The 210,454-nt window shown below is 68.7% G+C and carries 211 protein-coding genes, 3 tRNA genes and 5 pseudogenes (1 of these 219 cut by a window edge); 104 read left to right on the top strand and 115 right to left on the bottom strand.

Annotated elements, in window-relative coordinates:
- Positions 1-249: 249 nt before the first annotated feature.
- Together ACZ68L_RS13860 and ACZ68L_RS13855 are read left to right on the top strand one after the other, a co-directional pair.
- Entirely contained in the window at positions 250-642 is a 393-nt protein-coding gene (locus tag ACZ68L_RS13860; protein ID WP_469576879.1) for a hypothetical protein, read from the top strand.
- Positions 643-792: 150 nt separating this feature from the next.
- On the top strand, positions 793-1,191 hold the full coding sequence (locus tag ACZ68L_RS13855) for a hypothetical protein (protein WP_469576878.1): 399 nt from the start codon (positions 793-795) through the stop codon (positions 1,189-1,191).
- Here the strand turns inward: ACZ68L_RS13855 and ACZ68L_RS13850 are convergent.
- Both ACZ68L_RS13850 and ACZ68L_RS13845 read right to left on the bottom strand, forming a co-directional pair.
- A complete protein-coding gene (locus tag ACZ68L_RS13850; RefSeq protein WP_469576876.1) occupies positions 1,188-2,177 on the bottom strand; it encodes a restriction endonuclease in 990 nt (329 codons plus the stop codon). The genes ACZ68L_RS13855 and ACZ68L_RS13850 overlap by 4 nt on opposite strands.
- Before the next feature lie 301 nt (positions 2,178-2,478).
- Positions 2,479-2,988: a hypothetical protein gene (locus ACZ68L_RS13845; RefSeq protein WP_469576875.1), complete on the bottom strand. Its 510-nt coding sequence runs from the start codon at positions 2,986-2,988 to the stop codon at positions 2,479-2,481.
- Positions 2,989-3,427: 439 nt separating this feature from the next.
- Between ACZ68L_RS13845 and ACZ68L_RS13840 the strand changes: the two genes are divergently transcribed.
- From ACZ68L_RS13840 to ACZ68L_RS13690, 31 genes are all read left to right on the top strand, one after another.
- Positions 3,428-3,667 (top strand): hypothetical protein, encoded by a 240-nt coding sequence (locus ACZ68L_RS13840; RefSeq protein WP_469576873.1) that lies wholly within the window; start codon positions 3,428-3,430, stop codon positions 3,665-3,667.
- A gap of 311 nt (positions 3,668-3,978) precedes the next feature.
- Positions 3,979-4,452 carry a hypothetical protein gene (locus ACZ68L_RS13835; protein ID WP_469576872.1) on the top strand — a complete coding sequence of 158 codons (474 nt, stop codon included), beginning with the start codon at positions 3,979-3,981 and terminating at the stop codon, positions 4,450-4,452.
- Positions 4,452-4,694, top strand: coding sequence for a hypothetical protein (locus ACZ68L_RS13830; RefSeq protein ID WP_469576869.1), 243 nt, complete (start codon positions 4,452-4,454; stop codon positions 4,692-4,694). Before ACZ68L_RS13835 ends, ACZ68L_RS13830 begins: the two co-directional genes overlap by 1 nt.
- The gene (locus tag ACZ68L_RS13825; protein ID WP_469576866.1) at positions 4,675-6,315 is read left to right on the top strand and encodes a hypothetical protein; all 1,641 of its coding nucleotides are present in this window, start codon (positions 4,675-4,677) and stop codon (positions 6,313-6,315) included. Before ACZ68L_RS13830 ends, ACZ68L_RS13825 begins: the two co-directional genes overlap by 20 nt.
- Before the next feature lie 3 nt (positions 6,316-6,318).
- Positions 6,319-7,812, top strand: a complete 1,494-nt coding sequence (locus ACZ68L_RS13820) for a phage portal protein (protein WP_469576865.1) — start codon at positions 6,319-6,321, stop codon at positions 7,810-7,812.
- Positions 7,809-8,843 (top strand): hypothetical protein, encoded by a 1,035-nt coding sequence (locus ACZ68L_RS13815; RefSeq protein WP_469576864.1) that lies wholly within the window; start codon positions 7,809-7,811, stop codon positions 8,841-8,843. The genes ACZ68L_RS13820 and ACZ68L_RS13815 overlap by 4 nt, the downstream gene beginning before the upstream one ends.
- A gap of 68 nt (positions 8,844-8,911) precedes the next feature.
- Positions 8,912-9,682 carry a hypothetical protein gene (locus tag ACZ68L_RS13810; protein WP_469576863.1) on the top strand — a complete coding sequence of 257 codons (771 nt, stop codon included), beginning with the start codon at positions 8,912-8,914 and terminating at the stop codon, positions 9,680-9,682.
- 47 nt (positions 9,683-9,729) lie between these two features.
- Positions 9,730-10,551, top strand: a complete 822-nt coding sequence (locus tag ACZ68L_RS13805) for a phage major capsid protein (RefSeq protein ID WP_469576862.1) — start codon at positions 9,730-9,732, stop codon at positions 10,549-10,551.
- A gap of 22 nt (positions 10,552-10,573) precedes the next feature.
- Positions 10,574-10,846 (top strand): hypothetical protein, encoded by a 273-nt coding sequence (locus ACZ68L_RS13800; RefSeq protein WP_469576861.1) that lies wholly within the window; start codon positions 10,574-10,576, stop codon positions 10,844-10,846.
- Positions 10,847-10,872: 26 nt separating this feature from the next.
- Complete coding sequence (locus ACZ68L_RS13795; protein ID WP_469576859.1) at positions 10,873-11,448, top strand: hypothetical protein; 576 nt, start codon at positions 10,873-10,875, stop codon at positions 11,446-11,448.
- Positions 11,445-11,834, top strand: a complete 390-nt coding sequence (locus tag ACZ68L_RS13790) for a DUF6093 family protein (RefSeq protein ID WP_469576858.1) — start codon at positions 11,445-11,447, stop codon at positions 11,832-11,834. The genes ACZ68L_RS13795 and ACZ68L_RS13790 overlap by 4 nt, the downstream gene beginning before the upstream one ends.
- Positions 11,831-12,208, top strand: a complete 378-nt coding sequence (locus ACZ68L_RS13785) for a hypothetical protein (protein WP_469576856.1) — start codon at positions 11,831-11,833, stop codon at positions 12,206-12,208. The genes ACZ68L_RS13790 and ACZ68L_RS13785 overlap by 4 nt, the downstream gene beginning before the upstream one ends.
- On the top strand, positions 12,205-12,615 hold the full coding sequence (locus ACZ68L_RS13780; RefSeq protein ID WP_469576855.1) for a hypothetical protein: 411 nt from the start codon (positions 12,205-12,207) through the stop codon (positions 12,613-12,615). Before ACZ68L_RS13785 ends, ACZ68L_RS13780 begins: the two co-directional genes overlap by 4 nt.
- Positions 12,616-12,624: 9 nt before the next feature.
- A complete protein-coding gene (locus tag ACZ68L_RS13775) occupies positions 12,625-12,873 on the top strand; it encodes a hypothetical protein (protein WP_469576854.1) in 249 nt (82 codons plus the stop codon).
- 1 nt (position 12,874) lies between these two features.
- Positions 12,875-13,399: a phage tail tube protein gene (locus ACZ68L_RS13770; RefSeq protein ID WP_469576853.1), complete on the top strand. Its 525-nt coding sequence runs from the start codon at positions 12,875-12,877 to the stop codon at positions 13,397-13,399.
- A gap of 2 nt (positions 13,400-13,401) precedes the next feature.
- Positions 13,402-14,025, top strand: coding sequence for a hypothetical protein (locus ACZ68L_RS13765; RefSeq protein WP_469576852.1), 624 nt, complete (start codon positions 13,402-13,404; stop codon positions 14,023-14,025).
- 38 nt (positions 14,026-14,063) lie between these two features.
- Entirely contained in the window at positions 14,064-14,348 is a 285-nt protein-coding gene (locus ACZ68L_RS13760; RefSeq protein ID WP_469576850.1) for a hypothetical protein, read from the top strand.
- Positions 14,349-14,380: 32 nt separating this feature from the next.
- Positions 14,381-19,702, top strand: coding sequence for a phage tail tape measure protein (locus ACZ68L_RS13755; protein WP_469576848.1), 5,322 nt, complete (start codon positions 14,381-14,383; stop codon positions 19,700-19,702).
- An 18-nt stretch (positions 19,703-19,720) separates the two neighbouring features.
- Complete coding sequence (locus ACZ68L_RS13750) at positions 19,721-20,590, top strand: phage tail family protein (RefSeq protein WP_469576847.1); 870 nt, start codon at positions 19,721-19,723, stop codon at positions 20,588-20,590.
- Between the two features lie 4 nt (positions 20,591-20,594).
- The gene (locus tag ACZ68L_RS13745; RefSeq protein ID WP_469576845.1) at positions 20,595-21,629 is read left to right on the top strand and encodes a hypothetical protein; all 1,035 of its coding nucleotides are present in this window, start codon (positions 20,595-20,597) and stop codon (positions 21,627-21,629) included.
- Positions 21,626-22,729, top strand: a complete 1,104-nt coding sequence (locus ACZ68L_RS13740; protein WP_469576844.1) for a hypothetical protein — start codon at positions 21,626-21,628, stop codon at positions 22,727-22,729. Before ACZ68L_RS13745 ends, ACZ68L_RS13740 begins: the two co-directional genes overlap by 4 nt.
- The gene (locus tag ACZ68L_RS13735) at positions 22,729-23,850 is read left to right on the top strand and encodes a hypothetical protein (protein ID WP_469576843.1); all 1,122 of its coding nucleotides are present in this window, start codon (positions 22,729-22,731) and stop codon (positions 23,848-23,850) included. The genes ACZ68L_RS13740 and ACZ68L_RS13735 overlap by 1 nt, the downstream gene beginning before the upstream one ends.
- Before the next feature lie 11 nt (positions 23,851-23,861).
- The gene (locus ACZ68L_RS13730; RefSeq protein WP_469576842.1) at positions 23,862-24,185 is read left to right on the top strand and encodes a hypothetical protein; all 324 of its coding nucleotides are present in this window, start codon (positions 23,862-23,864) and stop codon (positions 24,183-24,185) included.
- A gap of 69 nt (positions 24,186-24,254) precedes the next feature.
- The gene (locus ACZ68L_RS13725; protein WP_469576840.1) at positions 24,255-24,551 is read left to right on the top strand and encodes a hypothetical protein; all 297 of its coding nucleotides are present in this window, start codon (positions 24,255-24,257) and stop codon (positions 24,549-24,551) included.
- Entirely contained in the window at positions 24,551-25,423 is an 873-nt protein-coding gene (locus ACZ68L_RS13720) for a peptidoglycan-binding protein (RefSeq protein ID WP_469576838.1), read from the top strand. Before ACZ68L_RS13725 ends, ACZ68L_RS13720 begins: the two co-directional genes overlap by 1 nt.
- Before the next feature lie 12 nt (positions 25,424-25,435).
- Positions 25,436-25,666, top strand: coding sequence for a holin (locus tag ACZ68L_RS13715; protein WP_469576837.1), 231 nt, complete (start codon positions 25,436-25,438; stop codon positions 25,664-25,666).
- Entirely contained in the window at positions 25,663-26,004 is a 342-nt protein-coding gene (locus tag ACZ68L_RS13710) for a hypothetical protein (RefSeq protein ID WP_469576835.1), read from the top strand. The genes ACZ68L_RS13715 and ACZ68L_RS13710 overlap by 4 nt, the downstream gene beginning before the upstream one ends.
- 219 nt (positions 26,005-26,223) lie before the next feature.
- A complete protein-coding gene (locus ACZ68L_RS13705; RefSeq protein WP_469576833.1) occupies positions 26,224-27,408 on the top strand; it encodes a helix-turn-helix domain-containing protein in 1,185 nt (394 codons plus the stop codon).
- Between the two features lie 313 nt (positions 27,409-27,721).
- Entirely contained in the window at positions 27,722-27,874 is a 153-nt protein-coding gene (locus ACZ68L_RS13700; protein ID WP_469576832.1) for a hypothetical protein, read from the top strand.
- Positions 27,871-28,020 (top strand): hypothetical protein, encoded by a 150-nt coding sequence (locus ACZ68L_RS13695; RefSeq protein WP_469576831.1) that lies wholly within the window; start codon positions 27,871-27,873, stop codon positions 28,018-28,020. The genes ACZ68L_RS13700 and ACZ68L_RS13695 overlap by 4 nt, the downstream gene beginning before the upstream one ends.
- Positions 28,017-28,178, top strand: coding sequence for a hypothetical protein (locus ACZ68L_RS13690; protein WP_469576829.1), 162 nt, complete (start codon positions 28,017-28,019; stop codon positions 28,176-28,178). The genes ACZ68L_RS13695 and ACZ68L_RS13690 overlap by 4 nt, the downstream gene beginning before the upstream one ends.
- A 90-nt stretch (positions 28,179-28,268) precedes the next feature.
- On the opposite strand, the gene ACZ68L_RS13685 is transcribed toward ACZ68L_RS13690, so the two are convergent.
- From ACZ68L_RS13685 to dnaA, 11 genes are all read right to left on the bottom strand, one after another.
- Complete coding sequence (locus tag ACZ68L_RS13685) at positions 28,269-28,505, bottom strand: helix-turn-helix domain-containing protein (RefSeq protein WP_469576828.1); 237 nt, start codon at positions 28,503-28,505, stop codon at positions 28,269-28,271.
- A gap of 388 nt (positions 28,506-28,893) precedes the next feature.
- Positions 28,894-29,820 (bottom strand): LuxR C-terminal-related transcriptional regulator, encoded by a 927-nt coding sequence (locus ACZ68L_RS13680; protein WP_469576826.1) that lies wholly within the window; start codon positions 29,818-29,820, stop codon positions 28,894-28,896.
- Between the two features lie 644 nt (positions 29,821-30,464).
- Positions 30,465-30,538: transfer RNA gene (locus ACZ68L_RS13675), tRNA-Ile, on the bottom strand.
- Positions 30,539-30,608: 70 nt separating this feature from the next.
- Complete coding sequence (locus tag ACZ68L_RS13670; RefSeq protein WP_469576824.1) at positions 30,609-31,217, bottom strand: DUF3566 domain-containing protein; 609 nt, start codon at positions 31,215-31,217, stop codon at positions 30,609-30,611.
- Positions 31,218-31,310: 93 nt separating this feature from the next.
- Positions 31,311-33,950, bottom strand: coding sequence for a DNA gyrase subunit A (gyrA, locus tag ACZ68L_RS13665; protein WP_469576822.1), 2,640 nt, complete (start codon positions 33,948-33,950; stop codon positions 31,311-31,313).
- A gap of 46 nt (positions 33,951-33,996) precedes the next feature.
- Positions 33,997-36,084, bottom strand: a complete 2,088-nt coding sequence (gene gyrB / locus ACZ68L_RS13660; RefSeq protein ID WP_469576820.1) for a DNA topoisomerase (ATP-hydrolyzing) subunit B — start codon at positions 36,082-36,084, stop codon at positions 33,997-33,999.
- Positions 36,085-36,483: 399 nt separating this feature from the next.
- Positions 36,484-37,056 carry a DciA family protein gene (locus ACZ68L_RS13655; RefSeq protein ID WP_469576819.1) on the bottom strand — a complete coding sequence of 191 codons (573 nt, stop codon included), beginning with the start codon at positions 37,054-37,056 and terminating at the stop codon, positions 36,484-36,486.
- Complete coding sequence (gene recF / locus ACZ68L_RS13650) at positions 37,053-38,183, bottom strand: DNA replication/repair protein RecF (RefSeq protein ID WP_469576817.1); 1,131 nt, start codon at positions 38,181-38,183, stop codon at positions 37,053-37,055. The genes ACZ68L_RS13655 and recF overlap by 4 nt, the downstream gene beginning before the upstream one ends.
- A gap of 80 nt (positions 38,184-38,263) precedes the next feature.
- Positions 38,264-39,142 (bottom strand): phosphogluconate dehydrogenase (NAD(+)-dependent, decarboxylating), encoded by an 879-nt coding sequence (gene gnd / locus ACZ68L_RS13645; protein ID WP_469576815.1) that lies wholly within the window; start codon positions 39,140-39,142, stop codon positions 38,264-38,266.
- 131 nt (positions 39,143-39,273) lie between these two features.
- Complete coding sequence (gene dnaN, locus ACZ68L_RS13640) at positions 39,274-40,404, bottom strand: DNA polymerase III subunit beta (protein WP_361449664.1); 1,131 nt, start codon at positions 40,402-40,404, stop codon at positions 39,274-39,276.
- Positions 40,405-41,534: 1,130 nt separating this feature from the next.
- The gene (gene dnaA, locus ACZ68L_RS13635) at positions 41,535-43,328 is read right to left on the bottom strand and encodes a chromosomal replication initiator protein DnaA (RefSeq protein ID WP_469576814.1); all 1,794 of its coding nucleotides are present in this window, start codon (positions 43,326-43,328) and stop codon (positions 41,535-41,537) included.
- A 382-nt stretch (positions 43,329-43,710) separates the two neighbouring features.
- On the opposite strand from dnaA, the gene rpmH reads away from it, so the two are divergent.
- From rpmH to ACZ68L_RS13590, 9 genes are all read left to right on the top strand, one after another.
- Positions 43,711-43,848 carry a 50S ribosomal protein L34 gene (gene rpmH, locus ACZ68L_RS13630; RefSeq protein WP_030930485.1) on the top strand — a complete coding sequence of 46 codons (138 nt, stop codon included), beginning with the start codon at positions 43,711-43,713 and terminating at the stop codon, positions 43,846-43,848.
- Between the two features lie 18 nt (positions 43,849-43,866).
- Complete coding sequence (rnpA, locus tag ACZ68L_RS13625) at positions 43,867-44,238, top strand: ribonuclease P protein component (protein WP_469576813.1); 372 nt, start codon at positions 43,867-43,869, stop codon at positions 44,236-44,238.
- The gene (gene yidD / locus ACZ68L_RS13620) at positions 44,235-44,594 is read left to right on the top strand and encodes a membrane protein insertion efficiency factor YidD (RefSeq protein ID WP_469576811.1); all 360 of its coding nucleotides are present in this window, start codon (positions 44,235-44,237) and stop codon (positions 44,592-44,594) included. Before rnpA ends, yidD begins: the two co-directional genes overlap by 4 nt.
- Before the next feature lie 3 nt (positions 44,595-44,597).
- Positions 44,598-45,845, top strand: coding sequence for a membrane protein insertase YidC (gene yidC / locus ACZ68L_RS13615; RefSeq protein WP_469576810.1), 1,248 nt, complete (start codon positions 44,598-44,600; stop codon positions 45,843-45,845).
- Between the two features lie 14 nt (positions 45,846-45,859).
- A complete protein-coding gene (locus tag ACZ68L_RS13610; protein ID WP_124719874.1) occupies positions 45,860-46,369 on the top strand; it encodes a Jag family protein in 510 nt (169 codons plus the stop codon).
- A gap of 109 nt (positions 46,370-46,478) precedes the next feature.
- Positions 46,479-47,195 (top strand): 16S rRNA (guanine(527)-N(7))-methyltransferase RsmG, encoded by a 717-nt coding sequence (rsmG, locus tag ACZ68L_RS13605; protein ID WP_469576809.1) that lies wholly within the window; start codon positions 46,479-46,481, stop codon positions 47,193-47,195.
- A 292-nt stretch (positions 47,196-47,487) separates the two neighbouring features.
- Entirely contained in the window at positions 47,488-48,564 is a 1,077-nt protein-coding gene (locus ACZ68L_RS13600) for a ParA family protein (RefSeq protein ID WP_469576907.1), read from the top strand.
- Entirely contained in the window at positions 48,561-49,661 is a 1,101-nt protein-coding gene (locus tag ACZ68L_RS13595; protein WP_469576807.1) for a ParB/RepB/Spo0J family partition protein, read from the top strand. Before ACZ68L_RS13600 ends, ACZ68L_RS13595 begins: the two co-directional genes overlap by 4 nt.
- Positions 49,662-49,962: 301 nt before the next feature.
- Positions 49,963-50,580 (top strand): GNAT family N-acetyltransferase, encoded by a 618-nt coding sequence (locus ACZ68L_RS13590; protein ID WP_469576805.1) that lies wholly within the window; start codon positions 49,963-49,965, stop codon positions 50,578-50,580.
- Positions 50,581-50,661: 81 nt separating this feature from the next.
- Here ACZ68L_RS13590 and trxA read toward each other — a convergent pair whose 3' ends face one another.
- From trxA to ACZ68L_RS13565, 5 genes are all read right to left on the bottom strand, one after another.
- The gene (trxA, locus tag ACZ68L_RS13585) at positions 50,662-50,994 is read right to left on the bottom strand and encodes a thioredoxin (RefSeq protein WP_361449616.1); all 333 of its coding nucleotides are present in this window, start codon (positions 50,992-50,994) and stop codon (positions 50,662-50,664) included.
- Between the two features lie 46 nt (positions 50,995-51,040).
- Entirely contained in the window at positions 51,041-52,003 is a 963-nt protein-coding gene (gene trxB / locus ACZ68L_RS13580; RefSeq protein WP_391741290.1) for a thioredoxin-disulfide reductase, read from the bottom strand.
- A 132-nt stretch (positions 52,004-52,135) separates the two neighbouring features.
- Positions 52,136-53,089 (bottom strand): anti-sigma factor family protein, encoded by a 954-nt coding sequence (locus ACZ68L_RS13575; RefSeq protein WP_469576803.1) that lies wholly within the window; start codon positions 53,087-53,089, stop codon positions 52,136-52,138.
- Positions 53,086-53,793: an RNA polymerase sigma factor SigM gene (gene sigM / locus ACZ68L_RS13570; protein ID WP_469576801.1), complete on the bottom strand. Its 708-nt coding sequence runs from the start codon at positions 53,791-53,793 to the stop codon at positions 53,086-53,088. Before sigM ends, ACZ68L_RS13575 begins: the two co-directional genes overlap by 4 nt.
- A gap of 152 nt (positions 53,794-53,945) precedes the next feature.
- Complete coding sequence (locus ACZ68L_RS13565; RefSeq protein ID WP_469576799.1) at positions 53,946-54,077, bottom strand: hypothetical protein; 132 nt, start codon at positions 54,075-54,077, stop codon at positions 53,946-53,948.
- Between the two features lie 11 nt (positions 54,078-54,088).
- On the opposite strand from ACZ68L_RS13565, the gene ACZ68L_RS13560 reads away from it, so the two are divergent.
- From ACZ68L_RS13560 to ACZ68L_RS13550, 3 genes are all read left to right on the top strand, one after another.
- Positions 54,089-55,471: a transposase domain-containing protein gene (locus tag ACZ68L_RS13560; protein ID WP_469576905.1), complete on the top strand. Its 1,383-nt coding sequence runs from the start codon at positions 54,089-54,091 to the stop codon at positions 55,469-55,471.
- 208 nt (positions 55,472-55,679) lie between these two features.
- Positions 55,680-56,162, top strand: coding sequence for a hypothetical protein (locus ACZ68L_RS13555; RefSeq protein ID WP_469576798.1), 483 nt, complete (start codon positions 55,680-55,682; stop codon positions 56,160-56,162).
- A gap of 198 nt (positions 56,163-56,360) precedes the next feature.
- On the top strand, positions 56,361-57,155 hold the full coding sequence (locus ACZ68L_RS13550; protein WP_469576797.1) for a hypothetical protein: 795 nt from the start codon (positions 56,361-56,363) through the stop codon (positions 57,153-57,155).
- Here the strand turns inward: ACZ68L_RS13550 and ACZ68L_RS13545 are convergent.
- Complete coding sequence (locus ACZ68L_RS13545; protein ID WP_469576796.1) at positions 57,136-57,636, bottom strand: transposase; 501 nt, start codon at positions 57,634-57,636, stop codon at positions 57,136-57,138. The two genes, ACZ68L_RS13550 and ACZ68L_RS13545, sit on opposite strands and share 20 nt — an antisense overlap.
- Positions 57,637-57,707: 71 nt before the next feature.
- On the opposite strand from ACZ68L_RS13545, the pseudogene ACZ68L_RS13540 reads away from it, so the two are divergent.
- A pseudogene (locus ACZ68L_RS13540) lies at positions 57,708-58,034 on the top strand (IS5/IS1182 family transposase); the annotation flags it as partial.
- A 164-nt stretch (positions 58,035-58,198) separates the two neighbouring features.
- Here the strand turns inward: ACZ68L_RS13540 and ACZ68L_RS13535 are convergent.
- From ACZ68L_RS13535 to ACZ68L_RS13525, 3 genes are all read right to left on the bottom strand, one after another.
- Positions 58,199-59,917: a protein kinase family protein gene (locus ACZ68L_RS13535; protein ID WP_469576794.1), complete on the bottom strand. Its 1,719-nt coding sequence runs from the start codon at positions 59,915-59,917 to the stop codon at positions 58,199-58,201.
- A 127-nt stretch (positions 59,918-60,044) separates the two neighbouring features.
- Positions 60,045-62,204, bottom strand: a complete 2,160-nt coding sequence (murJ, locus tag ACZ68L_RS13530) for a murein biosynthesis integral membrane protein MurJ (RefSeq protein ID WP_469576793.1) — start codon at positions 62,202-62,204, stop codon at positions 60,045-60,047.
- 49 nt (positions 62,205-62,253) lie between these two features.
- Complete coding sequence (locus tag ACZ68L_RS13525; RefSeq protein ID WP_469576792.1) at positions 62,254-64,551, bottom strand: DUF6049 family protein; 2,298 nt, start codon at positions 64,549-64,551, stop codon at positions 62,254-62,256.
- 183 nt (positions 64,552-64,734) lie between these two features.
- Here ACZ68L_RS13525 and ACZ68L_RS13520 point away from each other — a divergent pair, with 183 nt between their 5' ends.
- Positions 64,735-66,177, top strand: coding sequence for a CCA tRNA nucleotidyltransferase (locus ACZ68L_RS13520; protein WP_469576791.1), 1,443 nt, complete (start codon positions 64,735-64,737; stop codon positions 66,175-66,177).
- Between the two features lie 307 nt (positions 66,178-66,484).
- On the opposite strand, the gene ACZ68L_RS13515 is transcribed toward ACZ68L_RS13520, so the two are convergent.
- The 3 genes from ACZ68L_RS13515 to ACZ68L_RS13505 form a co-directional block, all read right to left on the bottom strand.
- On the bottom strand, positions 66,485-67,753 hold the full coding sequence (locus ACZ68L_RS13515) for an MFS transporter (protein WP_469576789.1): 1,269 nt from the start codon (positions 67,751-67,753) through the stop codon (positions 66,485-66,487).
- Between the two features lie 124 nt (positions 67,754-67,877).
- The gene (locus tag ACZ68L_RS13510) at positions 67,878-68,960 is read right to left on the bottom strand and encodes an inositol-3-phosphate synthase (protein ID WP_469576787.1); all 1,083 of its coding nucleotides are present in this window, start codon (positions 68,958-68,960) and stop codon (positions 67,878-67,880) included.
- Positions 68,961-69,021: 61 nt separating this feature from the next.
- Positions 69,022-69,729, bottom strand: coding sequence for a PadR family transcriptional regulator (locus tag ACZ68L_RS13505; RefSeq protein WP_469576786.1), 708 nt, complete (start codon positions 69,727-69,729; stop codon positions 69,022-69,024).
- Between the two features lie 399 nt (positions 69,730-70,128).
- On the opposite strand from ACZ68L_RS13505, the gene ACZ68L_RS13500 reads away from it, so the two are divergent.
- Positions 70,129-72,834, top strand: a complete 2,706-nt coding sequence (locus ACZ68L_RS13500) for a transglycosylase domain-containing protein (protein ID WP_469576784.1) — start codon at positions 70,129-70,131, stop codon at positions 72,832-72,834.
- A gap of 119 nt (positions 72,835-72,953) precedes the next feature.
- The gene (locus ACZ68L_RS13495; protein ID WP_469576783.1) at positions 72,954-74,447 is read left to right on the top strand and encodes a glycosyltransferase family 87 protein; all 1,494 of its coding nucleotides are present in this window, start codon (positions 72,954-72,956) and stop codon (positions 74,445-74,447) included.
- Between the two features lie 50 nt (positions 74,448-74,497).
- Here ACZ68L_RS13495 and ACZ68L_RS13490 read toward each other — a convergent pair whose 3' ends face one another.
- The 3 genes from ACZ68L_RS13490 to ACZ68L_RS13480 form a co-directional block, all read right to left on the bottom strand.
- Complete coding sequence (locus ACZ68L_RS13490) at positions 74,498-75,529, bottom strand: alanine racemase (RefSeq protein WP_469576781.1); 1,032 nt, start codon at positions 75,527-75,529, stop codon at positions 74,498-74,500.
- A 126-nt stretch (positions 75,530-75,655) separates the two neighbouring features.
- Complete coding sequence (locus ACZ68L_RS13485) at positions 75,656-76,774, bottom strand: lipid II:glycine glycyltransferase FemX (RefSeq protein WP_469576780.1); 1,119 nt, start codon at positions 76,772-76,774, stop codon at positions 75,656-75,658.
- A 236-nt stretch (positions 76,775-77,010) separates the two neighbouring features.
- On the bottom strand, positions 77,011-77,325 hold the full coding sequence (locus ACZ68L_RS13480; RefSeq protein WP_469576779.1) for a hypothetical protein: 315 nt from the start codon (positions 77,323-77,325) through the stop codon (positions 77,011-77,013).
- Positions 77,326-77,603: 278 nt separating this feature from the next.
- On the opposite strand from ACZ68L_RS13480, the gene rpsF reads away from it, so the two are divergent.
- The 4 genes from rpsF to rplI all read left to right on the top strand — a co-directional run bounded on the left by rpsF (position 77,604) and on the right by rplI (position 79,331).
- Positions 77,604-77,894 carry a 30S ribosomal protein S6 gene (gene rpsF, locus ACZ68L_RS13475; RefSeq protein ID WP_015609864.1) on the top strand — a complete coding sequence of 97 codons (291 nt, stop codon included), beginning with the start codon at positions 77,604-77,606 and terminating at the stop codon, positions 77,892-77,894.
- A 74-nt stretch (positions 77,895-77,968) separates the two neighbouring features.
- Positions 77,969-78,586, top strand: a complete 618-nt coding sequence (locus ACZ68L_RS13470; protein ID WP_361449565.1) for a single-stranded DNA-binding protein — start codon at positions 77,969-77,971, stop codon at positions 78,584-78,586.
- Positions 78,587-78,629: 43 nt separating this feature from the next.
- On the top strand, positions 78,630-78,866 hold the full coding sequence (rpsR, locus tag ACZ68L_RS13465; protein WP_003967857.1) for a 30S ribosomal protein S18: 237 nt from the start codon (positions 78,630-78,632) through the stop codon (positions 78,864-78,866).
- An 18-nt stretch (positions 78,867-78,884) separates the two neighbouring features.
- Complete coding sequence (gene rplI, locus ACZ68L_RS13460; protein ID WP_469576777.1) at positions 78,885-79,331, top strand: 50S ribosomal protein L9; 447 nt, start codon at positions 78,885-78,887, stop codon at positions 79,329-79,331.
- A 162-nt stretch (positions 79,332-79,493) separates the two neighbouring features.
- Here the strand turns inward: rplI and ACZ68L_RS13455 are convergent, their stop codons facing one another.
- Positions 79,494-80,831, bottom strand: coding sequence for an MATE family efflux transporter (locus ACZ68L_RS13455; protein ID WP_469576774.1), 1,338 nt, complete (start codon positions 80,829-80,831; stop codon positions 79,494-79,496).
- A 459-nt stretch (positions 80,832-81,290) separates the two neighbouring features.
- Here ACZ68L_RS13455 and dnaB point away from each other — a divergent pair, with 459 nt between their 5' ends.
- Positions 81,291-82,769 carry a replicative DNA helicase gene (gene dnaB, locus ACZ68L_RS13450; RefSeq protein ID WP_361449552.1) on the top strand — a complete coding sequence of 493 codons (1,479 nt, stop codon included), beginning with the start codon at positions 81,291-81,293 and terminating at the stop codon, positions 82,767-82,769.
- Positions 82,770-82,892: 123 nt separating this feature from the next.
- Here dnaB and ACZ68L_RS13445 read toward each other — a convergent pair whose 3' ends face one another.
- Entirely contained in the window at positions 82,893-83,165 is a 273-nt protein-coding gene (locus ACZ68L_RS13445) for a DUF6188 family protein (protein WP_469576773.1), read from the bottom strand.
- A 122-nt stretch (positions 83,166-83,287) separates the two neighbouring features.
- Here ACZ68L_RS13445 and ACZ68L_RS13440 point away from each other — a divergent pair, with 122 nt between their 5' ends.
- Genes ACZ68L_RS13440 through ACZ68L_RS13425 form a run of 4 tightly spaced genes read left to right on the top strand, consistent with a single transcriptional unit; the run spans position 83,288 to position 85,534 of the window.
- Positions 83,288-83,671 carry a hypothetical protein gene (locus ACZ68L_RS13440; protein WP_469576772.1) on the top strand — a complete coding sequence of 128 codons (384 nt, stop codon included), beginning with the start codon at positions 83,288-83,290 and terminating at the stop codon, positions 83,669-83,671.
- A gap of 35 nt (positions 83,672-83,706) precedes the next feature.
- Positions 83,707-84,219: a SigE family RNA polymerase sigma factor gene (locus tag ACZ68L_RS13435; RefSeq protein ID WP_469576771.1), complete on the top strand. Its 513-nt coding sequence runs from the start codon at positions 83,707-83,709 to the stop codon at positions 84,217-84,219.
- Between the two features lie 41 nt (positions 84,220-84,260).
- On the top strand, positions 84,261-85,022 hold the full coding sequence (locus ACZ68L_RS13430) for a hypothetical protein (protein WP_469576769.1): 762 nt from the start codon (positions 84,261-84,263) through the stop codon (positions 85,020-85,022).
- A 35-nt stretch (positions 85,023-85,057) separates the two neighbouring features.
- Complete coding sequence (locus tag ACZ68L_RS13425) at positions 85,058-85,534, top strand: hypothetical protein (RefSeq protein ID WP_469576767.1); 477 nt, start codon at positions 85,058-85,060, stop codon at positions 85,532-85,534.
- 726 nt (positions 85,535-86,260) lie between these two features.
- On the opposite strand, the gene ACZ68L_RS13420 is transcribed toward ACZ68L_RS13425, so the two are convergent.
- From ACZ68L_RS13420 to def, 3 genes and pseudogenes are all read right to left on the bottom strand, one after another.
- Positions 86,261-86,890, bottom strand: a complete 630-nt coding sequence (locus ACZ68L_RS13420) for a class I SAM-dependent methyltransferase (protein WP_469576765.1) — start codon at positions 86,888-86,890, stop codon at positions 86,261-86,263.
- Positions 86,891-87,070: 180 nt separating this feature from the next.
- A pseudogene (locus ACZ68L_RS13415) lies at positions 87,071-88,739 on the bottom strand (transposase domain-containing protein).
- 89 nt (positions 88,740-88,828) lie between these two features.
- Positions 88,829-89,491, bottom strand: a complete 663-nt coding sequence (def, locus tag ACZ68L_RS13410) for a peptide deformylase (RefSeq protein ID WP_469576763.1) — start codon at positions 89,489-89,491, stop codon at positions 88,829-88,831.
- Positions 89,492-89,605: 114 nt separating this feature from the next.
- Between def and ACZ68L_RS13405 the strand changes: the two genes are divergently transcribed.
- Together ACZ68L_RS13405 and ACZ68L_RS13400 are read left to right on the top strand one after the other, a co-directional pair.
- Entirely contained in the window at positions 89,606-90,187 is a 582-nt protein-coding gene (locus ACZ68L_RS13405; protein ID WP_469576761.1) for a winged helix-turn-helix domain-containing protein, read from the top strand.
- Positions 90,188-90,432: 245 nt separating this feature from the next.
- A complete protein-coding gene (locus tag ACZ68L_RS13400; protein ID WP_469576760.1) occupies positions 90,433-91,815 on the top strand; it encodes a serine hydrolase domain-containing protein in 1,383 nt (460 codons plus the stop codon).
- A gap of 38 nt (positions 91,816-91,853) precedes the next feature.
- Here ACZ68L_RS13400 and ACZ68L_RS13395 read toward each other — a convergent pair whose 3' ends face one another.
- From ACZ68L_RS13395 to ACZ68L_RS13385, 3 genes are all read right to left on the bottom strand, one after another.
- Positions 91,854-93,017 (bottom strand): winged helix DNA-binding domain-containing protein, encoded by a 1,164-nt coding sequence (locus ACZ68L_RS13395; protein ID WP_469576758.1) that lies wholly within the window; start codon positions 93,015-93,017, stop codon positions 91,854-91,856.
- A 28-nt stretch (positions 93,018-93,045) separates the two neighbouring features.
- On the bottom strand, positions 93,046-93,498 hold the full coding sequence (locus tag ACZ68L_RS13390) for a GNAT family N-acetyltransferase (protein ID WP_469576756.1): 453 nt from the start codon (positions 93,496-93,498) through the stop codon (positions 93,046-93,048).
- A gap of 81 nt (positions 93,499-93,579) precedes the next feature.
- Entirely contained in the window at positions 93,580-94,047 is a 468-nt protein-coding gene (locus ACZ68L_RS13385; protein WP_469576754.1) for a MarR family winged helix-turn-helix transcriptional regulator, read from the bottom strand.
- 139 nt (positions 94,048-94,186) lie between these two features.
- Between ACZ68L_RS13385 and ACZ68L_RS13380 the strand changes: the two genes are divergently transcribed.
- Positions 94,187-95,398, top strand: coding sequence for an MFS transporter (locus tag ACZ68L_RS13380; protein WP_469576752.1), 1,212 nt, complete (start codon positions 94,187-94,189; stop codon positions 95,396-95,398).
- Positions 95,399-95,463: 65 nt separating this feature from the next.
- On the top strand, positions 95,464-95,883 hold the full coding sequence (locus tag ACZ68L_RS13375; protein ID WP_469576750.1) for a GlcG/HbpS family heme-binding protein: 420 nt from the start codon (positions 95,464-95,466) through the stop codon (positions 95,881-95,883).
- 43 nt (positions 95,884-95,926) lie between these two features.
- Here the strand turns inward: ACZ68L_RS13375 and ACZ68L_RS13370 are convergent, their stop codons facing one another.
- Both ACZ68L_RS13370 and ACZ68L_RS13365 read right to left on the bottom strand, forming a co-directional pair.
- Positions 95,927-96,796 (bottom strand): GNAT family N-acetyltransferase, encoded by an 870-nt coding sequence (locus tag ACZ68L_RS13370; protein WP_469576748.1) that lies wholly within the window; start codon positions 96,794-96,796, stop codon positions 95,927-95,929.
- Positions 96,797-96,801: 5 nt separating this feature from the next.
- The gene (locus ACZ68L_RS13365; protein ID WP_469576746.1) at positions 96,802-97,323 is read right to left on the bottom strand and encodes a DUF2269 domain-containing protein; all 522 of its coding nucleotides are present in this window, start codon (positions 97,321-97,323) and stop codon (positions 96,802-96,804) included.
- Between the two features lie 313 nt (positions 97,324-97,636).
- On the opposite strand from ACZ68L_RS13365, the gene ACZ68L_RS13360 reads away from it, so the two are divergent.
- The gene (locus ACZ68L_RS13360; protein ID WP_469576903.1) at positions 97,637-98,881 is read left to right on the top strand and encodes a globin domain-containing protein; all 1,245 of its coding nucleotides are present in this window, start codon (positions 97,637-97,639) and stop codon (positions 98,879-98,881) included.
- A 75-nt stretch (positions 98,882-98,956) separates the two neighbouring features.
- On the opposite strand, the gene ACZ68L_RS13355 is transcribed toward ACZ68L_RS13360, so the two are convergent.
- From ACZ68L_RS13355 to ACZ68L_RS13340, 4 genes are all read right to left on the bottom strand, one after another.
- Positions 98,957-99,436, bottom strand: a complete 480-nt coding sequence (locus tag ACZ68L_RS13355) for an NUDIX hydrolase (protein WP_351076314.1) — start codon at positions 99,434-99,436, stop codon at positions 98,957-98,959.
- A 63-nt stretch (positions 99,437-99,499) separates the two neighbouring features.
- Positions 99,500-100,396: a LysR family transcriptional regulator gene (locus ACZ68L_RS13350; protein ID WP_469576745.1), complete on the bottom strand. Its 897-nt coding sequence runs from the start codon at positions 100,394-100,396 to the stop codon at positions 99,500-99,502.
- 192 nt (positions 100,397-100,588) lie between these two features.
- Entirely contained in the window at positions 100,589-101,719 is a 1,131-nt protein-coding gene (locus tag ACZ68L_RS13345; protein ID WP_469576743.1) for a cystathionine gamma-lyase, read from the bottom strand.
- 65 nt (positions 101,720-101,784) lie between these two features.
- Entirely contained in the window at positions 101,785-102,162 is a 378-nt protein-coding gene (locus ACZ68L_RS13340; protein WP_469576741.1) for a phage holin family protein, read from the bottom strand.
- 68 nt (positions 102,163-102,230) lie between these two features.
- On the opposite strand from ACZ68L_RS13340, the gene ACZ68L_RS13335 reads away from it, so the two are divergent.
- The 4 genes from ACZ68L_RS13335 to ACZ68L_RS13320 all read left to right on the top strand — a co-directional run bounded on the left by ACZ68L_RS13335 (position 102,231) and on the right by ACZ68L_RS13320 (position 104,464).
- On the top strand, positions 102,231-102,548 hold the full coding sequence (locus tag ACZ68L_RS13335) for a cupin domain-containing protein (protein WP_361449513.1): 318 nt from the start codon (positions 102,231-102,233) through the stop codon (positions 102,546-102,548).
- A 150-nt stretch (positions 102,549-102,698) separates the two neighbouring features.
- A complete protein-coding gene (locus tag ACZ68L_RS13330; protein ID WP_469576739.1) occupies positions 102,699-102,911 on the top strand; it encodes a DUF5326 family protein in 213 nt (70 codons plus the stop codon).
- A 243-nt stretch (positions 102,912-103,154) separates the two neighbouring features.
- Positions 103,155-103,925 carry an IclR family transcriptional regulator gene (locus ACZ68L_RS13325; RefSeq protein ID WP_469576737.1) on the top strand — a complete coding sequence of 257 codons (771 nt, stop codon included), beginning with the start codon at positions 103,155-103,157 and terminating at the stop codon, positions 103,923-103,925.
- A gap of 101 nt (positions 103,926-104,026) precedes the next feature.
- Positions 104,027-104,464 carry an SsgA family sporulation/cell division regulator gene (locus ACZ68L_RS13320; protein WP_093895105.1) on the top strand — a complete coding sequence of 146 codons (438 nt, stop codon included), beginning with the start codon at positions 104,027-104,029 and terminating at the stop codon, positions 104,462-104,464.
- Between the two features lie 80 nt (positions 104,465-104,544).
- On the opposite strand, the gene ACZ68L_RS13315 is transcribed toward ACZ68L_RS13320, so the two are convergent.
- Positions 104,545-105,864 (bottom strand): YibE/F family protein, encoded by a 1,320-nt coding sequence (locus ACZ68L_RS13315; protein ID WP_469576734.1) that lies wholly within the window; start codon positions 105,862-105,864, stop codon positions 104,545-104,547.
- A 195-nt stretch (positions 105,865-106,059) separates the two neighbouring features.
- On the opposite strand from ACZ68L_RS13315, the gene thiC reads away from it, so the two are divergent.
- The gene (gene thiC, locus ACZ68L_RS13310) at positions 106,060-107,853 is read left to right on the top strand and encodes a phosphomethylpyrimidine synthase ThiC (protein WP_469576731.1); all 1,794 of its coding nucleotides are present in this window, start codon (positions 106,060-106,062) and stop codon (positions 107,851-107,853) included.
- 134 nt (positions 107,854-107,987) lie between these two features.
- Here the strand turns inward: thiC and ACZ68L_RS13305 are convergent, their stop codons facing one another.
- Both ACZ68L_RS13305 and ACZ68L_RS13300 read right to left on the bottom strand, forming a co-directional pair.
- Positions 107,988-108,500 carry a hypothetical protein gene (locus ACZ68L_RS13305; protein WP_469576730.1) on the bottom strand — a complete coding sequence of 171 codons (513 nt, stop codon included), beginning with the start codon at positions 108,498-108,500 and terminating at the stop codon, positions 107,988-107,990.
- 313 nt (positions 108,501-108,813) lie between these two features.
- Entirely contained in the window at positions 108,814-110,106 is a 1,293-nt protein-coding gene (locus ACZ68L_RS13300) for a tetratricopeptide repeat protein (protein WP_469576728.1), read from the bottom strand.
- Between the two features lie 271 nt (positions 110,107-110,377).
- On the opposite strand from ACZ68L_RS13300, the gene ACZ68L_RS13295 reads away from it, so the two are divergent.
- Complete coding sequence (locus tag ACZ68L_RS13295; RefSeq protein WP_469576726.1) at positions 110,378-110,944, top strand: ATP-binding protein; 567 nt, start codon at positions 110,378-110,380, stop codon at positions 110,942-110,944.
- A 320-nt stretch (positions 110,945-111,264) separates the two neighbouring features.
- Positions 111,265-111,534 carry a hypothetical protein gene (locus ACZ68L_RS13290; RefSeq protein WP_469576724.1) on the top strand — a complete coding sequence of 90 codons (270 nt, stop codon included), beginning with the start codon at positions 111,265-111,267 and terminating at the stop codon, positions 111,532-111,534.
- 407 nt (positions 111,535-111,941) lie between these two features.
- Here ACZ68L_RS13290 and ACZ68L_RS13285 read toward each other — a convergent pair whose 3' ends face one another.
- The gene (locus tag ACZ68L_RS13285; RefSeq protein WP_469576722.1) at positions 111,942-112,721 is read right to left on the bottom strand and encodes a GntR family transcriptional regulator; all 780 of its coding nucleotides are present in this window, start codon (positions 112,719-112,721) and stop codon (positions 111,942-111,944) included.
- 163 nt (positions 112,722-112,884) lie between these two features.
- Between ACZ68L_RS13285 and ACZ68L_RS13280 the strand changes: the two genes are divergently transcribed.
- The 4 genes from ACZ68L_RS13280 to ACZ68L_RS13265 all read left to right on the top strand — a co-directional run bounded on the left by ACZ68L_RS13280 (position 112,885) and on the right by ACZ68L_RS13265 (position 116,379).
- Entirely contained in the window at positions 112,885-113,232 is a 348-nt protein-coding gene (locus tag ACZ68L_RS13280; RefSeq protein ID WP_469576721.1) for an SCO3933 family regulatory protein, read from the top strand.
- Positions 113,232-114,533 (top strand): FtsK/SpoIIIE domain-containing protein, encoded by a 1,302-nt coding sequence (locus ACZ68L_RS13275; protein WP_469576719.1) that lies wholly within the window; start codon positions 113,232-113,234, stop codon positions 114,531-114,533. Before ACZ68L_RS13280 ends, ACZ68L_RS13275 begins: the two co-directional genes overlap by 1 nt.
- Positions 114,530-114,727, top strand: coding sequence for a hypothetical protein (locus ACZ68L_RS13270; protein ID WP_469576717.1), 198 nt, complete (start codon positions 114,530-114,532; stop codon positions 114,725-114,727). The genes ACZ68L_RS13275 and ACZ68L_RS13270 overlap by 4 nt, the downstream gene beginning before the upstream one ends.
- Positions 114,728-115,020: 293 nt before the next feature.
- On the top strand, positions 115,021-116,379 hold the full coding sequence (locus ACZ68L_RS13265) for a replication initiator (protein WP_469576901.1): 1,359 nt from the start codon (positions 115,021-115,023) through the stop codon (positions 116,377-116,379).
- Positions 116,380-116,517: 138 nt separating this feature from the next.
- On the opposite strand, the gene ACZ68L_RS13260 is transcribed toward ACZ68L_RS13265, so the two are convergent.
- Positions 116,518-118,032, bottom strand: coding sequence for a recombinase family protein (locus ACZ68L_RS13260; RefSeq protein WP_469576716.1), 1,515 nt, complete (start codon positions 118,030-118,032; stop codon positions 116,518-116,520).
- A 127-nt stretch (positions 118,033-118,159) separates the two neighbouring features.
- Between ACZ68L_RS13260 and ACZ68L_RS13255 the strand changes: the two are divergent.
- A pseudogene (locus ACZ68L_RS13255) lies at positions 118,160-118,291 on the top strand (thiamine biosynthesis protein ThiC); the annotation flags it as partial.
- Between the two features lie 207 nt (positions 118,292-118,498).
- On the opposite strand, the gene ACZ68L_RS13250 reads toward ACZ68L_RS13255, so the two are convergent.
- From ACZ68L_RS13250 to ACZ68L_RS13240, 3 genes are all read right to left on the bottom strand, one after another.
- A complete protein-coding gene (locus ACZ68L_RS13250; protein WP_469576715.1) occupies positions 118,499-119,323 on the bottom strand; it encodes a hypothetical protein in 825 nt (274 codons plus the stop codon).
- Between the two features lie 182 nt (positions 119,324-119,505).
- Positions 119,506-120,564 (bottom strand): metallophosphoesterase, encoded by a 1,059-nt coding sequence (locus ACZ68L_RS13245; RefSeq protein WP_469576714.1) that lies wholly within the window; start codon positions 120,562-120,564, stop codon positions 119,506-119,508.
- A 173-nt stretch (positions 120,565-120,737) separates the two neighbouring features.
- Positions 120,738-121,850 (bottom strand): LacI family DNA-binding transcriptional regulator, encoded by a 1,113-nt coding sequence (locus ACZ68L_RS13240; protein WP_469576712.1) that lies wholly within the window; start codon positions 121,848-121,850, stop codon positions 120,738-120,740.
- 370 nt (positions 121,851-122,220) lie between these two features.
- Here ACZ68L_RS13240 and hisC point away from each other — a divergent pair, with 370 nt between their 5' ends.
- The 5 genes from hisC (at position 122,221) to ACZ68L_RS13215 (ending at position 131,470) form a co-directional block, all read left to right on the top strand.
- Positions 122,221-123,300, top strand: coding sequence for a histidinol-phosphate transaminase (gene hisC / locus ACZ68L_RS13235; RefSeq protein WP_469576711.1), 1,080 nt, complete (start codon positions 122,221-122,223; stop codon positions 123,298-123,300).
- Positions 123,301-123,609: 309 nt separating this feature from the next.
- The gene (locus tag ACZ68L_RS13230) at positions 123,610-125,121 is read left to right on the top strand and encodes a cytochrome ubiquinol oxidase subunit I (RefSeq protein ID WP_469576709.1); all 1,512 of its coding nucleotides are present in this window, start codon (positions 123,610-123,612) and stop codon (positions 125,119-125,121) included.
- A gap of 18 nt (positions 125,122-125,139) precedes the next feature.
- The gene (gene cydB, locus ACZ68L_RS13225) at positions 125,140-126,141 is read left to right on the top strand and encodes a cytochrome d ubiquinol oxidase subunit II (protein ID WP_469576708.1); all 1,002 of its coding nucleotides are present in this window, start codon (positions 125,140-125,142) and stop codon (positions 126,139-126,141) included.
- 43 nt (positions 126,142-126,184) lie between these two features.
- Entirely contained in the window at positions 126,185-129,703 is a 3,519-nt protein-coding gene (gene cydD, locus ACZ68L_RS13220) for a thiol reductant ABC exporter subunit CydD (protein WP_469576706.1), read from the top strand.
- Positions 129,704-129,760: 57 nt separating this feature from the next.
- Positions 129,761-131,470, top strand: a complete 1,710-nt coding sequence (locus ACZ68L_RS13215; RefSeq protein WP_469576704.1) for a sensor histidine kinase — start codon at positions 129,761-129,763, stop codon at positions 131,468-131,470.
- Between the two features lie 206 nt (positions 131,471-131,676).
- On the opposite strand, the gene ACZ68L_RS13210 is transcribed toward ACZ68L_RS13215, so the two are convergent.
- Both ACZ68L_RS13210 and ACZ68L_RS13205 read right to left on the bottom strand, forming a co-directional pair.
- A complete protein-coding gene (locus ACZ68L_RS13210) occupies positions 131,677-132,543 on the bottom strand; it encodes a Cof-type HAD-IIB family hydrolase (protein WP_469576703.1) in 867 nt (288 codons plus the stop codon).
- A gap of 237 nt (positions 132,544-132,780) precedes the next feature.
- Positions 132,781-133,680 (bottom strand): LLM class flavin-dependent oxidoreductase, encoded by a 900-nt coding sequence (locus tag ACZ68L_RS13205; protein ID WP_469576701.1) that lies wholly within the window; start codon positions 133,678-133,680, stop codon positions 132,781-132,783.
- Between the two features lie 101 nt (positions 133,681-133,781).
- Here ACZ68L_RS13205 and ACZ68L_RS13200 point away from each other — a divergent pair, with 101 nt between their 5' ends.
- Positions 133,782-134,093 (top strand): hypothetical protein, encoded by a 312-nt coding sequence (locus ACZ68L_RS13200; RefSeq protein ID WP_469576700.1) that lies wholly within the window; start codon positions 133,782-133,784, stop codon positions 134,091-134,093.
- A 78-nt stretch (positions 134,094-134,171) separates the two neighbouring features.
- Here the strand turns inward: ACZ68L_RS13200 and ACZ68L_RS13195 are convergent, their stop codons facing one another.
- Entirely contained in the window at positions 134,172-134,321 is a 150-nt protein-coding gene (locus ACZ68L_RS13195; RefSeq protein WP_469576698.1) for a hypothetical protein, read from the bottom strand.
- Between the two features lie 38 nt (positions 134,322-134,359).
- On the opposite strand from ACZ68L_RS13195, the gene ACZ68L_RS13190 reads away from it, so the two are divergent.
- Positions 134,360-134,752: a DNA-binding protein gene (locus ACZ68L_RS13190; RefSeq protein ID WP_469576697.1), complete on the top strand. Its 393-nt coding sequence runs from the start codon at positions 134,360-134,362 to the stop codon at positions 134,750-134,752.
- Between the two features lie 74 nt (positions 134,753-134,826).
- On the opposite strand, the pseudogene ACZ68L_RS13185 reads toward ACZ68L_RS13190, so the two are convergent.
- The 8 genes and pseudogenes from ACZ68L_RS13185 to ACZ68L_RS13150 form a co-directional block, all read right to left on the bottom strand.
- Positions 134,827-134,982 (bottom strand): annotated as a pseudogene (locus tag ACZ68L_RS13185) (LLM class flavin-dependent oxidoreductase); the annotation flags it as partial.
- Between the two features lie 76 nt (positions 134,983-135,058).
- A complete protein-coding gene (locus tag ACZ68L_RS13180) occupies positions 135,059-136,294 on the bottom strand; it encodes an SWIM zinc finger family protein (protein ID WP_469576695.1) in 1,236 nt (411 codons plus the stop codon).
- A complete protein-coding gene (locus ACZ68L_RS13175; RefSeq protein ID WP_469576694.1) occupies positions 136,291-139,152 on the bottom strand; it encodes a DEAD/DEAH box helicase in 2,862 nt (953 codons plus the stop codon). Before ACZ68L_RS13175 ends, ACZ68L_RS13180 begins: the two co-directional genes overlap by 4 nt.
- Before the next feature lie 379 nt (positions 139,153-139,531).
- Entirely contained in the window at positions 139,532-139,777 is a 246-nt protein-coding gene (locus ACZ68L_RS13170; protein WP_469576693.1) for an LLM class flavin-dependent oxidoreductase, read from the bottom strand.
- Between the two features lie 77 nt (positions 139,778-139,854).
- Complete coding sequence (locus ACZ68L_RS13165; RefSeq protein ID WP_469576692.1) at positions 139,855-140,397, bottom strand: RNA 2'-phosphotransferase; 543 nt, start codon at positions 140,395-140,397, stop codon at positions 139,855-139,857.
- Positions 140,398-140,564: 167 nt separating this feature from the next.
- Positions 140,565-141,542 (bottom strand): MerR family transcriptional regulator, encoded by a 978-nt coding sequence (locus tag ACZ68L_RS13160; protein WP_469576690.1) that lies wholly within the window; start codon positions 141,540-141,542, stop codon positions 140,565-140,567.
- The gene (locus tag ACZ68L_RS13155) at positions 141,539-143,320 is read right to left on the bottom strand and encodes an SDR family oxidoreductase (RefSeq protein ID WP_469576688.1); all 1,782 of its coding nucleotides are present in this window, start codon (positions 143,318-143,320) and stop codon (positions 141,539-141,541) included. Before ACZ68L_RS13155 ends, ACZ68L_RS13160 begins: the two co-directional genes overlap by 4 nt.
- A complete protein-coding gene (locus ACZ68L_RS13150) occupies positions 143,317-144,168 on the bottom strand; it encodes a M24 family metallopeptidase (RefSeq protein WP_469576686.1) in 852 nt (283 codons plus the stop codon). Before ACZ68L_RS13150 ends, ACZ68L_RS13155 begins: the two co-directional genes overlap by 4 nt.
- A gap of 218 nt (positions 144,169-144,386) precedes the next feature.
- Between ACZ68L_RS13150 and ACZ68L_RS13145 the strand changes: the two genes are divergently transcribed.
- The 6 genes from ACZ68L_RS13145 to ACZ68L_RS13120 all read left to right on the top strand — a co-directional run bounded on the left by ACZ68L_RS13145 (position 144,387) and on the right by ACZ68L_RS13120 (position 149,395).
- A complete protein-coding gene (locus ACZ68L_RS13145) occupies positions 144,387-145,454 on the top strand; it encodes an ABC transporter ATP-binding protein (RefSeq protein WP_469576899.1) in 1,068 nt (355 codons plus the stop codon).
- Complete coding sequence (locus ACZ68L_RS13140; RefSeq protein WP_469576683.1) at positions 145,454-146,356, top strand: ABC transporter permease; 903 nt, start codon at positions 145,454-145,456, stop codon at positions 146,354-146,356. Before ACZ68L_RS13145 ends, ACZ68L_RS13140 begins: the two co-directional genes overlap by 1 nt.
- Positions 146,353-147,264, top strand: a complete 912-nt coding sequence (locus ACZ68L_RS13135) for an ABC transporter ATP-binding protein (RefSeq protein ID WP_469576681.1) — start codon at positions 146,353-146,355, stop codon at positions 147,262-147,264. Before ACZ68L_RS13140 ends, ACZ68L_RS13135 begins: the two co-directional genes overlap by 4 nt.
- A 30-nt stretch (positions 147,265-147,294) precedes the next feature.
- Positions 147,295-148,014 (top strand): ABC transporter permease, encoded by a 720-nt coding sequence (locus tag ACZ68L_RS13130; protein ID WP_469576679.1) that lies wholly within the window; start codon positions 147,295-147,297, stop codon positions 148,012-148,014.
- Between the two features lie 323 nt (positions 148,015-148,337).
- Positions 148,338-149,033, top strand: a complete 696-nt coding sequence (locus tag ACZ68L_RS13125; protein WP_469576897.1) for a hypothetical protein — start codon at positions 148,338-148,340, stop codon at positions 149,031-149,033.
- Positions 149,034-149,307: 274 nt separating this feature from the next.
- Positions 149,308-149,395 (top strand) — tRNA-Ser (locus ACZ68L_RS13120).
- A 136-nt stretch (positions 149,396-149,531) separates the two neighbouring features.
- On the opposite strand, the gene ACZ68L_RS13115 is transcribed toward ACZ68L_RS13120, so the two are convergent.
- The 9 genes from ACZ68L_RS13115 to ACZ68L_RS13075 all read right to left on the bottom strand — a co-directional run bounded on the left by ACZ68L_RS13115 (position 149,532) and on the right by ACZ68L_RS13075 (position 159,593).
- On the bottom strand, positions 149,532-150,347 hold the full coding sequence (locus tag ACZ68L_RS13115; RefSeq protein WP_469576677.1) for an HAD family hydrolase: 816 nt from the start codon (positions 150,345-150,347) through the stop codon (positions 149,532-149,534).
- Positions 150,344-151,621 carry a serine--tRNA ligase gene (gene serS / locus ACZ68L_RS13110; protein ID WP_469576675.1) on the bottom strand — a complete coding sequence of 426 codons (1,278 nt, stop codon included), beginning with the start codon at positions 151,619-151,621 and terminating at the stop codon, positions 150,344-150,346. Before serS ends, ACZ68L_RS13115 begins: the two co-directional genes overlap by 4 nt.
- 626 nt (positions 151,622-152,247) lie before the next feature.
- The gene (gene pheA / locus ACZ68L_RS13105; RefSeq protein ID WP_469576673.1) at positions 152,248-153,183 is read right to left on the bottom strand and encodes a prephenate dehydratase; all 936 of its coding nucleotides are present in this window, start codon (positions 153,181-153,183) and stop codon (positions 152,248-152,250) included.
- A gap of 27 nt (positions 153,184-153,210) precedes the next feature.
- Complete coding sequence (gene efeB / locus ACZ68L_RS13100; protein ID WP_469576896.1) at positions 153,211-154,455, bottom strand: iron uptake transporter deferrochelatase/peroxidase subunit; 1,245 nt, start codon at positions 154,453-154,455, stop codon at positions 153,211-153,213.
- Positions 154,456-154,622: 167 nt separating this feature from the next.
- Positions 154,623-156,716 carry a copper resistance CopC/CopD family protein gene (locus ACZ68L_RS13095; protein WP_469576672.1) on the bottom strand — a complete coding sequence of 698 codons (2,094 nt, stop codon included), beginning with the start codon at positions 156,714-156,716 and terminating at the stop codon, positions 154,623-154,625.
- A gap of 14 nt (positions 156,717-156,730) precedes the next feature.
- Positions 156,731-157,180 (bottom strand): copper chaperone PCu(A)C, encoded by a 450-nt coding sequence (locus ACZ68L_RS13090; protein WP_469576670.1) that lies wholly within the window; start codon positions 157,178-157,180, stop codon positions 156,731-156,733.
- On the bottom strand, positions 157,177-157,830 hold the full coding sequence (locus ACZ68L_RS13085; protein ID WP_469576669.1) for an SCO family protein: 654 nt from the start codon (positions 157,828-157,830) through the stop codon (positions 157,177-157,179). The genes ACZ68L_RS13090 and ACZ68L_RS13085 overlap by 4 nt, the downstream gene beginning before the upstream one ends.
- Before the next feature lie 46 nt (positions 157,831-157,876).
- Complete coding sequence (locus tag ACZ68L_RS13080) at positions 157,877-158,623, bottom strand: YcnI family copper-binding membrane protein (protein WP_469576667.1); 747 nt, start codon at positions 158,621-158,623, stop codon at positions 157,877-157,879.
- A gap of 166 nt (positions 158,624-158,789) precedes the next feature.
- The gene (locus tag ACZ68L_RS13075; RefSeq protein ID WP_469576665.1) at positions 158,790-159,593 is read right to left on the bottom strand and encodes a hypothetical protein; all 804 of its coding nucleotides are present in this window, start codon (positions 159,591-159,593) and stop codon (positions 158,790-158,792) included.
- A gap of 296 nt (positions 159,594-159,889) precedes the next feature.
- Between ACZ68L_RS13075 and ACZ68L_RS13070 the strand changes: the two genes are divergently transcribed.
- On the top strand, positions 159,890-160,417 hold the full coding sequence (locus ACZ68L_RS13070) for an ATP-binding protein (protein WP_469576663.1): 528 nt from the start codon (positions 159,890-159,892) through the stop codon (positions 160,415-160,417).
- A gap of 57 nt (positions 160,418-160,474) precedes the next feature.
- Here ACZ68L_RS13070 and ACZ68L_RS13065 read toward each other — a convergent pair whose 3' ends face one another.
- Together ACZ68L_RS13065 and ACZ68L_RS13060 are read right to left on the bottom strand one after the other, a co-directional pair.
- Positions 160,475-161,938 (bottom strand): aminopeptidase P family protein, encoded by a 1,464-nt coding sequence (locus ACZ68L_RS13065; protein WP_469576661.1) that lies wholly within the window; start codon positions 161,936-161,938, stop codon positions 160,475-160,477.
- Positions 161,939-162,073: 135 nt separating this feature from the next.
- Positions 162,074-163,444: a PP2C family protein-serine/threonine phosphatase gene (locus ACZ68L_RS13060; protein ID WP_469576659.1), complete on the bottom strand. Its 1,371-nt coding sequence runs from the start codon at positions 163,442-163,444 to the stop codon at positions 162,074-162,076.
- Positions 163,445-163,781: 337 nt separating this feature from the next.
- Here ACZ68L_RS13060 and ACZ68L_RS13055 point away from each other — a divergent pair, with 337 nt between their 5' ends.
- Positions 163,782-163,970: a hypothetical protein gene (locus tag ACZ68L_RS13055; RefSeq protein WP_469576658.1), complete on the top strand. Its 189-nt coding sequence runs from the start codon at positions 163,782-163,784 to the stop codon at positions 163,968-163,970.
- A gap of 96 nt (positions 163,971-164,066) precedes the next feature.
- The gene (locus ACZ68L_RS13050) at positions 164,067-164,792 is read left to right on the top strand and encodes a bifunctional DNA primase/polymerase (protein ID WP_469576657.1); all 726 of its coding nucleotides are present in this window, start codon (positions 164,067-164,069) and stop codon (positions 164,790-164,792) included.
- Positions 164,793-165,708: 916 nt separating this feature from the next.
- Here the strand turns inward: ACZ68L_RS13050 and ACZ68L_RS13045 are convergent.
- From ACZ68L_RS13045 to ACZ68L_RS13035, 3 genes are all read right to left on the bottom strand, one after another.
- Entirely contained in the window at positions 165,709-166,674 is a 966-nt protein-coding gene (locus ACZ68L_RS13045; RefSeq protein ID WP_469576655.1) for a DUF5926 family protein, read from the bottom strand.
- Between the two features lie 322 nt (positions 166,675-166,996).
- On the bottom strand, positions 166,997-167,656 hold the full coding sequence (locus ACZ68L_RS13040; RefSeq protein WP_469576653.1) for an ATP-binding protein: 660 nt from the start codon (positions 167,654-167,656) through the stop codon (positions 166,997-166,999).
- Between the two features lie 47 nt (positions 167,657-167,703).
- A complete protein-coding gene (locus ACZ68L_RS13035) occupies positions 167,704-168,519 on the bottom strand; it encodes a glycerophosphodiester phosphodiesterase (RefSeq protein WP_469576894.1) in 816 nt (271 codons plus the stop codon).
- 359 nt (positions 168,520-168,878) lie between these two features.
- Here ACZ68L_RS13035 and ACZ68L_RS13030 point away from each other — a divergent pair, with 359 nt between their 5' ends.
- Positions 168,879-170,366, top strand: coding sequence for a S1C family serine protease (locus ACZ68L_RS13030; protein WP_469576651.1), 1,488 nt, complete (start codon positions 168,879-168,881; stop codon positions 170,364-170,366).
- Positions 170,367-170,501: 135 nt separating this feature from the next.
- Positions 170,502-170,586: transfer RNA gene (locus tag ACZ68L_RS13025), tRNA-Ser, on the top strand.
- A gap of 393 nt (positions 170,587-170,979) precedes the next feature.
- On the opposite strand, the gene ACZ68L_RS13020 is transcribed toward ACZ68L_RS13025, so the two are convergent.
- From ACZ68L_RS13020 to ACZ68L_RS13000, 5 genes are all read right to left on the bottom strand, one after another.
- Complete coding sequence (locus ACZ68L_RS13020) at positions 170,980-171,729, bottom strand: dienelactone hydrolase family protein (protein WP_469576649.1); 750 nt, start codon at positions 171,727-171,729, stop codon at positions 170,980-170,982.
- A gap of 276 nt (positions 171,730-172,005) precedes the next feature.
- The gene (locus tag ACZ68L_RS13015) at positions 172,006-172,131 is read right to left on the bottom strand and encodes a hypothetical protein (RefSeq protein WP_469576647.1); all 126 of its coding nucleotides are present in this window, start codon (positions 172,129-172,131) and stop codon (positions 172,006-172,008) included.
- A gap of 151 nt (positions 172,132-172,282) precedes the next feature.
- Positions 172,283-172,504: a hypothetical protein gene (locus ACZ68L_RS13010; RefSeq protein ID WP_469576645.1), complete on the bottom strand. Its 222-nt coding sequence runs from the start codon at positions 172,502-172,504 to the stop codon at positions 172,283-172,285.
- Complete coding sequence (locus ACZ68L_RS13005) at positions 172,492-172,821, bottom strand: hypothetical protein (RefSeq protein WP_469576643.1); 330 nt, start codon at positions 172,819-172,821, stop codon at positions 172,492-172,494. The genes ACZ68L_RS13010 and ACZ68L_RS13005 overlap by 13 nt, the downstream gene beginning before the upstream one ends.
- Positions 172,821-173,021, bottom strand: a complete 201-nt coding sequence (locus tag ACZ68L_RS13000; protein ID WP_362234962.1) for a hypothetical protein — start codon at positions 173,019-173,021, stop codon at positions 172,821-172,823. Before ACZ68L_RS13000 ends, ACZ68L_RS13005 begins: the two co-directional genes overlap by 1 nt.
- Positions 173,022-173,144: 123 nt before the next feature.
- Between ACZ68L_RS13000 and ACZ68L_RS12995 the strand changes: the two genes are divergently transcribed.
- Complete coding sequence (locus tag ACZ68L_RS12995; protein WP_469576640.1) at positions 173,145-174,491, top strand: hypothetical protein; 1,347 nt, start codon at positions 173,145-173,147, stop codon at positions 174,489-174,491.
- On the opposite strand, the gene ACZ68L_RS12990 is transcribed toward ACZ68L_RS12995, so the two are convergent.
- Complete coding sequence (locus tag ACZ68L_RS12990) at positions 174,469-175,002, bottom strand: NUDIX hydrolase (protein WP_401146918.1); 534 nt, start codon at positions 175,000-175,002, stop codon at positions 174,469-174,471. The two genes, ACZ68L_RS12995 and ACZ68L_RS12990, sit on opposite strands and share 23 nt — an antisense overlap.
- Positions 175,003-175,305: 303 nt before the next feature.
- Here ACZ68L_RS12990 and ACZ68L_RS12985 point away from each other — a divergent pair, with 303 nt between their 5' ends.
- Positions 175,306-175,701: a TetR-like C-terminal domain-containing protein gene (locus ACZ68L_RS12985; protein ID WP_469576637.1), complete on the top strand. Its 396-nt coding sequence runs from the start codon at positions 175,306-175,308 to the stop codon at positions 175,699-175,701.
- A gap of 58 nt (positions 175,702-175,759) precedes the next feature.
- Here the strand turns inward: ACZ68L_RS12985 and ACZ68L_RS12980 are convergent, their stop codons facing one another.
- The 4 genes from ACZ68L_RS12980 to ACZ68L_RS12965 all read right to left on the bottom strand — a co-directional run bounded on the left by ACZ68L_RS12980 (position 175,760) and on the right by ACZ68L_RS12965 (position 178,664).
- On the bottom strand, positions 175,760-176,230 hold the full coding sequence (locus ACZ68L_RS12980) for a hypothetical protein (RefSeq protein ID WP_469576635.1): 471 nt from the start codon (positions 176,228-176,230) through the stop codon (positions 175,760-175,762).
- A 508-nt stretch (positions 176,231-176,738) separates the two neighbouring features.
- Positions 176,739-177,086 carry a hypothetical protein gene (locus tag ACZ68L_RS12975; protein ID WP_469576633.1) on the bottom strand — a complete coding sequence of 116 codons (348 nt, stop codon included), beginning with the start codon at positions 177,084-177,086 and terminating at the stop codon, positions 176,739-176,741.
- Positions 177,083-177,670, bottom strand: coding sequence for a DUF6232 family protein (locus ACZ68L_RS12970; RefSeq protein ID WP_469576631.1), 588 nt, complete (start codon positions 177,668-177,670; stop codon positions 177,083-177,085). Before ACZ68L_RS12970 ends, ACZ68L_RS12975 begins: the two co-directional genes overlap by 4 nt.
- A 109-nt stretch (positions 177,671-177,779) precedes the next feature.
- Positions 177,780-178,664, bottom strand: coding sequence for a bifunctional DNA primase/polymerase (locus ACZ68L_RS12965; RefSeq protein WP_469576629.1), 885 nt, complete (start codon positions 178,662-178,664; stop codon positions 177,780-177,782).
- A 335-nt stretch (positions 178,665-178,999) separates the two neighbouring features.
- Between ACZ68L_RS12965 and ACZ68L_RS12960 the strand changes: the two genes are divergently transcribed.
- The 8 genes and pseudogenes from ACZ68L_RS12960 to ACZ68L_RS12925 form a co-directional block, all read left to right on the top strand.
- The gene (locus tag ACZ68L_RS12960) at positions 179,000-179,311 is read left to right on the top strand and encodes a hypothetical protein (protein WP_469576627.1); all 312 of its coding nucleotides are present in this window, start codon (positions 179,000-179,002) and stop codon (positions 179,309-179,311) included.
- Between the two features lie 364 nt (positions 179,312-179,675).
- Positions 179,676-180,863, top strand: coding sequence for an acyl-CoA dehydrogenase family protein (locus tag ACZ68L_RS12955; RefSeq protein WP_469576626.1), 1,188 nt, complete (start codon positions 179,676-179,678; stop codon positions 180,861-180,863).
- Complete coding sequence (locus ACZ68L_RS12950) at positions 180,860-181,819, top strand: bifunctional MaoC family dehydratase N-terminal/OB-fold nucleic acid binding domain-containing protein (protein WP_469576624.1); 960 nt, start codon at positions 180,860-180,862, stop codon at positions 181,817-181,819. Before ACZ68L_RS12955 ends, ACZ68L_RS12950 begins: the two co-directional genes overlap by 4 nt.
- A 1-nt stretch (position 181,820) precedes the next feature.
- On the top strand, positions 181,821-182,855 hold the full coding sequence (locus ACZ68L_RS12945; RefSeq protein WP_469576623.1) for an acyl-CoA dehydrogenase family protein: 1,035 nt from the start codon (positions 181,821-181,823) through the stop codon (positions 182,853-182,855).
- Positions 182,852-183,247, top strand: a complete 396-nt coding sequence (locus tag ACZ68L_RS12940) for a MaoC family dehydratase (protein ID WP_469576622.1) — start codon at positions 182,852-182,854, stop codon at positions 183,245-183,247. Before ACZ68L_RS12945 ends, ACZ68L_RS12940 begins: the two co-directional genes overlap by 4 nt.
- Positions 183,244-184,410, top strand: a complete 1,167-nt coding sequence (locus ACZ68L_RS12935) for a lipid-transfer protein (protein ID WP_469576621.1) — start codon at positions 183,244-183,246, stop codon at positions 184,408-184,410. Before ACZ68L_RS12940 ends, ACZ68L_RS12935 begins: the two co-directional genes overlap by 4 nt.
- A gap of 205 nt (positions 184,411-184,615) precedes the next feature.
- Positions 184,616-185,221 carry a SigE family RNA polymerase sigma factor gene (locus ACZ68L_RS12930; protein ID WP_469576619.1) on the top strand — a complete coding sequence of 202 codons (606 nt, stop codon included), beginning with the start codon at positions 184,616-184,618 and terminating at the stop codon, positions 185,219-185,221.
- A 163-nt stretch (positions 185,222-185,384) separates the two neighbouring features.
- Positions 185,385-185,609 (top strand): annotated as a pseudogene (locus ACZ68L_RS12925) (fatty acid--CoA ligase); the annotation flags it as partial.
- Between the two features lie 118 nt (positions 185,610-185,727).
- Here the strand turns inward: ACZ68L_RS12925 and hemC are convergent.
- From hemC to ACZ68L_RS12900, 5 genes are read right to left on the bottom strand one after another with little or no spacing between them, the layout of a single operon-like run.
- Positions 185,728-186,702 (bottom strand): hydroxymethylbilane synthase, encoded by a 975-nt coding sequence (gene hemC / locus ACZ68L_RS12920; protein ID WP_469576618.1) that lies wholly within the window; start codon positions 186,700-186,702, stop codon positions 185,728-185,730.
- On the bottom strand, positions 186,699-187,169 hold the full coding sequence (locus ACZ68L_RS12915; RefSeq protein ID WP_469576616.1) for an NUDIX domain-containing protein: 471 nt from the start codon (positions 187,167-187,169) through the stop codon (positions 186,699-186,701). Before ACZ68L_RS12915 ends, hemC begins: the two co-directional genes overlap by 4 nt.
- A gap of 22 nt (positions 187,170-187,191) precedes the next feature.
- Positions 187,192-187,530 (bottom strand): hypothetical protein, encoded by a 339-nt coding sequence (locus ACZ68L_RS12910; protein ID WP_469576615.1) that lies wholly within the window; start codon positions 187,528-187,530, stop codon positions 187,192-187,194.
- Positions 187,530-188,009, bottom strand: coding sequence for a hypothetical protein (locus ACZ68L_RS12905; RefSeq protein ID WP_469576613.1), 480 nt, complete (start codon positions 188,007-188,009; stop codon positions 187,530-187,532). Before ACZ68L_RS12905 ends, ACZ68L_RS12910 begins: the two co-directional genes overlap by 1 nt.
- A complete protein-coding gene (locus tag ACZ68L_RS12900) occupies positions 188,006-188,446 on the bottom strand; it encodes an ATP-binding protein (protein ID WP_469576612.1) in 441 nt (146 codons plus the stop codon). The genes ACZ68L_RS12905 and ACZ68L_RS12900 overlap by 4 nt, the downstream gene beginning before the upstream one ends.
- 159 nt (positions 188,447-188,605) lie before the next feature.
- Between ACZ68L_RS12900 and ACZ68L_RS12895 the strand changes: the two genes are divergently transcribed.
- The gene (locus tag ACZ68L_RS12895) at positions 188,606-189,961 is read left to right on the top strand and encodes a transcriptional regulator (RefSeq protein WP_469576611.1); all 1,356 of its coding nucleotides are present in this window, start codon (positions 188,606-188,608) and stop codon (positions 189,959-189,961) included.
- A gap of 71 nt (positions 189,962-190,032) precedes the next feature.
- Here the strand turns inward: ACZ68L_RS12895 and ACZ68L_RS12890 are convergent, their stop codons facing one another.
- The 25 genes from ACZ68L_RS12890 to ACZ68L_RS12770 form a co-directional block, all read right to left on the bottom strand.
- A complete protein-coding gene (locus tag ACZ68L_RS12890; protein WP_469576609.1) occupies positions 190,033-190,356 on the bottom strand; it encodes a hypothetical protein in 324 nt (107 codons plus the stop codon).
- Complete coding sequence (locus tag ACZ68L_RS12885) at positions 190,353-190,586, bottom strand: hypothetical protein (protein ID WP_469576608.1); 234 nt, start codon at positions 190,584-190,586, stop codon at positions 190,353-190,355. Before ACZ68L_RS12885 ends, ACZ68L_RS12890 begins: the two co-directional genes overlap by 4 nt.
- 26 nt (positions 190,587-190,612) lie before the next feature.
- Positions 190,613-191,542 (bottom strand): peptidoglycan recognition protein family protein, encoded by a 930-nt coding sequence (locus ACZ68L_RS12880; RefSeq protein WP_469576606.1) that lies wholly within the window; start codon positions 191,540-191,542, stop codon positions 190,613-190,615.
- A gap of 69 nt (positions 191,543-191,611) precedes the next feature.
- On the bottom strand, positions 191,612-193,489 hold the full coding sequence (locus tag ACZ68L_RS12875; RefSeq protein WP_469576604.1) for a hypothetical protein: 1,878 nt from the start codon (positions 193,487-193,489) through the stop codon (positions 191,612-191,614).
- 12 nt (positions 193,490-193,501) lie between these two features.
- On the bottom strand, positions 193,502-194,356 hold the full coding sequence (locus tag ACZ68L_RS12870; RefSeq protein WP_469576603.1) for a hypothetical protein: 855 nt from the start codon (positions 194,354-194,356) through the stop codon (positions 193,502-193,504).
- A complete protein-coding gene (locus ACZ68L_RS12865; RefSeq protein WP_469576601.1) occupies positions 194,356-195,459 on the bottom strand; it encodes a hypothetical protein in 1,104 nt (367 codons plus the stop codon). The genes ACZ68L_RS12870 and ACZ68L_RS12865 overlap by 1 nt, the downstream gene beginning before the upstream one ends.
- A gap of 9 nt (positions 195,460-195,468) precedes the next feature.
- On the bottom strand, positions 195,469-196,470 hold the full coding sequence (locus ACZ68L_RS12860; protein ID WP_469576600.1) for a hypothetical protein: 1,002 nt from the start codon (positions 196,468-196,470) through the stop codon (positions 195,469-195,471).
- Positions 196,471-196,483: 13 nt separating this feature from the next.
- Entirely contained in the window at positions 196,484-197,803 is a 1,320-nt protein-coding gene (locus ACZ68L_RS12855; protein WP_469576599.1) for a phage distal tail protein, read from the bottom strand.
- Between the two features lie 3 nt (positions 197,804-197,806).
- Positions 197,807-200,212 carry a phage tail tape measure protein gene (locus tag ACZ68L_RS12850; protein ID WP_469576597.1) on the bottom strand — a complete coding sequence of 802 codons (2,406 nt, stop codon included), beginning with the start codon at positions 200,210-200,212 and terminating at the stop codon, positions 197,807-197,809.
- A 258-nt stretch (positions 200,213-200,470) separates the two neighbouring features.
- Positions 200,471-200,953 carry a hypothetical protein gene (locus tag ACZ68L_RS12845; RefSeq protein WP_469576595.1) on the bottom strand — a complete coding sequence of 161 codons (483 nt, stop codon included), beginning with the start codon at positions 200,951-200,953 and terminating at the stop codon, positions 200,471-200,473.
- A complete protein-coding gene (locus ACZ68L_RS12840; protein ID WP_469576593.1) occupies positions 200,950-201,414 on the bottom strand; it encodes a phage tail tube protein in 465 nt (154 codons plus the stop codon). The genes ACZ68L_RS12845 and ACZ68L_RS12840 overlap by 4 nt, the downstream gene beginning before the upstream one ends.
- Positions 201,404-201,841: a minor capsid protein gene (locus ACZ68L_RS12835; protein ID WP_469576592.1), complete on the bottom strand. Its 438-nt coding sequence runs from the start codon at positions 201,839-201,841 to the stop codon at positions 201,404-201,406. The genes ACZ68L_RS12840 and ACZ68L_RS12835 overlap by 11 nt, the downstream gene beginning before the upstream one ends.
- Positions 201,834-202,187, bottom strand: a complete 354-nt coding sequence (locus ACZ68L_RS12830; protein ID WP_469576590.1) for a hypothetical protein — start codon at positions 202,185-202,187, stop codon at positions 201,834-201,836. The genes ACZ68L_RS12835 and ACZ68L_RS12830 overlap by 8 nt, the downstream gene beginning before the upstream one ends.
- Entirely contained in the window at positions 202,184-202,504 is a 321-nt protein-coding gene (locus ACZ68L_RS12825; RefSeq protein ID WP_363302895.1) for a hypothetical protein, read from the bottom strand. Before ACZ68L_RS12825 ends, ACZ68L_RS12830 begins: the two co-directional genes overlap by 4 nt.
- Complete coding sequence (locus ACZ68L_RS12820) at positions 202,501-202,890, bottom strand: hypothetical protein (RefSeq protein ID WP_469576589.1); 390 nt, start codon at positions 202,888-202,890, stop codon at positions 202,501-202,503. Before ACZ68L_RS12820 ends, ACZ68L_RS12825 begins: the two co-directional genes overlap by 4 nt.
- A gap of 3 nt (positions 202,891-202,893) precedes the next feature.
- A complete protein-coding gene (locus tag ACZ68L_RS12815; RefSeq protein ID WP_469576587.1) occupies positions 202,894-203,040 on the bottom strand; it encodes a hypothetical protein in 147 nt (48 codons plus the stop codon).
- Positions 203,037-203,894: a N4-gp56 family major capsid protein gene (locus ACZ68L_RS12810; RefSeq protein ID WP_469576586.1), complete on the bottom strand. Its 858-nt coding sequence runs from the start codon at positions 203,892-203,894 to the stop codon at positions 203,037-203,039. The genes ACZ68L_RS12815 and ACZ68L_RS12810 overlap by 4 nt, the downstream gene beginning before the upstream one ends.
- A 12-nt stretch (positions 203,895-203,906) precedes the next feature.
- Positions 203,907-204,590, bottom strand: a complete 684-nt coding sequence (locus ACZ68L_RS12805) for a hypothetical protein (protein ID WP_469576584.1) — start codon at positions 204,588-204,590, stop codon at positions 203,907-203,909.
- Between the two features lie 91 nt (positions 204,591-204,681).
- Entirely contained in the window at positions 204,682-204,837 is a 156-nt protein-coding gene (locus tag ACZ68L_RS12800; protein ID WP_363302890.1) for an Rmf/CrpP fold protein, read from the bottom strand.
- 13 nt (positions 204,838-204,850) lie between these two features.
- Positions 204,851-206,806, bottom strand: coding sequence for a phage minor capsid protein (locus ACZ68L_RS12795; RefSeq protein WP_469576581.1), 1,956 nt, complete (start codon positions 206,804-206,806; stop codon positions 204,851-204,853).
- Between the two features lie 19 nt (positions 206,807-206,825).
- On the bottom strand, positions 206,826-208,304 hold the full coding sequence (locus tag ACZ68L_RS12790) for a phage portal protein (RefSeq protein WP_469576579.1): 1,479 nt from the start codon (positions 208,302-208,304) through the stop codon (positions 206,826-206,828).
- The gene (locus ACZ68L_RS12785; protein WP_367550097.1) at positions 208,301-208,462 is read right to left on the bottom strand and encodes a hypothetical protein; all 162 of its coding nucleotides are present in this window, start codon (positions 208,460-208,462) and stop codon (positions 208,301-208,303) included. Before ACZ68L_RS12785 ends, ACZ68L_RS12790 begins: the two co-directional genes overlap by 4 nt.
- Positions 208,459-209,703 (bottom strand): PBSX family phage terminase large subunit, encoded by a 1,245-nt coding sequence (locus ACZ68L_RS12780; protein WP_469576892.1) that lies wholly within the window; start codon positions 209,701-209,703, stop codon positions 208,459-208,461. Before ACZ68L_RS12780 ends, ACZ68L_RS12785 begins: the two co-directional genes overlap by 4 nt.
- Positions 209,704-209,712: 9 nt before the next feature.
- Positions 209,713-210,231 carry a helix-turn-helix domain-containing protein gene (locus ACZ68L_RS12775; RefSeq protein ID WP_469576577.1) on the bottom strand — a complete coding sequence of 173 codons (519 nt, stop codon included), beginning with the start codon at positions 210,229-210,231 and terminating at the stop codon, positions 209,713-209,715.
- Between the two features lie 173 nt (positions 210,232-210,404).
- On the bottom strand, positions 210,405-210,454 hold the end of the coding sequence (locus ACZ68L_RS12770; RefSeq protein WP_469576575.1) for a hypothetical protein. Its footprint extends 328 nt past the window's final position; 50 of the gene's 378 nt are visible here — the last part of the coding sequence; its start codon lies off the right edge, out of view; the stop codon is at positions 210,405-210,407.

Raw genomic sequence — 210,454 nt, 5'->3', positions numbered from 1 at the left:
AGCGGATGCCACCTGCCCGCCCACAATCACCGACCCGAAACCGGCTCAAGATCAGTCAGACAATCACTTTCAGACCACGTCGGTGGATCAAGGCTTAGCTGCGCCGCAGCCATGAAGCGCGAATAGGGCGCCTCCGTATTGAACTCACCCAAGAGTGTTGCAATTCGATGCACCAATGGGTCATAATAGAGACACGGGGAAGGGGCCGCGAACCCCAACCCGCCACCCACAACAGGAAGGTTGGACCACATGTCCGACTCCCAGGAAGTCCGTCTCGACCACCTCCTCAACCGGCTGAGCACCTACGCCGAGGGCATCGGCCTGGCGCTCAACGCACTGCCCATCCCGATGCAGCTCCCCCAGACCGGCGAGGTGTCCCTGATGAAGGACTTCCTCCCCGCCGTCATCCGGGCCTACGACATCGTCGACGAGCAGCCCATGCCCGAGGAGCAGAAGGCCATGGCAGTCACCGCCCTGCTTCACTGGATCACCGCCGCCGAACTGACCGTCGGCTTCGCGATCTCCGGAGCCGACCACAGGGCAGACGGCGCGATCCTCAACATGATGCTCGGCGAAGGCATCCTCGCCGACCTCATCGAGTGGCTGATCGACCCCGAGGGCACGGAGCCCCCGCAGGACTGACCAGCCCACCACCGCCCCCGGCACCCAGCCGGGGGCGGCCCCATCCCTCGAACGCAAAGAAGACCGGCAGCGCCAGGCCGAAGCCCAGACACCCCGAAGGGCGCTCGCGAAACACTGCCGGTCCCACCCAGCCAGAAAGGCCGGACCACCATGGTAGACAACCCGCCCCAGGGCGAGACACTCCGCGAGATCGCCACCCGGCACGGCCGCTCATACGACACCGTGCGCAACGTCTGGAGCCGACACCCCGACTGGCCCGCCCCGATCGGGAAGCGCAGCCGCTCGAACATCTTCGACCCGGCCGCCATCGACGCCGCGATCGCCGAGCACTTCGCCCGCGAGACCACCGCCTTCGAGCCCCGCCGGCTCTACACCGCCCGCGAAATCGCCGAGGCCACCGGCCTCAAAACCGTCACCATCCGGGCCGACGTCTCCAAGGGTCGCTGGCCCGCGCCCGACGACACCGAGGGCCCCGCACACCGCTGGACCGGCGCCACCGTGAACACCGCCCTCGCCGGACGGCGCGGATACCGGCGAGACGCGCACTAGGTATTAGAAGGCGCCGGAATCCCAAGGATGGAATAGACAGAGTCACCCCAAGTGGCCCAATCCTGCAATGTCTCCCGATCAACCAGGTGAATGCGTTGCGAGGCGGCAAATTCCCGAGCAGGATTAGAGAAAGAGCCACTAGTGACCATTACAACAACGTCTGCCTTGTGAACTGGGCGGGCAGTCCCATTCAAGCGCTGAAGTGCATCTGAGCCGACCGATCTGCGACCACTCGTGTGCTTGCACTGCATCACAACCTTGCGCCCATCCGGAGTACGGGCGATAACATCCGCACCCAGATCTCCCGCTCCACCGGCCGAGCGCAGAATCGTCAACCCATCTCGCCGCGCCAGCCACGCAGTCAGAATCTCGAAATTCTTATGATCAAAACGAGCTATATGCTCCAGCGTGTAGCTCGTTTCAGTTGCCGCGAATTCGCCACGTCTCTCATTCAGCTTACGGATCTCCTCCAGCGCAGACGATAGCCTGGACTTCATACCTTCCAGTTCGCGCCTCGACTGATAGACACTCTCCCAGATTTCGGCTATTTCATTGAGTGGACTATTCGCAGCCTCTTCTCCCCCATAATGCCCTACCAGGTCGCCACCCATCCTTTCACCGAGCTCCCCAAAGCACACATTTGCCCGATTGGAATCCCTTTTCGCTTTAAGCCAAAACTGCAAGAAGGAATCGCTATACTCCTTCTCCATCTTCCCGCACTCCTTCACAACATAACGCCCATCCACCTCCTCCCCCTCTGCAGGATTCATCAGCTCCCGCACATTTTGGAGCGCTTCCCAAGCTTCCTGAACATGATCTTTGATTGCATTACAAGCATATTGAGCTATACACCCCTCTTGAACCCAAAGGAACGCAGCCAACAAATCATCGGGACCTGCTTTCCCAATAAGACCCCCCATCATTTGGCGCACGTCTTTATCTGGGAAGCGCGGGGGCACTACACGGGCGGCACGGTCGATGATCATTGCGGGAGAGTATCCAAGGGCGCATGGAGCACCCAAATCCAGCACCTGACTCACAGACGCATGCGTCACCATGCCTGACCGACATAATTACTGGCGCTCCATCATATTCATTACCCACAAAGGGAATTCACTGGAGTTCGCTAGGTTCCCGTCAGGCGTACGCCGGTGGGATGCTTGCAGTCGGCGCCCTCTTGCCTCATAGTTGGACCCAAGTCCGGCATGCCTGGACATAAAACGAGGCCCACCATCGGTGGGCCTTCGTCGTATCCCGTGAACGAGAGCGTGGCGGCGGAACACCCCACTACCCGAGCGAAGCAGCGAATCGACCCGCCTCAGCATCAGCCGCCGACACCGTGACCTCCCCCCGGTGCGCTACCTCCACCCGATAGAACTTGCTGCCCTTCGGAACACCAGCCACCTTCACAGGGAAGGTGCACGGGACCGACGACTCCGAGCCTTCCGGCAACTGCCCCTTCCCCAAACGGCCCGTGGCGACGACCGCGCCCGAACTGTCATACACAGTCACCTGTGCACCCGGAACGATGTCGCCGTACCCACTCCCGTCATAACCGGTGCAGTCCCCGCCCCGCTCGAACACCGCCGTTGTCGCTCCCGCCTTGAGGACCAACGCCCCCTCCAAGGCGAAGTCCCCTGCATCCGGTGAACCCTTGGCCTGCCACACCCACAGAGCGGCCGCCCCCACCAACACCCCCGCCACTCCGACGGCCACAGGCATCACCCAAGACCGCTTCCGTTTGACACGCACAGAACCCTCGCTGGACTCACACACATCGCTCACATCGCCAGTCATGCCGGGAAGCATCCCAGACCCGTACCCACGCCGACCGGGGAACAGCTCAACCCGAGCCCCAAGGGCCCGCAATGAGGGGAGGACGGATGTCCCGCGCCGCACGCTGGCAGATCTGCACCGTCCCAGGCTGCCCCGAATACACCCAGGGCGGACGCTGCCCCGACCACCGACGTCAAGCCGAGCATCAACGAGGAACAGCACGGGAACGCGGCTACGGACACCAGCACGAGCAACGGTTCCGTCCCGGAGTCCTCACACGAAACCCGGTCTGCGTGCTGTGCGGCAAAACGCCAAGCGTTCACGCTGATCACTGGCCGCTCGACAGGCGAGAGCTCGCAAGGCGAGGCATGGACCCGAACGACCCGGCGCACGGACGCGGACTCTGCGGACCATGCCACAGCACCGAAACAGCCCGCGAACAGCCAGGAGGCTGGAACCGGTGAGCAGCGAACAGCACCTCGGATCACTGATCGACGCACTCGACATCACCACCAGCCTCGCCGACGGAGAGCTCGCAGCCGGAGCCATCGTCCTCCTCAAGGTCATCGAGACCGACGGCTCCACCCGACTCAGCGCCTCCTACTCCGACGGCCTCGGCTGGATCGAACGCGTCGGCATGCTCCGCATCGCGGAAGCAATGGAGACCGGGGCAGCCCACACACAGGAGCCTGACGACTGACCACCCCCGGTCACGGTACGTGACGAAGGTAGGGGGGTGACCCCTTGATCAACACCTCATCCCGGACCGCCGGGGAGGTCTATCGATTTCTGTACGGGTCTGGAGTGGCCCAGGGCCAGGACATTGACCACACAGAGTGACAGATCGGTGGTGGTGTTGTGGCTGGGATGGGCCCTGCGCCGAAGCCGGCCGATCAGCGTCGGCGGCGCAACGCGACCGTCGCTCTGACTCCTCTGCCGGCGGAGGGGCGTGCGGGTGATCCGCCGCGGTGGCCGCTCCTCGACGACGTGACGGCCGTGACCCGCCGAGACATGGCCGCCCGCGCTGCGGACGACGCGGAGCTTGCGCTCCTGGAGCCAAGCCTGAAGGGGCGGGCGAAGGCGAACGCTCAGCGGAAGGCCGACGCGACCCGGGCCGAGGCCACGATCCTCGCGGCGCAGCTGGAGGCACAGCAGCGGGTCGAAGCGGAGCTGTGGACAGAGCTGTGGGTAACTCCGCAGGCCGTGCAGTGGGAGCGGATGGGGTGGACGCGAGAGGTCGCGCAGTACGTGCGGTGGAAGTGCCGCGCGGAAGGCGGGGATCTGGATGCGGGCAAGGAGGCCCGGCAGCTCGGTGACCGGCTCGGATTGACGCCTCTGGCGATGCTGCGGCTGCGGTGGGAGGTCGTCGGCGGCGAGTCGGAGGCCGCGGCGCAGAAGCCAGCCGCGCGACGGACGTCGTCCAGGTCAGCGCAGGCTCGGCGCCGACTGAAGGTTGTGGACAACGATGAGAAGGGGGGCGGCTGATGTTGTACGTGGTGTGCGCACTGTCCGCCCGGCAGGCCGCTCAGTGGGCGCGCGACAACGACGTGTCCAGCAGCCAGGTCTACTACGCGAGCAGCGTGGCCCGGGTGCTCGGGCTACGGCATTCCGAAGTCGTCTACCTCCCAGGGTTCTGGGAACGGAGAGACGCCAAGGAGATCGACGCGGTGGTCCAGGCGAATCTCAGGAAGACGCCACGGACCGTCCATGCCCTGGCGAGGGGCTGAGTTTCCAGGCGAGTTCCCGAGCCTGGGCTGGCTGCTGGGCGAGTGGATCGAGCAGCATTGCGTCATCCCCGACGGGGACCGGGCTGGCGAGGCGTACCGGCTCACGGATGAGATGTGGGCGTTCCTGGTCCACCACTACCGGCTGAAGCCGTCCGCGCAGCCGGGGCAGCGGGCGCCGGCCTTCGCCTACCGCCGGTCTCAGCTGGTGCGTCCGCAGAAGTGGGGCAAGGGTCCTTTCTCCGGTGCGCTGATCTGTGGCGAGGGCGTCGGCCCTGTGCTTTTCCTGGACTGGGCTGAGGGCGGCGATGTCTACGACTGCCGGGACTACGGGTGCGGGTGCGGGTGGCTGTACGAGTACGAGCCGGGCGACCCGATGGGGCGGCCGTGGCCGACTCCGCTGATCCAGATCGCGGCAAACTCCGAGGATCAGACTGCGAACGTCTACAGCGCGCTGCAGCCGATGATCGAGCTGGGACCGCTCGCGGACCTGATCCCGGACACCGGGGACACGCGAATCAACTTGCCAGGCGGCGGCCGCATCGACCCGGTGACCTCCCGCGCGCGCACACGGCTCGGGCAGCGCGTCACGTTCGTGGTCCAGGACGAGACTGGCCTCTGGACGGTCGCGTCGGGCATGGTCCAGGTCGCTGAGACGCAGCGTCGTGGCCTGGCCGGTATGGGTGGGCGGTCCGTCGAGACGACGAACGCGTGGGACCCGTCCGAAGACAGCGTCGCGCAGCGAACGGCCGAGGCCCGGGTGAAGGACATCTACCGGGACCACAAGCTCGCGGATCCGATGCTCCAGTACAAGCTGAAGGCGGATCGGCGAAAGATTCATCGGGCGGTCTACGGAGACAGTGCCGGCCGCGGTGGCTGGGTCGACCTGGACGCCATCGAGGGCGAGGCCGCAGAGCTGATCGAGAAGGACATTGCGCAGGCGGAGCGGTTCTTCGGTAACCGGATCACCGCCGGTGTCGGCACGTGGCTGGAGCGGCCGATCTGGGATCTGCGGGCCGCGCCCGTGGATGTCGGCAACAAGCCGCGGGTGGTGCTCGGCTTCGACGGGTCCGACGTCGACGACTGGACCGGTTTCAGGGCGGAGACGCTCGGGGGCTACCAGTTCACTCCGACGTATGGACCGGACAACCGGCCAACGATCTGGAATCCGGCCGACTGGGAGGGCCAGGTCCCGCGCCTCGAAGTCGAGGCGGCGATGGACGAGCTGATGACCCAATACGAGGTGCTCCGCGTGTATGCGGACCCGCCGTACTGGGAGACCGAGATCGACACCTGGGCGGACCGGTACGGGGAACAGCGGGTCGTCCGCTGGTACACGACCCGGGTCGTGCAGATGCACGCGGCGTGCGAGCGGCTGCTGACGGACGTCACGAAGAAGGACTCGACTTTCCGGCACGACGGATGCGAGGTGACTGGCGCCCATGTGGCGAACGCCCGTAAAGCCGCCCGCGCCTCTGGGCGCTACGTCCTCCGCAAGGCATCGGTCACCCAGAAGATCGACCTCGCTGTGGTCTCTGTGCTCGCCCACGAGGCAGCCGGTGACGCCATCAAGGCGGGGCTCGCCCAGGTCAAGAAGCGCAACTACGTCTACACCGGGGGGTGAGTCATGGGGCTGACCCTGGAGCAGGCCGGGCAGATGGCAGACCAGTTGCTCTCAGAGCTGCAATCCCGCTCGGGCCTGGTGGCGAAGGGGGTCTCCTACTACAAGGGCGAGCACCCTCTCCGCTTCGCCTCCGACTCCTTCCGGAAGCACTTCGCGAAGCAGTACGCGGGGTTCTCCGACAACTGGACGTTGCCCGTGGCCGACGCCCCCGTGGAGCGGCTCACGGTGACGGGAATCAAGGCTGCCGGGGAGACCCGGAGCGACGCCGATTTGTGGGCGGTGTGGCAGCGCAATGGGTTGGACGCCGACAGCCAGCTCGGGTTCCTCGGGGCCGGGTACGGTGCCCGGTCGTACGTCCTGGTCTGGGGCGACCCGGACGACGAAGAGACTCCCGAGGTGACCTTCGAGGACGCCCGGCAGGCGATCGTCGCGTATGTGCCAGGGTCGCGGCGTAAGCGCATGGCCGGTCTCAAGAGCTGGCAGGACGGGCAGCGGGTGTACGCCACGCTGTACCTGCCGGGTGAGGTGTGGAAGCTGGAGCGGGCGGTGTCCGCCGAGCCGCCGAAGTCCGCGGGGATCCAGTCTGTGGAAGAGCTGGCGAACGAGTTCAAGCTCAGGGATACAGGCGATGCGCCGAACCCGCAGCCGAACCCCATGGGCGTGGTGCCGCTGGTCGAGCTCCCGAACCGGCCGTTGCTCGCTGACGATCCGATCAGCGACGTCGCGGGCGTGATCGCGATGCAGGACGCGATCAACCTCCTGTGGTCCCAGCTGTTCACGGCCTCCGACTTCGCCAGCTTCCCGCAGCGGCTCATCCTCGGCGCCGAGGCACCGCGGACTCCGATCCTCGACAAGAACGGGCAGGTCATCGGTGACCGGCCGGTCGACCTCGACAAGTTCTCGGTGGACCGGATTCTGTGGATCGAGGGCGAGAACGCGAAGGCGGCAAACTGGCCGGCCGCGAATTTGGAGGCGTACACCAAGGTCATTGAGGTCGCGGTCGGGCACATCGCCGCGCAGACGAGGACCCCGAGCCATTACCTGATCGGTCGGATGGCCAACCTGTCCGGTGACGCCCTGGTGGCGGCGGAGACCGGCCTCGTGAAGAAGACCCAGGAGAAGCAGCTCTGGTTCGGTACGGCGCTCCGGGAAGTGTTCCGGCTGATCGCGCTGGCCCGCGGCGAAGACCAGCTCGCGCGGGGACTGGCCGGGGGCCAGATGCTGTGGGCTGATGCGGAGTCCCGCAATCAGGCGCAGGCCGCCGATGCACTCCTCAAGCTCCGGCAGATCGGGTTCCCCTTCGAGTGGCTGGCCCTGCGCTACGGGCTCAGCCCCACGGAGGTCGCCGACCTGGTGCGCATGCGCGCCGAGGAGGCGGAGATGGACCCGGCCGCGCAGATCCTCGGAGTGCGGCCGCGGGATCCCATGCAGCCGCCCGACATGCAGCATGACGGGGGCCCGGCACTCGACCAGGTCCTCGGTGCGGTGTCCGCATGAGCCTGGACCAGGCGCTGGAGCGGACGGCGGTGCGGCAGCGGGAGATCGAGCAGGCCGCGCGGATCGTGCAGGGGGAGATGCTGTACTGGCTTGGACGGCTCGATCCCGACGACTTGCTCGGCAGCTGGTTCGGTGAGGTGCTGCCGGGGCTCTACCGGTCGCTGATGGCTGGCCAGGCTCGGGCGGCCACCGGGGCGAGCGAGTACGTGGCGGAGGCCGCAGCGCTGATGGGGTTGGACGCGTCGACCGCGTATCAGGTTGCACCGGCCGCGTTCGCCCGGTCGGCTGCGGACGGACGACCGCTCACCACGATGCTGACCACACCGATGTTGCGGGCCCGGCTCGCGGTCGAGCAGCGTGGCCAGTCGCCGGTTTGGGCGCTCGGGCAGGCACGCAACAGCATTCTGCTGATGGGCTCGTCCGAGACGGTCGATGCGGGGCGCGGGGCGGCGCAGACCGCGATGGCGGGCACGAGGTCGGTGACGGGGTACATCCGATGCATCAACGCGGGCGCCTGCCGACGGTGCGCGATCCTGGCGGGGCGCTGGTACCGATGGAACGCCGACTTCCTGCGGCACAAGCGGTGCCAGTGCTACGGCGCCCCGGCCGGAGGCGATGGCCGCGATCGAGCGCGCCGGAGCCGGAACTGGCGCACGGACCCGGCCGCCTACTTCAACCACCTGTCCGCCTCCGACCAAGTCCGCGTCTTCGGCCGTGGTGGTGCTGAGGCGATCCGGGCCGGCGCCGACATCGGGCAGGTCGTCAACGCCCGGAGAACCGCCGCGAGTCTGCAACGGGCGACCACGGCGGATGGGCAGCGCATCGTCACCACCTCGGAGGGCAGCACCCGCCGGTCGCACTTCGCCCGCGTCCGGCGCGAGCTGGAAAGGATCGAGGGCCGGCCGATGAGTCGGACCCGGCTGACCCCGGAGTCGATCTTTCGCCTGTCGGCGGACCGGCAGGAGCTTGTACGGCTCCTCGGTCGCCACGGCTATCTCGTCCGCTCCAGCGCGGACATCGCCCGCCTGTAACGCGGGCCCACACAGACCCGGCACGCCGCAACGGCGCACCGCTTTCACCCCCGCAATGGGAGATCACGATGGACATCACCACTCTGCCGCGCCATGCCCGCACGGGGCTGCTCGCGGTCGGCTGGCGCAAGGCCCGCACGGGCGAAACCGGCCCTCAGCCGATCTGGCCGATCCTCGGAGGCGCCCCGGGCGACGACAAGGACGACGACCAGGACGACGGTGCTGACGACAGCGGCGACGCTGACGACGGCGACGACGACCAGGAGCCGGACGGTGCCGATCAGCTCGGTGACGCCGGTAAGAAGGCCCTCGACTCGATGAAGGCCAAGGCCAGGTCGGAGCGGGAGCGGCGCAAGGCCGCCGAGGCTGAGCTGGCGCAGATCAAGGCGGCGGCCACCAAGAAGCCCGTGGACGACGGGGCCGAGGGGAAGCCGGACCTGGAGCAGCTGCGGGCGGACGCCCGTGCCGAAGCGCAGGCCGAGGGCCTGCGCGATCGTGCGCTCGACCGCCTGGAGGCGAAGGCGGCCAGGAAGTTCGCAGACCCGGAGGACGCCCGAGCCCACCTCGGCCGCCGTGTCGAGGACTTCATCGACGGCGACCGCATCGACATCGAGGCGATCAGCGAAGCGCTCGACGAGCTCCTGGACGCGAAGCCGTACCTGGCGGCCGATCCGCTGGCCGGGCGCCGGTTCAAGGACGTCGGTGACGGCGGCGCACGGCCTGGCCAGTCTCCGAAGGGCCAGCTCACCCAGGCTGATCTGGAGAAGCTCACCCCCCAGCAGATCGTCGCGGCGAAGAAGGAAGGCCGCCTCGACACCCTGCTCGGTAAGACGAAGTAGACCGAGGGCCGCCGTGTGCGGCCCTTTCTCATGAAAGGGGCCGCATCGTGGCCATCACGCATTTCATCCCGACCATCTGGTCCGCCCAGATGACCATGCAGTACTGGGAGACCGCCGTCTTCGCACCGCTGGTCAACCGTGAGTACGAGGGGCAGCTGACCAGCGGCAACAAGATCAAGATCAGCGGCGTCGTGCCGCCTGCCATCAAGGACTACAAGGCCGCCGGCCGGACAACCACGGCCGACGACATCACGGACACCGAGGTCGAGGTGCCTGTCGACCAGGAGAAGTCCTTCGACTTCTACGTCGATGACATCGACAAGGCCCAGGCCGCTGGCTCCATGGACAAGTACAGCCAGGCCGCGAGCCTCGGCATGGCGGAGGACGCCGACAAGTACATCGCCGCCCAGCTCCTCGCAGGGGCAACCGCGATCGCGAACACGGACGCCCCGGTGGACGGCGACGACGCTTTCGACATCATCGCCGACCTCGTTCTCGCGATGAACAAGAACAAGGTGCCGGCGGCCGGGCGGATCATCGCCGTGAACGCCATGTTCCACAGGCAGCTGATCGGGGCGTCCAGCAAGCTCACCGACGTGGCGGTGTCCGGCGACCCGCAGGGGCTGCGGATGGCGACCGTTGGCAGCCTGCTGGGCTGCCGGATCATCACCTCCGAGAACATGCCGATCACGGCTCGCGCGCAGGCGGTCGCCTTCAACAAGGACGCCTGCGCCTACGTGTCGCAGATCCAGAAGGTCGAGGCCATGCGCGCTCAGAACCGGTTCGCCGACCGGCTCCGTGGTCTGCACGTGTACGGCGGCAAGGTCATCCGTCCCGAGGCTGCCGCCAAGTACACGGCTGCGGCCTGATCAAGAGAGCGAGAGTTGGCTGATGAGCAAGCTGGAACTGATCACACGGGACGCCAAGGGCCGCCCGGTGCCGGTGGGGCCGAATCACCCGCTGCACATGGTGCTGGCCACCGGCGGCACGGTGGACTCCGGGCCGCCGCCCGAGCCTGGCGTGGCCGTGGAGGACGTGCCGTCCGGCGCGAACAACGCGCAGATGCGGGCTACCGTGAACGCACTCCTGGCGTCGCTGCGCGGCGCCGGATTGATCGCGGACGGCACCGAACCCGAAGACGACCAGGACGACGAAACCGAGTAACTCCGGCCTGGTGAGAGGAGGTTGTGATGCTGCCGCCGCTGGCCACCGAGGCTGATGCTGCCGGGTACGGGTACATCCTGCCGGCGAACCGGGATCCGGCCGGTCTGCTGGCCCGCGCGAGCGCGCGGGTACGGCGGGCGGCCGGACGGGGTGCGCTCACCGCCCAGACGACCACTGTGCGTCTGCCGGTCAGCCGCGGGCAGGTAACCCTGCCTGGGGCGCCGATCCTCTCCGTGTCTGAGGTCCTGGCCGTCGATGTGGACGGCACGACGGGGCCAGTGGAGGGGTGGCAGTGGGACGGGGAGGAGCATCTCCTCGTCCCTCGCTGCCGCACCGAACGGGTCGAAGTGACGTACCGGCACGGATTCGAGCAGATCCCTGACGGACTGGTCGAGCTCGTTTGCCAGATTGCGTACCGGCTCAGCCAGCAACCCGCGCAGGGCGAGGGCATGATCCGCCAGACCAGCGTGGACGACTACTCAGTGACCTACGCGTCCGAACAGATCGCGGCGGCCGGCGACCTGATGCCCGGCGAGCTCCAGGCGCTCAATGCCGTGCTGGGCACACCTGGTGTCTACCTGGTGAAGTCGAGATCACGGTGAGCGGGGTCGCGGAGACAGCAGCGGAGGGCCAGGCGCTCGCCGAGTCGCTGATGACGGACTGGTGCCTCATCGAGGACGTCCCCGTGGTGACCACCACCGAGGACGGCCGCGACGTCACGGTGCCGGTCGTGATCTACGACGGAAAATGCCGGGTCAAGCCCGCGTCCACGGCGGTGGTGACACCGTCGGTGAACGCCACCTCTCAGACCTGGCAGTACAAGGTGTCCATCCCGCTCGGGCCCGAGCCGCTGCGGTCCGGGCTGCGCGTGACGATCACCGAGTCGTCCGATCCGACGCTGGTCGGTATGACGCTCCAGCTACGGAACTTGGACCGTGGCAGCCACATCACGGCTCGCCGCATGTGGTGTACGGAGGTGTCCCGGTGACGGTGATCGTGACCGGCGCGCGGGAAACCGCCGCTGCCCTGATGGCATCCATCGCGCTGATGGAGCGGAACACGACGACTGCGGTGGCGGTGACGGCCGGCAAGGTGAAACGGTCCGCAGCGCAACGGATCAGCGGGCACGCTCACTTGCCCGCGTACCCGTCCAGCATCACGTATGACGTGACGCGCGGTCCGGCCGGCCCCGAGGCGGAGATCGGGCCGGACAAGGGGAGACGGCAGGGGCCGCTCGGCAACATCGTCGAGTACGGCACCCGGAACAACGCGCCGATCCCGCACCTCGGTCCGGCGCTGGAGGAGCACGCGGACGACCTGATCCGGGGTGTCGAGATCGCGGTCTGGCAGGCGCTGAGATGAACGCCACCGATCGCCTGGTCGCCGCTCTGCGCGCGGCTGGGATGGCGGTGGGTGATGGACAGCCCCGTGATGAGCGGGGTGCGCTGACGGGCCGGTACGTGGTGGTGCGGCCCCGTCAGGTGATGCGCGGTGAAGGGTCGATCGGTGCACCGAATGCGGATCGGGCGCCGGAGATCCAGATCACTGCGGTGGGGCCGTCGCGGCGGGCGGCGGACCAGGTCGCCGAGCGGGCTGAGGCGGTGGCGCTCGGCGACCTGGAACCCCCAACCGGCTGGTCGTGGCAGCAGTGCGCGGTCTACGTCACCGGTACGGCCACCACGACCGAACCTCTGACTGACCCAGGCACCCCCGAGGCGCCGACCTGGTTTCGGGTGGACGTCTACCGCTACTACCTGACCCCCACGTAGGAGGACCTCGTGGCTGCTCGCACGCATGAGCCGACCGACCTGGTCGAGATGACCCACCCCGGCCTCCCGAAGACTCCGCCGATCCGTGTCACCCGACGCCAGCTCGCGCTGGTGTGGGAACCCCGCGGATGGCGGGAGGCATCCGGCGAGGCCCAGCCTTCGCCGACCGAGACCCCCGAGGGCGCCCCTGTGCCGTCGGAGACAGCGGCCCCGCGCCGAAAGACCCCCGCGGCCGAGGCCGCATCGAAGGAGAACTGACATGCCTCGTTACGGCACAACTGGCAGGATCGGGATCGTGTTCGCGCCGACGGTCGTGAACCCGGCCAAGCCGACGATCGCGGAGATCGCCGCCGGGACCAACCTTTCCGAGCACGTCACCCGCGACGGGCTCAAGACCCCGTCCTCGGGCAACACGATCGACGCCGCGGACATCGGTAGCCGCTTCAACAAGACCGCCCCGGGCACGTATGGCGGTGACGCGGCGGAGATCACCGCACACCGCGACTCTCAGGGCACCGACGACCTCGCGTGGAACACCCTGGAGCAGGACGCCATCGGGTTCCTGATCGTCGCCCGGTCCGGCTTCAACCAGGACACCACTACCGGCCTGGGCTCCAAGAGCGGCGCCGCGAAGTCCGGCGACCGTGTCGAGGTCTACCCGGTGACGGTGATCTCCCGCGCGATGAACGACACCGGCGACAACGAGACCAGCAAGTTCACGGCGTCGCTGGCGATCACGGGCGAGCCGGAGCAGGACGCTGTCGTAGCGGCGACGGGGGGCTGACAGTGACGACGGACGTCCCCGCGACGTTCGCGAGCGACAGCGGGGCCCCCACGGCGGGGCCCCGCACCCTCGCGGACATCACCGCCCGCATCCAGCGCCCGCGCGAGCGCGTACCGCTGTACCTCGACTCCGAGACCGCCTCGCAGATCGCGGACGCCGAGGCCGCACTGGAGCGCGCCCGGGAGTACGACGAGACAACGAACCTCCCCGACATCGCGCCGGACATCGCCCGGCACCTGCGAGACCTGGAGGATCAGGCCGAGGCGTCGCGCGTGGTCTTCGTGCTCCAGGCTGTGCCGCACCGGCGCTACCAGGAGCTGCGGGCGCTCTGCCCGCCGACCGAGAAGCAGATCGAGGCCGCGGCGAAGGCCGCCGAGGCTGCCGGTCAGCCGCAGGGGGAGCCCGCCTTCGACCCCGACACATTCGCCCCACACCTCGTGCGGGCCCAGCTCATCGACCCCGTGGTCAGCTCGGACGAGGAATTCGCAGCGTTCTGGGAGAAGCTGTCCGACGGGCAGCTCAACCAGCTCTGGAGCACGGCGTTGACCGTTCAGCTGGGGGTGACGGATCCCGGCCCAAAATCCGAGCTCGCATCCGAGGTTCTTCGGAGCTTCGGGCTCAGCTGAGCTACTGCGCCCCGCGCGGCATCCCCTACAGCGTCTTCATGGGGCGGGTGCGGGAACCGGGTGAGCCGGAATGGACGCAGGAAGACACTCTCCTCGCCGTCGAGTGGCAGCGCCTGGCCGACGAGACGTGCGGCGGGTGCGGACACCTCCTGTCCGAGTCCCTCGACGAAGCGAACGAGTACGAACCGAAGCGCATCACCTGCTTCGGCTGCCAGGCCAAGGAGAAGGCCGAAAAGGCGGCAGGAAAGCGCGAAGGCGCTGACCTGTCAGGCCAGAAGCTCACCGTCATCTGGGCTGGGAAGCGGCCGGTGATCGGCGACTGATCAGCGCAACAACTCAATAGTGGGAGGCCGTTGTGGCGGAGCGTACTGTCCGGGTCCGGGTCATCGCGGACACTCTCGGCTTCGCTGCTGGTATGCGCGGCGCGGCCGGGGCGGCGGCTGGCTTCGGCCGCCAGGCTGCAGCCGCTGGTGCCGGAGTGCGTGGCCTGACGGCCGCCACGGGAAGCGCCCGGCGCGGGATGACCGCCGTCGGGTCCGGAGCCCGTGGCGGCGCGGCGGGGCTGAGGGACGGCGCGACGGCGGCTGGTGCAGCTCGGCGCGGCCTGACCTCCGTGGGCAGCACAGCCAGCGGCATCGCGCCGGTCTTCGGGCGCATCGGCGCAGCCGCAAGGTCAGGGATGGGGAGCGTGCGGTCGGCGACGTCGTCGGTCATCGCTCCGGTCCGGTCGCTGGGGACACTCCTCGCGGGCGGCGCGATCATCTACGGCCTCGCGGACATCGTCCACGAGGGCAACGAGTACTCCAGCGCGCTGCTGAAGTTCGGCGAGGTCACCCGCGCGTCCGGCGCCGAGATGAAGGCTGTCGGACGTGAGGCCCAGGCGCTGGGCGCGGACATCCGCCTGCCGGCTGCGACGGCTGCTGGTGCGGCGGACGCGATGGTGGAGCTCGCGAAGGCCGGTCTCAGCGCGACGGACTCGATGCGCGCGGCACGCGGCACGCTCCAGCTGGCCGCCGCCGCCCGTACAGACGTCGCCATGGCCGCCCGCATCGAGGGCGACATCATGGACCAGTTCGCCATGAAGGGCTCCCAGGCCACCGTCGTAGCGGACACCCTCGCAAACACGGTCAACAACTCCAGCGGCGAGTTGATCGACCTCTACTACGCCATGAAATACGTGGGCCCAGTGGCTCACGGCATGGGCGTCACGATCCAGGAGACCGCCACGTCCGTCGGCCTGCTGGGCAAGGCCGGCATCATCGGCGAGACGGCCGGTACGACGCTGCGCGGCATGCTCTCCCGGATGGCCGCGCCTACGAAGCAGGCCAAGCTCGGTCTCAAGCAGTTGGGCATCGAAGCCTTCGACACCAGCGGCAAGTTCAAGGGCATGGAGTACGTGGTCGGGCGCCTGGCCGAGGCCCACCACCACCTGACGCAGAAGCAGTTCACGTCCGCTGCGGCAATGGCGTTCGGAAAGCCTGCCCTTTCGGGCGCCACCGCTCTCGCGCACCAGGGCGCCGAGTCGTTCGGGATCCTCGCAAGCCAGGTCGGCCGTGTCGGTGGCGCGGCCGACGTCGCCGCTGCTGAGTCGAAGGGGCTCGGCGGCGCGATGCGCACGCTCGGCGCGCAGCTCAAGGGGGCTTTCCTCCAGGTGTACTTGGGGATCTCTCCGGCACTGGAGAAGATCACGCGCGGCATGGGCAACTCCGTCGCGTCCTTCATCCCCAAGATCAAGAAGGGTGTGAAAATCGCCGCGACCCTCTGGGATGTCTACGGGCCTGCGGTAGAGAAGAAATTGGCGGCCGCTGGTACGGGCGTGAAGCGGCAAGCTACAAAGCTGATCGAGCCGCTGAAAGGCGCGGTCACGACGGGGCTGGTGGCTGTGCTGCCGGTCCTGGCCGGTGCGGGGTACGCCGTGGTGACGGTCTTCCAGAACGCCGCGCACGCTGTGTCGCCGCTGGTCGACGGAATCGCCGCTGTGGTGTCGTCCGTGTCGTCCGGGGCGGGAGCGCTGGGCATCCTCGGCGTGGCTGTGGGTGGTGCGCTCGCTCTGCTCGGGCAGGTGTCCGTAGTGCTCGGGCCGCTTGCGCAGCTGGCGGGCGGGCTTGGCGGGCTCGGGAAGGCTCTCGGCGCCCTTCCCGGACCGATGCAGCTCGCGGTGCTGAGCATGCTCGCAATGCGCCCGCTGCGTGGCCAGCTGCAGGGCCTCCAGACCGCGGTGGCCGGGTACGGGCGGGCGGGCGTGAACGCGTTCCGTGGCATCGGAGACTCGGCGCTGTACCAGCGGGTCATGGCGGCGAACGCTGGGCAGACGCTGGGCCGGTTCGGCGGATACGTCGCGGCTCTTGAGGCGCGCTCCCCGGCCATCGCGCGGATGGGTGAGGCATTCCGCACGACGGCAGGCAGCATTCAGGCCGCCGGTGGGCGCATGAGCGGTTTCCGCTCCGCTCTTGGCGGGGTCGCAGCTGCGGCAGGATCAGGCCTCACCTCCGGGCTCAAGGGCCTGGTCGGCTTCCTGGGCGGCCCGTGGGGGGTCGCGATCGCCGGGGCGATGATCGGTCTGAGCATGCTCGCCCGGCGCCAACAGGAAGCCGCGGCGGCGGCTGCGGCCCATCAGCAGCGCGTGTCCGATCTTGCGAAAGCCCTGCAGGACTCCAATGGTCGTCTGGACGGAAACGTCCGGGCGACGGTGGTACAGACCCTGGCTGACGCGAAGCTGCGGGACGGTAAGACTCAGCTGCTGGAGGTGACGCGCAAGGCCGGCATCAGCGCCCGCCAGGTGACCGACGCCTACCTCGGCGAGGGCGCGAGCATCGGCGACCTGCGGAAGCAGCTGGACAAGTCCGCCGAGAGCCACAGGCGGGTCATCACCAACGGCCGTACCGCACAGATCGTTTATGACGCCCAGGGCAAGGCGTATCGGGCGGCATCCTCCGCGCTCGGTGACATGAGCAACGAGTATCCGGACGCGATCCGCCGACAGAAGGAACTGTCGGCGGCGATGAAGGGCGGCGGCGGTGCGGCGCTTGACGCCACGAACCCGACCGGGAGGTTGAACGCAGCGATCAAGACGCTCGCGGACTCGACTGCGGACGCGGACACCAAGTCCAGGGCTCTGCACGAAGCCCTCAACCTGCTGAGTGGCGGGGAGCTCGACGCCCAGGCGGCCGTTGTCGGATTCAATGAGAAGCTCGCGGCGCTGAAGGAGACGTGGAGCAACGTCGATAGGTCGAAGGGGTTCGGTAAGAACCTCGATGACATGTCGAAGTCGCTGATCTCGACGGACGGAAAGATCAACGCGACAACGGAGAACGGGCGGCGGCTCTACACCCAGCTCCAGGACCTGAACTCCGGTGCGGCCGAGGCGGCTCGGGCCACCTACGACCTGGCCCGCGCGAACGGGGAGTCGGCGGCGCCAGCGCTCGCGAAGGCGTCCGTACAGATGGAGACAGCCTGGCAGGCCGCGGTGACAGCCGGGCAGAAGTTCGGCCTGACCAGGAACGACGCGATGGACCTGGCAAATGCCATGGGGTTCATTCCATCGAACCTCGCGATCACCCTGGACACCCCCGGCCTGTCGAAGACGCAAAAGGATCTGCTGTACGTACAGGGCCTCGCTGGTCACATCCCGCCGAAGTCGACGGTTCGGGTGTCTGCGCTGACCGACGACGCCACGAAGCAGCTCACCGACCTGGGCTTCAAGATCCGGACGCTTCCCGGCGGCCGACAGGTGGAGATCACCGCCCCGACGAAGAAGGCAGCTGACGCGCTCGACGAGCTGATCCGAAAGAAGCTCCCCGCCAAGAAGATCCAGGTCGATGCCGTCACCGGCAAGGCCCTGGCGGATGTGGAGGCGGTCCAGAAGAAGGTCGCCTCGACCAAGGGCAAGACCGTCACCGTGTCCACGCTGACCGGCGCCGCGGAGAAGGCCCTGACCGACCTGGGTTTCAGCATCAAGCGGACCAAGGGCAAGCAGGTGACGATCACGATTCCGACCGGTGGGCCGAAGGCGGCCACCGACGCGATCAAGGGCTACCTGGCCGGGATCAGGGACAAGACCGTCACGGTCAGCACCTACGAGCGGCACGTCTCGGTGGGTAAGCCGTCGTCCGGCTCGATGTACATGAAGCCGAACGCGGACGGCAACATCTACGCCGAGGCGTATGCCGGGGGAGGTGTGCGGGAGCGGCACGTCGCACAGATCGCACCGGCCGGGGCGATGCGTCTGTGGGCGGAGCCGGAGACTGGCGGGGAGGCTTACCTCCCTCTCAGCCCGGCGAAGCGCGGCCGGTCCACGGCGATCCTGGAGCAGGTGGCGCAGCGGTTCGGGTACCGGCTGGAGAAGTTCGCGGCCGGTGGCATCACGGCCTTCGCTGGCGGCGGGTTCAGCTACTCGCCCACCGAGGCGTCGATCACGCTCGGCGCCGGCACGGGCATGGACCGGTACAACTCGGCCGTCACGAAGCTGAAGGACGCCTGGACCAAGCTCAACGCTGCCCTGGCCGACCAAAAGAAGAAGACCCAAGCGGTGAAGGACGCCGAGAAGAATCTTGCGAAGGTTCGCAAGGGGCATCACACGGCGAAGCAGCTGGCGGCGGCCGAGGAGAAGCTGAAGAAGGCGCGCTCTGCGTCCAAGAAGGCCAACTCGACGGTGAAGTCCAGCCGGGCCGCAGTGAACTCGGCGGACGCGGCACTCGGGCTGAAGAAGGGCGCCAAGGCGCCCAGCGGCTTCAACCTGAAGGCGTACCAGCTGCAACTGGCGAACGCGGCCAAGGCGAACGATGCCTGGGAGAAGAACCTCGCGAAGATCGGCAAGCGAGCAGGATCGGACGTCGAGGAGACGCTCCGGGGCATGGGGGAGGAAGGCCGCTCGCTGGTCAGCGCGTTGGCCAAGGCGAGCACCAAGCAGTTCAACGCCATCGTGAAGAACCTCAAGGCCCTCGCGCCGACGGCGAAGGCAACGCTCGCGGATTACACGAAGCAGCTGACCGCGGCGAACACTCAGGGCGCAGCTTTCCAGGCCAACATCCTGAAGCTGGCCGGGATGGGGTACGGGGACCTGGCGGCGCAACTGGCCGCGCAGGGCGACGACGCCGCGGCGGCCGTCGCGGCGGCTGCGGTGAAGGACAAGGGCGCGGCCTCGAAGGCGAACTCGGCGGCGAAGTCGAACGCTGGGCTCCTCACGAGCGAGGACCTGGCGAACGCGGCAACGCTGCTCGGGGTGCTGCGGTCGAAGCCGGGCGCCGGTATCGCCGACGTCATCGCGGCCGGTCTGGACTGGGCGACGGTGCGGGTCCTGGCGCCGAAGATCGCGGCGCAGATCAAGGGCATCAACGGGTCGGACACCTTCCGCACCCAGATGCGGGGTCAGGGTGTGGCGATGGCCAAGGGCGGCATCGTGCCGGACTCGTCGTACACCGTGCTCTCGGGTGAGCGCGGTACGGGTGGCGAGGCGTGGATCCCGCTCGGTGCAGGCAACCGGGCCCGTTCTACCGCGCTGCTGTCCTCGGTCGCGGGGACGTTCGGGTACCACCTGTCTCCGATGCGCGGCGGCGGAGGCGGGGGAACGGTCGTGCAGAACATCACCAACCACCGAACCGTCAACCTCTCGGGCGCGAAGCAGTCCTCCGCTGAGCAGGCTGCGGACGTTGTCCGGCACATGGCTTTCATCGGCTGACCTGGAAGGAGACCGCGCATGGCCATCGCCGGATTGCAGCCCGGGTATCGCTTCACTGACCTGCTCGTCCAGCTCGGCAGCGTGGTCTTCGGCCAGGTCGACGAGGCTGGTGTGCACTGGCACTGCGAGGAAGCCGACGGCTGGGACTCCCCGGACTCACGGTCCACGCTCACCCAGCGCGAGGGCGACCACGGCGTTTACGCGGGGCCGGTGTACCTGACCGAGAGGGTCATCACCCTCACAGGGAAGGCCACCGCCCCGTCCGCGGCGGCACTGGACGGGGCAATCGACCGGCTCAAGGTCGCGGCGTCGCTGACGGACACGCTGCTGACGGTGTTCGAGACCGTCCCGAAGCAGACCACGGTGAAACGGTCTGGGCGGCCCCTGATCAAGCGGTTGACGGACCGGACGATCGAGTACTCGGTGCAGGTCACCGCCGCTGATCCACGGCTGTACGCGACGGCGGAGACTGTCGTCCCGCTGCGCCTCCCGACCGTGGCCGGCGGCCAGACCTGGCCGGTCACCTTCCCGAGCGCCTTCCCTGCAGTGGTGGTCTCCGGTGACACCACCGTCACCAACGAGGGCAGCATCGACGCGCGGCCGCGGATCGTGATCGCCGGGCCGGTGGTTCAGCCCGCCGTCACTGTCACCCGCCCTGACGGGGTGTCCGGGGCCTTGCTGTACTCCGGGACGATCAGTGACGGCGACTACTTGGATCTGGACTGCGACCTGCACACCGCCTACTACAACGGCACCGCGTCGCGGCGGTCCCTCGTCTCGGGCACGTGGCCGGTCCTCCAGTCCGGTAGCTCGGGCCTGGCCTTCCGGGCGGCCACGTACTCCTCCACAGCCACCCTGACCCTCGTCTACCGTTCCGCATGGATGTGACCTCATGGCTATCACCGCATACCCGATCAACGCCGTCTCCGGTGCTCCCGCGTACTCCAGCCAGCAGTTCCGGCAGGCCCTCACCGCGCTGCTCAACCCGGGCGGGATCGGTCTCCGCGCCCAGCCTGGTGTACGTCCCGGGTCCGGTCTTGGTGTCACGATGTCCGGGTCCACGCTCACCATCAGCACCGGCGCCGGTGTAGTCCAGGGCGGCTCCAGCGGCACGCAGGGCCCCTATCTGCTGGTCTCAGACACCCCCGTCACCAAAACCGTCGACGCGGCCGCCGCGACGAATGCCCGTGTGGATCTGCTCTACGCCCGGATCCGCGACACCGACGCGGACGCCTCCGGAGCCCGAGACGGCGACATCGTCTACCTCGCTGGCACCCCCGGGGCGTCACCTGTCGCGCCTACCCCGCCAGACCCCTCCTACATCACCCTCGCCACGATCAACGTGCCCGCGGTCGGGGGCGGCGCCCCAGTCGTTTCGTACTCGATGCGCGCCTACACCGCGGCGGCCGGCGGACTGACCATCGGGCAAGTTGCGCCGCCCGCCCCGTACACCGGGCAGCTGTGGGACTCCGGCGACGGGCCCCGCCGTTGGGACGGCACCCAGTGGCGCTACCTGCGCTACGACCCGCAGGTCTCCAACCAGTCCTCCGCGCCCACGAGCTACGGCACGACCGGCGCCTGGGTGGACTTCACCAGCGCCCAGTGGACACCCGTCACGTTCGTGGTGCCGCCGTCCCGACTGGTTTGGGTGTCGATCGGCGCCGCCATCCAGAACACGACCACCACGACGTCCACGGCCTGGGTGGGCTGGCGAGCTTCCGGTGGATACACGCGCGCTGCGAACGAGACGAACGCGATCTCCACCTGGGGCTCGCGCAACTACTCCGACCGCCGCATCCTGCTCACCGGGCTCACCGCAGGCGCATCCGTCGTCATCACCCCTCAGTGGAATGTGTCGTCGGCCGGGACAGTCGGCTCCGTCACACGCACCACGGACGGACAGCTCACGGTGGAGCCGGTCGCATGACCATGCCGCCCCCGCCAGCCGTGCACCAGCCGGTCGAGCTCACCTGGTACGGCTGCGACCTCAAGAGCGGCCGGATCACCGAGGAACTGCGCGCACTGTCGACCTCGCAGCCGCTGACCCGAAAGCTGGGCACGAGCACCACGGCGTCGATGCAGCTGGCGCTGGACGGTGCGCCCAGGGACTGGGAGGCGGCTACAGAACCCGGCCGCACCATGCTGGTCGCAGTGGATCGGGTGACGGAACAGCCGGTCGGGGTGTGGCTCACCCTGACCCGAGCGGGCGGTACGGCGCCGATGCTCGACCTGGGTGGCGCCAGCCCCGAGGCGTACTTCGACCGACGGTACACAGCCGCGTACTCCGGCTTCGGCATCGACCAGGCCGCGATCCTCACCAACACCGGTGCGCCGTTGCTGGTGTCGTCGCCGCCCTTCGTGTTCGACGCCCCCGCGACCGGAACCACAGCCACGTACAGCGTGGCTGACGGCGACGACCGAACCATTCTGTCCGTCTGGCAGGAACTGACGGCTGGTGGCGGACCGGAGTGGACTGTCGACGTTGCGTGGACGCCGGATAGGGGCGGTTTCAGCCTGCCGATCCGGGTACGGCCGCAGATCGGCGCGGTCACCACCACACCCGACCCTGTCTTCGACATGCCAGGCTGCATCAGCTCCTACACGCTCACCGAGTCCTACGAAGAGGGCAAAGGCGCCACCCGAGTCCGTGCCTACGGCGACGGCGAGGGCGCCTCGCGCCTGACCTCGGACCTGATGACCGCAGACGACCTGATCGCGGCCGGGTACTGCCTCTGGGAGCACCGCTACACCCCGGCCGACGGGCTGACCGACCCTGGGCAGCTGACCGCGCACGCCCGCGAGGACCTGGCCGCGATGCGCACCGGAGCGACCGTGTGGACCGTGGACGCCGTGGCGTCCCGAGCGCCCCGCCTCGGACGCGACTTCGGGCTCGGGGACAGCGTCCGCGTGCAGGTCACCCGGTCGCCCCGGCATCCGCAGGGCGCCTCCATCGTGGCCCGCTGCTGGTCCTGGCAGCTCGACCCGGGCGCGGACACCGTCTCGCCGATCCTTGTGGAGGACGACTGATGCCCCGCCATCTCGACCAGCTCCCACCCGACATCACCAGCCTGTCCCGGAAGATCGCCGCGCTGCAGCGTGAGCTCCGTGAGCTCCGCGCGGCCAAACGAGCCGCGTACACCACGGTCACGAACGGCAAGACGACCTACGCCAGCGAGGACGGCTGGGAGATCGTCATGGACCCCGGCAACGATTTGCCGATCATCTACTTCCGGGACCCGCTCGGCGCTGAAATGGCAGCCCTGAACGCGACGCCCGGCCGCCCCGGCTTCAACCTGTCCAGCGGTCCGTTCGGGGACGATGACGCAACCGACTGGCGGTGGGTTACCGTCGCCGGACGGACTCCCAACGGCGCGAACAGCAACTGGGTCACCGCACGCTTCCAGACGTCGGACGTGAGCCGCCAGATCGGCGGCTGGCTCTACCTGGACCCGAATTTCGCCCAGCTCGGGCTCGTGAACACCGACACGGGTGTCAACCAGCTCCTCCAGATCGCGAATTCGATCGCCTCCGTCTCCGGGGCCCGGCTGATCGTGTCACCCCCGGCCAGCAACGCGCCGGGCGCGCTCGTGGCCGCTGCCACCGGGCACACCGGAAGCCTCCTGGCGCTCTTCTGCGGGGGCGTAGCGATGGCCACCGTCTCCGCCGCCGGCGATGCCGCCTTCGCCGGTCAACTCACCGCGCAAACCCTCAATGTCGGCTCCGGCAGCAGCGGTATCGGTGGCGACCTGTCCATCGGCGGTGCGGTGAAGAAGGCCGGAGAGACCTGGCAAAACCCCGTCTTCGCCGCGAACTGGGCCAGCGGCGGAACGCTCGGAGGTAACGCCACCTTCCGCGGCTTGCAGTACCGCAAGACGGCCGACGACGAGGTGCGCGTCCTCGGCGCGGCGGTGTCCTCCGGGACCGGAGCCACTATCACCACTCTGCCGTCCGGCTACCGGCCGCCCGCCAACAAACGCGCCCTGCTCCGGGCCTACTTCTCCACCGGTAGCGGCACCCCAACATCCGGGTGGGCGCAGGTGACGGAGGCAGGCGCCATCGCTGTCGGCGCGACCGTCGCCGGATTCACCGTCGCCTCCGGAACCCAGGTCTGGCTCGACGGATCCTTCCCCCTCGGAAATCTCACATAGGGAGCCCCAGCATGCCCTTCGCCCCCGTTCCGATCCCCGACCTCCCCGACGAGCCGACCGAGCCGACGCAGCCGCTCCCGCCGGTCGGCTCCACCGTCACCTACACCCTGTGCGCCCAGGACCTGGACCTCATCGCCGCCCAGGCCTCGTCCAGCGAGGCCGAGCCTCCCGTTTACGCCGGGGGCAACCAGTTCCCCGGGGTCGTGACTGCCCGGGGCGCAGGAACGCAGCTCAACCTGCGAGTACTGCTCACCGAGGACGGCATGACCACGATCTGGGCACTCCTCCGTCCCGAGGGCACTACTCCGGGCACCTGGTCCCGCCCCACCCTCTGACCCGCCCTTTCGCTCCGAGCCCCGAGCTGATCCGGCCGGGGCTCTCTCTATGCCCTCTTGGAGGTGCCCATGTCCCAGCAGCCGTCCGTCGGCCGCACCGTCCACTACGTCAGCCACGGCAGCCCTGTGCTGCCGGACGGCACCCAGGCATTCGCCTCGCAGTGCCGGGCGGCCGTGATCACCGAGGTCCCCGCCCAGCCCGACCCGGAGGGCCGTGTCGGCCTCCAGGTCAGCAACCCCGACGGCCTGTTCTTCCATCCGCTGTCCAAGGGCGGGGTACCCCAGGACGAGCCCAGACCGTTCGAGCAGCCCGCAGAGAGGCGCCCCCACCAGGGCGGCTCGTGGCACTGGCCGGAGCGTGTCTGATGGCGAACCCGATGACGGCCGACCAGTTCCTGTCCGCTCTCCTGGCTGAGGGCCTGGACGTGGTCGAGGTCGGCAACTGGCGGAACCACAACCGCAACCAGAAGGGTTCCTGGGGCCCGGTCAACGGGGTGATGATCCACCACACCGTGACCAGAGGAACGGCGGCCACGGTCCGGATCGTGCGCGACGGCTACGCCGATCTGCCCGGCCCCCTGTGCCACGGCATGATCGCGAAGGACGGTCGGGTCCACCTGATCGGCTACGGCCGTACGAACCACGCGGGCCTGGGCGACAGCAACGTCCTCCAGGCGGTCATCGCCGAGAAGACGCTGCCCGCCGACGACCAGGCGAACACGGACGGGAACCGGCACTTCTACGGCTTCGAGTGCGAGAACCTCGGCGACGGCGTGGACCCGTGGCCCGACGCCCAGCTCGAAGCCATCGAGAAGGTCTCCGCCGCGATCTGCCGCCATCACGGCTGGACGTCCCGGTCGGTGATCGGCCACAAGGAGTGGCAGCCCGGCAAGGTCGACCCGCGCGGTTTCACGATGGACTCCATGCGTGATCGCATCGGCCAGCGCTTGGCCGGCGCAAAGCCGACGCCGACCCCGAGCAAGCCGAAGCCCCCAGCCCGGCCGGTGTTCCCCGGCCGCGACAAGTTCGGCCCCGGCAAGGCCAACGCCAGCATCGGGCAGCTCGGCAAGCAGCTCGTGAAGAAGGGGTTCGGCAAGCACTACCGCGTCGGCCCCTCAAAGCAGTGGAGCGACGCTGACCGGCTGAACGTGGCCGACTTCCAGCGCGCCCACAAGCAGCTGCGCGGCGACGCCGACGGCTACCCCGGACCCATCACCTGGCAACTGCTTTTCAGCTGAAAGGACGGCGACATGTTCACGAAGGCTTTCTGGACGGCGACCAGCGAGCGTGCGGTACGGACCGGCGCGCAGGCCCTGGTGGCTGCGCTCGGCCTCGACACGGTTGGGCTGATCAATGCGGACTGGAGTGATGGACTGTCGCTCGCGGGCGGCGCCGCGCTCCTGGCGGTCCTCACCGCGGTGGCAACCTCGGGCGGGCCGGAGGGGCCGGGCCTGACCGAAACGGTCAGGGGCCCCGAGTGAGCGAGGGCACTACCGGAGTCGTGGCGGTGGATGTTGCGGTCATCTGGTCGGTCGCGGCCGCCGCGGTGGCTGCGGCGCTCGGTCTGCTGTGGCGCATGACTCGCGGTGTCCGCCGCATCGTTGTACGCGTCGATGAGTTCGTCGACGACTGGAACGGCGTGCCGGGGCGGCCGGGCGTTCCGGGGCGGCCTGGTGTGATGGCGCGCCTGGACGGGATCGAGGCACGGCTCGGATCGGTGGAACACGAACTGCACCCGAACTCGGGCAGCTCATTGCGGGATGCAGTGGATCGTGTCGATGCCCGCACCCAGCAACTCGCCGCCGACGCAGACCCGTAGGCGGATGATCTGCCACACTGGCATCGGCCCCGTCGCATCCCCCGTCGACGGGGCCGCCTTGCTCGCACCGCGCCCCCTGTTCCGGCTTCGGCCGGGCAGGGGGCGGTTTCGTGCGTCTGGCACACGAAAGCCCCATCACTGCGGGCGATGGGGCTTTCGGAGGTACCGCCGAGCCGACGGCGGGTACCGTTCTGATGTCGAGTCAGAACGGAGTTCAGTATGCACGCTCTGCCCCATGACCACACCGGCGCACGCATCAAGCGTCTCCGGTTGGAACGCCACCTCACCCAGAGGGCGCTCTCCGACCTGTCGCAAGTCCCGTACTCCACCCTCACGAAGACCGAGCAAGGCATCCTCCCTGCCAGCCCGCACCTGATCGCAGCCGTGGCCCGTGCCATGCGGGTCGACGTCGCCACGGTCACCGGCCAGCCGTACGTCACCGAGCTGCGCGCGGATGAGCTGGACATACTGATCCAGCCGATCCGTGAGTCGCTCGATCTCTTCGACCTCGGGCCGGACCCGGAGATCGCGCCGCGCCCGGGTCAGCTCCTCCACGATGACGCGGAGGGCCTGCATGCGGCTGTACGAGCGGGCGAGATCAAGCGGACTGCCGCCGAGCTGCCCGGCTTGATCACCGAGGGGACGACCGTCGCGCACACGACGGGCACGACCGAGGGGTGGCTGCTCCTCGCGTCGCTGTACCGCACCGCGTACGACGTCACCAGCAAGCTCGGATACCCCGACCTCGCGACGATCGCCCTGGACCGCATGGAGTGGGCGGCCCAGCGGGCTTCCAGCGCGGTCGTCGGTGGCATGTACCGGTACATGCGCGCTCTCACCTACCTGCGGGCTGGCCAGTACCGGACCGGGGACCGGATCATCCGCATGGGCCTGTCCATTCTCGGCCAGGAGGAGCCGGGCCGAGTCCGGGACGTTGTCACCGGGCAGCTGCATCTCGGGTCGGCGGTGCTCGCCGGGCGGGCCCAGGACCGGGACCGCGCCGAGGGCCACCTGGCGGAGGCTGGCCGGATCGCGGAGCGTACGGGCGAGGCCGCACAGGTGCATTGGCTGGCGTTTGGCCCGACCAACGTGAACGTCCATCGGGTCAGCGTGCTCGCCGAACTCGACGAGTACGGGGCCGCCGCGCAGGCTGGGGCAGCAACGGTCATCCCGCGGGAGTGGCCGGCGTCTCGGCGATCCCACCACTACGCCGAGGTGGCGCGCGCGCAGATGTGGACCGGGTCGTTGGACGACGCGTTTCAGAACCTGCTGCGGGCACGGAAGGCGGCGCCACAGCAGGCGAGATATCACCAGACGGTGCGGGAGACGTACGCCGGGCTGGAGGCAGCGAAGCGCCAGCTGCCCGACTCGTTCCTGTCGTACGGCTCCTGGCTGGGAGTCTGACCGACGGTAACCCTTTGGCCCCGGCTATCACCAGCTCGTGATAGTCGGGGCCTTGCCGTGGGCTCACCATGTCTTCACCAGCCACCGACATGGAGCCGACCATGCCCACACCTGCCGCTGCTGCGTTACCTCTGCCCGATCCGGTGACCTTGTCCGACGCGCAGCAGCGCGGCGCGAACTGCGTCTGGTGCAGCGCGCCTCTGGCCATGGACGCGGCCCACGACCTCGGGCCTCGCCGGGTCGATGCCCACGGAACGTCGACGCACTGGTTCCCTCGCTGCTGCCCCACCTGTTGGAAGGGCCGGGGGTCGGCATGCCTATGACGATCAAGGTGTACGAGGTCGACCGGTACGGCCGGACGCGCGTCGTACGCGCAGAGGCCGAGGTCATCCCGGCCAAGACCGTGGACCAGTCGTCGGCGTACCCGGCATGCGAGTGCGACCAGTGCAGGAAGGAGCACGCATGACCGCCCAGACGAAACAACCGCCCGCGCCGGACGCCGCGTACCGCACATGGCTCGGCCACACCACCGCCTGCGCCACCTGCCGCGCCGGGGTCCAATGCGTGACCGCGGTCCGGCTGGGCCGGGCCTGGCGGGAGGGACGCCGATGACAACCTGCCCGAAGGGCGAGCACGACTTCCCCATCGAGGACGACACCGGGGCGTACTGCGAAGCGCACGGGGTCACCTTGATCTGGCAGCAGAACGCCGACCAAGGAGAGGTGCCACCCGTGACAGCCATCGAGCAGACCGAGGACGGCCAGAAGTGACCTGCCCCAACTTCGGCGCCTACGACAAGCGCGAGTAGCCCCGTCCTCACAACCGCCCCGGTCGGCCGTCCCCCCGTCGGCCGGCCGGGGCTACTCCCGTACGAGGTCAGCGAGCGGTACATCCAGGGCAGCGCCAAGTCGGAGCAACATGGTCAGGCTGGGATCGCTCACGCCGTACTCGATGCGGTGGACGGTTTTGTGGTCCATGCCCGCACGCTCGCCGAGCTGTATCTGGGTGAGGCCGCGGTCTTCGCGTAGGCCGCGGAGGCGGGCGCCGATCTGCTGCCGGCGGGGTAGCACCCAGTCCGGGAGCGGTTCGGTCGTCACCCCTCCACGCTCAAGTGATCATGGTCGCTTGTCTTTACCTGACTGGGTAAATTTGGCGATCATGAGGACACGTGTGGTCGGGTTGTGATGTGCGTCCGACACCGACCGCACGGGCTCGGCCAAATATGGCCGAGCAGCGCCGCCCCACCCCTCGCGCGGGGTGGGGCGGTTTACTGTGTGCAGCACGGCGCCCCCTGCCGGTGGTTTCGGCAGGGGGCGTCTTCCGGCCCGGAGCCTCCCGAGCATCCGGGCCGGGCCTGTATGGGGGTTGTGCGTCAGACGGGCAGGGGGTGATCCTCCGTCTCCCCGCCAGGCACTCTACGCACGGCAATCCTCGATCTACAGGGTGTAGACCGCATGTGCACAGAGTCGTGACACCGTGTGCGATTTACGGAAGCTCTCGCTCCGGCGAACGCCCCCACCAGGCAATCACCTGATACAGCGTTCGCGCGCGCAGCGCGCTGCGTAGCGTCGCCAGTTCCTTCGTCACTGTCCGCTCGGCTAGGCCGAGGTGACGCCCAGCTTGCTGCTGGCTGTACCCGGCCTCCAGCTCTCGGAGCACTGCGCGCTGCCGGGCTGTGGTGACGGCATTGCCCGTCGCCTTCTCCAGGGCCTGCCATGGGGTGGCCTGATCCCAGGTCAGGTCGAAGACGTACCGGGCCCACATCACGACGCTGCGGTCGGAGACGTGCCATCCGGAGTGGCTCTCGGCCCCCTCGACGACAAGGTTGTCGATGAAGAGGTGGATGCGGTCGAGCAGGACCATGCGGGGGAAGGGCGAGCCGAGTACGCGAATTTCAGCACCGGCCGCGACAAGGTCGTCCACGTGGGTGCGGGTCTGATCGTGTTCGTGGGCGCGCGTGTTGTAGATGGAGCGGACGCGTACGCCACGGCGGCAGGCGGCGGCAGTGCGATCGGCGCCGACGCGGAGGATCTCGGGGTCGCGGTCGGCCGGCTCTCCGGGCTGCGCGCTGTAGATCTCTGTGGTGGCCATGTCGGTGAGTGGTCCGATGCGGGCGTTCATCAAGGCCGGGGTGCCGAGGTATTCCGATCCGGGTCCGCCGTACCAGCGGTGCGGGTCGTAGTCCGCGGCGAGGGCCTCGACTGCGGGGACCTGGGCGATGCGGTCGACGGCGCCAGCGAGGTCGGTGAGCGCGCGGGCCATGAGGTCCTGGGCGACGGCGCGGGGGTCGCGGGCGATGTATTGGCCGGGGCGATAGGGGTCGGGGTCGACGAGGTGCAGGTCGACGAGACCGTGCAGGGCATCGGATTGCGGAATTCCGCCCCCAGCAGCGACCGACCGGTACGCTTCCACGGCGTTCTCCGCGAGTAGAGGCGCACCTTTTCGCCCAACTTCCTTCACAGTTGCCCCAGTTGATCGAGTACCGAAAACAGCATGTGCGGATTTCAGCACGGCGGGCCGCTTGGTGTCACCGTATGGACATGGCAGCCTACGTACAGGCAGCGTTTTTGCGAACGTTCATTCGATTAGAGGGGAGGGGATGCCCGTGTCCAGGAAGCGGATCGGAGTCCTGCTCGCGTCGGTCTTGCTGAGCGGTGCGGCCGTGACGTCCCTGGCGGCCTCCGCGGCCGCCGCAGACGTCCCTGCAGCCCCGGCTGGTGACGTCGGGTGGGGAAACCCGCCAGCGGACCCCACAGGCCCCTCCAGCCCCGCCCTGACGCCCTTGTCGAAGGCTGCCGACGTGGGCTGGGGCTGATGCCTACCCAGTGCCCCGGTTGAGGATCGGGAGGCCCGAGGCCGGAAACACGTACGCCCCCTGCCGAAGCATGCGGCAGGGGGCGTCGTGCTGGACAGAGTAGAACGCGCGCGACCCGGGCGATACGGGTCCGCCCCACCAGGAAGTTACGGGGCAGTAGCGGGGTAGCAAGATCATCAAATGTAGAAGCCCGGTAGATCCTGGGGATCTACCGGGCTTCTCACCTGGCATTTTGCCGCTGTGGGGCTAACAGGATTTGAACCTGTGGCCTCATCCTTATCAGGGATGCGCTCTAACCAACTGAGCTATAGCCCCGCCGCGCTGCGCGCTGACTTCTGAAGATTAGCGCACGTCGGGGCCAGTCCCAAAATCGATACTCCGAGCCCTACTCGTCCTCGGCCAGGGTGAGCTCGACGCCACCCACGAAACCCGCCGACAGGTTGTAGATGAAGGAGCCCAGCGTCGCCAGCGCGGTCGCCAGCACCACGTCGATCACCGCGATGACCGAGGTGAAGATGAGGACCTTCGGAAGCGACAGGAACGACTGAAGATCGAAGCCGTTGTTCTCGTTCGAGCCGGTGGCCTCGCTGATCGTGCCGCCCACGGTGGTGAAGACGCCCATCGCGTCCATCACCATCCACAGCACCGCGGCCGCCACCACCGTGCAGATGCCGAGCGCGATGGAGAGGAGGAAGCTCACCTTCATCACCGACCACGGATCGGCCTTGGCCACCCGCAGACGCGCCTTACGGGTACGCGGAGTCGTCCGCGCCCCTGTCCGGGGCCGCCGGGCCGCCTGCGCGGCGCCGGCGCCCTGCGCACCGCCCTGCGTGCCGTGCGGCCGGCCGCCCTGGGTCCCGCCCGCGGGCGAGGGGTACGCCTGCGGCGGGTGGTACGGCCCGCTCGCCTGCCCCGGTGCGGGCTCGCGCTCACCGGGCAACGGCCCGGTCGCGTAACCCTCGTACTGGGGCTGAGGCCCCCGGGTGTCCGTCACAGTGCCCCCTTGGGAGTCCGTGGCAGGGCCACGGGCACCGTTCGCTCCAGCTCCGGAAGCGGCCGAACCGGCGCCCGTGGCTCCACTCACGCTCTACTCCTCGTGCTCCCCTGCCGAAGGCGACGTGCCTTCGACATTGCCCTCGACTCTGCTCTCGGCAGCCTCCGCCGTCGCGGCCTCGGCGTCCTCGGACCCCTCGACCTCTTCGGCCTCACGGCCGGCTTCGGCGTTGCGGGCGATACCGACGACGGCATCGCGCTTGCCCAGATTGATCAGTTGGACGCCCATGGTGTCACGGCCCGTCTCCCTGACTTCATTGACTCGCGTACGAATCACACCACCGCCGAGCGTGATGGCGAGGATCTCGTCCGACTCCTCGACCACCAGCGCGCCGACCAGCGAGCCCCGGTCCTCCACGATCTTGGCGGCCTTGATGCCCAGGCCGCCACGACCCTGAACGCGGTACTCGTCGACGGGAGTCCGCTTCGCGTACCCACCGTCGGTGGCAGTGAACACGAACGTACCCGGCCGGACAACATTCATCGAGAGCAGTTCGTCGCCTTCGCGGAAACTCATGCCCTTCACACCCGAAGTGGCACGGCCCATCGGACGCAGCGCATCGTCCGTCGCGGTGAACCTGATCGACTGGGCCTTCTTGCTGATGAGCAGCAGATCGTCCTCGGCCGACACCAACTCCGCACCGATCAGCTCGTCGGCCGTGCCTTCGGCGCCGTTGTCCATCTCCCGGAGGTTGATGGCGATGACGCCACCGGACCGCGGTGAGTCGTAGTCCTTCAGCGCGGTCTTCTTCACGAGACCGCCCTTCGTGGCCAGGATCAGATACGGCGCGGCCTCGTAGTCACGGATCGCCAGGATCTGCGCGATCCGCTCGTCCGGCTGGAAAGCCAGCAGGTTGGCGACGTGCTGACCACGAGCGTCCCGGCCGGCGTCCGGGAGCTCGTACGCCTTCGCCCGGTACACCCGGCCCTTGTTCGTGAAGAACAGCAGCCAGTGGTGCGTCGTCGACACGAAGAAGTGGTCGACGATGTCGTCTTCCTTGAGCTTCGTGCCCCGCACGCCCTTGCCGCCGCGCTTCTGCGAGCGGTAGTCGTCCGTCTTCGTACGCTTCACATAGCCGCCGCGCGAGATCGTGACGACGATGTCCTCCTCGGCGATCAGGTCCTCGATGGACATGTCACCGTCGAAGGGGACCAGCTTGGAACGCCGGTCGTCGCCGAACTTCTCGACGATCGCGCCCAGTTCCTCACTGACGATCTGCCGCTGGCGCTCCGGCGACACCAGGATCGCGTTGTACTCGTTGATCTTCGCCTGGAGCTCGTCGTGCTCGGCCGTGATCTTCTGGTGCTCCAGCGCGGCCAGCCGGCGCAGCTGCATCTCCAGGATCGCGTTCGCCTGGATCTCGTCGATCTCCAGCAGGCCCATCAGGCCCTCACGCGCCACCTCGACCGTCTGGCTGCGCCGGATGAGGGCGATGACCTCGTCGATGGCGTCCAGGGCCTTGAGCAGGCCACGCAGGATGTGCGCGCGCTCCTCGGCCTTGCGCAGCCGGAACCGCGTACGCCGGACGATGACCTCGATCTGGTGCGTCACCCAGTGACGGATGAACGCGTCGATGGAGAGGGTGCGCGGCACACCGTCGACCAACGCCAGCATGTTGGCGCCGAAGTTGGTCTGCAGATCGGTGTGCTTGTAGAGGTTGTTCAGCACGACCTTGGCGACCGCGTCGCGCTTCAGGACGACGACCAGGCGCTGACCGGTGCGGGACGAGGTCTCGTCGCGGACGTCGGCGATCCCGCCGACCTTGCCGTCCTTCACCAGGTCGGCGATCTTCTGCGCGAGGTTGTCCGGGTTGGTCTGGTACGGAAGTTCCGTCACCACCAGGCACTGCCGGTTCTGGATCTCCTCGACCGCCACGACCGCGCGCATCGTGATCGAGCCGCGGCCGGTGCGGTACGCCTCCTCGATGCCCTTGCGGCCCACGACGAGCGCGCCCGTCGGGAAGTCCGGGCCCTTGATCCGCTCGATCAGCGCGTCCAGGAGCTCCTCCTGCGAGGCCTCCGGGTGCTCCAGGTACCACTGGGCGCCGGCCGCGACCTCACGCAGATTGTGCGGCGGGATGTTGGTCGCCATGCCGACCGCGATCCCCGCGGAACCGTTGACCAGCAGGTTCGGGAAGCGCGCCGGCAGAACCGTCGGCTCCTGGTTGCGGCCGTCGTAGTTGTCCTGGAAGTCGACGGTCTCCTCGTCGATGTCCCGGACCATCTCCATGGACAGCGGCATCATCTTGCACTCGGTGTACCGCATGGCGGCGGCCGGGTCGTTGCCCGGGGAACCGAAGTTGCCGTTGGAGTCCACCAGCGGCATGCGCATCGACCAGTGCTGCGCCAGGCGGACCAGGGCGTCGTAGATCGAGGAGTCGCCGTGCGGGTGGTACGTACCCATGACGTCACCGACGACGCGGGCGCACTTGTAGAAGCCCTTCTCGGGCCGGTAGCCGCCGTCGTACATCGCGTACAGCACCCGGCGGTGGACGGGCTTGAGGCCGTCCCGCACGTCGGGCAGGGCACGCGAGACGATGACGGACATCGCGTAGTCGAGGTAGGAGCGCTGCATCTCCGTCTCGAGCCCGACGGGCTCGACACGCATGCCCACGCCCTCGACGGGCGGGACCTCTTCGGGCGTCACGGGGGCAGGGGTGTTCTCGTCGGCCATTGCTGGTCAAAGTCCTTTCGCGCTGCGGCTTGCTTGTACGGCCGACTCAGATGTCGAGGAAGCGGACGTCCTTGGCGTTGCGCTGGATGAACGAGCGCCGTGCCTCGACGTCCTCGCCCATCAGCACCGAGAACAGGTCGTCGGCCTGCGCCGCGTCGTCGAGCGTGACCTGGCCGAGCACCCGGTGGTCGACGTCCATCGTGGTGACACGCAGCTCCTCGGCGTTCATCTCGCCGAGACCCTTGAAGCGCTGGATCGAGTCTTCCTTGATCCGCTTGCCGTTCTGCTTGCCCAGCTCCACGAGAGCGTCGCGCTCCCGGTCCGAGTACGCGTACTCGAAGTCGTCCCGGCCCCACTTGATCTTGTAGAGCGGCGGGCGGGAGAGGTAGACGTGCCCGGCCTCGACCAGCGGCCGCAGGAAGCGGAAGAGGAACGTCAGCAGCAGGGTATTGATGTGCTGGCCGTCGACATCGGCGTCCGCCATCAGAATGATCTTGTGATAGCGGAGCTTCTCGATGTCGAAGTCCTCGTGGACCCCGGTACCGAAGGCCGAGATCAGCGCCTGGACCTCGGTGTTCTGCAGGATCTTGTCGACCCGGGCCTTCTCGACGTTCAGGATCTTGCCGCGGATCGGCAGGATGGCCTGGTACATCGGGTTACGGCCGGACTTCGCCGAACCACCGGCCGAGTCACCCTCGACGATGAAGATCTCGCACTTCGTCGGGTCGTTGGACTGGCAGTCGCTCAGCTTGCCCGGCAGCGAGGCGCTCTCCAGGAGCCCCTTGCGACGGGTCAGGTCACGCGCCTTGCGGGCCGCCACGCGGGCGGTCGAGGCGGCGATGCCCTTGCGGATGATGTCGGCGGCTTCGTTCGGGTTCCGGTCGAACCAGTCCGTCAGCTGCTCGTGGACGACCTTCTGCACGAAGGTCTTGGCCTCCGTGTTGCCCAGCTTGGTCTTCGTCTGGCCCTCGAACTGCGGCTCGCCCAGCTTCACCGAGATGATCGCCGTCAGACCCTCGCGGACGTCCTCACCGGTGAGGTTGTCGTCCTTCTCGCGCAGCAGCTTCTTGTCGCGCGCGTACCGGTTGACCAGCGAGGTCAGCGCCGCACGGAAGCCCTCCTCGTGCGTACCGCCCTCGTGCGTGTGGATCGCGTTGGCGAAGGAGTAGACGCCCTCGCTGTACTGCGTGTTCCACTGCATGGCGATCTCGACCGAGAGCAGGCGCTCCTTGTCCTCGGCCTCGATGTCGATCACCGACTGGTGAATGACATCGCCCTTGCGGGAGTTGAGGTACCTGACGAAGTCGACGATGCCGTTCTCGTAGTGGTACGTGACCGAGCGGGTCATCTCCTCCTCTGGGACGTCGACCGCCTCCGCGCTGTCCGCGCCCGCCGTCGCCTTCGCCGACTCCCGCTCGTCGGTCAGCTTGAGGGTGAGGCCCTTGTTGAGGAAGGCCATCTCCTGGAAGCGCCGCGAGAGCGTCTCGAAGGAGTACTCGGTCGTCTCGAAGATGTCGCCGTCGGCCCAGAAGCTGACGGTCGTGCCCGACTCGTCGGTGGCCTCGTTACGGGCCAGCGGGGCCGTCGGGACGCCGAACTTGTAGTCCTGGGTCCAGCGGTAGCCGTCCGTCTTGACCTCGACGGAGACCCGTGTGGACAGGGCATTGACGACGGACACACCGACGCCGTGCAGACCACCGGAGACGGCGTAACCGCCGCCGCCGAACTTTCCGCCCGCGTGCAGGACGGTGAGCACGACCTCGACGGCCGGCTTGCCTTCGGACGGCACGATGCCGACCGGGATACCGCGGCCGTTGTCGACCACGCGCACCCCCCCGTCGGCGAGGATCGTGACGTCGATGGTGTCCGCGTGCCCGGCCATGGCCTCGTCGACCGAGTTGTCGACAACCTCTTGCACGAGGTGGTGGAGACCGCGCTCACCGGTCGAGCCGATGTACATGCCAGGTCGCTTGCGGACCGCGTCCAGGCCCTCGAGCACGGTGATCGCGCTGGCGTCGTACGAGGCTTTCACCTCGCCCGAGGCGGGAGCAGCGCTGCTCTCACCGGGGTTGGACAAAATGTTCTCGTTGGGGTTGCCGGAATCGGCCACGAAGCGCCCTTTCTGGCACAGCACAGGCCGTTCTCCGGGCAGGCGGGAGCGGCTGCGTCGTTCGGCTTGTATCGACGAATCCCGCAAGACGCGGGATTGTCCACCAGTCTACCGGTAGCGCCGACCCGAATGGGGGTTTGCCGGTACCTGAGTACGCATGTGCCGCCCTGAACCAGCGCCTGACGACTCCCCATATTCAGGAAGGGCCCCCAAGACGCTCAAGCGGGCATTGAGCGCTTCGGCCTGTCAACCTCCCGCTACCGTGAGGGACGCCCCACTCTCCCCGTCCGGTTGCAACCACCGCATACCGGTACAACTCGGATGCGACGGACAGCCCCACCGAGCAGCCCGGACAGGGCCGGCGCTCCACCCGGAACACCGTCCCTCCGCGCTCAGGAACGAGAAGAAGCCCAGCTCACACGCTCAGCCGTATGTATCGCCGGGCCCCGTGCTCCCCGGCGCCCGCAAGGGACCGAACCTGCGCTGCGGGCCCCCCGGCCCCAACACCTTGATCAACCTGACCGTGCCCTGCCCCAGATCCGCGTTCAGCCGGGCCACCAGCTGAGGCGCCAGCAACCGCAGCTGCGTCGCCCACGCCGTCGAATCGCACTGCACCGTCAGCACCCGCTCGTCCGGATCCTCGTCGTACCGCAACGGCACACAGTGATTGGCCAGATCCGCGCCGACGATCTGGGGCCAGCGCCCCATCACCCCACCCACCGCCGCAGGCGTCTCCCAGCCACGCTCAGTGATCAGGCGATTGATCGCCGCACCCAGCGGCAGCGGATCACGCCCGTCCGCCCGCGCCCCGGAACGCAGCCCACCACCCCGCCTGGCCTGCTTCTTCTGCTGCGCGGCAGCACCACGCGCCCGCGCCTGCTCCTTCGCCGCCCGCAACGCCACCCGCGCCAGATCGACACCCGACGGCTCCGGCTGCCTGCCGTCTCCCGGCCGAGCCTCCGCCGGCTCCCCGGACGCCTCGCCACGGCCGCTCACAGCCGCTCCACCTCACCCGCGGACACCGCGTACCGCGCCCCCGCCAGAACCCCCGGAACGTCGTCGTCCACCGCCGCCGTCACCAGCACCTGCTCACCCGGAGCCACCAACTCCGCCAACCGCTCACGACGACGCGCGTCCAGCTCGGCGAAGACATCGTCCAGCACCAGCACCGGTTCGTTGCCCTCGCCGCGCAACAGCTCGTACGAGGCCAGCCGCAGCGCCAACGCGTACGACCAGGACTCACCATGGCTCGCATACCCCTTGGCGGGCATGCCGCGCAGCCCCAGCAACAGATCGTCGCGGTGCGGGCCGACCAACGTCACACCCCGCTCGATCTCCTGCTTACGGACCTCCGCCAGGGCCGCGATCAGCTGCTCGAACAGCTCCTCACGGGTACGCGCCGCGTCCACCCCCGCGCCGGCCGAACTCCGGTACTCCAACGCCACCGGACCACCACCGGGCGCCACATCCGCGTACGCCTTGTCGGCCAGCGGCTGCAGAGTCGCGATCAGATCCAGGCGCTGCGCCAGCAGCTCCGCGCCGACCCGGCCCAGGTGCTGGTCCCACACATCGAGCGTGGACAGATCCATCGACCGGCCACCGTGCCTGCGCGCCATCGCCGCCGACTTCAGCAAGGTGTTGCGCTGCTTCAGCACCCGCTCGTAGTCCGAACGCACACCCGCCATCCGCGGCGAACGCGCCGTGATCAGCTCGTCGAGAAAGCGCCGACGCTCCCCGGGGTCCCCCTTGACCAGCGCCAGATCCTCCGGGGCGAACAGCACCGTTCGCACGATCCCCAGCACATCACGCGGCCTGACCTGCGACGATCTATTGATCCGGGCCCGATTGGCCTTGCCCGGGTTGAGCTCCAGCTCGACCAGCTGCGAACGCTCGCCCTGGGTGACAGCGGCCCGGACGACAGCCCGGTCCGCACCCATCCGAACCAGCGGCGCATCGGAGGAGACCCGATGGCTGCCGAGCGTCGCAAGATAGCCGACGGCCTCGACCAGATTCGTCTTGCCCTGGCCGTTGGCCCCCACGAAAGCGGTGACGCCCGGATCGAGAGGTACCTCGACCCGGGCGTACGAGCGGAAGTCGGCCAGCGAGAGATGCGTCACATGCATGGGTGTACGCCGACCTTCCCGGCTTCCTGCTCCGTGCTCCGTAGTACGGGTCGGGCGCTCCGGCCCGCTTCCCGTTGCGGCTACTTCTTGCTCTCGACCGCGTGGCCACCGAACTGGTTGCGCAGCGCGGCGATCATCTTCATCTGCGGGGAGTCGTCCTGACGCGAGGCGAAACGCGCGAAGAGCGACGCCGTGATCGCGGGCAGCGGCACCGCGTTGTCGATCGCGGCCTCCACCGTCCAGCGGCCCTCACCGGAGTCGGCGGCGAAACCACGGAGCTTGTCGAGGTGCTCGTCGTCGTCCAGCGCGTTGACCGCCAGGTCGAGCAGCCAGGAACGGATGACCGTGCCCTCCTGCCAGGAGCGGAAGACCTCGCGCACATCGGTGACGGAGTCGACCTTCTCCAGGAGCTCCCAGCCCTCGGCGTAGGCCTGCATCATGGCGTACTCGATGCCGTTGTGGACCATCTTCGCGAAGTGGCCGGCGCCGACCTTGCCCGCGTGGACGGAGCCGAAGTCACCCTCGGGCTTCAGCGCGTCGAAGATCGGCTGGACCTTCGCCACGTTCTCGGCGTCGCCGCCGTACATCAGCGCGTAGCCGTTCTCCAGGCCCCAGACACCGCCGGAGACTCCGCAGTCCACGAAGCCGATGCCCTTGATGCCGAGCTCGACCGCGTGCTTCTCGTCGTCCGTCCAGCGGGAATTCCCGCCGTCCACGACGATGTCACCGGGCGAGAGGAGCCCGGCCAGCTCGTCGACGGTGGCCTGGGTCGGGGCACCGGCCGGAACCATCACCCAGACGACCCGGGGGCCCTTCAGCTTGCCCACAAGCTCTTCGAGGCTCTGGACATCCGAGACGTCCGGGTTGCGGTCGTAACCGATGACGGTGTGGCCTGCGCGGCGGATGCGCTCGCGCATGTTGCCGCCCATCTTGCCGAGGCCGACGAGACCGAGCTCCATCAGAGATTCCTTAAGCGTTGTGCCGATTCGTACCCAGGGCCGAGCCTACGCCCGGCCGGGGACAGACCGACGGGCATGCTCGGCGCTGAGCGTGCCCGTCGGAACCTGTCGTTGCGGTACCGGTGGCCGGATCAGCCGGAGAGACGCACCGGCATGATCAGGTACTTGTACGCGTCATCCGCCTCAGCATCCACGGCCGGGCGGCCGCTGAGCAGCGCGGGCTTGGTGGACGTCGTGAACGAGAGCTGGGCGACCGGGGAGTCGATCGCGCTCAGCCCGTCCAGCAGGAAGGTCGGGTTGAAGGCGATCGAGATGTCGTCGCCCTCCAGCACCGCGTCGACCCGCTCCACAGCCTGTGCGTCGTCGCTGGACCCTGCCTCCAGGATCAGCACGCCCTGCTCGAAGCTGAGCCGCACCGGGGTGTTCCGCTCGGCGACGAGGGCCACACGCTTGACGGCCTCCACGAACGGAGCGGTCTCGATGACCGCGACCGAGTTGAACTCGGTGGGGAACAGCGTGCGGTACTTCGGCAGATCGCCTTCCAGCAGTCGCGTGGTCGTACGTCGGCCCGCGCCCTCGAAACCGATCAGACCCTCACCGGCACCCGAGCCGGAAAGCGCCAGAGTCACCGTGTCACCGCTGGTCAGCGCCTTGGCGGTGTCCAGCAGCGTCTTGGCGGGCACCAGGGCGACGGCCGAGGCATCCGGGTTCTCCGGCTTCCAGAGGAACTCGCGGACCGCGAAGCGGTAGCGGTCGGTGGAGGCCAGGGTGACGGTCTCGCCCTCGATCTCGATCCGCACACCGGTCAGGACCGGCAGCGTGTCGTCACGGCCCGCGGCGATGGCGACCTGGGCGGCGGCCGAGGCGAAGACCTCACCGGGGACCGTACCGGTCGCGGTCGGCATCTCGGGCAGCGCCGGGTACTCCTCCACAGGAAGGGTGTGGAGTGTGAATCGCGAGGAGCCGCAGACCACGGTCGCCCGTACACCGTCTGTGGAAATCTCCACCGGGCGGTTGGGAAGGGCGCGGCAGATGTCGGCGAGCAGCCGGCCGGAGACCAGCACCGTGCCGTCCTCGTCGACCTCGGCGTCCACCGAGACCCGGGCCGAGACCTCGTAGTCGAAGCTGGAGAAGCTGAGGGCGCCGTCCTCAGCCTTCAGCAGAAGGCCCGCGAGAACGGGCGCCGGCGGACGGGCCGGGAGGCTACGGGCCACCCAGGCCACAGCCTCCGCGAGTACATCGCGCTCCACCCGGATCTTCACCGGAACCGCCTCCTGCTGTTGCTCGCTCGCCCTGCTGGCCTTCGTCGTCTGATCGGGTCGCCCCGCCGATGACAGCGGGAGGACGCCGGGGACCAGTCTGACGTACGGCACCGACACTCGGTGCTGCTCGGGGTCAAGTCGCGACAAGAGCTTCGGAGCGCTCCGGCGCCGAGTTGTGCACAGGCCCCACTTCGAAGCGGATTCTGGGCTAACTCTAGGTGGCAGTAGTAGTAGGGCCTGTGGAAACCGTGGATAACGTCGTTTTCCCAGGTCAGGCCCAGTTTTTTGTCCACCGACCCTGTGGGTGGCACCGGTGGACAACCCGGTGCTCCTGTGGACACGCGAAAGTTCTGCACACCCGGTGCACAGGGCAGGGGGGTTTCTCCCCAGGGCTGTCCCCAGCTTTACCCAGGTTCCCCACAGCCCAACCGACCCTCCTGGTGTGACGCCTTTCACTCTGCGCAGTGAAAGGCGGTGTTGCGTTGCCGAACAGTGGACAGCCGTGTGGAGAAGCTCAACCAAGCTGGGGACAACGCGGGCCAAGCTGTGGGTCGCCGGTGGACAACGTCATCGGCTCCTTGTGGACGAAGATTTTGTCCACAGCCTGTGGATCATTGTTGACCACAAATCCCCAAGCCCTTGACCTGGCCTGATGGAGTATCGACAGTCGCCCCTGTGGAAGCAATATGGACAACTTCCGAATCCCCAGGCTGTGGAGGGGGGATTCTCCCCAGATCTGTGGAGAACGGACGGTCGAGGGCAGATATTCGAACACTGCGATCGCGACGGAGGCCCTGAAAAAGGCTTCGGAGGGGGTTCAGGGGCGGGGCTCGTGGGCCCCGAAGGGTGTTTCCGAGCCCCGGGGGAGGGCTCAGGAGCGGCTCAGCAGCCGGCGTGAGGTGCCGGGGAGGCCTTCACGAGGGTTCCGTGGTGGCGTCCGGTGGTCCCCGGGGCGGCTTTCAGGCGGCTTCGGGAAAGTCTGGGGACGCCCCGGAGCTGCCCAGGAGCCGCCTCGGGGAGTCCCGGTAAAGCTCCGGACAGGAGCCGGAGAACGCGGAAGGGCGCCCGGAAGCCCTGTGAGGGTTCTCCGGGCGCCCCTGTGGCGCGTACAGAGCGCGTACTGCCGGCCGTCAGCCGTTCTTGATGCGGTTGGTGAGCTCGGTGACCTGGTTGTAGATGGAGCGTCGCTCCGCCATCAACGCGCGGATCTTCCGGTCCGCGTGCATCACCGTCGTGTGGTCGCGACCGCCGAACTGCGCCCCGATCTTGGGCAGGGAGAGATCGGTCAGCTCCCGGCAGAGGTACATGGCGATCTGGCGGGCCGTCACCAGCACGCGGCTGCGCGAGGTTCCGCAGAGGTCGTCCACCGTCAGACCGAAGTAGTCCGCGGTCGCCGCCATGATGGCCGTCGCCGTGATCTCCGGGGCCGAGTCCTCGCCCCCCGGAATCAGATCCTTCAGTACATGCTCGGTCAGCCCGAGGTCCACCGGCTGACGGTTGAGGCTGGCGAAGGCCGTGACCCGGATCAGCGCGCCCTCCAGCTCCCTGATGTTGCGGGAGATCCGGGAGGCGATGAACTCCAGGACCTCCGGCGGGGCGTTGAGCTGCTCCTGTACCGCCTTCTTGCGGAGGATCGCGATCCGCGTCTCCAGCTCCGGCGGCTGCACATCGGTCGTCAGACCCCACTCGAAACGGTTCCGCAACCGGTCCTCCAGGGTCACCAGCTGCTTGGGCGGCCGGTCGGAGGACAGCACGATCTGCTTGTTCGCGTTGTGGAGCGTGTTGAAGGTGTGGAAGAACTCCTCCTGCGTCGACTCCTTGCTCGCCAGGAACTGGATGTCGTCGACGAGCAGGATGTCCACGTCGCGGTAGCGCTTGCGGAAGGTGTCGCCCTTGCCGTCGCGGATCGAGTTGATGAACTCGTTGGTGAACTCCTCGGAGCTCACGTACCGCACCCGGGTGCCTGGGTAGAGGCTGCGGGCGTAGTGCCCGATGGCGTGCAGCAGATGGGTCTTGCCGAGTCCGGACTCCCCGTAGATGAAGAGCGGGTTGTACGCCTTCGCGGGTGCTTCGGCGACCGCGACCGCAGCGGCGTGCGCGAACCGGTTGGACGCACCGATGACGAAGGTGTCGAAGAGGTACTTCGGATTCAGCCGTGCCGCCGGCTCACCGGGCCCGGGTGCGGGGGCCGACTGTGTGCCCATCGGCCCGGTGCCACCACCGGGCCGGCCGGTGCCCGCGCCGCCCTGCCGGTGCGGGGGCTCCGGCAGGGCGTGGTGCTCGGGGCGCTGCTGCTCGTAGCCCTGGCGCTCGGGCGGCTGCGGCCGGTAGTCGTGCTGTGGCTGCTGCGGGCGGCCGCCGGTGTACGGCTCGCGCCACTGCTCCGCGGAGGTGTCGCGGTCCTGGAATCCACCGAGCCGCGGCTGCTGCCAGGAGAGGTCCTCCTGGGTGCGCGGCCACGCACCGGGGTCGGGGCGCTGCTGCTGGTAGTCGGGGTAGGCGGGCCGAGCGGTCGGCATGCCGTCGTCCGAGGGCCGGTGTCCGTATCCGTCGTACGCGTCGTTGTGCTGACGCTCGTCGTGCTGCGGTCCCGGATAGCGGTGCTGCTGGGACTGATGCATCGGGGGCGCGGGCGGGCTCGGAGGCTCGCCCGCGGAGTCGTCGACGGTGATCGCGATGCGGATCGGGCGGCCGCACTCCCGGCTCAGTGTCTCGCTGATGAGCGGCGCGAGCCGGCCCTCCAGGACGCGCTTGCCCCATTCATTGGGTACGGCGAGCAGCGCCGTGTCGGCGACCAGTGCGAGCGGCTGGCAGCGCTCGATCCACTGCTTGTCCTTCGGCTCGATGCCCTGCTGGCCCTCTCCGAGGAGTTGCTCCAGCACGCGTGGCCACACTGCGGCAAGATCGGCAGGTACATCAGCCACAAGGCACGCTCTCTCGCTGGTCCCACGAATGTGTGGTTCTCGGGACGGGATGGGTCGGGATGGGTGAGGACCGGCAGGCAGGAAGAAAAAGAACCGGAGTTCAGCCACGGTAGTCAGGCCGACCCGCGTGGTTCAAGTCGTTGTCCACAGGCTGTGCACAGTGGGGGGGTGCTGCGGAGCCGGTTTGACCGGATGGCTTAGCCGCGCGTACCGTGACCAGGTCGAGTTGTCGATGGCTGCTGCCGCCTGCCTCCGATGGGCAAAGATCACGATCTGTGATTGTGAAGCGGTGCACTAGAGCGTTTACGCGAGTTCCTCGTGGGCGCACGGTGACAGCCAGGCGATGTCCCGCCAACACACGAGTCATTTCTGGAGCCCCCGAGTGAGCAAGCGCACCTTCCAGCCGAACAACCGTCGTCGCGCGAAGACCCACGGCTTCCGGCTGCGTATGCGCACCCGAGCCGGCCGCGCGATTCTCGCGTCCCGCCGTGGCAAGGGTCGCGCCAACCTGTCCGCCTGATCGCATACAGGTCATGACGTGCTGCCTACCGAGAATCGGCTGAGGCGGCGCGAGGACTTCGCGACCGCAGTACGTCGAGGACGCCGGGCCGGCCGCCCGCTACTCGTCGTTCATCTACGCAGCGGTGCAACCGACCCGCACGTGACTGGGGAGAACGCTCCCCCGACGCGTGCGGGTTTCGTTGTCAGCAAATCCGTGGGTGGAGCGGTTGTGCGCACAGCGGTGAAGCGCAGGCTTCGCCATCTGGTCCGTGAACGGCTGGCCCTGCTGCCCCCCGGTAGCCTGGTTGTCGTACGAGCGTTGCCCGGAGCGGGCGACGCCGACCATGAACAGCTGGCCCGAGACCTGGACGCCGCTCTGCAGCGGCTGCTGGGAGGGGGCGCGCGATGAAGTACCCGCTGCTGGCTCTTATCAAGCTGTACCAGTGGACGATCAGCCCACTTCTCGGGCCTGTCTGCCGTTACTACCCGTCGTGTTCCCACTATGGATATACGGCGATCGACCGGCACGGAGCGATCAAGGGAACCGCGCTGACGGCCTGGCGCATCCTTCGCTGCAATCCGTGGTCACCCGGTGGCGTGGACTACGTTCCACCGCGCAAACGTCCGCGTTGGCACGAACTGCTGCGTAGTGCCATGCGCGGTGACAAGGGCGGGGACTCCGCCGCTGATGTGCCTCCCGAGGGGACGGTTTCCGTACCCCCGGGCCCGGCCGCAGAGACTTCGCCCAATGCTCAAGGAGCCTGATTAGTGGACACGATTGCCAGTCTGTTCAGCTTTATCACCTGGCCTGTTTCATGGGTCATTGTCCAGTTCCACACGTTGTATGGAGCGATCTTCGGCAATGACACGGGCTGGGCCTGGGGCCTGTCCATCGTGTCCCTGGTGGTGCTGATCCGGATCTGCCTGATCCCGCTTTTCGTGAAGCAGATCAAGTCGACCCGGAACATGCAGGTGCTCCAGCCGAAGATGAAGGCGATCCAGGAGCGCTACAAGAGCGACAAGCAGCGACAGTCCGAAGAGATGATGAAGCTGTACAAGGAGACGGGTACCAACCCGCTCTCCTCGTGCCTTCCCATCCTGGCGCAGTCGCCGTTCTTCTTCGCCCTGTATCACGTGCTGTCGGCCATCGCCTCGGGCAAGACGATCGGCGTCATCGACCAGCCGCTGCTCGACAGCGCCCGTAAGGCGCACATCTTCGGTGCTCCGCTCGCTGCCAAGTTCATGGACAGCTCGTCGGATGTCGCCGCTCTCGGCGCCTCTCTGACCGACGTCCGGGTCGTCACCGCGATCATGATCGTGATGATGTCGGCGTCGCAGTTCTTCACCCAGCGCCAGCTGATGACGAAGAACGTCGACCTGACGGTCAAGACGCCGTACATGCAGCAGCAGAAGATGCTGATGTACATCTTCCCGCTGATCTTCGCTGTCATGGGCATCAACTTCCCCGTCGGTGTCCTCGTCTACTGGCTGACCACCAACGTCTGGACCATGGGTCAGCAGATGTACGTGATCAACCAGAACCCGACGCCGGGCAGCAAGGCGCAGGACCATTACCTGGGACGTCTGCTGAAGAGCGTCACCGCGCACGGTGAGGTTCGTGGCAGGACCAAGCGCAATACGGTCAAGCGGATCGTGTCCAAGGGCCCGGACCGCAATGACATCGAGCGGAAGTTCATCACCGGGCTGGCCAAGCTGGGCCTCGCCGCCCAGGAGGACGGCACGGTGATCAAGAGCGACACGGCTCTTGCCGAGGCCGAGGGCGGAGCCGCGCGGCGTCAGCAGCCCAAGCGCCAGAGCAAGGCCCAGCGCCAGACCGGTCCTGCCAAGGACATCGGCTCCACCGAGTCGGGATCCAAGACCTCCCTGCAGAAGCAGGACGGATCGCAGGACGACAAGCCCAAGCCGGAGGGCAAGCCGGCGTCCGGCTCCTCACGCCAAGCCAAGTCCGGACAGCGCAAGGGTCCGCAGCGGCCCAAGCACCCGTCCAAGAAGTAAGAAGGAGTCCATCCGTGACGGAAGGCACCACCTCCACGGCCGCTGAGGGCAGCGACACCTTGACCCGCCTTGAGCAGGAGGGCGAGATCGCAGCGGACTATCTTGAGGGCCTGCTCGACATCGCCGATCTCGACGGCGACATCGACATGGACGTCGAGGCGGACCGGGCCGCGGTTTCGATCATCAGCGATTCGGCACGTGATCTGCAGAAGCTCGTGGGCCGCGACGGTGAGGTGCTGGAGGCGCTCCAGGAGCTGACGCGGCTTGCCGTGCACCGGGAGACCGGTGACCGGAGTCGGCTGATGCTGGACATCGCCGGCTTCCGGGCCAAGAAGCGGGCCGAGCTCGCGGAGCTGGGCGCCAAGGCCGCTGACGAGGTCAAGAGCACCGGTGAGCCGGTGAAGCTGGACCCGATGACGCCGTTCGAGCGCAAGGTCGTGCACGATGCGGTCGCGGCCGCCGGTCTGCGCAGTGAGTCCGAGGGCGAGGAGCCGGAGCGCTTCGTCGTCGTTCTCCCGGCCTGACCGGACCCTTGTTCTGTCGGCCCCGTCTGTTCGCAGGCGGGGCCGATCTTTGTCAGCCTGATAGTCAGCCACCCACAGTGCGTTAGTGCGGTACGGAAGGACGGTCCCCGTGACGGCGGAAGTAGAGCTTCCCCAGGCGCCCGAAGAGGCGCGGGCGGTTTTCGGCGAGCTCTTCCCGGAGGCTGTCCGGTACGCGGAACTGCTGGCGGATGCCGGGGTGAAGCGGGGGCTGATCGGCCCGCGTGAGGTGCCGCGGCTGTGGGAGCGGCACTTGCTGAACTGTGCGGTGCTTTCCGAGGTCGTGCCCGAAGGGGTCACGGTCTGCGATGTGGGCTCGGGTGCGGGTCTACCGGGTATCCCTCTGGCGTTGGTGCGCCCGGATCTCAAGATCACTTTGTTGGAGCCCCTGCTCCGTCGGACGAACTTCCTCCAGGAAGTCGTCGAACTGTTGGGGCTGGACCATGTGACGGTCGTGCGCGGCCGGGCCGAGGAGGTCCTGGGAACGCTTCAGCCGGTTCACGTGGTGACGGCTCGGGCCGTGGCGCCGCTCGACCGGCTGGCCGGCTGGGGCGTTCCGCTGCTGCGTCCGTACGGGGAGATGTTGGCGCTCAAGGGGGACACCGCCGAGGAGGAGATCGCCGGTGCGCGTGCGGCCCTGAGCAAGCTCGGTGTGGTGGAGACCGAGGTGCTGCATGTCGGAGAGGGCATTGTCGATCCGATGTCCACGGTGGTGCGCGTGGTGGTCGGCGAGAGCCCGGGTGGTGTGAGGTTCGCCGCAAAGAGGGCCAAGGCCGCGAGGACGAGCCGTACGAGGCGCCGCCGCTGACCCGCTTGGTTGCGCTGTGGACTCATCCGTTACATACGGTTTGTGCCGTCTGTTGGTGATGATCCCGGCAAGCGGCCATACATACCCCGTGCGGAGTGTCGTGCCCCTGTAGCTACGCTGCAGGGGCATCGTGTTTCACGTGAAACGTCGCTCTCTGCTGCATGGGATCATCAGTCGCGGTCGTGCGGCTGCCGCGCCGCGGCATCGCGGGCCCGATAGGGCTACGGAGTTGTCCACAGAAGTGGATTCATCCACAGAAGAGCGGGCCTCGCTGGTTCACGACCCCGAAAGCATGACAGGCTCTGTTCATTGCGAGCCTGAAGTCGAGGAGAGTGAATCCTTGCGGTCCGACGCCAACATCGCGGGACCGATGACCGATCCGGTCCCCGGTCCCCGAACCGAATCGGCGGGGGAGGGTGTTTCACGTGAAACACCGCCGCCGATGGACGACACACCCATCGGTCGCGCGGCCCAGCTGGCGGTCGAGGCCCTTGGCCGCGCCGGCGAGGGTCTGCCCCGTCCTGACCGGACGCGCGTCATGGTGGTGGCCAATCAGAAGGGTGGAGTGGGCAAGACGACCACGACGGTCAATCTTGCGGCCTCGCTCGCGCTCCACGGTGCACGCGTTCTGGTGGTCGACCTCGACCCGCAGGGCAATGCCTCTACGGCTCTGGGTATCGATCACCACGCCGAAGTTCCCTCCATCTATGACGTCCTGGTGGAGAGCAGGCCGCTCTCCGAGGTGGTCCAGCCCGTCCCGGACGTCGAAGGCCTCTTCTGTGCCCCCGCCACCATCGATCTCGCCGGTGCGGAGATCGAGCTGGTGTCGCTGGTGGCGCGGGAGAGCCGACTGCAGCGGGCGATCCAGGCGTACGAGCAGCCGCTGGATTACATCCTGATCGACTGTCCGCCCTCGCTCGGTCTGCTGACGGTCAATGCCATGGTCGCCGGTGCCGAGGTGCTGATTCCCATCCAGTGCGAGTACTACGCCCTGGAAGGGCTGGGGCAGCTGCTGCGCAATGTGGACCTGGTGCGGGGTCATCTCAATCCCGCGCTGCATGTGTCGACGATCCTGCTCACCATGTATGACGGCCGGACCAGGCTCGCTTCACAGGTCGCGGAGGAGGTGCGCACTCACTTCGGCAAGGAGGTGCTGCGGACGAGCATTCCGCGGTCGGTGCGGATTTCGGAGGCACCGAGCTATGGGCAGACCGTGCTGACCTATGACCCGGGTTCGAGCGGGTCGCTCTCGTACCTCGAAGCGGCGCGTGAGATCGCCCTGCGGGGCGTCGGGATGCAGTACGAGGCCCAGCATGCCCACACGGGCACTGGGAACAGCCAGCAGAGCATTTCGGAGGGGATTCAGTGAGCGAGCGTCGAAGAGGGTTGGGGCGTGGGCTGGGTGCCCTGATCCCCGCCGCTCCCCAGGAGAAGCAGGTGCCGTCCACGGGGGCTGGTTCAACGTCTCCTGGGGCGGGTCCTGTCTTGACGGCAGAGCGGGGGGTGGCCGCTGCGAAGGTGGCCGCTCTCGCGTCCGCTCCGGTGGTGCCGGAGCCGAGTGCGCCGGTTACGGCACCCGAAGCCGGCGTGGAGTTGGCGGGAGCTGCCGGTGCGTACTTTGCCGAGGTTCCGCTCGGCACCATTACCCCGAATCCGCGTCAGCCGCGTGAGGTGTTCGACGAGGACGCACTTGCCGAGCTGGTGACCTCCATCAAGGAGGTGGGTCTTCTCCAGCCCGTCGTTGTGCGGAAGACGGGTTCGGATCGCTATGAGCTCATCATGGGTGAGCGTCGCTGGAGGGCCTGCCGTGAGGCGGGTCTGGAGCGGATCCCGGCCATCGTCCGGGACACGGACGACGAGAAGCTTCTCCTGGATGCGCTCCTGGAGAATCTTCACCGGGCTCAGTTGAACCCCTTGGAGGAAGCAGCCGCGTACGACCAGCTGCTCAAGGACTTCAAGTGCACGCATGACCAGCTGGCCGACCGGATCGGGCGTTCGCGCCCCCAGGTGTCCAACACACTGCGTCTGCTGAGGCTGTCGCCTCCGGTTCAGCGCAGGGTTGCGGCCGGCGTTCTGTCGGCCGGTCATGCGCGGGCGCTGCTGTCCGTGGACGACTCGGAGGAGCAGGACAGGCTGGCGCATCGCATCGTGGCCGAAGGGCTGTCGGTGCGCGCGGTCGAAGAGATCGTGACCCTCATGGGGTCCAGGTCCACGAGTCACGCCAAGTCCAAGGGGCCGCGAGCCGGTGGCCGGGTGTCGCCCGCGCTGACTGATCTTGCCTCCCGACTCTCGGATCGCTTCGAGACCCGGGTGAAGGTCGACCTCGGACAGAAGAAGGGGAAGATCGTCGTCGAGTTCGCGTCGATGGAGGATCTGGACCGCATTCTCGGCAGCCTGGCACCGGGTGAGGGGCGGGTGCTGGATCAGGGACCGTCCGACGACCCCGTTGACGGCGACGAGGGCTGACCTCTGCCGGATGGGCTGAGGGGCGGGCTGTGTCCGGGGGCATACCGGAACACAGCCCGCCCTTTGCTTTCTCTCGGTGTCCGCTTCATCCCTGGGTGGATACGATGCGTTCTGGTATGGCACATCCGGCTTGAGTCACCTCGGCGGAGGGAGGGCCATGATCAGTGAGCCGCAGCCGACTGGTGACAGTGGGGCTGGGCCTGGGGGCTGTCGGAGGGTTCTTCGGGAGCCTGCTCCTCGGACGGAGTGCACTGACTGTCGTACGCGATACGGCGGGCGAAGGAAGCGAGGAACAGCCTTCATGGGGCGTCGGCTCGTACCGCTCACACTGGACAACCTTTCCGATCTCCCCAGGCGCTGCCGCTCGTGTGTCTTCTGGGAGCTTGATCCGGTCAGCGGGGAAGCTGCGGTAAAGGCGGGAAGGCCCGAGCTGGAGAAAGAGGCCTGGATCTCGGCCGTTCTACTGGAGTGGGGATCCTGCGGCCGCGTCGCCTATGTCGACGATGTGCCGGTGGGGTTCGTTCTCTACGCACCGCCGGCCTATGTGCCGCGCTCGACGGCTTTCCCGACGAGTCCCGTCTCCCCCGATGCCGTGCAGCTGATGACTGCCTGGATCGTGCCGGGTTACCAGGGGCAGGGTCTGGGGCGGGTCTTGGTGCAGACCGTTGCCAAGGATCTCCTGCGTCGGGGATTCAAGGCGATCGAGGCCTTCGGAGATGCCCGGTGGAAGGAACCCGCCTGTGTGTTGCCCGCGGATCATCTGCTGGCGGTGGGCTTCAAAACCGTACGGCCGCATCCCGTTTATCCACGGCTGAGACTGGAGCTGCGTACGACGCTTTCCTGGAAGGAAGACGTTGAGCTGGCGTTGGACCGGTTGCTGGGTGCCGTCCAGAAGGAACCGGCCCTGAGGCCGCTGTGACCGAAGGGTCCACAACAAACGTGAAACGGGTCCGTCCCCCGAGGGACGGACCCGTTTCACGTGAAACAGCGGACCGTGGTCCTACTCGCCGATGAAGTTTTCGAGGTCGCGGAGGATCGCGGCCTTCGGCTTGGCACCAACGATGGTCTTGGCGACCTCGCCGCCCTGGTAGACGTTCAGGGTCGGGATGGACATGACGCCGTACTTGGCGGCCGTGGCCGGGTTCTCGTCGATGTTGAGCTTGACGATCTCGATCTGGTCGCCGTGCTCGGCGGCGATGGCCTCCAGCGACGGCGCGATCTGGCGGCAGGGACCGCACCAGGCGGCCCAGAAGTCCACCAGTACGGGCTTCTCGCTCTTCAGGACGACCTCGTCGAAGGAGTCGTCGGTCACGTTCTTCAGGGCGCCGGCCACGGCGGCCTCCTTAACTACTTGGGGTGTGGGGTGAGAGAGTCGTGGATCAGACGGTGGCCGCAGCAGCCTTCTCGTCATCGGCGAGCGCAGCGAGGAAGCGTTCGGCGTCGAGAGCGGCCGAGCAGCCCGTGCCGGCGGCGGTGATGGCCTGCCGGTAGGTGTGGTCGACTACGTCACCTGCGCCGAAGACACCGGTCAGGTTGGTGCGCGTCGAGGGGGCGTCGACCTTGAGGTAGCCCTCGTCGTCGAGGTCGAGCTGGCCCTTGAAGAGCTCGGTGCGCGGGTCGTGGCCCACAGCGATGAACAGGCCGGTCACCGCGAGCTCCGACGTCTCGCCGGTCTTGGTGTTCCGCAGGGTCAGACCGGACAGCTTCTGCTCGCCGTGGACTCCGGCGACCTCGCTGTCCCAGGCGAACTTGATCTTCGGGTCGGCGAAGGCGCGGTCCTGCATGGCCTTGGAGGCCCGCAGCGAGTCACGGCGGTGGACGATGGTGACCGACTTGGCGAAGCGGGAGAGGAAGGTCGCCTCCTCCATCGCGGTGTCACCACCGCCGACCACGGCGATGTCCTGGTCCTTGAAGAAGAAGCCGTCACAGGTGGCACACCAGGAGACGCCTCGTCCGGAGAGGGCGTCCTCGTTGGGCAGGCCGAGCTTGCGGTGCTGGGAGCCGGTCGTCACGATCACGGCCTTGGCGCGGTGCACCGTCCCGGCCGTGTCGGTCACCGTCTTGATGTCTCCGCTGAGGTCCACGGAGATGACATCGTCGGGGACGAGCTCGGCGCCGAAGCGTTCCGCCTGGGCGCGCATGTTGTCCATGAGCTCGGGGCCCATGATCCCGTCCTGGAAGCCCGGGAAGTTCTCCACGTCGGTGGTGTTCATCAGTGCGCCGCCGGCGGTGACGGCGCCCTCGAACACCAGCGGCTTCAGCGAGGCGCGTGCGGTGTAAAGGGCGGCCGTGTAGCCCGCGGGGCCGGAGCCGATGATGATCACGTTACGGACGTCGCTCACGGATTTGTTCCTCGTCTCTGCAGACTGCCTACTGTCCACGCCTACTGGGGTCGGTTCAACGACTCTCACCCCACCCAACGGATCCTACGGGGGATGCATTCCCGACGTGCCGGGCGGCGTACGGCGCGATTCTCAAGGACGCGTGTAAGCGCGGGTCAGCAGCAGTTTCCCCTTGGCGGCGGGCTTTTCTCCGACGCAGGCCGCGTCGACGACATACGCCTGGACGCGTGTCGCGTCCGACGGGTGCGGCAGCACGACCAGGAAGGCATGTGTTCCTTCGTAGCTGCCTTCCTCCATGGCGAGGGCCGCGGTCTTGCGACCGATGCCCTGCTCCACACAGGGCGGGACGGACACGATGGGCGCGCGCAACGGCGTTCGAGGCGACTCGGACCCCGGGGAGTCGCTCTTCGGCGTCGACTGCTCCTCGACGGATGGCGCCTTTTTCTCGGTGTCAGCACTTTCTGCACCCGAAGGCTTCGTGGTGGCACTCCGAAGCAGCGTGTGCACCTGGTCTTCGAGTGTGGATTCCGAGAAGCCCCCTGCGCTCTTTGCCGTGGCGTCGGAGCCTCGGTCCGCCGCCTTGAGACCGGCAGCCTCCTGGGACGGCTGAAGGCTCTGCAGCATGAAGACGCTGACACCGACCACGGCCGCACCGAGAGCGGCGCCGAGGACGGCTGCGCGGCGGCGACGCCGGGCCGGTCGGCGTCCAGGGCCGGTCGCTGCGCTCGAATGCCCCGCTGGGCGGTCCGAAGCGCCGGCGGACTCTGTGCTCGGCTTCTGCACCACGGAGCGTTCTGTTTCACGTGAAACATCTGCCGAGTCGGCGGGTGCCGTGGTGCGGAGAGCTTCGGCGGCGAGCGCGGCGTCGATGCGGTCGGCGACATCGTCGGGCATGGGCTGTGGTTCTGGCACAGCGCCGAGCAGTTCTTGGATCTCCACGAGGGAGGCATGGACATCACCGCAGAGTGTGCAGCCGTCCACATGACTGCGTACCTCTGCCGCACGTGACGGTGGGAGCAGCCCTTCCATGAGGTCGGAGATCTCCGAGACATCGGGATGCTGGGTCGTGTCGGTCGTTGATGTCATGCGCGCCCACCTCCGCCCTTCACTGCAGCAGGATCGCTTGTCCCGGTGTCCCTCGGCCCCGATGCCGGTGGGACGGATGCGCGTGGCGTCCGGTTCCTTTCCGCGGTGGCTTCATCGGGTTTTGCACTCTCACTGCGGAGGTGAGTGAGCAGAGGGGCCAGCCGGGCCCGGCCCCGAGCACAGCGGCTCTTCACGGTGCCGGTCGGTACGTCGAGGATGCGTGCCGCCTCGGCCACGGGGTAGCCCTGCATGTCCACGAGGACGAGTGCGGCACGTTGCTCGCTGGGGAGAGTGGCGAGTGCGGCCAGGAGCTCGCGGTGTAGATCCTGGCGCTCCGCCGGCGCCTCGGCGGACTCGTGCGGGTCGAGGAGCTGCTCGAACCGTTCGGTGTCATTGACCGGTGAGGTCTTGCGGGTGGCTGCCTTGCGGACCCGGTCGAGGCAGGCGTTGACGGTGATGCGGTGCAGCCAGGTGGTGACGGCGGACTGGCCGCGGAAGGTGTGGGCGGCCCGGAAGGCGGAGACCAAGGCGTCCTGGACGGCGTCGGCGGCTTCCTCGCGGTCGCCCAGGGTCCGGAGTGCCACGGCCCACAGCCGGTCGCGGTGGCGTCGTACGAGCTCGCCGAAGGCGTCGGGTTCACCGGCCACATGGCGAGCGAGGAGGTCTGAGTCGCTAGAGTCGGGTTTTAAGGATTCAGCAACCACGCGATACCCCTAAATGCCTAAAAGAAACCTTAACCTCGGGCTTTCGCGAAATGGGTCGTCCAAGGCTTGATCAGGAAAGCGGAAAGTGCCCCTGATCGGAAAACTCCATGGTCAGGTGGGCATGGCCAAGTAGCCCCCGGTGGCGTGTGCTGTCAGGCGGCTGCCGGGATGAGGGTGACGCCGTGGCCGAGGGCCTTGAGCCGGCGGGCGAGGTCGCGGCTCTTGCGGCCCGGGTCGAGGTTGTGGGTTGTGTGGAAGTCGGTGCCGATACCGAGGCTGAACACAATACCAATGACTGCTGACACGCACGTTTTCGCCGGAGCTGGTGGACCGGGTGGTCGCTGAGTGCGGCCGTTCTGGCCTGCGCACTCGGCTGCTGACGCCGCGGGTGGTGGTCTATTTCGTGCTGGCGATGTGCCTGTTCTCGGGGCAGGACCATGAGGAGGTCGCGTGGCTGCTCATGCAGGGTCTGACCTGGGTGAAGCGCTGGTCGGGCTTGTGGCAGGTGCCGAGTACGGCGGCGATCTCGCGGGCGCGGGTGAAGCTGGGGCCGGAGCCTTTGAAAGCGCTGTTCGCCGAGGTTGCCCGGCTGTTGGCGACCGAGGAGACCCGAGGTGCCCGGTGTGGGCGGTGGTGGCTGGTGGCGATCGACGGCACGGTCTTCGATGTGCCGTGCAACGAGCAGAACGCCGCGCACTTCGGGCGGCTGAAGACCCGTCGCACCGAGCGGTGCGCGTATCCGCAGGTGCGGATGGTGGCGCTGGCCCGAGTGTGGCACCCACGCCATCACCGCCGCCCTGGGGCCGCTGTCGTCCTCCGAACCGGCCCTGGCTCGTGGGCTGTTCGGTCATCTCGGCGAGGGGGATCTGTTACTGGCCGGCCGTGGGTTCACCGGGGTGGAGCTGTGGCGGGCGGGCGGGCTCGGCCGGTGGCGCGGACCTGCCGTGGCGGATTCGCTCGCATCAGATCCTGCCGGCGCGCGAGGAACTTCCCGACAGCTCTTACCTGTCGGAGATCGTCGTCGCGAAGGACCGTAAGCGCGCCGAACCCACGCCCGTGCGGGTCGTCGAGTACGCACTTCACGGCAACAGGCTTTCCCGAACAGGATGTCCCCTACCAGCTGATCACCACGAACCTCGACCCCGAGGCCGCCCCGGCCGCCCGCCACCACGAGCGGTGGGAGATCGAGACCACGCTGGACGAGCTGAAGACCCACCAGCGCGGTCCCGCCCAGGTCCTGCGCTCCCGCTCGCCCGACGGCGTCGAGCAGGAAGTCTGGGGCCACCTGCTGGTCCACTACGCCATTCGCAGCCTGATGCACGACACCGCGGACGCCGCCCAACTCGACGCCGACCGGATCTCCTTCACCCGCAGCCTCCGCCTCGCCCGCCGCCAGGGCACCGCGCAGGCGGCCTTTTCCCCTGACCGTCTGGCCACAGCCCTCGCCGAAAGCCTGCAGGAGATAACCCGGCACCTGCTGTCCGCCCGCCGCAGACGCTTCAACCCCCGCGCCATCAAACGCAAGATGTCCGGCTTCGGCGTCAAACACGACGAACACCGACACCCTCCTCAACCCGCCCGGAGCCCGGCCAAGGCCTGCGCCATCGCCCCGCACTGGCGCAGAGCCTTAATCAACCCACCAACGAAGGTCCCACGAAGCTGGGACCCGATCCCTTAAGTCACTGGTATCGAGGCTAAACAGTGACGCCGCTGCAACGACGGTTTCAAGACCGCTCCCTACGGCCGCTCTGACACATTTCCCCGCGTTCGCTCACCCGGGGCGGACGCGGGTACGAGCATGGAAACGGGACGGCATCATGGGGGCCTCGGCCCACATTCGGGTGTACGCTGACGAGCTCCGAAAACGATCTTGAAATGGGGAGTCAATGCTTTCTGTTCGTAAGGCACTTGTCACTGCTTCAGTAGCGATATCGGCCGTTGCCAGCGCCCTTGTCGCGGCTTCCCCGGCGAGCGCATCGGTCTGGACCGACTCATCCAGCAGCACCAGCTGTGATTCCCAGTGCCTGGTTCTCTTCTACAACACCGGCTACGCGGGCTCGTACACGAGGTTCAGCTCCACCGGTTCTGGCAGCGAGGGAATCCGCGACTTGGCCGCGTACACCTTCCTGAGCTCCGGTGCCGGGCAGGGAATGAGCCTGAAGAACCACGCGGCCTCGGCGAAGGCGCGCATCTGGAGTGTCGACTCCAGCGTGACGATCTACTACAACAGCGGCTACGCAGGCCCTTGCGACAAGCTCAACACGAACGAACAGCCGAGGGCCTACCAGCTCTCGAAAACGTACAACAACAATGCGTCGGTGCTCTTCCGGAGCGCGAAGGTCAGCCAGGGCTGCGTCAACTTCAGCTGACCAGGGTCATGGATTCGTGGCGGCCGCGTTCCAAACGGCCGCCCCATTCTTGTGGAGGAGTGTGCAGTGTCCATGGCGAGACAGGACTTGCCAGCCATGACGTCACGTGCTCTTGCGCTCGTGGCGACCGTGCTCCTGGCGACGACCTCCTGCTCGGCCCCTCAAGGAGGCACCGGTGGCAAGTCCGGTGGTCAAGGCATGGACGCCCGCTCCTCGGCAGCACCCTCTGCCAGTGCTTCCCTGCCGATTGAAAAGTTCGCTCTTACTGCCCAGGAGTCCCACACCGTCGAGCGTGCCAAGGTACTCCTGGCCAACGAGTGTCTGCGAGGGTTCGGTCTCGACTACCGGATACCGGAGCCTTCACCGTTGGTTCTCGAATCCACCAGGCGCTACGGGATAACGGACCGCGAGGTCGCCCGCGACCATGGATACCACCTGCCCCCACAGGCCGGACAGGCAGACGTTGCCAAGCAGCCCACCGAGGCACAGAAGGCGATCCTGTTCGGAACGAATCGCAAGGGAGAGCGACAGACGACAAGTCCCGACGGCCGCACGATTTCACCTGGCGGCTGTTACGGGGATGCCGAGGTCCAGCTGAACGGCGGACCGCTCCCTGAGTCCGACATCGCCGTCGCGGCGACCATCGACAGGGAGAGCTTCAAGCGCTCCCTGGCCGACAAGAGAGTCGTCCAGGCATTCCGTGAGTGGTCGACGTGCGTGGAGCGCCACGGCTACCGGTACCAGGACCCCATGGCGTCCGTGAGCGATCGGGCTTTCGACACTGAGGAACCGACCCAGCGGGAGAGGGCAGTGGCCCTGGCGGACATGGACTGCAAGACCGAGGTGGGTCTGCTGAAGATCTGGGGTGCGGTCGAGACCGAGATTCAGGCACGCATGGTCAAGAACAAATCCTCGACGCTGAACAGGCTGCGCTCCTTCCAGAAGCGCAAGGTGAGCAATGCCAGCGAGGTCATCAAGCGCCTGAGCAACTGAGCAGCGCCCTGGTCAGTGCGGGTTGGCGTGGTTTCAGGTTCGCTGGTTCGGTGGCTGCCTGGTTGGCGTAGTGCTTCTCTTCGTACTCGATCGGGCTGAGGTAGCCGAGCCGTTTCTGGATGCAGCGGGGGCTGTAGAGGCCGTCGATGTATTCGAAGGGCGCGAGGCTCGCCTCGGCCCGGGTGTCGAAGACGCGGCTGCGGATGCATTCGGTCTTGATGACCATCCAGAGGTTTTCCGCCAGGGCATTGTCGTACGAGTCGCCGACCGAGCCCATGGACGCTTGGATCCCGGCTCTGACCAGGCGTGTTGTGAGCTTCACGGACGTGTATTGGCAGCCGTGGTCCGCATGGTGAATGAGCTCGCCGGCGACGGGCTCGCGGCCGGCCAGGGCGTATTCCAGCAAGGTCAGGATCAGGCCGGCTTCGGCGCGGGCGGAGGTCTCCCGGGCCACGACCCGGCGGGAGAACACGTCGCGCATGCGATGCCCACGATCCCGGTCACATTTCGTCACCACCGATTACGGGACAGAGCCGAACGATTTACAGTCCCCCGCACGACTTCCCGAACCGTTGCACGGTCTAGTCCTACTCCTGCGCTGCCTGGCGCGACGAGGGAATCTTTGCCCAGCTCAACTACGGCCTGGCCGGTCTGGCTCGCGTCAAAGAGGGCCGTCGGCTCGAACCGACCGGCTCCGTGATCGGTACCCAGAGCGCGAAGACCGCGAGCAACGTGCCCCTGGCCAGCCAGGGAGCAGACGCCGGGAAGAAGATTGCCGGCAGGAAGCGGGGCATCCTCACCGACACGATCGGCCTCATCTTCGCTGTGACCGTCACCGCCTCCGGTCTCTCGGAGAACGCCCTGGGAAGCGTTTTGCTCGTTTCTCCGAGGTAGATCATCTCTTGCGGATGAGTTATGGCGACACCGTGTGTTTCTGGGGGCTGAGGGGATTGCGACGTTGCCCGCTCGACGAGGTTTGAGTTTATGGAGAAGGTGCGGCATCGGTGAATAGGGGGCGAGTGTGATGACCCGCGAGCAGGTAGTCAGCCCATGAATTTAACATCGGTGATGGCTTGTTTGTAGCCTGCTCTACTGTAGCGATCGGCGGGTGACTTCGGCATGTCGGTAAGCCATACGAGAACGAACCGGGTCTTTACCGGGTTCTTCGTTTGCAGTTTCGCTTCTGTGCCGATCGTCTCGGTCGTTGCGATTTTCTTCATCGACGTTAGCGGCGTTGAAGAGTTGAGAGAGTCGGCCGCGTAGAGCGAGGCGGTGGTGTGATCGCCACCGAATTGAAGTCTTACGGAGGCTGACGAAATGAACTGAGCAGAATGGAGTTCATACACGATGCCGACGCCCTGTTTGAAGGGGGCCAATTTGGGGCCGTCTATGAAGCTTTTGGACCGCCAGTATGTAGAGCTGTCTCCGTCATAGGTCAGGCCAACATCCTCTGGATGCTGTGCTTTCCCGTCCGGAAAATACTCGGCCGCGTTCTTGATCGTGAGAGGTTGGCCCGTGGGCTCCCTCTTGTCGTCGCCGCTTCCCGGGGTGGTCTGGGTGGTGTCGTCGGTCCCCGAGTCCTTGCCATGGTCCAGGAGCGTCTCGGCGAGTTGCCAGCTGCCGAGGCCCAGGGCGGCAATGAGCAGTGCGGACACCGCCCACTTGAGGACCTTGCCGGTGCGGCTCTGGAGCGGGGGCGGTGGCACGGCGATCACGGGCTGGGTGGCGCCGGGGCCCGTGGGCGGGCGTCCGTAGGTGCCCTGCTGGTAGGTCGTGCGCTGATACTCCGGGGGCGCCGTGAACGTGGGCTCCGGAGGACGGATGCGGGGCATCGCGGCAACGGCCCTGGCCAGCTCGTCCGGGGTGGTGCACGGCTGCTCCTGCCGGGAAGCAGTGGCGCCGTCGTTGGCGAGTGCGCGCATGGAGAGCTCGGACAGGCCCCGATGCACGCCGGCCCGCACCTGGTCGGGGGCGATCAGCCCCATTCCCTTGGGCAGCCCGGACAGGCCGTAGGCGTCGGTCTCGTACGGCCAGCGCTGGGTCAGCGCGGCATAGAGCAGGGCACCGATCGCCTCGGTGTCCGCACGCTGGGGGCTTTCGGAGGTGATGCCCCGCAGGGCGGCGTTCACCGCGAGGCCACGGATGCGGTACTGGCCGGTCGAGCTGCGCAGCACCGCCCCGGGGGTCAGCCTCAGATGCGCGAGACCTTCTCGGTGCGCGGCTGCCATGGCCTGGGAGACCTGGCTGACGAGCTGGTACGCGTCGTGTGCGTCCATCGGCCCGGAGGCCAGCAGGGAGGTGAGCTCGGTGGCGTCGGGGAGCCACTCATGGACGACGTAGACGAGGTCGTCCTCCTCCACCGCGTCGAGTACCTGCACGAAGCGCGGGTCGCCGAGCAGGGCGGAGGATCTGGCGGCGGCCAGCACGGAGCGGGCGCGGGGGTGCTCGGCCGGGAGCAGATGAACGCCCACCGCGCGGCGCAGCTTCTCGTCGACAGCGCGCCAGCTGCTGAATCCGTCCAGACGGGTGACGCACTCCTCGAGCCGGTAACGTCTGGCAAGTTTGTGCCCGCTGTGCAGGTCAGGGGTCGGCAGGGTGGTCTCGGCGCTGATCTGCTCTCCGTCCGTGTCCTGCGGCTCGGTGCCCGTCGTGTCCTGAGCTTCTGCCGTCCCGTCGGTCGTGGCCTCGTCCGCCTTGGCGGTCAGCGGCTCATCACCGCTGTTGTCGGCCACGTCGACGGCAGCCGTGCTACGTTCCGCCACCGTCGTTCCTGCCTCCCCATCCGTTGCGCGATGCCAGCCAGCTCTGCACAGTCACGCCAATTGTGCCCACACTCCGGCGCTATGCACGACACGCCAGGGGCGCTGAAGGTTGTGCGGCCGGTGATCCTCAGCGCCCGAGGCGTCCTCGGACCATGCCGACCATGCCGTTGATCTCTTCGATCCGCATCCGCTTGGCGGCCACGAAGAAGACTCCCAGCAGAACGGCCCCACCACAGATCAGCGCGACGAGTGACCCGAAGGCTCCTTCGCCGAGGCCCAGAAGAACCGCGAAGCCCACGCCGCCACCGAGCACGGCCGCCGGGACGGCGGCCAGGCACAGGCGGGCGTAGGTGCGTACGACATGAGCGCCGTCCAGGTCGCCGCCCAGCCGGTTGCGCAGCCGTCGCCAGGCGATGCCCACGCCGACGGCGTAGGCGAGGCCGTACGAGGCGGCCATACCGACCACGGCCCACTGGGCCGGCAGAACCACGTAGCAGAGGGCCGAGGCGGCCGCGTTGACCGCGGCGACGATGACGGTGTTGTAGAAGGGCGTCCGGGTGTCCTCGTAGGCGTAGAAGCCACGCAGCACCACGTACTGCACCGAGTACGGGATCAGGCCGAGGCCGAAGGCCATGAGGATGTAGCCCATGGAGCGGGCGGCTTCGGTGCCCGCGGAGGCGTACAGCAGGGTGCACATCGGCAGGCCGAGGGCGAGGAACGTGAAGGCCACCGGCACGATCGCCACGGCGGAGTTCCGCAGCCCCTGGGAGATGTCGTCGCGGACGGCACCCGGGTCGTCGTCATGGGCGGCGCGGGAGATGCGGGGCAGCAGGGCCGCCATGACCGACACGGTGATGATCGCCTGCGGCATGCCCCAGATGAGCTGGGCGTTGGAGTACGCGAGGAAGCCGGTGCCGTCCTTGCCGGACAGTTTGCCCGCCGAGGTCGCGAGCTGGGTGACGACGATCACGCCGGCCTGGTTGGCCAGGACGAACAGGACGGTCCACTTGGCGAGCTTGACCGTTTTGCCGAGCCCGTGTCCCTTCCAGTCGAAGCGCGGGCGGAAGCGGAAGCCGGCCACGCGCAGATACGGGATCATGGCCAGGGCCTGGACGATCAGGCCGAGCAGGGTGCCGATGCCCAGGAGCCGGACGCCCTCCGGCGGGATCGTCTGCACGCCCATCTGGGATTCGGCGGAGGTGCCGTAGACCCAGATGAACATGCCGAACGTGAAGATCATGACGATGTTGTTGAGGACCGGGGTCCACATCATCGCGCCGAACCTGCCGCGGGCGTTGAGGATCTGGCCCATCACGACATGCACGCCCATGAAGAAGATGGTCGGCAGGCAGTACCGGGCGAAGGTCACGGCGACGCTGTTGGCGGCCGCGTCCCCGGCGATCGTCGGCGACATCATGTGGATCAGCCATGGAGCGGCGAAGACGGCGATCGTGACGATGACACCGAGCGCGACCATGACCAGGGTCAGCAGCCGGTTGGCGTAGGCCTCGCCGCCGTCCTCGTCGTCCTTCATGGAACGGACGAGCTGGGGAACGAAGACCGAGTTCAGCCCGCCGCCGACGGTGAGGATGTAGATCATCGTCGGCAGTGTGTAGGCGATGGTGAAGCTGTCACCGAGCAGGGCGGCACCGAGCGCGGCGGTGATCACCAGGCTCCGGACGAAGCCGGTGAGCCGGGACACGAGGGTGCCGGCCGCCATCACGGCACTGGACTTCAGCAGGCCGGATGCCCGGCCGCCGGACTTGGGCGGTGCGGGCGCCGGGGCCGGCTCGGGCTCGGCCGGAGCGGACGCGGGTCCGGCCGGGCCCTCCTGGTCCCGGAACAGGTGCGCGAAGGCGTCCTGCTGCTCCCGGTCGTCGGACGCCTGGCTGACGAGGTCGTCGACCCCGACGAACTGGGTGGTCGCCGGGTTGTCGCCGTACGGCAGGTGCCGCGACGGCCCGTCGGGCTCGGGTGGCGGGGGCTGTGCCCAGATGCGCGAGTCGGGTGCGTACTGCGCCGCGGGCGGCTGCTGGTACAGCGGCTGGGGCTGCTGGTAGGTGCCGGAAGGCGGCGGCGGGTGCGCGGCGCGGTCGTACAGCGCCTCGTTCACCGGGTCCTGGACGGACAGGTCCTGGGCCCGGTAGGGGTCGTAGTCGTAGGCGGCCTGCAGGTACGGATCGGGCGCCGGCGGAACCTGGCCCTGCCCGGGAGGCGGCACAGGCCCATCGGCAGACCCGGCTCCGCCCGCACCCTGACCGCGGTCACCGTCGTACGGCGCGTTCATCGAAACCCCACCTCATCGTCCCCGGCCGACCGGCCACGACAGACATCGCTCAACGTTCCACTTTCTCACCCGAGCCCGACGGCGCCCCGCTTTCCGGACCGGTGTCCGGCGTCGGGTCACTCGGCTGCTCGGGTCCGCTGCCGTCGTCCCCGGCCGCGCCGCCCGCGTTGGCACGCTTGCGGTGGGTGTACATCCTGATGCCCGCGAGGACCAGCAGCAGCAGCCCACCGGCGATCACCAGCAGCACGGTCGGGGTGAGCTCGGAGACCTTCACGGTGAAGGTCATCTCTTCGCCGTACGGCGTGCCGTTCTCGGTGTAGAGCTGTGCGGTCATCTGCACCTGGCCGTTGACGTTGGCCGCGGCGTCGAACTTCACGGACTGGCTGTGACCGCCGGCGATCCGGATCGGCTGCTCCGCCACAGCCCCGCCGTTGTTCAGCTTGAGCCGGGTGGCGTTCTCGGACTTCAGCCGGAGGACCAGATGATCCACACCCTGCAACAGCCGGTTCTGCACGGTCACCGGGATCGTGGCGCTGCGGCCGGACAGGGTGACGTCCGACTTCGAGATGAGCTGGACCTCGTTGACGAGGCCCTGCAGATAGGTGCGTACCGAGTCCCGGTACTGCTGGGCCTTCAGTGGCTTGCCGCGCCACGACGTCGACATGGACCGGTTGATCGCATTGCCGAAGGGGGTCACCACCCGCTCAGGGTGGGTGAGGATGACCTGGAAGTCGTTGAGGGAGACCTGGGTGGACTTGATGTCCTGGAACGCCTGAGTGGGCAGTTCCTGGCTGCGGAGCTTCTTCGGGTACCGGGACGCCCCGGGGACGCTGGTCGTCGCGTTCGCGTCGGGCTTCACCTCGGCCGCGTCCACGAGTCCCAGGGGCTGTGTCCAGCGCTCGTCGTCGAGGGCGTGCAGGGCGGCGGCCATCGACTGGGCCTGAGCGACCGTCGGCATCCGCTGCGGTGCGACGACGATGCTCCGTTCCGTGTCGCTGTCCTGTTCCGCCAGAGCGAGGGTCTGAGCGAGGAACTTCTGCACGGCGAGGGTGGAGCTCCCCGCCGTCGCCATGTTGCCCTGGAAGGCCGTGGAGAGCCGGGCGTCGGAGACCACCGCAGTGGTGCCGCCACCGATCGGACGGGCCGCGGTCGGCGTGTACGGCAGATCGTCGGTCTCCTGGAGGCTGTCGCTGCGGGCGATCACGTTGTGGGCGCCGGCCGAGGTGGCGACATCGACGATCGACGGGTCGATCGCCCCGTCGACGGGCCAGGCGAAGTCCGTCGACGATTTCACATGCAGGATGGTCTCCACCGTCGTCCCGGCCACCTCGGTGGCGGTCTGCAGGTGGCTGAGGGTGCCCGACACGTTCTTGCCGCGGTGCGCGATGGAGGCAAGATCGGGGTCGCCGAACGGCAGCGCGATGACCTTGCCGTCCGACACCGCGGCCTCCAGCGAGGCGAGCCATTTCTTGGCGACGGCCTGGTTCTTCCCGGCGACGGTGGTGTCGCCGGACTTGACGCGGTAGTTCCGTGCCATCGCGTCGACACTGGACAGCAGATCCGGGTCGATGACCCACGTCACGGGCAGCTGACTGCCCAGTGAGACCAGTTGTTCGAGACGTCCGCCCGGAGCGAGTTCGGCGGCCAGTTCGTCGTCCGCGAACACGGGGGTCTGCTGGTCGTCGGAGCCGGTCTCGGCAGTGACATGGGCCGTTGCGATGAGCGGCCAGAGGTAGGTGATCTTCGTTCTGGAATCACGCTGCTCCTCCTGCCAGGGCAGGAAAGTGCGCTGGATTCCCAGCACGTGGTCGTACCGGGCTCGGGATGTCTGTCCCGACAGCGAGACACCCAGCTGGTAGACGCCGTCGTCGCCGAGCCCCAATTTGTCGACCGGGACGGACAGCGTGAAGTCCTGGCTGATCCCGGCAGGGAGCTTGGCGAACTTCACCGTGTACTTCCCGCCGAGCGGAGCGGGGTCGGTACCGGGGACATACCCCGTGCGCTTGGCGGCGGTGTCGATCGACGTCCTGCCGAAGAGCTTCGGGCCCACCCGCAGGTCGACCTCCGCCTGCGTGATCGTCTCCTTGCCACGGTTGGTCACGGTGCCCGAGACGCTCAGGGTGTCCCCCTTCACCGGTGCGCTCGGAGCGATGGTGTCCAGGGAGACCTTGACCGTCTCCGAGCCGGTGGGGGTCCGGGTCGTCCCGCCGGCCAGTGCGGCGGGCGCCGCCGTACCGACCAGCAGCGCCGCGACGAGCGGCGCCCCGATGATCAAGGAGGCTGTGCGCCGCAGCCATCGACGGGCAGGAGACGGAACGATCTCCTGGATGTCTGCCGCCTCGGCCACGCGCCTACCCGTCCCTCGTCGTCGTCAGCTGGTGTCGATGGTTGTCGGTTGCTGCGTCCCCGCATGGTAACGATGTGCGCGGGCACCCAGTGCTGCGGAGTCCGCTACATGATCGGAAGAGTCTCGCAGGACGGGACGAAAGCAGGACGACCGGGCCGGTCCGGGCACGTACCCTTTTCTGTTGTGTCGAACGCCAATGAAGACAGCCTCAGTGCCCTGACCCAGGTGCAGCACCGCGCAGTCAGCGAACTGCTGCGGGTGTCACCGGTCGCCGACGACCTCGCCCGCCGTTTCCAGGATGCCGGATTCAGTCTCGCCCTGGTCGGTGGCTCGGTCCGGGACGCGCTCCTCGGCAGGCTCGGGAACGACCTGGACTTCACGACCGACGCCCGCCCCGAGACGGTGCTGAAGATCGTCCGCCCGTGGGCCGACTCGGTATGGGAGGTCGGGATCGCCTTCGGCACGGTGGGCGCCCAGAAGGACGGCTATCAGATCGAAGTGACGACATACAGGTCGGAGGCGTACGACAGGACCTCGCGCAAGCCCGAGGTGTCCTACGGCGACTCCATCGAGCAAGACCTCGTCCGTCGTGACTTCACGGTCAACGCGATGGCCGTCGCGCTCCCGCAGAAGGAATTCATCGACCCTCATGGCGGTCTTGAGGACCTTGCCGAGCGTGTACTGCGCACTCCCGGTACACCCGAGGAATCCTTCTCGGACGATCCACTGCGCATGCTGCGCGCTGCCCGCTTCGCGGCACAGCTGGACTTCGACGTCGCCCCCGATGTGGTCACGGCGATGACGGAAATGGCCGGGCGCATCGAGATCGTCTCCGCCGAGCGGGTCCGGGAGGAGTTCAACAAGCTGCTGCTCTCCGCCGACCCTCGCAAGGGCCTGGCGCTGCTGGTCGACACGGGGCTGGCGCAGCAGGTGCTGCCCGAGCTCCCCGCCCTCCGTCTGGAGAGTGATGAGCATCACCGTCACAAGGATGTCTACGAGCACTCGCTGACCGTCCTGGAGCAGGCGATCGACCTGGAGGAGGACGGCCCCGATCTGGTTCTGCGTCTGGCCGCCCTCCTCCATGACATCGGCAAGCCGAGGACGCGGCGCTTCGAGAAGGACGGGCGCGTCTCCTTCCATCACCACGAGGTGGTGGGCGCCAAGATGGTCAAGAAGCGGATGGCCGAGCTCAAGTACTCCAACGACATGGTCAAGGACGTCTCGAAGCTCGTGGAGCTTCATCTGCGCTTCCATGGCTATGGCGACGGAGAGTGGACCGACTCCGCGGTGCGCCGGTACGTACGTGACGCGGGCCCCCTGCTGGAGCGGCTGCACAAGCTGACCCGATCGGACTGCACCACGCGCAACAAGCGCAAGGCCGCGGCCCTCTCGCGGATCTATGACGGGCTTGAGGAACGCATCGCTCAGCTCCAGGAGAAGGAGGCGTTGGACGCCATCCGGCCCGACCTGGACGGCAACGAGATCATGAAGACCCTGGGGGTCGGACCTGGGCCGGTGATCGGCAAGGCGTACGCCTTCCTGTTGGAGCTGCGACTGGAGCACGGGCCTGTGGAGCATGGCGTGGCGGTCGAGAAGCTCAAGCAATGGTGGGCCGACCAGGACTGAGGCCGGTGGCGGCACAGTCAGTGGCCGTACGGTGGGTGCGCTCATGTTTCACGTGAAACATGAGCGCGAACACGACGGGGACTCGGTATGAAGAGGGGCGCTGTTTCACGTGAAACAGCGCCCCTCTTCACATCTGGAACGCCAGTGCTGTGACCGGAAAGGTTCACCGGCTCGCGATGCCCGGCCCGGCACCTCGCCGCGTTGTCACCTCGCCCGCGTGCGTCCGGCGCGAGGGTGATCCCCCGTCTTGCGGCGCACCGCACCGGCCCCCGAGAGCTTCCCGCTAAGCCTTTCCGCGGCCGCAGCGCTAGAGCGGCCTCTCGGCTCGGCTCCAGCGGAAGAGCAGTACGGCGGCGACCGCATAGAGAACGGCCACGCCGGTCACCAGCGCGACCGACTGCCCATCAGGAGGCAGCATCAGGGCGGAGACTGCGGCGGCGCCCACGAACGCCACGTTGAACAGCACGTCGTAGAGGGAGAAGACCCGGCCGCGGAAGGTGTCGTCCACCGACGTCTGCACCACCGTGTCCGTCGCGATCTTCGCCCCCTGTGTGACGAGTCCAAGGACGAACGCCGCCACGAATATCGGTGCGGGAACGAACCACAACCCCAGTGCGGGTTCGAGGACGGCTGCCGCTGCCGCGCACACCGCCATCCAACGGAACCGGCCGAGCCACCCCACCGCCCAAGGCGTCACCACGGCCGCCGCGAAGAATCCCGCTCCGGAGACCCCCACCGCCAGCCCGAGAAGGGCCAGGCCTTCAGATTCGCTGTCGGACCAGGCGTACCGGCACAACATCAGCACCATCACGGTGAGCGCCCCGTAGCAGAACCGGAGCACGGTCATGGCGGCCAGCGCCCGGGTGGCTTGCCTCCGCTCCGCCAGATGGTGCAGCCCGTCCGTGAGACCCCGAGCGGTGATGGCCAGCGCCTTCCCCAGCCGGATGCGGTGCTCGTTCCGATCCGGGCCGAGCAGCCCGGTGGCAAGGCTCAGCGAGACCAGTGCCGACGCGAGGTAGAGCGCGGCGCCCAGCAGCACCACCGCCGCATCGGAGTCGGCGAGTACCAGTCGCACGATGAAGGCGAGTCCGCCGCCGGCCGTGGCAGCGAGCGTGCCCGCGGTCGGTGAGAGTGAATTCGCCACCACCAGCCGGTCCCTGTCGACGACCCGCGGCAGGGCGGCCGAGAGTCCGGCCAGCACGAAACGGTTGACCGCGGTGACGCACAGCGCCGAGGTGTAGAAGAGCCAGTCGGGGGCGGAGCCGAGAATCAGGAGTGCGGTGCAGCAGGCGAGTGCGGCGCGCAGCAGATTGCCGTACAGAAAGACCTGGCGTCGCGGCCAGCGATCCAGCAGGACGCCGGCGAACGGGCCGACGAGCGAGTAGGGCAGCAGTAGCACGGCCATCGCGGAGGCGATGGCCCCCGCCGATGCCTGTTTCTCCGGGGAGAAGACGACATGCGCCGCCAGTGCCACCTGGTAGACGCCGTCGGCCGACTGAGAAAGAAGCCGTACGGCGAGCAGACGACGGAAGTTCCGAAGGCGCAGAAGGACGCGCAGATCACCTACGACGGGCATGTGATCAAGGGTCACATACGTTGAGGGTCCCCGGGCGGATTACCCGGGGACCCTCAACGATGCGGAAAGGGAGGAGCGTTGCCGCTCATCAGCGATCCGCGCCGACGCGCCGTGTCCGGTCGCGTCAGTGGGAGACCTCGCCCCTGATGAACTTCTCGACGTTCTCGCGGGCCTCGTCGTCGAAGTACTGGACCGGCGGGGACTTCATGAAGTACGAGGACGCGGAGAGGATCGGGCCACCGATGCCGCGGTCCTTGGCGATCTTCGCGGCGCGGACGGCGTCGATGATGACACCGGCGGAGTTCGGGGAGTCCCAGACCTCCAGCTTGTACTCCAGGTTCAGCGGAACGTCACCGAAGGCGCGGCCCTCAAGGCGCACGTACGCCCACTTGCGGTCGTCCAGCCAGGCCACGTAGTCCGACGGGCCGATGTGGACGTTGTCCGCACCGAGCTCACGGTCGCGGATCTGGGAGGTGACGGCCTGCGTCTTGGAGATCTTCTTCGACTCCAGGCGCTCACGCTCAAGCATGTTCTTGAAGTCCATGTTGCCGCCGACGTTCAGCTGCATCGTGCGGTCCAGGATGACGCCCCGGTCCTCGAAGAGCTTTGCCATCACGCGGTGCGTGATGGTGGCGCCGACCTGCGACTTGATGTCGTCGCCGACGATCGGGACACCGGCCTCGGTGAACTTGTCCGCCCACTCCTTGGTGCCGGCGATGAAGACCGGGAGAGCGTTGACGAAGGCGACCTTGGCGTCGATGGCGCACTGGGCGTAGAACTTCGCGGCGACCTCGGACCCGACCGGCAGGTAGCAGACGAGAACGTCGACCTTGCGGTCCTTGAGGACCTGGACGACGTCGACCGGGGCCTCGGTCGACTCCTCGATGGTCTGGCGGTAGTACTTGCCCAGGCCGTCGTGGGTGTGGCCACGCTGGACGGTGACGCCGGCGTTCGGCACGTCGCAGAGCTTGATGGTGTTGTTCTCGCTGGCGCCGATGGCGTCCGAGAGGTCGAGTCCGACCTTCTTCGCGTCGACGTCGAAAGCGGCGACGAACTCGACGTCCCGCACGTGGTAGTCGCCGAACCGGACGTGCATCAGGCCGGGCACCTTGCCGGCCGGATCGGCGTCCTTGTAGTACTCGACGCCCTGGACCAGCGAGGCGGCGCAGTTGCCCACGCCGACGATGGCTACGCGAACCGAACCCATTCCGGTTGCTCCCTGTGTGTAATGGATGTTCCCGATGAAGCCCCGCGGATCTGCGGGGACCTCACTTTGAGGTGTCGTCGGACGGATCCGGCGGGGTGTCACCCCGGCGCCGGGGCAGGCCGTCCGTCTCTCCTCCTGTGTTCCGCTGAGCTTCGCTCCCGGGCGAGGATCGTCGCTGATCCCGTCCCGACCGCTCGCTCTCGATGAGCTCGTTCAGCCAGCGCACTTCGCGCTCCACGGACTCCATGCCGTGTCGCTGCAGCTCAAGCGTGTAGTCGTCGAGGCGCTCGCGCGTGCGGGCCAGAGAGGCCCGCATCTTCTCCAGACGCTCCTCCAGCCGGCTGCGCCGGCCTTCCAGCACCCGCATCCGCACCTCGTGCTCCGTCTGACCGAAGAAGGCGAAACGAGCTGCGAAGTGCTCGTCCTCCCAGGAGTCGGGGCCGGTGTGCGAGAGCAGCTCCTCGAAGTGCTCCTTACCTTCTGCCGTCAGCCGGTAGACGATCTTGGCGCGGCGCCCGGCCAGTGAGGAGGCGGGGGCGACCGAGCGGCCGGCGGCGGGTGGAAGGTCGGCCGGGGCACTGCCCGGCTCCTCGATCAACCAGCCGTTGGCGACGAGCGTCTTGAGGCAGGGATAGAGGGTGCCGTAGCTGAAGGCGCGAAAGATCCCCAACGAAGTGTTGAGGCGTTTGCGCAGCTCGTACCCGTGCATCGGGGATTCGCGGAGCAGACCGAGGACGGCGAATTCGAGGATGCCGGAGCGTCTGCTCAACTTCGCCTCCTCCTTCTCCGCGCCTCTCCGAGTGCTCCTGCGGAGCCCTGTGCTGAGTCGATGTACCGAGCTGATGTATCGACTCGATACATCACGACGATAGATCGGTCGCCGCTCTGCGACAAGAGGGGTCATCGTGAACGGCGTCACATCGTGAATTCGTAGGCACCGACTTGCGCTGTTTGAGGTGAAGTTCGGCCCTAGGGGGGTTTTGGCCGTGCGTAGTCTGTGCGGCATGCAGACCACCGGGAACCGCGAGACGCTCATACGCGTCGGTTTTCGCGGACTAGCCGGATGCACTGCGGACGAGCCTGTCGCAGGGCTGGTCCGTAATTCGGGGGGACCGGATCTCAACTGCCGCTTCCAGGCGCTCTCGCCTGCCCGAGGAGTAGTCGTTCCATGAGCGAGCACCGTCGCAAAACGCCGCAACCGCAAGGTGGAGGGCGCGCAGCGGCCAGACGAGCCGCCCAGCAGCCGTCAGGACGCCGCGCCGCGCCGTCACACGGAATAACGCCCGAACCACCTTCCGATGCGGATGGCGGTGACAGTCCGTACGGCGGGCGTGCGGCGGCCAGACGCGCCGCCCAGCGCGGCGGCGGGGGCCGTGGCGGCGGAGGTGGCCGTCGTCGTGGTGGCGGCGACGGCGGACACGAGGGCCCGGACAGGGGGCGTGGCCGCGGTGTCCAGCGTCCTGTCAAGAAGCGCTTCATCGACTACCCGCGCGCCGGGAAGTACGGCTATCGGCGCTGGGTGCCGTCGTGGAAGCTGGTCTCCAGCCTCTGCATCGGCTTTCTCGGCCTGATCATGGGCCTTGCCGGTCTCGCGTACGCGATGGTCACCCCGCCCGACGTGAAGTCCACCGCGAAAGCGCAGAACAATGTCTACTTCTGGGACGACGGCAAGCAGATGGTCGCCACGGGCGGTGAGGTCAACCGTCAGATCATCGGCTACGACCAGATTCCCGAAGCCATGCGGAACGCGGTCATCTCGGCGGAGAACAAGTCCTTCGAGCACGACAGCGGCATCGACCCGATGGGCATCGCCCGTGCCCTGTACAACATGGCCAGTGGCGGCCAGACGCAGGGTGGCTCCACGATCACCCAGCAGTACGTGAAGAACTCGTTCCTGTCCCAGGAACAGACCCTGAGCCGGAAGTTCAAGGAACTCTTCATCACGCTCAAAGTCACGAACACGAAGGACAAGAAGGACATCATCCGTGACTACCTCAACATCTCGTACTACGGGCGAGGCGCGTCGGGGATCCAGGCCGCGGCCCGCACGTACTACGACAAGGACGCCAGGGACCTGAACCCGAGCGAGTGCGCCTTCCTGGCCACGCTGCTCAAGGGAGCCAGCTACTACGACCCGGCGGGCGCCCCCGAGATCGATGAAGTGGAGGCCACCAAGGCGAAGAACACCGATCGGGCCAAGAAGCGCTGGGAGTGGATCCTCAACGAAGAGGTGAAGGACAAGCGCCTCTCGGCGACGGAGCGCGCCAAATACACCAAGTTCCCGATGCCCAACCCGCCGAGGAAGAACGCCCAGCTGGGCGGTCAGACCGGCTACCTGGTCGACCTCGCCAAGAAGTACTTCCTCAACAACAACGACCAGGGCGTCACAGCGGACAAGCTCGCCCAGGGCGGCTACGAGATCCACACCACCTTCGACAGGAAGAAGGTCAAGGAGCTCGACGCCGCGGTCCAGAAGGTCTACGACGACAAGATCAAGCCGAAGCAGCGCCCCAAGACGGACACCCACGTCCAGTTCGGCGGCGGGTCGGTGAATCCCAAGACCGGTGCCATCGTGGCGATCTACGGCGGTCAGGACGCGACCAAGCACTACACCAACAACGCCGACCCCACCGGTGCGCAGGTCGGTTCGACCTTCAAGCCGTTCGTGCTGGCGGCAGCGATGGAGTACGGCAGGCTCGACCCCTCGCTCCCCGAGGACCAGGCCGATTCACAGCGTGAGAAGGTCTCGCCGCTGAGCATCTACAACGCCGACGACAAGCTGAAGATCAAGAAGTACAACGGCGCGATCTGGATGGACGAGAACGGCAAGGAGTGGCTGCAGACCAACGACGGCCATAAGTCGGAGGGCAACATCACCCTCCGTGAGGCGATGCAGGTGTCCGCCAACTCCCCCTACGTACAGCTCGGCATGGACGTAGGCACCGACAAGGTGAAGGAGGTCGCCATCGCCGCGGGGCTCAAGGACGACACCAACATGGCGGATTCGCATGTGCCGTCGTTCTCCATCGGTACGTCCTCGCCCAGTGCGATCCGCATGGCCGGTGCGTACGCGACCTTCGCCAACAGCGGTATGCGGCGCGAGCCCTACTCGGTCACCGAGGTGAAGCACGAAGGTGCGGTCATCTACCGGCACAAGGAAGTGTCAAAGCGCGCCTTCGACCCGAACATCGCCGACAACGTCACCGACGTCCTGAAGAACGTCGTCGAGCACGGAACCGGCACCCCCGCGCAGCTCCCCGGCCGCGACGTGGCGGGCAAGACGGGTACGACGGACGGCAACAGGTCCGCCTGGTTCGTCGGCTACACCCCGCAGCTGTCGACGGCCATCAGCATGTACCGGCTGGACGACAACGAGAAGAACGCGAACCGCGAGTTCGAGAAGATGTTCGGTACGGGTGGCGAGGAGAAGATCCACGGTGCTTCGTTCCCGGCCCAGATCTGGCACGACTACATGGCGGGTGCGCTGCGGGGTCAGCCGGCCCTGACCTTCCCGGAGCCGACGCCGATCGGTGAGCCGGTCTACGGTGGCGGTGCGCAGAGCCCCAGGCCGACGCCCACGATGGAGACGTCGCCGTCGCCGACCACGTCGGTGTCCGAGCCGCCCCCGACGCCCCCGTCCTCACCCACGCCCGACCCCAGCGAGACCTGTAGCGCCTGGGACCGGAACTGCCAGAACCCCGACGGCGGAACCAGCACCGGAGCTGCGAACGGCGGAGAGGTCGGCGGCCCCGGTACCGACCCGACGACATCCGCCTCGCCACCGAGCGGTGGCAACGGGAATGGGAACGGCAATGGGAACGGGAATGGGAACGGCAACGGGAACGGTGGATTCTTCGGAGGCCCGGCCGGTTAGCGGCCCTCCGGCCGGGTAGACAGGCGACCCGGCCGGCCGGATCCCGGTCGAGGGCCGCCGCACCACATGGTGCGGCGGCCCTCGACGTTTCCACAGCCCCGTACGGCAGGATGAGCGGCATGCCAAGCGCAGAAGAGACGAGTGTGGACCAGACACGGCCCGTTGTACGGCCCACGCACCAGGACGAGATCGCCGAGGCCGGCAGCGAGCTGATCGGAGGGCGGTCGGGGCGCTGGACACGGCTCGGCAGCACGGCACTCACACCCGTGGGCGTCATCGCTCTGGTGGCTGTCGGGATGTTCGCGCTCGGCATGGTGCAGAAGCTGCCCTGCTACAACTGGGCGTGGTTCAGGGGCGCCGGTTCGCAGTACACGCACGCCTGCTACTCGGACATTCCGCATCTCTACGTCGCACGCGGCTTCTCCGACGGCCTCGTCCCGTACTTCGACCGGCTGGCCGGCGACATGCAGTACCTGGAGTACCCCGTTCTGACGGGCGTGTTCATGCAGATCGCGTCCTGGCTGACGCCGGGCGGAGACGTTCAGCACCGTGAGCAGATGTACTGGATGGTCAACGCCGGCATGCTGATGATCTGCGCCGTGATCATCGCCGTCTGTGTCGCCCGTACCCACCGGCGCCGCCCCTGGGACGGGCTGCTGGTCGCCCTCGCGCCCGCCTTCGCACTCACCGCGACGATCAACTGGGATCTGCTGGCCGTCGCGCTGACGGCTGCGGCGATGCTCATGTGGTCCCGGAAACGGGCGCTGGCGTTCGGCATCCTCATCGGGCTGGCCACGGCCGCGAAGCTGTATCCCGTGTTCCTGCTGGGGCCGGCCTTCGTGTTGTGCTGGCGGGCAGGCAAGTGGCGGGAGTTCGGCCTGGCGACGCTCGGGGCGGCGGTGTCCTGGCTGGTGGTGAACCTGCCGGTGATGATCTTCGCACCCGAGGGGTGGAAGAAGTTCTACACGTTCAGTGAGGAACGGGGCATCGACTTCGGTTCCTTCTGGCTGATCATCACCCAGCGCACCGGCAAGGCCATCGAGGTCACGACCGTCAACACCGTCTCGACCCTGGTGACGATCCTGCTGTGCGCGGCCATCGGTGCGCTGACGCTGATGGCGCCGCGCAGGCCGCGCTTCGCGCAGCTCGCCTTTCTCGTCGTCGCCGCGTTCATCCTCGTCAACAAGGTCTATTCGCCGCAGTACGTGCTGTGGCTGATTCCCCTGGCCGTCCTGGCCAGGCCGCGCTGGCGCGACTTCCTGATCTGGCAGGCGTGCGAGGTCATGTACTTCCTGGGCATCTGGATGTACCTCGCGTACACGACGAGCGGGGACAAGCACCAGGGTCTGCCCACGGAGGGGTACCAGCTGGCGATCGTCCTGCACCTGCTGGGCACGCTGTACCTCTGCGCCGTGGTCGTACGGGACATCCTGGTGCCGGAGCGGGACGTCGTACGGCGCGACGGGTCGGACGATCCGTCCGGCGGGGTGCTCGACGGCTCACCGGACGTATTCGCGCTGGGGCGGGCGGCGCATGCGCCGCGGTATGCCCAGCCCGCCGTCGAAGGGCCGCGGGTGGACTGGGGCGCGGCGCACGGCCCCGCCGCCGACTGATCCGGATCTCTCCGGGGACGGAACCCCCGGAGAGAGTCCTCGGAGCCTTCCTAGCGGTCGACGAGGCGGTCGAACTGGGTGGTCGTGTGGCGCAGATGGGCCACCAGCTCGTCACCGACCTTCGGTTCCTGCGCGTCCGAGGGAACGAACAGGATCGACACCTGCATGTGCGGCGGTTCGGCGAACCAGCGCTGCTTGCCCGCCCAGACGAACGGGGACAGGTTGCGGTTGACCGTGGCCAGACCCGCGCGTGCGACGCCCTTGGCGCGCGGCATCACCCCGTGCAGGGCCTTCGGGGCCTCCAGCCCCACACCGTGCGACGTACCGCCCGCGACGACCACCAGCCAGCCGTCCGAGGCGGCCTTCTGCTGGCGGTAGCCGAACCGGTCACCCTTGACCACACGTGTGACGTCCAGAACGGCGCCCCGGTATTCCGTCGCCTCGTGGTCGCCGAGCCACAGCCGGGTACCGATGCGGGCGCGGAAACGGGTCTGCGGGAACTGCTGCTGCAGCCGGCCCAGCTCCTCGGCGCGCAGATGGCTGACGAACATGGTGTGCAGCGGCAGCCTGGCGGCGCGGAGCCGGTCCATCCAGGCGATCACTTCCTCGACCGCGTCCGAGCCGTCCGTGCGATCCAGCGGGAGGTGCAGGGCGAAGCCTTCGAGGCGTACGTCCTCGATGGCGGCGTGCAGCAGCCCGAGCTCCTCCTCCTTGACACCGTGGCGCTTCATCGAGCTCATGCACTCGATGACGACCCGTGCGCCCACCAGGGCGTGCACTCCGTCCACGGAGGAGACGGACCGGATGACACGGTCGGGCAGCGGCACCGGCTCCTCGCCCCGGCGGAACGGGGTGAGGACCAGCAGATCGCCGCTGAACCAGTCCTTGATGCGGGCCGCCTCGTAGGTGGTGCCGACGGCGAGTATGTCGGAGCCGAAGCGGATGGCCTCGTCGGCGAGCCGCTCGTGACCGAAGCCGTATCCGTTGCCCTTGCAGACCGGGACGAGGCCGGGGAACTGGTCGAGGACGGATTTCTGGTGCGCCCGCCAGCGCGTGGTGTCGACGTAGAGGGAGAGCGCCATGGCCGGTCCGGAACCCTTCTGGTGGCTGCGGTGGATCAGAGGTGTGCGGGGCGTTGCGGAGTGCCCGTCGGGTCGAAGTCCCCATTGAAACGAATGAAGCAGGTTTCGTCAGCGGGACGACGCGTATCAGCGACGCGACATATAGATGTCGAGCGCCTTGTGCAGCAGCTTGTTGAGGGGGAAGTCCCACTCGCCGAGGTACTCGGCAGCCTGCCCGCCGGTACCCACCTTGAACTGGATCAGACCGAAGAGGTGGTCGGTCTCGTCCAGCGAGTCGGAGATGCCGCGCAGGTCGTAGACGGTGGCTCCCATGGCGTACGCGTCGCGCAGCATCCGCCACTGCATCGCGTTCGAGGGCCGGACCTCGCGCTTGTGGTTGGCGGACGCGCCGTACGAGTACCAGACGTGGCCGCCGACGATCAGCATGGTCGCGGCCGCGACGTTCTCGCCCTCGTGCCGGGCGAAGTACAGCCGCATCCGGTTGGGGTCCTCGTTGTTGAGGGCGGTCCACATGCGCTGGAAGTAGCCCAGAGGCCGCGGCCGGAAGTGGTCGCGCTCCGCCGTGATCTCGTACAGCCGCTGCCACTCGGCAAGCTCCGCGTAGCCGCCCTGCACGACCTCGACGCCGGCCTTCTCGGCCTTCTTGATGTTGCGCCGCCACAGCTGGTTGAAGCCCTTGTGGACGTCTTCGAGCGATCGGTTCGCGAGCGGCACCTGGAAGATGTAGCGCGGCTGTACGTCACCGAATCCGGCGCCGCCGTCCTCGCCCTGCTGCCAGCCCATCTTCCTCAGCCGGTCCGCGACCTCGAAGGCACGCGGTTCGATGTGGGTGGCCTCGACATCGCGCAGCCGCTTCACGTCCGGGTCCTGGATCCCCGACTTGATGGCGGCCGCGTCCCAGCGGCGGATGATGACCGGCGGGCCCATCTTCACGGAGAAGGCGCCCTGCTGCTTGAGATGCGTCAGCATCGGCTGCAGCCAGTCGTTCAGGTTCGGGGCGTACCAGTTGATGACCGGGCCCTCGGGCAGATAGGCGAGGTACCGCTTGATCTTGGGCAACTGCCGGTAGAGCACCAGGCCGGCGCCGACGAGCTGTTCGTTCTTGTCGAACCAGCCCAGGCTCTCCGAGCGCCACTCGGCTTTCACATCTGCCCATGCCGGGACCTGCATGTGACTCGCCGCGGGCAGATTCTGGATGTAAGCCAGATGCTGCTCTCGACTGATGGTCCTCAGGGTCAGGCTCATGCGGGGCGCTCCTCGGCAGGTGTGTCCCCATCGGTCAGGGGCTCCGGCTCTCGCGCCGAAGCCTACTGCGACCGGGGAGCGCCCCGTCTGGCCCTGTACGACCTTGCCGGTTCGTCCCGCCGGGACCCGGGTGGCCCGGGCCCTGCACGGGGAGCGGCGCCGGATCCCTACGAGGACTCTCGCGCCGACCCATATGTCCGGCTCTGTCTGGTTGTGTGTGTTTGTGTCTTCTCGAATCAGCCCACTATGCCGCCGAAGAGGCCGCCGTGGGCCATGCCCAGGAAGAACCCGATGGCGGACGCGCCCAAGCCGATGATCAGCGGGAGCCTCTCGCGCGTGGTCACCGACACGTACTGTCCGTACGCGGCGGTGAGGATTCCGATCAGCCCGGCCCACGAACTGATCAGGTGCAGGTTGTGGAACATCGCCGTCACGAAGGCGATTGCACCGAGCACCAGAGTCACCGCCACCAGGGTCTCCTGGAGCGGATGCTTCTTGCCGTCCGTGGCAAGAAGGGAAACGGGGGGGCGGGGTCGAACTGCCTGTGCCATGGAGTGCCTCCTGGCCGTAAGGCGGCGCCTCGTGGCGTCGCTCACATCCGACGTGTCCAGATTGCGTCTCCTGAGCACCGGATTTCAACCGGAAGCGGGTGTGCGGGTAGTCTGTAACGTCTGCACCGGTGTCTGCCCAGGCCAGCACTACGGCCCCCTCCAGGAGGAGGGCGTTGTCAGTGGTGGCTGTTCTACTCGGAGACACTGTTGCTCACGCATCACGACCCTCCTGCCACGGAACGACCGTGGCCGCTGAGTCCAAAGGAGGTGGGTTCCACATGCGTCACTACGAGGTGATGGTCATCCTCGACCCCGATCTCGAGGAGCGCGCTGTCTCCCCGCTGATCGAGAACTTCCTCTCCGTCGTCCGTGAGGGCAACGGAAAGGTTGAGAAGGTCGACACCTGGGGCCGTCGTCGTCTCGCTTACGAGATCAAGAAGAAGCCCGAGGGCATCTACTCGGTCATCGACCTGCAGGCCGAGCCTGCGGTCGTCAAGGAGCTCGACCGCCAGATGAACCTGAACGAGTCGGTCCTCCGGACCAAGGTCCTCCGTCCCGAGATCCACTGAGCATCTAGCTCAGCGGTCATCGGGTTCGAGTAGCAGCAAGCAGCCAGAAGCAATCCCCGCCGAGAGGTTCACCCATGGCAGGCGAGACCGTCATCACGGTCGTCGGCAATCTCGTCGACGACCCCGAGCTGCGCTTCACCCCGTCCGGTGCGGCGGTCGCGAAGTTCCGTGTCGCGTCCACTCCCCGCATCTTCGACCGGCAGACCAATGAGTGGAAGGACGGCGAAGGCCTGTTCCTCACCTGCTCGGTCTGGCGGCAGGCGGCGGAGAACGTCGCCGAGTCGCTCCAGCGAGGCATGCGCGTCGTCGTGCAGGGCCGGCTGAAGCAGCGGTCGTACGAGGACCGCGAGGGCGTCAAGCGCACGGTCTACGAGCTGGACGTCGAGGAAGTCGGCCCCAGCCTCAAGAACGCCACGGCCAAGGTCACCAAGACCACCGGTCGCGGTGGTCAGGGCGGCCAGGGTGGATACGGCGGTGGCCAGCAGGGCGGAGGCGGCTGGGGCGGCGGTCCCAGCGGCGGTGGCCAGCAGGGTGGTGGCGGCGCTCCCGCCGACGACCCGTGGGCCACGAGCGCGCCGGCCGGCGGCCAGCAGGGCGGGGGCCAGCAGGGAGGCGGTTGGGGCGGAAGCTCCGGCGGCTCCGGCGGCTCCGGCGGTTCCGGCGGCGGCTACTCGGACGAGCCTCCCTTCTAGGGCAGCTCGTACCCCCACTTCTTGATCACACAGGAGAAACACCATGGCGAAGCCGCCTGTGCGCAAGCCTAAGAAGAAGGTCTGCGCGTTCTGCAAGGACAAGACCCAGTACGTGGACTACAAGGACACGAACATGCTGCGGAAGTTCATTTCCGACCGTGGCAAGATCCGTGCCCGCCGCGTGACCGGCAACTGCACGCAGCACCAGCGTGACGTCGCCACGGCCGTCAAGAACAGCCGTGAGATGGCGCTGCTGCCCTACACGTCCACCGCGCGATAAGGGAAGGGTGACCGAAACATGAAGATCATCCTCACCCACGAGGTCTCCGGCCTCGGTGCTGCGGGCGACGTCGTCGACGTCAAGGACGGGTACGCCCGTAACTACCTGGTTCCGCGTGGCTTCGCCATCCGCTGGACCAAGGGTGGCGAGAAGGACGTGGCGCAGATCCGCCGCGCCCGCAAGATCCACGAGATCGCCACGATCGAGCAGGCCAACGAGGTCAAGACGAAGCTTGAGGCCGTCAAGGTCCGTCTGGCCGTCCGCTCCGGCGAGGCCGGCCGCCTCTTCGGCTCGGTGACTCCGGCTGACATCGCCTCGGCGATCAAGGCCGCCGGTGGCCCCGACGTCGACAAGCGTCGCGTCGAGCTCGTCTCGCCGATCAAGACGCTCGGCGGACACCAGGTGTCCGTGCGTCTGCACCCCGAGGTCGCTGCGAAGCTCGGCATCGAGGTTGTTGCTGCCTAAGGGCACAGCTCACCAGAGCAGGTGAAGGGCCGTACCTCTCGGGGTACGGCCCTTCATTGTTCGGCTTCGTTGATCCGCGTCTCCGCTCTTCCGCTCTTTCACGGTTCCGCGGTCTGGCGGTTCGGCGGTTTCACGTGAAACGGGCGTGCCGCTCGGCGGTGGTCAACGGGTGGCTCCGGTGACGATCCACTTGCCGGACCGGGTGCGCAGCCAGAGCGTCACCATGCGGACGGCCATCATCAGTGCCATCGCCCACCACAAGGCAGTCAGGCCGCCGCCGAAGGTCGGCACCAGCAGGGCGACCGGGGCGAAGACAGCCAGAGTCACGAGCATGGCCCAGGCCAGATACCGACCGTCTCCGGCGCCCATGAGTACTCCGTCCAGGACGAAGACCACGCCGGCGATCGGTTGGGACAGCGCCACCACCAGCAGCGCCGGGACCAGGGTGCCCTGAACGGACTGGTCATCCGTGAACAGGGGCACGAACACCGGTCGGGCAAGGACGATCAGCGCCCCGAACACCACTCCGGAAACGATGCCCCACTGCACCATGCGGCGGCATGCCTCGCGTGCGCCCCGGGCGTCGTCGGCTCCCAGACAGCGGCCGATGATGGCTTGCCCTGCGATGGCGATGGCGTCGAGCGCGAAGGCCATCAGGCTCCAGAGCGAGAGAATGATCTGATGCGCGGCGATCTCGGTGTCGCCGAGGCGGGCGGCGACCGCTGTGGCGATCATCAGGACGGCACGGAGCGACAGCGTACGGACGAGCAGCGGGACGCCGGCTTGCGCGCTGGCCCTGATGCCGGCGGCATCAGGCCGCAGTGAGGCCCCATGCCGACGTGCCCCCCGGACCACCACGATCAGATAGGCGGCGGCCATGGAGAGCTGGGCGATCACTGTTCCCCATGCCGATCCCGCGATGCCGAGCCCGGCACCGTAGACGAGTCCCGCGTTGAGGGCTCCGTTGGCCGCGAAGCCGCCGATGGCGACATAGAGCGGGGTTCTGGTGTCCTGCAGGCCACGGAGTACGCCGGTCGCGGCCATCACCACGAGCATGGCCGGGATGCCGAGACTGGAGATCCTCAGATACGTGATCGCGTAGGGGGCGGCGGTGTCGGAGGCGCCGAAGGCGTCCACGAGCCACGGGGCCGTGGGGAGTGCGACGGCGATGACGCCTACGCCGAGCAGAAGGGCCAGCCAGATGCCGTCCATGCCCTGTCGGATCGCGGAGGCCGGATCGCCCGCTCCGATCCGACGCGCCACTGCCGCAGTGGTGGCATACGCGAGAAAGACAAAGACACTGACGGCGGTCGTCAGCAGCGCCGCGGCTACGGCCAGACCGGCCAGCTGCGGTGTGCCCAGATGACCGACGATGGCGCTGTCGACCATCACGAAGAGAGGCTCGGCGACGAGTGCGCCGAAGGCAGGGACGGCGAGCGAGATGATCTCGCGGTCGTGCCGTCGACGACTGGGCGGCGAGGTTGCCGGGGCCTGGGTCATGGGGGCCAATCTAATCTTCCACAGGTAATGGATGCAATGGGTCAGCAATCCTTACATTTGTTGGCGGGCGGGGTTCTTCTGCGTGGTGTTTTTCGTGATCTTGAGCCGAGTTGAAAAGTTTTTCTCCCCCACAGCCCGTGGATGGAGAAACCCCAGGTCAGAGGATTGGTGGTGAGGGTGCTATGAGTTTGTCCACAGTGCTGTCCCCCGCTCCGTGCACAGGTTCTGTGGAGTTCTCCACAGCATCTGGTCCGTCGTCCACATGCCCTGTGGATAACCAGATTGGCTGACGGTGCATAGCGGCCTACCGTGGTCCGGCGCCCGCACCCCGTTCCGGCCCTGGAACCCCGTAGAACTCGACGCGCCGGAACCGGAGTCGGGCGTCTTGTTTGTCGGTGCTGTGCCGTAAGAAAGAGTGGCATGGCGAGGTCCGCGGAGCGGACGGGAGGAGGTGGCCCGGTGAGCATTCCCGAGCCTTTGGACGACCCCTGGGCCGACACCGGTCCCAGTGACCGTCTGCCCGTCACCCGCCAGCGCCGTGGTGAAGGCCGGGACCGCGGTGAGCAGCACGAACGCGGCAGGGAGCGCGGCGGGTGGGAGGACGGTCCCCCCGGTTTCGAGCGGGTCCCGCCCCAGGACCTCGATGCCGAACAGTCGGTCCTCGGCGGCATGCTCCTGTCCAAGGACGCCATCGCCGATGTCGTGGAGATCATCAAGGGGCACGACTTCTACCGCCCCGCGCACGAGACCGTCTACCAGGCGATCCTCGATCTCTACGCCAAGGGCGAGCCGGCCGACCCGATCACGGTGGCGGCCGAGCTGGTCAAGCGCGGTGAGATCACCAAGGTGGGCGGGGCCCCGTATCTGCACACCCTCGTCCAGTCCGTGCCGACCGCGGCCAATGCCTCGTACTACGCGGAGATCGTTCACGAACGGGCAGTCCTGAGGCGGCTTGTCGAGGCCGGGACGAAGATCACGCAGATGGGATACGCGGCCGACGGCGATGTCGACGACATCGTGAACTCCGCGCAGGCCGAGATCTACGCCGTCACCGAGCAGCGCACCAGTGAGGACTACCTGCCGCTCGGCGACATCATGGAAGGCGCTCTCGACGAGATCGAGGCGATCGGTTCGCGCAGCGGCGAGATGACCGGGGTTCCGACCGGCTTCACCGACCTCGATGCCCTGACGAACGGACTGCACCCGGGCCAGATGGTCGTCATCGCGGCTCGACCGGCCATGGGCAAGTCCACGCTGGCGCTGGATTTCGCACGGGCCTGTTCGATCAAGAGCAACCTGCCCAGCGTGATCTTCTCCCTCGAAATGGGGCGCAACGAGATCGCCATGCGACTGCTCTCGGCCGAGGCACGGGTGGCGCTGCATCACATGCGTTCCGGCACCATGACCGACGAGGACTGGACACGGCTGGCCCGCCGAATGCCGGACGTCTCGGCCGCTCCTCTCTACATCGACGACTCCCCGAACCTCTCCATGATGGAGATCCGGGCGAAGTGCCGTCGTCTGAAACAGCGCAACGACCTCAAGCTCGTGGTGATCGACTATCTCCAGCTGATGCAGTCCGGTGGGTCGAAGCGCGCCGAGAGCCGCCAGCAGGAGGTCTCGGACATGTCCCGAAACCTCAAGCTGCTCGCGAAGGAGCTGCAGCTCCCGGTCATCGCGCTCTCCCAGCTGAACCGTGGTCCCGAACAGCGCACGGACAAGAAGCCCATGGTCTCCGACCTGCGTGAATCCGGATCCATCGAGCAGGACGCCGACATGGTGATCCTGCTGCACCGCGAGGACGCGTACGAGAAGGAGTCCCCCCGCGCCGGCGAGGCGGACCTGATCGTGGCCAAGCACCGTAACGGCCCGACGGCGACGATCACCGTGGCCTTCCAAGGCCACTACTCGCGCTTCGTGGACATGGCACAGACCTGAGCGGCCTGGCTGTATGGTCTCAAAATTCGCGGCACAGTCTCAGATCCGATGGCAGATCGGTGACACTTATGCCGTCTTCGTGAGACTCGCCGGTTGTCCCGTCGCACCGTAAGTGGCAGATCCTCAGGGCTTCGCAGTCGGATCTCGCGGATCCTCACCCGTTCCGTGGCGGGACCAGACGGCAAGGCCCTCGCCGGGCAACGAGACGAAGCGCCATCCTCGGGATTCCGTGATCTGCCAGGCTTCGAAGGATGCGTCGGGCGAACAGTTCAGATGCGTGCCGCCGACGAACACCGTCCGCAGGCCAACGGACTTGAACGCAACCGCGGACAGGACTTTCTTCCCGAACAGTGGAAGAACCGCAGCTACGTCCTGGGTCTCCGGATTCGACAGCACACGGGATCAGCGCGCAGTGACCCTGCCGAGGGCCGAGCTGGTGCTTCCAGTGATATGTCCCACCCTGCCTCCAGGACGTGGGTCAGACGAAAGCCGATGCTGATCCTCACGACATTCAGGCCATGGAGGTTCAGGACCCACCGGTCCTTGTGCTCGACCGGATCCACTTCAGTACTCATCACCACACCTTGGTCCTCTCCAGCGCAGGCGCCGAGGAGCACTTCACCATCGAGCCCGGCTCCGGGCTCGCCCTGAGAGCAAGTGACAGGCCCGGCTTCATGGCCCCGCCGCGGGCCGTGAGTACGGCCGTCGCGGTGATCACTGCCCTGCGTGTTCTCGAACAACACGATGTCCACCGGGCCGGCGAGAGGATGCGAGCCCTGCTGGAGGCCCTGTGCGAGAAGCGCTGGCAGATCAGCGCTACCAGCATCGACAGCTGGGGACGAGGCCTGACCCCAGAGGAAGCAAACTCGGGTGAAACATTCCGCCGCATCCACCGCATCTAAATGGTGTAGGCGACGAGGTGAGGGGAGGGCGGCGGATGAGACGGTCCCAGGAGAGCGCCTTCCGGGAGTTCGCGGCGGCCCGCATGGGGCATCTCTTCCGTTCGGCGTGCCTGTTGACCAGCGGCGACACTTATCTCGCCGAGGATCTGGTGCAGGAGACGCTGGGGCGGACGTACGTGGTGTGGGGTAGGTCGTCGAAGCTCGGCAATCCGGCGGCGTACGCGCAGACCGTTCTTGTACGAGTCTTTCTGGCGCACCAGCGGCGGCGTTCGGCGGGAGAGCGGCCGAGCGACGAGATTCCCGAGGTCTCGGAGACGGCCGCGCAGGGTGATGCCTCGCTGCGGCTCATGCTCCTGGACGCGCTACGGGAGCTGCCGGCGAAGGACCGGGCGGTGGTCGTGCTGCGGCACTGGGAGGACCGGTCCGTCACGGAGACTGCGGACGTCCTCAACGTCAGCTCCGCAGCCGTACGCACCCGCAGCACCCGTGCACTCGCCCGGCTGAGGGCGCAACTGGGCGACAGCATCGGAGAGCTCGCCGCGCACTGATCAGCCCGACTGACTATTACGAGCAATGGTGGTGGTTTGGCATGTCTGGAACGCAGGGGAACCTGGACGCCTTCGAAGGCGGGCTCGGTGACGCACTTCGCCGCACCGGGGAGGTCTTCACCGTGGAGGGGCGTCCGCTGGTGGACGGCGGCGTCGTGCGCGGCAGGCGGAGGTTGCGGCGCAGGCGGGTCGCGGCCGTGACCGGCAGCGTCGCGGCGCTCGCCGTCGTGGGGTTCGGGACGTCGTACACCACAGGGACGTTCGGCGGCGGCTCTGGGCACGGCGGGGCGGGCGCGGCCACGCAGCCGAAGGTGCAGGAGACCGGCCCTTCGACGAAGTCGTCGCCCGGCAAGGGGCCGCAGCTCTCGGCGCAGCAGGTGATCAAGAGGTTGGAGGGACTGCTGCCGGAGGGGAAGATCAGCGGGCGGGCAGCGCGCGGTACGGCCGACCGGTTCGGGCCATCGGCGCACCTCGTCTTCGACGATGGCGAGGGCAAAGCTGCGATCGGTGTGAGCGTCGGCGCCATCGACCCGGACGGCGCGGCGGCGGAACAGCAGCTCGAATGCCCCGACAAGACCTTCGTGCCGTACGACTCCTGCCGGAATGAGACGCTTGCCGACGGTTCGCGCCTGATGGTGTTGCGCGGGTACGAATACGCTGACAAGCGCGTGGACACCAAGTGGTGGAACGCCTATCTCGTGACCCCCGATGGGTCACGGTGGATGCCAGTGAGTGGAACGCGCCCGCAGAGAAGGATGCCGCCGTTTCAAGGGCCGAGCCCCCGCTCACTGTTGGGCAGTTGAAGGGACTCGTCATCTCTGACGAGTGGCGGCCCGTGATGAACGCCCTGAGAAAGGCGGCCCCGGAACCGGTACGGCAGCCGTCGGCGCAGGGGCACGACGGCCAGGCGATCCTGAAGAAGCTCAAGTCGCTGCTGCCCGTGTCCGCGAAGGTAGCCTCCGAGCGCGGTGACGACGGATACGCGTACGTCGTCGTGAATGACGGCAAGGGCGCGAGCCTGGTGCAGATCAACGTGCAGCCGAACATGTCGGACGTGGAGGGGGAGCTGTTCGGGGCCGGGGCGGAGGTGCTGCCGGACGGGACAAAGGTCGTCACGCGTCAGGGCCCAGGCGAGAAGGGCGGCGCGGGCGTGGTGATGTGGACGGCCGACACCATCCGTACGGACGGCCTCCGGGTCGTGGTCTCCGCATTCAACTCCGGTTCTCAGAACGCGAAGGCCACACGACGGACGCCCGCGCTGACCGTACAGCAGCTGAAGACGATCGCTACGAGTGGGAAGTGGGCCGGAAAGTAGGGCCGTAGGCAAGCAACGCACCTGCTCGTCACGGTAGTTCGGGAAGAGGATCACCTTCGGGGTCGCCGTCTCCTGCTTCGTGTTGCGTAGGTGAGCGTTGCGCGGCGCTGTTGCCTTGCCCGGGCCACCACACAGCCGCTGTCGCAAACCGTCGCCACCCTGCTGGACGACACCGGAGCGCCCGCAGTTGGTACACCAGCGTGTGCGCCAGACGCACAGCGTTCCCGCACACCCGCAGAAGCAGGCTGCTGCGCCCCACGGCGTAGCGTCGCGTACTGCCCGTCGGCCGAACCCGCATGACCGGGCTTCGGCCGACGCCGTTCGCAGGGGGTTTGATCTGTGGGCACGGATGAACGGTCCCTCGACTGACGCTGCAAGAGCCGTCGTTATCGTCACGTTCGGTTTACTTCACCGTTCGCCGTAGTGGCGTAGGGAAATGCCACGTTCGTGAGACTGAGCCGTTCCGCCTCCGACCTGAGACAGCGGAAGAACCGCTGGTCAGCGACCACGGCCGGTGCCACGAGCAGCGAAACCCTACACTGGTGCAGGTTCCGAACAGAGATGTCGTTGGCCAAGTGATGTGTCATCAACTTGTCGTTCGACGCGTCCAGCTGAGTCTCTGCCAGGGCCTGTCCCGTGATCACGTGACGGGGTCGTGGAGCCAGATGCGGATCGAGGCGACGTCAACGGTGCCCTGGTAGATGAGCTGGCGTTTGTCACCCCGCCCTAGGGGAGGCGGGCCAGCAAGTGGGCGTCGAGGAAGCCCCGCTCGGAGGCCGGGTCGTGGAGCAGCCGGGCGAACGTGACGAGCCCAGCGCCGGCCAGCAATTCGGCGAACCGGTCCACCGGCCAGCTATAGGCAGGAGTCACCTTGTGGTCGAAGCGGACCGGCTCCGGTCCGTCGGTCGCGAAGAATGAGACCAGGAGCAGGCCCCCTGGTGCCAGGACACGTGCCTGCTCGGCAAGCAGCACGGGCAATTCCTCAGGCGGGGTATGGATCATTGAGTAGTGGGCCAGTACGCCGCCGAGCGCGCCGTCCTCGACCGGCAGGGCCTCCATCCGCGCCTCGTCGAACCGCAGCGCCGGTTGGGCCCGCCGGGCGTGGTCGACCATGGCCGGGGAGAGGTCGAGCCCGAAGGCGTCCAGCCCCAGGTCGTGCAGCATGGCCGTCAGATGTTCAGGTCCGCACCCGACGTCGGCCGCCCGCGGGTTTCCCGTCCCGCGCACCAGCTCGGCGAAGGTGCCGATCATGTTCCGCGCGAACGGCTGCGTCTCCAGCCGATTGGCAAACATCGACGCATACAGCTCGACGACTCCGTCGTAGGCCGCCCTGGTTTGTTCCTGGTGCTCCACCACGGGAAGGAAGCTAACATCCGCGCACCTTCGCAGCTTCTCCGGCCCCGTGCCGTCCCCCGCCCCCTAGAGACTGACTGAGGGTCCCCCGAGATTCGAGGAAAGGTGACAGCGGGTCAGATGAGTCTCATGAGAGGAACTCAGACGATGCCTGCCCCGAGGGCGTACCCCAATGCCGCGTAGTTAAGGCGATTCCGCAGGTGTCAACACCGGGTGGTCAGCGTGTTGGTGGAGGCTGGGCGTGGTCCATTCGCGGGCCAGGACGTTGACACCGCGGGCAGTTCGCTGAAGGACGCCCTCGTTGACCCAGCGAGCGAGTTCGGCACGTCGTCCTCGGGCATCGTCCAGGCCGATGCTCCTTGGGATCTCGCAGGTGCGCCAGGAACGTTCCGGGGCGGCGCGCATGAGCTGGAGTGTTCGGTGCCGCCACCCCTCGGGGGCGCGTTCGGATGCGTGGTGCACAGCGGCCTCGATGGCGGTGATGCGGCCGGCGGGGCGGCCGCGTGTTTCATCCCGAGGGGTCGCGCAGCGGGAGATCGGGCATTTGACCCTGCGTGGTGCGATGCGCGGACGGCGTCTGGGCAGCAGGTTCTCCAGCACGGTGCGGCCGATGACGCCGGTGAGCGCGGGCTGTGCCGGGTCGGGCAGTACGCCTTGGGCGGTGATGACCTGGTCCCGAGCCGCTTCGAGGGCGACGGTGAAGGAGGCGCGGTCGGGATCGGCCCCAGGCACGGACTCCGCAGCCGTGGCCATGGCGCGGCCAAGAATCCGATAGGCCGTCAGCTGGGCCCACATCTCCCGCTGGACGCCGCACGGGTCCTGCGAGCGCAGGACGAGACCGTCGAGCAGTGTGTGGCGCAGGGAGTAGAAAGCCGATGCGATCTCCCATCGTTCATGATGGAGCGCGACGAGCTCGTCAACCGGGTGGTGGCGGTGGTCCAGCAGGGTCGTCGCCAGGCGGTAGTTACCGGTGTTCGGATACCGTCATCGGTCGTGACGGTGACTTGGGCGCCGATGATGCGCAGGCGTACTCCGTGGATTCCTGTCAGGTAGGAGCCGTCGGGCAGGACGGCCCATGTGGCTGGAGTGCGGGTGCCTTTGAGGCGCACCAGCAGCTGGGCGCCGGTGCTGGCGCATTTGGCCAGGAAGTCGTCGGAGTCAAAGCCCCGGTCGTTGAGTAGCAGCATGGTCTCGTCCAGCAACGGCAGCAGTTGCTCGGCGTGGACGGACTCCGCAGGCGCCATGGGACCGAAGGCGGCGCCGAGCAGAGCGCGGGTACCGGTCTCGCAAAGGGCCACGAGTTTCAGCATGGGGTAGCCCTCCTGACCGTAACGGTGCTTGATCTTGCCGAGCCGGCGGCAGACGCCGGGCCGGTCGGGGGCCTTGGCGGAACTGCAGCCGTCGAAGGCGACTGTCCGCCGGCGTCGGTAACGCACTCCGGAAGTCTCTGGCCGGGCCACTGGGCCAGCCAGAATGGTGAAGAGCAGCTCCAGTGGGGCCGGCCCCAGTCGGCGGCGCATGTCCCGCAGGGCCTTCTCCGACGGTCGGCACAGGGATACCTGCTGCAGTCCGGCCGTGATTTTGTCCCATACCCGCATGTACCCAAGGTGCGGGAACAGAGCCATGGCCAACACGAAGTAGATGCTGACCCGCGAGGGCGGCATCCGCAGCCTCGACTGCGTCGTCCCGATCCGCTCCAAAACGTCGTCGACAAGCTCGAAAGGACCTGCTGGGTCAACTCCTCGAAGTGATTGGGGGCATGGAGGACCTTGTCGACGGTGACGGTGCGGGTGAGCTGAGTGATGGCAGACAGGATCCGGACGCGACTGCGGCCGGCGAACGGCCGGGCCATGAAGCCGCCACCCTTGGGAAAGCGTGTGGTCGCGGCGGCCCGAAAGATCCTTGCGGAAGAAGAGACGAGGCGCTGAGTTCACCGAGCTCTCACTGCCTCAGACCGGCGGCCTTGATGGCGCGTTGAGCGAAGACGTCCTCACGGCGGTCTGCCATCTGCCGCAGCGCGTCTTTGCGATCCCGCTTGGAGAGCCGGTCGAGATACGTGTGACCGAAGAGGTGATCGGTCTCGTGTTGCAGACACCGGGCGAAGTAACCCGTTCCTTCGATGACGAGGGGGTTGCCGTCCTTGTCGAGCCCGCGAGCGACGGCACGATCGGTGCGGGGAACCGCCTTGCCTGCACCGGGCACGGACAGGCAGCCCTCGAAGTCGTCAACGAGGCGGCGGCTCCCTGGATCGGGGCGGTCCAGAACGGGGTTGATGATGTGGCCGACGTGCCGGATCCCATAGTCGTCCGGGCAGTCATACACGAACAGCCGCAGGTCGACGTCTACCTGGTTGGCGGCCAGGCCGGCACCGTCGGCCACATACATGGTCAGGAACATGTCGTCGATCAACGCCGACAGTTCCGGGGTTCCGAACTCGCTCACCTCCCGGCATGAACGGCTCAGCACCTCCTCACCCACCACCGTGACCCTGCGAACCGAACCCCGTTCCGCCTCCGGTGGCAGAGCCGGATAGGTGTCGACGGGGCGGTCTTGCACGTGGACTCGCCGGTCGACGGGACGGGACCGCTCGTGATGAACAGACATGGCTGTCTCCCCTTTTTTGCGCACGCCACAGATGTCGCGGAGGTCACCGCAGCTGATGCCTTCGGCAAGGACTACTGCTTGCCAAGTTCTTTGCAAAGTAGCAGACTTTGCAAAGTGATTGAAGATGACGTCAACACCCCGGACGATCAGACAGCCGACAGTGGCCAGGAATTGCGCGAGCACCGGGTCCGCACCGCCCTGTTGGGCCTGCTGGCCGAAGTCGGCACCGTCACGGCGACCGAAGCCGCCTCCCGGCTGGGCTACAGCTCTGGTCTCTGCTCATTTCACCTACGGCAGCTCGCACGTCACGGATACATCGAAGAGACCCCCCACAACGGGGGTCGCGCACGTCCCTGGCGTCTGAAGCAGCACACCGCCTCTGCCGACGTACCTCTGGAGGAACAGTTCGGCGACTTGGCCCGTGGGCTGGAGGACGAGAGCTGGCAGCGATGGCTGACCCAGCGAGATGAGGCGCCGTCCGAATGGCGCCACGACGAAGCCTTCAGCGCCGTCGCCTACCTGACACCTGAAGAGATGAGCCGGGTCGCGGACGTGATCCGACGGGCCCTCGCGCCCTACCAGGACCGCGAACAACGCCCCCTGGCCCGGCCCGGCGATGCTCGACCGGTGGCCCTCATCACCCGGCTGTTCCCCCTGCTTCCCCACACGGCACACGGCACCGCGGACCAGGACTGAGGAGCCGTCGGGTGTTTCGCACTTGCTTGAGGAAATGACGCGGACCCGAGACAGCAGGCAGGTGACATGACGCGAGACAGCTTGGAAACGTCCGGGTCATCGCGTCGCTACCTGACACAGAGGCTGAGAACCTACACCGAGCTCGGCCGCCGCCGCGTCTCATGTTCGCGTCCTGGAGCCGGGGCGTGGCCCGGGGATGCGAAATGGGTTCGCCACGGCTCGGGTTCTCCGGGTAATTGTTGAGGATGACCTCCCCATCTGAACAATTGCTCCCCGGTACGCGGCGCGCCCTGCTGCACCGCATCGCCACCGCGCAGTCGGAAGGCCGGGCTCCTTCGCTCGTCGCCGCGGTACAGAGGCAGGGGCAGATCGTCTGGAGCGGCTCCCGCAGCTGCGTGGACGGCCACGCACCCGATGCCGACACGCAGTTCAGGATCGGCTCCATCACCAAGACGTTCACGGCGGTGCTCGTCCTGCGACTGCGGGACGAGGGTCTTCTGGACCTGGACGATCCGCTGGAGAAGCATCTGCCCGATACGGGCGTCGGTGGAGTCACCGTCCATCAACTCCTGGGCCACAGCGCGGGACTGGGTGCCGAGTCACCCGCGCCGTGGTGGGAGAGGACTCCGGGCACCTTGCGGCCCGAGCTTGCCGATGTACTCGGTGAGCAGCCGAGGATGCACATTCCGGGCCGCCGCCATCACTACTCGAACCCTGGCTACACACTGCTGGGCGCGCTGATCGAGAAGGTGCGCGGGGAGAGCTGGGCGGAGGTGCTGCGGCGCGAGATCCTGGAACCGCTGGGCATGCACCGTACGAGCCTCCAGCCACAGGCACCGCACGCAGGCGGCTGGGCCGTGCACCCCTATGCCGATGCCATGCTGCCTGAACCGGCCGAGGACCTCGGGCTGATGGCTCCGGCCGGCCAGCTCTGGTCCACCACGGGCGACCTCCTCCGCTTCGCGGCCTTTCTGGCCGAGGGGGATGACCGGGTGCTCTGCGGCGCCGCTGTGGAGCAGATGCGTGAACCGTCCGCTCCGACCGAGTCCGGTGCCTGGGATGCCGCGTACGGCCTGGGCATGCAGTGCGCACGGAACGATGGCCGCACCCTCTTCGGGCACACGGGTTCGCTGCCGGGCTTCCTGGCCGCCCTGTGGTTCAGCGTCGAGGACGATGTGACGGCCGTTGTCCTCACCAACACCACGTCGGGGCCGTTGATCGGTGACGTGGCCGCCGACCTCGTGAAGATCGTCGCCGAGGCAGAGCCCCGCATTCCGGAGCCCTGGCGCCCGCTGCCCGAGGTGGACGCCGAGCTGCTCGCGTTGACCGGCCCCTGGTACTGGGGCACGCGTGCGAACATTCTGCGACTGACTTCGGACGGTGGGCTGGAGCTTCAGCCCCTGGGGGGAAGTGGCCGCGGCGCCCGGTTCACGGCACAGCCCGACGGGACCTGGACCGGTCTCGACGGGTATTACGCGGGGGAGACGTTGCGTATCGTCCGCAATGGCGACGGCAGCGTGAACCATCTCGATCTGGGCTCGTTCGTCTTCACGCGGGAGCCGTACGACCCGGCTGCGGCCGTACCCGGCGGTGTGGACGAGGGCGGTTGGCGGGGCCTTCGGGCCTGAGTGCCACGTTTCACGTGAAACGGCGGAGGGCGGCCGACTCAGGCCGTCAACTCCCGTTCCAGTGGGGTTCGGAAGCGCGGGGTGATCCGCGCTCGACCCACCCATTGAGACAGCCGGGACGCTTCCGCCTCGATCGCGGTGGTGGCATCCCGGCCGACGTCGGACAGCAGCCGCCAGACCGGCTCGCCATCGACGCGCTGTGCCCAGCCGCCCACGATCTCGCCGTTCCACCACACGGTCGGGCCGATATTGCCGGACCGGTCGAAAAGCGCGTTCCGATGCTCGGCAGGGAGGTGGAAGCCGCGATCGGCCCAGCCCATGGCACTGGGGTCCAGTGCCGGAAGCAGCGCGGCCCAGGGCTCAGGGGCCGGTTCGGACTCCAGGTCCTCCGGCAGGACCCGTCCCACGGAACCGTTGTCGAGCCGAACCTCCTCTGCTTCGACGGCTGCCAGGGCCTTGCGGGCCGGGCCCAGCCCCCAGCCCGTCCACCACTTGAGGTCGGCCTCGGTCGCCGGCCCGTACGACCGGAGCCAGCGCCGGGCCAGCTCGGTCTGCGCCTGTGCCGGGTCCTCGAAGGGCCAGGGCTCGGACGTGGTCCAGCGGAACTGGCTGGATGTCCAGGAACCGCGAGGCCGGTCCCGCCGTATGCGGCCTTCGGCCGCCAGGATCCGGAGGACACGGGAGGCGACGCCCTGTACTGCCTCTTGCTTCTTGCCGGGGAAGACGGTGATCTTGGTCCGCAGAGCGGCCACGGAGGCGGAGAGTTCGCTGCCGGTGGCGGGCCCCTGGGCCATCAGGGCGGCAAGCACCGTCTGTTCGGTGTCGGCGAGCCAGCGCTCGTCCAGTCCCTTGCCGTCATCCGCCAGGTGCTTGAGAAAGGTGCGGCGTTCCTTGGCGGCCACGGCACGGGCGTTCGCCGCGTCGACGCAGGGCGCGAGTTCCTGCGGTACGACGAAGAGGGTGTTGCGCATGGAGAGCTGCCGGACCAGGGAGACGTCCGCGTAGAGCGCCCGCTCGACCGAGGCGACACTTGCCTCGGACATCCGGGCACACGCGGAGAGGAAGACCGTGGCGGCGTCCGTGGCGTGCAGGGCGACGATCGCGTCGGCCACGGACACCGGGGACACGGTCCGTACCGACGGGGCCAGGAGGTGCCGCCGCCCGAGCCTGATCCTGCGCTGTTCGTCACTGATGTGGTGCACAGACAACCTCTCGGGTTCCGGGCGGCGGTCAGAGCGCGAGCTTGAAGCCCACATGGCTTGCGGTGAACCCCAGCCGCTCGTAGAAGCGGTGGGCATCGACCCGGGTCGTATCGGACGTCAGCTGGACCAACTGACAGTCCTGGCGCCGGGATTCTTCCACGGCCCATTCGATCAGCAGGGTACCGAGGCCGCTGCCGCGCTCGTCGGCGTGGACACGGACGCCCTCGATGATCGAGCGGGTCGCGCCGCGCCGCGAGAGCCCCGGGATCACCGTCAGCTGCAGGGTCCCGACGACGCGGCCCTCACGCACGGCCACGACCAGGTGCTGGTTCGGGTCATCCGTCAGGCGCTGGAACGCGGCGTGGTACGGGGTGAGGTCGTCCGGTGACTCACGCTGTGCACCCAGCGGATCGTCGGCGAGCATGGCCACGATCGCGGCGATGTCGGTGAGTTTCGCAGGGCGTATGTCCAGGTCGCTCATGATCGGCAGAGTACGCAGGTCATGAGGGTGGCGCGGGAAAACGTCGAGACTGCGGGGGACCGGCCGCGGCCGCGCGGCGACTCACGCGACCTTGACGGGGACTTTCAGCTCTTCGACCGCTCTGATGAGCGGGGCCAGTTCGGGGTTCTTGGCGGCTTCGTCGAGTGCGGCGCGCAGCGCTGTGTCATTGGTCGGCCTGGCCTCGGAGAGCAGCGTGAGGCCGGCCTCGGTGACATCGGTGTAGATGCCGCGGCGATCGGTGTCACAGAGATACCGGGTCAGCAGTCCGCGGTCCTCAAGGCGGGTGACCAGGCGGGTGGTGGCGCTCTGGCTGAGCACGACGGCGTCCGCGACCTGCTTCATCTGGAGATGGCCACCCGGACCGTCGTGCTGCCTGCTGAGGACATCGAGCAGGGAGTACTCCCGCACGCTGAGCCCGTGCCCGCTCTGCAACGCCCGCTCGATACGGGCCTCGATCTTCCCGTGGAGCAAGGAGAGGGCGCACCAGCCCTGGGAGAGGGCGGTCAGTGCGGGGTCCGTCGCTGTCATGGTCTCTCCTCCGTTTCGGAGCCGCTTGCGTCCAGGGTAGGCGACTACCGCAATAGCCCGCGCTTGCAATTAATTGGCGTCTGCAATTATTGTGGACGCTCGTAAGAGGCAGATGCAATCTTCAGGGAAGGTGAAACCCATGCCGCTGGCGCTTCTAGCTCTCGCCATTGGGGCTTTCGGTATCGGAACGACCGAGTTCGTGATCATGGGGCTGCTTCCCGAGGTCGCTGCGGATTTCCACGTCTCGATCCCCACCGCGGGATTCCTGGTCACGGGATATGCGCTCGGTGTCGTCCTCGGCGCCCCGCTGATGACGGTTCTCGGCACCCGGCTCCCCCGCAAGCGCATGCTCATGCTGCTGATGGGGCTGTTCGTGGTGGGCAATGTCGTTTCCGCGGTTGCCCCGGTCTTCGGCGTGATGCTCGCCGGCCGGGTGATCGCCTCACTCGCCCACGGCGCCTTCTTCGGCATCGGATCGGTCGTCGCGGCAGATCTGGTCGCCCCGCAGAAGAAGGCCGGGGCGATCGCCATGATGTTCACCGGCCTCACCGTCGCCAATGTCGTCGGAGTACCGATGGGCACCTACATCGGACAGACCGTCGGGTGGCGGACCACGTTCTTCGCCGTCGCCGCGCTCGGTGTCGTCGGTCTTCTCGGTGTGGCCAGGCTCATCCCCGATCAGCCCCGGGCCGAGGACATACGAATCCGCCACGAGCTGGCCGCGTTCCGCAATGTGCAGGTCCTGCTCGCCATGGCGATGACGGTGCTGGGCTTCGGCGGAGTCTTCGCCGCGATCACCTACATCACGCCGATGATGACCAAGATCGCCGGATACTCCGCGTCCTCCGTCACCTGGCTGCTGGTCCTCTTCGGGCTGGGCATGGTGGGCGGCAATCTGCTCGGCGGCAAGTTCGCCGACCGCCGTCTGATGCCGATGCTGTACGTGTCGCTGGGTGCCCTCGCCGTGGTCCTGTCCCTGTTCACCCTGACCGCGCACCACAAGTTCCCGGCGGCCGTCACCATCGTGCTGATCGGGGGCCTGGGCTTCGCCATCGTGCCGCCGCTGCAGAAGCGGGTGCTCGACCAGGCGGCCGGCGCTCCGACCCTCGCCTCCGCCGTCAACGTCGGTGCCTTCAACCTCGGCAACGCGCTGGCGGCCTGGCTCGGCGGCCTCGTCATCGCAGCCGGCCTCGGCTACACCGCGCCCAACTGGATCGGCGCCGCGCTGGCCGCCTCCGCCCTGGTCCTCGCGGTCGTCTCCGGCGCTCTGGAACGCCGCACCGTCCACCGTGGCCGGATCGTCGCCCAGCACAGTCCTGAACCGGTCGTGGCCCCCGCGGTCCAGCGCTGACCCTCACGGCACTGCGCATCCCGACCTCAGGGACAACACCTCATCGCACCAAGGAGTCATCCCCCATGAGCACCACCACGGTCGCCCCGCTGACCACCCCGGATGCGGAAGCGCTCATCGAAGCGGCCCGCAGAGTCGCCGAAGCCGCCGAAGTCGCCGTTGCCGTCACGATCCTCGACGCGGGCGGCCACCTGCTGGCCTTCCGGCGGGACGACCGCGCCGTTCTCATCGCGGGCGAGACCAGTACCCGCAAGGCCTACACGGCCCTCCAGCTCGACGCCCCCACCGCCGACCTCGTCGCGGCGGTCCAGCCGGGCGGGCTCTTCCACACCCTGCCGACCGCCCTGGACCGGCCGCTGCTCTTCATCGCCGGTGGCGTCCCGGTCCACCGCGACGGCCGGCTCATCGGTGCCATCGGCGTCGGCGGAGGTGCTCCCGACCAGGACCACGGCTTCGCGACGGCTGCCGTGAAGGCTCTCGGCTGACGTCCTCGCCGCCCGCGAGGGCGAGGACCGACAGCCGGGTGGGTCAGCCCGTCGCCACGGTCAGCGGAGCGTAGCGACGGGTCCAGTCGCCCGGCAGGTCCGGTGTCCCGTACGTCATCACCGTGGTTGTGGAACCGGTCCGCAGACCGCATTGCCCGAACCAATCGAGCAGGTGCGCATGGCGCGCGTCGATGTCCGCCCGCAAGGGCAGATCGGTCGCGTCGGCGAGCGAGGCGACGAGTGCCTGAGCCGTGGCGGTGTCGGACGCGATCAGCGGGCCGACCACATGAGTACGGTCGCTCGGCCAGGCCGCCGCGTAACCGGTGAGCCTTCCTCTGTCCTCCGCGACCCGGATGTGGTCGGCGTACGCGGGCAGCCGGGCAAGCACATGTGTCCGGTCGGAGCCGAAGACGTCCGAGTCCAGCCGGACGATGGATCGCAGGTCCTCTGCCGCAGCCGGACGAACGGTCACGGCGGACGTTCTCTCACCGGCCGGCCGGAAGAATCCGGTGACCCGCTCGACGCGGCCCACGACCGCGAAACCGAGCTGTTCATAGAGCGGTTGTCCCGCGGAGGTCGCGTACAGGCTGAGGGGTGTGCCTCCGGCCTCGTCCATCACATGACGCATCAGACGCCGGGCGACTCCCTGTCGCGCATGCCGTTCGGCGACGAGCAACATGCCGATGGCAGCCAGGCGCGGACCGTAGGAGGTCACCACACAGACCGCCATCAGACCCTTGCCCCCGGGGGCGTCCACGCCGTAGCCCGTTCCCGCGGCAAGGAGCAGCCCCCATCTGTGCTCATCGCGTGGCCAGCCGCGGTCCTCGCAGAGGTCGGCGCAGGCGACCAGGTCGCCCGGGGTCAGACGCCGGACAGGCAGATCGGTGAGCGGACGGGGCAGTGGGGAGGGCATGAGGGTCAGGCTGTCCGACGCGGTGATCGCTCGTCCACTCCTTTACCGGCCGAGACCCGTAGTCGCCGCCCGCGCCGAGTCGGTCCCCAGGGCTTCAGCACCGATACCGCGGTGATGAACAGATACGTCGCCGTCGCCACCGACGGAGCGACCACCAAGTCGATGTCGACGGAGCCGCGCATCGCCGCCTCGTTGATGCCGGGGCGCAACGAGAAGATCGACAGCGCCGTGGTGATCAGAGTGAGCCAGAACTTCGTCCAGACCCACCGGTGTCTGGCCAGCCCCCAGGGCGTGCCGAGCGCCAGTACGAGTCCGCTGGACAGGGAGAACAGGGCGACGGGGACGAGCAGCCAGTCTCCGAAGATCTTCATGGCGCGGGTGGTGGCCTGCGCGGTGGCGGGGTCGTCGGTGAGAAAGGCTGTGATGCCGAGCGTCAGCAGGCCGACGGTCAGTCCCAGCCAGCTCACGGATATCGAAACATGCGCGACGAGGAGGCCGCGGCGGGCGGAGCGGTTGAGTGGTTTCACGTGAAACACGGTGCCGGGAACGAGGAAGTCGAGCGTCTGACAGCGGGAGTATTCGCACGTACTGGCCTCGGCGTACAGCGAGCGCTCCCCAGAGGCCTTGCGGGCCGGACCGGTTGGGAAGCGTTCCTTGGAGGCGGACGACTGTCGTGGATTCAGGGCTCGGCCATGGGGCAATGGAGCGTCATGGGAAAGCCGGTTCGGATACCCGGACTTCCCGCTATTTGTCCGGCCTGCGTTCGTGACAGGGCATGCTGGGGCAGGGGACCGCGAGCAGGAAACGACCAGCGACCGCGACCGGGACCCGACCGCGTCCATGGACGGGGGCCGCGGCCGTGTGGGCGCGCAAGGCGACCAGAAGACGTTCGAGGCGAGGCACACTATGGATGCTCCGGCCACCGGGTGGACCGAAGACGGAACGAAAGGATCTCCCGACGCGATCCTGATCCACCGCACTCTGGCCGAGATCTCGCCGGTCGCGGACCGAACGACCTCGTACTTCTACGCCCTGCTCTTCATCCGGCACCCCGACCTGCGTGACCTGTTCCCGGTCGCGATGGATGTTCAGCGCGACCGTCTTCTCCGCGCGATCCTCACCGCGGCCGACCGGCTGGACGACCCTCATGCGCTGGCCGAGTACCTCGGCGGCCTGGGTCGGGGGCACCGCAAGTACGGCACGCTGCCCACGCACTATCCCGCCGTGGGGGAGGCGCTCCTCGGTGCGCTGAGCCGTTACGCGAGCACCACCTGGGACGCGGAGACCGAAGCGGCGTGGATCCGTGCCTACACCGCGATATCGCAGATCATGATCGATGCTGCCGCCGAGGACGAGATGCTGGCCCCCGCCCGGTGGCACGCGGAGGTCGTCTCCCACGACCTCAGGACCCGGGACATAGCGGTCCTCAGGGTCCGTCCCGACCAGGCCTACCCCTTCCGCGCAGGCCAGTACGCGGCGATGGAGACCCCGTGGTGGCCCCGGAACTGGCGCCACTATTCCTTCGCCTCGGCGCCCCGCCCGGACGGTCTGCTCACCTTCCACATCAAGGCGGTCCCGGCGGGCTGGGTCTCCAACGCCCTGGTGCACCGGGCCCGGCCCGGTGACATCGTGCGCCTCGGTCCGCCCACCGGCTCGATGACGGTCGACCACTCCACCCACAGCGGTCTGCTCTGCCTGGGCGGCGGCACGGGCATCGCTCCCATCAAGGCGCTCGTCGAGGACGTTGCCGAGTACGGCGACCGGCGTCCGGTGGAGGTTTTCTACGGGGCACGCAGCGGACACGACCTGTACGACATCGACACGATGATGCGGCTCCAGCGGACCTATCCCTGGCTCGCGGTGCGACCGGTGGTCTCCACCGGCCCGGGAGCGGAGGGCGCCCTGAAAGGACTGCTGCCCGAGGCCGTGCGCGAGTGCGGTCCGTGGCACGAGTACGACGCATATCTCTCGGGCCCGCCGGGCATGATCCGCAGTGGCGTGGACGTACTCAGGGGCATCGGCATGCCCGCCGAGCGCATCCGGCACGATGCTGTGGAGGAACTGGCGGCCACCGGCCCCGCCTGATCGTGGGCGCGATGGCGCCGGGCGCCGCCCCACGCGAGCGGCGACAGGTGAGCCCCGCCCCAGGAAGCGGCGGGGTCAGCCCAGGTCGGGCGCGTGCATCGCCCGTACGCCCTCGATATTGCCGTCCAGGTAGTGCCGCAGCGACAGCGGTACGAGATGGACCGCAGCGATCCCCATCCGGCTGAACGGCACCCGAACGACGTCGTACTCCCCACAGGGATCGTCGATCTCGGGCCCGTGGCGCCGGGACAGGTCCATCGACTCCAGTCGGCAGACGAAGAAGTGCTGGACTTTGACACCCTTCACCCCGCCGCCTTCGATGTGTTCCACGGTGTCGACGAAACAGGGGACCACATCGGTGATCTTGGCACCCAGCTCCTCGTCCAGCTCGCGGTGCAGAGCGTCGACGACGGTCGCGTCCTCGGGCTCGACCCCGCCGCCCGGCGTGAGCCAGTACGGATCCACTCCGGGCTTGGTGCGCTTGATGAGGACGAGGTCGTCGCCGTCGAGCAGGATGGCGCGTGCGGTGCGCTTGACCACAGGACGTTCGGTCATGGCAAGAGAGTGGCCCACGGAACCGGTTCTGAAACACCGGAGCGGTGCCGGGGTGTCCTGCGCTCACCAGTCGGCGGCGGCGCGCAGCAGCCACTCGTGGGCCCGCGCGATGTGCGGCAGTGCGAGGGTGCCGGTCCGCACGACCAGGAAATAGGTGCGCAGCGGAGGTACGGGAGGGTCGAGAAGTGCCACGACCTCGCCCCTTTCCAGCGCGCCCTCGCACAGATAGCGCGGCAGCACGGCGAGCCCGGCACCCGCCACCGCGCACTCCAGGACGGCCCGGAGATCCGGTGCGATGACTGTTCCCGCAACGGCGGGCCGGTGGTCGAAGACGGCGGCCCAGTAGCGCGAGACGAGCGGTAGGCTCTCGTGGACCTCCACGACCGGAAGCTCGTCCAGCACCACGGGTCCTTTGTGCCGCAAGGTTCCGGGCCCCAGTCGCCCGGCCCAGCGCGGTGCGGCGATCAGGACGTGCTCTTCGTCGCAGAGCGGAGTCGCGGTGAGCAGCCCACCGCGCGGGCGGGCCGTCGTGAGGGCCAGATCATGATGTCCGGCGGCCAGCCCCTCCAGCGCCTCCTCGGCGCCTGCGAAGAACGAACTGCGCAGGGCCAGGCCCTGGGCAGTAAGAGGGGTGAGCGCGGGCAGGGCCCGCATCGACGTGAATTCGGGCGGCCCGGCCAGATGCAGTGTCCGTACGCCCGACTCCTCGTCGAGCTCGGTCTCGGTGATCTCGACCAGCGCGTCCAGATGGGGCGCCGCCCGGTGCGCGAGCTCGTCACCGATGGTCGTCGGGGTCACACCACGGGCCCTGCGCAGGAAGAGCGGACGGCCCAGCTGCCGTTCCAGGGTGCGGATCTGCGAGGTCACCGCGGGCTGGGAGAGGCCGAGCAGGGCGGCCGCCCGGGTGAAGGAGCCGGCCCGGTGCACCGTGACGAATGTGCGCAGCAGTGCCAGGTCCATGTCCTGCCCCCTCCCACGGTCGAGACGCTTCGACCCGTACAACTATAAATATGTCGATAGGTCGCTGTCGCTGGCGTGATTGGACTCTGACGGAGAGTCAACTAGCCTTGTTCAGGCGGTTCTTCACATCCGGAACCGGGACGGTCCGAGCCACGAGGGGGGAGGCTCGGACCGTCCGTACCGCTGGTCGGCTCAGCTCTTGCGCAGCGCGGCGTCCAGTGCCCGTTCGACGTCGGCCACCAGGTCGTCCGGGTTCTCGGCGCCGACCGAGAATCGGATGAAGCCCTCCGGTACGGCGTCACCGCCCCAGCGTGCCCGCCGCTCGGCGGTCGAGCGCACGCCACCGAAGCTCGTCGCGTCGTCGACGAGCCGCAGCTCGGCGAGAAAGCGCTCGGCCCGCTCACGGTCGGGCAGTACGAACGACACCACGGAGCCGAAGCGCCGCATCTGCCGTACGGCCTTCGGATACGAAGGATCGGTGGGCAGGCCGGGATACCGGACCCCGGCCACCTCCTCGCGCCTGCCCAGCGCCTCGGCCAGGGTCAGGGCGGTGGCGCACTGCCGGTCGAGCCGCAGCTCCAGAGTGGCCAGCGAGCGGTGTGCGAGCCAGGCCTCCATCGGCCCCGGAATCGCGCCGACGACCTTGCGCCAGCGCCGTACGCCCGCTGCCAGCTCGGGATCGCGGCAGGTCACATGGCCGAGCAGGATGTCGCCGTGCCCGGTCATGCCCTTAGTGTCACTGGCCACCGAGAAGTCGGCCCCCAGTTCCAGCGGGCGCTGGCCGAGAGGCGTGGCGAGCGTGTTGTCGACGGCCACCAGGGTGCCGGCCGCGTGTGCGGCCCCGACGAGCCGGCGCACATCGCAGACATCGAGCCCCGGATTGGACGGGGTCTCGATCCACAGCAGCCTGGCACCCTCCAGGACCGACAACTGGGCGTCGCCTCCGGTCGGTGCGGTCCGCACCTCGACGCCGTAGGCCTCCAGCTGCTCACGCACCAGCGGCAGCGCCTGGTATCCGTCGTCGGGGAGCACGACCACATCGCCCGTGCGCGCCTGGGACAGCAGAACCGCCGAGATCGCCGCCATTCCGGAGGCGAAGACGGTGGTCTCGACCTGCTCCCCCGGCGCCTCCAGTTCGCCGATGGCGCGTTCCAGATGGGTCCAGGTCGGATTGGTGTCCCGGCCGTAGGTGTACGGGCCGGTCGGTTCACCGGCGAGGTGGAAGTGCGCGGCGAAGACCGGCCCGGGCAGGGTGGGCTCGAACTGCTCCGGTTCGGGCAGCCCGGCCCGTACCGCTCGGGTCCCGTCACCCGTGGTGCTCATACCGCTCCTCGCTTCTCTCCCGGTGTGCCACCGGTCCGACCTGCACTGTCTCAGCAGGTGTCGGGTCAGTCCTCGTCGGGCAGGACCACGTTCAGCGCCCACGACACGATCGAGATGATCAGGCCGCCGAGTACGGCGGTCCAGAAGCCGTGGACATGGAAGCTGAGGTTGAACAGACCGGCCAGCCAGGAGGTCAGCAGCAGCATGAGCGCGTTGACCACCAGGGTGATCAGGCCCAGCGTGAGGATGAAGAGCGGGAACGTGAGCAGTTTCACTATCGGCTTGACCACGAAGTTCACCAGGCCGAAGAGCAGGGCGACCAGGATCAGCGTGAGCGCCTTGCGCCCGGTGCCGCCGCCGCTCAGCGTGATGTCCTGGAGCAGCCAGATGGCCACGGCCAGGGCACCTGCGTTGGCGATCGTCTTGACTACGAAATTCTTCATGTGTCTGATCGTGGCAGACACGATCGGTGGCGGACACCGGCAGAACAGAGGCAAGGGGCGGACGGGCCATGAAGGCATTCAGACTGGACGAGCTGGAAGCGGAGCGGGCCGCCAACGACGGCGCGTACCTGCAGTTCGTGAAGGAACGGAACATGTCCGTCGGCCTGTACGCGCTGGACGCCGGTGAACTGGACCCGCAGCAGCCGCACAAGGAGGACGAGGTCTACTTCGTCGTCAGCGGCCGTGCCTCGATCACGGTCGGCATGGAAACCACGCAGGTGGGCAGGGGAAGTGTGGTGTACGTGCCCGCCGGTGTCGCCCACAAGTTCCACCACATCACCGAGGACCTGCGGGTCATGGTGGTCTTCTCCCCGCCGGAGAGCTGAGCCCGCTCCTACGGAGGACCGGGCTCCGGTCTCAGGGATCCCTAGGGGGTCGATCAGGGGACTTCAAGGGCTGCGGAACCTCCGCCGGCCCCCTCCGCGCCTCTAGCATCGAAAGCAGGAACTCACAGAGACGAGGTAAGGACGATGGCGGTGCGGGAGATATTCGCGGGGATGCCCTGGTGGGTGAAGTGGATCGCGGTGCCGGTCATCGCGATCGTCGTGTTCGGCGGTCTGATCGCCAGCGTGGTCGGGTTCGTGATCGGTCTGCTCTTCAAGATTCTGGTCTTCGTCATCCTGGTCGGAGGACTCGTCTTCGTCGTACGCAAGTTCATGTCGTCCTCCTCCTCGCGCAGCGACTGGTAGGAAGATCGGAAACCGGGCGCAGGATTAGCCCAGCTGAGCTAAGTGCAGGACGAAACGACCCTCCCGGCGGATGCGGCCGATATGGTGGCAATCCGCTGCCGCCACCTGGGAATTAACTGTCCGTCACTACCCTGACCAGTGGTTTGTACGGCGTTCGGCCTCCGGACCCCAGGCATGCGGCGGTCCGTGGGGGCGGCCCCCACAGGCGGGCTGACTGCCCGTCACCATGCCTGGGGGTGACTGTTGACCACGGCATCGAGCACTGCTGTCCCGACGCTGATCGGTTCGGTACAGCGAGCGCTGAGGCTGCTGGAAGCTGTGGGCGCCCATCGGGACGGGGCGCCCGCGAAGCAGCTGGCCAGGGAAGCGGGTCTTCCCCTTCCCACCGCCTACCACCTGCTGCGCACCCTGGCCCATGAGGGCTATCTGCGCCGGGAGAACGGCGTCTTCCTCTTCGGCACCGCCGCGGAGCGCCTGGTCGGCGAGGGAACGCTGCGGAATCGTCGCAGCAGGATGACGGAGTCGCTGAGCCGCTGGCGCGACACCATCGGCGCGCCGGTCTACTGCGCCGTCTACCGCGAGGGCGAGATCGAACTCGTCGCGGTCGCCGACGACCCCGCCACACCCGCGGTGGACGAGTGGGCGTCCTTCCGCGAGACCGGCCACGCCCATGCGATCGGCCAGTGTCTGCTGAGCCGGCTCGACGAGAAGGCCCGCGAGGATCATCTGGACCGGCACCCGGTGCGTCCGCTGACCCCGTACTCGGTGCGGGACCGCGCGGCGCTTCTTGAGCGATTGCGGTCGTTGGAGCGAATGGAACCTGTCATCGAACGACAGGAGTACGCCCTGGGGACGGTCTGCGCGGCCATCCCGATCGCCGCCGGTTTCACTGCCGCGGCGATGGCGATTTCCGTACCCCTGGAGCAGGAAGACCGGTTGCTCCCCGCAGTCGAACAACTACGTGGCGAAGTGGCCAGCCTCTTGCGTTCGTTCGTGTTCTCTATCAGTATCTGAAAAATCACTCCTTGTGATCTGCTATCGCGTGCACCACGATGGCGTCAATAGGGCCACGGGGGATCATTCCTGGCCAGATTCATCTACTGCGGGGTTGGACGATGCGCGAGTCGGTTCAAGCTGAGGTCATGATGAGCTTCCTCGTCTCCGAGGAGCTCTCTTTCCGGATCCCGGTGGAGCTCCGGTACGAAGTGTGCGATCCGTATGCGATCCGGATGACCTTCCATCTCCCCGGCGACGCCCCCGTCACCTGGGCATTTGGCCGTGAGCTGCTGCTCGACGGCCTCAACAGCCCCAGTGGCGACGGCGATGTGCACATCGGGCCCACGGAGCCCGAGGGGTTGTCCGATGTACATATCCGTCTCCAGGTGGGCACGGATCGCGCCCTCTTCAGGGCCGGTACGGCGCCGCTCGTGGCCTTTCTCGACCGCACGGACAAACTCGTGCCGCTCGGGCAGGAGTGCACGCTGGGTGACTTCGAGGGCAATCTGGAAGAGGCCCTGGGCCGGATCCTCGCGGAGGAACAGAACGCCGGCTGAAGAGCGCGGCGCCGCAGGCCGGCCCGTCGGTCGAACGCGACATCCGCCGAATGGGTGAATCGCTCTCCGTGTGGAGGCGTTCAAGACTTCGCCCTGCGACGGCGGCCCTTCCCGGTCCGTACGGGTGCTGGAGCTCCGGCTTCCGCGCCGAGCCCCGTGCGGTCCGCGGAGACGACCAGCGCGGCGAGCACGGTCGTCACCGGCACCGAGGCGACCAGTCCGATCGAGCCGACCAGCGTGCGTACGATCTCCTCCGCCACCAGTTCGCTGTTGGCCACCGTCCCCACGCTGCTCCGGGCGATCGAGAACAGCAGCAGCAGCGGCAGCGCGGCGCCCGCGTAGGCCAGCACCAGCGTATTGACGACCGAGGCGATGTGGTCGCGCCCGATCCTGATCCCTGCCCGGTAGAGACCCCGCGCCCCCATCGTCGGGTTCGCCTGGTGCAGCTCCCAGACCGCAGATGTCTGCGTGACCGTCACATCGTCGAGCACCCCGAGCGAACCGATGATGACACCGGCCAGCAGCAGACCGCTCATGTCGATGTGCGGGTACAGGCCGTGGATGAGGCCGGTGCTGTCATCGGTGTTGCCGGTCAGGCTCGCCCAGCCGATGAAGAGCGATCCGAGCAGCCCGATCAGCAGCAGGGAGATCAGGGTGCCGAGGACGGCGACCGAGGTGCGAGCGGTCAGGCCGTGGCACATGTACAGCGCGATCAGCATGATCGCACTGGCGCCGACCACCGCGACGAGCAGTGGGTTCGAGCCCTGGAGGATGGCCGGGAGGATGAACAGCGTCAGCACGGCGAACGACACGGTGAGCGCGACCAGGGCCATCACGCCGCGCATCCTGCCCACCGCGACCACCACCAGGGCGAAGATCCCGGCCAGCAGCGTCATCGGGAACTTCCGGTTCACATCCGTCACCGAGTACTGCAGATCATGGGGAGCGTCGGGGGCGTACGCCACGACCACGCCCTGTCCCTGGCGCAACTGACGCGGTGCGTCGGGCTGGACGATCTCGACGAAGGTCCGGCCCCTGTCGTGACCGGTCGTCACTTCCACGGTGGCTTTCTCGCACAGCCCCGCCCCGCTCCCCGGCGGCGTCGTGTCGCCACTGGTGGGCATCTGAGCGGCGTTCACGTCCTTGCAGTCCACCTTGTCGATCTTCACCACCTTGGCCTGCTGGGTCTGCTGGTCGAAACCGACACCGGTCCGCTCGTGCGGCGGCGCACCCCCGGGCCAGAGCGCCACCAGACCGACGACGACCGCGGTGGCGAACGGGATCAGTACCACGGCGATGACCTTGCGCAGGTGCTGGGAGACGGGTGCGGCGGGGCCGTGGCCGTGTGAATGGCCGTGCTGATGGCCCTGCGGGTCGGGGTCGTTACGGGGGGACGTCACCGGCCGATCATCGCAAGAAGAGAAGGGCCTCTGTTCATTCCGCCGGACGGGGCGCTAGCGTGGGGGGACCTTTGCACACGCGGGAGCTCGGAGCACCGGGCTGAGAGGGCGCTGATATCCGTACATCCGTACGGGACAGGCTGCGCCGACCGCCGAACCTGTTACCGGGTAATGCCGGCGTAGGGAGTAGGTCTCATGACCACATCGGACGCACGCACGCCTGCCTCGAACCAGAGCGACGAGGCCGGGAAGTCCATCGGCTGGCACAAGGGGTACATCCAGGGCTCACGCCCGGACCTCCGGGTGCCGGTCCGTCAGGTGCACCTCACCAACGGCAAGGACGTGACGCTGTACGACACGTCGGGGCCGTACACCGATCCCACCACCGAGACCGATGTCCGTCGCGGCCTCGCACCGCTGCGGGAGAACTGGATCATCGCGCGCGGCGACACCGAGGAGTACCCGGGCCGCCCGGCCCGCCCCGAGGACGACGGGCTCAAGCACACCTCGCCGCGTGGCGGGCTGCGCAACCTCGACGCGGTCTTCCCCGGCCGGCCGCGGCTGCCCCGCCGCAGCCGGGACGGGCAGCCGGTCACCCAGCTCGCGTACGCCCGCCGGGGCGAGATCACTCCGGAGATGGAGTACGTGGCGATCCGGGAGAACGTCGGACCCGAGGTGGTGCGCGAGGAGATCGCCGCGGGCCGGGCCGTGCTGCCGGCCAATGTCAACCATCCCGAGATCGAGCCGATGATCATCGGCAAGCGGTTCCTGGTGAAGGTCAATGCCAACATCGGCAACTCCGCGGTGACGTCCTCCATCGAGGAGGAGGTGGAGAAGATGACATGGGCGACGCGCTGGGGCGCCGACACGGTCATGGACCTTTCCACCGGACGCAACATTCACACCACCCGTGAGTGGGTTCTGCGTAACTCCCCCGTGCCGATCGGCACCGTTCCCCTCTACCAGGCCCTCGAAAAGGTCGACGGCAAGGCCGAGGAGCTGACCTGGGAGATCTACAAGGACACCGTCATCGAGCAGGCCGAGCAGGGCGTCGACTACATGACGGTCCACGCCGGCGTGCGCCTGCCGTACGTTCCGCTGACCGCTCGCCGCAAGACCGGCATCGTCTCCCGCGGCGGCTCGATCATGGCCGCGTGGTGCCTCGCGCACCACAAGGAGTCGTTCCTGTACGAGCACTTCGAGGAGCTCTGCGAGATCCTCGCCACGTACGACGTGACGTACTCGCTGGGCGACGGGCTGCGCCCCGGGTCGATCGCCGATGCCAACGACGAGGCCCAGTTCGCCGAACTGCGCACGCTCGGTGAGCTGAACACGATCGCCAAGCGGTTCGGCGTACAGACCATGATCGAGGGTCCGGGCCATGTCCCGATGCACAAGATCAAGGAGAACATCGACCTTCAGCAGGAGATCTGCGAGGAGGCGCCGTTCTACACGCTCGGCCCGCTGACCACCGATGTCGCTCCGGCGTACGACCACATCACCTCGGGCATCGGCGCGGCGATGATCGCCTGGTGGGGCACGGCGATGCTCTGTTACGTCACGCCCAAGGAGCACCTGGGCCTGCCCAACCGGGACGATGTGAAGACCGGCGTCATCACGTACAAGATCGCGGCCCACGCGGCGGACCTCGCCAAGGGGCATCCGGGGGCGCAGGACTGGGACGACGCGCTCTCCGACGCCCGTTTCGAGTTCCGCTGGGAGGACCAGTTCAATCTGGCTCTCGACCCGGTCACGGCACGGGAGTTCCACGACGAGACGTTGCCGGCCGAGCCTGCGAAGACGGCGCACTTCTGCTCGATGTGCGGCCCGAAGTTCTGCTCGATGAAGATTAGCCAAAGCATCACACGGCAGTTTGGTGGCAAGACGGCTGCTGGGGCGACGGCTGAGGAGGTCGCTGAGGGGATGCTCCAGAAGTCGAAGGAGTTCGCTGAGGCGGGGAACCGGGTGTACCTGCCGATCGCTGACTGATCCTGACCGGATCTTAGGCACGTGGCGATCGCTGGGTTCGCGTAGCCAACCGTGCTCCGTCTGGTCGGCCTGACCGGACGGAGCACGATTGGCTGTTTGTCACTGGTGAGGATCACTGTCCTCAGCGCTGGTGGTCACTTCTCCCAGACGGTTGCTTGCGCGGTGAACTCATCGTTCGCAAGGTCCACGCTCTTCACCTCCACGATCGCAGGGCGCCCCCCATTCGTTATGAGGCAGAAGCGGGTCCCTGCTTCCACGTTGAGGCTCTGGACGGCGTGAGTGGCTGCTTGCGAAGCACACACATCTGGTGATGCCTTCGTGCCGGGACCAAGTTCCACGGCCTGAACGTTGTATTCGAAGTAAGCGGTGACGGTGCTTCCCTTGGGGGTGCCCCAGCTTGCATGCAGGTCGCCGCCGTCGTTGTAAGTGCGTGACGGAGGAGTCGTATCCAGATCGGTCGTCTCGTACGTAGCGACAAGCTCGCCTGACCAGCGCACCTTGGGCTTGGCTGCGCCCGACTGGGAGGTTGGGGATTGTTGACCCGGCGTGCTTGCAGCGGCCTCGGGTGGCTGTGGCCGTTGTTTCTGGTCACTGCCTCCTGAGCCCAGAGAGACACCTCCGAAGAACGTGTATATCGCGGTGATCAATGCTGCGACAGCACCGATCAGAGCAGCGGGGCCTTGCCAGTCCCGCCGCCGACGTGAACCTGATGGTTCACCCGGCGATTGTCCGGCTCCCCCCGTCACGCCAGCAGGCGCACTTCCGACTGATCCACTTGAGCCACGCGACGACATCCACCAACCTCCCTTGGCAGGATGCAGCTTGGCATTTGTTGATCGTCGGTGCCCACTTGCTGGTGTCCCTTGCGACAGAACCGAGACAGTCGCCAGCATCGCTCGATCACTGTGCCCAGCCCTGGTGTCGCTCCTTGAGCAGGACCCGGATCTTGAAGGGAAGATGTCAGAACGGAAGCTCAGGCCTGGCGGCACCTCGCTTGATCGTCATCACTTGCTCGTGGAAGTCGCGGGACGCGGCCTCACGCGGGTACCGGGACCTGAGTTCCTTGTCCAGTTCGTCAGCGACCAAGAGCAGGGACGGGAGGGACTTGCGGTCGGCTTCCAGGGCCTTGGTGCCCATGCCGATGGCTTCTTCGATCTCGCCCATGCGGGCGGCGGCCACTCCGAGAGTGAGGCGGGCTTCCGCGGCGCGCATGGGAGAGATCTCGGTGCCGTCTGGGCCGGTGCTGATGCGGATCACCGATCGGGCGTGGGCGGCGGCGCGCTCGTCGTCGCCGAGGAGACGGTAGGCGTCCATCTCGTAGAAGTCCCACTTGTCGGGGTCGATGATGAAGTGGTGTTCCGGGTGGTCGGGCTTGGGGAGTCGGTCCAGCCTGGCTCGGCCTGCATCCAGGGAGTCGCGGACGAGACGGCCGTCACCCATGCGGGCGGCGGCTCGGGCCTTGTGCGCGTAGAGCTGCACGCCCACCGAGTGCGTCTGGTCGGCCACGTGCCCGGCCTCGACGGCGTTGAGCATGTCCTGCCAGCGGCTCTGGGTGAGGGCGAACCATGCCTCGATCTCCCATGCCCACGCCTTGATCTCGCCGTGCCCGGCCTCTTCTCCGATGCGGAGTGCAGCGGCCTTGCTGAGGTTGGCTGCTTCGCGCTGGCCCCGGTCGTACTGCACGCACGCGTTGAGCAGGAAGAGCCATCCGGTGTCGACCAGTAGCCCTCGGTGCTGGCGCAGGGTCATGCGGCCTTCGAGCTGCTTGGTGACGTACTGGAGGCCGTTGCGGGTGCGTTCGTGGAGGTAGTCGGCGTCGGCGTACGGGTAGGCGCGGGCCAGTTGATCAATGCCCTGTTCGATCGACTCCAGGGCGGCGCTGTTGATGCTGGACATCTCCGTGCGGCGCAGCATCTCTGCGATGTCCCATATGCCCGCACCGCCCTGGGCGATCAGGGTGCTCGGATCTTCCGGCTGCGTGGTCCTGGCCGGTTGTTCCAGCTCCCACGGGCGTGGGGTGAGTCCGGCGAGATGGCCGGGGATGCGTAGGCCATCGACCACTTCGAGGATCTTGTGGAACTGGGTGATCCGTGGGCGGACGCCCTTGCCGTCGGTCTCGGGGCGGGCCATCTTGCCGATGTGCTCGCGCTTGTAGCCGACGGCTTCGGCGATCTTGGCGTAGCTGACGTTTCCGTGGATCTTGGCGAGTCTGAAGACTTCGCCGAAGTCGTGGTTGGCGATCGCCGACCGCACGTCTGAGCGTTCCAGTACGTGAGGCGGAAGAGCTGCCGGTGTCGGTGCCGCTGTGGTCATCCACTTCCCCATCGTGATTGACCTGACGTCTGAGCCTGCTTGATCTTGTCTTTCGATCATCTCGCCGTGCCTGTTTCGCGAGTCTACCGAGGGGGTCCCCAAGAGAGGGGTCCCCAAGTGGGGGGAGTCCCGGCAGGGCTGCGTGGTGCACTCTCGCGTCACCCTGCCGGGAGAGCCCCGGCAGACGTGATCAGAGACGGTGGTCCGTGTCATGAGCGCGAGAGAAGCGCGGCGGCATGAACGGGTGACGAGTGAGTTAGACGCGTACGCTCACTGGTTCGCGGCTCCGGATCCGTCAACGGGTGGGCGGTATCTAGCCCTGACGCTCTTCGCCGAGTTCCAGGACACGGCGCGTGTCGCCCGTTCCATGACGGCTGAGTTCCTCAGGGACGCCGGTGCGGACGCGGTTGTCGACGACGCCCGGACGGTTGTGTCGGAGCTGGTCGGGAACGTGGTGAACCACGCGGTCCCGGACCGGCGCCTGGCCCGTCCGGGCGCGAGTCGGCGCATCGATGTGACGTTCAAGGTCTGGCCGGAGTGGCTGTTCATCGGAGTCGGTGACGAGGACTCGACGCCGCCTCTGCTCCCTCTCGGTGAGGCATTCTCGCCTGGTCTTGTGGGACAGCTGTCGGAAGCGGTGCTGCCCGACAGCGGGCGTGGGCTGCTGATCGTCCAGAGGCTGGCAACGGCCGTCTGGTGGACGCCGGAGGACGAAGGCGGCAAGACCGTGTGGTGCCGCTTCGACCTCGGCCAAGGGGCGGTCAGTTCTTCGTCCTGACTGACTCCGGACCGCTGCTCACGTGTCGACATCGCGTGTGTGGCGGCCCGGCTGGCCGGATGTCGCCCGGCCGGGGCGTTGGCCCCCTGGGGCTGGGCTCCCCACTCGGCCCCAGAGGCCGCGCTTCACAACCGAAGACCGAGACCGGACCACCCCCGCGCCTGGCAGCAACCGGGGTGGTCCGGGAGGGGACGCAACGATCCCCGGTGCCTGATGGTACCGGGGTCGTTGTGCTGTGCATTCGCCTTGGTGCCAAGAGAGTTGACGAACAGTTACAAGGCGGGAGTGGCAACGTGACTGGCGCGGGGGCTGAGTGGCCCGTGGACGGCTCGGACGTGACGGGTGCGGACTTTGATCTGTGGGTGCGTGGCGTCGACTACATGGCGGGCTGGCGTGAGGCTCGTGTGGCTGCCGACGAAGCCAACCTTGCGTTGCTCGGGTCCGGTTTCGAGCCGTCCGAGTTGCGGGCTGTCGCAGCGACGGACGATGACGGCCGGGGGGTGGTGCGGCTGGTCGGTCAGCCCGGTGCCGTGACCCGGCTCGCAGGGCTTCTGCGGCGGCTTGCTGACGGCGACGGTGGTGCAGCGTGAGGCGTCATTTCGCTGGGGAGTGGTGCACGTGGGCACGTCGCCGGCCGGAGAGACTTTGGGCTGGAGTTGCCATGGGGCGAGAGAACAGGGGGCCTTACGCTCGCCAGCGGATCGGGCAGTCCTTGGACCTGCCCGCAATAGCCCGATCGGCCCCCTGTTCTTCGAGGCTCGCCCCATGGTGGCTGCCTAAAGTCTCGGAGGCCGTCGACCCCCAGCCCGCCACGCCCCTGCCCTCGACGGCCGGTCGACGCCTCGACTTCTCGGGCAGGCTGCGGGCGGGGGCGCCGGGCGACCGGACGGGACCGGCGTCCACGCCGCACGCCCGGCCGGGGCGGCCGGGCGCCCCGGCGCGCCGCAGGCGCGCCCTTGAGGAAGTGAAGGCTGTTTCGACCGATTGCCCTCGGCGCTCAGGTGCGGGCGCGTTGCGCGGGCTGCTGGTCGGCGGCGATCCGGTAGGCGAGTTCGGCACGGTCCGCGCCAAAGCGCAGCTCTTCGAGGAACAGCGGGCGGTTGTCGGTGTCGTGCGTGACGCGGGCTACGTGCAGGATCGGTGTCGCGTCCGGGAGCTTGAGCGTGGTCCGCTCGTCGGGCAGGGGCATGTGGGCGCTTACCGTCTCGGTCCAGGTCAGTTTGTGTCCGGCCTGGGTGAGCAAGCGGTAGATGGCTGCTGGGCGCGTGCGGGGCTCCTCGGCAAGCATCCGGATGCCGTCCGCGGCCTCGAAGGGGATCAGTGTGCGGTGCATCGCGCGCGTGCCGGTGCCTGGATCGATGAGCAATCGGTCGCACCCGAACAGGGCTTCTTCCTCGTCGAGGTGGAGGAGTCGGCCGGTGACCTTCGTGGTGCGGGTGCGGTAGGTGCTCGGCTCCTCAGCCTCCTGCCAGATGTCGCCGTTAGGCATCACGAACCTGCCCTCGGCGGTGCGGCTGATGCGGCGTTCGATGATGAGCAAAGGCTGTCCGCTGGAGCGTACGAAGCTGCCCTTGCCGTGGCGGACGTCGATGAGACCTTCCGCGCGCAGTGCCGCGATGGCGTTGCGGACGGTCGGCCGCGAAACGCTGTAGCGGGCCATGAGCCGAGCTTCGGATGGCAACAGGGAGTCGGGCGCGAACTCGCCGGACAGGATCGCCTCTCGGATCGCGGCGGCCACCTGCTGGTAGAGGGCTCCTGGGCGCTGGATCTCCGACATGTCGGCATCTCCGGTCTGAGGTCATAGGCACGTCGCACGCGCGACATCACTCGTCAGCATAAGTACTTGCGCTCCTGCCGTACAAGAGTCCATAGTCGTAACACGTAAGGACAAGTGACGTCAGGGTGTCTGACGTCCCAATCGGCCAGGGAGGCCAAACACAATGCAGTCCATTCCCGTGGACACGGCGCGACTGGGCGTACTGCGGTGCGCCATCGCGCCGGAAGCAAAGCTCAGCAACCCCGAGACGCAGGAGGTGAAGAGGGACCGGGACGGCAACCCGGTCTGGACCGTGGCCGTCACCGTGCGGCAGGACGGACGACGGATCTCCGTCATCGAGATCGCCGTGAGCGGTCAGCCGAAGGGCATCGAGGAAGGCCAGATCGTCAAGGTCACCGGCCTGACCGCGTTCGCCTGGTCGATGGGCGACCGGCACGGCGTCAGCTTCCGCGCCGACGCGATCACCCCCATGTCCGGCGGCACGGTGCACGCCAAGGGTGGTGATGCGTGATGGGACACGTATTGCTCGCCCTCGGCCTCGCAGTACTGGCATGGTTCCTGGTCGTTGGTGACCTGGTGCGCCAGCACCGCCCGGCCTGGCACTGGTGCCTGGTCGGCTACCCGGCGACCGCGTTCCGAGTGGCGTTCACCTGGCGCAAGGTCGCCCAGCTCAATGACCTTGCCGTGGCCAAGCGACCGCCGCGCGGGCTCCTTGGGGACCTGGTCGTCAAGGGTGACCCGCTGCGGCCGGTGGCTCCCCGGATCTCGTTCCCGCGTGCCACCCGTACAGGGCTGACCGTGGTCGTGCGGCTGCACGCGGGCCAGACCCCGGCGACCTTCCTGAAGGCAGCAGACGCGCTGGTGCACGCCTGGAAGGTCCACGCGGTCCGAGTCACCTCGCCGGAACGTGGGCTCGTGCTGCTGACCGCGACGGCCACCGATCCGCTTCAGCGACCCGGATTAGCTTCGGCCCCCACCGAGTTGCTGTCTGCCCTCATCGGGGTCCTGGAGACTGGCGGCGCCTGGGTCATGAACCTGCGCCTGGTCCCGCACTGGCTCATCGTCGGCGCGACCCGCTCGGGTAAGTCCACTCTGCTGGCCAGGCTGATCACACAGCTCGCCCCTCAGCCGGTCGCCCTGGTCGGGATCGACTGCAAGGGCGGCATGGAACTCGGCCTGTTCGCCCGGCGGTTGAGCGCACTGGCGACATGCAGGCGTGAAGCGGTCGCAGTGCTCTCCGCGCTGGTGGTCGACATGCAGGACCGTATGAGCGCTTGCAGGTCGGCCGGTGTGCGTTCGATCTGGGAGCTGCACGAGAAGGTGCGGCCGGTGCCGGTCGTCGTGATCGTGGACGAGATCGCGGAGCTGTACTTGTCCGACGGCACCCGTGAGAGCAAGGCGGAGGCGGAGCAGTGCTCCACGCTCCTGCTCCGCATCGGACAGCTCGGCGCGGCGCTCGGTCTCCACTTGGTCGTCGCCGGACAGCGAGTCGGCTCTGACCTCGGCCCCGGCGTCACCGCCCTGCGCGCCCAACTCGGCGGCCGGATCTGCCACCGCGTCAACGACCCCGGCACCGCCGAGATGACCCTCGGCGACCTCAACAAGGACGCGGTGGCCGTCGCCCAGTCGATCACGGCGGAAGAACGCGGCGTGGCCGTCTGTACCGGCCCGGACGGCGGCTGGAGCCGCGCCCGCTCCCACCTCACCCCGACCGACGAAGCCGTGACCACGGCCCACAAGTACGCCGCAACGACCCCGGACCTGCCCGCCGTCGGCCGCGCCCTCGCGGCGCTGGAAGGAGACGCGAAGTGATCAGTACCGGTACCGCCGTCTCGCTCGTCGTGGTCTTCGGGATCATCACCTTCCTTCTCGTCCGCTCCCGCGACGTACGGATCTGGGAAGCCGCCTGCATCGCCCTGTTCGGCATGTACCTGGGCGAGACGCCCGTGGCTCTGACGGTCAACGGCTTCCTCACCTGGCTCCTCAGCGGCTTCCGCCACTTCTGATCTGGAGGAACACGACCATGCCCATGCCTCGCGTGAGGTGCCCCCACTGCAAGGGCGACGGAGCCCGTAGGACCTGGACCGGACGGACGCGCCGTTGCCGCGTCTGCCGGGGCACCGGAACCATCCGCTGACCACCATCCCGCCCTCGACCCGGAGGTGATCCCCATGACCCACGGCGCACCACCCACCATCGCCCGTGCCGCCTCGGCGGCCCACCCCGGAAGGTCACCACCACCATCACCCCGGACCTCACCCCGGCTGACCGGCGCGCCGCCCTCGACCGCGCGGCGCGCCTGCGTCAGCTCCCTGAAGCAGACCGCGACGCCATCCGCCTCGCCCAAGACCCCAAGTTCCCCCGCCTGCTGGAACAGATCACCGCTACCGGCGGCTGCTCCCACCCCGTCCACCTCTCCGGCTCCACCACCGCCTTGGACGGCACAACTGGCGAGATCATCCATCACTACGACACCCGAACCGAACCCGGCGAACGCCTCCTCGTCCGCTGCCGCAACCGCCGCGCAACCGTCTGCCCGGCCTGCTCCCGCCTCCACGCCGGAGACACCTACCACCTCGTCCGCGCGGGCCTCCTCGGCGGCAAGAACGTCCCCGACACGGTCCGCCACCGGCCCCGCCTCTTCGTCACCCTGACCGCCCCGTCCTTCGGCCCCGTCCACAGGGCTGGGGAACAGTGCCGTTCTCGCCGCGACGGCGGAGCCTGCGAACACGGACGGTCCCTCGGCTGCGGCGCCGTCCATACGCCGGACGCGCCTCTCACCGGCCAACCGCTCTGCTCCGACTGCTACGACTACACCGCCCACGTTCTCTGGCACGCGCACGCCTCTAAGCTGTGGGACCGGTTCGTCATCGATGTCCGGCGGCGTCTGGCCTCCTCCGTCGGCCTCGTACAGTCCCGCTTCGCCCGGCACGCCCGGCTGTCCTTCGCCCGCGTCGCCGAGTACCAGAAACGCGCGGCCGTCCACGTGCACGCCGTGGTCCGCCTCGACGGCCCGGCTGGACCCGACGACGAACCCCCGGCTTGGGGCACGGCGGTACTGCTCATCGACGCCGTACGCGCTGCGGCTCGGCGGGTCCTGGTCCACACCCCGTACAGCCCCGCTGTGGGGGAGCTGGCCTTGCGCTGGGGCGTCCAGGTCGATGCCCGCCCCCTGCGCACCGACGGCGACGGACCCGACGATGACGCCGTGGCTGCATACGTGGCCAAGTACGTCACCAAGGGAGCAAGCGAGACAGGCGCCGGCACCGACCATCCGCCCACTACCAGGGACGACATCGAATCGGCACCCGTCAGCGAACACGTCCGCACCCTGATGCGTACCTGCTGGCGTCTGGGCGGCCTACCCGAGTACGAACCTCTGCGCCTGCGGGCATGGGCTCACACCCTCGGTTACCGGGGCCACATCCTCACCAAGTCCCGCGCCTACTCCACCACCTACGCAGCACTCCGCGCCGAACGTGCCCACCACGTGGGCCACGTCGATCTGTCCGATGCGCTCACCGAACGACAGTGGCACTACGTCGGCTCCGGACACACCCCCGGCGCTGCCCTCATCGCCGCTGGCATCGCCGAGGACATCGCCCAGAACCGCGCTGCCGCTCTCGAATCTCTCCGGCCTTGGGGTGACGCCGTCTGAGCACTCCTCCGACGAAGCCGAGCAGGAAGGACAGAGAGCAAGCGGCGGTACGAGCGTGGATCGATCGACAGCTACGCGAATCTCCCCCACTCTCCGACGATCAGCTACGGAGCGTGGGGGAGATCCTCGGACTTCAGCTCATTCGGAGGTCCGCCACACAGGCTTGAACAGGTTCGGATCGAAGGTCTTGTTGCCCTTGCCGCCCGGTACGGCGATCACGGCAGGCAAGACCTTCTTGATCGCCTCGCGCTTCTGGGTGAGCGTCTTCGACTTCCACGCCTTCTTGACGTCCTCCGTGGCTTCTTCGGCCTCCGCCTTCAACGCCTCGTGCGCCTTCTCGTCGGCACGCAGCTCCTTGATCCGGCGTTCGAGGACGGGGAGGTTGCGGAAGAACGTCTCATCGTCGACGTCCGTGTCCTCGTCGTCATGCCACCGGCGTTCAAGCTCCCTACGGCTCTTCAGCGCACGTTCCAGCGCATCGGCCTTGTCCCAGTCGGGCACTTCCTGAGCCTTGGTCGCGGCGTCTCGTTCCAGCTTGGCGATCACCAGTTTCTCGATGGCGTCGTCTGTCATGTCGCCGCGCTTGTAGGTCTTGTTGCAGCCGCCATCCACGGTCTTCTTGCACATGTAGGCGTGCTTGTACTTGAGCCAGTCGTTCGCCTTGATCCCGATCATCTTGTTGTTGCAGACCGTGCCGTCTTCCCGCACGCTGCCGCAGCGCAGAATGCCGGTCAGCAGGTACTTGTGAACCAGGCCGCCACGCGGCATCCCGGTCCCGCCGCCGCGCTCCCTGATCTTGGCCGTCACGGCGAACCACTGTTTCGGCGTGATGATCGTGCCCCACTCGCCCACAATCGGCTGGTCGTCACCGTCGCGCACGAGTTCACCCTTGATCTCGCGGTACCCGCAGAGCCGTGCGTTCATCAAGACCTGCTTGACGGTCTGGTATTGGAAGGGATTGCCCCGGCTCGTGATGAATCCCGCCTCCTTCCACTGCCGCGTGATCTCCGAGATCGAGGCGCCCGCGATCACGTCGTGCACGGCCTTCCGGATGGCGTCTGCCTCCTTCTGGCGCAAGGTGACTTTGTCGTCCTCCCATCCGAAGGGGCGCCACGCCGCAACGGCCTGTCCACGGATCGCCCGGCCGCGGTGGCTGTTCCGGCTTCGGCGCTGCTTCTTCCTCGTCTCGCTGAGAGACATGGCGACGCCCACAAGTCCCTTGATCTCGAAGCCTTCGGCGTAGAGGTCCTGGAGGCCGTTCGAGTCGTGGTAGACGCGTTCCTCATGTGCGGTGAACGCCTTCAAGTACCGTTCCCAGTCGCTCGGACGCCGGTACAGACGATCGTCGTTCGCGGCCATGACGCCGTGAATCGGGTATCCCTCCGGCGTCACTCCTGAGGCAAGGTCGGCAAGCAACTGCTCGAAGTCGTCGCGAACGACGCTCTCCTTGCTGGCGCTCTTGTCGTTGTCCGTATAGCGGTAGACGACCAGCCACCCGAGCCTGCGCGCGGTCTCAGTCATGTCCCGGTGCTGGTCCTCGATGCCGTGGGCGTCTTTCACCCGGCCATCGAACGAGATCCGCGCGTAGCAGACCACGCACTTCAACTCAGGGTCGGCGGCCAGCATGGCGCGCACTTCCTCGACGGACGGCACCTCCTCAGGTACACCCCGCAGCTTGCTGACGACCTCTTCCCGCTTGCCCACTGCGTTCCCCCTCCGGTCCGTTGAACGGGCTGATAGAACGACCGTAGCGCATATGTGGGTTCTAGTAATGCTCTTCTCGATGAAGATCTCCCAGGACATCCGTCGTGAACACGGTGGTTCCCAGGCGGAGATCGACGCGGGCATGGCGGAGAAGTCCAAGGAGTTCGCGGCGGCCGGCAACCGCGTCTATCTGCCGATCGCGGACTGAGCCTGTCGCACGGAGCCAGGGGTGGCGAAGGCCGTTTCGCGGACTTTCGCCACCCGTCCGCTGTTCTCCGGGTGCGCAGCGGGACCCGGGCGCGGTGGCGTCGGAGAGCCGGCGGACGGGGCGTGCGCGGGAGCCGACCGGTCTTCAGGATCGCCCGCTCGTAGGGGTGCTCCTGGAGCGCCTGGGGGTCGATACGACCGGACCTGGTCAGTCCGGTTCGTGCTCGGGCCCGCCGAAGTCGGGGCTGGTGAAGTCCGGGCTGGTGAACGTCGGGCGTGGGCCTGCCGCCGGGCCCTCGTCCGGGCTCGTGAAGTCCGGCCGGCTGTAGCCGATCTTCGGGATGCGGTTCGCCGAGCGGTGCGGTGTGCGCGACGCGCGGCCGGCGTCGGGGTCGGCGAGCGCGTCCCTGAGGAACGGCAGGATGCCGCGCTCCAGCAGCGCGTGGCGCCATGCCTCCCGGGCGCGCGCCACATCCTCCGGCAGCTCGTCCTCGGCGTCCTCGGAGGGCTGCGCCGTCGACCCGTTGCGCAGCGCGGTGATGAGCAGTCCCACGGCGGCGGCGAGGATCGCGGCGGCCATCACCGCTGCGAAGAACCATCCCGCGGTGACCATGGTGGAGGCGAAGGACGGCGGCGGGCTGAGCAGTTTCAGCAGATAGCCGGCCAGCAGGAATATGAACGCGGCGGTGCCGGCGAGCACGGGCGTCAGGACCGTGACGACAGCCCCTATGCCGGCGCCCGACTGGTTCTGTCGGCCCGTGCCGGGACCGGTGCCCGAATCCTCGCCCGCTCCTTCGGCCGGTTCACGCAGCTCTTGACGGGCCGTCACATAGTGCTCGTACTCGGTGGCGGCTGTGGCGGTGATCAGCGCCGTGGCGTCCAGCGCCATGGTGCGCAACTGGACGGCATTGAGCCGCTCGCCGACCGCGGCCAGATCTGGTCGTTCATGTGCGTGGCGCAGTGCGTCGTCGAGGATCCGCTCGTACTCGGGGCGGTCCTCGGTCAGCAGGTGCGGAGCGCTGTTCATCTGCATCCCCCGATGCTCCGTTGGGCCTGAGTACCCGCTCGGACCGGGCAGTTGGGCGGAAACGGAGGAGAGCCTGCTACTGATACGCCGATGGTAGAGCGCCCACGGCACGGGGTGACAGGGGGTTTCCGTAAATAGGCCCAGTGATCGGCGTGTTCAGGTCGTGGAAGCGTCTTCCCGGAAGAGCGTCAGTCATGCAGGGGCAGTTGGACGACCAGTAGCTTTCCGGCCATGGTCACTCCGCCGTCCATGGCGATGGCGAGGCCGTCCGCGTAGACGTGCGGCCCTTCGACCACGGGGCCGGAACCGTCCTCTCCGTCCTCCGAGCCGACCTCGCCGAGAAGGTAGGGGATGGGGCTGTGACCATGGACGATGCGCTGTCCGCCGTAGGCCGACATCAGCTCCCGGACGGCCTGCGGACCCCCCTCGTCGCGGAAGGCGAACCGCTTGGTGAGCTTCCGGAAGAGGTCCCAGCACTCGTCGGCGTCGTTACGCGTGAGAATGGCGTGCACGGTGTCGTTGACGTCCTCGATGGTGGTGCCGTAGTCGAGGTACGCCGTCGTGTCGGAGTGCATCAGCAGATGCCCGTCCTCCTCGATGATCGCGTCGAGCCGGGACATCCACTGGAGGTGGACGTCCTGAAGCCGCTCCATGTCGTTCTTCTGGCCGCCGTTGAGCAGCCAGGCGGCCTGGAAGGTGGCGGTGCCCGCACCCGAGTTCACCGGGGTGTCGCCGAACCGCTTGGCGCCGATGAGCAGCAGTTCGTGATTGCCCATCAGGGCCTTGCAGTAGCCGCCGGCGGCCGCGGCCTCGGCGGAGAGACGCATCACGAGGTCGATGACGCCGATGCCGTCGGGGCCGCGGTCGGTGAAGTCACCGAGGAACCAGAGCCGGGCATTGCCCGCGGACCAGTTGCCCTCGGCGTCGATGAGGCCCTGCTCGGCGAGGGCGGCGTGGAGCTCGTCCAGATAGCCGTGGACATCGCCGACGACGTACAGGGGTCCGAGCCCCGGCTCCGGGACGGGCCGGGGGTCGGGGACGGCCCGCACCTGGACGGTGTCACCGCGGTTGATCACGGGAAGGTCGAGCTCGGTGGGGGTGTACCCATCCGGCAGTTCGTGTTCCGGGACGGCATGGCCCGGGTGCGGCGATGCAGGTGGCACCGGTGTTTGCGCATAGGGCGGTACGCGGAAGTCGCGCAACGTCGCAGTCCGCACCACGGGTTCCTGACCGGCCCCCTGTGTCATCGACCCCTCCACCACCGTCGCGCCGCCGTACACCTGACGGGCCCTGCTGGTCGGGGCGGTCCGCGGTGTCGTGCGCCCATCATAGGAATGCGGATCGTGCTCTGTGACGCACCAGGGGTGGTGAATCCGGGCGCACATCAGGTTCACCGGCCGTTTGGTCCGAAATCGCCTGATCAGTCCCCTGCGGGGGAGCGGGGCGCGCTGACCGTGGTGCGAGGCGGACGGCGTTGCGAGGACGTCCGGACGATGAGTTCCGTCGGTATCACCTGCTCCACCGGTCCGTCGTGAGTGACGCCTTCGATGGCGTCGATCAGGAGCTGGACGACCGCTGTGCCGATTCTGCCCGGCTTGAGCGAGAGCGTGCTGATGGGGGGCTCGGTCGTCGCGTACACGGTGGACTCGCTGCAGCAGACCAGCAGCAGGTCCTCGGGGACGCGCAGGCCGTATCTGCGGGCGGCCGCCAGGAGATCGGTGCCGTTGGGGTCGAAGAGCCCGTAGACGGCGTCGGGCCGGTCCGGGCGGGCGAGCAGCCGGTCGGCGGCGACCGCACCCGCGCACGGGTCGTGGGCGGGATAGGACTCGTACACCGGATCCTGCCCCACGCGCTCGCACCAGTGGAGGTAGGCGGTGGTGGAGAGCCGGGTGTACGTGTCGGTGGTGGTGCCGGTGAGCAGGCCGATGCGGCGGGCCCCGGCGGCGGCGAGATGGTCGAGGAGGTCGAGCACGGCGGCCCGGTGGTCGTTGTCGACCCATGCGGTGACCGGGAGCGTTCCGGCCGGCCGGCCGTCCGAGACGACGGGCAGACCCTGGCGTACGAGCTCCGTGACGACCGGGTCCTGGTCGGAGGGGTCGATCACGACGGTGCCGTCGAGAGCGACGTTCGACCAGACGTCGTGGCGTGAGGTGGCGGGCAGGATGACGAGGGCGTAGCCGCGGGCGAGCGCGGCGGAGGTGGCAGCTCTGGCCATCTCGGCGAAGTAGGCGAACTCGGTGAAGGTGAAGGGTTCGTCCCCGTACGTCGTCACGGTCAGGCCGATGAGGCCGGACTTGCCGGTACGGAGGGTTCGGGCCGCGGCGGAAGGGCGGTAGCCCAGGCGCTCAGCGACCTCACGGACATGGCGGCGGGTGGCGTCCGGGAGCCTGCCCTTGCCGTTGAGCGCGTCGGAGACGGTCGTGATGGAGACGCCGGCGGCGGCGGCCACATCCCGGATTCCCGCTCGTCCCTGCCGGCCGCCGCGCCGGGGTGTCTCCGTCCGGCTCACCTGGTGCTTCCCTGCTGCTGTCATGGCGAGCCGATAGTAGGGCTCGGACGGGTGGTCGGTCCGGCCGCATATTCACTTACTGACAGGCACGTTTTTGCATGATCATAAGGCGTCAAATGCCTTGCAAAGCAAGAGCGTTGGCGGGCTTCACCGTTATGTGTCATGCATCGGACCCGCTGGGCCTGCCAAGCGGCCGATGTCTCGAAGAGGTCTCATCTCACCTCTTCGAGGGACGCGCGCCACGGCGTGAGCCACCGGCGCACGTCAAGGAGAGAAGCGCCCCCCCGATTCCCGGTCGCACCGGACGATTGGACGCTTCGACCATTCGCAGCAGCGCCCAATCCTCATAAGGTGAGCAGTATTGATGTGTACAGACGGTCGAGGAGGACCTGCGGTGAGCGAGACGAGCCCCAAGCTGCGCGCCGAGCTGGACGGCGTCCCCGCCTATGTGCCGGGCAAGCCGGCTGCTGCCGACGGACCGGTTGCGTTCAAGCTCTCCTCCAACGAGAACCCGTATCCGCCGCTTCCCGGTGTGATGGAGTCCGCCCTCGCCGCGGCTGCGAACTTCAACCGCTACCCGGACATGGCCTGCACCGGTCTGATGAACGAGCTGGCCGACCGTTTCGGTGTGCCCGTCTCCCATCTCGCCACCGGAACCGGCTCGGTCGGTGTGGCGCAGCAGCTGCTCCAGGCCACCTCGGGTCCGGGCGACGAGGTCATCTACGCCTGGCGCTCCTTCGAGGCGTACCCGATCATCACGCAGGTCAGCGGCGCGACCTCGGTGAAGGTTCCGCTGACCGACGGTGAGGTGCACGACCTCGACGCGATGGCGGACGCGATCACCGACCGCACTCGGATGATCTTCGTCTGCAATCCGAACAACCCGACCGGCACGGTGGTGCGCCGGGCCGAACTGGAGCGGTTCCTGGACCGGGTGCCGGGCGATGTCCTGGTGGTGCTCGACGAGGCGTACAAGGAGTTCATCCGCGACGTCGAGGTGCCGGACGGCATCGAGATCTACCGGGACCGGCCCAATGTGGCGGTGCTGCGGACGTTCTCCAAGGCCTACGGCCTGGCAGGTCTGCGGGTCGGCTTCGCCGTGGCCCACGAGCCGGTGGCGGCGGCGCTGCGCAAGACGGCGGTGCCCTTCGGGGTCAGCCAGCTCGCGCAGGACGCGGCGGTCGCCTCGCTGCGTGCCGAGGACGAACTCCTGGGGCGGGTCGGCTCCCTGGTGTGCGAGCGCGACCGGGTGCAGCGGACGCTGGCGGAGCAGGGCTGGACGGTGCCGGAGTCCCAGGCGAACTTCGTCTGGCTGCGGCTCGGGGACCGTACCGCCGACTTCGCCGCGGTGTGTGAGCGGGCCGGCGTGGTGGTCAGGCCGTTCGCGGGCGAGGGGGTGCGGGTCTCGATCGGGGAGGACGAGGCGAACGACCTGTTCCTGAAGGTGACGGAGTCGTACCGCAAGGACCTGTAGAACGGCGCGCGGTCACCTGCGCGCAACGTGAGGCCCCGGGCCCCGCACCTCGTTCGCACGAGGTGCGGGGCCTTCGCGTTCGAGGCCCCGGACGGGGGCCGGACTACGGCGCTCCGGGGTGTCTGCTTCGGGGGGATTGATCGGAACATCCCAAGAGGGGTACCCCGCCCGAACGTCCCGAAAGTCCGTGCGCCATAATTGCTTGTGAATGTGAACGCGTTCACAAGCGTGTCCCGTTTCATCCCATGATTAGTCGGATTTAAAGGGCAAACCGCCGCTGCGACTACGGTGACGTAAGGAGAAGACGACGTGGAGCTAGCTCTGGCGCCGGAAACCCTGGCGCGATGGCAGTTCGGTATCACCACCGTCTACCACTTCCTGTTCGTCCCCCTGACGATCTCTCTCGCCGCGCTCACCGCCGGCCTGCAGACCGCCTGGGTGCGCACGAACAAGGAGAAGTACCTCAGAGCGACGAAGTTCTGGGGCAAGCTTTTCCTGATCAACATCGCCATGGGCGTCGTCACCGGCATCGTCCAGGAGTTCCAGTTCGGCATGAACTGGTCCGACTACTCGCGGTTCGTCGGTGACATCTTCGGTGCACCGCTCGCGTTCGAGGCACTGATCGCCTTCTTCTTCGAGTCCACCTTCATCGGGCTGTGGATCTTCGGCTGGGACAAGCTGCCGAAGAAGATCCATCTCGCCTGCATCTGGATGGTCTCCATCGGGACCATCCTGTCCGCCTACTTCATCCTGGCGGCCAACTCCTGGATGCAGCACCCGGTGGGCTACCGGATCAACAAGGAGCGCGGCCGGGCGGAGCTGACCGACTTCTGGCACGTGCTCACCCAGCACACCGCGCTCGCCCAGTTCTTCCACACCATCACCGCCGCCTTCCTGGTCGGAGGCGCGTTCATGGTCGGTATAGCCGCCCTCCATCTGGCGCGCAAGAAGCACATCCCGGTGATGCGGACTTCGCTGCGGCTCGGTCTGGTCACCGTGGTGATCGCCGGGCTCCTCACCGCCATCAGCGGTGACCAGCTGGGCAAGGTCATGTTCAAGCAACAGCCGATGAAGATGGCCGCCGCCGAGGCGCTCTGGGAGGGGCAGGACGGGGCACCCTTCTCGATCTTCGCGGTCGGCGACGTGGCCAAGGGTCGCAACTCCGTGGAGATCTCCGTCCCGGGGGTACTGTCCTTCCTCGCGGACGACAGCTTCACCTCGCACGTCCCCGGCATCAACGACATCAACAAGGCCGAGCAGAAGAAGTTCGGTCCCGGCGACTACCGGCCCAACATCCCGGTCGCGTTCTGGAGCTTCCGCTGGATGATCGGCTTCGGAATGGCGTCCTTCGCCCTCGGCCTCCTCGGACTGTGGTTGACGCGGAAGAAGTTCATGCTGCCGCCGGGGATGCGGACCGGCGAGGACGAGGTGCCCCATTTGGTCCTCTTCAAGAACAAGGCCCTCAGCCCCAAGCTCACCAAGTGCTACTGGATCGTCGCGCTCTGGACGCTGCTCTTCCCGCTGATCGCCAACTCCTGGGGCTGGATATTCACCGAGATGGGCCGTCAGCCCTGGGTCGTCTACGGCGTGTTCCAGACCCGCGACGCGGTCTCCCCCGGCGTCTCGCAGGGCGAGGTGCTCACCTCGATGATCGGCTTCACCCTGCTCTACGCCGTGCTCGCGGTGATCGAGGTCAAGCTGCTCGTGAAGTACATCAAGGCCGGACCGCCGGAACTCACGGAGGCCGACCTCAACCCGCCCACCAAGATCGGCGGCCACGACCGTGACGACGCCGACCGGCCGATGGCCTTCTCCTACTGAGAGCAGAGGAGCTGAGAGATGGAACTCCACGACGTCTGGTTCGTACTCATCGCCGTCCTCTGGACCGGCTACTTCTTCCTGGAGGGATTCGACTTCGGAATCGGTGTCCTCACCAAGTTGCTGGCCCGCGACCGCAAGGAGCGGCGGGTTCTGATCAACACGATCGGCCCCGTCTGGGACGGCAATGAAGTGTGGCTGCTCAGCGCGGGCGGTGCTACCTTCGCCGCCTTCCCCGATTGGTACGCCACCCTGTTCTCCGGTTTCTACCTGCCGCTGCTGATCATCCTGATCTGCCTGATCGTGCGGGGCGTCGCCTTCGAGTACCGGTCGAAGCGGCCCGAGGACAAGTGGCAGACCAACTGGGAACACGCGATCTTCTGGACCTCGCTGATCCCCGCGCTGCTCTGGGGCGTGGCCTTCGGGAACATCGTGCGCGGTGTGAAGATCAACGCCGACATGGAGTACGTGGGCAGCTTCTGGGACCTGCTCAACCCGTACGCCATCCTCGGCGGACTGGTCACGCTGACCCTCTTCACCTTCCACGGCGCCGTGTTCGCGGGGCTCAAGACCGTCGGGGACATCCGGGAGCGGTCGCGCAAGCTGGCGCTGAAGCTGGGACCCGTCACCGCGGTGCTCGCCCTCGGCTTCATGGTCTGGACCCAGCGCGACAACGGCGACGGCTGGAGCCTGCTGGCGATGGTCATCGCCGCGGTGGCGCTGGTCGCCGCGATCGGTGCGATCGCGGCGGGACGCGAGGGCTGGGCGTTCGCGTTCTCCGGCGTGACCGTCGCGGCCGCGGTCGCCATGCTCTTCCTGACGCTCTTCCCGAACGTCATGCCGTCCTCGCTGAACGACGCCTGGAACCTCACGGTCACCAACGCCTCGTCCACCCCGTACACGCTGAAGATCATGACCTGGTGTGCGGGGATCGCCACCCCGGTCGTCCTGCTCTACCAGGGCTGGACGTACTGGGTGTTCCGCAAGCGCATCGGTACGCAGCACATCGCCGAAGTGCACTGAGCACACCTGGTCCGCCGACCGAGCCCACTGGGAGCTGTTTCACGTGAAACCGATCGACCCGCGCCTGCTCCACCACGCCCGAGCCACCCGCCTCTTTCTGGCAGCCCTGGTGGCACTCGGAGTGGTCGGGGCGGCACTGGTCATCGCCCAGGCCATGCTCATCGCCGAAGTGGTGGTGGGTGGGTTCGAGGACGGACTGGCCACCTCAGGGCTGCGGACCCCGCTGATCCTGCTCGCCGCGGTGGCGCTCGGCCGGGGGCTGGTCTCCTGGCTGACCGAACTGGCCGCGTACCGGGCCGGCGCGGCGGTCAAGTCCGAACTCCGCGGCCGACTGCTGCAGCGGGCGGCCGAGCTCGGTCCCGGCTGGCTGAGCGGGCAGCGCACGGGCTCCCTGGTGGCGCTCGCCACCAGGGGGGTCGACGCGCTCGACGACTACTTCGCGCGCTATCTGCCCCAGCTCGGGCTCGCGGTGGTCGTGCCGGTGGCGGTCCTGGCCAGGATCGTCACCGAGGACTGGGTCTCGGCGGCGATCATCGTGGTCACGCTGCCACTCATCCCGCTCTTCATGATCCTGATCGGCTGGGCCACCCAGTCGAGGATGGACCGCCAGTGGCGGCTGCTGTCCCGGCTCTCGGGACACTTCCTCGATGTGGTCGCCGGACTGCCGACGCTGAAGGTCTTCGGCCGTGCCAAGGCACAGGCCGAGTCCATCCGCACCATCACCTCGCAGTACCGTCGGGCCACGCTGCGGACCCTGCGGATCGCATTCCTGTCGTCCTTCGCCCTGGAGCTGCTGGCCACTCTGTCGGTGGCCCTCGTCGCCGTCACCATCGGCATGCGGCTCGTGCACGGTGGACTCGATCTCTACACCGGCCTGGTGGTGCTGATCCTGGCGCCCGAGGCCTATCTGCCGATCCGCCAGGTCGGAGCGCAGTACCACGCGGCCGCCGAGGGGCTCTCGGCCGCGGAGGAGATCTTCTCGGTCCTGGAGACCGAACCCCGGCCCGGCGGCACCGCGGGCGTCCCGAAGTCGCTGCGGCTGGAGCTGGAGGGGGTGACCGTACGGCACGAGGGCCGCACCGAACCTTCTCTGGGCGGAGCCTCTTTGGTGGTGGACGAGGGGGAGACCGTTGCTCTGGTCGGCCCGAGCGGCGTCGGCAAGTCCACCCTGCTCGACGTCGTCCTGGGATTCACGGCGCCCGACGAGGGGCGGGTGCGGGTCGGTGGCGTCGATCTGGCGACGCTGGCCCCCGAGCGCTGGCGGGAGCGGATCGCCTGGGTGCCGCAGCGTCCCTATCTCTTCGCGGGCACGATCGCGGAGAACGTGCGGCTGGCGCGGCCGGACGCGGACGACGACGCGGTGACCGCGGCGCTGCGGGACGCGGGGGCGTACGACTTCGTCGCCGAACTGCCGGACGGTGCCCGGACGGTCCTCGGTGAGGACGGTGCGGGTCTCTCCGCCGGTCAGCGTCAGCGGCTCGCGCTCGCGCGGGCCTTCCTCGCCGACCGGCCGCTGCTGCTGCTCGACGAGCCGACCGCGAGCCTGGACGGCGAGACGGAAGCGGGAATCGTCGAGGCGGTGGGCAGACTGGCGGCGGGGCGGACCGTGCTGCTGGTCGTGCACCGCCCGGCGCTGCTCTCGGTGGCCGACCGGGTGGTGACGCTGGAACCGGGCGTGACACTTCGCCCGGAGAGGCCCGAGCCATCCACCGCGATGCCACGGCCCACGGGCGCAGCCGTCGACGGAAGCGACGCGCCGTCGGACCCCGGGGCGCTGCGGGACACCGCGGCCCGCTCCGGGCGGGTCCTCGCCCGGGTCAGGGAGGCCGCCGGGGCGCAGCGCGGACGGCTGGCACTCGCGCTGCTGCTGGGAAGCCTCGCCCTGGGTTCGGCCGTCGGGCTCATGGCCGTCTCCGGCTGGCTGATCTCCCGCGCCTCCGAACAGCCCCCGGTGCTCTATCTGATGGTCGCCGTGACCGCGACCCGGGCCTTCGGCCTCGGACGGGCCGTCTTCCGCTACGCCGAGCGTCTGGTGTCGCACGACGCGGTGCTCACGATGCTCGCCGAGCTGCGCGTCGCGGTCTACCGGGGCCTGGAGCGCGTCGCTCCGGCCGGTCTGCGCCGGACCCGGCGCGGTGACCTGCTCTCCCGGCTCGTCGCCGATGTCGACGCCCTCCAGGACTACTGGCTGCGCTGGCTGCTGCCCGCCGGGACCGCCGTCGTGGTGGGAGCGGCGACCGCCGGATTCATCGGCTGGCTGCTGCCCGCGGCAGGCGTGGTGCTGGCCGCCGGACTGCTGCTGGCCGGAGTGGGAGTGCCGTTGGTCAGCGGGGCCTGCTCCCGCCGTGCGGAACGCCGACTGGCCCCCGCACGCGCCGACCTGGCCGTCCGGATCACCGATCTGCTCGGCGGGACCGCCGAACTGACCATTGCGGGGACTCTGTCCGACCGCGAGGCGCGGACCCGGGAGGCCGACGGAGTCCTGACCCGCATCGCCGCCCGCGCGGCGACCTCCACCGCGCTCGGTGGTGGACTCATCGCCCTGATCGGCGGTCTCACCGTCGTCGTCACCGCACTCGTCGCCCTCCCGGCCGTGCACGACGGGCGGCTCGCCGGCGTGGAACTCGCGGTGGTGGTGCTCACGCCGCTGGCCGCCTTCGAGGCCGTGACCGGTCTCCCCCTCGCCGTTCAGTACCGGCAGCGGGTCAAGCGCAGTGCGGAGCGGGTGTACGAGGTGCTGGACACCCCGCTGCCGGTGAGTGAACCGGACAGCCCGGCAGCGGCACCCGGATCGCCCTTCCCGCTGGAGGTGCGGGGGCTGTCGGCCCGGTACGCGGGCGCGGAGCGGGATGCCCTGGACTCCGTCGACCTGAGGCTGACCGCCGGCCGACGGATCGCCGTCGTCGGGCCGTCCGGCTCCGGGAAGACGACTCTCGCGCAGGTCCTTCTCCGGTTCCTGGACGCGCGGGCGGGCACGTACCGGATCGGCGGGGTCGAGGCCGCCGCGCTGGAGGGGGACACGGTCCGGCGGTTCGTCGGGCTGTGCGCCCAGGACGCCCACATCTTCGACAGTTCCATCCGGGAGAACCTGCGGCTGGCCCGTACCGATGCGACGGACGAGGAACTGCGGGCCGCTCTCGACCGGGCGCGGCTGCTCGACTGGGCCGAGGCGCTGCCGGACGGGTTCGACACCCTCGTCGGTGAACACGGAGCGCGTCTCTCCGGCGGACAGCGACAGCGTCTCGCACTGGCACGGGCGATCCTCGCCGACTTCCCCGTGCTGGTTCTGGACGAGCCCGCGGAGCATCTCGACCTGGCGACGGCGGATGCCCTGACGGCGGACCTGCTGGCTGCCACCCAGGGGCGTACGACGGTGCTGATCACCCACCGTCTGCAAGGACTCGAAGCCGTCGACGAGGTGGTGGTGCTGGATGCCGGCCGGATCGTGCAGCGGGGCCCGTACGCCGATCTCGCTGCCGAGGAAGGGCCGTTGCGCCGGATGCTGGAGCGTGAGCGGGAGACCGTACGGGGGGCCGAAGCAGCCGTGGGCGCACCGGTGTGAGCCGGACGGCACAATAGCCGACTTTCCTCGCCAATAGGGACTAACTAGTCTCGGGGTATGCCAGAGCAGGACCCGAAGGACTCACTCGAAGTTGCGACGCGGGCGACCCGCAGCCTGCAGGGCCTGTCCACCGAGCTCACCGCTCGGGTACCGCAGCTGCTGGAGGCCATGCGCTCCGTCGGCACGGGCCTCGAACTGCACTCCACCCTCGACCGGATCTGCGAGACGGCGGCCGAACTCGCCCATTGCCGCTACGCCGCCATCGGCGTCGTCGACGCGGAGGGTGCAGGGCTCTCCGATTTCGTCACGTACGGAGTGCCGGACGAAGTGGCGCACGAGATCGGGCGTCGCCCCGACGGGCACCGGGGGCTGCTCGGAGCGCTGATCCACGATCCGGTTCCGGTGAGGCTCGCCGATCTCACGGCCGATCCGAGGTTCGCCGGATTCCCGCCCGGCCACCCTCCGATGCGGACCTTCCTCGGCGTCCCGATCCGCGTGCAGGGAGAGATCTTCGGAAATCTCTATCTGGCCGAGAAGGACGACGGGGGCGAGTTCAACGACTACGACCTGCACATGGTGCGGGTGCTCGCCACGGAGGCCGGGATCGCCATCGGCAACGCCCGGCTGTACGAGGCGGCGCGCCAGCGCGAGCGCTGGATCGACGGTTCGGTGGCCGTGACCACCGCCCTGCTCTCCGGCGGTGACGCCGATGACGCGCTCTCCGTCGTCGCCGAACAGGCCCGTCATCTCGCCGCGTCCGCCGCCGGGATCGTGCTGCTGCCTGCGGAGGGAGGCGGTCTGGAGATCGTCGCGGTCTCCGCGGACAACAACGCGTCCGCGCCGCTGGGGGTGATCATCGGGCCGGAGAGCCCGGTGGTGGCGAAGCTGCTGGGCGGCGAGGCGGTCTTCGTGGACGACTCGGCCACCGATTCCCGCATGGTCACCAAGCTGGCCCACCACTTCGGCCCCAGCATGCTGCTGCCGCTGCACAGTGGTGGACGGGTGCTGGGCGCGCTGGCCACCCCTCGCGGCCGGGGCGACAGACCGTTCACGGAGACGGAACGGACCCTCGCCACCCAGTTCGCCTCGCAGGCCGCACTCGCGCTGATGATGGCCGAGGCCCAGCGGGACCGGGAACGGCTCGCGGTGTACGAGGACCGTGACCGGATCGCCCGCGACCTGCACGACCTGGTCATCCAGCGGCTGTTCGCCACCGGAATGATGCTGGAGAGCGCCCAGCGCAGGTCGGACGTGCCCGAGGTACAGACCGGCGTCGGCCGGGCGGTCGACGAACTGGACGTGACCATCCAGGAGATCCGTACCGCGATCTTCGCGCTGCAGCAGGAACCCGCGGAGGCGCCGTCCGGGCTGCGCACCCGTGTCCTGCGCGAGATCAACATGGCGGCGGTTCCGCTGGGCTTCAAGCCCTCGCACCGCTTCCTGGGCCCGGTCGACTCGCTGGTGGGCGAACTGACCGGGAAGAACCTGATCGCCGCGCTGCGAGAGGCGCTGTCCAATGCCTTCCGGCATGCCGAGGCCTCGTTGATCGACGTGGTCGTCGACGCGACCGCCACGCTGCCCGACGGGAGGGACGCGGTGCGGCTGTCGGTCGCCGACGACGGGGTGGGCATCCCGGAGAGCGGTCGGCGCAGTGGGCTGCGGAACCTGGCACGGCGGGCGGAGTCGCTGGGTGGCGCGAGCTGGTTCGGGCCCGGCATCGGGGAGGACGGGGGCGGCGCGACGGTGGTGTGGGAGGCGCCGATCTGAGTCGGCGGTGGGGCGCTCGGGGCTCCGGCTTCGCAGGGGCGGCTGCCGCACGGCAGCACCCGGCCGAGGCGGCCGAGGACGTGGTGCGGGGAGAAGGCGGTCGGCAGTGCCGGGCCGCGGCCCCGGTGTGCCGTGTCGGGGTCAGGCGTCGTCTTCGGCCTGCCGTGTCGGGCGTCAGGCGTCGGCAGGCCTCTCAGCCTGCCGCGTCAGGCATCCGGGGTCCGGCTTCGGCGTTCGGCGAGGATGCGTTCGATGACGACCGCGACGCCGTCGTCTCCGTTGGTGGCGGTCCGGCCCGAGGCGGCGGCGAGTGCGGCCGGGTGGGCGTTGCCCATCGCGTACGAGGTGCCCGCCCAGCTGAGCATCTCCACGTCGTTGGGCATGTCACCGAAGGCGACGACCTCGGCGGGCGAGATGCCGCGCTCGGCGCAGCAGAGCGCCAGGGTGCTGGCCTTGGAGACTCCCGGGCCGCTCACCTCCAGCAGGGCCGTGGGACTGGACCGGGTGAAGGATGCCCGGTCGCCGGCCGCCGCACGGGCCAGGGAGAGGAAGTCGTCCGGGGACAGTTCGCCGTGGTGGGCGAGGAGCTTCAGTACGGGGGCGCCGCTGCCGGGCGTTTCCTCGCGAAGCAGCTTCTCGGCGACGGCGACGGTGGCGCCCGGGTCCAGGTGGAAGGGCGGGTAGGCCGGTTCGTAGTGGATGCCCGTGGTCAGTTCGACAGCGAAGGAGGTACCGGGCGCGGCGGCGCGCAGGGTGTGCACGACGTCCAGGGCGATGTCGCGCCGCAGCGGTCGGACCTTGACCAGCTTGCCGTCCGCGTGCAGATCGGCGACCGCGGCACCGTTCGCGCAGATCGCCAGGCCGTGGCCGTGGACGTGGTCGCTGACGACGTCCATCCAGCGGGCCGGGCGTCCGGTGACGAAAAAGACCTCGATACCGGCCTCCTCGGCGGCGGCGAGCGCGGCGACCGTACGGGCCGAGACGGTCTTGTCGTCACGCAGAAGGGTGCCGTCCAGGTCGGTGGCGATCAGCCGGGGAGCGGCAGGCGAAGGCGAGTCGGTAGCTGAGGTCACGCGCCCATTCTCGCGTACGAAGGCGCACGGGCGTGCGGAGGGGCGCACATATGAGGATGCACACCCCTGACCGGGAAACATGCCACATGCATATGTCGATGGTTTTGGATCGGTCATGCCGGTCCGATCGGCTGTGGTGGTGGGCCGATCGGTCGCGGCGACGGGCCGGTGGGTGGTTGTGCCGGGTCGGTCCGGAGGAGGTCCGGGCCGGACAGGCCGGCGGTCGCGGCGGGTCCGTCAGGGGGCGAGCTGGGCCAGGCCCTCGGTGGCGATGCGCTCGAAGACCTTCTCGTCCGCCGCGAAGTCGGAGTCCTGGATCGGCCAGTGAACGACGATCTCCGTGAAGCCGAGGGCGAAGTGGGTACCCGCGAAATCCACGAAGGCGTCGACGGACCGCAGCGGTCGGTCGGGGGTGAAACCGGTGAGCAGGATCTTGTCCATCCCGTCGGCGTCCCGGCCGATGGACTCGCAGGCCGCGCCCAGCTTGGTGATCTGCCCGCGGATGGCCTCCACGGACTGTTCCGGGGTTCCCGACTCGTACAGCTTGGGGTCGCCCGTGGTGACCCAGGCCCGGCCGTACCGCGCGGCCAGCTTCATCCCGCGCGGCCCGGTGGCGGCCACCGCGAACGGCAGCCGGGGCCGCTGCACACAGCCGGGGATGTTCCGGGCCTCGTTCGCCGCGTAGAACCGGCCCTCGTACGTCACCGTGGGCTCGCGCAGCAGCTGGTCGAGCAGCGGTACGAACTCATCGAAGTGGTCGGCCCGTTCGCGAGGCGTCCACGGCTCCTCGTCGCTCCGGCGCAGCGCCGTGGCGTCGAAGCCGTTGCCGCCTGCGCCGATGCCGAGAGTGATCCGTCCGCCGGAGACGTCGTCCAGCGTGATGAGGTCCTTGGCCAGCGTGACGGGGTGCCGGAAGTTGGGGGAGGTGACGAGGGTGCCCAAGCGCATACTCTGCGTCACAGCCGCTGCGGCCGTGAGGGTGGGGATCGCGCCGAACCACGGTCCGTCCCGGAAGGACCGCCAAGACAGGTGGTCATACGTATAGGTGGCATGGAACCCGAGTTCTTCGGCCCGCCGCCAGACTTTCTGTCCTTCGCCCCACCGGTGGACGGGGAGGATCACCGCACTCAGACGCATGCCACAGACGATACGCGGGCTTCCCGCGGCCCGGATGTGCCGGCGGAGCAGATTCCGGAAGACGGGCCGACGTCACGTTGGCGGCCGCTACCGTGGCCCTCATGAGCACGCTGGGTAAGGCCGAACTCGAGGCCATGATCGAAGAGGCAACTGTCGATGCCTACAACGAGGACGAGCAGCTGACCGGTCTGTTCGCCATGCTCGAGGAGTGCCTCGACCTACCCTTCACCACCGCGGTTCTCGGCGTCGAGGTAACCGTGCGCGGCATCGACCTCACGCCGGACGGCAGGATCGTCGCCCTGTGCTCTCGCGGCGGCGTCCGGCAGTCGATCGGAATTCTGGAGCTGCCGTTGCCCAGCCTGGCGCCCGAGGGTGCGGAGTGGATCGAGGCGTACCGTCACTGGGTCGGTTGAGGCCGGGTGCCTCACACTTCACGCGGAACTGGTCTGCATGGAAGGGCTGATCGTGGCTGACGCCGTACAGGGTGCGCATCAAGGCGCCGGTGGACTGTCGAGAAGGCCGTACAGCGGCAGCTCCAGCGCGAGGCCATCGACGAGTACATCGCCGCCGCTGAAGCGGAGCATGGCCCTGTCGACCCGGCCGAGGTGTCGGCCAAGACCGAACGCATCCGCGCGCACCACGCTGCCCACCGTGGAGACTCCGCTCCAGCGGACGCCGCATGAGCGGGACGCTCGTTCTCGACAGCGAGGCCCTCTCCAAGCTTTCCCGTCGGCACCGCGACATGACCGTGTGGCTGGACGTCGCCCGCAGCCTGGACCTGCTCGTTGTAACGAGCGCGGCCACGCTGGTGGAGGCACGCGACCCGAAGGTGCCTCAGGCGGCGTTCGACCACGCCGTTTCCCTGGCCAAGGTGCGCCCCGTCACGGAGGAGATCGCACGTGCGGCCAGCAGACTGCTCGCCGCCGAAAGCCTGCACGGCCACAAGTGCGCCATTGATGCCATGCTCGCGGCCACGGCTCATGTGGAATACGGCGACGTTACTGTCATGACGAGCGACACCGACGACCTGCGCCGACTGTGCCACCCTCGCATCGCCGTCGAGCCGATCTGAGCTCCCACGTCGGCCTTTCCTGCATCCTGCCGCATTTTCGTAGGTCAGCGCGTGATGAGTGAACAAGGCTTGACTGAGGTGACGAGCGTACCCAAACGAATACGCTCGGTAGTGACCGCTGCTGCTGTCAGCGTCGGGACCGCTCCGAACCACGTCTCGTCCCGGAAGCTGCGCCAGGACAGGTGGTCGTAGGTGTAGGCGGCGTGGAACCCGAGCGACCGTGCGCTACGGGGCTCTCCCTCGTAGCGGCTGCCCGGCGTATCCGATGGCCGGTTCCGGCCGGTGCCCTGATCCTTGTCGTCGGCATCACGCCCCCGTCTGCCGCCAGACAGCGGTGAGTGCCGCGACCGGGTCGGCGTCCGCCGGTGCCGCGGACCACCATTCGCCGTCGTCGTCCCGGATACAGGGGTACCAGCGGGCGTCGGGGCCGAAGCGGAGCTGGATGCCGTGGTCGGTGAGGGTGAGGCGGTTGCGCCAGGCACGGAGGGGGACGGGGGCGGTGGTCATCTCGGCGAGGGCCGCGGTCAGGGCGGTACGTGCGGCCGTCATCACCACCGGATCAGGGGTGTGCGGCTGTTCGGCGACGATCAGTCCGGTGGGGCCGCCGTAGCGCCAGGCGCGGGTAAGGCGGGCGAACGCGGTCGGTCTGGTGCCGGTGTTCCGGACCAAGCGGTGGAACCATTCGGGTCCGGGGCCGCTCGCGGCGATCCGCACCGCGTCCTGGTGCTGGGTCAGGTGCAGGCCGGCGGTGTCACCCGCGAGAAGCCGCGCCGCGCGTGCGGCGGTGTCGGCCATGAGGCGTTCCAGATCCGTGGTGGACAGGCCGGCGCAGGAAGGGGGGCCGACGGGCAGCGCGGTGGCGTGGGCGGCCGGGGCGAGAGGCCCGGGCAGCGAGGAGGGGTGTTCGGCCCAGCGGGTGTAAGCGGCGGTGGCCGGGATGCCCGTCGGAGTCGGTGGCGCGGCGGTCTCCTGCTTTGCCGTACGGCGTGCGCGCAGCTCGGTGAGGACCACTTCCCTCCTGCGGCCGCGCAGCGCGAAGAGCACGAACGGATCGGCGTCGATGCTGGCGGCGATGGCGTAGCAGAGCGCGGCGGCGTGCTTGCACGGGTACCCCCAGTCGGGGCAGGAACAGTCGGGGTCGAGTTCGGTGGGCTGCGGGAGGAGGGGGACGCCCGCGTGACGGGCGTCGTCGACGAGTTCGGCGGGCATCTCGTCGTCCAGAAGCGCGGCGAGATGGCCGGCTCGGGCCGCGATGGTGTCGAGCAGGGTGTCCCACTGGGCGTCGGTGAGGACGGGCAGGTGGACGGAGGAGCGGTAAGGGCGCGGCCGGCTGCCCTGGACAGTGGCCTTGATCTGGCCCGGGGCGACGGTGGTCGGGCCGACCATGCCCTTGCGGGCGTACGTGCGGCCGCGTGACAGGCGCGCGGCGTCCAGGGTGGAGTCCTCCAGGGCGTTGACCCACGCCTGGCCCCACCAGGTGGCGGCGAAGGCGCGCTTACCGCGGGCAGGCGTACGGCGCGGGCCGGGGACCGAGGGGCTCATGCCTGCCTCCCCAGGGCGACGAGTTCGGCGAGGTCGGCGTCGGACAGTTCGGTCAGGGCGGCTTCGCCGGAGCCGACGACGGCGTCGGCGAGCGCGCGCTTGGAGTCGAGCAGTTTCGCCACCTTGTCCTCCACGGTTCCCTCCGCGATGAGCTTGTGGACCTGGACGGGCTGGTCCTGGCCGATGCGGTAGGCGCGGTCGGTGGCCTGGTCCTCGACGGCCGGGTTCCACCAGCGGTCGTAGTGCACGACGTGAGTGGCGCGGGTGAGGTTGAGCCCGGTGCCGGCCGCCTTCAACGAGAGGAGGAACACCGGAACCTCACCGCGCTGGAAGCGTTCCACCATCTCCTCGCGCCGGGTGACGGGGGTGCCGCCGTGCAGGAAGAGGGTAGGGGTGCCGCGTTCGGCGAGATGCCTCTCCAGGAGGGTCGCCATCTGCTTGTACTGGGTGAAGACCAGCACCGATTCGCCCTCGGCGATGATGGTGTCGACCAGTTCGTCGAGCAGATCGAGCTTGCCGGAGCGGCCGGCGAGCGGCGTGGACCGGCTCAGGCTGTGCTCTTTCAAGTACTGGGCAGGGTGGTTGCAGATCTGCTTCAGCGCGGTGAGCAGTTTCAGCACCAGGCCGCGCCGGGCGATGCCCTCGGACTCCTCGATCTTCGCCATGGTCTCGCGGACCACCGCCTCGTACAGGCTGGTCTGCTCGGCCGTCAGCGAGACGACACGGTCGGTCTCGGTCTTGGGCGGCAGTTCGGGCGCGATGCCCGGGTCGGACTTCTTGCGGCGCAGCAGGAACGGGCGGACGAGACGTGACAAGCGCTCGGCGGCCGCCGAGCCCTCACTGTCCCCGCTACCCGTCTCGATGGCGCGGGCGTGCCGGTCGCGGAAGGCGGACAGCGATCCGAGGAGCCCCGGGGTGGTCCAGTCGAGGAGCGCCCACAGTTCGGAGAGGTTGTTCTCCACGGGGGTACCGGTCAACGCGACGCGGGCACGGGCGGGCAGGGTACGCAGTTCGCGGGCGGTGACGGCGTAGGGGTTCTTGACGTGCTGGGCCTCGTCGGCGGCGATCAGTGACCAGGCGGTTTCGGCGAGGACGTCACGGTCGCGCCGCAGCACCCCGTAGGTGACCAGGACGATCTCGTCGCCGGCCAGGTCCTTGAGGTGGCGGTCGCCGCCATGGTAGCGGCGCACGGGGACGGTCGGCGCGAACCTGGCGGCCTCGCGCTGCCAGTTGCCGAGCAGGGAGGTGGGGCAGACGACGAGGGTGGGACCAGCGGTGGCGGGGGCGGCCTGGCGGTGCAGATGCAGGGCGAGCAGCGTGATGGTCTTGCCCAGGCCCATGTCGTCTGCGAGGCAGCCGCCGAGACCGAGTTCGCACATCTCGGCCAGCCACGCGAGGCCCCGCTTCTGGTAGTCGCGCAACGTGGCCTGGAGAGCGGGGGGCTGGGCGGCGGAGGTGCGGGACTCGGGATCGCGGATACGAGTGACCAGATCGCCGAGCGCACCGACCGCCTCGCAGAGATACGTCCCCCCGTCTCTTTCCACCTCGCCGGTCAGCGCGGCGCTCAGCGCCTCCATGGGGGTGAGCGGATCCATTCGGCGGCGCTGCGCGCGGGCCACCAGCTTCGGGTCGGCGACGACCCACTGGTCGCGTAGCCGGATCAGAGGGCGGCGCGCCTCGGCGAGGTCGTTCATCTCGGCCTCGGTGAGAGGCTCGCCGCCGAGCGAGACCTGCCAGCGGAAGTCGAGCAGGGCGTCGGCGTCGAGAAGACCGCCCGCGCTGGAACCGGGAGCGGCGCGCTGCCCGATCTCCGCGGTCGCGGTGAGCGCCTTGACCAGTGCGCGCGGCCAGTGCACGTCGATACCGGCCGCACGCAGCGCGTCGGTTGCTTCGCCCAGCAGATCGAAGGCTTCGTCGTCGGTCAGCCGGAGCTGTTCGGGAGCGGCGTCCGCCAGCAGTCGCCGGAGCGGGGGCCAGACGCGGGCACCGCGCCGCAGCGCGAGCAGTGTCTCGGTCTCGGCGCGTGGGCCGAGCAGCCTCTCCACCTCACCGGGGTCGCTCCACAGCCGTGCGGCCTCCACGACGAGCGCCGGATCCGCCGCGGTGCGCAGTTGAAGGACGGCCCGGAACTGCCGGCGTCGGCCCTCGGGTACGTCGACACGCAGCGAGACGCCGACCTCGGCGGTCAACGCGGCAGCGGTCTCCTCGGCCCATTCGCGCAGCGCGGGCACGGCCCGGACATCGCGCCAGACATACGGCACCGCTCCCACGGCGAGAGGCGCGGCCGGAGTACGGACCAGATCGTCGGCGACCGCGTCGCAGAACTGGCGGACCAGCGCCGCGGGTTCGGCGATGCGTACCGGCGGCGGGCCGGGCTCGGGCAGGCAGTGGGCATGGGGCGGGAAGGCTGCGGCGAGGGCGTCCAGCGTCTGCCGCTGGGCAGCGGTGAAGGGACCCGCCTGCCAGGTGTCGTAACCGGCCGGGGTGAGAGCCGGGTGGAGGCGGCCATCGGCAAGCAGCCGCAGGGCGAAACAGGCGGCGGCCTGCCAGGCCGCGGCGGACGGGTGCGGTGGCTGAGCTCCCGTCAGAGCAGACACGGCGACCGCGACCGGCAGCGCGTAAGCGTCCACCCTGCGTCGTCTGACCGAACGCCCGTGCGGCAGCACCAGTTCCACCGAGTCGGTCTCCACACCCGCCGGCAGGTCACCGCCCCCGGCGACCGCGTCGGCGGGCTTCCACAGCAGGAGCCGCCCGAGGCGGGCCGGCTCTCCAGGCAGGAACACCACCGCCCAGCCTCTGTCGAGAAGCTCCCGCGCCCACACGGCCGCCTCGGGTGCGGCAAGTGGTGGTGCGCTCATCACGCCCGTGCCCGTGCCCGATTCTCGTACGACGACCCGTGCCACTCGTTTCCATCCGTTGCCGTCCAGGAGCCTCCGAAGGCGGCCCCGCCCACCACCGGACTTCACCACGTGCTGTCACCCACCGGCAAGCCCGGGCCATGCCTTCACGGGTGGGAACGGGACTTCTGCCGCAGGCACCGCATGTGTCAGACGGAGGGATCACCGCAGCCCGGGCCGCGTCTGCGCTGGGCGCCGATTTCGCCATCGGCGCGAACATCGTCATGGAGGTCAGCCATGCACGGGTGAACGTGACTCGACTGCCACGTACGTGACCGCCCCGAGATGGCGCGCGCCGACAGGGCAACCGTGCTCGCCGGCCGAAGGCGATCTCCGCAGCTCAGGCAGCGATAGGTGAACAAGGCTTGACCGAGGTGACGAGGGTGCCCAGGCGCATCCGCTGGGTGGCGGCGGCCGCGGCGGTGAGGGTCGGCACCGCGCCGAACCAGGGTCCGTCGCGGAACGTCCGCCAGGACAGGTGGTCGTAGGTGTAGGCGGCGTGGAACCCCATGTCCTCGGCGCGCTGCCAGATCTTCTGGCCCTCGTTCCAGCGGTGGATCGGAAGAATCACAGTGCTCAGACGCATGCCTACGACCATACGGCTCCCGAAGCGGGCACCGTTTCCGTGGCGGCGCCGGGTTCTCGGCGGGAACGGCCGTGAGGTCAGTCGCGCAGACGCAGGAATGCGGGCGGCACGGCAGCGGTGAGCCAGACCCCGTTGGCGCTGACGTAGAAGGTGTGGCCCGCGCGGTGCATCGCGGTCGCGTCCACGGACAGGACGACGGGACGGCCGCGCCGGGCGCCGACCCTGGTCGCCGTCTCGCGGTCGGGCGAGAGATGGACATGCGTACGGTTCATGGGGCGCAGGCCCTCATTGCGGATCGCGTCCAGTGCGTGACCCACTGTGCCGTGGTAGAGGTACGCGGGCGGCTCGGCCGGCGGGAGGCCGAGGTCCACCGGGACGGTGTGTCCCTGACTGGCACGGATGCGGCCGTCCTCGACGGCGAAGCGTCGCTTGTCGTTGACGGCGACCACGTGGTCGAGTTCGGTCCGGGTGAGGGGGAAGTTGTTGCGGGCCATGGCGCGCAGCAGTTCGTCGATCGCCACCCAGCCGTTGGCGTCGAGGGTGATCCCGATCCGTTCCGGCTGGTGCCGCAGATGTTTCGAGAGGTACTTGGACACCTTGACGGTGCGTCTTTCGTCCATCCCGTCAGGGTGCCCGTAGCGGTCTTTCATGTGCATCCGGATTTCACCTACCGATTCACTCCAGCAATTTTATTCACTGAAGCAATTTTCGTCCATAGGTTTGATCCACAGCCAACTTGACTTATCCACAGGGTAATTGGCGATTCTGTGGACAAGTCGGTTCGGTATCAGTGAGTTTGACCAATACGCCCTGCTTTAGCGGTAGGTGAGGTGAGTGCGTCCAATGTTCTTGCCTGCACCTCGCGTTCCGCGGCGGCGGAGATGAAGGCGGGTACGTTGTCCGGACCAACCAGCTCCTGCACGGTGCGAATTGTCCGCGCCGGCAGAGCGACCTGTCGGGTTGTCGGTGCCGAGGAATACGCGGTGAACGGGCTGTCCGCGTCGAGGTGCTGTCGCAGATGGCGGGTGGCGAACATGCGCATCGCGCGGGCCAGTTCGGCGTCCACCGTCTGTTGGGCGAGCGGCCGCAGCCTGCGCACCATGGCGGCCGCCTCCGCGGCGTGCGCGTCGGTGGGCGGACGATGACCGAGATAGCGCGCGAAAACATGCTCCGTGGTGAACTCCAGGAAACGTGAGGCTATCTGCTCGACCTGGCCGCGAAGTTCCCTCAGTTGTCCCGAGATTGCGCCGAGCGGAACACCGGCGGCGTACAACTCGACCGCCACAGCGAGCTCTTGCGGGCTGGGAACCAGGAACTCGTCGTCTTTCCCCGGGACGGGTTCGAGTACGCCGAGGTCCACCGCCTCGGCGACCGCGTCGTCGTCGGAGCTTCCGCCGAACCTGGCGGTCAGCTCGGCCCGGGTGATCCGGTCGGCCTGCTCGTCCGTCCAGGGGCCGTGCACCTCCGCGACGAGCCCCAGCACCCCGCCCAGACCGCGGCCCGTGTCCCAGGCGTCCAGGAGTTCCTTGATGCTGGTCAGGGTGTAGCCGCGGTCCAGCAGATCGGCGATCTGCCGGAGCCGGGCAAGGTGGGTGTTCCGGTACACATTGGCCCGGCCGCGCCGTTCCGGCGTCGGCAGCAGGCCGCGGTCCTGGTAGGCGCGGATCGTGCGGACCGTGGTGCCGCTCGCATGCGCCAGGTCCTCGATCCGGTACTCGGCGGCGGCCCGGCGCTCCCCCGTCGGCGACTGCCCGGGGCCGCTCACAGCGGCGGCTTCAGCCGGGCGATCGCGCGCAGTGCGCCGGGGCTGAACCGGGACAGGAACCGGGCCCCGCGCGCCTCCGGCGTCACCGGCACGACGGCCTGGTCGCGCACCACCGCCTTGAGGATCGCGTCGGCGACCCTCTCCGGCGGATAGTTGCGGAGCCCGTACAAGCGGCTGGTCCGCTTCCGCAGGCGGTTCTCCTCCGCCGCGTCGGCACCGGCGAAGTGCGCCGTCGCGGTGATGTTCGTGTTGACGATGCCGGGACAGATGGCGCTGACCCCGATCGACCGGTCGGCGAGCTCGGCCCGCAGGCACTCGCTGAGCATCAGCACGGCCGCCTTGGAGGTGCTGTACGCGGGCAGTGCCCGGGACGGCTGGTAGGCGGCGGCGGAAGCCGTGTTGACGATGTGGCCGCCCTGGCCGCGTTCGGCCATCTGCCGGCCGAAGATCCGGCAGCCGTGGATGACACCCCACAGATTGACGTCGAGGACGTTCCTCCAGTCCTCGCTGGTGGTCTCCAGGAAGGAGCCGGACAGTCCGATCCCGGCGTTGTTGACCAGGACATCGACGATGCCGTACTCGGCGGCGACCTTCGCGGCGAGCTTTTCCATCGCCTGTTCGTCGCTGACGTCGACCGCTTCACCCCAGGCGGCCGGGGAGCCGATCAGCCGGGCCATCTCCGCCGTCCTGGCCGCCCCCTCCGCGTCCCGGTCCACGGCCACCACCCGGGCACCCGCCTCGGCGAAGGCGAAGGCCGTGGCACGGCCGATGCCGCCGGCCGCGCCCGTCACCAGGACCAGCTGTCCGCCGAACCGGTCCGCGTACGCCCCGGTCGGCGCGGTGTCCTGTACCGGCCGGCCATCCGCCCGCGCCGCCTCGTTGGCGGCGACGAACTCGTTGATCCAGGCGGCGAGCCGGTCCGGCCTGGTGCGGGGCACCCAGTGCTTGCCCGGCAAAGAGCGGCGCACCAACTGCGGAGCCCACAGCTCCAGTTGGTCGTACAACTTCTCCGAAAGGAAGATGTCGCCGGTGGGTGTGATGAGCTGGACCGGGACATGCGCGTAGGCATCGGTGCGTGGCCGGCGCAGCCGGGCCCGGACGTTGTCCCGGTAGAGCCAGGCGCCGTGCGCCGCGTCGCTGGGCAGCGAGGACGTCGGATAGTCGCCCGCGGGTACCTTCTCCATCCGTTCGAGAATCCGCGGCCACCGCCTGCCGAGCGGGCCGCGCCAGGCGAGCTCGGGCAGGACCGGCGTATGCAGCATGTAGACGTACCAGGACTTGGCACCCTGACCGAGCAACTGGCCGACCCGGCGCGGGGTGGGCCGGGTCAGCCGCTGCTTGATCCAGTGCCCGAAATGATCCAGGGAGGGCCCGGACATCGAGGTGAACGAGGCGATCCGGCCCTCGGTCCTCCTGACCGTCACGAACTCCCAGGACTGGACCGACCCCCAGTCGTGCCCGACCAGATGCACCGGACGGTCCGGGCTCACCGCGTCGGCGACGGCCAGGAAGTCATCGGTGAGCTTCTCCAGGGTGAAGCCGCCGCGCAGTGGTTTCGGAGCCGTGGACCGGCCGTGGCCGCGCACGTCGTACAGCACGACGTGCCACTGATCGGCGAGCTGCCTCGCCACGTCCGTCCAGACCTCCTTGCTGTCCGGGTAGCCGTGCACGAGGACGACCGTGGGCCGCGACTCGTCACCCAACTCGACGACGCACAGCTCGATTCCGCCCGTACGCACCCGGCGCTCGCGCGCCCCCGGCAGATTCTGCGGACTCATGCCGCCATCCTCTCCTCGGCCCAGCGCCGCACATGCGGCAGATCGTCGTCCAGCCAGAAGGCGCTCTGTTCGGGGTCCTTGGAGTCCGTGACCACCAGGATCTCCTCGAACTTGGCGCCCGTACCCCGGAATCCGAGGTGCGGTTCGACCGCCCACAGTCCGGGCTGCGGGGGGTGGTCGGAGAAGCGGTACGGACTCCACAGCGGCGACCAGCCGTCCCGGTGCCCGTGCAGCGCGTCGCTCAGCAGCCCCTTGAGCGACTGGGTGCCGAAACCGAACACACGCGGGGACCACCGACGCTCGGTGACGCGGTCGATCTTGTGGGCGATCACGCCGAAGGGATAGGCGCGATGCCTGTTGGCGTACCCCTGCTTGATCATCAGGCGTTCGACGTCCTCGTAGATCTCGCGCAGCGAACGCCGCTCCCGCACTTCGCGCAGAATGAGCTCGCGGTGGACCTCCAGGTCGGCCAGGAGCTTGTCGTGCAGGGGATTGAGCCCGAGGCAGCCGGAGTAGCCGATGTCCGCCGTGAAGCCCTTGTACACCGGGGCCATGTCGAGGATGAACGGCATCCCCGGCTCCAGCTTCCGGTTGGTCGGGAAGAACTGCAGGGGCACCTTGAACCCGGCGAAGGCGGTGCGGTCACCGAACCAGGCGAAGGGGAGGTGGAACCAGTCCCGTACGCCGCGCTCGCGCAGCCAGTCGCGCTGCATCCGGGCCGCCTCGCGCTCGGTCACCCCCGGGGCGAGCCGGCCGGCGACCGCCTCGGCGCAGTCGTACGCGAGACGCTGCACTTCCCTGAACCCCCGGAGCCGCGGGGCCCGTTCGTCCTTCACTGCCGAGGTCATGCCACCGTCCGTTCCCTGCCGTGTGCGGTACGTGCCCGTAACGTGACACTGATGAATGTGACAATGTCCGGCGGTCACGTCAAGAGGGGCGGGGAGGCCTGTGGACAACTCGGGGACGCCCTCCTTTGACGGGGGAGCTCCTCCCTTGTGGTGGTCCCCCTACGGGTCCGTACATCTGGAGTCTGATGCGCATCCAGCCGCCAGGGCTGACGCCCGCTGTGGCGCGCGCCACTATCTTCGAAGACGTGACTGTGATCGCGACCGAAAGCCTGAGCAAGCGGTTCCCCCGGGTGACCGCGCTTGACCGGCTCTCCTTGGACATCGGGCCCGGTGTGACCGGCCTGGTGGGTTCCAACGGAGCCGGCAAGTCCACATTGATCAAGATCCTGCTGGGTCTGTCCCCCGCCACCGAAGGCCGGGCCGCGGTACTCGGGCTCGACGTCGCCACCAGTGGCGCCGCCATCCGGGAGCGGGTCGGCTACATGCCCGAGCACGACTGCCTGCCGCCGGACGTCTCGGCCACCGAGTTCGTCGTCCACATGGCGCGGATGTCCGGACTCCCGCCGACGGCAGCGCGCGAGCGCACCGCCGACACGCTGCGCCACGTCGGTCTGTACGAGGAGCGCTACCGCCCCATCGGCGGCTACTCGACCGGCATGAAGCAGCGCGTGAAGCTGGCCCAGGCCCTTGTCCACGACCCGCAGCTGGTCCTGCTCGACGAGCCGACCAACGGTCTGGACCCGGTCGGCCGTGACGAGATGCTCGGGCTGATCCGCCGCGTACACACGGACTTCGGCATCTCGGTCCTGGTCACCTCGCATCTCCTGGGCGAACTGGAACGCACCTGCGACCACGTCGTCGTCATCGACGGCGGCACGCTCCTGCGCTCCAGTTCCACCAGCGACTTCACCCAGACCACCACGACCCTGGCGGTCGAGGTCACCGACAGCGACGCCCATCCGGACGGCACCGACGCGCTGCGTCAGGTCCTCACCCGGGCCGGCGTCAAGCTCGTGGGCCACGACGGTCTCGACGGGCAGGGGCTGCCCGGTGCGGGGCACATCCTGCTGGTGGAGGCCACCGGCGAGGAGACGTACGACATCGTGCGCGACGGCGTCGCCGGACTCGGACTCGGTCTCGTACGGATGGAGCAGCGGCGCCACCACATCGCCGAGGTCTTCCGCACCGAAGGGCAACCGCAGGCCGCGGCCGCCGCGCAGAACGTGCCCGCGGCCGTCGGGGCCGTACAGCAGAAGGGCCTTACAGCAGAAGGGGAGCGGTCGTGATGAGCACCGAGACCGGGACCGTGGGCGACACCTCCCGGATCCACAACATCGGGTACCGCTCCTACGACGGAAAGCGGCTGGGCCGCGGGTACGCCCGGCGCTCGCTCTACTCCCAGTCGCTGCGGGGATCCTTCGGACTGGGGCGTTCCGCCAAGTCCAAGGTGCTGCCGATGCTGCTCTTCGGCGTGATGTGCATGATCTCGGCGATCATCGTCGCCGTCGCCATCGCGACCCCGGGGACCACGGCCCTCCCGATCAAGTACACGGCGTTCGCGATCTATATGCAGGCCCTCATCGGTCTCTTCCTCGCCGCGCAGGCACCGCAGTCGGTCTCCCGGGACCTGCGATTCAAGAGTGTGCCGCTGTATTTCTCCCGGCCGATCGAACGGGTCGACTACGTCGTCGCGAAGCTTGCGGCCATGGCGTCCGCGCTCTTCATCCTGACCGGGGGGCCGCTCGTCATCCTGTATGTGGGCGCGCTGCTCGGGAAGTTCGACTTCGTGGAGCAGACCAAGGGGTTCGGACAGGGGCTGGTGTCGGTGGCGCTGCTTTCCGTTCTCTTCGCCGGACTGGGACTGGTGATGGCCGCACTGACACCGCGCCGCGGTTTCGGCGTCGCCGCGGTGATCGCCGTACTGACCATCTCCTACGGCGCGGTCTCCATCGTCCAGGCCATCGCCTGGCAGACGGGTTCCGGGGGAGCCATCGAGTGGCTGGGTCTCTTCTCCCCCATCACGTTGATCGGCGGTGTGCAGACCGCGTTCCTCGGAGCCAACTCGGCCTTCCCCGGAGGGGAAGGCCCGGGGGCGGGAGCCGGTGTGGTCTATCTGATCGTTGTTCTCGCGCTCGTCGCCGGCTCGTACGCCGTACTGATGCGCCGCTACCGGAAGGTCGGGCTGTGACCACCATCGAGATCGACCACACCTCGCGCTGGTTCGGCAATGTGGTCGCCGTCAACGACGTGAGCATGACGGTGGGACCGGGCGTCACCGGGTTGCTCGGCCCCAACGGCGCGGGAAAGTCCACGCTGATCAACATGATGGCCGGCTTCCTCGCCCCGTCGACGGGCACCGTCACGCTCGACGGTCAGCCGATCTGGCGCAATGAAGCGGTCTACAAGGAGATCGGCATCGTGCCGGAACGGGAAGGGATGTACGACTTCCTGACCGGCCGCGAATTCGTCGTCGCCAACGCGGAGCTACAAGGACTCGATGACGCGGCGGCGCGGAAGGCGCTGGCGACGGTCGAGATGGAGTACGCGCAGGACCGCAAGATCTCGACGTACAGCAAGGGCATGCGCCAGCGCGTGAAGATGGCGTCCGCGCTGGTCCACGAACCGTCGGTGCTGCTGCTCGACGAGCCGTTCAACGGAATGGACCCACGCCAGCGGATGCAGCTGATGGAGCTGCTGAGGCAGATGGGCGCCCAGGGGCGGACCGTGCTCTTCTCCTCCCACATCCTCGAAGAGGTCGAGCAACTCGCCTCGCACATCGAGGTGATCGTGGCGGGGCGGCACGCGGCGTCCGGTGACTTCCGGAAGATCCGCCGACTGATGACGGACCGCCCGCACCGCTATCTCGTGCGCTCCAGCGACGACCGCGCCCTCGCCGCCGCGCTCATCGCCGACCCGTCGACGGCCGGTATCGAGGTGGACCTGGGCGAACAGGCCCTGCGCATCCAGGCGGTCGACTTCGGACGCTTCACCGAACTGCTGCCGAAGGTCGCACGTGACCACGGAATTCGTCTTCTGACCGTTTCGCCGTCCGACGAGTCCCTCGAATCGGTCTTTTCCTATCTCGTAGCGGCCTGAGTAGTGGCCTGAAAGGAGCTGTGAAGCGTCATGTACGACCCCACAGTCGCCCGGCTCACCTACCGGGCCCTGCTCGGCCGGCGCCGGGCCGCCATCCTCTTCGTCCTGCCGGCACTGCTGGTGGTCATCGCCGTGGCGGTACGCATGTTCGCCGGAGTCGATGACCAGGTCGCCTCCGACGTGCTGGGAGGCTTCGCCATCGCCACGATGGTGCCGCTGATCGGCGTGATCGCCGGAACCGGAGCCATCGGCCCCGAGATCGACGACGGTTCGATCGTCTATCTGCTGGCCAAGCCGGTGAAGCGGCCGACGATCATCTTCACCAAGTTGATCGTGGCCATCGCCGTCACGATGGTCTTCTCGGCGCTGCCCACACTGATCGCGGGGCTGATCCTCAACGGCAACGGCCAGCAGATCGCGGTGGCCTACACCGTCGCGGCGCTGGTCGCCTCGATCGCGTACAGCTCGCTGTTCCTGCTGCTGGGCACCGTCAGCCGGCACGCGGTCGTCTTCGGGCTCGTCTACGCGCTGGTGTGGGAGGGCCTGTTCGGCACCCTCGTGCCGGGGGCGCGCACGCTCAGCGTTCAGCAGTGGTCCCTCGCGGTCGCCGAGAAGGTCGGCGGGTCCGGAGCGATCACCTCCGATGTCGGGCTGCCGGTCGCGACGGTCCTGCTGGCGGCGGTCACGGTGGTGGCGACCTGGTACGCGGGGCAGAAGCTGCGCACGCTGAAGCTGGCCGGGGAGGAGTGACCGGGAGGTTCCCGCCGGACACCTCTTCCGCACTCCGTCCGTGACCGCGCGCCGAAATGCCTCAACCCCCGCCCTCGGACGGGGGTTGAGGCATTTCGGACGGTAGTACGCGTAACTGTACGGTTATCGGTTCGTTGGGCAGGGTGCGTGGAGGCAACTGGGATCTGTGACGTCGTAGCTTTCGTGAAACAGGGATTGCCGATGCCCGCGAGGCAGTGCCCGCCGGGTCGGTCATTGAGTGAGTGGCAACCGTGAGCGTCCTCCGCCCCTCAAGCCCGGGACAGGGCTGTCCATCGTCGGTTTCACGATCGGAAGGCATGCCCATGCCCACGGAAGTCGCCCTGCTCGAATCGCGTGCGCTGCGCGTCGAGCAGATGGGGCGCGTCGATGTCCTCGACAAGGTCAAGAGCCTTGTCATGCTCCCGGACGGAATTCACCTTCGCACAGGGGACGTGGCTCGGTACTTCGAAGTATCCACAGAGGTCGTCAAGAAGGTGACCCAGCGGCATCGAGCCGAGGTCGAAGAGAATGGGCTCGTGCTTCTGCGTGGCTCTGAGCTGCGGGAATTCCATAGGGACATGTTGTCCCTATGGGACGGCGAGGGAGTCGAAAGTTATCCACAGGCCGCCACTCGGCTCACTCTCTACACCCGCAGAACCGTCCTCAACGTCGCGATGCTTCTTCGCGACAGCGACATCGCGCGATGCGTCCGTACGTATCTGCTCGACGCCGAGCAGGACCTGCGTGCGGGCTATGCCTCGCTCGAACACCGCGTGACCCGGGTCGAGAGCTGCCTCGCCGGAGTGGGCAGCGCCCTTCAGGAGCTCGGGCCCGTGCTCAACCGGATGTCGCACCGGCTCGACAGCCTCGACCGGAGGCTGGACGTCACCCATCAGGTCGTCGGCGCCATGAGCGTGCGGCTGGGCCATCTGTCCGAGGACATCATCCGAATCGACGGCAGGATGGATGATCTCGCCCGCCACCTGAAGGACCTGAACCGCCGCAACAAACAGCGCTGATCCGGGGGGCTGATCACGGACTCTCGGTGCTGCCCGGAAAATGGGTGGCACCGAAAGGCCGTCCCGGGCACAGTGGTTGGCGTAGCACGCACCGACGACAACCGCACGCCGCAAGCAGGGAGAGGAGCGCGACGATGACCGAGAGTCCGAGTCCGTCGAGTTCCCATCAGGGCGGGCCCGAACCGGCACCGGAGTAGTCACCGACGACTCCGCCGTGCCGATCGGCGCAGGACGCCCGGGGCGGCTGTCTCGCGCATCGCGCGGCCGCCCTCCCGGAGGATTGGCCGAGTGGTAAGGCAGCGGCTTGCTAAGCCGTCGTCGGGGCTGTAGACCCCGCGCGCGTTCGATCCGCGCATCCTCCGCAGCGACAGTGCCGGGTACCGGTACGGGTCGGCCGCTCTTCCCGCGGCAGGCCCGTACCGGTACCCGCAAAGACGTATGCGTGGAGACGTCCCCGCAAGGACGTACCTGCACGGGCGCCCCGTGGAGACGAATCCGTCAAGCCGTAGGGGTACGGCTGAGCAGCCGCTCCAGCACCACAGCGATGCCGTCGTCCTCGTTGGACGCGGTGATCTCCTGGGCCACGGCCTTCAGATCCGCGTGCGCATTGGCCATCGCCACACCCCGCTGCGCCCAGGCGAACATCGGGATGTCGTTCGGCATGTCACCGAAGGCCAGGGTGTCCGCGGCCTTCATACCCAGCCGGCGCGCGGCCAGCGAGAGCCCGGTCGCCTTGCTCAGCCCCAGCGGCAGGATCTCCACCACCCCCGGACCTGCCATGACCACGTCCACCAGATTGCCGACCGCCGCTCGCGCGGCCTGGGCCAGTGCGTCGTCATCGAGGTCGGGGTGCTGGATGTAGACCTTGTTCAGAGGGGCCGACCACAATTCGGCCGGGTCCTTGACGAAGAGGGCCGGAAGCGGCCCTTCCTGCACGCGGTACCCGGGGCCGACCAGCACTTCGCCGTCGAGCCCGTCGCGGCTCGCCGCCAGCGCCAGCGGGCCGACCTCGGCCTCGATCTTGGACAGCGCGAGACCGGCGAGCTGCCGGTCCAGCGTCAGCGAGGTCAACAGTTTGCGCTCGCCCGCGTGGTAGACCTGTGCGCCCTGGCCGCACACGGCGAGGCCCTCGTAGCCCAGGTCGTCCAGGATGTGCCGGGTCCACGGGACCGCGCGGCCGGTGACGATGATGTGTGCGGCGCCGGCCTCGGTGACCGCGGTCAGCGCCGCACGGGTGCGCTCGGAGACCGTGTCGTCGTTACGCAGCAGCGTGCCGTCGAGATCGGTCGCGACGAGTTTGTACGGAAAGGTCACTTGGCGACCGGCTCCAGCACCTCGCGCCCGCCCAGGTACGGACGGAGCACCTCGGGCACCCGTACCGAACCGTCGGCCAGCTGGTGGTTCTCCAGGATCGCCACGATCGTGCGCGGTACGGCGCAGAGCGTGCCGTTCAGCGTGGCCAGCGGCTGGACCTTCTTACCGTCACGCATTCGGACGGACAGGCGGCGCGCCTGGAAGCCGTCGCAGTTCGACGCGGACGTCAGCTCGCGGTACTTGCCCTGCGTCGGGATCCACGCCTCGCAGTCGAACTTCCGGGAGGCCGAGGCCCCCAGGTCGCCGGTGGCGACATCGATCACCTGGAACGGCAGCTCAAGAGCGGTGAGCCACTGCTTCTCCCAGTCCAGCAGCCTGCGGTGCTCCGCCTCGGCGTCCGCCGGGTCGACGTACGAGAACATCTCCACCTTGTCGAACTGGTGGACGCGGAAGATGCCCCGGGTGTCCTTGCCGTACGTACCGGCCTCGCGGCGGAAGCACGGCGAGAAGCCCGCGTACCGCAGCGGCAGCTTGTCGGCCTCGATGATCTCGTCCATGTGGTACGCGGCGAGCGGGACCTCGGAGGTGCCGACCAGGTAGTAGTCGTCCTTCTCCAGGTGGTACACGTTCTCCGCGGCCTGGCCGAGGAAGCCGGTGCCCTCCATGGCGCGCGGGCGGACCAGCGCCGGCGTCAGCATCGGGACGAAGCCCGCCTCGGTGGCCTGCGCGATCGCCGCGTTGACGAGGGCGAGCTCCAGCAGCGCACCGACACCCGTCAGGTAGTAGAAGCGCGAACCGGAAACCTTGGCGCCGCGCTCCATGTCGATGGCGCCGAGCTTCTCGCCGAGCTCCAGGTGGTCCCTGGGCTCGAAGCCCTCCGCGCCGAAGTCACGGATCGTGCCGTGGGTCTCAAGGACGACGAAGTCCTCCTCGCCGCCGACCGGCACGTCCTCGTGGACGATGTTGCCGAGCTGGAGCAGCAGGCTCTTGGCCTGGGCGTCGGCTTCGTCCTGCGCCGTGTCGGCGGCCTTGACGTCGGCCTTCAGCTGCTCGGCCTTCTTGAGGAGCTCGGCGCGCTCCTCGGGCGAAGCCTTGGGGATGAGTTTGCCGAGCGATTTCTGCTCGGAGCGGAGTTCGTCGAAGCGGACGCCGGACGTCCTGCGCCGCTCGTCGGCGGAGAGAAGGGCGTCGACGAGCGCGACGTCCTCTCCACGGGCGCGCTGGGAGGCGCGAACACGGTCGGGGTCCTCACGGAGCAGGCGAAGGTCAATCACCTCTCCAGGCTACCGGTGAGCGCTTCTCCCGCTCGAACCGATATCGCGAAGCGTGTCACTTTGCCCGAATTGCCGGAATTGATAATGCTGAAGGGTATTCCGGGCCTGAGTCGATCTCGACCGTCAATAAAAAGAGTTTACTCCCCTAAATGGGGCAGAAGGCGTCGACCGTCTTGACGTATCGGCCTTGCCTGGAAGGGGAGTTGGTCGTCACTTGTCCACAGGTGTTGATGCTTCGCAAAGTTATCCACAGGCTGTGAAGAAGATCTGTGGATGCCGGAGGTGATCATTCCGAAAGGCCTGTGAGGGCTCCTGGATTACCGGCTCAAACCCACTTCAGACGCTCGTTCGGGTGGGAATTCGCCCTACTGAAGAGTTGATCAATGGAATTGAGGTGACGCGGGGCAGGTCGGGTGACCTGTCGCCCTGTGGATGCATCTGGGTCGCCTGGGGTGATATGTCGACGATGTCCCGTCGGGGTGTCGACTTGTCCCCAGGTCGAGAACCGTGCCTGTGGATAACTCTGTGGATGACGAAAATCGGCCGATAGCACCAGCGGTGCGGGTACGACAGGACGTGATCGGCCCGGTCGCAAGCCTGGGAGGACCCGGGGCTCCGTACCGCCGTCAGCCCCGGCCGTCCAGGTTGCGGGCCAGCCAGTCGGAGGCCTCCGTGAACTCCGCGTCCGACGTCCCCGCCCGCAGCGGCCGTACGTCCTGCAGTGCCACTTCGGCCCGCGGATAGGAACCGAGGAAGCGCACCTTCGGGCAGACCCGCTTCAGCCCCATCAACGCCTCGCCGACCCGGCGGTCCGCGATGTGCCCCTCGGCGTCCACCGCGAAGCAGTAGTTCCCGATGCCCGCCCCCGTCGGCCGGGACTGGATCAGCATCAGGTTGACCCCGCGCACCGCGAACTCCTGGAGCAGTTCGAGCAGCGCTCCGGGGTGGTCCTCGCCCAGCCAGATGACCACCGAGGTCTTGTCCGCCCCCGTCGGCGCGGCCGGGCGGGCCGGGCGGCCGACCAGGACGAAGCGGGTCTGCGCATTCACCGCGTCGTGGATCTCGGTCACCAGAGGTTCGAGACCGTAGGTCGCCGCCGCGAACTCACCCGCGAAGGCCGCGTCGTACCGCCCCTCCTGCACCAGCCGGGCACCGTCGGCGTTGGAGGCCGCGGACTCCCATACGACGTCCGGGAGATGGGCGGCCATCCAGTTGCGCACCTGCGGCTGCGCGGCCGGATGCGCGGTGACCGACTTGATGTCGGACAGTTTGGTGCCCGGCCGCACCAGCAGCGCGAAGGTGATGGAGAGCAGCACCTCGCGATAGATCATCAGCGGTTCGCCGGTGGTCAGCTCGTCGAGCGTCGCGGTGATGCCGCCCTCGACGGAGTTCTCGATCGGTACGAGCGCCGCCGCGGCGGTCCCGTTGCGCACCGCGTCCAGAGCCAGCGGCACGGAGACCATCGGCACGAGTTCGCGGGTGGCGGCTTCCGGGAGCGTACGGAGGGCGACCTCGGTGAAGGTGCCTTCGGGGCCGAGATATGCGTAGCGCGTGGCGGACATACCGTCACCCTAATCTGCCCCGGACGCTCAGGACTCCAGTAGCCGCTGACCCACGTATTCGCCGTCCGCCGCACCACCCGGCACCGCGAACAGGCCACTGGCCTCGTGCCGGACGAACGTGGACAGGGCATCTCCCCGGTCCAGTTTCCGCTGCACGGGTACGAATCCACGCAGCGGATCCGCCTGCCAGCAGATGAACAGCAGCCCGGCGTCCGGAGACCCGTCCGCCGCGATGCCGTCGTGGTAGGAGAAGGGGCGCCGCAGCATGGCCGCACCGCTGTTCTTCTCCGGGGAGGAGATCCGGGCGTGGGCGTTGTCCGGGATCAGGAGCTTGCCGTCGGGGCCCGCCCGGTCGAGGTTCATCGCGGTGGTCTCGGTGCCACCGCTCAGCGGGGCGCCGTCCTTCTTGCGGCGCCCTATGACCTGCTCCTGTCGCTCCACCGGGAGCTGCTCCCAGTCGTCGAGCAACATCCTGATCCGGCGGACGACCGCATACGAGCCGCCGGTCAGCCAGTCGTACTTCGTCTCCGTCCCGGCCGGGACGAAGACGCGCCGGTCGAAATCGCTGTCGGCGGGCTTCGGGTTGTTCGTGCCGTCCACCTGTCCCATCAGATTGCGGGCGGTCATCGGCTGCGCGGTGGCGCCGGGGGAGCGGTTGAAGCCGTTCATCTGCCAGCGGACCCGGGCGGCAGGGGCCGCCTCCTTCTGTACGGCACGCAGTGCGTGGAAGGCGACGAGTGCGTCGTCGGCACCGATCTGTACCCAGAGATCGCCGTTGGAGCGCTTGGCGTCGAGGTGGTCGGCGGAGAACGGTGGCAGCGGGTCGAGCCCCGGTGGCCGGTGATCGACCAGGCCGGTGCGTTCGAAGAAGGTGTGGCCGAAGCCGAAGGTGATGGTCAGCGAGGACGGTCCGGCATCCAGAGCGATCCCGGTGTCATGGGCCGTGCCGTCCGCCGAACCGCTGTCGGCCGGTTCGCCGGCCATCAGGCGCCGGGCCACGTCCGACCACCGGCGCATCAGGGCGGCCGCTTCCTTCCGTCCCCCGCCGGGCGCCAGGTCGAAGGCGACGAGATGACCGCATGCCTGAAGCGGAGTGGTGATCCCCGGTTGATGTTTCCCGTGAAACATCAACCGGGTGGCGCCGACCGTGGTCAGAGCGGCGTGCTCATCGGGCCGGGTCGCGGCATAGCCGGTCGCACCGCCCGCCGCACCCAGCACGAGCCCGGTCGCACCGGCCGCGCCCGCGCTGCCGAGCAACCGCCGCCGGGAGATCGAACCGCTGCCAGGAGTCCCGTCGCTCTTGCGGCGCCCGTCGCCCTTGCTGCGACCGGCTCCGCCCCTTCCGTTTCCGTCTCCGACGGAGGTGCCGCCGTTCCCCGCAGTGGTCTTTCCGCCGCGGGGGGAGCTCTTCTTGCTGCTGTTTCCGCTCACGATCCTGCTCAGCCGATCTTCACGTTCTTGTCGATGGTCGTCTGATCGATGTCCGACGTACGTACGGTCACGGCGACCTTCCAGTCGCCCACCATCGGGATCTGGACGCCGCTCGCGGTCCAGTGGCCCTCGGTGAGCCGGACGGGGAGTACGGGAAGCGGGCCGATGTCCTTGGACTCCAGGGTGAAGGCGAGCTTCAGCTCGGGGACGTCCATGGCCTTGCCGTCGGGACTGTCGATCCAGATGTGGAGCTCGTTGGCGCCGGTACGAGCGGGGTCGATGTCCATCCGCACCGTTCCCTTGCCGTTCTTGCCGCCCGTGTCGAAGGGCAGCGCCAGGTTGACCGGGCCTTGGGCCACGGGGGCGGTCGCCGTCGCGGAGCCACGGGCCGCTTCTTCCTCGGTACGTCCCGGCTCGGTCGAGGTCAGCACGGTCGTCACGGCCAACAGCGCCACGGCGACCGCGACTTCCGCCAGCACCGAGCGGCGCAGCCCGGACCGCTCGGGGTCGGCATCGCGGATCCGCTTCTTCTCGGCGGTGGCCACGGCGGCCCGCTGCCGCGCGAGCTGCGTCGCCCGCGCGGGGTCCTCGGCCAAGGGCGCCGGTGTGCCTTCGGTCCGGGGCTTTTCGGCCTCGGTCAGGGACGCCGGCGCGCCTTCGGCCTGAGACGTCCCGGCCCCGGCCCCGCCTTCCGTTCCGGCCCCGGCCCCGGTCCTCTCGATCGCGGCCCCGGGCTCGGCCCCGGTCTCATCCGTCTCCGCCTCGGCCCCTTCCGCGCTCTTCTCCGCGGCGGCTCCGTTCGAGACCAGTCGTTCGGCTCCGCTCACGACCAGTCGTGCGGTCCAGCGGCGCGAGATCCAGGCGACCCCGACCAGGACAGCGACGAGTCCCACCTTCACGAGCAGGAGTCGCCCGTATCCGGTGCCGGTGAGCGCGGACCAGGTGCCGACCTGGCGCCAGGACTGGTAGATCCCGGTGGCGGTGAGCACGAGCACGCTGCCGAAAGCGATACGGGAGAAGCGCCGTACGGCAGCGGCTCCGATGTCCGGCGTCCGGTAGAGCGCGACCAGCAGGGCCACCAGCCCGCCCAGCCAGGCCGCGACGGCCAGCAGATGGAGTATGTCGACCGGCATGGCGATGCCCGGCTGGATCCCTGTCGAAGCATGTTCGGCGAGTGCCCAGGTCCCGGCGATCCCGGCGGCGATCACCGTGCCGCCGGTGGCCAGTCCGAAGGTGAGGTCCTTCTTCTCGCGCTCGTCCTCGCGCTTCGCGTACGCCCCGAACAACACGGCGATGAAGAGCGCGGAAGCGCCGAGCAGCAGCAGCCTGGATACGAGCGCCGCCCCGGGCTTAGTGTCGAGGACGGCCTTCAGACCGTCGAGGTCGAAGGCGTCCGCGAGCTTCCCGGAGCCGGTGTACGGATTGCGCAGGAGCAGCATGGCCAGGGTGGCCACGGTGAGGGTCATCCAGCCGCGTACGACCAGGCGTTGCAAGGGGCGTGCGCCGGCCCCGCGCTGCCAGCAGGTCAGCACGAAGGCGGCGCCGCCGGCCAGCAGGATGAAACCGGCGTAGGCGGCGTAGCGCGCGATGCCGTAGAGGGTTCCGACGAGTCCGCCTCCGGCCTGTTCCGTCGGAAGGGCGACCGTGGTCTTCGAGGGGGCTCCGACGGAGAAGGTGAAGGCGCCCGAGACGGGGTGGCTGTCCGCGGAGACGGCCTGCCAGGCGACGGTGTACGTGCCGTCGGGCAGCCCGGAGTGCAGCGAGACGCCGTACTTCACGGTGGAGCCGCTGTGCAGATCACGGGGGGCGACGGCGGTGTCGGCGCGTTTGCCGTCGGGGTCGAGGACTCTGACGGAGTCGCTGCCCATGGCGACCTGTTCGGAGAAGGTGAGCGTGACCTCCTTGGGTGCGGTGTCGACCACCGCCCCGTCCTGCGGATCGCTCCCGGTGAGCGCGGCATGTGCGGACGCGGGGCCCGCACCGCCCAGCAGCAGGCCGAACACCATGCCGACAAGGGCGGCGAGGAGTGCGGCCGCGGCGAGCGGTCGTCGTGGCGCGGGGGTGGACGGGGACGGTCCGAAGTGCGGGGCGGTGGCTGTCATGGTGAGTCAGTCCCTCACTGCTTCTTCGGGTTGTGGGTGGTCTCCTTCACGGGAAGATCGATCTTTATCGGGTCGGCCTTCTCGAAGTGCAGCTCCACGGACACCTTCTCGCCCTGCTTGGGCTGCTGCTTGAGTTTCATGAACATGATGTGGTTCCCACCGCGTTCCAGATCCAGTTCGCCGCCCGCGGGCACCTCGAAGGACGACACCATGCGCATCGTCTGGTTCTTCGACTCGTGGATCGTGACGTCGTCGGAGAGGGGGCTGGTGACCGAGGTGAGCCGGTCGGACGTGCCGCCGCTGTTCCGTACGACGAGGAAGCCGGCCGCCATGTCACTGACGGGCTGCGGCATGAACGCGCCTGTCACCTTCAGCACGGGCCCGCTGCTCGCGGAGGAGCAACCCGCCAGCGTCAGCCCGGTGGTGAGGGCGACGACGCCGACGAGCGCGGTGCGGCGGTTCACGGAGTCTCCCCCTTGATGATCTTGGGGAGGTCCTTGGTGTAGTCGTCCGGCGAGGTGTCCTCGCTGTACATGAGGTACCCCTTGTCGGTCTTCGGGGAGAACGCGACGACCTGGGATCCGTGCATCGAGACGACCGTGCCGTCCTTCTCCTTCTTCGGTGCGTCGATGCCGATGCCGATCTGGCGCGCGCCCGCCTGGATGGTGGGGAAGTCGCCGGTGAGGCCGATGAAGGAGGGGTCCTGGGACTTGAGCCAGGTGCCCAGCGAGGACGGGGTGTCCCGCTCGGGGTCGGTGGTCACGAAGACGACCCGGAGCTTGTCCTGATCGGCCTTGGGCAGGGACTTCTTGGCGATGGCGATGTTGTTCACGATGAGCGGGCAGACATCGGGGCAGTTGGTGTAGCCGAAGTAGATCAGCGTCGGCTTGCCCTTGGTCTGCTCACGGAGGTCGTACTTCTTGCCGTGGGTGTCGGTGAGGACGAGATCGGGCTTGGCGAACGGCTGGTCGAGTACCGTCGCGGCCTTGGTCTTGGCCTGGGCGGACACATCGGCGATGGGCCTCTTCGCGCTGTCGTCGCTGCTGCCGCAGGCGGACAGCGAGAGAGCGGCCGCGGCGACGAGCGCCGCGGCCAGCACAGTCTTCTTACGCATGGAGCACTGATTCCTGGTGGGTCGGTGGGACGGGTGGGGCTGTGGTTCAGGCAGTGCGACGGCGGCCGGCGAGGATGCCGAAGGCCACTCCCGCGATGCCGACGAGGATGCCGACGATGCCGAGGACGCGGGCCGTGGTGTCACTGTCGGACGTGTCCGACGCGGCCGTCGTCTGCTTGTCCGCCGCCTGCGTGGTGGCGTCGGCACCGGCCTTGTCGGCGGCACCCGCGCCGTGCTCGCCGGTGGCCGCCGCGGTCAGCTTGAGGACCGGTGCCGGGTTCTCGGGCTCGGCGGCACCGTCCTTCGGCTCCTCGATCCAGCGGACGACCTCCTTGTTGTCGTACGTCTGGATGGCCTTGAAGACCAGCTGGTCGGCGTTCTCGGGGAGTTGCCCGATGGAGAGCGGGAACTGCTGGAAGTTGCCCGGACGGATGCCGAGGTCGTTCTTGTCGCCCTTGGCGGTCCAGGTGACCTTGGAGACGGCCTCGTTGATCTTCTCGCCGTGCATTTCGAGCGGCTTGGCCAGCTTGCTCTTGGTGACCTCGATGTCCCAGCCGGGCACGGCCTGCGGCATGACGGAGGCCAGCGGGTGGTCGGTCGGGAAGTTGACCTCGACCTTGGTCGTCGAGGCGTCGGCGCGCTCGTTGGGGACCTTGAAGTTGACGGTGGCGTAACCGCCCTTGGCGGCCTCGCCCTGGGGCTGCACGCTGACGTGCGCGGAGGCGGTACCGGCGAGGATCAGCACGGTGGACGCGGCGATGCCGCCGGCGAGGGCGATGCGGGAAACGTTCATGACAGGGATTACTCCACGGAAGCACGAAGGAAAGGTGGTCCGGCGCGCGGGTGCGCGGCGGCATCGCGACACCCCTGCCTCACGTACGGCGTGCGTACGCCGACTCGCACGGCACCGGTCGGTTCCGGGCGTCGAGTCGGGCATGCATCGAGTGGCGGGTGTCGCGTCAGGCTGCGAGCGCGTACGCCGGGGGCGGCCCGCGCCTGATCACCATGTGCTGCAAGGGGTCCCCGGTGGCGGGGGCCGGGGCGTCGGCCCCGGCACGCGGGATGCGCGGCCCGGTCGTCGGCCCCCCGGGCAGGCCGGCGCGCAAGGCGTTCACCAGTGAGAGCGCGGCGCGCAGCGCGCGCAGCCGGGCCCCGGCCGCGAGTTGCTGGACGCCGTGCGCGGAGAGCCGGGCGAGCCGGAACAGCGCGATCTCGCCGCGCCGCAGCAGCCAGCCGGTGGCCACGGCGGCCAGCAGATGGCCGAGCAGCATGGGCAGACCGGGCAGCAGGCCGGTGAGGCCGACGGGATCCGCGCCGGCCGCGGACGCCATGTGCTGGTGGCCACCGGCCGTCACCGACGCCGGGTCGATGCCCGCGGTGGTGACGATGCGGCGAGCTTCGGCGGCGTTCAACTGCGCCGGTCCCATGCCGCACACAATGCTTGCCGCGAACCGGATCAGCGGGTCGTCGCCCGTCGTCGTGCCGGCCGGCGTGGTATGCGCACCCACGCCGAAGAGGGTGTGCAGGGCGATCTGTCCGCCGGCCAGCGCGGCTGCGATGGACGGCAGTGAGCGCTCGCGTCCGGCGAGCGGTGCCGCCACCGCGAAGACCCCCAGGAATCCGGCGAGCAGGGTCCACCAGGGGACGGCCGCGCAGGAGGCCAGGGAGTGACCTGCCGCGGACAGCGCGACACAGACCGCGGTGAACACCGCGGCCCTCAGGAGCCGCAGACCGGCTCCGGCGCGTGCGACAGGCATAGACATGGCGGGGCCATCATCGCACCGCACCCCCGGCTTGGGTACGGCAGGTCCGGAAGGTCGGCTTCCGTCCGATTGGACGCGGGTCGTCGCCTGTGTGGCCGGGTCCGGGCGACCCGTGGGGAGATCGGCGGAGAGGGCGCCGGGCCACGGGCGGGTCCGTCGGCCGGGTCCGGCATACACGGGATGTACGGCGTGCGGGTATCCGCCGAATGAGCGGTCTCACATCCGGTCCGTGCTTACGAAGGGTCCCGCGCGGCAATACGTATCGGTATGTCGAGCCGCAGCCAGGAGGCTGGAGCATGAGCATCTGGTGGTCCCTCCATTTGCGGCGCGAGGCTGCGAGCGTTCCGCTCGCCCGTCGTTTCCTGCTGGGAGCCATGGAGACCGCGGGCGTGGACCCGGACATCTCCTTCGACCTGTCGGTCGCGCTCAGCGAGGCCTGTGCGAACGCCGTTGAACACGGCGGCGACCACAGGGGCCAGGGCGAACAGAGCGTCGGCCGCGATCCGTGGGACGTATGGGACGAGTTGCCCGGGACGGCCTCCGGGGAGTACCAGGTCACCGCCTATCTGGACGGCGAGAAGTGCCGTATCGAAGTCGCCGATTCGGGGCCCGGCTTCCCCGCCCGGCGCACGCTGCGCACGTCGGCGCCGCAGCACGAGCCCCAGCAGTACCCGCCGCTCGGCGCGGAGAACGGCAGGGGGCTCTGCCTCATCGAGCAGCTGGCCGATCACGTCCACTTCGGCAACCGTCCCGGCCGCGGCGCCGTGGTGAGTTTCGACAAGGTCCTGAAGTGGCGGAAGGGCGCCCTGCTCATGGCATCCTGAGCGGGGCGCCCTTCGGCGTGCCGGAGGCCCGTCGCCGTATCGGCCGGACCTTCCGGATCAGCCCTTGAGCCGAGCCATCCACGCCTCGACCTCGTCGGCCCGGCGCGGCAGCTTGTCGGAGAGGTTCCGGTTGCCGTCCTCGGTGACCAGGATGTCGTCCTCGATCCGGACGCCGATGCCCCGGTACTCCTCGGGGACGGTCAGGTCGTCGGTCTGGAAGTACAGACCCGGCTCGACCGTGAGGCAGACGCCGGGCTCCAGCGTCCCGCTGACGTACGTCTCGGTGCGCGCGGCGGCGCAGTCGTGGACGTCCATGCCGAGCATGTGACCGGTGCCGTGCAGCGTCCAGCGGCGCTGGAGGCCGAGCTCCAGGACCTTGTCCACGGACAGGTCGCCGAGCAGGCCCCACTCGACGAGCTTCTCCGTGAGCACACGCTGCGCCGCGTCGTGGAAGTCGCGGTAGTCGGCGCCGGGCTTGACGGCCGCGATGCCCGCTTCCTGGGCCTCGTACACCGCGTCGTAGATCTTCCGCTGCAGCGGCGTGAACGTGCCGTTGATCGGAAGGGTGCGTGTCACGTCGGCGGTGTAGAGGTCGTTGGTCTCCACACCGGCGTCGAGGAGCAGCAGCTCGCCGGAGCGCACCGGCCCGTCGTTGCGCACCCAGTGCAGGGTGGTGGCGTGCGGACCGGCCGCGCAGATCGAGCCGTAGCCGATGTCGTTGCCCTCGATGCGGGCGCGGAGGAAGAAGGTGCCCTCGATGTAGCGCTCGCTGGTCGCCTCGGCCTTGTCGAGGACCTTCACGACGTCCTCGAAGCCGCGTGCGGTGGCGTCGCAAGCCTTCTCCAGCTCGGCGATCTCGAAGGCGTCCTTGACCAGCCGGGCCTCGGAGAGGTGGACGCGCAGCTCCTCGTCGCGCTCCGCGGTGACCTTGTCGGTCAGCGCGGCCTCGATGCCGGCGTCGTGGCCGCGGACGTTGCGCACCGGGCCGGTGGCCTCGGCCAGCGCGGCCGGGAGCTCGCGCACGTCCTTCGCCGGGATGCCCAGCAGCTGCTCGGCCTCGGCGAGGGAGTGGCGGCGGCCGACCCACAGCTCGCCCTGGCCGTCGAGCCAGAACTCGCCGTTCTCGCGGTTGGAGCGCGGCAGCAGGTGGATGGTCGCCTGGTGCCCGTCCTGCGTCGGCTCCAGGACGAGGACGCCGTCCTGGGTCTGGTCGCCGGTGAGGTACGCGTACTCGGTGGAGGCGCGGAAGGCGTACTCGGTGTCATTGGAGCGGGTCTTCAGGTGGCCCGCGGGGATGACCAGACGCTCACCGGGGAAGCGCGCGGAGAGCGCGGCGCGGCGGGCGGCGGTGTGTGCGGCCTGGGCGATCGGTTCGAGGCCGTGCAGCTCGGTATCGGCCCAACCGGACTTCATGTTCGCGGCGAGTTCATCGGAGACGCCCGGGTACAGGCCGTTCTTCCGCTGCTTGACCGTTTCTTCTGCCTCGGTCTCCGGGTTCTCCGGGGTGAGCTCCTCAGCCACGACTTGTCTCTCCTTGTTACGACACTGGACCTCGTCCATCGTACGGGCGTACGGAAGGGGGCACAGGGCCGGAAGACCTGTTACACGACCGGGCCGGGGCGGGTGGCGCGACGCGGCCGGGGCGGGCGGCGCGGCTCAGTCGAAGCGCGCGGCCAGAACGACGACGTCCTCCGTGTCGCCGCCCTGGTCGAGCCCGTCCGGCAGCACGGTCCGCAGCACGTGATCGGCCACGGCCCCGGCGTCGTCGCGCAGCGCCTTCGGTACGCACGCCGCCGCCGAGTGGAGCCGTGCGAACGCCCGGTCCGTCGAGTCGCCGGTGCGGCGCAGCAGCCCGTCGGTGTAGAGGAGCACGGTCTCGCCGGGCGCCGGCGCGATCTCCACACTGGGCGCCTCCCAGCAGGCGAGCATGCCCAGCGGCGCGGAGACCGAGGTCTCGACGAACTGGGTGCGCCGGTCGCCGATCACGAGCGGCGGGGTGTGGCCGGCGCCGGCCAGCAGGATCTTGTGGCGGGCGGGTTCGCAGTACGCGAACAGGGCGGTCGCGGAACGGGCGGGTTCGGTCAGCCGCAGCAGCAGTTCCAGATCCGAGAGCACGGCGACCGGATCCTCGCCCTCCATCACCGCGTACGCCCGCAGACCGGCACGCAACCGGCCCATGGCGGCCAGTGCGCTCGGTCCGGAGCCGTTCACCGAGCCCACGGCGAGACCGAGCGCGCCTTCCGGCAGGGCCAGCGCGTCGTACCAGTCGCCGCCGCCCTGGGGCGCCGTGCGGTGGCGTGCGGCCAACTGGACGCCGGCGACCCGGGGAAGCCGGCTGGGCAGCAGTTCCTCGGTGACGGTGGCGACATCCGCCCTGGCCCGCTCCAGTTCCAGCAGTCTGGCCAGGTGCTCGCCGGCGAATCCGGCGTAGAGGCCGACGAGATGGCGCCGGCGTTCCAGCGGCTCGGCGGGCTCGTCGTACAGCCAGACGGCGGCGCCGAGCCTGCCGGTCGCCTCGGCGCTGATCGGCAGGGCGTAGCTGGCGGCGTATCCGAGCCGGGCGGCGACCTCGCGGCGACGGGGGTCCAGGCTGGTGTCGCCGAGCAGATCGGGGGTGGTCTGCGCTCGTTCGGCGTCCGGGAGGCCTTCCAGGATCCGGCCGTAGGAGGTGGCCCGGCGCGGAATCGTTTCGATGTGCCCGAGCTCGGCGTGGGTGAGCCCGAGACCGATGGTGCTGACGGGGCCACGGCGGTCGGACGGTTCGAAGACGACCAGACCGCGGCGGGCACCGACCAGGGCCGCTCCGGCGCTCAGCAGTTCGTGCAGCGCGTCGTCGAGCGCGCTGGTTCTGGCGAGCCGCTCGGTGAGTTCGTGCAGGGTGGTGAGGTCGGAGACCCAGCCGGCCAGCCGGTCCTGGATGAACGCTCCGGGGGCGGCCGGTACTTCGGACAGAGATCCGGCAGTGTGAGCTGAAACAGGAACCATGGGATCGATTCCGGCCACTTTCGGCAGGTGCGGGGCGCTCATGACAGTCGGCTTTCCCACCGGTGCGATTCGTCGAATAGCATCGCAAACCCCCATGTCATTCTGCGCCGCTATCAGTGCATCCACGTGTACACGTAGCATCCACATGTACACGCACAAGTGAGGCGATGTCCAGCATTGTCCCTGCGGGAATTGTGGTGTCCAAGTAACTGCAAAGTTGGCCAAAAAATGCCCCCAGTGGCGGTTATTTGCGGTCGACTGGGCGTGCTCGACAGGGGGTGTTCTCGGGGTGAAGTCCCGGAGGGTGCGTCATTTCGGGCATGCTGGGTACGTAATCGGTGATGACCAGGGGCAGTTCTGATCGCCCCGGAACCTGGCAGTGGGCCCAGGCGTCCTCTCCTGTGACGGCTACGCCCCCACCCCCGAGTGGCGGGGCTTGCACCTTGAGACGGTCGGCGCGATGCGTGCGCTGCTCCTCGCCATGCTTGTGTCCGGACCCGCCTCGCCCTTGCTCGACCCGGCTCAGCTCATGCTCGGTACCGACGACTCACCCGTACCGCGACCCTGAAGAGCATGTACGCACAGTGAAGAGATATGCACGTGGTGTGACGCACGCGTGGTGTGATGTGGACCCTCGGCGTTCAACGGAAAGGAACGAGCGCTCATGCGCGAGATCCTCGGAAGGCGACGCAGGCTCCGGCTCCGGCGCAGGACAAGGCCCGCCCAGCTCGACGCGGTTCTGACCTGTGCCACCGCATGGCAGTGGCCCGTGCTCCCCGGAGTGGGGCTTGAGGCGGCCAGTGGTCGCGGTGACCGTGTCCGTGGCTGTGCCTGCCCCGATCCCGAGTGCGCCGTTCCCGGCGCACACCCCTTCGATCCCGGTCTCCTCGCGGCGACCACCGACGAGCGCATGGTGCGCTGGTGGTGGACCAATCGGCCGACCGCTCCGATCGTGCTGGCCACCGGGGGGCGCGCGCCGTGCGCGCTGAGCCTGCCGGCCATGGCGGGTGCCCGGGCGCTCGCCGAGCTGGACCGGATGGGAACGCGGCTCGGCCCCGTGGTGGCGACGCCGACCCGGTGGTCGCTGCTGGTGGCCCCGTACACCCTCGAACGGCTCGGTGAGCTGCTGCACGCCCAGGACCGGGTGCCCAGTTCGCTGCGTTTCCACGGTGAGGGCGGCTATCTCGTCCTTCCGCCGTCCGAGGTGGGTGCGGGGCAGGTGCGCTGGGAACGGGCTCCCGCACCGGACCCCGGTCGGGGCTCGAACGGGGGAGGCCGCCCCGCCCCCGGGCCGGCCGCGCCGTGGCTGCCGGATGTGGGAGCGGTGCTCGACGCACTGGTCGAGGCGAGCAACGGCGCGCCGGACGGCGGCAGTCGGCTCGCCTACTGACCAGGTGGCCGGCTCACGCGTCCGGGCGTGAGCCGGCCCGGGTTCCCGGAGCGGAGACGCGCGGCACTGGGACGTTCGTATTCCGTCGACATGCCCGTCGACATGCCCGGCGACATGCCCGGCGAGGCATCCGGCGGGGCATCTGGCGGAGCATCAGGAATTCGGGCGAGGTCGTCAGGTGCCGAAGGTGCCGACGGGTGTTGCCGCGCGATTCTTCGCATGATCGGTTTCGTGGGCGTGCGCGGGCGTGTCGGCGTGCTGGCGTGCTGGCGTGCACCGGATCCGGTTTCGTTCCGGCTGTTCTCCCGCCCGCTCTCGCGGTACCTCTTCCGGTCCCGACCCCGGCCGGTCGATGCAAAGTCTGCCGCTGCAAAGTTCGTCCGTGAAGGTCTTTCTGATGGGCCTTCCGAAAGTCTCTCGTAGAGTTTTTCGAAGGTCTATTCGAATGATTTCGCCGGGCGATATTCGTGCGGGAGTTCCGGCGGCCCGGAGCTGTCCGAGAGCCGCCCGAGACGGCTCGTTCCCGGGGGAGGTCGCGGCGCGTCGGGTGGAAGGGGCGTCGCCGCCGATGAGCACACGTCGTCAATCCGGGCCCTGTCGTGCCGTGTTGGCAATGGTGCGTGGGGGCCCGAGGAGCCGGGAGCGGCTGGAGTGGGAGGGGGCCGGCGGCGGGGATCGTGTGCCGACGAGGGGTCCGTACGCCGGCTGGTGCGCCGCGTCGCGCGCTGTGCGCCGTACCCGGAAATGAGGATGCCCGATCGCTGGCGACGGGGGATGCACCAGCGACCGGGCTTCCAGAACGGTAACAAGAGATCTGCCGTTCGCAAATTCGATCTCGCGTATTCGGACAGCGATTTACCCGTTGGTACGGCGAGTTGTGACGCGAGTCACGGAATGGACCCGGGAATCGTCACTGTCAGCTGAGCGTCACTTGGCGGTTGGTGAGCCCGCCGCGGGCCCGCCGCTCCTCCGCGGTGAGCGGCGCGTCCGAGGCGAGCGCCGCGGTCAGCCGCTCCGCGAGCTCGGCCGCGGGCTTCTCGCACTCCGCCGCGCCCATCGCACTCGGCAGGTCCCAGACCGGGACCATGAGCCCGTGCGCCCGGAAGGAGCCGACCAGCCGTGTTCCCTCGCCCAACGAGGAGGTGCCGGCGGCGTGCAGCCGGGCGAGCGCGTCCAGGAGCTGCTCCTCGGGGTGCGGCATGACCCACCGCAGGTGGTTCTTCTCCGGGGTCTCGCACCAGTACGCGGCGTCCACACCGGACAGCCGCGTCGTCGGGAGCGCCGCCTCGTTCGCGCGCTCCAGGGAGGCGGACACCTCGGGCGTGGCGTTCTCCGCGTCCGGAACCCAGAACTCGAACCCGGAGTGAACAACGGGCTCGAAGGCGGCGTCGGGATCGAGCACGTCCTGCAGCCGCGGACCGTCGGCCGGTACGCGCCGGGCGGCCACGGGTGAGCCGGGCTCGGCGGCCAGCGCCCGCTGAAGGATGTCCGCGAGGTCACGGCTGAGGTCGCCGGAAGGGGTGTCGTTCTGCAGGGCGATCAGCACCGAGCCGTCGTCCCGGCGGAGAGCCGGCCAGGCCATCGGCAGGACGGTCGCGAGAGTCACGGAGGGGACGCCCTCGGGCAGCCCGCCCTTCAGCTTCAGCCCGACCGTGGCGGCCGGCACCAGTTCGCGCAGGGCGACCCAGTCGCACTCGCCGGCCAGTCCCTCGAAGGGGCGGTGGACGAGCTCGGTCACGGCCTGGGCGGCGGCGCGGCCGTGACACGCCTTGTAGCGGCGGCCCGAACCGCACGGGCAGGGCTCACGAGCCCCGACCACCGGGATCTCGCCATCCTTGAGCTGCTGCTTCCCGGCCTTGGTCTGAGGGCGCTTCTTGGCCATGGTGGGCTTTCTCCCGATTGCGACAGTGCGGGTGCGGTCTGGCCCGCGAGCCTAGCGGCCCGTGTCGCGTCCGGGACACACGCGCCCGCGCGCCTGGCGGTACGGGGTGAGGAACCCCGGCGCTCACGTCCCGGCCACGGCGCGTATGCCCCGTCCACCGGATACATGTGCGTCCCCCCGCGGAAACATGTGCGTCCGTCCAGCGGCTCGTATCCGCGCGTCGGTATGGGAGCCGGTACGGGTGCGCGTGCCGCCCGGATCTCGTACCGCCCGGGTGCTCGTACCTGCCGTGGTGGCGGAGATCCGTGCCCGCGCGGGAACGTCAGCCCACGTCGTCGAAGGCGTCCGTGAAGCCCAGACCGCCGAGCCCCGAGGTCCTCGGCGCACCCGACGCACGCGGCACGCCTGGCACGCCCGGCCCACCTGGCGCGCTCGGCACCCCGGAGATCGGGCCGTGTCCCTCGCTGACGAGGACCCAGACGGTGACCTCGCCGGACGAGCTGTCGCGCACGCCCCATTCCTCGGCGAGCGCGCTGATGATGTTGAGTCCGCGGCCGCCGCGCGCCGTCACCGAGGGTGTGGCCGGAATGGGGCGGGTCGGACCGCCACCATCCGTCACTTCGACGGTCAGCCCGCCGGTTCTGTCCACGCGCCACGCGGCGCGGATGTCGCCGTCACCCACATTCGTGTGTCGTCCCAGCGGCCTGCCGTGCCGACAGGCGTTGCTGAGCAGTTCGGAAAGGATCAATACAGCATCGTCGACGACCGAATCCGGCACCCCGTGACTGCGCAACTGCTCGCGCATCCGGTGCCGCGCCTGCCCCACGCCCGCAGGGCCATGGGGTACGGCCATGCTCGACGACGTGGGCACTTCCTGTGCCACCACCAACGCCACCCCCGAGACCTCCTTTGCCCCACGCCACGGAGTGGATGCCCTCCTGGACTGGACCGGAAACCGGCCAATCGCCCGCCAGTGACGCACTCGTAACGATCGAATACGGTTCGAATGCGCCGGTGTACTCCGTGTAACTAATGTGATGAGCGTCCCAGTTGTGACAGAACCTGTTTCGGGCGGTTCGTGATGATTGCCTCGACGCCGAGGTCGATGCAGAGCTCGACGTCCTCCGGTTCGTCGACCGTCCAGACGTGCACGCGGTGTCCCGCACGGTGCAGGCGCTCGATGTAGCCGGGGTGACTGCGTACGATCCGCATCCCCGGACCGGCGATGCGCGCCCCGGCCGGCAGCCGCCCGTCACGCAGGCGCGGCGAGACGAACTGCATCAGGTACACGGTGGGCAGGGTGGGGGACGCGGCCTGGACGCGGTGCAGGGAGCGCGCCGAGAAGCTCATGATCCGTACCGGAGACGGGCCGTCGGCCGGCGGGGCGTCGAGCTCGAAACGCTTCAGCAGATGAAGCAGCCGCTCCTCGACCTGGCCCGCCCATCGGGTGGGGTGCTTGGTCTCGATCGCCAGCTGGAGCGGGCGCCCGGCGGCCCGCGTCTCGGTGAGCAGTTCGAGCAGCCGTTCGAGGGTGAGTACGGAGGTGAGCTCCCCCGGCACCGGATCCCAGTCCGGGGACTCCGACTCCTCGCGGTCCTTCCAGGAGCCGAAGTCGAGGGCGGCGAGCTCGGAGAGCTCCAGCGTGGAGACGGCGCCGCGCCCGTTGGAGGTGCGATTCACCCGGCGGTCGTGCACGCAGACGAGGTGGCCGTCGGCGGTGAGCCGTACATCGCACTCCAGGGCGTCGGCGCCGTCCTCGATCGCCTTCCGGTATGCGGCCAGGGTGTGCTCGGGGGCGTCGTCGGAGGCGCCTCGGTGGGCAACGACCTGGATGGGATGGTGCATGGATTGCTGCCGTGCATGGGTCACTGCGTCATGGTGACACCGAGAGGCAACAGCTGTGTACAGCTTGCGCCGCGGGCAACCGCGCCTCGCTCCGTACGGTGCGGCGAGGCCGCGCGCGCCTCGCACCACGGCTTGCGCGGCGGCTCGCACCACGGCTCGCACCACGCCTTGTGCCGCCGCTGTGCGCGCCTCGCGCCGCGCTTTGTGCCGGGAGACCGTTTTGCCGGATGTAAAGATTGGTGTGCGGATGCACAGGTCCTGCTTACAGTGGCCTGACGCGCCTTGGGAAAAGCTGTCCCATGACACGTACACAGCGGATCTCTTGCCGAAGATGATGTGGAACCGAGGAGTAAAGAGCTGTGAGCACAGAGAACGAGGGCAACGAGGGCACTGCGGCCGAGGCCGTTCCGTCCGTTCCGTCCGCACCTCCAGTGCCGGCCGATGCTCCTCAAGGGCCGTCCGGGAGCACACCCGCGCCCCCGCCCGCCCCGGCGCACCCGCAGGCGCCGGACACGGAAGCCGCGCAGCAGCCGTTCCCTCCGAAGGAGGAAGGGGCCGCGACCACGCCCCTGCCTTCCGTTCCGGGCACGCCTCCCCCCGGGGTCCAGTCGGCCGCCGAGGCCAACTGGCCCCCGCCCCCTCCCACCGTCCCCGCGTACGCGCACCACGGCGCGGGCGGCGGCCCGGTCTGGGGCGCCCCGGACCAGCTCCACTCCCCACAAGGCCCGCGCAAGCGCGGCATGGGCGGCCTGGTGGCCGCGGTGGCGGCGGCGGCGCTGATCGCGGGCGGTATCGGCGGCGCCCTCGGGTACTGGGCGGCCGACCGGAACGGCACCTCCGGCGGCTCGACCACGGTCGCGGCGTCGGCGAACCCGCATGACCTCAAGCGCGACCCCGGCACGGTCGCGGGCGTGGCGGCCAAGGCGCTGCCCAGCGTGGTCACCATCGACGCGCAGGCCGGTGACGGCGAGGGCGGTACGGGGACCGGCTTCGTGTACGACAAGGAAGGCCACATCCTCACCAACAACCACGTGGTGGCTTCCGCGGCGGACAACGGCCAGCTCACGGCGACGTTCTCCGACGGCAAGAAGTACGACGCCGAGGTGGTCGGCCGGGCGCAGGGCTACGACGTCGCCGTTCTGAAGCTGAAGAACCCGCCGTCGGGGCTCGCCCCGCTGGCCCTCGGCAACTCGGAACAGGTCGCGGTCGGCGATTCGACGATCGCGATCGGCGCCCCGTTCGGTCTTTCCAACACGGTGACGACGGGCATCATCAGCGCCAAGAACCGACCGGTCGCCTCCGGCGACGGTTCCGGCGGCAGCAACTCGTACATGAGCGCCCTGCAGACCGACGCCTCGATCAACCCGGGCAACTCCGGTGGCCCGCTGCTCGATTCGCGCGGCGCGGTCATCGGGATCAACTCGGCCATCCAGTCGACCGGCAGCGGTGTCGGCCAGACCCAGGCGGGCTCCATCGGCCTCGGCTTCGCCATCCCGATCAACCAGGCGACGAACGTCGCCCAGCAGCTGATCAAGACCGGTCAGCCGGTCTACCCGGTGATCGGCGCGACGGTCACGATGGACGAGAAGACCGGCGGCGCGGTCATCTCCGACCAGGGCGCGGGCGGTACGGCAGCCGTGGCGAAGGACGGCCCCGCGGCCAGGGCGGGCCTCAGGGCGGGCGACGTCATCACGAAGTTCAACGACACCGTGATCGACAGCGGCCCGACCCTGATCGGCGAGATCTGGACCCACCAGCCCGGTGACCAGGTGACGCTGACCTACAAGCGCAACGGCCGGACGGCGACGGCCGAAGTCACCCTGGGGGAGCGCAAGGGCGACAGCTGACCGGCTGGGCCGCCCGCCGCGTCACGGACCGGCCGGAGCCGGCGGACGGGCCATGGTCATCCTGTGGTCAGGGTTCCACGGCCGAAACGCCGAGCCGGTACGCTGTACCCGCTCCGCCCCTGGCGGGCGGGGCAGGGTGGGTTGCCCGAGCGGCCTAAGGGAACGGTCTTGAAAACCGTCGTGGCGCGAGTCACCGTGGGTTCAAATCCCACACCCACCGCACCAGATCAGACAATGCGCTGATCAGAAGGGGTGTCCTTACCAGGGGCGCCCCTTCGTCATGGGGTCCTGTCTCACCCTGACCCGCCCGTGTGCCGCTTTGGATCATGGTGTGTGGGCCAGGCGTGGACCAGGCAGCGAACCGGCCTGCCAGCAGAAACACCTCGGGAGCCCCAGCTGCCCGACCTGATCGCGCGACCTGCCAAGTACGCCACAGAGAAAGACTGATCCATCCAGCCGAACGGTCGTCAGACGTCGTGCAGCGATGCCGGGCCGGGCCGCCAAGGCGTCCAGGCAGAGCGGTGAGGGCGGGCTCAGCCCGCCCTCACACCGACTTCGAAACCCCTTGGAGTCCAGAGCCGTGTACTTCAGGTTAGGTTTCCGAGCCGGAGCCTCAGCGGTTGGCCAGGGTGCGGTCGAGGAGGGGCAGCAGGCGGTCCCAGTGGCGCTGCAGCGCGGCGGGGTTGAAGGCGTCGGTATCGGACATGGTGAAGCCGTGGATGGTGCCGGGGTAGATCTCGGAGGTGTAGCCGACCCCCGCGGCTTCCAGGGCCTGGTTGAGCTCGCCGAGAGCCTCGGGCGTCAGGTCGCCTTCGGCGTGGCCGAGGTGGACCTGGGCGGTGATCTTGGAGAGGAGGCGGTACAGGCCGTCGGGCCCGTCTGCGACCACGGGGCAGTGGAATCCGGCGACAGCGGCCACCTGGCCGGGGTGGGCCGAGGCCGTGCGCATCGCCAGGAGGCCGCCGATGCAGTAGCCGGTCACCGCGACCGGTCCGGCGCCGACCTCGGGCTGTGCGGTGAGGAACCTGAGGTAGGCGTCTGCGTCGCTCAGGACACGTTCGTCGGCGATGTGCGCCTCGATCAAGGGCATCAGCTGGGCGAAGACCGCGGGCCGGACCTCTTCTCCGATGTGCTCGGGAAGTTCGATCACCGGTGCAGGGCCGTGCCGGTAGAAGTAGTTGGGGACGAGCACGTAGTACCCGTGCCTGGCCAGTTCGCGGGCCATCTCCCGCAGCACGGGCCGGATGCCAAAGCCGTCCGCGTACATCAGCACCCCTGGGTGCCGCTCACCATCGTCGGGGAAGGCGGCGAAAGCGTCGGCCTGGCGGTCCGCGGTGGCAATGTGCAGCGTCTTGGTGGGCATGAGTTCTCCTGTCGTGGTTGACGTGTCGAGCTGTGATCAACACGACAGGAGGCGGAGCCCGCGCAGCAGCGCAAGATCCTCGATCGAGCAGCGGGCCCTCACCGGCCCGTACGGCGCTCAGAAGAGCACCGGGTCACCAATCCGTGTGTGGCGCAATGCCGTCCCGGTAGTCATCGCCGCGGAGCATAGCCCACCGCACGAAAGCCGCAGAAGATCCCGGGCTCTCTTCGAGACTCCGGAACTGCCCGACAACCTTGATTCCGACAAGCCACTTGCCTAATGAATGCAGCCGAAGTTGCAGCCGAGGTTGATCTCCCAGGACGCCCGGCAGTAGCCGTACGGAGACGGCTCGCGGACCAGCACGGTGCCCTGTGCGGGCCGGCCGACCAGGTCGAGACCCATATGTCGGCGGCGGTCTGTACCGCCCAGGCGGGCAGAGCCTCACCGCCGGCAGCGGCGTGCCGGATGCCTTCGTAGTGGTCGGCGGGGATGCGGGCACCGGACCTCGATCCTGGCTTGAGGAGCAGGTGTCCGTCGAGGAACGGGGATGCGATCAGAGCGTGGGCCATCGGTGGCCCTCCTTCCGGATCACGGAACGGGACAGCGCGTGGGACTCCTGGCGGCCGGCGCGGCAGTGGATTTCGCCCAGCCCGTTGCAGGTGCCGCAGGTTTTGCCGGACGAGTTGGCGCCGCTGCCACCGCAGTCCCCGCGCTGTTCGTTGCGAGGCGAGCGAGGGCGCCGGGTCTTGTGCGGGCTCGTGATCAGATGGGCCACGAGACCTCCTCCAAGGTGTCTTCCCAGGTGTGGTGCTTGGCGTGGTCGGCGAACAGACAGCAGCCCTCACCGTCAGGACCCGGGGCGGCCACCGGGCAGTCCGGCAGTACGACAAGTTCCGCCTCGTCCGGCCCGTGCCAGCGGAGCCACAGCGCGGTCCCGTACGCGCCGGCGTCGGTGAGGAGACCGAAGTGCTCACCCTCGTCGTGCGCGGACAGCTGGCACTGCACCGCCCTGTCGATGTACTTCGCGGACGACTTCTCCCGTGCTTCCCGTGCCAGGTCGAGGGGCACCCGGCGCCAGTGCGCGCAACGCATCACGACACCATCCGGAAGGATGTGACGGCATTCCGGGCCTGCTGCGAGCACCGAGGGCAGACGCAGGGCGGGTAGCGGCCCGGATTCTCCGGGACCACCGGGTCCTCGCCCACGCGTACCTCCGTGAGAGGCCCCCACGTCTGGCCGGAGTCGCGGGAGACCCGCAGCGTCATCCGTACGTCGTCCTGTCCGTTCGCCATGGCCAGGAGCATCGCGATCCGCGGGCCCGGCCGGAAAGGCCAAGCGGATTACCCAACTTGGGTAACATCACCCTCGGTTGACCAAGTACAGCGATCCGTAGTCCTCATGCCGGAGCGTGCCCGATGCCCGAGCCATCTCGCTCGAAGGAACTCCCGGTCAGCCTGCTCACGGACCCAGTGATGATCGAGGCATGCCAGGCCAGAGACTTCGGCCGCATCTTTCAGCTGGTAAAGGTACGAGCAGGCATCTATCCGTCGATGATCGCGCGCTGCTGCGACCTGACGCCGAGCCGCGTGGGCGAGGTGATCGCCGGACGGCGGCAGTTGCTGCACATGGACGTGATCGAACGGATCTCGGACGGACTGCGCATCCCCGGACACATGCTCGGCCTTGCCCGACGCTCTTGGGAGACGCCGCCCGGCCTGACGGTCACGCCCCGCCAACCGGTCGAGGTGCCGGCCTCAGCCGTCGAACCGCTTGTCGCCGGACTGCCGGGGGCGGACGTCGACAGCATCCTCGCCCTGGCGGCCGAGCGGGATCTCAGCGCATCGACGCTGGATGCGTTGCACTCGTCTATCGCGGACTACCGGCGCCGGGACGACGAGCACGGCGGCGAGACCTTACGACCGGCGGTCGTCGGCCAACTCCGCTACGTCGTCGATCTCCTCAAGGAACAGCGGCCAGCTCCTCTGCGGGACGGCCTGCACAGCATCGCGGCCGAACTGGCCCGGCTCACCGGATGGACCTATTTCGACGCGCGCCAGTACAACCAGGCACGCGCCTACTTCACCGAATCCCTCGGTCTGGCCAAGGCCGTTGACGACCGCCAGTTCATGGCCAACGTCCTCGCCTGCATGAGCCTCCAGGCCACCTACCAGGACAAGCCCGGCGACGCCCTCGCACTTGTCACGGCCGCCCAGGACCAGGCCCGAGCGGCCGCAGGGACGACGCCGCGCGTGCTGGCCATGCTCGCAATGCGCGAAGCCTTCGCCCACGCCACCCTCGGCAACCACGGCGCGACCCACACCGCGATCTCGGAAGCCCACACCCAGTTCGGACGGATCAGCACCGGCGATCCGGATCCGGCCTGGGTCGCCTACTTCGACGAACCAAAGCTGATCGCGGACACCGGCATCGCGCACGGCCGCCTGGGCGAAGCCGCCCTCGCCGAACCACTCATCGCGGACGCCCTCCGCCGAGAACACCAGACGAACCACCGAGGCCGCGCCTTCCATGCCTTCTGGCTCGCCCGCACCCAGCTCCAGCGCGGCAAACTCGACGAAGCGTGCCACACGGCCATGGACGCCCTGGCCCCGGCAGCAGCCGTCAGCTCGCAACGAGTCGCCGGCCACTTGCGGGAGTTCTACGAGCAGCTGGAGCCCTTCCGCCGGGAGCCGACCGCGGTGGCATTCGAGGCCCGGCTCCGGGCAGTGCTGCCCCGCCAGGTCAGCGGATCGCCTCGTCCATGAGGACGTAGAGCAGCCCGACGAGGGAGCCGCTGCTGACGATCTCGCGGCGGTCGATCATGGCCCGTACGTCGGCCAGCGGGATCCACTCGATCCGGTCCGACTCATTCTTCTCGGTCGGCGGTCCCTCGTACGTCGCTCCGTCGGCCCGGAAGACGTGGTGCTGGGAGTCGGTGATGCCATTGGCCGGCTCAGCGTAGATCAGCGGCTTGATGGGGCCGGGCCGCCAGCCGGTCTCCTCCAGGACCTCACGGGCGGCTGCGTCGGCCGGCGTTTCGCCTTCCTCGACCAGGCCCATGGGCAGCTCCCACGCCCAAGCGTCCGTGATGAAGCGGTGCCGCCACATCATCAGCACCTCGCGGCGCTCGTTGACCACGGCGGCTACGGCCAGGTGCCGGAGCTTGACGACGTGATGCTCCCAGCGGTTCCCGTCCGGCGTCTCGACGTCGGTGAGCCACAGGTTCACCCAGCTGTTCTCGTAGATCGGACGTTCCCCGTGGATCTTCCACTGCATCGCTGCGGCCCCTCTCGATCGACCTCCAGCATCGCAGAGCAGGCCGGGCTCTGTGACTGTCATCTGGCAGTCAGCAGGGCTGATTTGCTGCCTAAGATGATTACTCTCTGGGCTGAGGGGGTGAATCGGTTTGATACCAGCCTGGGCTTGGTGGACATCTTCGGAGCGTCAGGCGAAAAGGGGCCTGACTCTTGGGATCTCTTTCAAGAGAGATTCAAAGGGCAAGTCGAATTCTGGAACTGCTCGTCGCATGTTCGCGCGGCCGATGGCCGAGCCTATTTCTTCAGCGGCAAGGACGCCATCGTGCGCGCCGTCGCGATCGACGGCTTCGGCGAACTCGCCGCCCACCTGCGCCGTGACCGGCTGGCCAACCCCGAGCCGCGGCAGGCCCTGCACGCCGTCTGCCGCGCCTACCTGGAGTTCGCCACCGAGCGGCCCGCCCTCTATCAGGCCGTGTTCGTCATGCCGACCGACGTGAAGTTCGCGCACGCCGAGACACCGCCCCCGCTGCGCGCCGCCTTCGACGAATTCGTCAGCTGCTTCCGCCCGGACAACGCGCGACGCGAACTGTTCGCGGAAGTCATCTGGAGCGCGTTGCACGGCATAGCCGTTCTGTCGGACAGCGGCCGTATCCCCCCGGACGGCCAGGAGGAGCGGCTCGACTTCCTCATCACTCAGCTCGCCGACACCCCGAGCTGACCTGCTCCACGCCATGAAGGGGTCATTGGAAGGCCGAGGGGCAGAACCGAGCCGCTGGTCAGCCGTGCATCGTGGTGCTGTAGACGTACAGGGCGATCACACCGGCGACGCAGGCGAGGATCACCCATGAACCGAAACCGGTGTGTTTCCCGCTGCCTTTGGGCCGCGCGGCCTTCCCGGACTGATGGGGCCGCTTGGACCGCCCGGTAGCTGCCCGTCCCGGCGCGACCGGCGCCACATCGGCCGCCGTCTCGGCGAGCAGGCGACGGCAGGTCGCGGCGAGCACGCCTGTACCGGCGGAGAGGGGCACCACGGCCTCCGAACGCGCCGGAGCGGTGGTGCCGCCGTCCAGGATGCGCCCCGCGCGTACGAGGACCTCGTCCCGGCCGCCCGACGGAGCGAGGCTGATCCACCGCCGTACATGCTCACCCCGGATGACCACACCGCCGGACCGCTCCCGGTACACGGTGTGTTCCCGCCACAATATTTCCGCCAACTCTCCGGCGGTATCTCTCAGTTGTGCGCTCACAGCGACTCCCCCTCCACTTCGCGGCGAATCGAACAAGCATCGCACTCTAGCGACAGGCGCAGAGCGGGAGTCCAGCAGTCCCCCCAGCGGCAGTGCCCGCCCCCGGGCATGAATCCACTACTACGGGGACATATCGGCCTGGCCGCACGGGAAGGGGCCAGGAGGCGGCGGCCTTGCGTGTCGCCGCAGGTCGCAACCGGATGAGTCCCTGTGGTACCAGCCAGTTCGACTGACTGCCGCGCGTGTGGTGGCGGACGGGACGTGGGAGTCGCTGACAGGTCCGATCGGCCAACCTCTGGCCAGAAAGTACGCATGCGAGTCCGGCCGGAGGTCAAAGGCTCGGAGCGGCGATAGGCAGACCGGTCCTGAAAACCGTCGTGGCGCGCGTCACCGTGGGTTCACATCCCACACCCGCCGCCAGGTCAGAGAAGGTGCTGATCAGAAGGGGCGTCCCGTGTCAGGGGCGCCCCTTCGTCATGCGGTGCGGGCCCGGCTCTTCGTGTGCCGCCTACTGGGCGCCCAGCAGCCCCAGGACCTTGTCGACCGCCTCGACGACCGGCTGGCCGAGTGTCCCGACCGTCGCGGCGATGGTGGCCACGGCGATCAGGGCACGGTGCCGCTCCTGCGGGGCGTTCGTCCCGGGGGTGAGCGCGGGCAGGGCGTCGTCGACGACCCGAGCGCTCGCGGGCGCCAGCTCACCGCGCAACTCCTGGATCAGCCGCACCAGTTCCGTGATCGCCTCCGGCAGAGCCGGGGACGAGTGCTTGACGATGCCTGTGTTGCCCGTACCGCCGTACATGTTGACGTTGTCGCCGTGGATGTTGTCGCCGTAGTGGTACGAGTCGCCGTCGGTCACTTGCTCACTCCCGTGTTGCCCATCCCGCCGTACATGTTCACGTTGTCGCCGAAGTGGTAGTTCTTCGGGTTGACCAGCACTCGGTCCACACGTACCTGCAATTCCGTTTCCGGGTTCTCGATGGCGTTGACGAGATATCGGACGAGCTGGCGCAGTTGGTCAGGGTTGGGCAGTGTCACCAGCGCGCTGGAGGCGCTGGACGTCTCGATGGCCAGTACGTGCTCGGACGGCATGGCCAATTGCGCGATGAGACGCACGACCAGGGCGATCGCGAGCGCGATGCCGACGAACCACAGCAGGTCGGCCACATCGCTCGCGTTCCCGCTGAACGGCGCGTTGTCGTTGGTCGTCTGGAGCAGGACGAACAGCACGAACGTGATGCCGAGCCATTTCAGGAAGCTGATGAAGGCTTCCAGGCGTTTGGGCACGAGTACGAAGGTGTGGACCCGGGTGATGTTGTGCAGCGGATAGGCCGCCTCTCCCACCCACAGCAGCCGCTTGCCGACCTTCAGGTCGACGCCGGTTCCGCTTACCGGCGGCGGTGGCGCGGGCAGTGGGATGTCGCCGGTTCCGGTGTTCTCCATGAGCTCCCCCGTACGTGTCGGCTCGGCGCCCACGTTCGGCTCCGCGTCTGTGTGGGGACCATTAATTACGCGTATTCCGGGTTCGACGAGAGACCAAAAGCGGCCAATCTCAGCACGCGGTCCCGTCGTTCGTCCGGCCGGTCGTGAGGCGGGCCGCCGAGGCGATGGTGGCTCGGGCTTCGTGTTCGGTGAGGCCGGTGCGGACGGCGGCGTGGGCGAGGGCGTCCGCGAGGGCTTCGCCGAAGCCGTGTTCGTAGGCGCGGCAGGCTGCCCAGAAGAGCCGTGTATTGCGCTGACCCTCGCGTGCCGCGAGGACGAACCGGACCAGCCCCCGGCCCCGGTCGGGGCGAGCTGTGGGGTGGTGAGGGCGTGCGGGAGGCCTGAGCAGGCGCAGGAGTGCGCGGGGGCAGGGGGCCGGCGGGAGGCCGGCGGTACCCGGGGCGAGCCGGTAGGTGCCGCGGGCGGTGACTGAGCCGGGGCCCACCAGGTAGCCTCCGGCGCCGCGGACGTCGATGCCGTGGGCGAGGCGGCCGGCGGAGTTCGGTACCGGGACGCCGGGCGGGCCGGTCAGCCAGATGTGGCGGCCGCCGCTGGGTGTGAGGACCGTGACGGTCGGCGGAATGGTGAACAGGTGGTGCAGGGCTATCTGCTGGAGGGACGCGGCGGAGTCGTGGCGACCGGTGGTGTCGATGTCCAGGTCGATGCCGATGAGGTGGTGCGGGGGCCGGCCGCAGGCGATCCCGTAGCCGGTGGCCCACGGGGCTGCGGCGAAGAGGGCGCGTACGGCGGCGGGGTCGGTGGTGGCGTCGTGGACCCCGTGTCCGGGTCGGCCGCAGGCGCCCCGGCAGGCGACCGGCCGGTCCTCGTTCCGGTGCGGGGAGGGCAGGGCGGGGAGTTTGCCGGCGGTGAGCGGGATGACGGGGAGCCCGCGCTCGGCGGCGGAGAGCGCGTGGGCGAGGGCCAGGGCGGCGGTCTGCCGGTCAGTGATGGCCATGCTTTATTTTCGTACGAATGTTCGAAAATGGGAAGGGGTGCGGTCGGGGGTGGGCCAGATGCTGGAACGTTTCTCCTCCTGGGTGGTGCGGATCGGGCGGGCCGGAGGGGGTGGGGGTGGGGCAGGAGGGGGCGCGGGAGGGGGGAGTGAGCTGGGGCTTTGGGGGCGCGAAGGGGTTTATCGGGTGATCCTCATGCTTGCGGGGGAATCGGATCGCCTGGGTGGTTCGCCGGGGATTCGGTGGGCAACTCTGGTGTCGCGACGTCGTGACCAACCGGGGCGGTCGGCCAACTGGCCCGGAACAAGCCGTACTTTCGGTTCCTGGAGGAATTGACATGGCAAGCATCCGTACCGCTCGTGCCCTCGCCGCTGTCGCAGCCCTGCCCCTCGCCGCCGCGCTCTTCGGCGGCGTGGCCCAGGCCGACAACGGCTCGTTCGCGAACGACGGATCGAACGCGGCCGTCGCGACGGTCGCCGGCAGCGGTGTCGGTGGCAACAACTCCGGTATTTCGTCCACGCAGCAGCAGCAGGCCGTCGGTTCCGGGGCGTCGAACCGGAGCACCTCCGCGCAGGTGAACGGATCGGCGTTCACCGTGATCGATCAGCACAGCGAGACCGTCGCGGTGAACTTCACCAAGCTCTGGTGAGCCGGGCCGGTCCTGGGCCGGTCGGAGGGTCGGGCCACGGCTGACTGAGTAACAGCGGCCTGCCCGGGGGTGCTTCGGCGCCCTCGCGCAGGCCGCTTCGCGTTGCCCCGGCGGTCGCGGTCGGGGGCCTGCCGGAAGCCGCGCCGGAGACTGTGCCGGACGCCGTGCCGGAAGTCGCGCCGGAGACCGCGCCGGAAGCCGTGCCGGAGACATTGCCGGAAGCCGCGCCGGAAGCCGCGCCGGAAGCCGGGCGAGACTGTGCCGGAAGCCGCTCCCCGGGTGTCGTCGACCTTGACAGCGTACAGGTATCTGACGGACAGTCAGAAATCCTGATCCGTACGCCCGTGTCCGGGAGGCAGCCGCCGTGCACCTCGCCCAGACGGAACGTCAGCGACAGCTGCGCGCCGAACTCCGCACGTACTTCGGCAAGGTGATGCCCAGGAGGGACACGGGGCCGGGGCCCGGATCCGAGGGTCTGGCCGAGGACCGGGCCGAGCAGCGCCGGCTGTTGCGCCGGATCGGCGCCGACGGGATGCTCGGACTCGGCTGGCCCGTCGAGTACGGCGGTCAGGGCCGTGGGCCCGACGAGCAGTTCGTCTTCTTCGACGAGGCCTACCGGGCGGGGGCACCCGTCTCGATGGTCACCCTCAACACCGTCGGGCCGACCCTGATGAAGTACGGGACCGATGAGCAGAAGGCGTACTTCCTGCCCCGGATCCTCAGCGGCGACCTCGTCTTCGCCATCGGCTACAGCGAGCCGGAGGCCGGCACCGACCTCGCGGCGCTGCGTACCCGGGCGGTGCGGGACGGCGACTCCTGGCTGATCGACGGGCAGAAGATCTTCACCAGCAACGCGCAGAACGCGGACTGGATCTGGCTCGCCTGCCGTACGGACCCGGACGCGCCGAAGCACCGGGGCATCTCGATCATTCTGGTTCCGACGGATGTCCCGGGGTTTGCCTGGACGCCGATCGAGACCGTGGGCGGACTGACCACGACATCCACCTACTACGACGGAATACGGGTGCCCCTCACCCATCTGGTCGGCGCGGAGAACGGCGGCTGGGGGCTGATCACCAACCAGCTGAACCATGAACGGGTGGCTCTCGCCGCGATCGGGATGCAGGCCGAGGATTTCTACGAGGCGGCACTCGACTTCGCCCGCACCCCCGATCCGATGACGGGCCGGCGTCCCGCCGACGAGCCGTGGGTGCGGGCCCGGCTGGCCGAGGCGTACGCCCGGCTGGCGGCGACGCGCCTGCTCAACTGGCGCCTGGTAGGGGAGGTCGGCGGGGGTTCGCTGGCCCCCGGCGAGGCGAGCGGCGTGAAGTTCGCGGGGACCGAGAGCGCCGTCGAGGTCTACCGGATCTGCCAGGAAATCGTGGGGGAGGCCGGCACGGTCCGGGGCGGTTCGCCCGGTTGCTTCGGGGACGGGGAGCTGGAACGGATGAACAGGGCGGCGCAGATCAACACCTTTGGGGGCGGAGTGAGCGAGGTGCAGCGGGAGATCGTCGCGACGATGCGGCTCGGCATGAAGAGGGGCGCGCGGTGACGGGCGCGCGGAACGGGCGGGAGGAGGCGGGCGAGCCGGACCGGTTGTACGAGCGGCTCAAGGAGTTCGAGGGACGGGCCGCCGCGACCGCCGGCGTCGGCAAGGACCCGGTCAACGAGCCGATGATCAGGCACTGGTGCGAGGCGATGGGGGACACCGCCCCCGCCTACACGGGGCCGGAGGCGATCGCTCCGCCGACGATGCTGCAGGCGTGGACGATGGGCGGACTGTCGGGCCACACCGACCGCTCCCCGGCGTACGAGGAGCTGTTCGGCCTGCTCGACGGCGCCGGATACACCTCGGTGGTGGCGACCGACTGCGAACAGGAGTATCTGCGGCCGTTGCGGCCCGGCGACCGGATCACGTTCGACGCGGTGATCGAGTCGGTCTCGGAGCGCAAGACGACCAAGCTGGGGACGGGCTACTTCGTGACGACGCGCATGGACGTCCGCGCGGAGGAGGAGCCCGCCGGGACGCACCGCTTCCGGATCCTCAAGTACGCCCCCGCCGGGGCGAAGCGCGCGGCGCGCCGCGGCGGCCGGAGCCCGCGCCCGAGGCCGGTGATCAACCGGGACAACGCCGGGTTCTGGCAGGGCGTCGCCGAGCACAGGCTGCTGATCCAGCGGTGCGGCGCGTGCGCGACGCTGCGCTTCCCCTGGCTGCCCGGCTGCAACGCGTGCGGCTGCCAGGAATGGGACACGGTCGAGGCGAGCGGCGAGGGAACCGTCTTCAGCCATGTCGTGATGCATCACCCGCCCTTCCCCGCCTTCGGCGCCCATGAGGAGGGCGGGCCGTACGCGGTGGCGTTGATAGAGCTGGCCGAGGGCGTGCGGATGGTCAGCAATGTGATCGGTGTGCCGTACGACAAGGTACGGGCGGGGATGCCGGTGCGGCTGGAATTCCTCCGCACGGACCCGGAGTTGGAACTTCCGGTCTTCCGGGGAGACGAGGGCTGACATGGACTTCGCACCCACCGAGGAGCAGGCGGCGGCACAGGGGCTGGCGGCACGGATCTTCGGGGATCTGTCGACGCACGAGCGCCTGGCCGCGGCGGGCACGGGGACGGACGCCGAGCTGTGGAAGGAGCTCTGCGCGGCAGGACTGACCGCCGCCGTCGAGGAGATCGGGCTCCTGGGCCTGGTACTCCTGCTGGAGGAGCAGGGCCGGACGACGGCGCAGGTGCCGTTCGCGGCGAGCTGTGTCCACGGGCTGCTCGCCGTCGCCGGGCACGGCACGGACGAACAGCGGGAGCGACTGCTGCCCCCGCTGCGGGACGGCACGGCCGTCGCCACCGGGGCGTTCCCGGCGCGTGGCGGGCTTTGGAGGGACGACGAGGAGCGGCTGAGCGGCAGCGTGCCGTACGTGCCGTGGCTGCGGGACGCGGACCTCGTCCTCGTCGCGGACGCGGACCGGGCGCTGTGGATCGTACGGACCGACGGCCCGGGGGTGGCGACCGAACCGGTGGAGACCACGGCTCCGTGGTCGGCGGCGCGGCTCGTGCTGGACCGGGCGCCCGGGGAGCGGCTCGGCGGCGCCGGGGCGTACGAGGCGGTACTGGCGGCGGGCCGGACCGCGTTCGCCGGCCTGCAGGCCGGGGTGTGCGCCGGATCGCTGGCCCGCGCCGTCGCCCATACGAACACCCGCGAGCAGTTCGGGCGCCCGCTCTCCACCAAGCAGGCGGTGCTGCTGCGCGCCGCCGACGCCCATATGGACACCGAGGCGATCCGGGTCACCGCGTACGAGGCCGCCTGGCGCCATGACGCGGGACTGCCGTACGGGCCGCAGGCGCTGACCGCCGCCTGGTGGGCGTCGGAGGCAGGCAAGCGGGTGGTGCACGCCGGACAGCATCTGCACGGCGGAACGGGCGCGGACCTCGACCACCCCGTACACCGCCACTTCCTCTGGGGCCGTCAGCTCGACGCCCATCTGGGCTGCGGCAGCGAAGTGCTTCAGGAACTCGGCCGGTCGCTGGTGAAGGAGGGATCGGAGTGAAGGTCGGTGAGGAGCTGGCGCCGCTGGAGATCGCGGTGACCCGCACCCTGATCGTGGCGGGCGCCATCGCCTCCCGCGACTACCAGGACGTGCACCATGACGCGGAGCTCGCCCGGGAGAAGGGGTCCCCGGACATCTTCATGAACATCCTGACGACCAACGGCCTGGTCGGCAGGTACGTGACCGAGCGGCTCGGCCCGTCGGCCGTGCTCCGCAGGGTCGCCATCAGGCTGGGCGCGCCCAACTACCCCGGGGACACCATGGTTCTGAGCGGCACGGTCACCGCCCTCGGCAACGACGGGACGGCCGAGGTGGAGGTCGTCGGGACCAACGCTCTCGGCAGGCACGTCACCGGCACCGTGACCGTCGGCGTTCCGGAGGGGGCGGCATGAGCCTGCGCGGGGCCGACTCGCTCGGCGGCAGGGCGGCGGTCGTGGGGATCGGGGCGACCGAGTTCTCCAAGGACTCCGGGCGCAGCGAACTCAAACTTGCCGTCGAGGCGGTGCGGGCCGCCCTGGACGACGCGGGGCTGACCCCGTCCGATGTCGACGGCCTGGTCACGTTCACCATGGACACCAGCCCCGAGATCACCGTCGCCCAGGCGGCCGGCATCGGTGAGCTGACGTTCTTCTCCCGCGTCCACTACGGAGGCGGCGCGGCCTGCGCCACCGTCCAGCAGGCGGCGCTGGCCGTGGCGAGCGGGGTGGCCGACGTCGTGGTCTGCTACCGGGCGTTCAACGAGCGCTCCGGGCGCAGGTTCGGCTCCGGGGTACAGCGCCGGGAGCCCACGGCGGAGGGCGCGGCGCTCGGCTGGAACCTCCCCTTCGGGCTGCTCACGCCGGCCTCCTGGGTCGCCATGGCCGCCCAGCGCTATCTGCACGCCCACGGGCTGACGCCGGACGTCTTCGGCCATGTCGCGGTCACCGGCCGGCGCCACGCCGCCCGTAACCCGGCGGCGTACTTCTACGGGAAGCCGATCACCCTGGCCGACCACGCCGCGTCGCGGTGGATCGTCGAACCCCTGCGGCTGCTCGACTGCTGTCAGGAGACCGACGGCGGGCAGGCGATCGTCGTCACCAGCGCGGAGCGGGCCCGGGACCTGCCGCGGCCGCCCGCCGTGATCGTGGCCGCCGCCCAGGGGGCCGGACGGGCGCAGGAACAGATGACCAGCTTCTACCGGGACGATCTGACCGGCCTGCCGGAGATGGGGGTGGTCGCCCGGCAGCTGTGGCGCAACTCCGGCCTCTCCCCCGCCGACATCGATGTGGCCATCCTCTACGACCACTTCACGCCGTTCGTCCTGATGCAGCTGGAGGAGTTCGGCTTCTGCGCGCCGGGGGAGGCCGCCGACTTCGTCGCGTCCGGCGCGCTGCCCCTGAACACGCACGGTGGTCAGCTGGGGGAGGCGTATCTGCACGGGATGAACGGCATCGCGGAGGCGGTCCGGCAGATCCGGGGCACGTCGGTGAACCAGCTGCCCGGGGCGGCCAGAACACTGGTCACGGCAGGCACCGGCGTACCCACCTCGGGTCTGATACTGGGCGTGGCCGACTGAGCGCGGGCGACCGGCTGCGCGGTCGCCGTTCGGGCGCGGGCGGCGACGCCGGCCCGACGGGGCATCGGGGGCGACCCTGAGCCCTGACGACGAGAACTCCACCTACAGGAGGTGGAGCGGGCCCCACCCCTACACCCTGAGGCGGACGCCGTTTCGGGACCTGGGGCCGATCCACGCGGCGGCGCCCGCTTCTAGCGTGGAAGCCATGACCACGCCAGTCTGCACGGGCACCTCCGGGGGAGCTGCCGCCATCGGACACGTCCCGCACGGTTCGTACGCCGCGCACAACCCGTACGCCTCGCGGGCCCAGCACGCTCGGTATCCGTCGTTCTCCTCGTACGTACGGGCACGGGGGCCCGTGCTGCTGCGCGCCGCCCGCTCGCTCACCGCGAACCCGAGCGATGCCGAGGACCTGCTGCAGACCGCGCTCACCAAGACGTACGTCGCCTGGGAACGGATCGAGGACCACCGCGCTCTCGACGGCTATGTCCGCCGGGCGCTGCTGAACACCCGGACCTCGCAGTGGCGCAAGCGCAAGGTCGACGAGTACGCCTGCGACGAGCTGCCCGAGCAGGAGGCCGCGCCGACACCCGACCCGGCGGAGCACCAGACGCTGCACGACGCGATGTGGCGGGCCGTGCTGAAACTCCCGGACCGGCAGCGGGCGATGGTGGTCCTGCGGTACTACGAGGATCTCAGCGAGGCCCAGACGGCCGAGGTGCTCGGGGTGTCCGTCGGCACCGTGAAGAGCGCGGTGTCGCGGGCGCTCGGCAAGCTCAGGGAGGATCCGGAGCTGGCCCCGGTGCGGTGATCCCGGACGGATGGATGGACGGACGGGCGGACGGGCGCCCGCCCGGGACCGGTTTCGGCGAACGACACCGATTCGTACCCCGAGACCTAGTGACATACCGCCCGGTATGTGCGCAGAATCAGCGGAACCCCTACTGCCGCGTAGCGCCCACCGGGAGGACGCCGTGCTGAGCACCATGCAGGACGTACCGCTGACTGTCACCCGCATCCTCGAACACGGGATGACCATTCACGGGAAGTCGCAGGTCACGACCTGGACAGGCGAGCCCGAGCCGCAGCGGCGCAGCTTCGCCGAGATCGGCCGACGCGCCGCGCAGCTCGCGCACGCGCTGCGCGACGAACTCGGTGTCGACGGCGACCAGCGCATAAGCACCCTCCTGTGGAACAACGTCTCTGGTGCATGTGACGCGTGAGCAGCAACGGTGATAGCGCTACGACCTGCGGAAACAAGACGGCGCCCCCGCCGGGAGAGATCCCAGAGGGGGCGCCGTTGCTTGTGGACCGTGCCTAGTGGGGGATGCCGTTGATGATGTCCATGGCGCCCTGTCGCAGCAGCTCGGCGCAGACACGGGAGCCGAGTACCGCCGGGTCGTTCAGCGACTCACCCCACATGTGGGCGTGAACGAACTTGCTCCCGTCGCGCGAGAAGACCATGCCGCGCAAGCTGAGCTGCCCGTCGGGGTCCGTGACGCAGTGCCCTGCGATGGGGCTGTTGCAGTGTCCTCGCAGGCCATGCAGCATGACCCGCTCGGCGGTGATCTCGATCATGGTGCGTTCGTGGTTAAGCAGCGACAGCAGATAGGCGACCGCGTCGTCGTCCTTCCGGCATTCGAGGCCGAGGGCGCCCGCGCCGATGGCCGGCAACATCTCGTCGACCTCGAACACCTGCCGCGCCCGGTTCATGAGGTCGAGGCGTTCGAGGCCGGCCCGTGCAAGGACCATCGCATCTAGCTTGTGGTCCATCTTCTTGCGGCCGTCGAGCTTATCGAGGCGGGTACCGACCAGGCCGCGGACGCGGACGACGTTGAGGTCGGGGCGCACGCGGTTGATCTGTGCCTTACGCCGCACGGCGGAGGTGGCGACGGAGGCGCCGGCCGGGAGGTCGGAGAGCGTCAGCACGTCGGAGCCGTCGGGGACGAGTAGGACGTCGCGCACGTCGTCGCGTTCCAGGTAGGCGGCGAAGATCAGGCCGCGCGGCATGGGTACGTCTCCGGGGACGTCCTTCATGCAGTGAACGGCCATGTCGACTTGCCCGCGCTGCAACATGGTGTCGATCTCGCGGACGAACAGGCCCTTCCCGCCGAGCTGCGCAAGATCGCCTTGCCACTTGTCGGCTTCGGTCGTCACGGGTACGACCTCGATGTCGAGGTCGGGTTCGTGCTTGCGCAGCAGGGCCACCACCTGGTCCACCTGGGCGATGGCCAGCGGTGAGCTACGGGTTCCGATGCGCAGCTTCCGGGCGGGGAAGTCGGAGGAGGTCATAACGTCCCTTCGTGTCTGGTTTCACGGTAGACCGCGCTGCCGGGTGTCTGGAGCGGGCCCACGATTCGGTTGACGATCGCGGGATGCAGCAGCGATCGGGCTTCGGTGCGGTTCATCCATCGCCACATGTCGAGTTCTTCGGGCTGCAACTTGATGCGGTCGGTGTCGGACGGGTCGAGGACAGGCCCGGCGAACAGGATTGCGAGGCGGTCGCGGCGGCCGGGGCGGGTGGCTTGTAGCCACTCGACGGCGAACAGGTCCCACTCGTCGACGTTGATTTCGAGGCCGAGTTCTTCCCGGACCTCTCGGCGAACGGCATCGAGGGGGGATTCCTTCTGCTCGACGACCCCGCCGGGCAACTGCCACGGGCGGTCGGGCTTGGCCGGGTGGACGACGAGCAGGTCGTCGGCCGGGTTGGTGATCAGTACGTATGCCGTGATCGGGTGACCGGGTGCCGGGGGCGACATGGGCGCAACCTTTCGGGTGGGATCACAGCAGGCGGGCGTGTGACGGCGGCATGAAGTGACCGCGGGCGCGGTGCTCGGCCCAGACGCGCGCGGCGTCGTCCGGGGCCTTGGCGTACGACGGGCATAGGTCGCAGTTGTCGAGGTGCTGCGGCGGTACGTCCTCGGGGTGGGCGACGGCGATGTGTGCCGCGAGGGCGAGCTGTTCCGTCAGGCAACCGTTGTCATCGGTGACGCCGTCCCACGGGACGTCGCTGGTCCACTTGGCGGCGAGGCGCAGCAGCCATATCGAGCACTCGGCGCAGGCCCACATGAAGGGGGGCGGGATGGGCCGGTCGTCGCCCTCGACCGGTTCCGCGGTCATCACGGGTTCCGCACGGTGGTCGCGCCGACATAGGCCCGGTTGTTCGCGAAGCTGCGGGCGAGGAGTGCGTCGACGGCGTCGGGGCCGGCGCCCGGTGGCAGGGTGTCGAGGGGGACGGTTATGCAGACGATGCCGCCTGCGGCGAGGTGCTGGCGCCACCGGTCGCCGGGGGTGGGCACGGACAGGTATTCGGTCGGGTGTCCGTAGTCGAGGACGACGAAGGGGCCGCGCGTGATCAGGCGGGCGCCGAGGTCGGGCATAGCGTCGGCGGCCGGGCGTAAGCCCACGGCGCCGACGAACCCCAACAGGCCATCCTCGACCGTTGCCTCTGTCTCCTCGCCGCGCGGGGGTGCGTGGCAGATGAGCATGTGCCCGAGGGGGAAGTCGAGGGACCGCGTGTCGAGCCAGGTCGCCACGGTGAGGCGTGCCAGGAACGCGGGGCCGGGTACGGCTCGAACCGTGATCTTGCTGTCAGTCATCTTGCTACCTCCGCCCATACGATTTTTCCGTCCGGTCGGTCGTCGACGTCCCATCGCACGGACAGTTCGTCGACGATGTGCAGGCCGCGCCCCCTGCCACTCCCGTGCGCGCCCCCGCCCCTGCGGAAGGTGGGGCGGCGCCGCATGGTGTCCTGAACTTCGATCCGCACGCGCTCGGAGGTCGTCAGGACGGTGACGGTCACGAATTGGCCCGGCAAGGTCCCGTAGCGGTACGCGTTGGTGACCAGTTCGGAGACAACGACCAAGACGTCGCCGAGCGGTTCGCCCTCGACCGGGGGATCGTCGTGGGCCAGAACCTCGCGCACGTGACGGCGGGCGTATCCCGCTGCCTCTTTGGCGGAGGGGAACAGCGCTTGCGCCGGCGGCCCGCTGGGTGGGACGCAGCACGGGGGCTCGTCCGTCCGATTTTTGATCATGCCTCTCCCCTTCGGGCCAACCGTGACGTGCTGTCGCGGCTGCATCACGAGCGGATGAGTTCGCCTAACTAGGCAACACGCGTAACGGAGGCAGGGGTACCGTCGAGGGGGGTGTCGAAGGGTGTCGCTTTCAACACCCCCGGTAGCGGAGGTGCAGCGATGAAAACGCCGAACGAGCGTCTGGCCTTCTGGTTGGCGCGCTCGGGGATGAGCCGCAAGGAGTTGGCTCGCCAGGTGCAAGCGAAGGCGCGGGCGCGGTCTCAGCCCAACGTGTCACCGGACGCAACGCGGATTCGGTGCTGGTTGCAAGGCGAAACGCCCCGGACGCCGATCCCCGACATTCTGGCCGGGGTGTTCTCCGATCACTTCGGCTTCCGGGTGACGACGTACGACCTGGGCCTCGGGGATGGGTCTTCGGCCGACGCTGCCCTCACCTATAACCCCTCGTTCGCGGCTACGGTGGAAGTCGTTGCAGACCTGGGGAGGGCTGACGTGGACCGCAGGAAGTTTCTCGCCACCGCGCCGTTTGCCGCCGTTGCTGGTGTCGGGCCGTCGCGGGACTGGCTGTTGAGCACGCTCGACCAAGAGCCAGAGCCAGAGCCGGGGCCGCGGGTGCGCCTCGAAGACGTATCGGCCGTGAAGAACATGTTCACGTCGTTTCAGCGCATGGACATTTTCCAGGGCGGCGGATCGGGGCGCCTGCTGCTGGCCGACTACATGAATCAGCACGTGTTCCCGCTGCTGCGCCGGTCCCATGACGACGTGGTGTACCGCGCCCTGAACGAAGCCGCGGCCGAACAGACCTACCTACTCGGCTGGATGGCCTACGACAATGGCGAACATGCCATCGCGCAGCGCTACTTGATCCAGTCGCTACGCCTCGCGCAGGAGTCGAAGAACGCGGCTCTGGGCGCGCACGTCCTCGCGGGCATGGCCGATCAGGCAACCCTCTTGGGCGACCCGGTCGAGGGCCGGCGCCTGGCACAGTCGGGACGGCATGGCCTCGCGCGTGCCAACTCCCCGGCCTGCCTGGCTGACCTGTGGTGCCTCGAAGCACGGGCGCTCGCCCAACTCGGCGACAAGAAGGCGGCGGCGCACGCGGTCGTGCAGTCGGAGCGGGCATACGCGAGGGTCGGCACGGTGGAAGAGGCGGACTGGGCCGAGTTCATCGACCCTGCGTATCTGCACGGCGAGCACGCGAACGCGTTCCGGGACATGGAAGATCCGAAGTCCGCGGAGGAGCACGCGCGCAAGTCCATCGACCACGCGCGCAAGCAGGAGCGCGCCCGACGGGGTGCCATGTCGCAAGCGGCCCTTGCCGTGTCCCACCTGCAACGCAAGGATCTCGACTCGGCGTACGCGGCCGGTATGCGCACGCTGCGCCTGTCGCGTCAGGTGAAGTCGTCGCGCGCGGTCGAGGCCGTGCAGGATCTCACGAAGCGCATGGCGCCGTTCGGGAATCACCGCCTGGTCGCCGACTTCGCCGAGCAGGCCCGCGAGTTGACGGCCGCATAGGGCGACGCAACGCACAAACGCGCCCCCCGTACGGCCACAGGCGGCCGTACGGGGGGCGCGCGTTGCTCGCGTCAGTCGTCGAGGGTGCGGCGGGTTCGCTCGTCGACGCGGTCGACGGCGTCGCGCAGGCTCCCCCCGCTGTTGGGGTGCAGTTCGTGTTCGACGCTGGCGAGCTGCTGCTCGATGGCGTCCAGTCGGGTCATGACGCCCGGGCGGGCGGGGACGCCGGGGCGGGGCGGGGTGCCCTGCCAGTCGTCGGCGAGGTCGCCGAGTCGCTCGGCGAGGCGTCGAGCGCCCCGGGTCGCTCGGTAAAGCAGTCCCAGGGCGCCGCCCACGGCGGCGACGACGCCGCACCAGACGACGGCGAGGTCGACGCCAGAAAATCCAGTCGTCACGGGCTCGGCGTCTCCTTGTCGACCAGGCCGAGGCCGACGCGGTCGAGCAGGGCCTCGACGCCGGGCAGGGCCATCACTCGGGCGAGGCCACCCGCGACGGCGAGGGCGCCGGCAACCCACGGGAGGGAGGCCGGGACGCCGGACGCGTCGACGATGGCGGGCAGGACGACGGCGAGGCCGACGGCGCCCTGAATGACGGTGCGGATGGTTCGCTTAGCAGCACTGGACACGGTTGGTTCTCCTTCGGTTGGGGGGATCACTTGGCGTTCGCGGTGCGGTGCAGGTACGCCCACCCCTTCGCGCCGACGGCGGGGTCGTAGGACTTGCCGGCGCTGCGGTAGGACGGGTGGGCGTTGTGGAAGCGCGCGACGGCGGCCTGCGTCTGCGGGCCGTAGGCGTCGGCTTCCGGGATGCTCCGCGGCATGAACCCGCACGTCTTGAGCACGCGCTGCAACGCGCGAGCGGACGGCTTGGACTTGCCCGGGGCGAGGCCGGCCGGGAACGCCGGCGGGGTGTACGGCTTCGGCGTCGAGGGCTTGCTCGGGGTCGGCGGCTTGCTCGGCGCCTTCTCGTCGAGCAGCTCGGCGACGCGGGCCCGGATGCGCGCCATGGTGAGCGCGGGCCCGTTCTTCGTACCGATCGGGCCGCGCGGGTCGACTTTGCCCGGCTGCCACTCGCTGTGTCCGATGACGGACGCGGCGCCCCACCCGTGCGCGCGGCAGATGCCGGCCGCGGCCCGGGCGATGGCCTCGACCTGCGCCTCGGGCCACGGGTCGACGTTGTCGCCCAGGTTGATGCACTCGAACCCGTAGAAGCGGGCGTTCCCGTCGGTGTTCGCCTCGTTGTCGGCCGGCAGGGCACGCTCGTTGATGACGGCGGCGAGCACGTCGTCGTCGCCGAGGCCGGCGTGATTCGCGCGCCCGTACCCGACCAGGTGAACCGTGCCGGCCTTGTCGATCACGCCGTGACAGAGCGGGCCCGGAAGCGAGCTGTACCCGTCGCGGCAGATGGCGACCGAGTGGTCGGTGCCCGACGTGACGGTGTGGTGAATCATGACGCCATGCATGGGGCCCCATGCCCCGTGCCCGGCGCGGTTGTGGGTGCGCCACGAACCGACCTCGACGACGTCGACGGCCTCGCCGCGCAGGGCGGACAGGAACGCGGACGCGGTGAGCGGTGTTGCCATGGTGGGTGTCTCCAGACATGAAAAAACGCCCTCGGTGGCTACCGGGGCGTGCGGGGGAAGTGGGAAGGGTCAGACCATGGCAAGCGCCATGATGGCCGGGTCTAGGCCGACCTCGCCGACGGCCTGATTCACGGTCGCGGGCAGGGACGTTTGGCTGTTCAGGCACCATGCGCGCTGAAAGGTCGTCCCCATGTAGAAGTTGGCGGGGGCGCTCGGCGACTCGTTCTGTACGTGCATGTAGTAGAAATCTGTGGCGGCGCCGGCGGACATGAGGAACGCGGCCCAGTAGCGGCCCGGGGCGAGCGTCGCCGTGGCGGTCAACGCGATCGGAACGGCGCCGATGTGGTTGTTGACGGCGCCCGGGGCGGTCCCGGTGAGCTGCCCGGCTTCCGCGACGCTCGACACCAGGCCGGACGTCGCAACGCGTGATCCGGCTTCGTTGTAGATGCCGACGTAGAACCGTGCGGCCGGGACGGCGGGGGAGCCTGCCCACCCGCGGGCGAAGATCACGACGCGGTTTACCTGCGTCGACTCCGTGATGTTCACGCCGGACATATAGAGCCGCTGGACTACCGCGGCTTTCGGTGTGCCGGTCGGGTTGGCGACGTGCGCGGGGTCAACCGACCAGGCCGCGAATCCGAGGGCCTGCGGGGTCCACATGTTCCGGCCGGCGGCGGCCGGAAGCTGCGCTATGGGGATCTTGGTGGACGCGTCGAGCGAGGCAACGCCGTTTGCTGCGGCCCGGGCCGTCGTGGCGAGGGCGCCCACCTGCGCGGCGGTGTGCGTGTGCGCTGCGGTCGCGGCCCCGACGTCGGCGGCGGCGAGGACAACATCGCCCGTCTTGGTGTTGACGGACGACACGGCGCCGCCCCCGCCCCCGGCGCCGAGGGTGAACACGGTTCCGTCCGACTGGCGAACCTTGATGGTGCCGCCTTCCGCCCACATCACGGCGGCGCCGGCGGGGTTGGCGGTGGGGGCCGCGGTGTTCTTGAACGCGGTCGGGCCGGCAACGGTGAGCTTGGCCGCGGGGATAAGTCCCGTGGTGCCGATGCCGAGATTGCCGGTCGCGCGCTCGCCGAACAGAACGGCGGATTTCCACTGTCCGGCGTCCGACCAGTTGGCAAGCTCGAAGTTCGATCCGGCGTCGGCGCCGGCCTCGGCGGCGTTGTCTACCTGGTAGACCCAACGGGGCGAGTTGGCCGTGCTGAACGTCAACCCTCGGTAGTCGAGGGTGGCGGAGTCGAGGCGCAGGTTTCCACCTGAGACGAGACCGGACGCGGGCAGGGCGTTGACGTCCTCGGCGGTGAGTACGACGGCGGCCTGCGACTTGCCGTTGACGGACTGCACGACGCCCGGGGCGCCGTTCGTTCCGTTGGTGCCGGGCGTTCCGGGGTCGCCCTTCGCGCCGGTCGCTCCGGTCGTGCCCGTGGCTCCCTTCGCTCCTGGTGCTCCCGCTGCTCCCGTCGCGCCGGTGGCGCCGGTGGCGCCGGTGGCGCCGGTCGCGCCGACCAGGGATACGAGCCACTGCTGCACGGTGCCGACGAACCCCTGCTCGACGGCTACCTCGTACGCCGAGTCGCCCCGGACGGCAACATAGTTGGGCTTGCCCGGGTCGGTCGGCGCGATGTCGGCGAGGTCGACGTCGGGGTGCACGGCGGGGAGCAGGACGGCGTACGCGCGGTTCGAGGCGACGCCGGCGAGCTGCTCCGTGATGACGTAGGCCCATCCGTCGGGGTCCATGCCGGGGGCGTTGGTGGCGGGCACGGTGACAGATATTGCGCCGGTCGGGTCGAGGTTGGCGACGACGGGCCCGCCGAGGATCACGTCGGAGTCGGGGAAGGTGAGGACGGCCGGCGCGCGCAGGGTGACGGATCCGGAGAGCGGCCGGCCGTCGGGGGTGAGGTACCGCGCGGTGACGGTGACGGTGGGGATGTTCTCGGGCAGCACGCGCGGTTCTCCTTACTCGTCGACGCGGCGCAGGCCGGGCTCGACGGGGCTTTCGGGGGTGGTGGCGAGGTCTTCCTCGACCGCGGACGGTGCGGCGGCAGCAGCGGCCGTACGGGTGGGAATGTCGGGCGCCTCGCCGGTGTTGTAGGTGTTGCGGGTGTACGCGTGGAACATGCGCGTCTCGACGGCGCCGGTGGTCGCGCTGTTGCGGTGCTCGATCTGGAACAGGACTCCGTCGCCCCATTCGGCGTCGTCGAGGGGCACCGTGAACGTCTTGTTCACCCACGTATTGGCGGGGAGGGTCCACGTTTCGAGCAGGCGGGCGCTGTTGCCGGGGGCGACGTAGGTGATACGGGCCTGTCCTCCGGCGCTGGCGATGCTGGAGAAGCTCAGTTCGGCGACGGCGTTCTGCGCGGGCATCCGGCCGATCCATGCGAACTGCCATGAAGTCGTGTTCTCCATGGCCGAGTTGGCGGTCGGGTACATGGGGAACGGGATCCATGGGCGGCCGAGGAATCGGTCGCTGTAGGCGTCATCCATGACGATGACCTGCTGAAATTCGCGGTCACGGTTCCATATGCGGATCATCTGTGCGTCGTCGTTGATGTCGTCGCCCACGGTCAGGGCGGCGGTGCCGTCCTCGCGGCCGATGCCGACGCCCCAGTCGCCTTGCGGGGTCTGGCCCACGATGAACGTCTTTTGCCCTGATGGCGTTTCGGCGAAGAGCTGTCCGCCCTCGCCGATGGTGATGTCTCCGTGCAGGATCTTGTCGAGGGCCGGCCGCATCTGCGATCGGCCGGTGAGTTCCCGCACCTGCCGCTCAAGTGAACGGATCCGGTCGAGGATGTCCTGCGGAACTGCTGCCATTACGGCGCCTCCAAGTACAAGCGGGCGGACTCGGGCCGGCCTCGCTCGGGCGGGGTGATGCCGAGACCGACCACCCGGTACCGGGCGTCGAGGGTCTCGGGGTGCCATAGGTCCCGGATGCGCAGGCGCACGGTTGCGCCGAGCAGGGCCGGCGACACGGGCGCGCGGGACATGTCGAGGGTGACCTCGGGGACGACGGTCCCGGCCCGGGCGGCGGCGAGGTCGGCGCCGGCGTGCCCGTCGAGGGTCGCCTGCTCGGTAACCGTGGTGTAGTCGCTGCTCCCGTCGAGGCGCGGCCACCCATCGGCGACGTCCTGCTCGGCGAGCTGCAACGCGGACGTCATGGGCACGCTGTCGGCGGCCTGGTTCTCGTTGTCGGTGGCGCCCCTGCTCTGCCATGCGTTCGCGCGCTTGGTGGCGTCGACGGGCCACGTGTAGGCGGTGACCGGTCCGGGGTGGTCGAGGACGATGTCGGTTGACCCCGTACGGATGGTCGGCGAACCGAGTTGCAGCCGCTTGACCCTGCGGCCGTCGGCGTCCCGGAACGATGCGATGCGCCACTCAAACCCGCCCTCTACGGCGCCGAGTTGGTCGAGCAGGTCGCGCACGACGGGCAGGTCGAACCGTGAAAACGTCCGCTCGCGGAGGGTGCCCGACACGTTGGTCGGGTACTCGATACCGATGTCGCCACCCGGGGTGTTCTGCACGTAGTCGAGCAGGCCGCGGACGATGTCGTACTGATCGGTCGGCGTGGTCGTTTGCAGGGTGTCGTACAGCATCCGGTGCGACAGGTACGTATCCCACGTGCCGGCCTGCACCTGCACGCCGAGGAATCCGCGGGCGTCGGACTGTACGGCGGCCGTCCACAGGACTCCGCCCCACCAGATGTCGCGGCCCCGTTCGAGCCATACGGCCGTACGGCCTGGGACGATGGCGGCCCGGGCCCGCGCGGCAACGGACGCATTCGGTATCGGCACGGTGCCGGACATGGCGCCGGCCTTGCCTATGTAGTCGTCGAGGCTGAGGCCCTGCACGGGCAGGGCGTCGAGGACCTGGTCGGAGCGCAGGTCACACAACAGCAGCCGGTACCCGGGGGAGATCACGCGACCCCCTCACAGGACAAAGCACGTGCTGATACGGATGTTCCGGCCGCTCTGGATGGAGCCACCCGGAACCCACGTCCGCAGGGCCACGTTTCCGGCGGTGCTGATGCGCGCCCCTCCGTCGCCGTACCCGTCGGACGCTGCGCCCTCGACGTCGTACGCGGGGCGCCACCCGGCGGGGATGGTGGCGACGTTCTGGTCGGTGATGTTCCCGCCGGCCGGAACCGTGATTGCCGTACCGGTGCGCATCACCTCGACCGTGAACGAGCAGACGCCCCCGACGCGGCGGGCGGCAAATGCGGTGACGCTGTACCCGCTCGCCGCCGTGGCGCCGGTGCTGATCGTCTCGACGTCGCGCGGCGGCCGGTAGGTCGTCCACTTCGCCGCCGTGGCGTCCCAACGTTCGAGGACTCCGCCCACGTCGCGGAACTGCCCGTCATAGGCGCCCGTGAACGACGTTCCCCACCCGCGCGGGATGATCCCGCCGTAAGAGGTGGTGTACCGGCGGCGGTCGGCGAGGGCCGACTGCCAGTTGATCCCGCCCGTTCCGGCGGACGCGCCGGCCGGGACGGTGATGGACCACAGCCGCAGGGACGACGGGGGCAGGTTCGGCTCGACGGGGGACGGCTCCGCCTTTCCGACGACCAGCTCGACGGCGACGGCGGTCTGTCCGCCGGCGTCGAATAGGCCGTCGCGCACGCGGAGCACGACGGAGTCGATACGCGGGTACTGCGCGTTCCCGTCGCCCACGGTGAGCGTCTCGGGGACGGTCACGGCTACGGGGTAGGCGCCCTGCGCGGTGGTCCCTTGGACCAGGGCGCGGCCGATGCCGAGCTGTACCTGCATGGCGCCGGCGCCGGTCGCCATGAGCGGGGCGCCGCCGGCTATCACTCCGTCGCGGGTGGTCAGTTCGCCCTCGGGCGCGAACGTTCCGAGGGGGGCGAGGCGGGTGTCGGTGCGGGTCTGCCCGTCCGGGGGTCCGGCGAGCAGCCACGCGGCGCGCACGGTCATTCCGGCGGCCTCCTTACCAGTGGGCCGAACGCCACCGGACGGCGACGGATGCGGCGGGGTCGGATGAGTCGGGCGCGGCCCGGAATGCAAGATCGGTGGTTCCGGGCCACAGCGCGAACGACTGCTCGGGGACGCTGCGCGCGGTCGCGGTGTAGAGCCGTGAGGCGGTGCCGTTGAGCGTCACCGTGCCCTCGGCGGTGTCCACGACCAGGACGTCGCCGGCGGCGAGGTCGAGGTCGTATTCGAGGACGTCGCCCGTGGCGAGGTTGGTAAGGCTCGGCATGGACACGGGGCCCCGGAACTCGACGACGGGGTGCGCGGGGGCGTTCCCGCCGTTGCGGGCGGTGAGCGTGCCCGTGCTGCCCGGGGGGCCGAAGTTGTACGGGTCGAGCAGCCCCTCGGCGCCGAGTCCCGGAATGAGCAGCCGCGCGGGGCCGACGGTGGCCGTGGCGGGCGAGGGCACGGTCGCCCATTGCATGATCGGGCGGACGACCGTTGCGCCGGCCGGGGCGGTTCCGGTGACGCGCCCGTACGTGCCGTTCGTCGCGGAGACGTAGGCGCCGGCGTCGTCGAGCCAGTGCAGCAGCAGCGTGGTACCGCGGGGCGGGGAGTCGGCAAGGAACGTGACGGCCTGCGCCGGCTCCACGGGGAACCCCTCGAACACGTCCGGGCCGGCTGTCCACGCGAGGCGGGCCTGCGCGGCGGTGACTGTGGCGGTGAGCGCGCCCCCGCTGCTGCCGGTCGTGAGGCCGGACAAGGCCCAGAACGACGACGCGCTCGACGCGCGGCCGGCGGCCTGGTCGTCGGGGAACTGCTGCTGCGAGGTCGCGGCGTTCCAGTCGAGGCCCGGCTCGTCGGTCGGCAGGCCAGCCCGGGCGGTGCGCTCGATCAGTTCGTACCGGCGCGGGTCGCTCGCGGTGAGCTGCACGGCCGCGCCGGTGATGCTGCCGAGGGTGTACCCGCGCTCGACAGGGACGGCCCGGGCGGTTACCCGGACCCATGCGAGCAGGGGGCCGCGCTCGTCGAGCTGCACGACGAACGGCTGCTCGTCCTCGGTGATGGTCGTTGCGGCGCCGAGCTGCTGCACGACGGCGCCGATTTCTCCCCGGCGGGCCCGTATCTGGATCCCGTCAACGGTGATTACGCGTGGCTGTGCGAGCAGCCGGCCCAAGATGGCGCCGTGTGCGTCGGACCGGTTGACGCTCCCAGAGTCGAGGGCGGGGAGGTCTTCCCACCCGGGCAGGGAGCGCCACCGGTAGGGGGTGCCGCGGCCGAGCAGCAGCTCGCCGAGCTGCGCGTGCCCGGACGCGGTCACCTGGTCGCCGATGGCCACCGTTCACCCCCTCGCCTTCATGCGCCACGCGAGGGCGTGCGCGTTCTCTTCGGGGGTTTGCTCGCCGCCGTGCCAATGTTCGATGTGCACGGCCGGCGCGCTGCTCTGGCCGAACGCGTACGTTCCGCCACCTGCGCCCGCGGGGGCGCCGGCGAGGGCCGGAACGGGCGGGGGTGTGACCAGGTTCGACATGGTGCGGTCGAGCACGCCCTGCCCGGATCGGATACCGGCGACGACGCCGGCGGGAATCCAGCGGCCGACGCGCTTTGCCATGACGCGGGAAGGGCTATGAATTCCAAGTGCCTTTGCGATCGGCCCCGGAATGAGATCCTTTGCCCACGAAATGAGCGTCGACTTTAGCCAGGAACCCATCGACTTAATGCCGTTCCACAAGCCGCGGACGACGTCGGTTCCCTTGTCGTACAACAGGCGTCCGAGACTGCCGATTCCGGCCGTTATTCGGCCCGGTAGTCCGCGCACCCAGTTAACAAGCTCGGTGGCCTTGCGAACGCTGCCGTCTTTGATGCTCTGCCAATGCTTGATGATCAGGCCCGGAAGGGTCCAGTTCAAAAAGAAATTGAGCAACTTCTGCGGCAGGCCCCGGACCCAATCAACAATGGCGTTCCAGACGCGCACCGTTCCCGTCCGGATCGAATCCCAATGCTTGATGATGATTCCAACAAGCGTGAAATTCATGAACAGGTCGAGCAGGAATTGACCAACGGCCTTGATCTTATTCCAGACCCATTCCCATGCCGTTTTCGTGGCGCTGACAATGGTGTCCCAGTTGGCGACGACCAGCGCGACCAGTGCAACAACGGCGGCGATGATCAGGCCGACGGGGCCCATGGCGATAAGCCACGCTGCGGCCATTCGCGCGGCCTGAATCATGGACTGTGCGCCCATGAGGATCCACGCGCCGACGACTCGCGCGGCGGCGGCGACGGCCCCCGCGCCCTGCGCGATCCAGCCGGCAAGGATGGTCGCGTTGGCGACGAGGAACGACGCGAGGGCGCCGGCCTGCGCCGTGCCCTGCGCAATCCAACCGGTGACAACGGCCGTGGTGGTCGTCCACGCCTGCGCGGCGAGGGCAACCAGGGTGGGCAGGAAGAACGCCAGAATTAGGCCGGCGGCCACCGTGAACGCGGTGGAGTGGTCGGAGACGAATCCGGCGGCGGTGGCGATGCCCTGCCCGAACTTCACCGCGTAGTCGGCGCCGGTGACCAGGGCGGGCACGACATAGTTTCCTATGACCGTGACAAGCCCCTGCATGGCGCCGCGCTTGAATGCCTCGAATTTTGTTGCGGCGTTGTCCCGCATGGCGTTTCCGGCCTTATCGGTGGCGCCCTTGACGTCGCCGAGTGCCTTTACCGCCGTAGCGGGGTTCAATTTGAATAGTGCGCCCTGGAGATCCTCGGCTTTGGTGCCGAAAAGGGCGACGGCCGTTGCGTTCCGCTTGGCGGGATCTTCAATGGCCTTGATGCGGGTAAGAACGTCGCCGAGTGCCTTACTGGCTTGCGGTCCACCCTTGGTGAACACCTTCGCCATGGTGTCGCCGTTAAGGCCGATGTCCTTGAAAGCGGCGACGCTCCCAGCGGACATGTCCTTACTGCGGATGGCGAATTCCTTCAATGCGTCCGCGACGGTGTCAGCGTCGCGGGCGCCGCCCTGCAACCCCTGTTGCATAAGGCCCATTGCGGTCTTGGCGTCGAGGCCAAGGTCGCGGAATTGGGTGGGGTATTCGGTGAACGTGTCGAGGAGATCCTCGGCGGAATTAACGCCCTTCTGCGTGCCCTTTACGAGCACGTCCATAGCTTCATCTGCCGACGATGCAACGCCGGTTTTCAGCATGACGCCGACGGCCCGGGAGACCTTCCCGACGTCCTCGCCCATGACGCTCGCCGTATCGGCGACGCGCTTGGACATCGTCTTTATCTGTGCGCTCGTCGCCTCGGGCGGGAGCAGGCCGTTTTGGGCAATGCCCTTGATGACGTCGGCGCCGGTCTCGACCGAATCGACGATCGCGCCGGCGTACAGGTCGCCGGCGACCTTGCCGTACTTCGCGGCGACGGGGCCCGTCGTGCCGAGCTGCGCCTGCAACTGCCCGGGGACCTTGCCCTGTTGCAGGGCCTCGCCCACGCCGGCCATGAGTGCGGCGCCGATGCCGGCACCGACGGCGGCCCATCCGAACGCGGCGAGCGCGCCCGACCCCTGTTCGGCGGCCTGGTCGCTCCCGTCGGCCATTCCGTCGCCGAGGGCGGCCCCGGCCTGCCGGCCGGCCCGGTCGGCGTCGGCGACCATGGTGTCGCCGGTCGCGCGCATTCCGGCCTCGGCCCGGGACATGCCGGCCTGCGCCGGGGCGTCGTCAACGGTGATGGTGGCGAGCAGCTCGCCCACGGTGAGCGCCACCGGATCACCTCCTTACGGGGGTCATCCGGCGCGCTCGCCGGTCGTGCGGGTGTCAGCCGGCGGGTATGCCGGTGATTGCTGCGATCTCCGCCGGGTCCGATACGGCCCGGGGGGTGCGCGACCATGCGCGCGCGAATCGGGACTCGCCTGGTAGGCCGGTCACCAGGACTAGGAACCTGCGGGTAGACATGGCGGCGAGGTCACGCGGGCCGGTGCCGTATTCGCGGGCGAGGTCGCCCTCGACGGCGGCCCAGTGCGTCAGGATCGCGCGCCAGAACGCCCCTGCTTCTTCGTCTTCTTCTTCGTGCTCGCCCTGCGCTGCGCCCGGTTCGCCGGGGCCGCGGCTTTTCCCGCGTCCTGCTCGGCGTACAGCTCGGCCGCGCGCGCCATGGTGACGCTGCCCGGCTTGCGGATGTTCGCGGCGGAGTACATGAGCACGACGCCGAGCTGCCGGTCGGTCATGCCGTGCTCGGCCCATACGTCGAGGACGTCGCCCCCGTAGAGGGTGGCCAGCATCCGGCGGACGTCGTCCGGGTCGCTGCTGTCCTGTACGCGCTCCATCTGGAGTGTGAAGAGCAGGGGGAGCGACTCGGGCAGGGTGTACGTGGTGCCGTAGAGGGTGAGCTGCTCGCGCGGCCGGGTGGCGGACTCCTCGGCGAAGAACGCGTCAAAGTCCGCGTGCCCGGCGCCCTGGTCGAGCTGCTCGTCGTCCTGGTCGAGGTCGAGGTCGAGGTCGGTCACGGGGTCACGTCCGCAGCAGTCGCGGCGCCGCACTTGGTGACGGTGGCACTCCATGACGTCTTGTCGTTGGTGCCTCCGCCCTGCTCGCCCGGGGTGACGGTGGAGTCCCACACAACCCACTTGGTCTGTGTGTTGTGGCGCCACCGGACGGCGTTCCGGGAGTCGATACCGAGACGCTCGGCCCACACGTGGTCGACGTACGCCTGCCCGGGGTCCTGCGCCTTGGTGGCCTTGTCGATGCGGTACTGACCCTCGATCTCCAGCGAGGCGCCACGCTGCATCACGTCCTGTTCGAACTGTCCGTCGGAGTCGAACGCGGTCGTCTCGACCGTTTCCTCGTTCTCCCCGGGGTTGTGCGTGAACGTGGTGATACCGCTGATGGGCAGCCACGTCACGGTTTCGGCGTCGGCGTCCTGGACCTCGAAAATCCAGCCGCGCGCGTCAATCGGCCTACCGGCCATGGGCGTTACCTCCTGTGTCTGTGGTGGGGCCGGCGACGTCGAGGTCGAGGTTTACGACGTGCTCGCATCGGCCGTTGGAATCGGGCCCAAGGGGGGCGGGGGTGCCGCGCGCGGCGGCGAGGATGAGCCACGTACCGTCGGGCAACTCGACGCCGGCGAGGCCGTGCAGGGCCCGGTACAGGGCCTCGCAACGGGTGCGGGATACGCGGGGGTCGGCCGTGCCGCGCGTGCGCACCTGTAGGCGCCGCTGCTCGACGTCGTCCCGGGCTTCCGGGGCGCCGGCGTCGTACAGGGCGAGGGACACGGCGAGGTCGGGCTGCGGGGGCATGGCCTCGACGAACGTGTCGCCGGTGCGCCCGGTCGGATCGTAGGTGAGCAGGCCGGCGGCGGAGAGGTGACGCGCGAGGCCGTCGAGCAGGTCAGCCACGGAGGGACCGCCGTACCTGCGCGGCGATGATCGCCTCGACGGTGCCCTGCTCCTCCGTCAACGGGCCTTCAAGGAACTTCGCGGTTCGGCCGGCGTCGTGGTTCAGGGTGAGGTCTTCGTGCTGCCTGGTCGCGTACTTCGTGTCGTACGAAACGCCGGCGGTCAGTGCGTTCTCGTCGACCGACGCGACGCCGGATCGTTCGAGCGTTGCCTCTTCGATCGGGACGCGGCGGCGGCTCACTTCGAGGACGTGCTCGGCGGCGAGGCGCAGGCCGCGGACGGTCCCGGCCCGGGTGCCGCGCAGGGCGGCGTCGCCGGTCCATGTGAGGCGGCGGCGGGCGGTCACTCCGTCATCACCTCCGTACAGGCCGGCACGGGCAGTCCCGGGGCGGTGTGGTCGGCGGTCGATATCGCGGTCGTCACGCGGCCGTCGGGGAGGGTCACCCGGGATCCGGGCGGGCAGTCGAGGCCCGGGAGGGTGATCACCTGCGCCGTGCTTACGACTTCGCGGCCGTCGCTCGCGCGGCGCACCTGCTTGACGGTGTGAGCGACCAGGGCGCGGACGTCGGCGACGGGCGGGTCGTAGATCGGCCCGTACGCCGAGTCGCCCCGGTACGGCTCGATGGTCACGCGGTGGCGCAGCAGGGACGCGGGGACCTTCACCAGATCACCCCCGGGAGCAGGCCGGCGCCGCGTAGGGCGCGGTGGGCACGGGGGGCGAGGTCGACGCCGGACGCGGCGGGCGGGCCTGCGGTGCGTCCGGACAGGGACACGGGCCCGATGCTCACGGAGTCCCATACGCCGGCGGATCCTGTGCCGTCGTCGCCCGTGGCGAGTTGCCACTCGACTTGGGCGCAGACGGCCGCGGCGAGGGCGGCGACGACGGCCGGGTCGGTGGGGTCTCCATCGTCGTCGACGTTGTAAACGGCGGTGAGCAGGGCGGCGTCGACGTCCTCGGACGCGCGGGCGAGCAGCCGCTCGACACCCTCGGGGGCGGGGGCGCCGGTGTACATGGCGAGCTGCTCGGGGGTCGCATAGACGCGGCCCATGGCTCACCCCCCGTCGGTCTTCTTGGCCTTGCTCGGGGCAGCAGAACGCCCCGCCGGCTTGCTCGCCTGCGGGGCGTTGGTGGCCTGCTCGTCGGCGACCTGGTCGTCGTCGACGTCGTCCGGGGGCCGGTGGTACCGGCGCAGCATCATGCGGCGGCCCCCTTCGTCTTGAGCACGACGACGCCCTCGTCGTCGAGGCGGTGGCACGCGTAGTGAACGTTCGTCGTGACGACGGTGGTGCGCGCGAGAATGTCGCGGTCGGTCTCGACGACGGGCCGGCGCTTGTAGAGCAGGCCCAGGGAGCCGCGCCGGATCATGAGCGCGTTGTACGTCTTCTCGGCGCCCGTGCCGGCCGTGGTGAGGCGGTCGGAAACGTAGATGTTCACGCCCCCGGCCTGGCCGATCACGCCGCGCGGGATGACGGCGCCTGCGCCGAGCTTGTCCGCGCTGATGAAGTTCGGGTCACGGAGCAGGGCGGCGCGCTGCACGGAGTGAATGACCAGGCCGGCCATGTTTTCCGGATCCCACTCGTCCCCGAACTTCTCGATGCCGGACACCATGACGTCCCACGAAAGGGCCTCGGTCGCGGCGTCCACGGTGATCACGCCGGCGGCCTCGGCCGCGGCGCGCAGGTCGACGTCGACCTTTCGCGCGATGAGTACGCCGAGCTGCCGCTGCGTCTCCGCGTACGGGTCGCCGAACGCGACAAGGCGGGCCTTGTCGGTGATCTCGACGGCCTTACCGGCTTCCTTGATGGTCGCCGAGTTGCCCGGGTCGGTGCCGAGCTGCTCGGGGCTCATCGGCGTGCCCTCGGTGAGGTCTTCGGCCTCGCCGAGTGCGGTCCACTTCGGGAAGTTGACCGTGTCGCCCGGCTTGCCTTCGAGGGTGGTGTCGGTGGTAGCGAGGGTGCCAAGGATCATGGCCCCCTTGAACTTCGCCTGCACCATGTCGGCCCATACGTCGGGGACGATCATCTGTGCGGCGGTGGTCTTTCCAGCGGGCATGTGGCGCCCTCCTTACTCGGATGCGGCAGAGAGCTGCCGGTACAGGTCGGGGTCGGACTGGTGCAGTGCGACGCGGTCGGCGTAGGACATGGCGGCGAACTGCGCGGCGGTCGGGGCGGCGGTGGTGCCCGGGGTGAAGTCGGCGCCGCCTGCGGGCGGGCCGGCCGGGGCGCCCGTGGCGCGCAGGTGGGGGTTTGCCTCGACCGCGGCCGTGATGACGGCGGCGAGCTTCTCGCCGAACTTCGCGTCGGTCGGGTCGAGGTCGGCGAGCTGCTTCTCGACGGTGCGGGAGTCGAGCAGGCGGGCCGGATCGGCGCCGGCGCTGTGCGCGGCCTGGTGCGCGGCGAGTTCCACGCGCAGGGTGCGGGCTTCGGCGAGGGCGGTGTCGCGCTCGGTGGTCGCCTGCGCGGCGAGCTGCGCCGGGTCGGTCTCGGCCGCGGCGCCGTTCGGGTCGAGGACACGGCGCAGGCCGGCGAGCAGCTCGTCGCGCTCGGTCTTGGCCTGCTCGGCGGCCTGCTCGGCGGCGGTCGCGCGCTGCTCGACGGCGGGGTCGACGGCCGGCGCAACGGGGGCCGCGGGAGTCGCCGGCGCGACGGGGGCCGCGGGCGCGGGGGCGGCGGGCGCTGCGGGGGTGACCGGTGCGGCCGGGTCGGTGGACGGTGCGGCCGGGGCGGCGGGGGTCTGGCTTTCGGGCATGGGTGATCGGCCCTCCGTGACCGTGTGGGGACATGCGAAAGGGCCCGCCGGTCGGCGGGCCCTTGGGGGTTGTGCGGGGTGTCTGTGTGGCTTACTCGGCCGGCTCGGCGGCCTGTCCGTATCCGCGTAGCCACGCGGTCCGTAGCAGCGTGCGCGGCGGATGGGGGCAGGTGGTCATGGGCTGCTCGTCGCGGGCCGCGGTACGGCCGGCGAGCAGTGCGCGAGTGAGTTCTGCGCGGCTTCCCATGACGCCCCCTCGATCATCCGTCGTGCTTGTTTCGAGCGTCCCACATGGCTTGCTGAGCTGCTCGAACATCGCTCATATTCTGCCCGGTGACCTCGGCAACGAACTGCGCCTGCGTCTTGCGCTCCTGCTTGCGCCAGAACGCTTTCAGCTCGTCGGACGCGTAGGCGTACGCGATGCGCGCCGGCCCGGTGAACAGGCTTCCCGGGTCGACGCCGGCGGCCTTCCCGCGGCGGTTGAGCATGTACCCGTTGGTGTCGGCTTCGGCGGCGGCGTACTGCTGCATGGCCCAATCCCAGTACATTTCGCGGGCCTCGCGCCGGGTGACCTTGTGTACCGGCTCGTCGGCCGGGTGGTCGTCGGCGAGGTGGCGCGCGGCGGTGGGCAGGTCGTCGTCGGCGACGTCGGCGTACTGCTGCCACTGGGACGGCGGCGCCCCCGGTGCGAGGGCGTCGTCGAGGGCGGCCGACGCGGCGAGGACGTCGTCGACGTCGTCCCCCATCGGCAGGGGGTACTCGGGGATCGGCCCCGGGTACCGGCGGTCGAGTTCATCGGCGATGCGCAGCAGCTCGTCGTCGGTGGCGTGCTGCTGCGCCCATGCGAGGACTTCGTCGCCCGTGCCGGACAGGTCGGCGAGCAGGCGCCCCTCGGGGAACACTGCGGCGCGCAGGTCCGCGGCGTCCCGGCGGTCCGCCTCGGTCTCGATGCGGGCGAGGGCCCGCTCGTCGAGGACGTGCGGGCGGGTGGCGAGGGCGAGCTGCTCGTCGGTCATCTCGCGCAGGGTGGCGTCGTCGCCGGCGCGCACGCGGGCGGCCTGCATAACGTCGTCGGCCGGCCGGGTGTAGGTGGTGGGCAGGTTCGAGGCGCCGGGCTGCTCGCGGTGGCGCAGGCGGCGCAGGTCCGGGTGTGCGGCGAGGTGCGAACGCATGGCGCCTTGCCACTGGCGCACCTTGGCCTCGGCCGCGCGCTTGCCCTCGGGCGTGGTCGCGGCGGCGGCCCGGTTCTTGTGCTTCCGTATGTTCCGCTCGATGGCGCGCTGCCTCTGCCCGGCGTCGTATCCGGCGGGATCCGATTCGGCGTCCTCGGTGCGGGTGATGCCCGGGGTGTAACTCGACACGCTGTGACGGCAGTTGGGGTGTTGCAGCCCTGCGGCCCTGGCTTCGTCGAGGGATCCGGCGACGTCCACGCGCACCATGCGGCCGTCGTCGACGGCGTGCTCGACGTCGACCGTACGGGCGCCGGACGGGCCCCCGATGGACAACACCTGTCGTTCCCACGGGCGGCAGAGCGGGCACTCGCGCGGGCTGCTGCTGACGACGACCAGGTCGACGCCGGCCGCGGCAAGGGTGGTCATGTGCGCCTCGACCGCGGCGCGGCCCACGGACGTCCGCACGGCCATTTCGGCGTACGACGTGAGGGCCCAACGGCGGCCGGCGCGGTCGCGGAAGCTCGACACGCCCCGGTCGGCAAACCGGGTCATGGCCTGCTGTGTGGCCTGCCGGCGGGTGTCGGTGCCGAGCAGGGGGGCCGCGGAGACTTCCGCGACGACCTGCCGGTACCCGTCCTCGACGCCGCGGAGTATCCCCCGGTGCGTCGCGGTGACGGTCTCGATGGCTTCGGCGGCGAGGCGGTCGACGGCCTGCGCCTGCGGGGTCCGCTCGGCCACCGTGCGGCGGTCGTCGTCGCCCAGTACGCCGAGTTCGGCGAGGGCGGAGTGCCGGCCGCTGTCGTACGCCTCGGCGACGACGTGCCGTACCTCCTCGTCGACGCCGGCGGCGAGGGTGTCGAGCAGCATGTCGGCCGCGCGGCGCAACGGGGCGACGGCGGCGAGCTTGGCGACGGCCCACCCGGGCGCCTCCTGCCCGATGGCGAGCTGTCGCGCGCAGAGTTCGAGCAGGCGCCGCTCGACGTCGGCGTACAGGTCGGCCGTCGTCGCGGCGAGGTACTCGACCTGATCGGGGGATACCGGCACGGTGCGGCACCCCCCATCGTCAGGCGGCGAGCGGGAAACTCCCGACGGGGTCGGGTGCGGCCTGCCCGGTCTCCTCGTGGATCCGGGCGACTTCCTCGGCGACGGCCGTGTCGTCCCAATCCGGGTGCAGAACGCGCACCTTCGTATCGGTGGAAACGGCCTGCGCCTGCGCGAGCAGAGACAGGGTTTGCGCGGTGCTTCCCGGGTCCTCCGCGACTCCGTCGCCGATGTCGACCGTGGGGCGCTCGTCGGCGTTCTGCGTACCGAACTGCGCCCGGTCGACGGCGAGCAGTACGCGCAGAATCTCGGCAATCGCGCGTCGCCAGTACCTCGCCTTTTTGCCCCGGGTCACCATCGAACGATGGTCGCGGGCGGCGATTTCCGTTGCGGTGACGGCTGCTCCGTCTCCGTCGAGACCGACGGACGATGGGGAGTAACCGGCCGCGGTCGTGGCCTGCCGCACAATCGACTCGGAAGTCGTGCGGTGCTCTTCGACGCGGATGTCGAACTGACTCAACGTGATGCCGGCGCCCTGCTCGGTGGGCGGGATGGCGAGGGCCTGCCACACTTCCCGGTCGTCGTCGAACGATGCGCCCTTGCCCGGGCCGTTGTTGCGCAGGTACCCGTCGGGAACGATCAACCGTGCCCGGGCGAGCCTGATGTCGCGTAGCCACGATGACCATGTCTCGTCGAGGGCGTCGAGCAGGTCGTGCACACCCTGCAAGTCACTGCGGCCCCACGGGGCGCCGCGGTGCTTCCTGTTGGGCCCGATGTTCGGCACGTAGACGGCCGTGAGCATCGGTACGCCGGTCTCGATGGCGTCGCCCTCGGTGCCGAGGGATCCGGCGAGGCCGGCTGTTTCGGGGTGCTCGGTGAGCGGGACGCGCCGGCCGAGCTGGTCGTCGGTCCCCTCGTACAGGCCGTGAAGGATGCGGCCCCGTTCGTGCCGTTCGAGGTGGCGCCATACGGCCGACCCCGTACCGGGCAGGGTTCGCCAGAACGTGACGGCGGTCATGATCCCGAACGTCCACTCGGGTACGGCCTGGTCGGGGTGGACGACGGTGAGCAGGGGCCGGTCGGGGGCGGCGGCGCGGTCCCACATCACGCGCAGGAACACGCCGGACAGGGCCGCGGCCGTCTCCGCTGCGGTCAGCAGCAGCTCGGGCACGCCCCCCTCGTCGAGCAGCTCGTCGAGGCGGTCCTGCGTCGCGGTGTCCGCCACGGTGACGACGGGGGTGTCGGCGAAAAGCAGGTCGGCGGACGTCTGCGCTATCTCGCCGGCGAGGGGGATGTGCAGCCGTTCCTCGCGCTTGCCCGGCTGACGGTGGCGCCCCCACAAGCGGCGCCGGCCGTCCTTCCGTGCCTGCGGTGCGTACCGGTAGACCTTGGCGAGGCGGTCGGCGTCGCCGGAGTACCACGCGTCGTCGACCTTGATGTCGGCGTACAGGGGGGCGATGCTGCGCGGCGGCCACATGGCGCCGTTGTCGGGCAGGCTCACGTCGGCGCCCCCTCTCCCTCGACCTGGTCGAGGTGGTCGGCGGCGGTGCGCAGCAGCTCGGCGACGGCCGCGGGGACGTCGGCCGGGGTGTCCACGGTGACGGTGCCGATTTCGGCGGCGGTGCTTCCGACGCGCAGGTGCACGGGCAGGGTGATCATGCGGCGGCCTCCCTGGTGATCAGGTGGCGCCACTCGTGCGCGGTGCTGTGCAGCACGTAGCGCAGGGCGTCGACGGAGTGGTCGGCGGTCTTGATCGGCTTGTCTTCGCCCTTTGCGGACGCGGCCGGATCCCATGAGTAACCGGGGATCTCGTCGAGCAGGCCGGTACACGATTCGTGCACGCGGAGCAGGCCGGCGGCGAGGGCGGACGACACAGACCGGATACCGGCCTTCACCTCGTTGTCGGCCCGGGTGACGCCGGGGTGTCCGTCGGCCCATAGCTGCGTCTGGAAAGAGGCGGCCGACGGGTCAATGAACGTCCACTCTGGTTCGACGCTCTGCCGGTCGAGCCACGCGCGGACGGCCTCGCTGTACTGCGCGTCGGTCATCTGCCGGTGTGCGAGCTTCGAGTCATGGCGCCACTCCGACACGACGTACAGCCGGTCGTCGGCGCCGAGTCCGAGCAGCAGGGCGGCAAACGGGTTCGTGGTCCCGTAGTCCGCGGCCATCCAGTACCGGAGCATCGGCGGCAGGGTGTCGACGACGTGCTGCTGCTCGTCCCACATATCGAATACGGCGCCTTCGGCGACGACCCATGCCCCGTCGATCATGCGGCGGCGCCACAGACCGACGTATTCGGCGGTGAGGTCGGCGACGTACTGCCGCGTAAGACTCGGGTTGTCGGCGAGCTTGAAGTGCCAGTGACGCAGATTGAGTTCGTGGGCGCGGTCGAGGTATCCGACCTTCAACCAGTGGCGCGGGCTGTCGGGGTTCGTGGTGGCGAGCAGGCGCGCGCCGGGGGTGCTGAGTCGGGCGAGTAGCTGCGTCCAAAAGCTCTCGGGAACGAGCGTTGCCTCGTCGACGTAAGCGAGTTGGGCCGTGAGTCCTCGCAGGCGGCCCTCGGCGCGGACGTCGGATGCGCCGATCAGGTGCACGGTCCTGCCGAGAATGACGGCCGTTGTGGCGCCCCGGGTGTGGTGGATGTGCTTGGACAGGGGGCCGAACAGGGACGCGTCTTGCAAGGGCTCGAACACGTTGCGCTCGATGGTCTGCAACGACCTGCCGCATATCAGGATGAGTCCCGACGGGCCGGCCGCGGCGACGGCGATAACGAACGCAAGCAGGGATGCAACGGTCTTGCCCGACCGGACCGACCCATGCCACAAGTTGATGCGGGCCCGGGCGCGGCCGATCGAACGGAGCTGCTTACGCGACAGGGGCAGGTCGACGCCGGCGGGCAGGCGCACGGCTCACCCCCCGTCGTCGGCCCCCTCGTCGTCGGCGAACGCATCGGCGAGGACTTCGCCGAGGGTGCCCAGCATCGAACGGACGTCCTCGGCTCCCTGGCCTCCCTCGGCGGGGGCAAGTTTCAGGGACTTGTCGACGGCGATGGACACGCCGGCGAGGATCTGCCGTTGGTCGGCGAACTGCGGCCGGTCGAGGCCGACCTGCGACCACTCGTTGTCCTTGCCTCCGAACGCGCCGACGGTGCACGGGGCAAAGAGCTGCGCGTGCAGCCGCTCGGCGGACTCGTGTAGGGACTCGGCGAACTGCGCGCGGCGGGCGGCGAGGTCGATACGGCGGGCGTCGGTCGCGGCGACCACTTCGGGACCGCGGGTGAAGATCAGCGGGGGGTCGAACGATCCGGCGATCTTGGACACGGTCGAGCCGCTGCGCCTGATGGCGCGCGCGATGGCGTTACGGCTCTTGCCCTCGGCGTGCAGCCGGCGGACGTCGTCGCGGTCCTGGTCGGTGATCGGCTCTCGCACGGCGTCACCTCCCGGACATGGCGACGCCCCGTTGCCGGGGGGGATGGCAACGGGGCGAAGTAGAGGGGGTGTTTCCGGGCACGCCGGGGACGGCCTAAGTAGATCACAGATTGATAACGACGCGCAATCGGTGCCGACCCCGGGCCGTGTCCGACACGGCCCGGGCGCTGCGGCTACGCGCTGAAACGCTGTCCGACAGGGGGTTGCGACAGGCGTTGCCCCA

The organism is Streptomyces sp. NPDC104309 (assembly GCF_055584025.1).
The sequence above is the reverse complement of the archived record's forward strand: the minus strand, read 5'-3'. Positions and strand labels throughout refer to the sequence as shown.

Coding starts and splice junctions, on each gene's coding strand:
- ACZ68L_RS13435 (WP_469576771.1), top strand. CDS start 83,707: ATGAGACGGTCCCAGGAGAGCGCCTTCCGGGAGTTCGCGGCGGCCCGC.
- ACZ68L_RS13335 (WP_361449513.1), top strand. CDS start 102,231: ATGAAGGCATTCAGACTGGACGAGCTGGAAGCGGAGCGGGCCGCCAAC.
- ACZ68L_RS12840 (WP_469576593.1), bottom strand. CDS start 201,414: ATGGCCGGTAGGCCGATTGACGCGCGCGGCTGGATTTTCGAGGTCCAG.
- ACZ68L_RS12810 (WP_469576586.1), bottom strand. CDS start 203,894: ATGCCCGCTGGAAAGACCACCGCCGCACAGATGATCGTCCCCGACGTA.
- rpsR (WP_003967857.1), top strand. CDS start 78,630: ATGGCGAAGCCGCCTGTGCGCAAGCCTAAGAAGAAGGTCTGCGCGTTC.
- ACZ68L_RS13150 (WP_469576686.1), bottom strand. CDS start 144,168: ATGACCTCGGCAGTGAAGGACGAACGGGCCCCGCGGCTCCGGGGGTTC.
- ACZ68L_RS13815 (WP_469576864.1), top strand. CDS start 7,809: ATGAGCCTGGACCAGGCGCTGGAGCGGACGGCGGTGCGGCAGCGGGAG.
- ACZ68L_RS13345 (WP_469576743.1), bottom strand. CDS start 101,719: ATGAGCACCACGGGTGACGGGACCCGAGCGGTACGGGCCGGGCTGCCC.
- ACZ68L_RS13440 (WP_469576772.1), top strand. CDS start 83,288: ATGGAGGTTCAGGACCCACCGGTCCTTGTGCTCGACCGGATCCACTTC.
- ACZ68L_RS12930 (WP_469576619.1), top strand. CDS start 184,616: ATGACCACGCCAGTCTGCACGGGCACCTCCGGGGGAGCTGCCGCCATC.
- ACZ68L_RS13830 (WP_469576869.1), top strand. CDS start 4,452: ATGTTGTACGTGGTGTGCGCACTGTCCGCCCGGCAGGCCGCTCAGTGG.
- rpsF (WP_015609864.1), top strand. CDS start 77,604: ATGCGTCACTACGAGGTGATGGTCATCCTCGACCCCGATCTCGAGGAG.
- ACZ68L_RS13725 (WP_469576840.1), top strand. CDS start 24,255: ATGTCCCAGCAGCCGTCCGTCGGCCGCACCGTCCACTACGTCAGCCAC.
- ACZ68L_RS13455 (WP_469576774.1), bottom strand. CDS start 80,831: ATGACCCAGGCCCCGGCAACCTCGCCGCCCAGTCGTCGACGGCACGAC.
- hemC (WP_469576618.1), bottom strand. CDS start 186,702: ATGACCTCCTCCGACTTCCCCGCCCGGAAGCTGCGCATCGGAACCCGT.
- ACZ68L_RS13390 (WP_469576756.1), bottom strand. CDS start 93,498: ATGAGCGACCTGGACATACGCCCTGCGAAACTCACCGACATCGCCGCG.
- ACZ68L_RS12900 (WP_469576612.1), bottom strand. CDS start 188,446: ATGATCAAAAATCGGACGGACGAGCCCCCGTGCTGCGTCCCACCCAGC.
- ACZ68L_RS13485 (WP_469576780.1), bottom strand. CDS start 76,774: ATGAGCCTGACCCTGAGGACCATCAGTCGAGAGCAGCATCTGGCTTAC.
- ACZ68L_RS13495 (WP_469576783.1), top strand. CDS start 72,954: ATGCCAAGCGCAGAAGAGACGAGTGTGGACCAGACACGGCCCGTTGTA.
- ACZ68L_RS13600 (WP_469576907.1), top strand. CDS start 47,488: ATGACAGGCTCTGTTCATTGCGAGCCTGAAGTCGAGGAGAGTGAATCC.
- ACZ68L_RS13780 (WP_469576855.1), top strand. CDS start 12,205: ATGAACGCCACCGATCGCCTGGTCGCCGCTCTGCGCGCGGCTGGGATG.
- ACZ68L_RS13850 (WP_469576876.1), bottom strand. CDS start 2,177: ATGATCATCGACCGTGCCGCCCGTGTAGTGCCCCCGCGCTTCCCAGAT.
- ACZ68L_RS13190 (WP_469576697.1), top strand. CDS start 134,360: ATGAGCGGGACGCTCGTTCTCGACAGCGAGGCCCTCTCCAAGCTTTCC.
- ACZ68L_RS13000 (WP_362234962.1), bottom strand. CDS start 173,021: ATGGCGAACGGACAGGACGACGTACGGATGACGCTGCGGGTCTCCCGC.
- gyrA (WP_469576822.1), bottom strand. CDS start 33,950: ATGGCCGACGAGAACACCCCTGCCCCCGTGACGCCCGAAGAGGTCCCG.
- ACZ68L_RS13360 (WP_469576903.1), top strand. CDS start 97,637: ATGGACGGGGGCCGCGGCCGTGTGGGCGCGCAAGGCGACCAGAAGACG.
- ACZ68L_RS13240 (WP_469576712.1), bottom strand. CDS start 121,850: ATGACAGCAGCAGGGAAGCACCAGGTGAGCCGGACGGAGACACCCCGG.
- ACZ68L_RS12960 (WP_469576627.1), top strand. CDS start 179,000: ATGGCAAGCATCCGTACCGCTCGTGCCCTCGCCGCTGTCGCAGCCCTG.
- ACZ68L_RS12910 (WP_469576615.1), bottom strand. CDS start 187,530: ATGACCGCGGAACCGGTCGAGGGCGACGACCGGCCCATCCCGCCCCCC.
- ACZ68L_RS13015 (WP_469576647.1), bottom strand. CDS start 172,131: ATGGGTCTCGACCTGGTCGGCCGGCCCGCACAGGGCACCGTGCTGGTC.
- ACZ68L_RS13200 (WP_469576700.1), top strand. CDS start 133,782: ATGAGCACGCTGGGTAAGGCCGAACTCGAGGCCATGATCGAAGAGGCA.
- ACZ68L_RS13515 (WP_469576789.1), bottom strand. CDS start 67,753: ATGCCCGTCGTAGGTGATCTGCGCGTCCTTCTGCGCCTTCGGAACTTC.
- thiC (WP_469576731.1), top strand. CDS start 106,060: ATGACCACATCGGACGCACGCACGCCTGCCTCGAACCAGAGCGACGAG.
- ACZ68L_RS13425 (WP_469576767.1), top strand. CDS start 85,058: ATGAACGCCCTGAGAAAGGCGGCCCCGGAACCGGTACGGCAGCCGTCG.
- cydB (WP_469576708.1), top strand. CDS start 125,140: ATGGAACTCCACGACGTCTGGTTCGTACTCATCGCCGTCCTCTGGACC.
- ACZ68L_RS13295 (WP_469576726.1), top strand. CDS start 110,378: ATGAGCGCGAGAGAAGCGCGGCGGCATGAACGGGTGACGAGTGAGTTA.
- ACZ68L_RS13045 (WP_469576655.1), bottom strand. CDS start 166,674: ATGGCCAAGAAGCGCCCTCAGACCAAGGCCGGGAAGCAGCAGCTCAAG.
- ACZ68L_RS13575 (WP_469576803.1), bottom strand. CDS start 53,089: ATGACATCAACGACCGACACGACCCAGCATCCCGATGTCTCGGAGATC.
- ACZ68L_RS13355 (WP_351076314.1), bottom strand. CDS start 99,436: ATGACCGAACGTCCTGTGGTCAAGCGCACCGCACGCGCCATCCTGCTC.
- ACZ68L_RS12820 (WP_469576589.1), bottom strand. CDS start 202,890: ATGGGCCGCGTCTATGCGACCCCCGAGCAGCTCGCCATGTACACCGGC.
- ACZ68L_RS13795 (WP_469576859.1), top strand. CDS start 10,873: ATGCTGCCGCCGCTGGCCACCGAGGCTGATGCTGCCGGGTACGGGTAC.
- ACZ68L_RS12995 (WP_469576640.1), top strand. CDS start 173,145: ATGCCCGAGCCATCTCGCTCGAAGGAACTCCCGGTCAGCCTGCTCACG.
- ACZ68L_RS13835 (WP_469576872.1), top strand. CDS start 3,979: ATGGCCGCCCGCGCTGCGGACGACGCGGAGCTTGCGCTCCTGGAGCCA.
- ACZ68L_RS13050 (WP_469576657.1), top strand. CDS start 164,067: ATGCGCGAGATCCTCGGAAGGCGACGCAGGCTCCGGCTCCGGCGCAGG.
- ACZ68L_RS13760 (WP_469576850.1), top strand. CDS start 14,064: ATGGGGCGGGTGCGGGAACCGGGTGAGCCGGAATGGACGCAGGAAGAC.
- ACZ68L_RS13770 (WP_469576853.1), top strand. CDS start 12,875: ATGCCTCGTTACGGCACAACTGGCAGGATCGGGATCGTGTTCGCGCCG.
- ACZ68L_RS13175 (WP_469576694.1), bottom strand. CDS start 139,152: ATGAGCGCACCACCACTTGCCGCACCCGAGGCGGCCGTGTGGGCGCGG.
- ACZ68L_RS13745 (WP_469576845.1), top strand. CDS start 20,595: ATGGCTATCACCGCATACCCGATCAACGCCGTCTCCGGTGCTCCCGCG.
- ACZ68L_RS13385 (WP_469576754.1), bottom strand. CDS start 94,047: ATGACAGCGACGGACCCCGCACTGACCGCCCTCTCCCAGGGCTGGTGC.
- ACZ68L_RS13095 (WP_469576672.1), bottom strand. CDS start 156,716: ATGACAGCCACCGCCCCGCACTTCGGACCGTCCCCGTCCACCCCCGCG.
- ACZ68L_RS12965 (WP_469576629.1), bottom strand. CDS start 178,664: ATGGCCATCACTGACCGGCAGACCGCCGCCCTGGCCCTCGCCCACGCG.
- ACZ68L_RS13215 (WP_469576704.1), top strand. CDS start 129,761: ATGCCAGAGCAGGACCCGAAGGACTCACTCGAAGTTGCGACGCGGGCG.
- ACZ68L_RS13340 (WP_469576741.1), bottom strand. CDS start 102,162: ATGAAGAATTTCGTAGTCAAGACGATCGCCAACGCAGGTGCCCTGGCC.
- gnd (WP_469576815.1), bottom strand. CDS start 39,142: ATGGAGCTCGGTCTCGTCGGCCTCGGCAAGATGGGCGGCAACATGCGC.
- ACZ68L_RS13555 (WP_469576798.1), top strand. CDS start 55,680: ATGCTTTCTGTTCGTAAGGCACTTGTCACTGCTTCAGTAGCGATATCG.
- ACZ68L_RS13820 (WP_469576865.1), top strand. CDS start 6,319: ATGGGGCTGACCCTGGAGCAGGCCGGGCAGATGGCAGACCAGTTGCTC.
- ACZ68L_RS13720 (WP_469576838.1), top strand. CDS start 24,551: ATGGCGAACCCGATGACGGCCGACCAGTTCCTGTCCGCTCTCCTGGCT.
- ACZ68L_RS12990 (WP_401146918.1), bottom strand. CDS start 175,002: ATGCAGTGGAAGATCCACGGGGAACGTCCGATCTACGAGAACAGCTGG.
- ACZ68L_RS13070 (WP_469576663.1), top strand. CDS start 159,890: ATGAGCATCTGGTGGTCCCTCCATTTGCGGCGCGAGGCTGCGAGCGTT.
- ACZ68L_RS13800 (WP_469576861.1), top strand. CDS start 10,574: ATGAGCAAGCTGGAACTGATCACACGGGACGCCAAGGGCCGCCCGGTG.
- ACZ68L_RS13845 (WP_469576875.1), bottom strand. CDS start 2,988: ATGACTGGCGATGTGAGCGATGTGTGTGAGTCCAGCGAGGGTTCTGTG.
- ACZ68L_RS13180 (WP_469576695.1), bottom strand. CDS start 136,294: ATGAGCCCCTCGGTCCCCGGCCCGCGCCGTACGCCTGCCCGCGGTAAG.
- ACZ68L_RS13590 (WP_469576805.1), top strand. CDS start 49,963: ATGGGGCGTCGGCTCGTACCGCTCACACTGGACAACCTTTCCGATCTC.
- ACZ68L_RS13320 (WP_093895105.1), top strand. CDS start 104,027: ATGCGCGAGTCGGTTCAAGCTGAGGTCATGATGAGCTTCCTCGTCTCC.
- def (WP_469576763.1), bottom strand. CDS start 89,491: ATGTCTGTTCATCACGAGCGGTCCCGTCCCGTCGACCGGCGAGTCCAC.
- ACZ68L_RS12915 (WP_469576616.1), bottom strand. CDS start 187,169: ATGTCGCCCCCGGCACCCGGTCACCCGATCACGGCATACGTACTGATC.
- ACZ68L_RS13810 (WP_469576863.1), top strand. CDS start 8,912: ATGGACATCACCACTCTGCCGCGCCATGCCCGCACGGGGCTGCTCGCG.
- ACZ68L_RS13510 (WP_469576787.1), bottom strand. CDS start 68,960: ATGGGTTCGGTTCGCGTAGCCATCGTCGGCGTGGGCAACTGCGCCGCC.
- ACZ68L_RS12880 (WP_469576606.1), bottom strand. CDS start 191,542: ATGGCAACACCGCTCACCGCGTCCGCGTTCCTGTCCGCCCTGCGCGGC.
- ACZ68L_RS13825 (WP_469576866.1), top strand. CDS start 4,675: ATGCCCTGGCGAGGGGCTGAGTTTCCAGGCGAGTTCCCGAGCCTGGGC.
- ACZ68L_RS12935 (WP_469576621.1), top strand. CDS start 183,244: ATGAGCCTGCGCGGGGCCGACTCGCTCGGCGGCAGGGCGGCGGTCGTG.
- ACZ68L_RS13430 (WP_469576769.1), top strand. CDS start 84,261: ATGTCTGGAACGCAGGGGAACCTGGACGCCTTCGAAGGCGGGCTCGGT.
- pheA (WP_469576673.1), bottom strand. CDS start 153,183: ATGTCCGCCACGCGCTACGCATATCTCGGCCCCGAAGGCACCTTCACC.
- ACZ68L_RS13855 (WP_469576878.1), top strand. CDS start 793: ATGGTAGACAACCCGCCCCAGGGCGAGACACTCCGCGAGATCGCCACC.
- ACZ68L_RS13380 (WP_469576752.1), top strand. CDS start 94,187: ATGCCGCTGGCGCTTCTAGCTCTCGCCATTGGGGCTTTCGGTATCGGA.
- ACZ68L_RS13130 (WP_469576679.1), top strand. CDS start 147,295: ATGTACGACCCCACAGTCGCCCGGCTCACCTACCGGGCCCTGCTCGGC.
- ACZ68L_RS13750 (WP_469576847.1), top strand. CDS start 19,721: ATGGCCATCGCCGGATTGCAGCCCGGGTATCGCTTCACTGACCTGCTC.
- ACZ68L_RS13060 (WP_469576659.1), bottom strand. CDS start 163,444: ATGAGCGCCCCGCACCTGCCGAAAGTGGCCGGAATCGATCCCATGGTT.
- ACZ68L_RS13075 (WP_469576665.1), bottom strand. CDS start 159,593: ATGTCTATGCCTGTCGCACGCGCCGGAGCCGGTCTGCGGCTCCTGAGG.
- ACZ68L_RS13170 (WP_469576693.1), bottom strand. CDS start 139,777: ATGCGTCTGAGCACTGTGATTCTTCCGATCCACCGCTGGAACGAGGGC.
- ACZ68L_RS13470 (WP_361449565.1), top strand. CDS start 77,969: ATGGCAGGCGAGACCGTCATCACGGTCGTCGGCAATCTCGTCGACGAC.
- ACZ68L_RS13250 (WP_469576715.1), bottom strand. CDS start 119,323: ATGCAGATGAACAGCGCTCCGCACCTGCTGACCGAGGACCGCCCCGAG.
- ACZ68L_RS12805 (WP_469576584.1), bottom strand. CDS start 204,590: ATGCCCGAAAGCCAGACCCCCGCCGCCCCGGCCGCACCGTCCACCGAC.
- ACZ68L_RS13370 (WP_469576748.1), bottom strand. CDS start 96,796: ATGCCCTCCCCACTGCCCCGTCCGCTCACCGATCTGCCTGTCCGGCGT.
- ACZ68L_RS13715 (WP_469576837.1), top strand. CDS start 25,436: ATGTTCACGAAGGCTTTCTGGACGGCGACCAGCGAGCGTGCGGTACGG.
- ACZ68L_RS12800 (WP_363302890.1), bottom strand. CDS start 204,837: ATGGGAAGCCGCGCAGAACTCACTCGCGCACTGCTCGCCGGCCGTACC.
- ACZ68L_RS12905 (WP_469576613.1), bottom strand. CDS start 188,009: ATGACTGACAGCAAGATCACGGTTCGAGCCGTACCCGGCCCCGCGTTC.
- ACZ68L_RS13400 (WP_469576760.1), top strand. CDS start 90,433: ATGACCTCCCCATCTGAACAATTGCTCCCCGGTACGCGGCGCGCCCTG.
- ACZ68L_RS13275 (WP_469576719.1), top strand. CDS start 113,232: ATGGGACACGTATTGCTCGCCCTCGGCCTCGCAGTACTGGCATGGTTC.
- recF (WP_469576817.1), bottom strand. CDS start 38,183: ATGCATGTGACGCATCTCTCGCTGGCCGACTTCCGCTCGTACGCCCGG.
- ACZ68L_RS13085 (WP_469576669.1), bottom strand. CDS start 157,830: ATGCGTAAGAAGACTGTGCTGGCCGCGGCGCTCGTCGCCGCGGCCGCT.
- ACZ68L_RS13700 (WP_469576832.1), top strand. CDS start 27,722: ATGCCTATGACGATCAAGGTGTACGAGGTCGACCGGTACGGCCGGACG.
- ACZ68L_RS12860 (WP_469576600.1), bottom strand. CDS start 196,470: ATGACCGTGCGCGCCGCGTGGCTGCTCGCCGGACCCCCGGACGGGCAG.
- ACZ68L_RS13350 (WP_469576745.1), bottom strand. CDS start 100,396: ATGGACCTGGCACTGCTGCGCACATTCGTCACGGTGCACCGGGCCGGC.
- ACZ68L_RS13140 (WP_469576683.1), top strand. CDS start 145,454: ATGAGCACCGAGACCGGGACCGTGGGCGACACCTCCCGGATCCACAAC.
- ACZ68L_RS13730 (WP_469576842.1), top strand. CDS start 23,862: ATGCCCTTCGCCCCCGTTCCGATCCCCGACCTCCCCGACGAGCCGACC.
- ACZ68L_RS13550 (WP_469576797.1), top strand. CDS start 56,361: ATGGACGCCCGCTCCTCGGCAGCACCCTCTGCCAGTGCTTCCCTGCCG.
- ACZ68L_RS12945 (WP_469576623.1), top strand. CDS start 181,821: ATGGACTTCGCACCCACCGAGGAGCAGGCGGCGGCACAGGGGCTGGCG.
- ACZ68L_RS13020 (WP_469576649.1), bottom strand. CDS start 171,729: ATGCCCACCAAGACGCTGCACATTGCCACCGCGGACCGCCAGGCCGAC.
- ACZ68L_RS12815 (WP_469576587.1), bottom strand. CDS start 203,040: ATGATGCTGCGCCGGTACCACCGGCCCCCGGACGACGTCGACGACGAC.
- ACZ68L_RS13205 (WP_469576701.1), bottom strand. CDS start 133,680: ATGCGTCTGAGTGCGGTGATCCTCCCCGTCCACCGGTGGGGCGAAGGA.
- ACZ68L_RS13690 (WP_469576829.1), top strand. CDS start 28,017: ATGACAACCTGCCCGAAGGGCGAGCACGACTTCCCCATCGAGGACGAC.
- ACZ68L_RS13705 (WP_469576833.1), top strand. CDS start 26,224: ATGCACGCTCTGCCCCATGACCACACCGGCGCACGCATCAAGCGTCTC.
- ACZ68L_RS13695 (WP_469576831.1), top strand. CDS start 27,871: ATGACCGCCCAGACGAAACAACCGCCCGCGCCGGACGCCGCGTACCGC.
- ACZ68L_RS13480 (WP_469576779.1), bottom strand. CDS start 77,325: ATGGCACAGGCAGTTCGACCCCGCCCCCCCGTTTCCCTTCTTGCCACG.
- ACZ68L_RS12895 (WP_469576611.1), top strand. CDS start 188,606: ATGAAAACGCCGAACGAGCGTCTGGCCTTCTGGTTGGCGCGCTCGGGG.
- ACZ68L_RS13155 (WP_469576688.1), bottom strand. CDS start 143,320: ATGAGTCCGCAGAATCTGCCGGGGGCGCGCGAGCGCCGGGTGCGTACG.
- ACZ68L_RS13165 (WP_469576692.1), bottom strand. CDS start 140,397: ATGGACGAAAGACGCACCGTCAAGGTGTCCAAGTACCTCTCGAAACAT.
- ACZ68L_RS12785 (WP_367550097.1), bottom strand. CDS start 208,462: ATGATCACCCTGCCCGTGCACCTGCGCGTCGGAAGCACCGCCGCCGAA.
- ACZ68L_RS13490 (WP_469576781.1), bottom strand. CDS start 75,529: ATGGCGCTCTCCCTCTACGTCGACACCACGCGCTGGCGGGCGCACCAG.
- ACZ68L_RS13080 (WP_469576667.1), bottom strand. CDS start 158,623: ATGAACGTTTCCCGCATCGCCCTCGCCGGCGGCATCGCCGCGTCCACC.
- ACZ68L_RS13285 (WP_469576722.1), bottom strand. CDS start 112,721: ATGTCGGAGATCCAGCGCCCAGGAGCCCTCTACCAGCAGGTGGCCGCC.
- ACZ68L_RS13245 (WP_469576714.1), bottom strand. CDS start 120,564: ATGACACAGGGGGCCGGTCAGGAACCCGTGGTGCGGACTGCGACGTTG.
- ACZ68L_RS13735 (WP_469576843.1), top strand. CDS start 22,729: ATGCCCCGCCATCTCGACCAGCTCCCACCCGACATCACCAGCCTGTCC.
- ACZ68L_RS12870 (WP_469576603.1), bottom strand. CDS start 194,356: ATGGCAGCAGTTCCGCAGGACATCCTCGACCGGATCCGTTCACTTGAG.
- yidD (WP_469576811.1), top strand. CDS start 44,235: ATGAAGTACCCGCTGCTGGCTCTTATCAAGCTGTACCAGTGGACGATC.
- ACZ68L_RS13740 (WP_469576844.1), top strand. CDS start 21,626: ATGACCATGCCGCCCCCGCCAGCCGTGCACCAGCCGGTCGAGCTCACC.
- ACZ68L_RS13035 (WP_469576894.1), bottom strand. CDS start 168,519: ATGCACCATCCCATCCAGGTCGTTGCCCACCGAGGCGCCTCCGACGAC.
- rplI (WP_469576777.1), top strand. CDS start 78,885: ATGAAGATCATCCTCACCCACGAGGTCTCCGGCCTCGGTGCTGCGGGC.
- ACZ68L_RS13280 (WP_469576721.1), top strand. CDS start 112,885: ATGCAGTCCATTCCCGTGGACACGGCGCGACTGGGCGTACTGCGGTGC.
- ACZ68L_RS12970 (WP_469576631.1), bottom strand. CDS start 177,670: ATGGAGAACACCGGAACCGGCGACATCCCACTGCCCGCGCCACCGCCG.
- ACZ68L_RS13375 (WP_469576750.1), top strand. CDS start 95,464: ATGAGCACCACCACGGTCGCCCCGCTGACCACCCCGGATGCGGAAGCG.
- ACZ68L_RS13125 (WP_469576897.1), top strand. CDS start 148,338: ATGCCCACGGAAGTCGCCCTGCTCGAATCGCGTGCGCTGCGCGTCGAG.
- ACZ68L_RS13500 (WP_469576784.1), top strand. CDS start 70,129: ATGAGCGAGCACCGTCGCAAAACGCCGCAACCGCAAGGTGGAGGGCGC.
- ACZ68L_RS13005 (WP_469576643.1), bottom strand. CDS start 172,821: ATGCGTTGCGCGCACTGGCGCCGGGTGCCCCTCGACCTGGCACGGGAA.
- ACZ68L_RS13545 (WP_469576796.1), bottom strand. CDS start 57,636: ATGCGCGACGTGTTCTCCCGCCGGGTCGTGGCCCGGGAGACCTCCGCC.
- murJ (WP_469576793.1), bottom strand. CDS start 62,204: ATGAACGCGCCGTACGACGGTGACCGCGGTCAGGGTGCGGGCGGAGCC.
- ACZ68L_RS13860 (WP_469576879.1), top strand. CDS start 250: ATGTCCGACTCCCAGGAAGTCCGTCTCGACCACCTCCTCAACCGGCTG.